214 protein-coding genes, 5 tRNA genes, 1 other RNA gene and 4 pseudogenes (2 of these 224 cut by a window edge) are annotated in these 228066 nt (G+C 60.3%); 91 read left to right on the forward strand and 133 right to left on the reverse strand.

Annotated features, from left to right (window positions below; genetic code table 11):
* Together NVV94_RS21995 and colR are read right to left on the reverse strand one after the other, a co-directional pair.
* On the reverse strand, positions 1–47 hold the beginning of the coding sequence (locus NVV94_RS21995) for a HAMP domain-containing sensor histidine kinase (RefSeq protein WP_258444456.1). The gene continues 1228 nt to the left of window position 1, outside the view; the window shows 47 of its 1275 coding nt (coding positions 1–47); the start codon lies at positions 45–47; its stop codon lies beyond the left edge, outside the window.
* Positions 37–720: a two-component system response regulator ColR gene (colR, locus tag NVV94_RS22000; protein ID WP_258444457.1), complete on the reverse strand. Its 684-nt coding sequence runs from the start codon at positions 718–720 to the stop codon at positions 37–39. Before colR ends, NVV94_RS21995 begins: the two co-directional genes overlap by 11 nt.
* A 198-nt stretch (positions 721–918) precedes the next feature.
* Here colR and NVV94_RS22005 point away from each other — a divergent pair, with 198 nt between their 5' ends.
* The gene (locus NVV94_RS22005; RefSeq protein ID WP_258444458.1) at positions 919–1665 is read left to right on the forward strand and encodes a phosphatase PAP2 family protein; all 747 of its coding nucleotides are present in this window, start codon (positions 919–921) and stop codon (positions 1663–1665) included.
* A 54-nt stretch (positions 1666–1719) separates the two neighbouring features.
* On the opposite strand, the gene NVV94_RS22010 is transcribed toward NVV94_RS22005, so the two are convergent.
* A complete protein-coding gene (locus NVV94_RS22010; protein WP_258444459.1) occupies positions 1720–2013 on the reverse strand; it encodes a DUF6124 family protein in 294 nt (97 codons plus the stop codon).
* 473 nt (positions 2014–2486) lie between these two features.
* Positions 2487–2723 carry a hypothetical protein gene (locus tag NVV94_RS22015; protein WP_258444460.1) on the reverse strand — a complete coding sequence of 79 codons (237 nt, stop codon included), beginning with the start codon at positions 2721–2723 and terminating at the stop codon, positions 2487–2489.
* A gap of 238 nt (positions 2724–2961) precedes the next feature.
* On the opposite strand from NVV94_RS22015, the pseudogene NVV94_RS22020 reads away from it, so the two are divergent.
* Positions 2962–3444 (forward strand): annotated as a pseudogene (locus NVV94_RS22020) (Hcp family type VI secretion system effector).
* A gap of 83 nt (positions 3445–3527) precedes the next feature.
* Positions 3528–3917 (forward strand): DUF2778 domain-containing protein, encoded by a 390-nt coding sequence (locus NVV94_RS27030; RefSeq protein ID WP_408733523.1) that lies wholly within the window; start codon positions 3528–3530, stop codon positions 3915–3917.
* A gap of 336 nt (positions 3918–4253) precedes the next feature.
* On the opposite strand, the gene groL is transcribed toward NVV94_RS27030, so the two are convergent.
* The 4 genes from groL to NVV94_RS22040 form a co-directional block, all read right to left on the reverse strand.
* A complete protein-coding gene (groL, locus tag NVV94_RS22025) occupies positions 4254–5897 on the reverse strand; it encodes a chaperonin GroEL (RefSeq protein WP_258444461.1) in 1644 nt (547 codons plus the stop codon).
* A gap of 47 nt (positions 5898–5944) precedes the next feature.
* The gene (locus NVV94_RS22030) at positions 5945–6238 is read right to left on the reverse strand and encodes a co-chaperone GroES (RefSeq protein WP_258444462.1); all 294 of its coding nucleotides are present in this window, start codon (positions 6236–6238) and stop codon (positions 5945–5947) included.
* A gap of 254 nt (positions 6239–6492) precedes the next feature.
* Positions 6493–6963 carry an FxsA family protein gene (locus NVV94_RS22035; protein ID WP_258444463.1) on the reverse strand — a complete coding sequence of 157 codons (471 nt, stop codon included), beginning with the start codon at positions 6961–6963 and terminating at the stop codon, positions 6493–6495.
* Positions 6964–7027: 64 nt separating this feature from the next.
* Positions 7028–7759, reverse strand: a complete 732-nt coding sequence (locus NVV94_RS22040) for a HugZ family protein (protein ID WP_258444464.1) — start codon at positions 7757–7759, stop codon at positions 7028–7030.
* 143 nt (positions 7760–7902) lie between these two features.
* Between NVV94_RS22040 and NVV94_RS22045 the strand changes: the two genes are divergently transcribed.
* On the forward strand, positions 7903–8661 hold the full coding sequence (locus tag NVV94_RS22045) for an SDR family oxidoreductase (protein WP_258444465.1): 759 nt from the start codon (positions 7903–7905) through the stop codon (positions 8659–8661).
* Positions 8662–8770: 109 nt separating this feature from the next.
* On the opposite strand, the gene NVV94_RS22050 is transcribed toward NVV94_RS22045, so the two are convergent.
* Positions 8771–9778 (reverse strand): DUF481 domain-containing protein, encoded by a 1008-nt coding sequence (locus tag NVV94_RS22050; RefSeq protein WP_258444466.1) that lies wholly within the window; start codon positions 9776–9778, stop codon positions 8771–8773.
* A gap of 151 nt (positions 9779–9929) precedes the next feature.
* On the opposite strand from NVV94_RS22050, the gene NVV94_RS22055 reads away from it, so the two are divergent.
* Both NVV94_RS22055 and NVV94_RS22060 read left to right on the forward strand, forming a co-directional pair.
* On the forward strand, positions 9930–10277 hold the full coding sequence (locus NVV94_RS22055; protein ID WP_258444467.1) for an MGMT family protein: 348 nt from the start codon (positions 9930–9932) through the stop codon (positions 10275–10277).
* 42 nt (positions 10278–10319) lie between these two features.
* Positions 10320–11879: an AmpG family muropeptide MFS transporter gene (locus NVV94_RS22060; RefSeq protein WP_258444468.1), complete on the forward strand. Its 1560-nt coding sequence runs from the start codon at positions 10320–10322 to the stop codon at positions 11877–11879.
* Positions 11880–11928: 49 nt separating this feature from the next.
* Here the strand turns inward: NVV94_RS22060 and NVV94_RS22065 are convergent, their stop codons facing one another.
* Together NVV94_RS22065 and NVV94_RS22070 are read right to left on the reverse strand one after the other, a co-directional pair.
* A complete protein-coding gene (locus tag NVV94_RS22065; RefSeq protein WP_258444469.1) occupies positions 11929–12768 on the reverse strand; it encodes a mechanosensitive ion channel family protein in 840 nt (279 codons plus the stop codon).
* A gap of 135 nt (positions 12769–12903) precedes the next feature.
* On the reverse strand, positions 12904–13389 hold the full coding sequence (locus NVV94_RS22070) for a YajQ family cyclic di-GMP-binding protein (RefSeq protein ID WP_166364381.1): 486 nt from the start codon (positions 13387–13389) through the stop codon (positions 12904–12906).
* 169 nt (positions 13390–13558) lie between these two features.
* Between NVV94_RS22070 and NVV94_RS22075 the strand changes: the two genes are divergently transcribed.
* From NVV94_RS22075 to NVV94_RS22085, 3 genes are read left to right on the forward strand one after another with little or no spacing between them, the layout of a single operon-like run.
* Positions 13559–14476, forward strand: a complete 918-nt coding sequence (locus NVV94_RS22075) for a putative 2-dehydropantoate 2-reductase (protein WP_258444470.1) — start codon at positions 13559–13561, stop codon at positions 14474–14476.
* A gap of 51 nt (positions 14477–14527) precedes the next feature.
* Positions 14528–16564, forward strand: a complete 2037-nt coding sequence (locus NVV94_RS22080; RefSeq protein ID WP_258447781.1) for an ATP-binding protein — start codon at positions 14528–14530, stop codon at positions 16562–16564.
* A gap of 2 nt (positions 16565–16566) precedes the next feature.
* On the forward strand, positions 16567–17142 hold the full coding sequence (locus tag NVV94_RS22085) for a cob(I)yrinic acid a,c-diamide adenosyltransferase (RefSeq protein WP_258444471.1): 576 nt from the start codon (positions 16567–16569) through the stop codon (positions 17140–17142).
* A gap of 108 nt (positions 17143–17250) precedes the next feature.
* On the opposite strand, the gene NVV94_RS22090 is transcribed toward NVV94_RS22085, so the two are convergent.
* The 4 genes from NVV94_RS22090 to secA all read right to left on the reverse strand — a co-directional run bounded on the left by NVV94_RS22090 (position 17251) and on the right by secA (position 23020).
* Complete coding sequence (locus tag NVV94_RS22090; RefSeq protein WP_258444472.1) at positions 17251–18195, reverse strand: Nudix family hydrolase; 945 nt, start codon at positions 18193–18195, stop codon at positions 17251–17253.
* On the reverse strand, positions 18192–18824 hold the full coding sequence (locus NVV94_RS22095) for a glutathione S-transferase family protein (protein ID WP_258444473.1): 633 nt from the start codon (positions 18822–18824) through the stop codon (positions 18192–18194). Before NVV94_RS22095 ends, NVV94_RS22090 begins: the two co-directional genes overlap by 4 nt.
* A 103-nt stretch (positions 18825–18927) precedes the next feature.
* Positions 18928–20145, reverse strand: coding sequence for a bifunctional glutamate N-acetyltransferase/amino-acid acetyltransferase ArgJ (argJ, locus tag NVV94_RS22100; RefSeq protein WP_258444474.1), 1218 nt, complete (start codon positions 20143–20145; stop codon positions 18928–18930).
* A gap of 130 nt (positions 20146–20275) precedes the next feature.
* Entirely contained in the window at positions 20276–23020 is a 2745-nt protein-coding gene (gene secA, locus NVV94_RS22105; protein WP_258444475.1) for a preprotein translocase subunit SecA, read from the reverse strand.
* 308 nt (positions 23021–23328) lie between these two features.
* Here secA and NVV94_RS22110 point away from each other — a divergent pair, with 308 nt between their 5' ends.
* Positions 23329–23784 (forward strand): DUF721 domain-containing protein, encoded by a 456-nt coding sequence (locus tag NVV94_RS22110; RefSeq protein ID WP_258444476.1) that lies wholly within the window; start codon positions 23329–23331, stop codon positions 23782–23784.
* 206 nt (positions 23785–23990) lie between these two features.
* Here NVV94_RS22110 and lpxC read toward each other — a convergent pair whose 3' ends face one another.
* The 18 genes from lpxC to rsmI form a co-directional block, all read right to left on the reverse strand.
* The gene (gene lpxC, locus NVV94_RS22115; RefSeq protein WP_258444477.1) at positions 23991–24902 is read right to left on the reverse strand and encodes a UDP-3-O-acyl-N-acetylglucosamine deacetylase; all 912 of its coding nucleotides are present in this window, start codon (positions 24900–24902) and stop codon (positions 23991–23993) included.
* Positions 24903–25014: 112 nt separating this feature from the next.
* Positions 25015–26205 (reverse strand): cell division protein FtsZ, encoded by a 1191-nt coding sequence (ftsZ, locus tag NVV94_RS22120; RefSeq protein WP_258444478.1) that lies wholly within the window; start codon positions 26203–26205, stop codon positions 25015–25017.
* A gap of 56 nt (positions 26206–26261) precedes the next feature.
* Complete coding sequence (gene ftsA / locus NVV94_RS22125) at positions 26262–27518, reverse strand: cell division protein FtsA (protein WP_258444479.1); 1257 nt, start codon at positions 27516–27518, stop codon at positions 26262–26264.
* Positions 27519–27531: 13 nt separating this feature from the next.
* Positions 27532–28398 carry a cell division protein FtsQ/DivIB gene (locus tag NVV94_RS22130; RefSeq protein ID WP_258444480.1) on the reverse strand — a complete coding sequence of 289 codons (867 nt, stop codon included), beginning with the start codon at positions 28396–28398 and terminating at the stop codon, positions 27532–27534.
* Between the two features lie 4 nt (positions 28399–28402).
* Positions 28403–29362 (reverse strand): D-alanine--D-alanine ligase, encoded by a 960-nt coding sequence (locus tag NVV94_RS22135; RefSeq protein ID WP_258444481.1) that lies wholly within the window; start codon positions 29360–29362, stop codon positions 28403–28405.
* Positions 29359–30813 (reverse strand): UDP-N-acetylmuramate--L-alanine ligase, encoded by a 1455-nt coding sequence (murC, locus tag NVV94_RS22140; protein WP_258444482.1) that lies wholly within the window; start codon positions 30811–30813, stop codon positions 29359–29361. The genes NVV94_RS22135 and murC overlap by 4 nt, the downstream gene beginning before the upstream one ends.
* Complete coding sequence (gene murG / locus NVV94_RS22145) at positions 30806–31876, reverse strand: undecaprenyldiphospho-muramoylpentapeptide beta-N-acetylglucosaminyltransferase (protein ID WP_258444483.1); 1071 nt, start codon at positions 31874–31876, stop codon at positions 30806–30808. Before murG ends, murC begins: the two co-directional genes overlap by 8 nt.
* Positions 31866–33080, reverse strand: coding sequence for a putative lipid II flippase FtsW (gene ftsW / locus NVV94_RS22150; protein WP_408733429.1), 1215 nt, complete (start codon positions 33078–33080; stop codon positions 31866–31868). The genes murG and ftsW overlap by 11 nt, the downstream gene beginning before the upstream one ends.
* The gene (gene murD / locus NVV94_RS22155; RefSeq protein WP_258444484.1) at positions 33077–34423 is read right to left on the reverse strand and encodes a UDP-N-acetylmuramoyl-L-alanine--D-glutamate ligase; all 1347 of its coding nucleotides are present in this window, start codon (positions 34421–34423) and stop codon (positions 33077–33079) included. Before murD ends, ftsW begins: the two co-directional genes overlap by 4 nt.
* A 5-nt stretch (positions 34424–34428) precedes the next feature.
* Positions 34429–35511, reverse strand: coding sequence for a phospho-N-acetylmuramoyl-pentapeptide-transferase (gene mraY / locus NVV94_RS22160; protein WP_258444485.1), 1083 nt, complete (start codon positions 35509–35511; stop codon positions 34429–34431).
* Positions 35511–36878: a UDP-N-acetylmuramoyl-tripeptide--D-alanyl-D-alanine ligase gene (gene murF / locus NVV94_RS22165; RefSeq protein ID WP_258444486.1), complete on the reverse strand. Its 1368-nt coding sequence runs from the start codon at positions 36876–36878 to the stop codon at positions 35511–35513. The genes mraY and murF overlap by 1 nt, the downstream gene beginning before the upstream one ends.
* Entirely contained in the window at positions 36871–38334 is a 1464-nt protein-coding gene (locus tag NVV94_RS22170; protein ID WP_258444487.1) for a UDP-N-acetylmuramoyl-L-alanyl-D-glutamate--2,6-diaminopimelate ligase, read from the reverse strand. Before NVV94_RS22170 ends, murF begins: the two co-directional genes overlap by 8 nt.
* Positions 38334–40067, reverse strand: coding sequence for a penicillin-binding protein 2 (locus tag NVV94_RS22175; RefSeq protein ID WP_258447783.1), 1734 nt, complete (start codon positions 40065–40067; stop codon positions 38334–38336). Before NVV94_RS22175 ends, NVV94_RS22170 begins: the two co-directional genes overlap by 1 nt.
* Positions 40067–40360 (reverse strand): cell division protein FtsL, encoded by a 294-nt coding sequence (gene ftsL, locus NVV94_RS22180; protein ID WP_258444488.1) that lies wholly within the window; start codon positions 40358–40360, stop codon positions 40067–40069. Before ftsL ends, NVV94_RS22175 begins: the two co-directional genes overlap by 1 nt.
* Complete coding sequence (gene rsmH, locus NVV94_RS22185; RefSeq protein WP_408733430.1) at positions 40357–41304, reverse strand: 16S rRNA (cytosine(1402)-N(4))-methyltransferase RsmH; 948 nt, start codon at positions 41302–41304, stop codon at positions 40357–40359. The genes ftsL and rsmH overlap by 4 nt, the downstream gene beginning before the upstream one ends.
* A complete protein-coding gene (gene mraZ / locus NVV94_RS22190) occupies positions 41301–41756 on the reverse strand; it encodes a division/cell wall cluster transcriptional repressor MraZ (RefSeq protein WP_258444489.1) in 456 nt (151 codons plus the stop codon). The genes rsmH and mraZ overlap by 4 nt, the downstream gene beginning before the upstream one ends.
* A 308-nt stretch (positions 41757–42064) precedes the next feature.
* Positions 42065–42424: RNase P RNA component class A (gene rnpB / locus NVV94_RS22195), an RNA gene on the reverse strand.
* Positions 42425–42555: 131 nt separating this feature from the next.
* On the reverse strand, positions 42556–43350 hold the full coding sequence (gene rsmI / locus NVV94_RS22200) for a 16S rRNA (cytidine(1402)-2'-O)-methyltransferase (RefSeq protein WP_258447785.1): 795 nt from the start codon (positions 43348–43350) through the stop codon (positions 42556–42558).
* 294 nt (positions 43351–43644) lie between these two features.
* On the opposite strand from rsmI, the gene NVV94_RS22205 reads away from it, so the two are divergent.
* The 4 genes from NVV94_RS22205 (at position 43645) to NVV94_RS22220 (ending at position 47142) form a co-directional block, all read left to right on the forward strand.
* Positions 43645–45459: a penicillin-binding protein activator gene (locus NVV94_RS22205; RefSeq protein WP_258444490.1), complete on the forward strand. Its 1815-nt coding sequence runs from the start codon at positions 43645–43647 to the stop codon at positions 45457–45459.
* Complete coding sequence (locus NVV94_RS22210) at positions 45459–45830, forward strand: YraN family protein (RefSeq protein ID WP_258444491.1); 372 nt, start codon at positions 45459–45461, stop codon at positions 45828–45830. Before NVV94_RS22205 ends, NVV94_RS22210 begins: the two co-directional genes overlap by 1 nt.
* Positions 45831–45973: 143 nt before the next feature.
* Positions 45974–46567: a phosphoheptose isomerase gene (locus NVV94_RS22215; RefSeq protein ID WP_258444492.1), complete on the forward strand. Its 594-nt coding sequence runs from the start codon at positions 45974–45976 to the stop codon at positions 46565–46567.
* Complete coding sequence (locus NVV94_RS22220; protein ID WP_258444493.1) at positions 46564–47142, forward strand: BON domain-containing protein; 579 nt, start codon at positions 46564–46566, stop codon at positions 47140–47142. Before NVV94_RS22215 ends, NVV94_RS22220 begins: the two co-directional genes overlap by 4 nt.
* A 61-nt stretch (positions 47143–47203) precedes the next feature.
* Here NVV94_RS22220 and NVV94_RS22225 read toward each other — a convergent pair whose 3' ends face one another.
* From NVV94_RS22225 to rplM, 7 genes are all read right to left on the reverse strand, one after another.
* Positions 47204–47629: a ClpXP protease specificity-enhancing factor gene (locus NVV94_RS22225; RefSeq protein WP_258444494.1), complete on the reverse strand. Its 426-nt coding sequence runs from the start codon at positions 47627–47629 to the stop codon at positions 47204–47206.
* Between the two features lie 17 nt (positions 47630–47646).
* On the reverse strand, positions 47647–48264 hold the full coding sequence (locus NVV94_RS22230; protein WP_258444495.1) for a glutathione S-transferase N-terminal domain-containing protein: 618 nt from the start codon (positions 48262–48264) through the stop codon (positions 47647–47649).
* Positions 48265–48463: 199 nt separating this feature from the next.
* Entirely contained in the window at positions 48464–49246 is a 783-nt protein-coding gene (locus NVV94_RS22235) for a cytochrome c1 (protein ID WP_258444496.1), read from the reverse strand.
* Complete coding sequence (locus NVV94_RS22240) at positions 49246–50457, reverse strand: cytochrome bc complex cytochrome b subunit (RefSeq protein WP_258444497.1); 1212 nt, start codon at positions 50455–50457, stop codon at positions 49246–49248. Before NVV94_RS22240 ends, NVV94_RS22235 begins: the two co-directional genes overlap by 1 nt.
* Positions 50457–51050, reverse strand: a complete 594-nt coding sequence (gene petA / locus NVV94_RS22245) for a ubiquinol-cytochrome c reductase iron-sulfur subunit (RefSeq protein ID WP_258444498.1) — start codon at positions 51048–51050, stop codon at positions 50457–50459. Before petA ends, NVV94_RS22240 begins: the two co-directional genes overlap by 1 nt.
* A gap of 263 nt (positions 51051–51313) precedes the next feature.
* Positions 51314–51706, reverse strand: a complete 393-nt coding sequence (rpsI, locus tag NVV94_RS22250) for a 30S ribosomal protein S9 (protein WP_258444499.1) — start codon at positions 51704–51706, stop codon at positions 51314–51316.
* A gap of 14 nt (positions 51707–51720) precedes the next feature.
* Entirely contained in the window at positions 51721–52149 is a 429-nt protein-coding gene (rplM, locus tag NVV94_RS22255) for a 50S ribosomal protein L13 (protein WP_007928449.1), read from the reverse strand.
* 249 nt (positions 52150–52398) lie between these two features.
* Between rplM and NVV94_RS22260 the strand changes: the two genes are divergently transcribed.
* Positions 52399–53436: an NADP(H)-dependent aldo-keto reductase gene (locus tag NVV94_RS22260; protein ID WP_258444500.1), complete on the forward strand. Its 1038-nt coding sequence runs from the start codon at positions 52399–52401 to the stop codon at positions 53434–53436.
* Between the two features lie 108 nt (positions 53437–53544).
* On the opposite strand, the gene NVV94_RS22265 is transcribed toward NVV94_RS22260, so the two are convergent.
* Entirely contained in the window at positions 53545–54681 is a 1137-nt protein-coding gene (locus NVV94_RS22265; RefSeq protein ID WP_258444501.1) for an acyl-CoA dehydrogenase family protein, read from the reverse strand.
* 212 nt (positions 54682–54893) lie between these two features.
* Between NVV94_RS22265 and NVV94_RS22270 the strand changes: the two genes are divergently transcribed.
* Positions 54894–55820, forward strand: coding sequence for a GlxA family transcriptional regulator (locus NVV94_RS22270; RefSeq protein WP_258447786.1), 927 nt, complete (start codon positions 54894–54896; stop codon positions 55818–55820).
* Positions 55821–55924: 104 nt separating this feature from the next.
* Here the strand turns inward: NVV94_RS22270 and zapE are convergent, their stop codons facing one another.
* From zapE to NVV94_RS22285, 3 genes are all read right to left on the reverse strand, one after another.
* Positions 55925–57019 carry a cell division protein ZapE gene (zapE, locus tag NVV94_RS22275; RefSeq protein WP_258444502.1) on the reverse strand — a complete coding sequence of 365 codons (1095 nt, stop codon included), beginning with the start codon at positions 57017–57019 and terminating at the stop codon, positions 55925–55927.
* Positions 57020–57104: 85 nt separating this feature from the next.
* Positions 57105–58451, reverse strand: a complete 1347-nt coding sequence (locus tag NVV94_RS22280; RefSeq protein WP_258444503.1) for a tryptophan--tRNA ligase — start codon at positions 58449–58451, stop codon at positions 57105–57107.
* Positions 58452–58475: 24 nt separating this feature from the next.
* Positions 58476–59105 (reverse strand): alpha/beta hydrolase, encoded by a 630-nt coding sequence (locus NVV94_RS22285; protein WP_258447787.1) that lies wholly within the window; start codon positions 59103–59105, stop codon positions 58476–58478.
* A 145-nt stretch (positions 59106–59250) separates the two neighbouring features.
* Between NVV94_RS22285 and NVV94_RS22290 the strand changes: the two genes are divergently transcribed.
* The gene (locus tag NVV94_RS22290; protein ID WP_258444504.1) at positions 59251–59685 is read left to right on the forward strand and encodes a YhcB family protein; all 435 of its coding nucleotides are present in this window, start codon (positions 59251–59253) and stop codon (positions 59683–59685) included.
* Between the two features lie 221 nt (positions 59686–59906).
* Here the strand turns inward: NVV94_RS22290 and cysN are convergent, their stop codons facing one another.
* From cysN to NVV94_RS22305, 3 genes are all read right to left on the reverse strand, one after another.
* A complete protein-coding gene (gene cysN, locus NVV94_RS22295; RefSeq protein ID WP_258444505.1) occupies positions 59907–61808 on the reverse strand; it encodes a sulfate adenylyltransferase subunit CysN in 1902 nt (633 codons plus the stop codon).
* 14 nt (positions 61809–61822) lie between these two features.
* Positions 61823–62740: a sulfate adenylyltransferase subunit CysD gene (cysD, locus tag NVV94_RS22300; protein ID WP_258444506.1), complete on the reverse strand. Its 918-nt coding sequence runs from the start codon at positions 62738–62740 to the stop codon at positions 61823–61825.
* Positions 62741–62877: 137 nt separating this feature from the next.
* Complete coding sequence (locus NVV94_RS22305) at positions 62878–63636, reverse strand: Nif3-like dinuclear metal center hexameric protein (RefSeq protein WP_258444507.1); 759 nt, start codon at positions 63634–63636, stop codon at positions 62878–62880.
* A gap of 234 nt (positions 63637–63870) precedes the next feature.
* Between NVV94_RS22305 and algW the strand changes: the two genes are divergently transcribed.
* Positions 63871–65025: a Do family serine endopeptidase AlgW gene (gene algW / locus NVV94_RS22310; protein WP_258444508.1), complete on the forward strand. Its 1155-nt coding sequence runs from the start codon at positions 63871–63873 to the stop codon at positions 65023–65025.
* A 49-nt stretch (positions 65026–65074) separates the two neighbouring features.
* Here algW and hisC read toward each other — a convergent pair whose 3' ends face one another.
* From hisC to NVV94_RS22360, 10 genes are all read right to left on the reverse strand, one after another.
* Positions 65075–66118, reverse strand: a complete 1044-nt coding sequence (gene hisC / locus NVV94_RS22315; RefSeq protein WP_258444509.1) for a histidinol-phosphate transaminase — start codon at positions 66116–66118, stop codon at positions 65075–65077.
* A gap of 2 nt (positions 66119–66120) precedes the next feature.
* Positions 66121–67446, reverse strand: coding sequence for a histidinol dehydrogenase (gene hisD / locus NVV94_RS22320; RefSeq protein WP_258444510.1), 1326 nt, complete (start codon positions 67444–67446; stop codon positions 66121–66123).
* Between the two features lie 124 nt (positions 67447–67570).
* Positions 67571–68206, reverse strand: a complete 636-nt coding sequence (hisG, locus tag NVV94_RS22325) for an ATP phosphoribosyltransferase (RefSeq protein ID WP_258444511.1) — start codon at positions 68204–68206, stop codon at positions 67571–67573.
* Between the two features lie 112 nt (positions 68207–68318).
* Positions 68319–69584, reverse strand: coding sequence for a UDP-N-acetylglucosamine 1-carboxyvinyltransferase (gene murA / locus NVV94_RS22330; protein ID WP_258444512.1), 1266 nt, complete (start codon positions 69582–69584; stop codon positions 68319–68321).
* A gap of 22 nt (positions 69585–69606) precedes the next feature.
* Positions 69607–69846, reverse strand: coding sequence for a BolA family protein (locus tag NVV94_RS22335; protein ID WP_258444513.1), 240 nt, complete (start codon positions 69844–69846; stop codon positions 69607–69609).
* A 117-nt stretch (positions 69847–69963) separates the two neighbouring features.
* Positions 69964–70269 (reverse strand): lipid asymmetry maintenance protein MlaB, encoded by a 306-nt coding sequence (locus NVV94_RS22340; protein WP_258444514.1) that lies wholly within the window; start codon positions 70267–70269, stop codon positions 69964–69966.
* Positions 70266–70913, reverse strand: coding sequence for a phospholipid-binding protein MlaC (locus tag NVV94_RS22345; RefSeq protein ID WP_258444515.1), 648 nt, complete (start codon positions 70911–70913; stop codon positions 70266–70268). Before NVV94_RS22345 ends, NVV94_RS22340 begins: the two co-directional genes overlap by 4 nt.
* 11 nt (positions 70914–70924) lie before the next feature.
* Positions 70925–71395 carry an outer membrane lipid asymmetry maintenance protein MlaD gene (gene mlaD / locus NVV94_RS22350; protein WP_258444516.1) on the reverse strand — a complete coding sequence of 157 codons (471 nt, stop codon included), beginning with the start codon at positions 71393–71395 and terminating at the stop codon, positions 70925–70927.
* Positions 71395–72192, reverse strand: a complete 798-nt coding sequence (gene mlaE / locus NVV94_RS22355) for a lipid asymmetry maintenance ABC transporter permease subunit MlaE (protein ID WP_258444517.1) — start codon at positions 72190–72192, stop codon at positions 71395–71397. Before mlaE ends, mlaD begins: the two co-directional genes overlap by 1 nt.
* Positions 72192–73001, reverse strand: coding sequence for an ATP-binding cassette domain-containing protein (locus tag NVV94_RS22360; protein WP_258444518.1), 810 nt, complete (start codon positions 72999–73001; stop codon positions 72192–72194). The genes mlaE and NVV94_RS22360 overlap by 1 nt, the downstream gene beginning before the upstream one ends.
* 285 nt (positions 73002–73286) lie before the next feature.
* Here NVV94_RS22360 and NVV94_RS22365 point away from each other — a divergent pair, with 285 nt between their 5' ends.
* The 10 genes from NVV94_RS22365 (at position 73287) to NVV94_RS22410 (ending at position 80322) form a co-directional block, all read left to right on the forward strand.
* Complete coding sequence (locus NVV94_RS22365) at positions 73287–74261, forward strand: KpsF/GutQ family sugar-phosphate isomerase (protein WP_258444519.1); 975 nt, start codon at positions 73287–73289, stop codon at positions 74259–74261.
* Positions 74261–74785, forward strand: a complete 525-nt coding sequence (locus tag NVV94_RS22370; protein WP_258444520.1) for an HAD family hydrolase — start codon at positions 74261–74263, stop codon at positions 74783–74785. The genes NVV94_RS22365 and NVV94_RS22370 overlap by 1 nt, the downstream gene beginning before the upstream one ends.
* A gap of 8 nt (positions 74786–74793) precedes the next feature.
* The gene (lptC, locus tag NVV94_RS22375) at positions 74794–75366 is read left to right on the forward strand and encodes an LPS export ABC transporter periplasmic protein LptC (protein ID WP_258444521.1); all 573 of its coding nucleotides are present in this window, start codon (positions 74794–74796) and stop codon (positions 75364–75366) included.
* Complete coding sequence (gene lptA / locus NVV94_RS22380) at positions 75353–75895, forward strand: lipopolysaccharide transport periplasmic protein LptA (RefSeq protein WP_258444522.1); 543 nt, start codon at positions 75353–75355, stop codon at positions 75893–75895. The genes lptC and lptA overlap by 14 nt, the downstream gene beginning before the upstream one ends.
* Complete coding sequence (gene lptB / locus NVV94_RS22385) at positions 75895–76620, forward strand: LPS export ABC transporter ATP-binding protein (RefSeq protein WP_258444523.1); 726 nt, start codon at positions 75895–75897, stop codon at positions 76618–76620. The genes lptA and lptB overlap by 1 nt, the downstream gene beginning before the upstream one ends.
* A gap of 181 nt (positions 76621–76801) precedes the next feature.
* On the forward strand, positions 76802–78295 hold the full coding sequence (locus tag NVV94_RS22390; RefSeq protein WP_258444524.1) for an RNA polymerase factor sigma-54: 1494 nt from the start codon (positions 76802–76804) through the stop codon (positions 78293–78295).
* A 90-nt stretch (positions 78296–78385) separates the two neighbouring features.
* Complete coding sequence (gene hpf / locus NVV94_RS22395; protein WP_258444525.1) at positions 78386–78694, forward strand: ribosome hibernation-promoting factor, HPF/YfiA family; 309 nt, start codon at positions 78386–78388, stop codon at positions 78692–78694.
* Between the two features lie 12 nt (positions 78695–78706).
* Positions 78707–79171 carry a PTS IIA-like nitrogen regulatory protein PtsN gene (ptsN, locus tag NVV94_RS22400; RefSeq protein ID WP_258444526.1) on the forward strand — a complete coding sequence of 155 codons (465 nt, stop codon included), beginning with the start codon at positions 78707–78709 and terminating at the stop codon, positions 79169–79171.
* Between the two features lie 2 nt (positions 79172–79173).
* Positions 79174–80028, forward strand: a complete 855-nt coding sequence (gene rapZ, locus NVV94_RS22405) for an RNase adapter RapZ (protein ID WP_258444527.1) — start codon at positions 79174–79176, stop codon at positions 80026–80028.
* Between the two features lie 21 nt (positions 80029–80049).
* Positions 80050–80322, forward strand: a complete 273-nt coding sequence (locus tag NVV94_RS22410; protein ID WP_258444528.1) for an HPr family phosphocarrier protein — start codon at positions 80050–80052, stop codon at positions 80320–80322.
* A gap of 118 nt (positions 80323–80440) precedes the next feature.
* Here NVV94_RS22410 and pmbA read toward each other — a convergent pair whose 3' ends face one another.
* Entirely contained in the window at positions 80441–81787 is a 1347-nt protein-coding gene (gene pmbA / locus NVV94_RS22415) for a metalloprotease PmbA (RefSeq protein ID WP_258444529.1), read from the reverse strand.
* Between the two features lie 107 nt (positions 81788–81894).
* Here pmbA and yjgA point away from each other — a divergent pair, with 107 nt between their 5' ends.
* Positions 81895–82419, forward strand: a complete 525-nt coding sequence (yjgA, locus tag NVV94_RS22420) for a ribosome biogenesis factor YjgA (RefSeq protein ID WP_258444530.1) — start codon at positions 81895–81897, stop codon at positions 82417–82419.
* Positions 82420–82468: 49 nt separating this feature from the next.
* Here yjgA and tldD read toward each other — a convergent pair whose 3' ends face one another.
* The 8 genes from tldD to mreB form a co-directional block, all read right to left on the reverse strand.
* The gene (gene tldD, locus NVV94_RS22425) at positions 82469–83911 is read right to left on the reverse strand and encodes a metalloprotease TldD (protein WP_258444531.1); all 1443 of its coding nucleotides are present in this window, start codon (positions 83909–83911) and stop codon (positions 82469–82471) included.
* A gap of 2 nt (positions 83912–83913) precedes the next feature.
* Positions 83914–84765, reverse strand: a complete 852-nt coding sequence (locus NVV94_RS22430; protein ID WP_258444532.1) for a carbon-nitrogen hydrolase family protein — start codon at positions 84763–84765, stop codon at positions 83914–83916.
* Positions 84766–84778: 13 nt separating this feature from the next.
* Complete coding sequence (locus NVV94_RS22435) at positions 84779–88591, reverse strand: YhdP family protein (RefSeq protein ID WP_258444533.1); 3813 nt, start codon at positions 88589–88591, stop codon at positions 84779–84781.
* 105 nt (positions 88592–88696) lie between these two features.
* A complete protein-coding gene (gene rng, locus NVV94_RS22440) occupies positions 88697–90154 on the reverse strand; it encodes a ribonuclease G (RefSeq protein WP_258444534.1) in 1458 nt (485 codons plus the stop codon).
* A gap of 88 nt (positions 90155–90242) precedes the next feature.
* Positions 90243–90854, reverse strand: a complete 612-nt coding sequence (locus NVV94_RS22445) for a nucleoside triphosphate pyrophosphatase (RefSeq protein ID WP_258444535.1) — start codon at positions 90852–90854, stop codon at positions 90243–90245.
* Between the two features lie 49 nt (positions 90855–90903).
* On the reverse strand, positions 90904–91392 hold the full coding sequence (gene mreD / locus NVV94_RS22450; protein ID WP_258444536.1) for a rod shape-determining protein MreD: 489 nt from the start codon (positions 91390–91392) through the stop codon (positions 90904–90906).
* Entirely contained in the window at positions 91392–92432 is a 1041-nt protein-coding gene (mreC, locus tag NVV94_RS22455; protein ID WP_258444537.1) for a rod shape-determining protein MreC, read from the reverse strand. The genes mreD and mreC overlap by 1 nt, the downstream gene beginning before the upstream one ends.
* 204 nt (positions 92433–92636) lie before the next feature.
* Positions 92637–93674, reverse strand: a complete 1038-nt coding sequence (gene mreB / locus NVV94_RS22460; protein ID WP_008371426.1) for a rod shape-determining protein MreB — start codon at positions 93672–93674, stop codon at positions 92637–92639.
* Positions 93675–93886: 212 nt separating this feature from the next.
* Between mreB and gatC the strand changes: the two genes are divergently transcribed.
* From gatC to NVV94_RS22485, 5 genes are all read left to right on the forward strand, one after another.
* The gene (gatC, locus tag NVV94_RS22465; protein WP_258444538.1) at positions 93887–94174 is read left to right on the forward strand and encodes an Asp-tRNA(Asn)/Glu-tRNA(Gln) amidotransferase subunit GatC; all 288 of its coding nucleotides are present in this window, start codon (positions 93887–93889) and stop codon (positions 94172–94174) included.
* 16 nt (positions 94175–94190) lie between these two features.
* A complete protein-coding gene (gene gatA / locus NVV94_RS22470) occupies positions 94191–95642 on the forward strand; it encodes an Asp-tRNA(Asn)/Glu-tRNA(Gln) amidotransferase subunit GatA (RefSeq protein WP_258444539.1) in 1452 nt (483 codons plus the stop codon).
* An 11-nt stretch (positions 95643–95653) separates the two neighbouring features.
* Positions 95654–97099: an Asp-tRNA(Asn)/Glu-tRNA(Gln) amidotransferase subunit GatB gene (gene gatB, locus NVV94_RS22475; RefSeq protein WP_258444540.1), complete on the forward strand. Its 1446-nt coding sequence runs from the start codon at positions 95654–95656 to the stop codon at positions 97097–97099.
* A 167-nt stretch (positions 97100–97266) separates the two neighbouring features.
* Positions 97267–97638 carry a septal ring lytic transglycosylase RlpA family protein gene (locus NVV94_RS22480; RefSeq protein WP_258444541.1) on the forward strand — a complete coding sequence of 124 codons (372 nt, stop codon included), beginning with the start codon at positions 97267–97269 and terminating at the stop codon, positions 97636–97638.
* 53 nt (positions 97639–97691) lie between these two features.
* Complete coding sequence (locus NVV94_RS22485) at positions 97692–98744, forward strand: calcium/sodium antiporter (protein WP_258447788.1); 1053 nt, start codon at positions 97692–97694, stop codon at positions 98742–98744.
* A gap of 54 nt (positions 98745–98798) precedes the next feature.
* On the opposite strand, the gene NVV94_RS22490 is transcribed toward NVV94_RS22485, so the two are convergent.
* From NVV94_RS22490 to NVV94_RS22510, 5 genes are all read right to left on the reverse strand, one after another.
* Positions 98799–100181 (reverse strand): amino acid permease, encoded by a 1383-nt coding sequence (locus NVV94_RS22490; protein ID WP_258444542.1) that lies wholly within the window; start codon positions 100179–100181, stop codon positions 98799–98801.
* 51 nt (positions 100182–100232) lie between these two features.
* Positions 100233–101174: an AEC family transporter gene (locus tag NVV94_RS22495; RefSeq protein WP_258444543.1), complete on the reverse strand. Its 942-nt coding sequence runs from the start codon at positions 101172–101174 to the stop codon at positions 100233–100235.
* 252 nt (positions 101175–101426) lie between these two features.
* A complete protein-coding gene (locus NVV94_RS22500; RefSeq protein WP_258444544.1) occupies positions 101427–103166 on the reverse strand; it encodes an ABC transporter ATP-binding protein/permease in 1740 nt (579 codons plus the stop codon).
* 74 nt (positions 103167–103240) lie between these two features.
* Positions 103241–103801 carry a response regulator transcription factor gene (locus NVV94_RS22505; RefSeq protein ID WP_258444545.1) on the reverse strand — a complete coding sequence of 187 codons (561 nt, stop codon included), beginning with the start codon at positions 103799–103801 and terminating at the stop codon, positions 103241–103243.
* Complete coding sequence (locus tag NVV94_RS22510) at positions 103794–105056, reverse strand: ATP-binding protein (protein ID WP_258444546.1); 1263 nt, start codon at positions 105054–105056, stop codon at positions 103794–103796. The genes NVV94_RS22505 and NVV94_RS22510 overlap by 8 nt, the downstream gene beginning before the upstream one ends.
* Positions 105057–105255: 199 nt before the next feature.
* Here NVV94_RS22510 and NVV94_RS22515 point away from each other — a divergent pair, with 199 nt between their 5' ends.
* The 13 genes from NVV94_RS22515 to NVV94_RS22575 all read left to right on the forward strand — a co-directional run bounded on the left by NVV94_RS22515 (position 105256) and on the right by NVV94_RS22575 (position 120829).
* Positions 105256–105966, forward strand: a complete 711-nt coding sequence (locus tag NVV94_RS22515) for an SIMPL domain-containing protein (protein WP_258444547.1) — start codon at positions 105256–105258, stop codon at positions 105964–105966.
* A gap of 262 nt (positions 105967–106228) precedes the next feature.
* Positions 106229–107854 (forward strand): ABC transporter substrate-binding protein, encoded by a 1626-nt coding sequence (locus NVV94_RS22520; protein ID WP_258444548.1) that lies wholly within the window; start codon positions 106229–106231, stop codon positions 107852–107854.
* Between the two features lie 300 nt (positions 107855–108154).
* Positions 108155–109750, forward strand: a complete 1596-nt coding sequence (locus NVV94_RS22525; RefSeq protein ID WP_258444549.1) for an ABC transporter substrate-binding protein — start codon at positions 108155–108157, stop codon at positions 109748–109750.
* A gap of 146 nt (positions 109751–109896) precedes the next feature.
* Complete coding sequence (locus tag NVV94_RS22530) at positions 109897–111276, forward strand: OprD family porin (protein ID WP_408733431.1); 1380 nt, start codon at positions 109897–109899, stop codon at positions 111274–111276.
* Between the two features lie 72 nt (positions 111277–111348).
* Entirely contained in the window at positions 111349–112944 is a 1596-nt protein-coding gene (locus NVV94_RS22535; RefSeq protein WP_258444550.1) for an ABC transporter substrate-binding protein, read from the forward strand.
* 38 nt (positions 112945–112982) lie between these two features.
* Positions 112983–113993: an ABC transporter permease subunit gene (locus tag NVV94_RS22540; RefSeq protein ID WP_258444551.1), complete on the forward strand. Its 1011-nt coding sequence runs from the start codon at positions 112983–112985 to the stop codon at positions 113991–113993.
* Positions 113994–114002: 9 nt separating this feature from the next.
* Positions 114003–114914 carry an ABC transporter permease subunit gene (locus NVV94_RS22545; protein ID WP_258444552.1) on the forward strand — a complete coding sequence of 304 codons (912 nt, stop codon included), beginning with the start codon at positions 114003–114005 and terminating at the stop codon, positions 114912–114914.
* 10 nt (positions 114915–114924) lie between these two features.
* On the forward strand, positions 114925–115893 hold the full coding sequence (locus NVV94_RS22550) for an ABC transporter ATP-binding protein (RefSeq protein ID WP_258444553.1): 969 nt from the start codon (positions 114925–114927) through the stop codon (positions 115891–115893).
* Complete coding sequence (locus NVV94_RS22555; RefSeq protein ID WP_258444554.1) at positions 115893–116864, forward strand: peptide ABC transporter ATP-binding protein; 972 nt, start codon at positions 115893–115895, stop codon at positions 116862–116864. The genes NVV94_RS22550 and NVV94_RS22555 overlap by 1 nt, the downstream gene beginning before the upstream one ends.
* 174 nt (positions 116865–117038) lie before the next feature.
* The gene (locus NVV94_RS22560) at positions 117039–117848 is read left to right on the forward strand and encodes an AraC family transcriptional regulator (protein ID WP_258444555.1); all 810 of its coding nucleotides are present in this window, start codon (positions 117039–117041) and stop codon (positions 117846–117848) included.
* Between the two features lie 61 nt (positions 117849–117909).
* Positions 117910–119316 carry an FAD-binding oxidoreductase gene (locus tag NVV94_RS22565; protein WP_258444556.1) on the forward strand — a complete coding sequence of 469 codons (1407 nt, stop codon included), beginning with the start codon at positions 117910–117912 and terminating at the stop codon, positions 119314–119316.
* 41 nt (positions 119317–119357) lie between these two features.
* A complete protein-coding gene (locus tag NVV94_RS22570; protein ID WP_258444557.1) occupies positions 119358–119699 on the forward strand; it encodes a cupin domain-containing protein in 342 nt (113 codons plus the stop codon).
* Positions 119700–119749: 50 nt separating this feature from the next.
* Positions 119750–120829 carry a polyamine ABC transporter substrate-binding protein gene (locus tag NVV94_RS22575; RefSeq protein WP_258444558.1) on the forward strand — a complete coding sequence of 360 codons (1080 nt, stop codon included), beginning with the start codon at positions 119750–119752 and terminating at the stop codon, positions 120827–120829.
* A gap of 117 nt (positions 120830–120946) precedes the next feature.
* Here the strand turns inward: NVV94_RS22575 and NVV94_RS22580 are convergent, their stop codons facing one another.
* From NVV94_RS22580 to NVV94_RS22590, 3 genes are all read right to left on the reverse strand, one after another.
* On the reverse strand, positions 120947–122530 hold the full coding sequence (locus NVV94_RS22580; RefSeq protein ID WP_258444559.1) for a peptide chain release factor 3: 1584 nt from the start codon (positions 122528–122530) through the stop codon (positions 120947–120949).
* A gap of 168 nt (positions 122531–122698) precedes the next feature.
* Positions 122699–123028 (reverse strand): helix-turn-helix transcriptional regulator, encoded by a 330-nt coding sequence (locus tag NVV94_RS22585; RefSeq protein WP_258444560.1) that lies wholly within the window; start codon positions 123026–123028, stop codon positions 122699–122701.
* Positions 123021–123389, reverse strand: coding sequence for a type II toxin-antitoxin system RelE/ParE family toxin (locus NVV94_RS22590; protein ID WP_258444561.1), 369 nt, complete (start codon positions 123387–123389; stop codon positions 123021–123023). The genes NVV94_RS22585 and NVV94_RS22590 overlap by 8 nt, the downstream gene beginning before the upstream one ends.
* Positions 123390–123919: 530 nt before the next feature.
* Between NVV94_RS22590 and NVV94_RS22595 the strand changes: the two genes are divergently transcribed.
* Positions 123920–125083 (forward strand): type III PLP-dependent enzyme, encoded by a 1164-nt coding sequence (locus NVV94_RS22595; RefSeq protein ID WP_258444562.1) that lies wholly within the window; start codon positions 123920–123922, stop codon positions 125081–125083.
* A gap of 46 nt (positions 125084–125129) precedes the next feature.
* Here the strand turns inward: NVV94_RS22595 and NVV94_RS22600 are convergent, their stop codons facing one another.
* Together NVV94_RS22600 and NVV94_RS22605 are read right to left on the reverse strand one after the other, a co-directional pair.
* A complete protein-coding gene (locus NVV94_RS22600; RefSeq protein ID WP_258444563.1) occupies positions 125130–125888 on the reverse strand; it encodes a tetratricopeptide repeat protein in 759 nt (252 codons plus the stop codon).
* Positions 125889–125891: 3 nt separating this feature from the next.
* On the reverse strand, positions 125892–126572 hold the full coding sequence (locus NVV94_RS22605; protein ID WP_258444564.1) for a Fe2+-dependent dioxygenase: 681 nt from the start codon (positions 126570–126572) through the stop codon (positions 125892–125894).
* Positions 126573–126791: 219 nt separating this feature from the next.
* On the opposite strand from NVV94_RS22605, the gene NVV94_RS22610 reads away from it, so the two are divergent.
* Together NVV94_RS22610 and NVV94_RS22615 are read left to right on the forward strand one after the other, a co-directional pair.
* Entirely contained in the window at positions 126792–129038 is a 2247-nt protein-coding gene (locus NVV94_RS22610; protein ID WP_258444565.1) for a TonB-dependent siderophore receptor, read from the forward strand.
* 125 nt (positions 129039–129163) lie between these two features.
* The gene (locus NVV94_RS22615) at positions 129164–131713 is read left to right on the forward strand and encodes a sulfite reductase flavoprotein subunit alpha (RefSeq protein WP_258444566.1); all 2550 of its coding nucleotides are present in this window, start codon (positions 129164–129166) and stop codon (positions 131711–131713) included.
* A gap of 162 nt (positions 131714–131875) precedes the next feature.
* On the opposite strand, the gene NVV94_RS22620 is transcribed toward NVV94_RS22615, so the two are convergent.
* Genes NVV94_RS22620 through ptsP form a run of 3 tightly spaced genes read right to left on the reverse strand, consistent with a single transcriptional unit; the run spans position 131876 to position 137417 of the window.
* On the reverse strand, positions 131876–133615 hold the full coding sequence (locus NVV94_RS22620) for a PTS fructose-like transporter subunit IIB (protein WP_258444567.1): 1740 nt from the start codon (positions 133613–133615) through the stop codon (positions 131876–131878).
* A gap of 11 nt (positions 133616–133626) precedes the next feature.
* A complete protein-coding gene (gene pfkB, locus NVV94_RS22625) occupies positions 133627–134556 on the reverse strand; it encodes a 1-phosphofructokinase (protein WP_258447790.1) in 930 nt (309 codons plus the stop codon).
* Positions 134556–137417, reverse strand: a complete 2862-nt coding sequence (ptsP, locus tag NVV94_RS22630) for a phosphoenolpyruvate--protein phosphotransferase (RefSeq protein ID WP_258444568.1) — start codon at positions 137415–137417, stop codon at positions 134556–134558. The genes pfkB and ptsP overlap by 1 nt, the downstream gene beginning before the upstream one ends.
* Positions 137418–137726: 309 nt before the next feature.
* Between ptsP and cra the strand changes: the two genes are divergently transcribed.
* Both cra and NVV94_RS22640 read left to right on the forward strand, forming a co-directional pair.
* Positions 137727–138722, forward strand: a complete 996-nt coding sequence (gene cra, locus NVV94_RS22635; protein ID WP_258444569.1) for a catabolite repressor/activator — start codon at positions 137727–137729, stop codon at positions 138720–138722.
* A gap of 2 nt (positions 138723–138724) precedes the next feature.
* Positions 138725–139501 (forward strand): TatD family hydrolase, encoded by a 777-nt coding sequence (locus tag NVV94_RS22640; RefSeq protein ID WP_258444570.1) that lies wholly within the window; start codon positions 138725–138727, stop codon positions 139499–139501.
* Between the two features lie 14 nt (positions 139502–139515).
* Here the strand turns inward: NVV94_RS22640 and NVV94_RS22645 are convergent, their stop codons facing one another.
* The 4 genes from NVV94_RS22645 to NVV94_RS22660 form a co-directional block, all read right to left on the reverse strand.
* Positions 139516–141546: a methyl-accepting chemotaxis protein gene (locus tag NVV94_RS22645; protein ID WP_258444571.1), complete on the reverse strand. Its 2031-nt coding sequence runs from the start codon at positions 141544–141546 to the stop codon at positions 139516–139518.
* A gap of 166 nt (positions 141547–141712) precedes the next feature.
* The gene (ampE, locus tag NVV94_RS22650; protein WP_258444572.1) at positions 141713–142549 is read right to left on the reverse strand and encodes a regulatory signaling modulator protein AmpE; all 837 of its coding nucleotides are present in this window, start codon (positions 142547–142549) and stop codon (positions 141713–141715) included.
* On the reverse strand, positions 142546–143109 hold the full coding sequence (ampD, locus tag NVV94_RS22655; protein WP_258444573.1) for a 1,6-anhydro-N-acetylmuramyl-L-alanine amidase AmpD: 564 nt from the start codon (positions 143107–143109) through the stop codon (positions 142546–142548). Before ampD ends, ampE begins: the two co-directional genes overlap by 4 nt.
* Before the next feature lie 73 nt (positions 143110–143182).
* On the reverse strand, positions 143183–145384 hold the full coding sequence (locus NVV94_RS22660; RefSeq protein WP_258444574.1) for a DUF1631 domain-containing protein: 2202 nt from the start codon (positions 145382–145384) through the stop codon (positions 143183–143185).
* Positions 145385–145594: 210 nt separating this feature from the next.
* Here NVV94_RS22660 and nadC point away from each other — a divergent pair, with 210 nt between their 5' ends.
* The 3 genes from nadC (at position 145595) to NVV94_RS22675 (ending at position 147833) form a co-directional block, all read left to right on the forward strand.
* The gene (nadC, locus tag NVV94_RS22665; protein ID WP_258444575.1) at positions 145595–146443 is read left to right on the forward strand and encodes a carboxylating nicotinate-nucleotide diphosphorylase; all 849 of its coding nucleotides are present in this window, start codon (positions 145595–145597) and stop codon (positions 146441–146443) included.
* A gap of 197 nt (positions 146444–146640) precedes the next feature.
* Positions 146641–147090 (forward strand): carboxypeptidase regulatory-like domain-containing protein, encoded by a 450-nt coding sequence (locus NVV94_RS22670; RefSeq protein ID WP_258444576.1) that lies wholly within the window; start codon positions 146641–146643, stop codon positions 147088–147090.
* A 419-nt stretch (positions 147091–147509) separates the two neighbouring features.
* On the forward strand, positions 147510–147833 hold the full coding sequence (locus NVV94_RS22675; protein WP_258444577.1) for a DUF3077 domain-containing protein: 324 nt from the start codon (positions 147510–147512) through the stop codon (positions 147831–147833).
* A 141-nt stretch (positions 147834–147974) separates the two neighbouring features.
* On the opposite strand, the pseudogene NVV94_RS22680 reads toward NVV94_RS22675, so the two are convergent.
* From NVV94_RS22680 to NVV94_RS22700, 5 genes and pseudogenes are all read right to left on the reverse strand, one after another.
* Positions 147975–148727: pseudogene (locus tag NVV94_RS22680) on the reverse strand (Fic family protein); the annotation flags it as partial.
* Positions 148728–148736: 9 nt separating this feature from the next.
* A protein-coding gene (locus NVV94_RS22685) for an IS3 family transposase (protein WP_258443255.1) occupies positions 148737–149899 on the reverse strand; the annotation gives its coding sequence in 2 pieces (ribosomal slippage) (positions 148737–149644 and positions 149644–149899; 1164 coding nt in all).
* Positions 149900–149962: 63 nt separating this feature from the next.
* Positions 149963–150367, reverse strand: a pseudogene (locus NVV94_RS22690) (Fic family protein); the annotation flags it as partial.
* A gap of 850 nt (positions 150368–151217) precedes the next feature.
* A tRNA-Thr gene (locus tag NVV94_RS22695) sits at positions 151218–151293 on the reverse strand.
* Positions 151294–151375: 82 nt separating this feature from the next.
* Entirely contained in the window at positions 151376–151789 is a 414-nt protein-coding gene (locus NVV94_RS22700; protein ID WP_258444578.1) for a pilin, read from the reverse strand.
* A gap of 417 nt (positions 151790–152206) precedes the next feature.
* On the opposite strand from NVV94_RS22700, the gene NVV94_RS22705 reads away from it, so the two are divergent.
* From NVV94_RS22705 to yacG, 4 genes are read left to right on the forward strand one after another with little or no spacing between them, the layout of a single operon-like run.
* Entirely contained in the window at positions 152207–153424 is a 1218-nt protein-coding gene (locus tag NVV94_RS22705; protein ID WP_258444579.1) for a type II secretion system F family protein, read from the forward strand.
* A gap of 3 nt (positions 153425–153427) precedes the next feature.
* Positions 153428–154300 (forward strand): A24 family peptidase, encoded by an 873-nt coding sequence (locus NVV94_RS22710; protein ID WP_258444580.1) that lies wholly within the window; start codon positions 153428–153430, stop codon positions 154298–154300.
* Positions 154297–154920: a dephospho-CoA kinase gene (gene coaE / locus NVV94_RS22715; protein ID WP_258444581.1), complete on the forward strand. Its 624-nt coding sequence runs from the start codon at positions 154297–154299 to the stop codon at positions 154918–154920. Before NVV94_RS22710 ends, coaE begins: the two co-directional genes overlap by 4 nt.
* Positions 154917–155120, forward strand: a complete 204-nt coding sequence (gene yacG / locus NVV94_RS22720) for a DNA gyrase inhibitor YacG (RefSeq protein ID WP_258444582.1) — start codon at positions 154917–154919, stop codon at positions 155118–155120. Before coaE ends, yacG begins: the two co-directional genes overlap by 4 nt.
* Before the next feature lie 5 nt (positions 155121–155125).
* On the opposite strand, the gene NVV94_RS22725 is transcribed toward yacG, so the two are convergent.
* Positions 155126–155824, reverse strand: a complete 699-nt coding sequence (locus NVV94_RS22725) for an energy-coupling factor ABC transporter permease (RefSeq protein WP_258444583.1) — start codon at positions 155822–155824, stop codon at positions 155126–155128.
* Between the two features lie 178 nt (positions 155825–156002).
* Between NVV94_RS22725 and NVV94_RS22730 the strand changes: the two genes are divergently transcribed.
* Positions 156003–156353: a BON domain-containing protein gene (locus NVV94_RS22730; RefSeq protein WP_258444584.1), complete on the forward strand. Its 351-nt coding sequence runs from the start codon at positions 156003–156005 to the stop codon at positions 156351–156353.
* Positions 156354–156406: 53 nt separating this feature from the next.
* Here the strand turns inward: NVV94_RS22730 and NVV94_RS22735 are convergent, their stop codons facing one another.
* Positions 156407–156733: a VOC family protein gene (locus NVV94_RS22735; protein WP_258447791.1), complete on the reverse strand. Its 327-nt coding sequence runs from the start codon at positions 156731–156733 to the stop codon at positions 156407–156409.
* A gap of 41 nt (positions 156734–156774) precedes the next feature.
* On the opposite strand from NVV94_RS22735, the gene NVV94_RS22740 reads away from it, so the two are divergent.
* The 4 genes from NVV94_RS22740 to NVV94_RS22755 all read left to right on the forward strand — a co-directional run bounded on the left by NVV94_RS22740 (position 156775) and on the right by NVV94_RS22755 (position 159354).
* Positions 156775–157035 (forward strand): hypothetical protein, encoded by a 261-nt coding sequence (locus tag NVV94_RS22740; protein WP_258444585.1) that lies wholly within the window; start codon positions 156775–156777, stop codon positions 157033–157035.
* Between the two features lie 58 nt (positions 157036–157093).
* Positions 157094–157723, forward strand: coding sequence for a DUF1780 domain-containing protein (locus tag NVV94_RS22745; RefSeq protein WP_258444586.1), 630 nt, complete (start codon positions 157094–157096; stop codon positions 157721–157723).
* A 74-nt stretch (positions 157724–157797) separates the two neighbouring features.
* Positions 157798–157971, forward strand: coding sequence for a DUF3094 domain-containing protein (locus tag NVV94_RS22750; RefSeq protein ID WP_258444587.1), 174 nt, complete (start codon positions 157798–157800; stop codon positions 157969–157971).
* An 84-nt stretch (positions 157972–158055) separates the two neighbouring features.
* Positions 158056–159354 (forward strand): NAD(P)/FAD-dependent oxidoreductase, encoded by a 1299-nt coding sequence (locus tag NVV94_RS22755; RefSeq protein WP_258444588.1) that lies wholly within the window; start codon positions 158056–158058, stop codon positions 159352–159354.
* Positions 159355–159582: 228 nt separating this feature from the next.
* On the opposite strand, the gene NVV94_RS22760 is transcribed toward NVV94_RS22755, so the two are convergent.
* From NVV94_RS22760 to rluD, 7 genes are all read right to left on the reverse strand, one after another.
* Positions 159583–159659, reverse strand: a tRNA-Pro gene (locus NVV94_RS22760).
* Between the two features lie 96 nt (positions 159660–159755).
* Positions 159756–159831: transfer RNA gene (locus NVV94_RS22765), tRNA-Lys, on the reverse strand.
* A gap of 5 nt (positions 159832–159836) precedes the next feature.
* Positions 159837–159913: transfer RNA gene (locus NVV94_RS22770), tRNA-Pro, on the reverse strand.
* A gap of 10 nt (positions 159914–159923) precedes the next feature.
* Positions 159924–159999 (reverse strand) — tRNA-Asn (locus NVV94_RS22775).
* A 320-nt stretch (positions 160000–160319) separates the two neighbouring features.
* Positions 160320–162884, reverse strand: a complete 2565-nt coding sequence (gene clpB / locus NVV94_RS22780) for an ATP-dependent chaperone ClpB (protein ID WP_258444589.1) — start codon at positions 162882–162884, stop codon at positions 160320–160322.
* A 129-nt stretch (positions 162885–163013) separates the two neighbouring features.
* Positions 163014–163742, reverse strand: coding sequence for a peptidoglycan editing factor PgeF (pgeF, locus tag NVV94_RS22785; RefSeq protein WP_258447792.1), 729 nt, complete (start codon positions 163740–163742; stop codon positions 163014–163016).
* 8 nt (positions 163743–163750) lie between these two features.
* The gene (gene rluD / locus NVV94_RS22790; protein WP_258444590.1) at positions 163751–164713 is read right to left on the reverse strand and encodes a 23S rRNA pseudouridine(1911/1915/1917) synthase RluD; all 963 of its coding nucleotides are present in this window, start codon (positions 164711–164713) and stop codon (positions 163751–163753) included.
* A 149-nt stretch (positions 164714–164862) separates the two neighbouring features.
* Here rluD and NVV94_RS22795 point away from each other — a divergent pair, with 149 nt between their 5' ends.
* Both NVV94_RS22795 and NVV94_RS22800 read left to right on the forward strand, forming a co-directional pair.
* Positions 164863–165888 (forward strand): outer membrane protein assembly factor BamD, encoded by a 1026-nt coding sequence (locus NVV94_RS22795; protein WP_258444591.1) that lies wholly within the window; start codon positions 164863–164865, stop codon positions 165886–165888.
* Between the two features lie 141 nt (positions 165889–166029).
* A complete protein-coding gene (locus NVV94_RS22800) occupies positions 166030–166263 on the forward strand; it encodes a PP0621 family protein (protein WP_258444592.1) in 234 nt (77 codons plus the stop codon).
* Here the strand turns inward: NVV94_RS22800 and thiO are convergent.
* From thiO to NVV94_RS22835, 7 genes are read right to left on the reverse strand one after another with little or no spacing between them, the layout of a single operon-like run.
* A complete protein-coding gene (thiO, locus tag NVV94_RS22805) occupies positions 166260–167369 on the reverse strand; it encodes a glycine oxidase ThiO (protein ID WP_258444593.1) in 1110 nt (369 codons plus the stop codon). The two genes, NVV94_RS22800 and thiO, sit on opposite strands and share 4 nt — an antisense overlap.
* Before the next feature lie 60 nt (positions 167370–167429).
* The gene (locus NVV94_RS22810) at positions 167430–167852 is read right to left on the reverse strand and encodes a type IV pilin protein (protein WP_258444594.1); all 423 of its coding nucleotides are present in this window, start codon (positions 167850–167852) and stop codon (positions 167430–167432) included.
* Positions 167853–167864: 12 nt separating this feature from the next.
* Entirely contained in the window at positions 167865–168263 is a 399-nt protein-coding gene (locus tag NVV94_RS22815; RefSeq protein WP_258444595.1) for a hypothetical protein, read from the reverse strand.
* Entirely contained in the window at positions 168250–168735 is a 486-nt protein-coding gene (locus NVV94_RS22820) for a PilX N-terminal domain-containing pilus assembly protein (RefSeq protein WP_258444596.1), read from the reverse strand. The genes NVV94_RS22815 and NVV94_RS22820 overlap by 14 nt, the downstream gene beginning before the upstream one ends.
* A gap of 10 nt (positions 168736–168745) precedes the next feature.
* The gene (locus tag NVV94_RS22825) at positions 168746–169462 is read right to left on the reverse strand and encodes a PilW family protein (protein WP_258444597.1); all 717 of its coding nucleotides are present in this window, start codon (positions 169460–169462) and stop codon (positions 168746–168748) included.
* Entirely contained in the window at positions 169459–169908 is a 450-nt protein-coding gene (pilV, locus tag NVV94_RS22830; RefSeq protein ID WP_258444598.1) for a type IV pilus modification protein PilV, read from the reverse strand. The genes NVV94_RS22825 and pilV overlap by 4 nt, the downstream gene beginning before the upstream one ends.
* Positions 169908–170372: a GspH/FimT family pseudopilin gene (locus NVV94_RS22835; protein ID WP_258444599.1), complete on the reverse strand. Its 465-nt coding sequence runs from the start codon at positions 170370–170372 to the stop codon at positions 169908–169910. The genes pilV and NVV94_RS22835 overlap by 1 nt, the downstream gene beginning before the upstream one ends.
* A gap of 122 nt (positions 170373–170494) precedes the next feature.
* Here NVV94_RS22835 and NVV94_RS22840 point away from each other — a divergent pair, with 122 nt between their 5' ends.
* A complete protein-coding gene (locus NVV94_RS22840) occupies positions 170495–171040 on the forward strand; it encodes a GspH/FimT family pseudopilin (protein ID WP_258444600.1) in 546 nt (181 codons plus the stop codon).
* Here the strand turns inward: NVV94_RS22840 and ispH are convergent.
* The 6 genes from ispH to murJ all read right to left on the reverse strand — a co-directional run bounded on the left by ispH (position 171017) and on the right by murJ (position 178402).
* Positions 171017–171964 carry a 4-hydroxy-3-methylbut-2-enyl diphosphate reductase gene (gene ispH, locus NVV94_RS22845; RefSeq protein WP_258444601.1) on the reverse strand — a complete coding sequence of 316 codons (948 nt, stop codon included), beginning with the start codon at positions 171962–171964 and terminating at the stop codon, positions 171017–171019. The two genes, NVV94_RS22840 and ispH, sit on opposite strands and share 24 nt — an antisense overlap.
* A 30-nt stretch (positions 171965–171994) precedes the next feature.
* A complete protein-coding gene (locus NVV94_RS22850) occupies positions 171995–172435 on the reverse strand; it encodes a peptidylprolyl isomerase (RefSeq protein WP_258447793.1) in 441 nt (146 codons plus the stop codon).
* 4 nt (positions 172436–172439) lie between these two features.
* Positions 172440–172955 carry a signal peptidase II gene (lspA, locus tag NVV94_RS22855; protein WP_258444602.1) on the reverse strand — a complete coding sequence of 172 codons (516 nt, stop codon included), beginning with the start codon at positions 172953–172955 and terminating at the stop codon, positions 172440–172442.
* Positions 172948–175779: an isoleucine--tRNA ligase gene (gene ileS / locus NVV94_RS22860; RefSeq protein ID WP_258444603.1), complete on the reverse strand. Its 2832-nt coding sequence runs from the start codon at positions 175777–175779 to the stop codon at positions 172948–172950. The genes lspA and ileS overlap by 8 nt, the downstream gene beginning before the upstream one ends.
* A 1-nt stretch (position 175780) precedes the next feature.
* Complete coding sequence (ribF, locus tag NVV94_RS22865) at positions 175781–176740, reverse strand: bifunctional riboflavin kinase/FAD synthetase (RefSeq protein WP_258444604.1); 960 nt, start codon at positions 176738–176740, stop codon at positions 175781–175783.
* A gap of 123 nt (positions 176741–176863) precedes the next feature.
* Positions 176864–178402 (reverse strand): murein biosynthesis integral membrane protein MurJ, encoded by a 1539-nt coding sequence (gene murJ / locus NVV94_RS22870; RefSeq protein ID WP_258444605.1) that lies wholly within the window; start codon positions 178400–178402, stop codon positions 176864–176866.
* A 252-nt stretch (positions 178403–178654) separates the two neighbouring features.
* Here murJ and rpsT point away from each other — a divergent pair, with 252 nt between their 5' ends.
* Positions 178655–178933 carry a 30S ribosomal protein S20 gene (rpsT, locus tag NVV94_RS22875; protein WP_258444606.1) on the forward strand — a complete coding sequence of 93 codons (279 nt, stop codon included), beginning with the start codon at positions 178655–178657 and terminating at the stop codon, positions 178931–178933.
* Between the two features lie 306 nt (positions 178934–179239).
* Complete coding sequence (locus NVV94_RS22880; protein ID WP_258444607.1) at positions 179240–179779, forward strand: GNAT family N-acetyltransferase; 540 nt, start codon at positions 179240–179242, stop codon at positions 179777–179779.
* Between the two features lie 81 nt (positions 179780–179860).
* On the opposite strand, the gene NVV94_RS22885 is transcribed toward NVV94_RS22880, so the two are convergent.
* The 5 genes from NVV94_RS22885 to rplU form a co-directional block, all read right to left on the reverse strand.
* Entirely contained in the window at positions 179861–180319 is a 459-nt protein-coding gene (locus tag NVV94_RS22885) for a CreA family protein (protein WP_408733524.1), read from the reverse strand.
* Between the two features lie 33 nt (positions 180320–180352).
* Positions 180353–181471: a glutamate 5-kinase gene (gene proB, locus NVV94_RS22890; RefSeq protein ID WP_258447794.1), complete on the reverse strand. Its 1119-nt coding sequence runs from the start codon at positions 181469–181471 to the stop codon at positions 180353–180355.
* A 186-nt stretch (positions 181472–181657) separates the two neighbouring features.
* Complete coding sequence (gene cgtA, locus NVV94_RS22895; protein WP_258444609.1) at positions 181658–182881, reverse strand: Obg family GTPase CgtA; 1224 nt, start codon at positions 182879–182881, stop codon at positions 181658–181660.
* 193 nt (positions 182882–183074) lie between these two features.
* The gene (rpmA, locus tag NVV94_RS22900) at positions 183075–183332 is read right to left on the reverse strand and encodes a 50S ribosomal protein L27 (RefSeq protein WP_053153633.1); all 258 of its coding nucleotides are present in this window, start codon (positions 183330–183332) and stop codon (positions 183075–183077) included.
* A gap of 35 nt (positions 183333–183367) precedes the next feature.
* Positions 183368–183682 (reverse strand): 50S ribosomal protein L21, encoded by a 315-nt coding sequence (gene rplU, locus NVV94_RS22905; RefSeq protein ID WP_007950961.1) that lies wholly within the window; start codon positions 183680–183682, stop codon positions 183368–183370.
* A gap of 252 nt (positions 183683–183934) precedes the next feature.
* Here rplU and NVV94_RS22910 point away from each other — a divergent pair, with 252 nt between their 5' ends.
* From NVV94_RS22910 to NVV94_RS22920, 3 genes are all read left to right on the forward strand, one after another.
* Entirely contained in the window at positions 183935–184903 is a 969-nt protein-coding gene (locus tag NVV94_RS22910; RefSeq protein ID WP_258444610.1) for a polyprenyl synthetase family protein, read from the forward strand.
* A gap of 104 nt (positions 184904–185007) precedes the next feature.
* The gene (locus NVV94_RS22915) at positions 185008–185349 is read left to right on the forward strand and encodes a zinc ribbon domain-containing protein YjdM (RefSeq protein WP_258444611.1); all 342 of its coding nucleotides are present in this window, start codon (positions 185008–185010) and stop codon (positions 185347–185349) included.
* Positions 185350–185495: 146 nt separating this feature from the next.
* Positions 185496–185738 (forward strand): hypothetical protein, encoded by a 243-nt coding sequence (locus tag NVV94_RS22920; RefSeq protein WP_258444612.1) that lies wholly within the window; start codon positions 185496–185498, stop codon positions 185736–185738.
* A 150-nt stretch (positions 185739–185888) separates the two neighbouring features.
* Here the strand turns inward: NVV94_RS22920 and NVV94_RS22925 are convergent, their stop codons facing one another.
* The 5 genes from NVV94_RS22925 to NVV94_RS22945 form a co-directional block, all read right to left on the reverse strand.
* The gene (locus NVV94_RS22925; RefSeq protein WP_258444613.1) at positions 185889–186506 is read right to left on the reverse strand and encodes an FKBP-type peptidyl-prolyl cis-trans isomerase; all 618 of its coding nucleotides are present in this window, start codon (positions 186504–186506) and stop codon (positions 185889–185891) included.
* A 110-nt stretch (positions 186507–186616) separates the two neighbouring features.
* Positions 186617–186937 carry a DUF6482 family protein gene (locus NVV94_RS22930; RefSeq protein ID WP_258444614.1) on the reverse strand — a complete coding sequence of 107 codons (321 nt, stop codon included), beginning with the start codon at positions 186935–186937 and terminating at the stop codon, positions 186617–186619.
* 139 nt (positions 186938–187076) lie between these two features.
* A complete protein-coding gene (locus tag NVV94_RS22935) occupies positions 187077–187565 on the reverse strand; it encodes a TIGR00645 family protein (RefSeq protein ID WP_258444615.1) in 489 nt (162 codons plus the stop codon).
* An 81-nt stretch (positions 187566–187646) separates the two neighbouring features.
* Entirely contained in the window at positions 187647–187985 is a 339-nt protein-coding gene (locus NVV94_RS22940; protein WP_258444616.1) for a hypothetical protein, read from the reverse strand.
* A 169-nt stretch (positions 187986–188154) separates the two neighbouring features.
* Positions 188155–190593 (reverse strand): Lon protease family protein, encoded by a 2439-nt coding sequence (locus NVV94_RS22945; RefSeq protein ID WP_258444617.1) that lies wholly within the window; start codon positions 190591–190593, stop codon positions 188155–188157.
* Positions 190594–190872: 279 nt separating this feature from the next.
* Here NVV94_RS22945 and NVV94_RS22950 point away from each other — a divergent pair, with 279 nt between their 5' ends.
* The 3 genes from NVV94_RS22950 to NVV94_RS22960 all read left to right on the forward strand — a co-directional run bounded on the left by NVV94_RS22950 (position 190873) and on the right by NVV94_RS22960 (position 193852).
* Positions 190873–191361 carry a DUF3015 domain-containing protein gene (locus tag NVV94_RS22950; protein ID WP_258444618.1) on the forward strand — a complete coding sequence of 163 codons (489 nt, stop codon included), beginning with the start codon at positions 190873–190875 and terminating at the stop codon, positions 191359–191361.
* A gap of 88 nt (positions 191362–191449) precedes the next feature.
* The gene (locus NVV94_RS22955) at positions 191450–193303 is read left to right on the forward strand and encodes a DUF4105 domain-containing protein (RefSeq protein WP_258444619.1); all 1854 of its coding nucleotides are present in this window, start codon (positions 191450–191452) and stop codon (positions 193301–193303) included.
* 54 nt (positions 193304–193357) lie between these two features.
* Positions 193358–193852, forward strand: coding sequence for a GreA/GreB family elongation factor (locus NVV94_RS22960; RefSeq protein ID WP_258444620.1), 495 nt, complete (start codon positions 193358–193360; stop codon positions 193850–193852).
* Between the two features lies 1 nt (position 193853).
* Here NVV94_RS22960 and gdhA read toward each other — a convergent pair whose 3' ends face one another.
* Both gdhA and ettA read right to left on the reverse strand, forming a co-directional pair.
* Entirely contained in the window at positions 193854–195191 is a 1338-nt protein-coding gene (gene gdhA / locus NVV94_RS22965) for an NADP-specific glutamate dehydrogenase (RefSeq protein ID WP_258444621.1), read from the reverse strand.
* 313 nt (positions 195192–195504) lie between these two features.
* Positions 195505–197169 carry an energy-dependent translational throttle protein EttA gene (ettA, locus tag NVV94_RS22970; protein WP_258444622.1) on the reverse strand — a complete coding sequence of 555 codons (1665 nt, stop codon included), beginning with the start codon at positions 197167–197169 and terminating at the stop codon, positions 195505–195507.
* 273 nt (positions 197170–197442) lie between these two features.
* Between ettA and NVV94_RS22975 the strand changes: the two genes are divergently transcribed.
* Positions 197443–201291 (forward strand): bifunctional diguanylate cyclase/phosphodiesterase, encoded by a 3849-nt coding sequence (locus NVV94_RS22975; RefSeq protein WP_258444623.1) that lies wholly within the window; start codon positions 197443–197445, stop codon positions 201289–201291.
* Positions 201292–201481: 190 nt separating this feature from the next.
* On the forward strand, positions 201482–202735 hold the full coding sequence (glyA, locus tag NVV94_RS22980) for a serine hydroxymethyltransferase (RefSeq protein WP_258444624.1): 1254 nt from the start codon (positions 201482–201484) through the stop codon (positions 202733–202735).
* A gap of 148 nt (positions 202736–202883) precedes the next feature.
* On the opposite strand, the gene yjiA is transcribed toward glyA, so the two are convergent.
* From yjiA to NVV94_RS22995, 3 genes are all read right to left on the reverse strand, one after another.
* Positions 202884–203855, reverse strand: coding sequence for a GTPase (gene yjiA, locus NVV94_RS22985; RefSeq protein ID WP_408733432.1), 972 nt, complete (start codon positions 203853–203855; stop codon positions 202884–202886).
* Positions 203856–203921: 66 nt separating this feature from the next.
* A complete protein-coding gene (locus NVV94_RS22990; protein ID WP_258444625.1) occupies positions 203922–204122 on the reverse strand; it encodes a YbdD/YjiX family protein in 201 nt (66 codons plus the stop codon).
* Positions 204123–204140: 18 nt separating this feature from the next.
* Positions 204141–206207, reverse strand: a complete 2067-nt coding sequence (locus NVV94_RS22995; protein WP_258444626.1) for a carbon starvation CstA family protein — start codon at positions 206205–206207, stop codon at positions 204141–204143.
* Positions 206208–206407: 200 nt separating this feature from the next.
* On the opposite strand from NVV94_RS22995, the gene NVV94_RS23000 reads away from it, so the two are divergent.
* Positions 206408–206776, forward strand: a complete 369-nt coding sequence (locus NVV94_RS23000) for a PilZ domain-containing protein (protein ID WP_258444627.1) — start codon at positions 206408–206410, stop codon at positions 206774–206776.
* A gap of 274 nt (positions 206777–207050) precedes the next feature.
* A complete protein-coding gene (locus NVV94_RS23005) occupies positions 207051–208577 on the forward strand; it encodes a nucleobase:cation symporter-2 family protein (protein WP_258444628.1) in 1527 nt (508 codons plus the stop codon).
* A 61-nt stretch (positions 208578–208638) separates the two neighbouring features.
* On the opposite strand, the gene radA is transcribed toward NVV94_RS23005, so the two are convergent.
* Positions 208639–210006, reverse strand: coding sequence for a DNA repair protein RadA (radA, locus tag NVV94_RS23010; RefSeq protein ID WP_258444629.1), 1368 nt, complete (start codon positions 210004–210006; stop codon positions 208639–208641).
* A 207-nt stretch (positions 210007–210213) separates the two neighbouring features.
* Here radA and mscL point away from each other — a divergent pair, with 207 nt between their 5' ends.
* On the forward strand, positions 210214–210633 hold the full coding sequence (gene mscL / locus NVV94_RS23015) for a large-conductance mechanosensitive channel protein MscL (RefSeq protein WP_258444630.1): 420 nt from the start codon (positions 210214–210216) through the stop codon (positions 210631–210633).
* Positions 210634–210678: 45 nt separating this feature from the next.
* Here mscL and NVV94_RS23020 read toward each other — a convergent pair whose 3' ends face one another.
* Positions 210679–211455 carry a ferredoxin--NADP reductase gene (locus tag NVV94_RS23020; RefSeq protein ID WP_258444631.1) on the reverse strand — a complete coding sequence of 259 codons (777 nt, stop codon included), beginning with the start codon at positions 211453–211455 and terminating at the stop codon, positions 210679–210681.
* A 465-nt stretch (positions 211456–211920) separates the two neighbouring features.
* Here NVV94_RS23020 and NVV94_RS23025 point away from each other — a divergent pair, with 465 nt between their 5' ends.
* Together NVV94_RS23025 and NVV94_RS23030 are read left to right on the forward strand one after the other, a co-directional pair.
* Positions 211921–212625, forward strand: a complete 705-nt coding sequence (locus NVV94_RS23025) for a LuxR family transcriptional regulator (RefSeq protein WP_258444632.1) — start codon at positions 211921–211923, stop codon at positions 212623–212625.
* A gap of 153 nt (positions 212626–212778) precedes the next feature.
* Positions 212779–213903 carry a methyltransferase gene (locus NVV94_RS23030; protein ID WP_258444633.1) on the forward strand — a complete coding sequence of 375 codons (1125 nt, stop codon included), beginning with the start codon at positions 212779–212781 and terminating at the stop codon, positions 213901–213903.
* A gap of 61 nt (positions 213904–213964) precedes the next feature.
* On the opposite strand, the gene NVV94_RS23035 is transcribed toward NVV94_RS23030, so the two are convergent.
* From NVV94_RS23035 to NVV94_RS23045, 3 genes are read right to left on the reverse strand one after another with little or no spacing between them, the layout of a single operon-like run.
* A complete protein-coding gene (locus NVV94_RS23035) occupies positions 213965–214132 on the reverse strand; it encodes a DUF2474 domain-containing protein (RefSeq protein WP_258444634.1) in 168 nt (55 codons plus the stop codon).
* A gap of 22 nt (positions 214133–214154) precedes the next feature.
* Positions 214155–215162 carry a cytochrome d ubiquinol oxidase subunit II gene (cydB, locus tag NVV94_RS23040; protein WP_258444635.1) on the reverse strand — a complete coding sequence of 336 codons (1008 nt, stop codon included), beginning with the start codon at positions 215160–215162 and terminating at the stop codon, positions 214155–214157.
* 3 nt (positions 215163–215165) lie between these two features.
* The gene (locus NVV94_RS23045) at positions 215166–216605 is read right to left on the reverse strand and encodes a cytochrome ubiquinol oxidase subunit I (protein WP_258444636.1); all 1440 of its coding nucleotides are present in this window, start codon (positions 216603–216605) and stop codon (positions 215166–215168) included.
* 341 nt (positions 216606–216946) lie between these two features.
* Here NVV94_RS23045 and NVV94_RS23050 point away from each other — a divergent pair.
* Positions 216947–217069: pseudogene (locus NVV94_RS23050) on the forward strand (hypothetical protein); the annotation flags it as partial.
* 115 nt (positions 217070–217184) lie between these two features.
* Here the strand turns inward: NVV94_RS23050 and NVV94_RS23055 are convergent.
* Positions 217185–217736 carry a DJ-1 family glyoxalase III gene (locus NVV94_RS23055; protein ID WP_258444637.1) on the reverse strand — a complete coding sequence of 184 codons (552 nt, stop codon included), beginning with the start codon at positions 217734–217736 and terminating at the stop codon, positions 217185–217187.
* Between the two features lie 189 nt (positions 217737–217925).
* On the opposite strand from NVV94_RS23055, the gene NVV94_RS23060 reads away from it, so the two are divergent.
* The 4 genes from NVV94_RS23060 to NVV94_RS23075 all read left to right on the forward strand — a co-directional run bounded on the left by NVV94_RS23060 (position 217926) and on the right by NVV94_RS23075 (position 221878).
* On the forward strand, positions 217926–219221 hold the full coding sequence (locus NVV94_RS23060) for an NCS2 family permease (RefSeq protein WP_258444638.1): 1296 nt from the start codon (positions 217926–217928) through the stop codon (positions 219219–219221).
* A complete protein-coding gene (gene trmA, locus NVV94_RS23065; RefSeq protein WP_258444639.1) occupies positions 219218–220306 on the forward strand; it encodes a tRNA (uridine(54)-C5)-methyltransferase TrmA in 1089 nt (362 codons plus the stop codon). The genes NVV94_RS23060 and trmA overlap by 4 nt, the downstream gene beginning before the upstream one ends.
* Positions 220307–220571: 265 nt before the next feature.
* Positions 220572–221018: a type II 3-dehydroquinate dehydratase gene (gene aroQ / locus NVV94_RS23070; RefSeq protein WP_258444640.1), complete on the forward strand. Its 447-nt coding sequence runs from the start codon at positions 220572–220574 to the stop codon at positions 221016–221018.
* A 5-nt stretch (positions 221019–221023) separates the two neighbouring features.
* On the forward strand, positions 221024–221878 hold the full coding sequence (locus NVV94_RS23075) for a shikimate dehydrogenase (protein WP_258444641.1): 855 nt from the start codon (positions 221024–221026) through the stop codon (positions 221876–221878).
* A gap of 19 nt (positions 221879–221897) precedes the next feature.
* Here NVV94_RS23075 and NVV94_RS23080 read toward each other — a convergent pair whose 3' ends face one another.
* Positions 221898–222665, reverse strand: coding sequence for an IclR family transcriptional regulator C-terminal domain-containing protein (locus NVV94_RS23080; protein WP_258444642.1), 768 nt, complete (start codon positions 222663–222665; stop codon positions 221898–221900).
* Between the two features lie 149 nt (positions 222666–222814).
* Between NVV94_RS23080 and NVV94_RS23085 the strand changes: the two genes are divergently transcribed.
* From NVV94_RS23085 to NVV94_RS23100, 4 genes are read left to right on the forward strand one after another with little or no spacing between them, the layout of a single operon-like run.
* Positions 222815–223624, forward strand: a complete 810-nt coding sequence (locus NVV94_RS23085; RefSeq protein WP_258444643.1) for a shikimate dehydrogenase — start codon at positions 222815–222817, stop codon at positions 223622–223624.
* A gap of 19 nt (positions 223625–223643) precedes the next feature.
* Positions 223644–225383, forward strand: a complete 1740-nt coding sequence (locus NVV94_RS23090; RefSeq protein WP_258444644.1) for an FAD-dependent oxidoreductase — start codon at positions 223644–223646, stop codon at positions 225381–225383.
* Between the two features lie 15 nt (positions 225384–225398).
* The gene (locus NVV94_RS23095) at positions 225399–225719 is read left to right on the forward strand and encodes an NIPSNAP family protein (protein ID WP_258444645.1); all 321 of its coding nucleotides are present in this window, start codon (positions 225399–225401) and stop codon (positions 225717–225719) included.
* Between the two features lie 21 nt (positions 225720–225740).
* Positions 225741–227477: an FAD-dependent oxidoreductase gene (locus tag NVV94_RS23100; RefSeq protein WP_258444646.1), complete on the forward strand. Its 1737-nt coding sequence runs from the start codon at positions 225741–225743 to the stop codon at positions 227475–227477.
* Here the strand turns inward: NVV94_RS23100 and NVV94_RS23105 are convergent.
* Positions 227419–228066 carry the 3' portion of a TetR/AcrR family transcriptional regulator gene (locus NVV94_RS23105; RefSeq protein ID WP_258444647.1) on the reverse strand. The gene runs 21 nt beyond the window's last position, so 648 of the gene's 669 nt are visible here — the last part of the coding sequence; its start codon lies beyond the right edge, outside the window — the gene reads right to left on this strand; its stop codon occupies positions 227419–227421. The two genes, NVV94_RS23100 and NVV94_RS23105, sit on opposite strands and share 59 nt — an antisense overlap.

Genomic DNA, 228066 nt, shown 5'->3' on the forward strand with positions numbered 1-228066 from the left:
GCAAAGGCAATGATGATCCGCTGGGCAAGGCTTTGTTTAAACTCCATCGCGGCCCTCGGCCAAGCGATAACCGACGCCGTGCACGGTATGCAACAAGGGTTTGTCGAATGGCTTGTCGATGACTTGGCGCAACTGGTGCACATGACTGCGCAAGCTGTCGCTGTCCGGGCAGTCGTCGCCCCACAAGGCTTCTTCAAGCACTTCGCGGCGCAACACATGGGGGCTTTTCTGCATCAGGACGGCCAGCAACTTCAAGCCGACCGGATTGAGCTTGAGCAGACGCCCGTCCCGGGACACTTCGAGGGTATCGAGGTCATAGCTCAGGTCGCCTACCTGCAGGCTACGCCGACCACCGCCCTGGGCACGCCGCAAGACGGCTTCGATGCGTGCGGCCAATTCGGACAGCGCGAAAGGTTTGAGCAAGTAGTCGTCGGCACCGGAACGAAAGCCCTGCAAGCGGTCGTCCAACTGGTCGCGGGCGGTGAGCATGATGACCGGCGTGTCACGCCGTGCATCTTCGCGCAAGCGCTTGCACAGGGTATAGCCGTCGATACCGGGCAACATGATATCGAGCACGATCAGGTCGTAATGTTCGGTAGCGGCCAGGTGCAGCCCGGACAAACCATCCTGGGCACAATCGACGGTATAGCCCTTGAGGCCCAGGTAATCTGCCAGGTTGGCCAGAATATCGCGGTTGTCTTCAACCAATAGAATTCGCATGGGCACTTTCTCCGTCCGCAGCATTTAGCCCTCAAGGCAGGCGCAGCTTAAGGCGAACTTCGATACAGGTACAGGACGTTCAAGGCGTCCGGTCCCATATCATTCTTTTTTACCCCCGGCTCACAGACAAGCTGTGGCATGCCGGGCACAATATTGGGGGCTTTACGCCAACACAGTTTCATTCATTGCGGACCTTTCATGCCGCCATCCGTTACCCGACCTTACTCTCAACCGCTCAATTTGTGGCTCTGCCTCGGTATTCCCCTGCTCGGAGCGATTACGCTAATCCTGCTGGAACTGACCTCATTAGACATGGACCTGGCCAGACTGGCCTACGATTCCACTGCCGGAGCGTTTATCGGCAAGCACAGTTACTTCCTCGAAACCATCCTGCACGATCGCGCCAAACAGGTGGTCATCGCATTGTCAGTGCTCGCAATCGCCGTATTCATTTCCAGTTTCATGCTGGGTCGGCTCAAGCCCTACCGCCGAGAGCTGGGTTGCCTGGTGTTGTCGATGGCGCTCGCCACCGGTTTCGTCACGCCTCTCAAGGCGGTCACTGCCGTACAGTGCCCGTGGAGTCTGAGTGAGTTTGGCGGCAAGGAGACCTACAGCGAACTGCTCAGCCCACGGCCGCCAACCGATAAGCCTGGCCGTTGCTGGCCCGGCGGTCATGCCGCTACTGGCTTCAGCTTGTTTGCACTGTTTTTCGTGCTGCGCGATCGCCGGCCACGCCTGGCCCGCGCGGCGTTGATTTTTGCGTTTGCGCTAGGCACCGTATTTTCCATCGGACGCATGCTGCAAGGCGCACATTTTTTCTCGCACAACGTCTGGACGGCGGTCTTTTGCTGGTTGATCAGCCTGGGGTCGTATTACGCAGTCTTGTATAGAAACAAGGCAGCAGAAAAAGTGACCGAGCCCGACGCAATTTCAGTGCAATCATAATCCGACCAGCCTCCTCGTTCCCACGTAACGCGGGAATGAGGAGCTGAGGTGGTGTTAAGCCCTCACGCTATCGAGCAAGGCTTCGATCAGCGCCCGCGCCGATCCCACATTTTGAATGATCGTCAACGCCAGCGCCTTGTCGTTGAGCTCAAGGTGTTCGGCAGCAGCCCAGCCAATGGCGTCTGCACAGTCGAGCAACATCGCTACTTGCACTAACGCATCTTCGACGGGAATGCCTTCGCGGACGGTGAAGAGTGGACGGTTGTTGCTGTCCAGCGGACCGAAGGCTTTTTCGGCGGTGTGGGTGATGATGCGGCTTGGGGGTGGATCTGGGGTAATTTTTAACATGGTTCAGCTCCTGGAGAATTGGAACTGCCACGACCCGCTGTCAAACAGGTTGGGTGGCAGCTGTACGCGGGTTGACAGACCGGTCTCCAGGATCCCGGCGCACCCGAGGGTGCCCCACGCACAGCCGCCATTGCACAAATAGCGGACGCAAAAAAAAGCGTCTGCTGTTCGAGGGACGGGACGCTATGCGTCTGGAGGTTCGGTCTGTCAAAACCGGTCACTGAATTGGCAGCGACATTCAAAGGGTACCGGTATGATTCGGTTGGCGCAACTGTATCAGCGATGCATTTAGTGGCGCTCGATCAAGGGCAATTGGAACGCCGCCCTCGTCCCTTTCCTACAGGAATTTCCATCATGTATGTCATCTTTGGACACTGAGGACCCTGTGAGACTTTATTCATTGTTATTTGCCTGCACTTGAAGCCTTATATTGTAGAGCAGCCTTTCGATAGCCTCGTCGCCTTTCCATTTTATTAATTCGGCACGCCCTCCCTCGCCTCCCTGCTCTGCAGCTCATGATCGATGTGGATAAATGAGTCCCTGTCATACCCTACAAATCCTACAAATCCTACAAATCCTACAAATCCTACAAATCCTACAAATCCTACAAATCCTACAAATCCTACAAATCCTACAAATCCTACAAATCCTACAAATCCTACAAATCCTACAAATCCTACAAGGATTTCGGGCGCCTTACATTTAAACAATTTATTTCGATCTATGCGACCAGACCTAAACGAACTCAAAGAACATTGCTCCCCTCAATTCCATTCGGAACAGCAGAGGGCGAAGCCCTTTGGGCACAGCGCAGCGATAGTTATGCCCAATTGGCAGGCATTCAGGCATAGGAGATACATTACATACAATCTACGCAAAGCCCATTGCGTTCAATTTTTATAGGGTGATAATATAAATCGGGAACCTCATTAGAAAAGGACTTTCAGAATGGCTATTCCTGCATATTTATGGTTGAAGGATGATGGCGGAGCAGACATTAAAGGATCTGTAGATGTTACCGGCCGGGAGGGAAGTGTAGAAGTGCTCGGGTTCGGGCATGGGCTACACCTTCCGACAGATAATATGACAGGAAAAATCACAGGCACTCGCATTCATGCCCCTCTGACATTTGAAAAAGAATTTGATTCCTCTAGCCCATATCTCTATAAGGCAGTAGCAAAGGGGCAGACGCTAAAGTCAGTAGAAATAAAATGGTATAGCATCAATCATACGGGGCAAGAACAATAATATTTCAATATGTTTTTAGAAAACGTAAAAGTCATATCTATTTGCCCCATGATGCACGACTGTAAAAATCCTGCGATGGAAAAGCATAACCACCTCGAAGTTGTGGAACTCCGATACGAGAAAATAACATGGAAGCACTGCGACGGTAATATCATTTTTTCAGACAGTTGGGACGAAAGATGATCAGATGTACGTTCCATTTGAACGGAGGCGCTTTATCGAATCTGTCGTGCCCTGGGGTGGGATTTTTTCCCGCCTACTCAGGGATGGATAGCAGCCGGAATGACCCCAATGCCGTAGCAACTCCAAGTATCGGGCCGCTCCCTCCCGGCAACTACTATATTGTTACGAGAGGACGTGGCGGGCTAGTAACCGGCATTCGAGATTCCTTCGCGTCTCTCGTATCTGGATCAGATCGGAGTATATGGTTTCCTCTGTATCGACAAGACTCAAACATAGATGACCTAACATTTATAGAGAGCGTAGAACGTGGACATTTCCGATTACATCCAGCCGGATATAAAGGTGTAAGCGAGGGATGTATAACACTCCCTCGCCTTTCTGATTTTATGATTTTACGTGAAGCATTATTGAAGACCGCGACTTTCAACCCTACAGCCACATTAAAAGCCTTTGGTACGGTACAGGTATACTAATGCGAGCTACAAAATATGCGATCTTATGGATTTTGGAGTTCGTGATATTCACAATTGTCTTGACGATCTCTTTTTTGACTTTCCCAGAAATTACGTTTTACGAAATTATTTCCAAGTACACAGGCGTTATACAAGGAGATAACTGGGATAACTATTATTTTCTTGGTCTCTGTGTGTTTTCTGTAGTTATTACCGCTTTGTTGGTCTTCTGTTTTGTAGCTGTGCTGGATCGACTTCGACGAAAATAGTGGTCTCGGTCACGCCCAGAAAATTAAAGCAGACATAAAAAAACCCCGCACCAGGCGGGGTTCTTTTTATGCAGCGGGTAAGGCTGGCTTACATCATGCCGCCCATGCCACCCATGCCGCCCATGTCTGGCATGCCGCCGCCAGCTGGTGCGTCGTCCTTGATCTCGGCGATCATGGCTTCGGTGGTGATCATCAGGCTGGCGATCGAGGAAGCAGCCTGCAGTGCCGAACGGGTCACTTTGGCCGGGTCCAGGATACCCATTTCGATCATGTCGCCGTACTCGCCTGTGGCAGCGTTGTAGCCATAGTTGCCGGCACCTTGCTTGACCTTCTCGATCACTACGCTCGGCTCGTCGCCGGAGTTGGCAACGATCTGGCGCAGAGGTGCTTCAACAGCACGACGCAGCAGAGCGATACCCACGTCCTGATCGGCGTTGTCGCCTTTCAGTTCGGAGATGGCTTGCAGAGCGCGAACCAGTGCCACGCCACCGCCAGGTACCACGCCTTCTTCAACGGCTGCACGGGTAGCGTGCAGGGCGTCTTCAACGCGGGCTTTCTTCTCTTTCATTTCAACTTCGGAACCAGCGCCAACCTTGATCACAGCAACGCCGCCGGACAGCTTGGCCAGACGCTCTTGCAGTTTTTCACGGTCGTAGTCGGACGAAGTGTCGGCCACTTGCTGACGGATCTGGGTCACGCGAGCCTGGATGTCCGCTTCAACGCCAGCACCGTCGATGATGGTGGTGTTTTCTTTGGACAGGATGACGCGCTTGGCGTTGCCCAGGTGTTCCAGGGTGGTGCTTTCCAGGCTCAGGCCGATCTCTTCGGAGACAACGGTACCGCCGGTCAGAACGGCGATGTCCTGCAGCATGGCCTTGCGACGGTCGCCGAAGCCTGGAGCCTTGACGGCTGCAACCTTGACGATGCCACGCATGTTGTTCACAACCAGAGTCGCCAGGGCTTCGCCTTCGACGTCTTCAGCCACGATCAGCAGTGGGCGGCCGGCCTTGGCAACGGCTTCGAGCACTGGCAGCATTTCGCGGATGTTGGAGATCTTCTTGTCGACCAGCAGGATCAGCGGGCCGTCGAGCTCGGCGACCATGGTGTCTGGCTTGTTGACGAAGTAAGGGGACAGGTAGCCGCGGTCGAACTGCATGCCTTCAACGACCGACAGTTCGTTTTCCAGGCCCGAGCCTTCTTCAACGGTGATCACGCCTTCTTTACCGACTTTTTCCATGGCTTCGGCAATGATGTCGCCGATGGAGTTGTCGGAGTTGGCAGAGATGGTACCGACCTGGGCAATGGCCTTGGAGTCAGCGCATGGCTTGGACAGAAGCTTAAGCTCTTTGACGATGGCGATGGTCGCCTTGTCGATACCACGCTTGAGGTCCATCGGGTTCATGCCGGCAGCGACGGCTTTCAGGCCTTCGTTGACGATCGATTGAGCCAGCACGGTAGCGGTGGTGGTACCGTCGCCTGCGTCATCGTTGGCACGGGAGGCAACGTCTTTGACCAGCTGCGCGCCCATGTTTTCGAAGCGATCTTTCAGCTCGATTTCTTTGGCAACGGAAACGCCGTCCTTGGTGATGGTCGGAGCGCCGAAGCTCTTCTCGATGATCACGTTACGACCTTTCGGGCCCAGGGTCGCTTTTACCGCGTCAGCCAGTACGTTGACACCGGAGAGCATTTTCTTGCGGGCGGAATCGCCGAATTTAACTTCTTTAGCAGCCATGATCGTTTTTCCTTAAATACTTTTTAGTAACGGGAAACCAGCGGTTATCAGCCTTCGATGACAGCGAGGATTTCGTTCTCGCTCATCACCAGCAGGTCTTCGCCGTCAACTTTCACAGTGTTGCTGCCCGAATAAGGGCCAAACACGACCTTGTCACCCACTTTCACGGCCAGCGCACGTACTTCACCGTTGTCCAGCACGCGGCCGGCACCTACAGCGACGATTTCGCCACGGTTAGGTTTTTCAGCGGCCGAACCTGGCAGAACGATACCGCCAGCGGTTTTGGATTCTTCTTCGCTGCGACGGATAACGACGCGATCATGCAGAGGACGAAGCTTCATTGTCGATCTCTCCTAATTGTAGTTTTCATCGGCCGGTGTCGGTACCGGCAGGTTGATACATCCGGCGGTGCCGGTCGCAGCTCGCGAGGCGGGCCGCGGAAGTTATGTCTGATGCGGGACCAGAAACCTTGCGGTGACCCATACATGAGGTCGCGCAATCCAATTACAAGGCTTGCAGGTGAAATTTTTTGTCGAAACCCTGCCCAAACGAGACACGGCCCCAGAAGGGGCCGTGTCGGTAGGCAGTGCTTGCCTCAGGAGTCGCGATGCTCGTATTCGCCTTCGATCACGTTCGGCTGCCGTGGGCTGCCGTCCGGACCTTGCGGGCGACGTGCCTGCAAGTCATCGGCAAAGGCACGCTGACGCATGGCCTGTTCCTCGGCACGCGCGTGCATCTTGCGACTGGCCAGGCGGCGGGTAAACGGCAGCAGGCAGATCAAGCCCAGTACATCACTGATGAAGCCCGGCAGGATCAGCAGGCCACCACCTACGGCAAGCATCAGCCCCTGGAACATCTGCTCGGCCGGCAATTCACCGCGCTGCAGGCTTTCCCGCGCACGCAGCGCCGTGGCCAGGCCGGCCACGCGCATGACCAGCACACCAAAGGCCGAACCCGCGATGATCAGCAGCAGCGCGGGAAAGAACCCGATGGCTGTGCTGACCTTGAAAAACACATACAGCTCCAGCACCGGGAACAACAAAAACAGCAATAGAAAAGCACGCATCAAGGTTTCCTCAGCGGAAGTCTCCCTTCCTGTAGACCTTAGATGACGGCATTACTCCGCTATTTCAAGCCTCGGCCGCAGTATTTGTCGGCCACCGGTCAGCGTGAGCCAGGAAAACCAAGGCTTCGCGCACTTGTGTCGGGGTGTTGCAAGACGCTGCGAACGGCAGCCAGTACACCCCCTGGCCTATGCGCAAGTGCATGCCTTCGCCGTCGATACCGACCATTTGCGCCGGTGCCGTCTGCGGCAGGCCGGCCAGTTCCACGTAATGAGCAATGGCCTTGGCGTGGTCGCTGTTCATGTGCTCGATCATGCTCGCTTCGGCCTTGCCGGCAAAGGGATTGGCCAAGGTCACGTCATCGAGCCAGTGAATGGCGCCGAAGCCGCCGATGTAGCGGTGGCGCACAGGTGTGAGCACCCAGAAGTCGAAGTCGTGGGCGCTGTGATAGCTGCTCGACTCGGGGAAATAGCGGTAGTAACGCTCGGCAGCAGCCTCGACCGCCATCGGGTCGGTGATTTTCTGCGCCTCGGCCAGCACGGTCAGGCGGCCGACAGCCTGCACGTCTTTGGCCTCGCGCTCGCCGACCAGCAACGAACACTTTGGATCGCGTTGCAAGTTATGTGTGTGTTGCGCGATGCGACTGATCAGGATCAACGGGTTGCCCTGTGCATCCAGGCAATAAGGCACCACTGATCCGAATGGGAACCCAGGCATGGATTTGGAGTGGGTGGAGAGCACTCCACGGTATTCCTTGAGCAGCAATTCTCGTGCATGCTTAATGGCTTTCACGCTCACCTTATGACTCCTTATTTAGAATCCGTCATAAAACGGACAGGCGCCCTGGTCAATGTTCTGGCAGCGCCACGCGGGGATACCTCGACTTGCTGTCCGAGTGCCTCGGTAAGGACCACTCTCAGACCTGCTTGTGGGGCACGCAAATGCAATTAAACGACAAAGTAATCATTATCACTGGCGGATGCCAGGGTTTGGGTCGCTCGATGGCCGAATATCTCGCGGCCAAGGGCGCCAGGCTTGCGCTGGTGGACCTCAACCCCGAGAAACTCGATCAGGCCGTGGCCGCCTGCGAGGCGTTGGGCGTCGAGGCGCGCGCTTACCTGTGCAACGTTGCCGACGAAGACCAGGTGACGCACATGGTTGCCCAGGTAGCCGATGACTTCGGCGCCATTCATGGCCTGATCAACAACGCCGGCATCCTGCGCGACGGCTTGCTGCTGAAGGTCAAGGACGGCGAGATGAGCAAGATGAGCCTGGCCCAGTGGCAGGCGGTGATCGACGTGAACCTGACAGGCGTGTTCCTCTGCACCCGTGAGGTCGCGGCGAAGATGGTCGAGCTGAAGAACCAGGGCGCGATCATCAATATTTCCTCGATCTCGCGCGCCGGCAACGTTGGCCAGACCAACTACTCGGCAGCCAAGGCCGGCGTTGCGGCCGCGACCGTGACCTGGGCCAAGGAACTGGCGCGCTACGGCATTCGCGTGGCAGGCATCGCCCCCGGTTTCATCGAGACCGAGATGACCGCCAGCATGAAGCCTGAGGCTCTGGAGAAAATGACTTCCGGTATTGCGCTCAAGCGCATGGGCAAGCCCGAGGAAATTGCTCACTCGGCGGCCTATATCTTCGAGAATGATTACTACAGCGGGCGGGTTCTGGAGCTTGATGGGGGGTTGAGAATCTAAGGCGCAAGCCTTCCAGGGCCTCATCGCTGGCAAGCCAGCTCCTACAAGGGCCGCGATAATTTGTAGGAGCTGGCTTGCCAGCGATCGAGCGCGCAGCGGTCGCAACGGCTTACCAGGTCACGCCAAAGCCCGCGGTATAGCGGGTCTTGTCCAGATCGTTGTCGTCGGTCCCGCTGATGATGTCCTTTTCCGCCTTGAGGTTGAGCGAGGCCCACTCGGTGACCTTGTAGCGAAAGCCCATTTCCGCATCGAGGGCGTAATCGGCCACATTGCCCAAGGGTTTGCCCACCTCGCCGTTGGTGAAGAACTCGACTGTCTTGCCGACCAGGTAACGGTTGTAATCCCACTTCATGGCCAACGAGTAGAAATTGTCCTTGGTACCATCGGCATATTCATAGTCGGTTCGGTTGAGCAGCGAGCCCAGGGAGAATGCGCCCAGTTCGTTGTCCCAGAACTGATAACCCGGACCTGTACCGATGGTGCGTTGACGGGCCAGGTCTTCGATGTGGTCGCGCTGGTACTTCAGGCGCCCCTGCCAGAACCACTTGTCAGTAATGAAGCGGTCCAGGGCATATTCGGTCGACCAGTTGTTCGCGCTGGTAGTGCCGTCCTGGCTCTCGCGGTTGTACTCGCCTTCGGCGTTGTGCCGCCAGCGGCCGTGGCGGGCTGTGGTCTTGAAGTCGACGTCATAGTCATCGGTATCGGATTCGGCACGCTTGTAATCCAGCGCCACGTCCACGTTGCCCTTGAACATCAGGTCTTCGACGACGGGCTTTGGCTTCATGATCTGCTGAATACTCGCAAGGTCAACGGTCTTGGGCGCCTCGTCGTTGGCCAGGGTTACCTTGCCCGGTTCTGCAGCGTGCAGCGACTTGGCTTTTTCACCGCTATATTCATCTTGCTTGACCAGCAATTCCTGATCGCTTTCCAGCGTCTTGACCTGTTTCCAGTCGATCGGGATGGCACCACCGTATTCGGTCTGGATCAGCAATTTGCCGCCGTCGAAGACTTTGATCTTGCCGCTCACACGATCTCCGTTCTTCAGCCATACGGTATCGGCAACAGCGGATGAGGAGGCGCCGATGACGGCAAGGCAAAACAGGATTCTAAGCAACATAAGCAAACGCTGGGCTCGGTCTTTGAAAAAATCGGGCATTATCCGGGTAGAACAGCCTTGAGCAAGGACTGGCCGACCGAATGGCATTGAGTTCAATATGTATTTGCACCTGATACGCCGATGCAAAACCGCTCAAGCGCGGGAATTGTGAATGACCGAGCCCATCGACCTCACCGACAATCAGGCCCGACGGACGGCATTGTACGTAGTGCTTGGGCAGGTGCCCGAGGGCAAGGTCGTCAGTTATGGCCAGCTGGCCGAATTGGCCGGCCTGGGTCGGGCCGCCCGCTGGGTCGGGCGAATGCTGAGCCAACTGCCGGACGGTACACGATTGCCCTGGCACCGGGTGGTCGCCGCCGGAGGGCGCATCAGCCTGCCGCTGGGCACGATTTCCGGCGACGAACAACGTGCACGTTTACGCGCAGAAGGCATCACTATCTCGAACAATCGTATAGATATGAAGTGCCATGGCTGGCGCCCGATGTCGCCATGCGGTTAGAGTGCGCGCTTTGTTTTCGTAAACTGAGGCAGATTCCAGCCCATGCCCCGTAAAACCTGGCGCGCCGCGCTCGCTGCCTATGCCAGCCCTTCGACACTCGTGCTCCTGCTGCTCGGATTTGCCGCTGGCTTACCGTACATGCTGGTTTTTTCCACCCTTTCGGTATGGTTACGCGAGGCGGGCGTCGCCCGCGAGACCATTGGCTATGCCAGCCTGATCGGACTGGCGTATGCCTTCAAATGGGTCTGGTCACCGCTGCTCGACCAGTGGCGGCTGCCCATGTTGGGCAAATTCGGCCGGCGCCGCTCCTGGCTGGTGTTGTCCCAGGCGCTGGTGGTCGTGGGCCTGATCGGCATGGGTTTTTGCGACCCGCAAACACATCTGTCCTGGCTTATTGCCCTGGCCGTACTTGTCGCCTTCTCGTCGGCAACCCAGGACATCGCCATTGACGCCTATCGCCTGGAAATCGCCGAGGACAGCCGTCAGGCCGCCCTGGCCGCCAGCTACATGGCTGGCTATCGGGTGGCTGCGCTGCTGGCCACCGCCGGTGCGCTGTTCATTGCCGAAGGCTTCGGCTCGACGGGTTTCAATTACCTGCACAAGGCCTGGACCGGCACCTACGTGCTGTTCGGCATGCTGATGGTACCCGCGCTGATCACCAGCCTGGTGATGCGTGAACCGCCAGTGCCGCTGCGCACCCAGCTGTCGGCCGCGCGCTACGGTTTCAGTCATCAGCTGGTGTCGGTGTTCGTGTTGATTATCCTGCTGGTCTCGGTACCGGCGATGTTCACCCAGCTGTACAACACCGACTTTGCCAGCGTGCTGTTCGAGGGCGCCAGCCCGCTCGACCTGTTGTTCGAAGACCGGGCATTCCTGCGGGCGATCCTCTACACCGTCCTGACAGCCCTGTGCCTGTCCTCCATGGGGCGTCGTGGCCTGGCACCGGTACTGACCCCGGTCAACGACTTCATCCTGCGCTACCGCTGGCAGGCCCTGCTGTTGCTTGGCCTGATCGCTACCTACCGGATGTCCGATACGGTCATGGGCGTCATGGCCAATGTGTTCTACATCGACCAGGGCTTCACCAAGGATCAGATCGCCAGCGTCAGCAAGATCTTCGGCCTGATCATGACCCTGCTTGGCGCCGGCTTCGGTGGCCTGGCGATCGTACGCTTCGGGATTCTGCCGATTCTGTTCATCGGCGGCGTCGCTTCGGCAGGGACCAACATCCTGTTCCTGATGCTGGCCGGCATGGGCGCGAACCTGCAGATGCTGGTGGTGACCATTTCCCTCGACAACTTCAGTTCGGGCCTGGCGACCTCCGCGTTCGTCGCCTACCTGTCGAGCCTGACCAACCTGAAGTTCTCCGCCACCCAATATGCCCTGCTCAGCTCGATCATGCTGCTGCTGCCGCGACTGATCGGCGGTTACTCCGGGGTCATGGTGGAGAAGTTCGGCTACCACGACTTCTTCCTGATCACCGCGCTGCTTGGGGTGCCGACGCTGATTCTGATTCTCTTGCACTGGCACCAGGAAAACCGCCGAAATCGAGATGCCGACGTCGATGCCGACAACCCGGTCGGCGAGCAACCACTGAAATAAAAAAGCCCCGGCTCATGGAGCCGGGGCTTTTTCATTGGGCTTTGCGTTACTACACAGCCGCTTCCTGAACCACGCGAATTACCCGTTGTGGGAAAGGAATGTTGATCCCCTCTGCCTTGAGACGATCGCGCGCCTGCTCGTTGAGCATGAACATCACGTCCCAGTAATCGGCTGTATTGACCCAAATCCGCAGGGAAATGGTGATCGCGCTATCGCCGAGGGTCGACACAACCGCTTGCGGCTCGGGATCGGACAACACTCGAGGATCCTTGGCCAACTCCAGCAGCACCTGGCGGGCCGTCTGCAGGTCGGCCTCGTAATCGACACCGACGTCGAACACGACCTTGCGGGTCGGCTGACGGTTGTAGTTGGTGATGATGCCGTTGGACAGGTTGCCGTTGGGCACGATGACGGTCTTGTTGTCGGCGGTGCGCAATACGGTGTGGAAGATCTGAATGCTATCGACCGTACCGCTCACACCTTGCGCTTCGATCCAGTCACCGAGGCGGAAAGGACGAAACAACAAAATCAACACACCGCCGGCGAAGTTGGCCAGGCTACCTTGCAAGGCCAGGCCGATGGCCAGGCCTGCCGCACCGATCGCCGCAACGAACGAGGTGGTCTCGACACCGATCATCGAGGCGACGCTGACAATCAGCAGCACCTTCAAAATGACATTGGCCAGGCTGCTGATGAAACCCTGCAGGGCCTGATCGGCGTGACGGGTAGCCAGCAACGCGCCGACCTTCTCGGTCAGCTTGTTGATCAACCACCAGCCGATGGCCAGGGTCACCAGAGCCAACAGTACCCGACTGCCGTATTCCATGATCATCGGGATCCAGGTTTGCGAGGCCTTGACCAGCTGATCTACTTCAGCATTCAAATCCATATTTCTCTCCTATGCCGGGCGGCAACGGTTGACGGTTGGCCGGTACGCTCGAATGTTCATCAGTCGAGCGTTTCTTTTGGCCATGGGTTGGGACGCCCAAAAAGCCCAAAGGTTCCCCGGGTTCGCCAACGGCAATCAGTCGCGGAAGTTGTTGAACTGCAGCGGCATGCCGAATTCCTTGGCACGCAGGGCTGCGATGGCTTCCTGCAGGTCATCGCGTTTTTTGCCGGTAACGCGTACCTGCTCACCCTGGATGGCGGCTTGAACTTTCAATTTGGCGTCTTTGATATGAGCAACGATTTTCTTGGCCAGCTCTTTATCGATGCCTTCCTTGAGAACGGCTTCCTGCTTCACCACCTTGCCCGACGCATAAGCGTCCTTGATTTCCAGGCATTGAACGTCGATCTTGCGCTTGACCAGTGCCAGCTTGAGGATCTCGATCATCGCCTCGAGCTGGAAGTCGGCTTCAGCGGTCAAGTTCACGGTGAGCTCTTTTTCCTTGAACTCGAAGCTGCCCTTGCCCTTGAGGTCATAACGGCGATCCAGCTCCTTGACGGCGTTCTCGACAGCATTGGTGACTTCGTGCTTGTCCAGTTCGGATACCACGTCGAACGACGGCATGTAATTTCTCCATAATAAACGGCGCAGCTCAGCATACAGATGGAGCACGCCTGGTTTGACGGTTAAAATGCAGAGCCATTATAACGGTTGCCAGCATTGCAAATGGCCCTTGATGGGCTTTTTCCACCCGACATTGCGAGACTGCCATGCCAACTCCGAAACAAGCCCGATGAGCCGTACCTGGCATATCCTCGGCGCCGGCAGCCTCGGCAGCCTGTGGGCCTGTCGCCTGGCGCGCGGTGGCCTGCCGGTTCACCTGATCCTGCGCGATGCAGCACGACTGAAGTCCTACGAGGCCGCAGGCGGGCTGACACTGGTGGAACACGGCCACAGCCAGACCCTTGCCATTCCCGCCGAAACGCCAGACGCGCCCACCCCCATTCATCGCCTGCTGGTCGCCTGCAAGGCCTATGACGCCGAACAAGCGGTGGCCCGACTGGCGCCACGGCTCGCCCGCGACGCCGAACTCATCCTGCTGCAAAACGGCCTGGGCAGCCAGGACGCGGTCGCAGCATTGGTGCCTCAGGCGCGCTGTATCGTTGCGTCAAGCACCGAAGGGGCGTTTCGCGAATCGGATTGGAAGGTGGTGTTCGCCGGGCACGGTTTCAACTGGCTGGGCGATCCGGGCAATCCAGCACCTCCCACCTGGCTGGGCGATTTGCAGGACAGTGCCATTCCCCATCAATGGACACCCGACATCCTCACCCGGCTCTGGCGCAAGCTGGCGCTGAACTGTGCGATCAACCCCCTGACGGTGCTGCACGATTGCCGCAATGGCGGCCTGCTGGATCACCACTGTGAAGTTGCCACCCTCTGTGCCGAGTTGAGCGAGCTGCTCCAGAAGTGCGGGCAACCCCAGGCCGCCGTGGAACTGCAGTTTGAAGTCGAACGGGTCATCCAGGCGACGGCCGCCAACTACTCTTCCATGTATCAGGACGTGCGTCAGGGCCGGCGCACCGAAATCGGCTATTTACTGGGCCATGCCTGCCGCGTCGCGGCTCGCCACCGCTGCAACCTGCCTCATCTGCAACGACTCTACCGGCGGTTGGTCGAGCACTTGAACGCCCATGGATTGCCCAGCGACTGAAGGCGGCGTTACCCTGCCCTTTCATTCATCGAAAATGACCAGACCTTGACCATGCATTTGCGCGAACGCCTGGATAACCTGCCAGTCGGCCAGAAGCTGCTGGCCGCCCTGCTGGTGCTTTTGACCACCGTATTGCTGGTCGCCAACCTGACGTTCATCAGTGCCGCTTACTGGATTTCCCAGGAAAACATGGCACCGCAAGCCCTGCAAACCATCGGCCGACTGATCTCCAACCCCGGGATCGCCCAACAGGCACTGGATTCCGAGGCATCGGCCAAGGCATTGCTCAAGGAACTCAACAGTTACTCGCCATTGCGTGCAGCGGCCCTCTACGGCGGCGAAGGCAAACTGCTCGCACAGCTGCAGCAAGGCGACCTGCTGAGCCTGCCGAAACATTATCGCAACATCGAGAACTGGCGCATCACGGAGTTCCGCAATACCCAAGTGATCACCCTGCCACGCCCTGGCAAGGCTCCCGGGCACCTGTTGCTGGTGGCCAGCAGCGAACTGCCGATGGCCTTCTATACCGGGACCCTGACAGCCAGCCTGGGGATCCTGGTGTTCAGCGTGTTGCTGTGGATGGTCATCGCCCAACAGATCAAGCGCCTGATCACCCAGCCGATCCATCAACTCGAAGAGTTGTCGCGCCAGGTGACCCGCGAAGAAAACTACGCCTTGCGCGCCAAACCCGGCAACCACGACGAAATCGGCAGCCTGGCCGAGGCCTTCAACACCATGCTCTCGCGCATCGAGGCGCGCGAACAGCAGCTCAAGCGTGCCCGCGACGAATCCCAGGCGGCCTTCGATCAGGCGCAAGGCCTGGCCGAGGAAACCCGGCATACCAACCGCAAGCTGGAGCTCGAAGTCCAGGTCCGCAGCAAGATCGAAAAGAAGCTCACCGGCTTTCAGAATTACCTCAACAGCATCATCGACTCCATGCCTTCGGCGCTGATCGCACTGGATGAACAGCTGTACGTCACCCAATGGAACCAGGAAGCCAGCGCCCTTTCCGGCACCCCCCTGGACGAAGCCTTGAATCAGCCGATCTTCCTTGCCTTCGAGCCGCTCAAGCCCTTCCTGCCGCAATTGAAGAACACCGTCGAACGCCATAGCGTGGCGAAGATCGAACGGGTGACCTGGACCAAGGACGATATACCTCGCTACTACGCACTGACCTTCTACCCGCTGATGGGCGGTGCAGGCCGGGGCGTGGTCATCCGGATCGATGACATCACCCAGCGCCTGTCGCTCGAAGAAATGATGGTGCAGTCGGAAAAAATGCTCTCGGTGGGCGGCCTGGCAGCCGGCATGGCCCATGAAATCAACAACCCGCTGGGCGCCATCCTGCATAACGTCCAGAACATCCGCCGGCGGCTGTCGCCGGAATTGCCGAAGAACCTGGAGCAGGCCAGTGAAGCCGGCATCGATTTGACGACCGTCAATGGCTACCTGCAAAGTCGCGGGGTACCGCAGTTGCTCGACGGTATCCAGCAGGCTGGCGCACGCGCCGCGAAAATCGTTACTCACATGCTCAGTTTCAGCCGCCGCAGCACCCGCCAGATGGCGCCCTGCGACTTGCCGGCACTGATCGACCAGGCCGTCGAAATCGCCGGCAATGACTTCGACCTGGCCATCGGCTTCGATTTCAAGGGCCAGGCCATTACCCGGCAATTCGATCCTGAACTGGGACCGGTGCCGGGCACCGCCAACGAACTGGAGCAGGTTCTGCTCAACCTGCTGAAAAATGCCGCGCAAGCCATCCATCTGCGCCCCGAAGGCAGCGAACCCGGGCGCATCACCCTGCGCACCCGACTGAACCCGCCGTGGGCCGAGATCCAGGTCGAAGACAACGGCATCGGCATGTCGGAAAGTGTCCGCAAACGCACCTTCGAGCCGTTCTTCACGACCAAGGAGATCGGCCAGGGCACGGGCCTGGGCCTGTCCGTTTCGTATTTCATCATTACCAACAATCACAAGGGTCAGATGGAAGTGCAATCCACGCCGGGCCAAGGCACATGCTTTACCTTGCGTCTACCGCTGGCCGGCACCCCGGTGTCACCTCAACTCTCTACCAACGCGGAGATATAGGCATGGGTTTTCGCCTGTCGAAGATTTACACACGTACCGGCGACAAAGGTGAAACCGGCCTGGGCGACGGTCGTCGAGTCCCCAAGAATCACCCTCGGGTCGAAGCGATCGGCGAAGTCGATGCGCTCAACAGCCAATTGGGGTTGTTGCTCGCCGGGATCAAAGAGCAAAGTGCCGAACGCCCCGCCTTGGGCGAACTGCTCGAAGTATTGTCGCCCTGCCAGCATCGCTTGTTCGACCTCGGTGGCGAGTTGGCGATGCCGGCTTACCAGGCCTTGAACGAAGCTGAAGTGCAACGGCTCGAAGCGGCCATCGACCGCTGGAACGAGGAATTGGGGCCGCTGGAAAATTTTATCCTGCCGGGCGGTTCGACCCTGATTGCCCAGGCGCATGTCTGCCGCAGCCTGGCCCGCAGCGCCGAGAGGCGTTGCCAGCAGTTGAATGCCGAGGAGCCTTTGGCGGGTGTGGGGTTGGCTTACATCAATCGGCTGTCGGATTTGTTGTTTGTTGCTGCACGGTTGATTGCGCGGCGGCAGGGGGTTGCCGAGATACTCTGGCAAGCGGCCGTGAAACCTTGAGGGCCTCATCGCTGGCAAGCCAGCTCCCACAGGGTGATACGATGCACATAAAGCCTTTGTGGGAGCTGGCTTGCCAGCGATGGAGCGCAAAGCGCTCCCAACAACAACTCAATGCTCAGGCCAGAACGCCCGAATCCCCGCCACACCCTGCGCGCCAATCGACCATGCCCGCTGACGATCATTGGCCGAAACACCCCCAAGCAGGAACACCGGCTTGTTAAACCCGTCAACCAACTGACTTGCCTGTTCCCAGCCCAGCGGCCGAGCCTCCGGATGCGTCCGGGTGGCCTGCACCGGCGACAGGGTGACGAAATCGACCCCCATCTGTTCGGCGAGCGCCAGCTCTTCAGCGTTATGGCAGGACGCCGCCAGCCAACGCTCCCTGGGGAACGGACGGCCCTTGCTGGCGTATTTACGTAGTTGAGCCGAGGTAAGGTGCCAACCGGCCGCTGGAAAGTCTCCCAGCCACTCCAGAGGGCCTTTGAGCATCAACTGTGCCTTGCCGGCACACAGGCCCACGGCATCAACTGCCACGTCGCGATACTGTGGGTCGTACATGTTCGGTGCCCGCAGCTGCACCAGCTTGATACCGCTGGCAATGGCCTTCTGCATGCCGCGCAACAACGCCGGGGTTTCCAGGCCGTCAGGCGTGATCAGGTACTCGTACGGCAAGCTCGCCGCAGCAACGATCGGCTGGTTGGCTTCGGGAAAGTCATAGTTCGGCAATTCCCGGGGCGAGACCCAGGCCAGTGGCTGGCCTTCGGCGCCGTGGGGCTCGCCGTTGAAGCTCGAGACTTCCCAGACATCCAGCAGCACTTGCTTGTCCGGATAGTCATGCTTGACCTTGATCAGGGGCCGGGCTGCCGTCACGACAATCCCCAACTCCTCTTTCAACTCGCGGGCCAGGGCCACCTCGACCGCTTCACCGTCTTCGACCTTGCCGCCCGGGAATTCCCACAGGCCACCCTGGTGCTGGGTATCGGCACGCCGGGCAATCAGGATCCGACCGTCAACGCCGCGGATCACCGCGGCGGCCACATGAACGCGTTTCACTCTACAAGCTCCTGCAGACCTTCCCGTTGCCAGGCCTTGAAGGCCGGCCACTGGTAGATGGTTTCGATATAGGCCTGGGCCTCTGCCGGCAAGGCCACGCGGTAGGTGCGCAGGCGGACCGCTACAGGCGCGAAGAAAGCGTCGGCCAGGCTCGCTTTGCCGAACAGAAACGGCCCGCTCTCTTTGGCTGCCGCGCAGCACTCGGCCCAGAGCGCGACGATGCGGTCGATATCGGCCTGCACCTCGGCAGGCATCGGCGTCAGCGCTTCGTCACGGCTGAGATCGAACGGCATGTTGCCGCGCAGGGCGAAGAAACCGCTGTGCATCTGCGCGCAGGCCGAACGGGCCTGGGCACGCGCAGCAACGTCCTGCGGCCACAGTTGCGCCTCTGGAAAACGCTCGGCCAGGTATTCGCTGATCGCCATGGAGTCGGCGATGGTGCCGTGTTCGCACTTGAGCAACGGTACTTTACCGGTGGGCGCATGCTCGAGCAGCCGCGCATGGGTATCGGGCTGGTTGAGCTTGATTATTTGCTCGGTGTAAGGGGCTCCGGTCAGCTCCAGCCCCAGGGCGGCGCGCAGGGACCAGGAGGAGTACAACTTGTCGCCGATGATCAGGTGAAAGCTCATGGTTCGGCTCCCTCAGGGATTAAGAATTGAAGGTCCTTTGGACCTTATCGCTGGCAAGCGGAACGCCGCCCGGCCAGCGATCGGCCGCATGGCGGCCGTGCTTTCAGGAACGGTATTCGGCGTTGATCTTCACATATTCGTGAGACAGGTCGGTCGTCCAGATCGTCTCGCTGCAATCACCACGGCCCAGGTTGATGCGAATCGTGATTTCCTCTTTGGCCATCACCGCAGCACCCTGCTCTTCGGTATAGCTCGCGCTGCGCCCGCCACGGCTGGCGATGCAGACATCGCCCAGATACACGTCGATCAGGCTCACGTCCAGATCCGGCACGCCGGCACGGCCGACCGCTGCCAGGATACGACCCCAGTTCGGGTCGGAGGCAAACAGCGCGGTCTTGATCAGTGGCGAATGGGCAACGGCATAACCGACGTCCAGGCACTCCTGGTGATTGCCGCCGCCATTGACTTCAACAGTCACAAACTTGGTGGCGCCTTCGCCGTCGCGCACGATGGCCTGGGCCACTTCCATGCAGACGTCGAACACCGCCTGCTTCAGCGCGGCGTACAACGGACCGCTGGCTTCGGTGATTTCTGCAACGTCGGCCTTGCCGGTGGCAATCAGCATGCAGCAGTCGTTGGTCGAGGTATCGCCATCGATGGTGATGCGGTTGAAGGACTTGTTCGCACCATCGAGCAGCAGGTTCTGCAAGATGCCCGGCGCCACCTTGGCATCGGTAGCGATGTAACCGAGCATGGTTGCCATGTTCGGACGGATCATCCCCGCGCCCTTGCTGATACCGGTGACGGTGATAGTCACGCCTTCATGCTGGAACTGGCGGCTGGCGCCCTTGGGCAGGGTGTCGGTGGTCATGATGCCGGTAGCCGCAGCCGCCCAGTTATCCACAGACAGGTCGTCGAGGGCAGCCTGCAAGGCACCTTCGATTTTTTCCACGGGCAGCGGCTCGCCGATGACGCCGGTAGAGAACGGCAGTACCTCGCTCTCATCGACAGCGGCCAGCTTGGCCAATGCGGCGCAGGTCCGCGCGGCATCCTTCAGGCCTGGTTCACCGGTACCGGCGTTGGCGTTGCCAGTGTTGGTCAGCAGGTAACGCACGTTGCCTTTCACGCGCTGCCTGGAAAGGATCACGGGAGCGGCGCAAAAGGCGTTCAAGGTGAACACACCCGCCACGCTGGAACCCTCGGCACAGCGCATGACCACGACATCCTTGCGCCCTGGGCGCTTGATGCCCGCCGAGGCGATGCCGAGTTCAAAACCAGGTACCGGGTGCAACGTTGGCAAAGGACCAAGACCAACAGCCATGAAAGCGCTCCTAGAGAGGGATCTTCGCCGTATTCAAACATACGGCGCTTGAGATGGAAAAACGCCGCGACGGCTCGGGGCCGGTCGCGGCGAAGTGTTCATACAGCAGTATTAGCGCCTGCGCAGTTCGTCAGTTGATCTGACCATGGCAATGCTTGAACTTCTTGCCCGAACCGCACCAGCACAGTTCATTGCGACCCAGTTTCAGATCGTTGCGTACCGGTGTTGCCGCGGCAGCGACGGCGACATCAGCGCCCTCTTCCTGCAGCTCCACTTGCTGCTCCAGACCTGGGGCTGCGGCATGCTGGAACTGCATGCGCTGGGCCAGCTCCTCGGCCTCGCGGCGCAGACGGGCTTCTTCTTCGATCGGGTCTTCGCGGCGAACCTGAATGTGGGACAGGACGCGAATGGTGTCGCGCTTGATCGAATCCAGCAGCTCCTGGAACAGGGTGAAGGACTCGCGCTTGTATTCCTGTTTCGGGTTCTTCTGGGCGTAGCCGCGCAGGTGGATACCGTGACGCAGGTGATCCATGGTCGACAGGTGGTCTTTCCACAGGTCGTCGAGCACGCGCAGCAGGATCTGCTTCTCGAAGGTGCGCAGGGCATCGGCGCTGGCCTGCTCTTCCTTCTCGTTGTAGGCAGCCAGCAGTTCGGCCAGCAGCTTCTCGCGCAGGGTTTCTTCGTACAGGTGATCGTCTTCGTCGAGCCATTGCTGGATCGGCAGCTTCACGCCGAAGTCGCTGGCCAGCGCCGCTTCCAGGCCTGCCACATCCCATTGCTCGGGCAACGATTGCGGAGGAATGTGCTGGCTGATGGTGACATCGAGCACTTCCTGGCGGAAATCGGCAATGGTATCGCCGATGTTGTCCGCCGCCAGCAGGCTGTTGCGCATGTGGTAGATCACTTTACGCTGTTCGTTGGCGACGTCGTCGAACTCGAGCAGTTGCTTGCGAATATCGAAGTTGCGGCCTTCTACCTTGCGCTGGGCTTTCTCGATCGCATTGGTCACCATGCGATGCTCGATGGCCTCGCCGGACTGCATGCCCAGCGCCTTCATGAAGTTTTTCACCCGGTCGGAGGCGAAAATGCGCATCAGGCTGTCTTCGAGCGACAGGTAGAAACGGCTGGAACCCGGGTCACCCTGACGACCGGAACGACCGCGCAGCTGGTTGTCGATACGGCGCGACTCGTGACGCTCGGAGGCGATCACGTGCAGGCCACCGGATTCGATCACCTGCTGGTGACGCTTCTGCCAGTCGGCCTTGATCTGGGCGACCTGCTCTGGCGTCGAATTCTCCATGGAGGCGACTTCGACTTCCCAGTTGCCGCCCAGCAGAATGTCGGTACCGCGACCGGCCATGTTGGTGGCGATGGTCAGCGCACCCGGACGACCGGCCTGGGCAATGATCTCGGCTTCCTTCTCGTGGTACTTGGCGTTGAGCACCTTGTGATCGATGCCTTCGCCCTGGAGCAGGCTGGACATGTGCTCGGAGGTTTCGATGGTCGCCGTACCGACCAGGACCGGACGGCCCTGGGTCATGCTTTCCTTGATGTCAGCGATGATCGCGGCGTACTTCTCTTGCGCGGTCAGGTAGACCAGGTCGTTGAAATCCTTGCGCGCCAATGGCTTGTTCGGCGGGATGACCATGACCGGCAGGTTGTAGATTTGCTGGAACTCGAACGCTTCGGTATCGGCAGTACCGGTCATGCCGGACAGCTTGTTGTACAGACGGAAGTAGTTCTGGAAGGTGGTCGATGCCAGGGTCTGGCTTTCGGCCTGGATATTCAGACCTTCCTTCGCTTCGATTGCCTGGTGCAGGCCCTCGGACAGGCGCCGGCCCGGCATGGTACGGCCGGTATGTTCGTCGACCAACAGGATCTGACCATCCTGGACGATGTACTCGACGTTGCGATGGAACAGCTTGTGCGCACGCAGGCCGGCGTAAACGTGGGTCAACAGGGCCAGGTTGTGCGCCGAGTAGAGGCTCTCGCCTTCTGCGAGCAGGCCGACCTGGGTCAGCATCTCTTCGATGAACTGGTGACCGGCCTCATTGAGTTCGACCTGGCGGGTCTTCTCATCGACGGTGTAGTGGCCGGCCTTGGTGACCTCGCCTTCCACTTCCTCGATGTGCTGCTCCAGAAGCGGGATCAGCTTGTTGATCTCGGTATAGAGCTTGGAGCTGTCTTCGGCCTGGCCGGAGATGATCAGCGGCGTACGGGCTTCGTCGATCAGGATGGAGTCGACTTCGTCGACCACGGCGAAATTCAGCTCGCGCTGGAATTTCTCTTCCATGCTGAACGCCATGTTGTCGCGCAGGTAGTCGAAACCGAATTCGTTGTTGGTACCGTAGGTGATATCGGCAGCATAGGCCGCGCGCTTTTCTTCCGGCGGCTGGAACGGCGTGACGATGCCGACACTCATGCCGAGGAATTCGTACAGAGGGCGCATCCAGTTGGCGTCCCGGCGAGCCAGGTAGTCGTTCACGGTCACAACGTGCACGCCGTTGCCGGACAGCGCATTGAGGTAAACGCCCAGGGTGGCGACCAGGGTCTTGCCTTCGCCGGTGCGCATTTCTGCGATCATGCCTTCGTGCAAGGTGATGCCGCCGATCAGCTGCACGTCGAAGTGGCGCATGCCCATGACACGCTTACCGGCTTCGCGGGCTACCGCGAAGGCTTCAGGCAGAAGGTTGTCGAGGGTCTCACCTTTTGCCAGGCAGGCCTTGAACTCTGCGGTCTTGGCGCGCAGCTGCTCGTCCGAGAGGGCCACCATCTGCTCTTCGAAGGCATTGACGATCTGTACCGTCTTGAGCATGCGTTTGACTTCACGCTCGTTCTTGCTTCCAAAAAGTTTCTTTAACAAAGGCGCAAACATATCGGCAGGATCTTCCACACGTAGGGATGGAGGGCGGCCCCGTGAGTCGCCCGTGCAGCCCTTATGGCCGCATGCGAACGAGCATTCTACCCGGAAACGATGGTGAGGAAAGTGGCGTTATTCCACGATGCTGGTACAGCGTTGTGACGGGGCTTTTTTAAAGTAAGGGCTTTTTCGTCAACTTCAAGCTTTCAAGCGCACAAGAATGCACGTTGGTGCCAATGTTCGCAGCGCCGGCGACAGGCCGGACAGGCACTGCACAGGCATTCTGTTAACATGCAGGCTCTGTATCTTCAGGTTTCCTATGTATGGCATTCCGCCCTCTTCCGGCTCGAGCACCCGCCGTTCTATTGCGCGAAGCCAAGCCACTCAAAGCGCTGTTCAGTCAGGCTCAACGCTTGGCGCATCTGCAGTGCCTGCTCGAAAGCCAACTGCAACCCGCTGCCCGCGAACATTGCCATGTCGCTTCATGGCGCGAAGGCAGCCTGCTGTTGATCGTGACCGACGGTCACTGGGCCACCCGCCTGCGTTATCAGCAGAAGCGCCTGCAACGCCAGCTCCAGGCGCTCGAAGAATTCTCCAGCCTGACCCGCATTCTGTTCAAGGTCCAGCCGCCTACGGTGCAAAGCGGCGCTGCCGGGCACTCCATGGATCTTTCCAGCCAGGCGGCAGAAAGCATCCAGGCGACGGCCGAAGGCATCAGCGACCCCAAGCTGCGCGCAGCCCTGGAGCGCCTGGCGGCTCACGCCAAGGCCCGCGAATAATCCCCTTGACTGCCCCCCGTAGCCGCTGCCGCAGGCTGCGCTCGCCTGCGAAGCAGGCGCAAGATCTCGAGATCGCCGGGGAGCCCCTCCGGGACTCCAGCGCAGCCTTCGGCAGCGGCTTGTATCTCGACTAACGCCAAAATTTCGGCATAAAAAAAGGCTGCCCGAGGGCAGCCTTCAAAAACTAAAGAGAAGAGAGATTGTACTTACACTGCCGCAACCGGACGCATGTAAGAGATCGGTGCCGTACTGGCATCTTCGAAAGTCACCACTTCCCAGGCATCCTTCTGCTCGATGAGCTTGCGCAGGAGCTGGTTGTTCAATGCATGGCCGGACTTGAAGCCACGGAACTCACCAATCAGGCTATTGCCCAGCAGGTAGAGGTCGCCGATGGCGTCGAGGATCTTGTGCTTGACGAATTCGTCCTCATACCGCAGGCCGTCTTCGTTCAACACGCCGTCCGTATCGACCACGATGGCGTTCTCCACGCTACCGCCGAGTGCGAGGTTGTGCGTGCGCAGGTACTCGATATCACTCATGAAGCCAAAGGTACGGGCGCGGCTGACTTCTTTCACGAAAGAAGTGCTGGAAAAATCCACGCTGGCACTTTGGGTGCGGTCTTTGAACACCGGGTGATCGAAATCGATCTCGAAACTCACCTTGAACCCTTCGAAAGGCACGAAAGTAGCGCGCTTGTCGCCATCTTCCACTGTCACTTCTTTCAGGATCCGGATGAACTTCTTGGCTGCGTCCTGTTCTTCCAGGCCGGCAGATTGAATCAGGAATACGAAGGGACCTGCGCTGCCATCCATGATTGGCACTTCGGACGCGGAGAGTTCGACGTAGGCGTTATCGATGCCCAGGCCGGCCATGGCCGAGAGCAAATGCTCTACCGTGTCTACCTTGGTATCGCCGTTGACCAGAGTGGTCGACATCGTGGTTTCACCGACGTTTTCCGCACGGGCAGGAATCTGCACCACGGGGTCGAGGTCGGCGCGACAAAATACGATGCCGGTATCCACAGGTGCGGGTTTGAGGGTCAGGTAAACCTTTTCCCCCGAGTGCAGGCCGACACCTGTGGCACGGATAATATTCTTCAGGGTGCGTTGTTTAATCATGGCATTGGCCGCTTCAGCGCAAATTGCGAACTGGTATCAACAAAGGCTGGCGATAATACCAGACCCGGCCTTTGCTGAACACCAATCACCCTAATACCCCTGATAAATTTCATTAATCAGCCTGACGACGCAGGAAAGCCGGGATATCCAGGTAATCCAGATCGTCATGAGGATTCATTTTAGCAGCGGCTGCTGCACCAGCGTGTGCCTGATTGCGCATTACCGTCGGACGGTCCAGATCACGGTAGTTGACCGATGGCTGTTCCTGGCGCGCAGGTGCAGGAGCGGCAACGGTTTGTTGCGCGGTTTGCAGGGTATTGTCGATAATCTTCACCGGTTTCTCGATCTTTGCACCCAGACCCGTGGCAACTACGGTCACGTGCAGCTCGTCGCGCATGTCCGGATCGATAACGGTACCGACCTTTACCATGGCGTGATCGGAAGCGAAGGCCTCGATGATACTACCCACGTCCGAGTACTCGCCCAGAGACAGGTCGGGACCGGCAGTGATATTCACCAGGATACCGCGAGCACCCTGCAGGTTGACGTCTTCGAGCAGCGGGTTGCGAATCGCCGCCTCAGTCGCTTCGCGTGCGCGGTTAGGACCGCTGGCGCAGCCGGTACCCATCATGGCCATGCCCATTTCGCTCATCACGGTACGTACGTCGGCGAAGTCGACGTTGATCATGCCCGGACGCTTGATGATATCGGAGATACCGCGAACGGCACCGGCCAGAACGTCGTCAGCCTTGGCGAAAGCCGACAGCAGGCTGGCATCCTTGCCCAGGATGGTCAGCAGCTTTTCGTTCGGAATGGTGATCAGCGAATCGACGCTTTCCGACAGCGCGCGGATGCCTTCATCGGCGATCTGCATGCGCTTTCGGCCCTCGAACGGGAACGGACGGGTGACCACCGCAACGGTGAGGATACCCAGTTCCTTGGCCACTTCGGCGATGATCGGCGCAGCACCGGTACCGGTACCGCCGCCCATGCCGGTGGTGATGAACACCATGTTGGTGCCTTGCAGTACTTCGGCGATGCGCTCGCGGTCTTCCAGAGCGGCCTGACGGCCGACTTCCGGATTTGCGCCCGCACCCAGGCCCTTGGTCACGCCGGTGCCCAGCTGCAGGATGGTGCGCGCACCGATGTTTTTCAGCGCTTGTGCGTCGGTGTTGGCGCAGATGAATTCCACGCCTTCGATGTTGCTCTTAACCATATGGTTAACAGCATTGCCACCGCCGCCACCAACACCGATAACCTTGATTACCGGGCTTTGCGGGATGTTGTCTACGAGTTCGAACATTTTCCCTCTCCTTTCATTTCTCTAGTTTTTGCGCCTACTACTACTGCTTTGAAAACTTAAAAGTTGCCCTGGACCCAACGCTTGAATCGTTCAAGCACAGGTGCTTTAGCTTCGTCGCTATAGCTGTTGTTGCTGCTCATACCGGTCAGGGACATGCCATCGGACTGCTTCTGCAATCCGTACATCAGCAGGCCCACACCAGTGGAATAAATCGGGTTGCGCACAACGTCGGCCAAACCATGCACCGTGTGCGGCACGCCAAGGCGAACCGGCATGTGGAAGATCTCTTCGGCCAACTCGACCGCGCCTTCCATCTTCGCCGTACCGCCGGTCAGCACGATGCCGGCCGGAATCAGGTCTTCGTAGCCACTGCGACGCAGTTCGGCCTGGATGAGGGTGAAGAGCTCGTCGTAACGGGGCTCGACCACCTCGGCCAGGGCCTGGCGGGACAATTCGCGCGGCGGACGATCGCCAACGCTCGGTACCTTGATGGTTTCACCGGCACCGGCCAGCTTGGCCAGGGCGCAGGCGTAACGAATCTTGATTTCTTCGGCGTACTGGGTCGGCGTACGCAGGGCCATGGCGATGTCGTTGGTGACCTGGTCGCCAGCGATCGGGATAACCGCGGTATGACGGATCGCGCCTTCAGTGAAAATGGCAATGTCGGTAGTCCCGCCGCCGATATCGACCAGGCACACGCCCAGCTCTTTCTCGTCGTCGGTCAGCACCGAGTAGGCCGAGGCCAGTTGTTCGAGGATGATGTCGTCGATTTCCAGGCCGCAACGGCGAACGCATTTCTCGATGTTCTGCGCCGCATTCACCGCGCAGGTCACCACGTGCACCTTGGCTTCCAGACGAACGCCGGACATGCCCAGAGGCTCGCGAACGCCTTCCTGGTTATCGATCACATAGTCCTGCGGCAAGGTGTGCAGCACGCGTTGGTCAGCCGGGATCGCGACCGCCTGGGCAGCATCGAGTACCCGCTCCAGATCCGCCGCGCTGACTTCGCGGTCGCGGATTGCCACGATGCCGTGGGAATTGAGACTGCGAATATGATTGCCGGCCACGCCCACGAACGCCGAGTGGATACGGCAGCCCGCCATCAGCTGGGCTTCCTCGACGGCGCGCTGGATCGATTGCACGGTCGACTCGATATTCACCACCACGCCCTTTTTCAGGCCGCGCGATGGATGGGTACCGATACCGACGATTTCCAGCGTACCGTCGGCAGCGACTTCGCCTACCAGCGCCACTACCTTGGAGGTGCCGATATCCAAGCCAACGATCATTTTGCCGCTTTGCACATTTGCCATGGTCCTGCCTCTCTTAATTCTTCGCGACGGCGGGTTGGTCCGTCGATGGCGCAATCGGCTCCCGCCAGCCAACGGCCAGGCCGTTGGCGTAGCGCAGGTCGACGCGCGCGATATTCGTGATCTGTTCTTTCAGCGTCTTGTCGTAAATGGCAATGAAGCGGCGCATTTTCTCCACCAGGTGGTCGCGCCCCAGCAACAGCTCGATGCCAGGGCCGGCGCTGCCTGCACCGGTGGTCAAGAACCAGCTGCCTCGTTCACGCAACTCCAGCCGCACAATCGAAAAGCCCATGGGCCGCAGCATCTGGCTCAACACCTGATACTGCTGCATGATCTTCTGCTGGGCCCGCTGCGGACCGAACAGCTGCGGCAGATGCTCGTAGTTGGCCAGCTCGCGCGGCGCGAACGCCTGGCCCTGGTTGTTCAGCAGGGCCTCTTCGCCCCAACGCGCCACGGGCAATTGCTCTTCCAGACGGATCACCACCTGGTCCGGCCAGACGCGGCGAACCTCGGCATGGGCGATCCACGGCATCTGTTCGAGCTCGGCGCGCATGCTTGCCAGGTCGATGGTGAAAAAGCTCGCGGTGACATAAGGTGCGATCCGCTGCTGCACCGCCTGCTGGCTGATGTAGCTCAGGTCGCCCTGCACGGCGATTTTGGTGATCGGCCGGTCGGCATACGGCATCAGGCGCTGCGCACCTTCGTAGGTACCGAACCCCAGTGCAACCAGCAGAACGGGCCACATCAGGCGTTTGAAGAAACTGAAGTTGGCCTTGGGCAGGCGCGCCGACAGTGGCTCCTTGGCCACCATCCGACTGGCACCACGCGGCACCGGCTTGCGGCCGGTGGCGGGTTGCTGATGACGTAACATCGCGCCTTGCATGGGATTAACCTCGCGCCTCTACGCTGGCTGCCAGGATGGCCAGCACCAACTGCTGGAAATCCAGGCCGGCAGCACGTGCAGCCATCGGAACCAGACTGTGATCGGTCATGCCTGGAGTCGTGTTGACTTCCAGTAACCAGAACTTCCCTTGGGCGTCCTGCATCACATCGAGCCGGCCCCAGCCGGAAATGCCGATGGCCTCGCAAGCCCTTGCGGTCAGGTCGATGAGTTCAGCTTCTTTGGCGGCGTCGAGCCCGCACGGGATCCGATACTGGGTATCGTTGGCCACGTACTTGGCGTCGTAGTCGTAGAACGTGTGGGGAGTGCCCAGGGCTATAGGCGGCAATACCTGGTCACGCAAGGTCGCGATAGTGAACTCCGGCCCCTGGATCCATTGCTCGACCAGGACTTGCGAGTCATAGGTGCTGGCCGCTTGCCAGGCGCCGATCAATTCTTCGACGCTGGACACTTTGGCCATACCGATACTTGAACCTTCATGGGCCGGTTTGACGATCAAAGGGAAGCCCAGTTCCGTCGCCGCCGAAATACAATCGTCCTCGCTGGCGAGCACCGCGTGATGCGGGGTCGGGATGCCAAGGCTTTTCCAGACTTGCTTGGTGCGCAGCTTGTCCATGGCCAGTGCCGAAGCCAGAATCCCGCTACCGGTATAAGGAATGTCCAGGCATTCGAGCAGGCCCTGCATGCTGCCGTCTTCGCCGCCGCGGCCGTGCAGGATGATGAAGGCACGGTCGATTTTTTCGCTCATCAGACGGGTCAGCAGATCGTCGCCGACATCGATGCCGAACGCATTCACGCCGGCACTGCGCAGCGCCTCGAGCACCGCATTGCCCGACTTCAAGGAAACCTCACGCTCGGCGCTCTTGCCGCCGAACAGCACGGCGACCCGGCCGAAATCCTTCGGCGCGATCGTCGAAAACAGCTGGTCGTAGGTGTTAACAGTCATTTCACCTTCCCCTGACTGGCGACAGCACCAGCAAACAACGGACTCTTCAGTAATTGCGGCGCCAGCCCGCCGATATCCCCTGCCCCTTGGCACAACAGGATGTCGCCAGCGCGCAGCAGCGGTTTGACCAGTGGCGCCAGTTCGACACCACGCTCGATATAGATCGGATCAAGCTGGCCGCGCTGCCGGATGCTGTGGCAGAGCTGACGGCTGTCCGCACCCGGAATCGGCTCTTCACCGGCCGGGTAGACTTCCATGAGCAGCAAGACGTTGGCGTCGGCCAAAACCTGGACGAAATCGTCGTACAGATCGCGGGTACGGCTGTAGCGATGCGGCTGGTAGACCATCACCAGACGGCGTTCCGGCCAACCGCCGCGCACGGCCTTGATCACGGCGGCGACTTCGGTCGGGTGGTGACCATAGTCGTCGACCAGCATCACGCTGCCCTTGTCGATCGGCAGTTCGCCGTAGACCTGGAAGCGTCGACCGACACCCTGGAAGCCCGACAGCCCCTTGACGATGGCTTCATCGCTGATGCCTTCGTCGGTGGCAATGGCAATGGTCGCCAGCGAGTTCAGAACGTTGTGGTTGCCCGGCATGTTCACCGACACATCCAGTGGCTCACGGTCCCGGCGCAGCACGGTGAAATGGGTCAGCATGCCTTCCTGGCGAATATTGATCGCCCGCACGTCCGCCTCTTCGCTGACGCCATAAGTGACGGTCGGGCGCTTGACCTGCGGCAGAATTTCACGCACCACCGGATCGTCCAGGCAGACCACGGCCAGACCATAGAACGGCAGGTTGTGCAGGAATTCGACAAAGGTTTTCTTCAGTTTGTTGAAGTCACCTTCGTACGTCGCCATGTGGTCGGCGTCGATGTTGGTGACCACCGCGACCAATGGCTGCAGATGCAGGAAACTGGCATCGCTCTCGTCCGCTTCGGCAATCAGGTAACGGCTGGTGCCCAATTGTGCATTGGTGCCGGCTGCATTCAGTCGGCCACCGATGACGAAAGTCGGATCCAGGCCGCCGGCGGCGAACACCGAGGCGAGCAGGCTGGTGGTAGTGGTCTTGCCATGGGTACCGGCAACGGCAATACCATGGCGATAGCGCATCAGTTCGGCCAGCATCTCGGCACGCGGCACCACCGGAATACGTCGCTCCAGTGCGGTAGCGACTTCCGGGTTGGATGGATTGACCGCGCTGGACACCACCAGCACATCGGCAGCCGCCGCGTTTTCGGCACGATGGCCGATGAAGATCTCGGCACCGAAGGTTTTCAGCCGCTCAGTCACTGCCGACGCTTTCAGGTCGGAACCCGAAACCTGATAGCCCAGGTTCAGCAGTACTTCGGCAATGCCGCACATGCCCACGCCGCCGATACCGACGAAGTGAATACGACGGATGCGGCGCATTTCCGGTTGAGGCATCGCTTTCTTGCTTTCAACCATGGGCCACCTCCAGACAGATATCGACTACTGTGCGGGTAGCATCGGGTTTGGCCAGGCGCCGTGCAGTGCTGGCCATGGTGTTGAGTTTTTCCGGTTGCATCAGCACCTCGTTCAGGCGTTCAGCCAGCTCGGCTGCGCCAGTTGTCGCTTGCGGCATCAGGAAGGCGGCGCCTTCGCGAGCCAGATAGTTGGCGTTGTGGGTCTGGTGATCGTCGATCGCGTGGGGCAAGGGCACCAGCATCGATGGCAGGCCCGCGGCCGCCAGTTCACTGACCGTGAGCGCGCCGGCGCGGCAGACTACCAGGTCCGCCCAGCCGTAGGCCTGTGCCATGTCTTTGATAAAGGGTGCCACCTGGGCTTCTACACCCGCCTCGCGGTAGCGTTTTGCGGTCGCTTCATCGTGTTGTTTGCCGGCCTGGTGAAAGACTTCGGGGCGAGCCGCCTCAGGGACTTTCGCCAGTGCTTGCGGCAAGAGCTTGTTCAAAGGCTCCGCCCCCAGGCTGCCGCCCAGGACCAACAACCGTGGCTTGCGCCCGGCCAGGGTCGGGCGCAGTGTTTCCAGAAACAATTCGCTACGCACGGGGTTGCCGGTGGTACGGCGCTTACCCGACGCGGCGAAGGTTTCCGGGAAAGCTTCGCAGACTCGACTGGCCAACGGCACCAGGAGCCGATTGGCGGTACCGGCCTTGGCGTTTTGCTCGTGAATCACCACTGGCACACCGGACAGTTTTGCAGCAACGCCACCGGGGCCTGTCACATAACCGCCAAAACCGATCACGCAGACCGGCTTCAACTGAGCAATGATCCGACGCGCCTGCAGTACCGCCTTGATCAAGGTGAATGGCGCCTTGAGCAGCGACAGCCGTCCCTTGCCACGCAGGCCGGTAACCTTGATCAGGTGCAGCGGTATTCCTGCCTGGGGCACCAACTCGTTTTCAATGCCGCGCGGCGTGCCCAGCCAGTGCACGCTGTAGCCGCGGGCCTGGAACTCGCGGGCACAGGCCAGCGCCGGGAATACGTGACCGCCGGTGCCACCGGCCATGATCAAGACATTAGCGCCCATGGGTCGGCTCCTCGGCGAAGTCGCTTTCGCTGAACTCCGTCTCTTCACTGCCCAGGTGCGTGCGGCTCTCCCACTCGATGCGCAGGAGCAAGCCCATGCAGGCACAGCAGATCACCAGGGAGCTGCCGCCATAACTGAGGAACGGTAAAGTCAGGCCCTTGGTCGGCAGCAAACCGACGTTCACGCCGATATTGATCAAGAATTGACCAATCCACAGGAAAGCCAGGCCGTAGGCCATGTAAGCGGCAAAGAATTGCTTGGCCTTTTCGGCCCACAGACCGATATACATTGCTCGCACACTGACAAACACGAACAGCGCCACGGTTGCCAGGGAGCCAATCACCCCCAGCTCTTCGGCCAGTACCGAGAACACGAAGTCAGTGTGCGCTTCAGGCAGGTAGAACTGCTTCTGCACGCTGTTACCCAGACCGACGCCCAGCCACTCACCACGACCGAAGGCAATCAATGCCTGGGTCAGTTGATAGCCGGAGCCGAACTGGTCGGACCAGGGATCGGTAAACGTGATCAGACGTGCCATCCGATAGGGTTGCGCCTGGACCAGGACGAACACCGCCCCCACGGCGAGCACCACCATCAGGCTGAAGCGAAACAGACCGACGCCGCCCAGGAACAGCATCGCGGCCGCCGCCCCCATCATGACGACGGTGGCACCGAAGTCCGGCTCCATCAGCAGCAGGCCGGCCATCGGCAACAGCACAATGAACGGCTTGAAGAAACCCATCCAGCTCTCACGGACTTCCTGCTGGCGGCGCACCAGGTAACCGGCCAGGTAAATCACCACGAACACCTTGGCGATTTCCGAAGGCTGCACGTTGAAGAAACCGAAGCCGATCCAGCGCATTGAGCCGTTCACTTCGCGACCGATGCCCGGCACCAGTACCAGCACCAGCAAGCCGAAGGCACCCACCAGCATCATCCAGCCCAGGCGTTGCCAGGTGGCGATCGGCACCAGCATGGTGAAAATACAGGCGCCCAGCCCGATCACCACGTAAATCAGGTGACGGATCATGTGATAGAGCGGATTGCCCAACTGCGCGGCCGCCACTTCCGAGGAAGCCGAGGTGATCATCACCAGGCCCAGGCCAATCAAGGCCAGGCAACCGGCCAGCATGGCAAAGTCCAGGTCGATGCCGCGACCACTGATCAGCGGCGATGGATAGGGCTTGATCAGGCCGAGGATCATGGCAAGGCCTCCACGGCTTGAGCGAACAGACGCCCACGCTCTTCGAAGTTCTTGAACATGTCCAGGCTTGCGCAGGCGGGAGACAGCAGCACTGCATCACCCTCCCGGGCGAGCTCGGCACACTGCTGCACGGCCTCGTCGAGGGTCTTGACCCGAATCAGCGGCACCTCATCACCCAAGGCCTTGGCCAACAGCTCGGCATCGCGACCGAGCAACACGACCGCGCGGCAATGGGCCGCCACGGGTGCACGCAGGGCACTGAAGTCAGCACCCTTGCCATCGCCACCGGCCACCAGCACCAGCTTGCCGGCAATATCGGCTCCCAGCCCTTCGATGGCGGCAAGCGCTGCACCGACGTTGGTCGCCTTGGAGTCGTCGTACCAGGTCACGCCATCGCGCTCGCGCAGCCACTGGCACCGATGCGCAAGACCGGTGAAGGTGCGCAGGCTGGAAAGCATCGCATCGAACGGCAAACCGACCGCATGCCCCAATGCCAGCGCCGCGAGGGCATTGGCCTGGTTGTGGGCGCCACGAATTTTCAAGTCACGCACCGGCATCAGGTTTTCGAACTGGAACGCCAGGTACTTCTCACCGTTTTCTTCGCGCAGGCCAAAGGCCTTGAAGTCCGGCTTGTTCAAGCCGAAGGTCCAGCAAGGCAGACCTTCGCCCATCAATGGCCGGGACAGGGCATCCTGGCGATTGACCACCACTTGCCGGGCACCACGGAAGATCCGGTGCTTGGCCAAGTGATAGGCCGGCAGACCGCTGTAGCGATCCATGTGGTCTTCGCTGACATTGAGCACGGTGGCGACTTCAGCGTTCAACTGATCGGTGGTTTCCAGTTGGAAGCTGGACAGTTCGAGTACGTAGAGCTCGACGTCATCGGCCAGCAGGTCCAGGGCTGGCGTACCCAGGTTGCCGCCCACCGCCACGCGTTTGCCGGCCGCCGCGGCCATTTCGCCGACCAGGGTGGTCACGGTGCTTTTTGCGTTCGAGCCGCTGATTGCCACGATCGGTGCTTTCGCGTTACGCGCGAACAGTTCGATATCGCCGGACAGTTTCACCCCACGGGCGGCAGCCTGCTGCAACGCCGGGGTCGCCAGGGCGAGGCCGGGGCTGATGTACAGTTCGTCGGCACGGCAGAGGAATTCCACGTCCAGCTCGCCACAACGCACTTCCACCTGTGGGTAGTCACGCCGCAGCGTCGCCAGCTCCGGTGGGTTCTCGCGCGTATCGGCCACCGCAAACGCCACGCCCCGCTGCGCCAGGAAGCGCACCAGGGACATGCCGCTCTTGCCGAGGCCGACAACGATGCGGAAGTGGTCAGAAGCGATCAGAGACACTCTTTCTACCTCAGTTTCAGGGTGGCAAGGCCAATCAGCACCAGAATCACGGTGATGATCCAGAAACGGACAATCACGCGCGGCTCGGGCCAGCCCTTGAGTTCAAAATGGTGGTGGATCGGTGCCATGCGAAATACGCGGCGACCGGTCAACTTGAAGGAAGCAACCTGAATTACGACCGAAAGGGTTTCCATCACGAACACGCCGCCCATGATGAACAGCACGATCTCCTGGCGCACGATCACCGCAATGGTGCCCAGTGCGGCACCGAGGGCCAGTGCACCGACATCACCCATGAAGACCTGTGCCGGATAGGTGTTGAACCAGAGAAAGCCCAGGCCCGCCCCGATCAGGGCGCCGCAGAACACGATCAGCTCACCCGCGCCCGGAACGTAAGGAATCAGCAGGTACTCGGCAAACTTCACGTTGCCGGACAGGTAGCAGAAGATCCCCAGCGCACCGCCAACCATCACCGTCGGCATGATCGCCAGGCCATCGAGGCCGTCGGTCAGGTTGACCGCGTTGCTCGAGCCGACGATGACGAAATAGGTCAACACAATGAAGCCGGCGCCCAACGGGATGCTGACATCCTTGAGCATCGGTACGATCAGGGTGGTTTCCACGCTGGTCGGCGCAGTCACATAAAGGAAGATCGCCGCGCCCAGGCCAAACACCGATTGCCAGAAATATTTCCAGCGGCTTGGCAGCCCACGCGAGTTCTTTTCGATGACCTTGCGATAGTCGTCGACCCAGCCGATGGCGCCGAACAGCAAGGTGACGATCAACACCACCCAGACATAACGGTTGCTCAGGTCAGCCCAGAGCAAGGTACTGATACCGATTGCCGACAGGATCAGCGCACCACCCATGGTGGGCGTGCCGGATTTTGACAGGTGCGATTGCGGACCATCGTTACGAACGGCTTGTCCGATCTGGCGAATCTGCAGGGTACGAATCATCCATGGCCCCAGGCAAAGGGCCAGCGACAATGCGGTCAGCACACCGAGAATCCCGCGCAGGGTCAGGTACTGAAAGACCGCGAAGCCTTTGTAGAACTGTTGCAGATACTCAGCCAGCAGCAGCAGCATTAATGTTTCTCCCCGCTGGAACCGCACAAGGCTGCCACGACGTTTTCCATCGCAGCGCTGCGCGAACCCTTGATCAAAATAGTTGTATGAGTGCCCTGCTCGGCGCCAACGGCCGCGATCAGGTCAGCTTGAGTAGCGAAATGGTGGGCATCAGGCCCGAACGCTGCAACCGCATGCGCCATCAACGGACCCACTGCGTAAAGCACCGAGACCCTGCCTTTGGCATAGTCACCGACTTGCCGGTGACCTTCCTGCGCCCATTGGCCCAACTCGCCAATATCTCCGAGCACCAGGACAGTGCGACCGGAAAAGCCGGCGAGTATATCAATGGCCGCGCACATTGAGGTGGGGTTTGCGTTATAGGTGTCATCGATCACCCGCACACCCAGGGGGGTCATTTGCACGACAGTCCGGCCCTTGACCGGCTGCACGTTGTTCAGGCCAAGAGCGATGCCTTCGAGTGACAGACCAAAGGCATGCGCGGCAGCCGCCGCCGCCAGTGCATTCTGGACATTGTGCGTACCCAGCAGATTCAGCTGGACCCGCGCGACGCCAGACGGGCCGTGCAGATCGAAAGCCGGGCAGCCACGTTCGTCGCGGGTCAGCCCGCTGGCATGGAAATCGGCTGCCGGATTGTCCAGGGCGAAACTCAGTACGGCATGCTGGCCGGCACGCGCCTTCCAGATGGCAAAAGCCTTGTCGTCGAGGTTGAGCACTGCGGTACCGCCGTCACCCAACCCCTCGAGAATCTCGCCCTTGGCCTGGACAATCTTCTCGGGGCCGCCGAACTCACCTACATGAGCGGTCCCGGCGTTGTTGATGACAACCACATGCGGCTGGGTCAAGCCGACAGTGTAGGCAATCTCGCCAACACGCGAAGCGCCCAGCTCGATAACCGCCGCCGCATGCTCCGGGGCGATTTCCAGTAACGTCAGCGGTGCACCCAAATCGTTATTCAGGTTGCCACGCGTGGCCAGCACCGGACCGCGCGTACGCAGAATGCTGGCGAGCATTTCCTTGACCGTGGTTTTCCCGCTGGAACCGGTGATTGCCGCCACCTGCCGGGTGAACGCGGCGCGATTGAGCGCACCCAGTTGGCCCAATGCCAGGCGCGTGTCGGCCACGACCAGTTGCGGCAGCTTGCTGTCGGGCACTTCGCGCTCGACCAGCGCCGCAACGGCGCCCTTGGCCGCGACATCGTTCAGGTAGTCGTGCCCGTCGAAGCGCGGGCCGGCCAGCGCCACGAACAATTGGCCGGCAGCAATTGCCCGGCTGTCGATGCTGACGCCATTGAAGGCAGTGTCGGCACCGACCAGGCGAGCCTGCAGCGGCGCGACCAGTTCACTCAGAAAAATTGGCTTAAGCATGGGCTGCCTCCCAGGCTTTCAGGGCTTTTTGGGCTTCGACCAGATCGGAGAAGTCATGGCGCTGGCCATTGATCTCCTGATAGTCCTCATGCCCCTTGCCGGCGAGCACGATGACGTCATCGGCCGAGGCGCCAGCGATCAGTTGCTCGATCGCTTGACCACGACCTGCGACGAAACGGGCGCGCTCCGGCGCGGCGAAGCCTGGACGAATATCACTGAAAATTTGCTGCGGATCTTCGCTGCGCGGATTGTCATCGGTCACCAGCACGCCGTCAGCCAGGCGCTCGGCCACTTCGGCCATCAACGGACGCTTGCCGCGATCGCGATCGCCGCCACAGCCGAACAGGCAGAGCAATTTGCCCTTGGCGTGGGGCCGCAGGGCTTCGAGGACTTTTTCCAGCGCATCAGGCGTATGCGCATAATCGACCACCACCAGCGGCAGGGCTCCGCCGCCCAGGCGCTGCATGCGTCCGACCGGGCCTTCCAGTTGCGGCATGACCTTGAGAATTTCATCCAGCGGGTAATCCATGCCGAGCAAGGCACCGATCGCAGCCAACACATTGCTCAAGTTGAAGCGTCCCAACAGCGCGCTGCGCAGGCTATGCTGACCTTGGGCGGTGACCAGCGTGGCGCGCACGCCGGTATCGTCGAAGTGCGCCTCGCGGCAATACAGCGAAGCACTGGAGTCTTCCAGGCTATAACTGATCAGGCGCGACTCATGGGACTGACTGGCGAGCTCACGACCGAACTCATCATCGATGTTGACGACCCGGCAGCGCAGGTTCGGCCGGGTGAACAACTTGCCCTTGGCCTCGGCGTACGCATCCATGCTGCCGTGGTAATCGAGATGATCACGCGACAGGTTGGTCATGACCGCGATATCGAATGCCAGCGCCGCCACGCGCCCCTGATCCAGGGCGTGGGACGACACTTCCATGGCCACGGCGCGGGCACCGGCCTTTTTCAAGTCGTACAGGGTCGCCTGGACCGCGATCGGGTCTGGCGTGGTCAAGCGGCCGCTTTTCAATGCACCGTAAAAACCGGTGCCCAGCGTGCCGATCAGACCGCAGTGCTTGCCCAGCTTGTCCAATGCCTGCGCGACCAACTGCGTGACGCTGGTCTTGCCATTGGTACCGGTGACGCCAACCAGGTCCAGCAGGCGGCTCGGCTCGCCATAAAAGCGCCCGGCGATATCGGAAAGCTGCATCGCCAGCCCCCTGACCGGAATCAACGGTACATCGGTGATCGGCAGCACGGTAGCGCCCGCCTCTTCATAGGCCACCGCCGCAGCACCGCGCTGTAGGGCATCGGCAATATGCGCACGGCCGTCGAACTTGCCACCTGGCACGGCCAGGAACAGATCGCCGGGTCGAACATTTCGACTGTCGAGCGTCAGCTCGCGAATCAATGGATCGCGACCGGCTTGTGAAAATATTTTGCTCAGAGGCATAGTCATCAGCCGCGCCCTCCCTTGGCGAGCGCAGCATCGGCTTGCTGCTGTGGAGTTGCCGTCGGCAAGTTATCTGGTGGAATATTCATCAATCGCAGTGTCCCGGACATCACCTTGCTGAAAACCGGCGCCGAAATCAGACCACCGTAATAGCCGCCCTTGCCTGGCTCGTCGATCACCACGACGATGGCGTAGCGAGGGTTGCTCATAGGACCGAAACCGGCGAACAGCGAGCGATAGGCGTTTTCTGTGTAGCCTTTGGAGCCGATAGTGGCTTTACGCGCGGTACCACTCTTGCCACCCACGTGATAGGCCGGCACTTGAGCGCGGAACACCCCACGCGGCGCCTCGATCACCTGTTGCAACATGCCCTGGATGGTCTTCGCGGTTTCAACCGGAATCACCTGAGCCGACTCCGGCTCCTTGTCGACCTTGAGAATGCTCAGCGGTACCAGTCGACCATCGTTGGCCATCGCTGCATAGGCATGAACCAACTGCAGCGCCGTGACCGACAGGCCATAGCCATAGGACAGCGTGGCCGTCTCGGCCTTGCGCCACTCGCGATGGTTCGGCAGGTTGCCGACCCGCTCACCCGGGAAACCCAGGCCGGTGTACTGCCCAAGGCCCAGCGAGGACATCATGCGATAAATGGACTCGCCACCGATATCGAACGCCACCTTGCTCATCCCCACGTTACTGGAGTTGATCAGAATGCCGGTCAGGTCCAGTACCGGCCCTTCGGTCTTGGACACGTCGCGAATGGTGTAGCGCCCCAGCTGCAGGGTGCCCGGATAGACTTCGACCTTGTCGGTCGGCTTCCAGCGCCCGGTCTGCAGGGCTGCGCTCATCGAGATGGGCTTTACCGTGGAACCCGGCTCGAACACATCGATGATGGCGCGGTTGCGCATCGCCGACGGGAACATGCTGCGGCGGTTGTTCGGGTTGTAGGTCGGCTGGTTGGCCATGGCCAGCACTTCGCCAGTTTTCACGTCCATGATGACCAGACTGCCGGCCTTGGCATTGTTCTCGACGATGGCGTTGCGCAGCTCGCGGCTGGCCAGGTATTGCAGGCGCAGGTCGATGGACAACGCCAAGGCCTTGCCGGCCTTGGCGTTTTTGGTGACCTGGATATCCTTGATCAACCGACCTCGTCGGTCCTTGATGACCTGTCGCTTGCCGGGAACCCCGGCCAGCCAGTCGTCATAGGCCAGTTCGACACCTTCGCGACCGTGGTCATCGAGGTCGGTGAAGCCGACCATGTGCGCCGCGACATCACCTGCCGGGTAGAAGCGCCGAAACTCTTCGATGCCATAGACACCGGGCACTTTGAGGTCAAGCACCAGCTGCCCCTGTTCCGGCGTCAGGCCACGGACCAGGTAAATGAATTCTTTATTGGCCTGCTGCTCCAGGCGCTCGCTCAACTGCTTGGGGTCTTGTCGCAAGGCAGCCGCCAGCGACGGCCATTTGTCCTTGGCCTGCTGCATTTCCTTGGGGTTGCCCCACAGGGTCGTGACCGGCGTACTGACGGCCAGCGGCTCGCCGTTACGGTCGGTGATCAAGCCACGGTGCGCGGGAATCGGGATATGACGAAGGCTGCGCGCATCACCCTGCCCCTTGAGGAAGTCATGGTCGATGACTTGCAGGTCGACGATGCGCCAGACGATGGCACCCACCATCAGTGCCAGCAGACCAAGCACCACACGAAACCGCCAGGGGTAAAGTGCACCTTCGAGTTTCATCATGGCGCCACCATGCGGACTTCCGCGGCGCCGGGAATGCGCATTTTCAGCTGTTCACTGGCCAGGGTTTCGATACGACTGTGGGCAGTCCAGGTACTTTGCTCGAGGATCAACCGCCCCCATTCGGCCTGGGCCTTGTCACGCTCGCTCAACTCCCCGTACAGGGTGTTGAGCAACTGGCGGCTCCAATGTGCACTGTATGACACCCCGATCGCCGAAACGAGCACGCCGACAAACAGCAGAAGCATCAGGAAGCTTCCGCCTGGCAGGGGTTTTGCGAATAGCCTGCTCACCGCAGCTTCTCCGCCACGCGCATGACGGCGCTACGCGAGCGCGGGTTGGCCTTGAGCTCGGCCTCGGAGGCAAACTGCGCCTTGCCGTGGACCTTGATCTTGGGCTCGAACGCCTGAAAGCGTACCGGCAGATTGCGTGGCAGGTTGTCGGCTTCGCCCTTGGCGTGACGACGCATGAACAGTTTGACGATACGGTCTTCCAGCGAGTGGAAGCTGATCACCACCAGACGCCCGCCGATCTCGAGCGATTCCAGGGCAGCCTCAAGCCCGGCCTCCAGGTCGGCCAGTTCGTTATTGACGTGGATACGCAAGCCCTGAAATGCACGGGTGGCCGGGTTCTTGCCCTTTTCCCAGGCCGGATTGGCCACCTTGAGTACTTCGGCAAGATCGGCCGTGCGCTCGAAACGCTGGGTCTCGCGACGCAATACCACGGCACGGGCCATGCGTTTGGCAAAACGCTCTTCGCCGTATTCCTTGAATACCCGGGCGATCTCTTCTTCTGGCGCAGTGGCGATGAAGTCGGCCGCGCTGATCCCGCGGGACGGATCCATGCGCATATCCAGAGGACCGTCGTTGAGGAAACTGAAGCCGCGCTCAGGGTCGTCGAGCTGCGGCGACGAAACGCCCAGATCGAGCAGCACGCCACTGACCTTGCCGGCCAGGCCACGCTGGGCGACTTCGGCGCCCAGCTCGGCAAAACTGCGTTGCACAATGACAAAGCGGCCGTCTTCGGCCGCCAGCGCTTGTCCGGTGGCAATCGCTTGTGGATCCTTGTCGAACCCCAGCAACCGACCATCGGCCCCCAGGTTCTGGAGAATCAGGCGGCTGTGACCGCCGCGACCGAAGGTGCCGTCCAAATAGCAGCCATCGTCGCGTACGGCGAGAGCCTCGACGGCTTCGTCAAGCAGTACGGTGATGTGGTTAAAGCCGCTATCTATAGTCACAGGATCAAATCACGCAGTTCGTCAGGCATGGCGCCCGGTTGTTGAATGGCTACCAGGTCCGCTGCAGATACAGCGTTCCAGGCATCCTCGTCCCACAGTTGAAACTTGTTCAGTTGCCCCACGAGCATTGCGCGCTTGTCGAGCCTGGCGTATTCACGCAGACGCGGAGGCACCAAAAAGCGGCCACTTCCATCGAGTTCAAGATCAACCGCGTTGCCGATCAGCAAACGCTGCAGACGGCGGTTCTCTTCACGCAATGAAGGCAAGGCGCGCAATTTGGTTTCAATCAATTCCCACTCATCGAGGGGATATACACATAAGCAAGGGTCGACGGCATCAATGGTCACGATCAGCTGCCCGGAGCTACGCGAAACCAGCTCGTCACGATACCGGCTCGGCATCGCGAGACGGCCCTTGGCGTCGAGACTGATAGCGTTAGCTCCGCGAAACACGGCTGCGTTTCCCTATATGTTAGCGATTTGCGCCTGAAAAACCCACTTCATGCCACTTTCTGCCACTTGCGCACACTATAGGAATGCGCCTACCGCACCGTCAAGGCGCACATATAGGGAAAACCCATACAGATCGGAGATTTAGGAGCGCAAAGGGGGTCAGAAGGAGGATTTTGCGGATATTTCAGTGCACAAATGCGAACTCTCTCACAGGGATAGAGAGCGAAGTTAATGTAATACTTTAAGAGTAAGATTTTTTTGGTATTACAAAGGTGTTACTGCTATTGGATTAAGCAGGAAGGGAAAAAGTGGAGAGCCGATCTGTAAGCCGGGTTCTGTCGAGGACAGTCATTCCTCTACGATGGCCATCACTGGACACCTTTAGCAACCTACCCGGTTCCAACGCGGGCCGCGCCATATGGAACCCTATTTGGTCTTGCTCCGAGTGGGGTTTACCTTGCCACGAACTGTTGCCAGTCGTGCGGTGCGCTCTTACCGCACCTTTTCACCCTTACCGGCACCGAAGTGCTTAGGCGGTTATTTTCTGTGGCACTTTCCGTAGGCTCACGCCCCCCAGGTATTACCTGGCACTCTGCCCTATGGAGCCCGGACTTTCCTCCCCCCTCTCTTGCAGAACAAAAGAAGGCAGCGACTGTCCGATCGACTCTCCGCGGCGAAGGTTAACGGTAGCCGGGCCCAAGAACAAGCTTTATCCGACTTATAGCTCCTTGCCACTACTTCCGTAACAAAGCAAGAGCTCTCCCGGTGTCAAACCGCTCGCCATCGATTTTACGACTATTTACTCGCCCTTCTGTTTTTCCAGGGCAAGCTGATACAGCACGTTCTTGCGCACCCCGGTAATTTCCGCCGCCAGCGCTGCCGCCCGCTTCAGTGGCATTTCAGCGAGCAGCAGATCGAGGATGCGCATCACCTCACTGCTGACCGCCTCGTCGCTTTCAGGGGCCGTCCAGCCCGCCACCAACACGACACACTCGCCGCGCTGCTGATTGCTGTCGGCTTCGACAAACTCGCGCAACTGCGCCAGCGGCAAGCCCTTGAGCGTCTCGAACGTCTTGGTCAGCTCACGCGCCAACAGGGCGGGCCGCTCGGCGCCGAAGATTGCCTCCAGATCCTGCAGGCACTCGAGAATGCGATGCGGCGCCTCGTAAAAGATCAGCGTGCGCGGCTCTTCCTTCAGCAATTCCAGACGAGCCCGGCGCCCCGCCGACTTGGCCGGCAGGAAACCTTCGAAAATGAAGCGATCCGACGGCAAGCCTGCCGCCGACAGGGCCGCAATCAAGGCGCAGGCCCCGGGAACCGGCACCACCGCAATTCCCGCCGCACGCGCCTGGCGCACCAGGTGATAGCCCGGGTCGGAAATCAGTGGCGTACCGGCATCGGAAATCAATGCAACGCTGTCGCCGGCCTGCAGTCGTGTGAGAAATCGACTGCCTTCGTCGCGCTCATTGTGTTCATGACAAGCAGCCAACGGCGTGTTGATGCCAAAGTGCTGGAGCAAACGGATCGAATGACGGGTATCTTCTGCAGCGATCAGCGCCACCTCACCCAGCACCTTCAGCGCCCGGGCGCTCATGTCATCCAGGTTACCGATGGGCGTCGCTACCACATAAAGTGTGCCAGCAGTGAAGTTCGAAGCACCTGGAGCAGTCACAGCAAACACCTGTCGTAATGGTCAAACCGCCATTGTACAGCCTGGGCCCGTAAAGAAGCGGCAAACCGGCGCCTGAGCGCGTATTTTCGGTGCCCCCATAGCGGCCTTGTAATATTTGCACGACCAATATGAATGGTTTCACACCAGCAACATCGCGCCCCAGCCAGTGCTTGGGTACAATTGCCCGTTAATTTGATCGAGTATCAGGACACTTACATGATTGCTTGCCTGCGGCTGTTCTCTGCCCTCTGCCTTGCTGCCCTGCTGGCAGCCTGCGCCAGTACGCCTTCGTCCAGCCTTGGCGAACTTCCGCGCACCCCGGATGCCAGCATCGAGCAACTGCTCCAGCAGGCCGCCGCCAGCAAGGACCCGGAAGACGCCGCATTGCTGCGCCTGAGCGCGGCCAACCAGGCCTATCGGCAAAAAGACTACGTGCAAGCCGCACGCATTCTCGAGCAAGTGCCGCTGGAACAACTCAAGCCAGCCCAACAGATTTTTTCCACCACCCTGGCCGCCGAACTGGCCATGAGCCGCAACCAGCCCAAGGCTGCGCTCAGTGCCCTGAGCCATCCAAGCATGGAGCGCCTGGCCGAGCTGCCACCCGAACAGCAGGTGCGCACCCACAGCGTTCGCGCCGCCGCACTGGCGGCCGACGGCCAGACCCTGGCTGCCGCCCGCGAACGAATCCTCATCTCGCCAATGCTCAAGGGTGATCAAGCCGCGGCCAACCAGGAAGCCATCTGGACCCTGGTCGCTTCGCTGCCAACCGATCAGTTGCGCGGTACCGGCAAGGACGAACTGGCCGGCTGGATGAGCCTGGCCCTGGCAATCAAGACTGCCGGCAGCCTGGAACAGCAACAAGCCGCCATCGACACCTGGAAAACCCGGAACCCCGATCACCCTGCCGCCCAACAGTTGCCGCAGTCCTTGATCAAGCTCCAGGAACTCGCCAGCCAACCGCTGACCAAGATTGCCCTGTTGCTGCCCCAGGAAGGCCAACTGGCTTCGGTCGCGCGCGCCCTGCGCGAAGGCTTCATGGCGGCTCACTTTCAGGCCCAGCAAGCCGGACTCAAGCCACCAGCCATCGAAGTGTTCGACAGCTCGCGCCTGACCTCGCTGGATGATTTCTACCGCCAGGCACAAGCCGCCGGCGTGCAACTGGTCGTCGGCCCGCTGGAAAAACCGCTGGTCAAGCAATTGAGCAGTCGCCCGCAACTCCCTATCACCACCCTGGCACTGAACTACAGCGAAGCCGGCCAGTCCACCCCACCCCAGCTTTTTCAATTCGGCCTCGCCGCCGAAGATGAAGCGCGGGAAGTGTCCCGCCGCGCCTGGGCGGACGGCATGCGACGCGCCGTAGCGCTGGTGCCGAAAGGCGAATGGGGTGACCGCGTGCTCAAGGCCTTCCGCCAGGACTGGGAAGCTGCCGGCGGCACCCTGATTGCCGCAGAACATGTCGACCAGCCCGTGGCCCTGGCCCAGCAGATCGCCGATCTGTTCCAGCTGCGCCAGAGCGAAGGGCGCGCCAAGAGCCTGCAAAGCACCGTCGGCGGATCCGTTTCGGCACAACCATCGCGCCGTCAGGACATCGACTTCATCTTCCTCGCCGCCACCCCGCAGCAGGCTCAACAGATCAAGCCGACCCTCAACTTCCAATATGCCGGCGACGTTCCGGTATACGCCACCTCGCACCTGTTCAGCGCCAGCGGCGACCAGGCCCAGTACAACGACATGAATGGCATCATGTTCTGCGAGACGCCATGGCTGCTCGACACCGGCAACTCGCTGCGCCAGCAAGTGGTGCGCCAGTGGCCGCAAGCCGGCGGTAGCCTGGGCCGGCTCTATGCCATGGGCGTCGACGCCTACAGCCTGGCACCACGCCTGGGCCAGCTCAAGGCCCTGCCGGACAACCGCATCGAAGGCCTCTCGGGCAGCTTGAGCATGAACCCGAACCAGCGTATCGAACGTCAACTGCCCTGGGCCGAATTCGAAGGCGGCCAAGTCAAGCGCCTGCCGGACACACCTCGCTGATGCCAACCGCGCCGCGCCAGCACGCCGGCAAAGAGGCCGAGACGCAAGCCCTGCACTTCCTGAAGGAACAGGGCCTGCGCCTGCTGGCGCAGAACTGGTCGTGCAAACGCGGCGAGCTGGATCTGGTCATGCTTGACGGCGATACAGTAGTATTCGCCGAAGTCCGCTACCGACTGCATGCGCAATGGGGAGGCGCACTCGGCAGCATCGATGCGCGCAAGCGCGAGAAGCTGGTACTTGCCGCACAGTATTTTCTGCAGAAGGAGTCGCGCTGGGCCAGTCATCCCTGCCGCTTCGACGTGATCGCTCTGGAAGGCACCCCTGGCTCGGCCCCACGGCTGAACTGGCTGAAGAATGCCTTCGATAGCTGACGCCACTCTCCTGGCGCACGCTGCAGCCTTCTTCAAACAACGTTTTTTGCTCTTTGCTTTGCGGGCTGCACATTCATGTGCCGGGAAGCCTCTGAGACGACTCGGACAGCGCCCGACCAGCCGCCCTACTTAAGGTCACACTGATGGACATGCAATCCCGAATTCGCCAGCTTTTTCAGGCCAGCATCAACACCAAGCAACAGGCGATGGACGTCCTTGCACCCCACATCGAGCAAGCCAGCCAGGTCATGGTCAATGCACTGCTCAACGAGGGCAAAATGCTTTCCTGTGGCAACGGCGGCTCGGCAGGCGATGCCCAGCACTTTTCCTCGGAGCTGCTCAACCGCTTCGAGCGTGAGCGCCCGAGCCTGCCGGCCATCGCCTTGACGACCGACAGCTCGACCATCACCTCGATCGCCAACGACTACAGCTACAACGAAATCTTTTCCAAACAGATCCGTGCGCTCGGCCAACCGGGCGACGTCCTGCTGGCAATTTCCACCAGCGGCAACTCGGCAAATATTATTCAAGCGATCCAGGCCGCACATGATCGCGAAATGATTGTCGTAGCTATGACGGGACGTGATGGTGGCGGCATGGCCTCGCTACTGTTGCCCGAGGACGTCGAGATTCGCGTTCCGGCCAATGTCACCGCACGTATCCAGGAAGTCCACCTGCTGGCGATCCATTGCCTCTGCGATCTGATCGACAGCCAACTGTTCGGGAGTGAAGAATGACCCCTAATCGCCTCGGCCTGATGGCCCTGACACTCTGCCTCGGCCTCAGCGGCTGCAGTTCGGTAATCACCGCCTCTCGCGAGAACCCGATCGAGGACGATCGCGGCACCCGGACCCTCGGCAGCAAGATCGACGACTCGCTGATCGAGACCAAGGTCGCGGTCAACGTGGCCAAGGCCAACCCTGACCTGGACAAGAACTCGCACGTCGTCGTGAGCAGCTTCAACGGCATTGTCCTGCTGGCCGGCCAGACGCCGCGCGCCGACCTCAAGAGCATGGCCGAACAAGCCGCAAGCTCCGTGCAACGCGTGAAAAAAGTCCATAACGAACTGCAGGTCCTGCCGCCCTCCTCCTTGCTGGCACGCAATAACGACACTTGGCTGACCACCAAGATCAAGACCCAGATGATCGCGGACGAGAGCATTCCAGGCTCGCGAATCAAAATCATCACCGAGAATGGCATCGTTTACCTGCTGGGCCTGGTCACCAAGCAGGAAGCCGCCAAGGCCACCAGCCTGGTGCAGGGCGTGTCCGGGGTGCAGAAGATCGTCAAGCTGTTCGAATACATCGACTGACGCTTTTGGCAAACAGCAATTGGCAGACAAAAAAGGCGATCCCTCGGGATCGCCTTTTTTGTTACTTGACCACCTTCAGGCTGGGCCGGCCGCTCGGACGCGGCGGCTGCGGACCATCATCGTCCGGCTCAGGCGCGGACTCCAAGCCCTCCTCGACCTCATCATCGTCGATGACAGGCGGCTCCAGGTCAAAGACCATGCCCTGACCATTCTCCCGTGCATAAATGCCCAGGATCGAGCTCGTAGGCACATACAGAGTATGCGCTACGCCACCGAAACGACCCTCGAAGCTCACGGCTTCGTTATCCATGTGCAGGTGACGCACGGCGCTCGGCGAAATGTTCAGGACGATCTGACCGTCGCTGGCGAAACCCTGCGGCACCTGCACGCCGGGGTATTCAGCATTGACCAGCATGTGCGGGGTGCAATCGTTATCCACAATCCACTCGTAGAGTGCGCGCACCAAATAGGGACGACTGGAGTTCATCAACAGCTCCTTAAAACCTAGCGCATTTCACGTTCAGCGGCAGAGAGGCTTGCCTGGAAGGCCTCGCGCGCAAACTGACGCTCCATATAATCGAGCAACGGCTTGGCTGGCCGCGGCAATTCAATACCCAGAATCGGCAATCGCCAGAGTATTGGCAATAGACAACAATCGACCAGACTTTGCTCCTCACTGAGGAAACAAGGCTTATCGGCGAACAGCGGCGATACGCCGGTGAGGCTCTCGCGCAGTTCTTTGCGAGCCTGCACGCGGGCTGCTTCCTTGCTGCGCGGATCGAGTATCAGATCGACCAGGCCACACCAGTCCCGCTGAATGCGATGGATCAGCAAGCGACTGTTGGCACGCGCCACGGGATAGACAGGCAGCAAGGGAGGATGCGGATAACGCTCATCCAGGTATTCCATCACCACTGTGGATTCGTACAATGCCAGGTCGCGGTCGACCAGCGTCGGCACACTGCCGTAGGGGTTCACTTCGATCAATTTAGGCGGATGACGGCCCGCCTCTACGTTGATGATCTCGGCGCTGACACCCTTCTCGGCGAGAACGATGCGAACCCGATGAGAATAGTGGTCGGCGGGGTCGGAGTAACAGGCCAACCGGTTGGTCACGCCCATGGCGGTCCTCCTCGCGTGTTGAAATTATGAGAAATACAAATACAAACGCGCCCTGCGAACGCCTCTTGAGCGATTATGCCTGAACAGACCTCCAGGGTCGCCGACCCGGATCGCTCCGGATCGATTACCTTGCCTGCTCCACACTCACTACTCAGAGACGCCTCAGGGCGCGCCATCAACAGCAAAACTTACAACGTGATCAATGCACGTCTTTCCAGTACTCACGCTTCAACAGATAGGCGAATACAAAGAAGAAGGCCAGGTACAGCAGCACGTAGGTACCGATGCGATGGCTCTGCAGCTTGACCGGGTTGGCCGAGTAGGCCAGGAAGGTCACCAGGTTCTTGACCTTCTCATCGAACTGCTCTGCGTTCAGGGTACCGGATTTAGGCACGATGGTCAGCTGGTCACAGGCTTCGTGAGTCAGCGGCGTACCGGTCAGCGGGTCGAATTGCTTCTTGCCGTCGGCCACGGTCTGAACCTGCTTGCAACCCACTACCTGACGACCTTGCAGACCGGCCAGTACGTTCGGCATACCCACGTTAGGGAATACCTTGTTGTTCGCGCCCCACGGACGCGTCGGATCTTCATAGAACGAACGCAGGTAAGTGTACAGCCAATCAGTACCGCGAACACGGGCAACCAGGGTCAGGTCGGGCGGCGCAGCGCCGAACCAGGCCTTGGCGTCTGCCGGCTGCATGCCGATGTTCATGTGGTCGCCGATCTTGGCACCCGTGAACACCAGCTTCTCCAGCATCAGCCCGTGAGGCACGCCCAGGTCGTCGGCCACGCGCTCATAGCGCTGGAACTTGGCACTGTGGCAACCCATGCAATAGTTCGCGAAGGTACGCGCACCGTCCTGCATGGCAGCTTTGTCAGTCAGGTCGATGTCGACCTTGTCCAGCACAGGGCCATTCTCGCTTGCCGCGAAGGTCAAGGCTGGCATCACTGCAAGAATCAATACTGCAAATAGCTTTTTCATCAGCCAGTCACCCTTTCCGGAACCGGTTTGGTCTTCTCGAGCCTGGTATAGAAAGGCATCAGAATGAAGTAGGCGAAGTACAGGAAGGTACATACCTGCGACAGCAACGTACGACCCGGAGTCGGCGCCAGCACACCCAGCACGCCCAGGATCACGAAGCAGATGCAGAACACCAGCAGCCAGATCTTGCTCATCCAGCCCTTGTAACGCATGGACTTGACCGGGCTACGGTCCAGCCATGGCAGCACGAACAGGACGGCAATTGCAGCACCCATGGCGATTACGCCCAGGAGCTTGTCAGGAACGGCACGCAAAATGGCGTAGAACGGTGTGAAGTACCAGACCGGAGCGATGTGCTCAGGGGTCTTGAAGGCGTTGGCCACTTCGAAGTTCGGCTTCTCGAGGAAATATCCGCCCATTTCCGGGAAGAAGAACACGATCGCGCAGAACACGAACAGGAAGACGACGACGCCGACGATATCCTTGACGGTGTAGTAAGGGTGGAACGCGATACCGTCGAGCGGTACGCCGTTCTCGTCCTTGAACTTCTTGATGTCCACGCCGTCAGGGTTGTTCGAACCCACTTCGTGCAGCGCCAGGATGTGCAGCACAACCAGGCCCAGGATCACGATTGGCAGCGCGACCACGTGCAACGCGAAGAAGCGGTTCAGGGTGATGCCGGAGATCAGGTAGTCGCCACGGATCCACTGGGTCAGGTCAGCACCGATGACCGGGATGGCACCGAACAGCGAGATGATCACCTGGGCACCCCAGTACGACATCTGGCCCCAGGGCAGCAGGTAACCCATGAAGGCTTCAGCCATCAGGGCCAGGTAGATCAGCATGCCGAACACCCAGACCAGCTCGCGCGGCTTCTGGTACGAACCGTAGAGCAGGCCACGGAACATGTGCAGGTAGACCACGACAAAGAATGCCGAGGCGCCGGTGGAGTGCAGGTAGCGCAGGATCCAGCCGTATTCGACGTCACGCATGATGTATTCGACGGAGGCAAACGCCTCTTCCGCCGAAGGGGTGTAGCTCATGGTCAGCCACACGCCAGTGACGATCTGATTGACCAGGACCAACAGCGCCAGGGAACCGAAGAAGTAGAAGAAGTTGAAGTTCTTCGGCGCGTAATACTTGCTGAGGTGGTCTTCCCACATTTTGGTTGCAGGGAAGCGGGCGTCCACCCAATCCATGAACTTACTCATCACGCTTTCTCCTGATCGACGCCAACGACGATGATGTCGTCCGATTCGTACGAGTGCGGAGGCACTGGCAGATTCAACGGCGCCGGTTGCGATTTGTAGACGCGGCCTGCCAGGTCGTAATGAGAGCCGTGGCATGGGCAGAAGTAACCACCTACCCAATCCTTGCCCAGGTCAACTGGCGCCACTTCCGGACGGAAGGTCGGCGAGCAGCCCAAGTGCGTGCACAACCCCACCAGGATCAGGATCTCGGGCTTGATCGAGCGAACTTTCGGATCGACGTATGTTGGCTGATCCGAGGCCTTGGACTCGGGATCAGACAGCTGGCCGGAGATTTTGTCCAGGTTGGCCAGGATCACGTCGGTTCGACGAACAATGAATACCGGCTGGCCGCGCCACTCAGCAATCATCTGCTGACCTGGCTCAACCTTACTGATATTGACCTTCACCGGTGCACCAGCGGCTTTTGCCTTGGCACTGGGGAACCATGACCCCACGAACGGGACCGCAGCCCCCACCGCTCCTGCAGCACCCACCACGGACGTGGCTGCTACAAGGAAGCGACGCCGGCCTGCATTCACGCCGTCATTGCTCATTCAGTCCTCTCCCATCAGCTTTGTGGCCTGTTTAAACAGGCATCTACTAAGTAAATTCTGAACTGCATAAAAATTTGCCGCATGGTAAAGAAAACCCCCTTTTCTGACAAGGTAATTACCAATGGCAAAAGGCTGCATCCCTTATAGCTCTTGGCTCGCACCTATGCGACAAGTTGTCACACCAAGCACACACTCTAGTTCAAGGAACATAAAAAAAGCCCAGTTCCATGAGGAACTGGGCTTTTTTTGAACGCAGCAGCGAATTAACGCTTGGAGTATTGCGGACGCTTACGCGCTTTACGCAGACCCACTTTCTTACGTTCTACTTCACGAGCATCGCGAGTCACGAAGCCTGCTTTGCGCAGTGCGCCACGCAGGGTTTCGTCGTATTGCATCAGAGCGCGGGTGATACCGTGACGGATCGCACCGGCTTGACCGCTGACACCACCACCGATGACGGTGACGTAGATGTCGAACTTCTCAACGGTTTCGGTCAGTTCCAGCGGCTGACGAACTACCATGCGGGCAGTTTCGCGACCGAAGAACACGTCCAGAGAACGGTTGTTGATGGAGATGTTGCCAGTACCCGGACGCAGGAAAACGCGTGCGGTTGCAGTCTTGCGACGGCCAGTGCCGTAGTTTTGAGTCGCCGACATAATGAACTATTCCGTTAAATCTTCAGTTCTTGGGGCTGCTGAGCAGTATGAGGGTGAGCAGCGCCCGCATAGACTTTCAGCTTACGGTACATGTCGCGACCCAGCGGGTTCTTGGGCAGCATGCCTTTGACCGCGGTCTCGATCACGCGCTCAGGGGCCTTGGCGATCAGCTTTTCAAAGTTGATCGACTTGATGCCGCCCGGGAAACCGGAGTGGGAGTAGTACATTTTGTCAGTGGTCTTGGCACCAGTAACACGAACCTGCTCGGCATTGATCACGACGATGTAGTCGCCGGTATCAACGTGCGGAGTGTACTCAGGCTTATGCTTGCCACGCAGACGGCTCGCGATCTCAGTGGCCAGACGACCCAGGGTCTGACCAGCAGCGTCAACGACGAACCAGTCGCGCTTTACTGTTTCCGGTTTAGCAGTAAAAGTTTTCATTCTTTATAGCCTCAGAGGCCGCCCAGCAAAATTAAGACGGCAGATCTTACTGAATAGTGCGTACTTTGACAAGTCAAAGGCAGCCGGATACAGACGCTATCGGGGGCTCGGGTCAGCGCGTCCAATATACGGCAAGATTCTTCGGCAAGCGGCGCATCACTTCCACTGCAGAGAGAGGGGGCGAATTATCCAGATTGCGAAAAAAATATCAACCTGCTTTTATGATTCCTTTGCCTTCGGGAGATGCAAATGGACTATCGCAAGCTGGGCCGAACCGGTCTGGACGTCAGCGCCCTGTGCCTTGGAACCATGACCTGGGGCGAACAGAACAGCCAGGACGAAGCATTTGCCCAGATCGCCCGAGCCAAGGAAGCCGGCATCAATTTCATCGATACCGCGGAAATGTACCCGGTGCCGCCCCGCCCCGAAACCCATGCCAGCACCGAACGCTACATCGGCAACTGGTTCAAGGCCCGGGGCGATCGCGCCGACTGGATCCTCGCCAGCAAGGTCGCCGGCCCTGGCAACAGCATCAGCCACATCCGTGACGGCCAGCTCAAGCACAACCGCGAACATATCGTTGCGGCCCTGGATGCCAGCCTCAAGCGCCTGCAGACCGACTGGATCGACCTGTACCAGCTGCACTGGCCGGAACGCAGCACCAATTTCTTCGGCAAGCTTGGCTACCAGCACCAGGAAGAAACCCTGACGCCGCTCGAGGAAACCCTGGAAGTGCTCGACGAGCAGGTCAAGGCCGGCAAGATCCGCCATGTGGGCCTGTCCAACGAAACACCGTGGGGCACCATGAAATTCCTGCAGCTGGCCGAGAGCCGCGGCTGGCCACGCGCTGTGTCTATCCAGAACCCCTACAACCTGCTCAATCGCAGCTTCGAGGTGGGCCTGGCCGAGGTCGCCATCCGCGAACAGTGCGGGCTCCTGGCTTATTCACCGCTGGCGTTCGGCATGCTGTCGGGCAAATACGAAAATGGCGCACGCCCGAGCAATGGTCGCCTGACGCTGTTCAGCCGTTTTTCGCGCTATTCCAACCCGCAGGCAATTGCCGCCTGCAGCCGCTATGTCGCCCTGGCGCATGAACACGGCCTGGACCCGGCGCAAATGGCCCTGGCGTTTGTCACCCGGCAGTCGTTCGTGACCAGCAATATCATTGGGGCTACGTCGCTTGAACAGCTGGAGAGCAATCTGGCGAGCTTTGAGCTGAAGCTTTCCGAGGAAGTGCTGGCGGGGATCGAGGCGATTCACAAGGATCAGCCGAATCCGGCGCCGTAAGAAGGGCCTTCAGCCCTTAATCGCTGGCAAGCCAGCTCCTACAAAGTACAGCGCAACTTCTGTAGGAGCTGGCTTGCCAGCGATCGGGCGCATGGCGCCCGCAATAACTCACAACGACCGAGCAATGATCTCCTTCATGATTTCATTGGTCCCGGCATAGATCCGCTGCACCCGCGCATCCGCCCAGGCCCGCGCAATCGGGTATTCCCACATGAACCCGTACCCACCATGCAACTGCACACACTCGTCGAGCACCTTGCATTGCAGGTCCGTGCCCCAGTATTTGGCCATCGCCGCCGTCGGCACATCGAGCTTGCCCTGCAGGTGCAACTCCAGGCAGCGATCGACGAACACGCGCCCGATCTGCACTTCAGTGGCGATTTCCGCCAGCTTGAAGCGGGTATTCTGGAACTCGGCAATGGCCTGGCCGAAGGCCTTGCGCTCGCGGGTGTAATCCAGCGTCCACTGCAATGCCGCCTCGGCCGACGCCAAGCCACCTATGGCGACCGTCAGGCGCTCCTGAGGCAATTCCTGCATCAGGTAGGCGAACCCCATCCCGAGCTGTCCCAGCAGGTTCTCCTTGGGCACCCGGACGCTCTGGAAGAACAGCTCGGAGGTGTCCTGCGCTTTCATGCCGACCTTTTCCAGCCGATTGCCCTTGTCGAAGCCCGGCGTATCGGCCTCCACCAGAAACAGACTGATGCCCTTGGCCCCGGCCTTCGGATCGGTCTTGGCGACAACAATCACCAGATCGGCAAGAAACCCATTGGTGATAAAGGTCTTCGAGCCGTTGATCACATAGTCGTCGCCGTCCAGCACTGCCGTGGTCTTGACCCCTTGCAAGTCGGAGCCGGCGCCCGGCTCGGTCATGGCGATGGCACTGACCATCTCGCCCGAAACCAGTTTGGGCAGGTACTTGAGTTTCAGAGCCTCACTGCCGTAATGCAAGATGTACGGCGCAACGATATCGGAGTGCAGGGAGAAGCCGATGCCTGTCAACCCCAGACGTCCGATTTCTTCGATAACCACCGTGCTGTAGAGGAAGTCGGCCGCCATGCCGCCATACTCCTCCGGCAGGTGCGAGCAGAGCATCCCGGCCTCCCCCGCCTTGTTCCAGAGCGTGCGATCGACGTACCCCTGTTTCTCCCATTGGGCGTGAAAAGGCACGGCTTCTTTCTCGAGAAACTTGCGCACGCTTTCGCGAAACAATTCGTGTTCGGAGCTGAACAGCGTTCTGGGAATCATGCAGGCACCTGAGCGAACCATGGATGGATTACAGAGACTAGGCCGTCGATCCGATGCGGAACACTGGACACAAGCGCCAAAAAATAAGACGATCCAGCCGTTTGTTGACCACTATCCCATATAAGAATAATGAAATGATGTTTACCCCACACACGGCGTCCTTGCGACGCGTCAGCATCCTGGCCATCGACAAGGTGTTCGCCTCGACGCTCATGCAGGCCAAAGATTTTTTCTATCTCGCCAGCCTACGCTACGGCAAGCAATTGGGCGTCGGCCTGCAGCCCATTTTCGAAACCCGCCTGGTCAGCCCGGACGGCCAGCCGGTTCGCAGTTTCAGCGACGTCGTGCTGCCGGTGGACGGCGGCCTGGAACAGGCCGACGTGATTATCTTGCCCGCCTTCTGGGAGGATTTCGACACCCTCTGCCAACGTTACCCGCAAGTGCTGCCCTGGCTGCGCGAGCAACATGCCCGGGGCGCAGTGCTGTGCGGCGAGGCCAGCGGTGTGTTCTGGCTGGCCGAAGCGGGCCTGCTCGATGGCAAGGAGGCGACGACCTACTGGCGCTTTTTCAGCGAGTTCGGCGAACGCTACCCCAAGGTGCATCTCAATCCGGACAAACACCTGACCGACGCCGACAACCTGTATTGCGCCGGCGGCACGACCTCGGCCTGCGACCTGTACATTTACTTGATCGAGCGCTTCTGCGGCGCCAATGTCGCCCAGGCCGTGGCCCGCGATACGCTCTACGAAGTACAGCGCAACTATGCACCGGGCAGGATGGGCTTTGGCGGGCAGAAACTGCACCAGGACCTGGTGATTCTGCAGATCCAGCAATGGCTGGAAGAGCACTTCGCCGACAAGTTCCGCTTCGAAGATGTCGCTCGCGAGCATGGCATGAGCATCCGCAATTTCATGCGCCGCTTCCAGGCCGCCACCGGCGACAAGCCCCTGCACTACCTGCAACGACTGCGCATTGAAACGGCCAAGGGCTTGCTCTCGAGCACCCGCAAGAGCATCAAGACGATCAGTTATGAAGTGGGCTACGACGACGCCAGCTTCTTTGCCCGGCTGTTTCGCCAGCACACCCAGCTGTCACCGAACCAGTATCGGCAGCAGTTTTTGCAGGAAGTCGCGGTGTAGCTCAGACGCACCGTGTCGCCCGCATCGCTGGCAAGCCAGCTCCCACGTGAACTCTGTAGGAGCTGGCTTGCCAGCGATGAGGCCGTGACAGACGCTACAAAACCCTAAGGCTTATGCGCCCGCGCAAGAAACTCATGGGACTGCATCTCCAGCAAACGGCTAAGCGTGCGCTGGAATTCAAAGGTCAAGCGACCGCCGGTGTACAGATCCTTGAGCTCGACCTCCGCCGAGATGATCAGCTTGACGTTACGGTCGTAGAATTCGTCGACCATGTTGATGAATCGCCGGGCGATGTCATCGGTGTGCACCCCCATCTGCTCAACGCCACCAAGCAGGACGGCATGGAAGATCTTGCCCAGTTCGATGTAGTCGTTCTGGCTGCGCGGGCCGTCGCACAATTCGCGGAACTCGAACCAGGCCACGTCATCGCAGGTACGCAAGGCACGGATTTCGCGATTCTCGATGATCAACACATCGTTTTCCACGGCCTGGGTGCATTCAGGCGTCAGGGCGCGGAAGCTCTTGCGCAGGCTTTCGTCAGCCGCATCGTCGAGCGGGAAGTGGTACAGCTCGGCCTGCTCCAGATGGCGCAGTCGGTAATCCACGCCACTGTCGACGTTGACGATATCGGTGTTCTGCTTGATCAACGCAATCGCCGGCAGGAACCGCGCGCGCTGCAGGCCATCCTTGTACAAGCCGTCGGGCACGATGTTCGAGGTCGCAACCAAGGTCACGCCGTTCTTGAACAGCTCTTCCATCAGTGTGCCCAGGATCATGGCATCGGTGATATCGGAAACGAAGAATTCGTCGAAACAGATGACCCGTGCCTCGTCGGAGAAACGCTTGGCGATGACCGTCAGCGGGTTCTTTTCGCCCTTGAGGGTTTTCATTTCTTCGTGCACGCGCTTCATGAAGCGGTGGAAGTGCGTCCGGACTTTTTCCTTGAACGGCAGCGCTTCGAAGAAGGTATCGACCAGGTAGGTCTTGCCCCGGCCTACCCCACCCCAGAAGTACAAGCCCTTGACCGGCGCCTGCTCCTTCTTGCCGAACAACTTGCCGAATACCCCCGGCTTGCTGTTCTGCGCCGCCACCAGATCGTCGTACAGGCGCTGCAGATGACGCACGGCCGTTTCCTGCGCGGCGTCATGGAAAAATTCGGGGCGTTTCAGATCAGCTTGGTATCGTTCTAGGGGCGTCATAATTCGTTAGCAAGGCAACAAAAACGGGCCGACACTGTAGCGACGGCCCTGGATAATGGCAATCGGACCTTCCGATAGCCGTGGTTTAGTCCTGCGGCTGCAATGCCACTCGCAGGGCCGCAATTGCCGCATCACGCGCAGCAGCATCGGCAAATTCCGGGCTATCGGCCACGCATTCGCCCTCGAGCCACAGGCTGAAACGGCCCGCTTCGCTGCGCAGGTCCAATTCCTGCCCCTGTTGCAGTTGCTTGGTCACGGCACCGGCCGTCTTGCCATCGGCAAAACCACAGGACAGCAGCAGTTGCTCGCCATCGGCGGCCAGCAAGCGGAAACGGAAACTGCCGTCGTCTTCACGGAAACTGACGAAGCGCGCGGTTTTCGCGGCCTTCTTCTTGGTTCCAACGGTGCTTTGCACCTCGCTGCGGAACGAACGCAGGCCAACCGCCTCACGCAGTTGCTCAAGGAACGGGGTGGCGACCTTGCGGGCTTTTTGCGCGCCCGCCTGGAGGATGTCTTCCAGATCGGCCGGGCGCTCGAGGAACTGGTGATAACGCTCGCGAGCCTCGCCCAGCTCGCCGTCCAGCAGCTGGAACAGCCGCTGCTTGGCATCGCCCCAACCCAGGCCCTGCAACAGCTCGGAACGGAACTCAGAGGCTTGTGCGGGGGTAGCGAAGGCCTGGAACAGGGTGAACAGGTGGGAGCTGTCCGGATCCTTGGCTTCGCCCGGGGCACGGGAGTCAGTGACGATGCGCGAAATCGCCTCCTTCATCTCCTTGGCGCTGCTGAACAACGGAATGGTGTTGTCATAGCTCTTGGACATCTTGCGCCCGTCCAGACCCGGCAGCGTCGCGACGCTTTCCTCGATCACGGCTTCGGGCATGACGAAGAAATCCTTGCCCCGGCCGAACAGATGGTTGAAGCGCTGGCCGATGTCGCGGGCCATTTCCACATGCTGGATCTGGTCGCGACCGACCGGCACCTTGTGCGCGTTGAACATGAGGATGTCGGCGGCCATCAGCACCGGGTAGCTGTACAGGCCCATGGTGATACCGGCGTCCGGGTCTTCGCCGGTTTCGACGTTCTTGTCCACCGAGGCCTTGTAGGCGTGCGCACGGTTGAGCAGGCCCTTGGCCGCGACGCAGGTCAGCAGCCAGGTCAGTTCGGGAATCTCGGTGATATCGGACTGACGATAAAACGTCACGCGCTCGACATCCAGACCGGCCGCCAGCCAGGTCGCAGCGATTTCCAGGCGCGAGCGCTGGATGCGCAACGGGTCGTCGCACTTGATCAGCGCGTGATAGTCAGCCAGGAAATAGAACGAATCGGCATCGCGCTGGCGACTGGCGACGATCGCCGGACGAATGGCACCAGCATAGTTGCCCAGGTGCGGCGTGCCGGTGGTGGTGATACCGGTAAGGATACGAGTGGTCATGGCTAATCGCTTATCAGGCTTCAATCAGTTCGTAAGACGCGGCAATACCAGATCCTTGAGGTCGGTCAGCTTGCCGTGGAAAAAGTGTCCGCATTCTGCCACTTTCAGCAGCTCATGGGGGCGTTCGAGGGCGTCGGACCAGTCGTAAACCAGCTGCGGCTCGACCACCTCGTCGGTGTCAGGCTGGATAACCGTCAATGCACAGTCCTGCGGCAGCTGATGCTCGGCACTCAAACGCATCACTGCCGGGGCAACCATGAACAGGCGCGCCAACGACGTGCCCCTGGCTTCCAGGCGACCACCAAGGCTGGCGGCGACAAAGCCACCGAAGGAGAAACCCAGCAGGGTCAGCGGCAATTGCGGGTGCTGCTCGATCAGCCAGGCGGCGGCAGCCTGGGCGTCATCGACCTCGCCGCTGCCCATGTCATGGCTGCCGGCACTGGCGCCCACGCCACGATAATTGAAGCGCAGGGTGATCAAACCGGCGTCGCGTGCGGTACGCTGTAGCGTAGAGACCACCTTGTTGAGCATGGTGCCGCCCTGGACGGGGTTGGGATGGCAAATCAGCGCCATGCCACGTGCGTCAGGCACATCCAGATACAGGGCTTCCAGTTGGCCCACCGGGCCATCAATGAATACGGGGGTTTCGCGCATGAGCAAGAAGGTACTCCGTGACCCCGGATAGGGTCGACTCGTCTAGCTGAATGATTCTGTCTGACATATTTGCGAGCGTATCGCGGTATACAGCGCAGGTCCGAGCCGTTAACGTAAAGCAAAGCCGTTTATAGAGGAAGGACTCGTGGAACTATCGCTCTTAGTTTGGTTATTGCCGACCCTCGCCCTGGTGGCCGGTGTCGTCATCGGTTTCCTGGTCGCTCGCCTGCTGCCCAACGCCGCCCCGAGCAGCACTCAACGGCAGCTGGACGACATCCAGGAACGTTTCGACAACTACCAGAATGAAGTGGTGACCCATTTCAACAGCACCGCCGCACTGGTGACCAAACTCACCCAGAGCTACCAGGAGGTCCAGGACCATCTGGCCGAAGGCGCCAACCGCCTGGCGCTGGACGAAATGACCCGCCAACGCCTGCTGGCCTCCCTGCACGCCGACGCCGGGCCTGCCCCACGCGAGCGCCTGACCCCGCCACGCGACGCGGAACCGCCGAGGGACTACGCGCCCAAGTCGCCGAACGCGCCGGGGATGCTGGATGAGCATTATGGGTTGAAGCGCTGAACAAAATCAGGGGCCTTTGAAAGGCCCCTTTTTTATGCCTGTGACTGGATACCTGGGCTCTTGTCGCTTCGCTACAGATTGCCAGACGGACTGTGTCCTACCTGTTATGACGACACTACGGACGCATCCCACAGACATATCGGATGCAAGCGATCGCTATACATAAAAAAACCCGTCAAAGCCGAAACCATGACGGGTTTTTTCTCGTTACAGGTCAGCGCTTAGATCGCGCCACGCCCCCGCAACAAATCCAACACCTGCTTGACGCTCTCTTCCACCGACAAGGTCTGGGTATCAATCACCAGATCCGCATCCAGCGGTACGTCATACGGGAAGGACTCCCCCGGGATGTTGTCGCCAGCAGCGGCATACAGCCCCTGCGGGTCACGCTCACGGCAAACCAATGGCGAGGCTTGCACATAGACGGTCACCAGGCGTTCCTTGCCGATCAGCGCCTTGGCCTGCTCGCGCCCTTCGTAATCCGGGGCGACGAAGGCGGCCAGGGTCAACAGGCCGGCTTCGTTGAACTGACGCGCCACGTGGGCGGCACGACGCCAGTTCTCGGTACGCCCGGCGCGGTCCTGTGGCAGGCCCTTGTTCAGGTCGTGGCGCAGGTTCTGGCCGTCGAGCACGTAGACCGCACGGCCCATGTCGAACAGCTTGCGTTCCACGGCGTAGGCCAGGGTGCTCTTGCCAGCGCCCGACAGGCCGCTGAACAGCACGGTGGCTGGCTGCTGGCCGAAGCGCGAGGCGCGCTCTTCAGTGGCAACGTGGGCCAGTTTGCCGTGGTGGCCGATAGTGCCGTGCGGGATCACCGGTGGGGCGATGATCATGCCGGCGCCGACGGTGCCGTTGGTCAAACGGTCGATGACGATGAACGCACCGGTGGTGCGGTTGCTGTCGTAACCGTCCAGGGCGATCGGTGCATCCAGGCTGATTTTCACCTTGCCGATTTCGTTCAGCTGCAACGCACTGCCCGGGCCTTCGGCCAGGGTGTTGACGTCGACTTTGTGCACGATGTTGGCGATCGAACCCGGCACGTAGCTGGTAGCGCGCTTGATGTCGTATTTCTTGCCCGGCAGCAGCGGCTCTTCAGCCATCCAGACCAGCATGGCTTCGAAGTGGTCGGTCACCGGTGGCACGTTGTCGGCATGCACCAACAGGTCGCCACGGGAGATGTCGATCTCGTCTTCCATGGTCAGGGTCACGGCCTGGCCTGGGCCGGCCTGCTCCAGCTCACCTTCGAAGGTGACGATGGACTTGACCCGGCTGCTCTTGCCCGACGGCAGCACGACGACTTCGTCGCCCTTGTGCACCACGCCGCTGGCCAGGGTGCCGGCGAAGCCACGGAAGTTCAGGTTCGGCCGGTTGACGTACTGCACCGGGAAGCGCAGGTCGGTGAAGTTGCGGTCGCCCGCCACTTCCACGGTTTCGAGGATTTCCATCAGCGACTGGCCGGTGTACCACGGCGAGCGCTCACTGCGGTTGACCACGTTGTCGCCCTTCAAGGCCGACATCGGCACGAAGTGCAGGGTGCTCGGCTTGAGCTTGATGCCTTTGGCAAACTCCAGGTAATCGGCCTTGATCGACTCGAACACCTGCTCATCGAAGCCCTTGAGGTCCATCTTGTTGATGGCGACAACGATGTGCTTGATGCCCAGCAGGGAGGCGATGAAGCTGTGGCGACGGGTCTGGGTCTGCACGCCATAGCGGGCATCGACCAGGATGATCGCCAGGTCGCAGGTCGAGGCACCGGTGGCCATGTTGCGGGTGTACTGCTCGTGGCCCGGGGTATCGGCAATGATGAACTTGCGCTTGGCCGTGGAGAAGTAACGGTAGGCCACGTCGATGGTGATGCCTTGCTCGCGCTCGGCCTGCAGGCCATCGACCAGCAGCGCCAGGTCGATATCGTCACCGGTGGTGCCGACTTTCTTCGAGTCGCGGGTAATGGCTTCCAGATGGTCTTCGTAGATCATCTTGGAGTCGTGCAGCAGGCGCCCGATCAGGGTGCTCTTGCCGTCGTCGACGTTGCCACAAGTCAAAAAGCGCAGCAGTTCTTTACGTTCGTGCTGGGCCAGGTAGGCGAGGATGTCCTCGCTGATCAGATCAGATTGGTGCGACATGAGTTGACCCTAACTTAGAAATAGCCCTGACGTTTTTTGTCTTCCATCGAGCCGGCGCCATCATGGTCGATGACCCGGCCCTGGCGCTCGGAAGTTCGCGTCAGGAGCATTTCCTGAATGATGTCCGTCAGGCTGGTAGCCTCGGACTCCACCGCGCCCGTCAACGGGTAGCAGCCAAGAGTACGGAAGCGCACCTTCTTCTTGACGATGCGGGCCTTTTCCTCGTCGGAAAGGTGCTCGAGGATGCGCTCGTCGTCGATCAGGATCAGGGTGCCATTCTTCTCAATGACATCACGCTCGGCGGCGAAGTACAGCGGCACGATCGGGATGCCTTCAAGATAGATATATTGCCAGATGTCCAGCTCAGTCCAGTTCGACAGCGGGAAGACCCGGATCGACTCGCCCTTGTTGACCTTGCCGTTGTAGACGTTCCACAGCTCGGGGCGCTGGTTCTTCGGATCCCAGCGGTGCTTGCTGTCGCGGAAGGAATACACGCGCTCCTTGGCGCGGGACTTCTCTTCATCGCGGCGCGCGCCGCCGAAGGCCGCATCGAAGCCGTACTTGTCCAGTGCCTGCTTGAGGCCCTCGGTCTTCATGATGTCGGTGTGCTTGGCACTGCCGTGGGTGAAGGGGTTGATACCCTGGGCGACCCCTTCGGGGTTCACGTGAGTGATCAAATCCAGGCCCAGCTCCTCGACCATCTTGTCGCGGAAGCTGTACATCTCCTGGAACTTCCACTGGGTGTCGACATGCATCACCGGAAACGGCAGCTTGCCCGGGAAGAACGCCTTGCGCGCCAGGTGCAGCATCACGGCGGAGTCCTTGCCGATGGAGTACAGCATCACCGGGTTATCGAACTCGGCGGCCACCTCACGAATGATGTGGATGCTCTCCGCCTCCAACTGTTTCAAATGCGTCAGTTTGTCGACCATGGCTACTCACGGAAAATCGATCTTATGGACGGCCAGCGGGCCGTGTTCGAGCTGGCCACTCTAGCACAGCGTCCTATTCTATTGAGCTAGCCAACTAGATCGAAACAGTATAAGAATATACCCCGGTGTTTGGCCGGTCAGATCGGATTGGGGCAATCGATGAACAGGTGCTCCAGTGCAAAGCGCCGCGCCAGGTAGTCGCCCAACGCCTGAACGCCGTAGCGTTCGGTCGCATGATGGCCCGCGGCGATGAAGCTGATGTCATTCTCGCGGGCACTGTGGAAGGTCTGCTCCGAGGCCTCGCCACTGATAAACAGATCGACCCCGGCGGCAATGGCCTGATCGATGTAACCCTGACCACCGCCGGTGCACCACCCGACGCGGCGAATCATGGCGCTGCCTTCGATCAGCAATGGCTCGCGCCCCATCACTTCCTGCACCCGACGGGCAAAATCACGGGCAGTCAGCGGCTCGGCCAGCGAACCGACCAGGCCCACCACCCGCGCGTTGTCCGGATCGAGCGGGCCTTCGACGGTGATGTCCAATTGCCGGGCCAATTGCACGTTGTTGCCGACTTCAGGGTGCAGGTCCAGCGGCAGGTGATAGGCGAGCAAGCTGATATCATTGCTCAACAGGGTTTTCAGGCGCCGTTGCTTCATGCCCGTGACGCAAGGGTTCTCGCCTTTCCAGAAGTAACCGTGGTGCACCAGTACCAGATCGGCACCGGCATCCACGGCGGCATCGAGCAGCGCCTGGCTGGCGGTCACACCGCTGACGATACGCATGACCTGCGGACGGCCTTCGACTTGCAGGCCATTGGGGCAATAATCCTGAATCCGTGTACTGTTCAAATAGCGGTCGGCTTCTTCGACCAGAGTACTGAGTGCTACAGCCATGAAAAAGACTCCTGAATAGACGGCTCAGAGCGGCACAAGCCCTCTTATAATGACCGCCATTATGGGCCGTTGCCGGGTATTGGGGAAACCGGCGGCAATTCCCGACCGAACTTGCCCGGCTTTGCAGCTGCCGAGGCGAATTACATGTTCCTGCGCGGGCCTTGCCGAAGTATGATCGCGCGCTAATTTCCCCCTACAGCCTTCAGGCCTCCTGCCAATTCCGGGATTTGTTCAATGTTCAAGGCTTTGCGTTATTTTGGCTGGCCGCTGCTGGCCGGGGTGCTCGTCGCCCTGCTGGTCATGCAGCGATTTCCGCAATGGGTCGGTTTGCCCAGCCAGGATGTCAACCTGCAGCAGGCGCCGAAGACCGCCAAGGTCATGCAGGGCCCGGTGTCCTATGCCGATGCCGTGGGCATGGCTGCGCCTGCGGTAGCCAACCTGTACACCACCAAGGTGGTGAACAAATCCAGCCATCCGCTGTTTGAAGATCCGCAGTTCCGGCGGTTCTTCGGCGACAACCCGCCCAAGCAGCGTCGCTGGGAATCGAGCCTCGGCTCGGCGGTGATCATGAGCCCGGAAGGCTACCTGCTGACCAACAACCATGTCACCTCCGGCGCAGATCAGATCGTGGTAGCGCTCAAGGATGGTCGCGAGACCCTGGCACGCGTGATCGGCAGCGACCCGGAAACCGATCTGGCCGTCCTCAAGATCGATCTGAAGAACCTGCCTTCGATCACCATCGGCCGCTCCGACAGCATCCATATCGGCGACGTTGCCCTGGCCATTGGCAACCCCTTCGGCGTCGGCCAGACCGTGACCATGGGCATCATCAGCGCCACCGGCCGCAACCAGTTGGGGCTCAACACCTACGAAGACTTCATCCAGACCGATGCAGCGATCAACCCGGGCAACTCCGGCGGCGCACTGGTCGATGCCAGCGGCAACCTGACCGGTATCAACACCGCGATCTTCTCCAAATCCGGTGGCTCCCAGGGCATTGGCTTCGCCATCCCGACCAAGCTGGCGCTGGAAGTGATGAAATCCATCATCGAGCACGGCCAGGTCATACGCGGCTGGTTGGGGCTCGAAGTCCAGCCGTTGTCACAGGAGCTGGCCGAATCCTTTGGCCTGCAGAATCGTCCGGGCATCGTTGTGGCGGGGATCTTTCGCGACGGCCCGGCGCAGAAGGCCGGCCTGCAATTGGGCGATGTGATTCTCAGCATCAACGGCGAGCCTGCCGGCGATGGGCGCCGCTCGATGAATCAGGTCGCACGGACCAAGCCCAACGACAAGGTCGTGATCGAGGTCATGCGCAATGGCAAGGAGCTCAAGCTGACTGCCGAGGTCGGCCTGCGCCCGCCGCCAGCGCCGACAACGGCTCAGGAATAAAACAAAGCCCGCATCTGCGGGCTTGATTTAATGAAGGGTCGTTCGGCCCTTACAGTGCATCCAACAGCGCCTGGTTCTGCTCCGGCGTACCGATGGAGATACGCAGGAACTGGGCAATCCGCTCCTGCTTGAAGTGCCGAACGATCACACCCTGCTCTCTCAAGCGTGCCGCCAGCGCCGCAGCGTCGTGTTGTGGATGCCGGGCGAAGATGAAGTTGGCAGCCGAAGGCAGCACTTCGAACCCACGCTGGGTGAGCTCCGCAACCAGATGTTCACGGCTGTCGATGACCGCCTTGCAGGTCTGTTCGAAGTAAGCGCGGTCTTCGAAGGCCACCGCTGCCCCCACATTCGCCACCCGGTCGATCGGGTAGGAGTTGAAGCTGTTCTTGATCCGCTCCAGCGCCTCGATCAGGTCCGGGTGGCCGACGGCCAGGCCAACCCGCAGGCCGGCCAGTGAACGCGACTTGGATAGTGTCTGGGTCACCAGCAGGTTCGGATAACGATCCACCAGGCTGATCGCCGTCTGCCCGCCGAAATCGATGTAAGCCTCATCGACCACCACTACCGTATCGGGGCTGGCCTTGAGAATCTGCTCGATGGCGTCCAGCGCCAGCAGGCAACCGGTCGGCGCGTTCGGGTTGGGGAAAATGATCCCGCCATTGGCGCGAGCGTAATCCTCGACACGAATCTGGAACTGCTCGTCGAGCGGCACGACCTCGAAGGGAATGCCGTACAGACCGCAGTAGACCGGATAGAAGCTGTAGCTGATATCCGGGAACAGCAGCGGTTTGCCGTGCTGGAACAAGCCGTGGAAGGCGTGGGCCAGCACTTCGTCGGAACCGTTGCCGACGAACACCTGGCTGGTTTTAACCCCGTAGTAATCGGCTACCGCCTGCTTGAGGCGATCGCTGTTGGGGTCCGGGTATAGACGCAGGTTGTCGCTCAGCTCGACACGCATGGCCTCCAACGCCTTGGGCGAAGGACCATAGGGGTTTTCATTGGTGTTGAGCTTGACCAACTTGGCCATTTTCGGCTGCTCGCCCGGCACGTAAGGCACCAGGTCCTTGACGAAGGGGCTCCAGAACTTGCTCATGCTTACTCCCCCTTCTCGTCGGCGATGATTCGGTATTCGGCACTGCAGGCGTGGGCACTCAGCGATTCGCCACGCGCCAGCACCGACGCGGTCTTGCCCAGTTCGGATGCACCCTGCTCGGAGCAGAAAATGATCGACGAACGCTTCTGGAAGTCATAGACCCCCAGTGGCGAAGAAAAGCGTGCGGTGCCGGAGGTCGGCAACACGTGGTTGGGACCTGCACAGTAGTCGCCCAGTGCTTCGGATGTGTGGCGCCCCATGAAGATTGCACCGGCGTGGCGGATCTGCGGCAGCCAGGCTTGCGGGTCGGCAACCGACAGTTCCAGGTGCTCGGGTGCAATCCGGTTGGCCACATCCATCGCTTGCTGCATGTCGCGCACCTGAATCAGGGCGCCACGGCCATTGATCGAGGTGTTGATGATCTCGGCGCGGTCCATGGTCGGCAGCAATTTGGCGATGCTCGCCGCGACCTTGTCGAGGAAGGCGGCATCGGGGCTGACCAGGATGGCCTGGGCGTCTTCATCGTGTTCGGCCTGGGAAAACAGGTCCATGGCGATCCAGTCCGGATCCGTCAGGCCATCGCAGACCACAAGGATTTCGGAAGGCCCGGCAATCATGTCGATACCGACCTGACCGAACACATGGCGCTTGGCAGTGGCTACGTAGATGTTGCCCGGGCCGACCACCTTGTCCACCTGCGGCACGCTTTCAGTGCCATAGGCCAGCGCGGCAACAGCCTGGGCGCCACCGATGGTGAAGACCCGATCGACACCGGCGATGCAGGCGGCAGCCAACACCAGCTCGTTGATTTCGCCACGCGGGGTCGGCACCACCATGACCACTTCGGCCACACCCGCAACCTTGGCCGGGATGGCGTTCATCAGCACCGAGGATGGATAGGATGCCTTGCCGCCAGGCACATACAGGCCGGCGCGGTCCAAAGGCGTGACTTTCTGGCCCAGCACCGTGCCGTCGGCCTCGGTGTAGCTCCAGGAGTCCTGTTTCTGTTTTTCGTGATAGCTGCGCACACGCGCCGCGGCCTTTTCCAGGGCCTCGCGCTGGGCTGGGGTGATTCTGGTGAGTGCCAGCTCCAGACGCTCGCGCGGCAGGATCAGGTCGGCCATGGAGGCGACTTCCAACCCGTCGAAACGCTGGGTGAATTCCACCAGCGCCGCATCGCCACGCTCGCGTACCGCCTTGATGATGTCGAGCACCCGCTGGTTGACCGAGTCGTCGGACACACTTTCCCAGCTCAGCAGATGATCCAGATGATGAGCGAAATCCGGGTCAGCAGCGTTGAGTCGGCGAATTGCGGTGGACGTGGTCATAGCGAGGGCCTCAGTAGTTGGCTAGTGCTCAGGCGCCCTAAGCTAACAGTCCATCCGCGTGGGCACCTGAAAAATTTGGCTATGACACGGATAGACGGGCGCGACTCAAGGCCGCGCGAATGGGTCAGTCGGGGTGTCGCGACTCCACTGCCTTGCGCAGGGTGTCGATCAACGCCTGGATACGGGCGTGCTGCATTTTCATCGAAGCCTTGTTGACCACCAGGCGGGAGCTGATCGTGGCGATCATTTCCTGGGGTTCCAGGCCGTTGGCACGCAGGGTATTACCGGTATCGACCACGTCGATGATCTTGTCGGCCAGGCCGATCAGCGGTGCCAGCTCCATCGAGCCGTACAGCTTGATGATATCGACTTGACGACCTTGCTCGGCATAGTAGCGCTTGGCGACGTTGACGAACTTGGTCGCTACCCGCAAGCGGCCCTTGGGCTCGGGAACACCGATCGCGCCGGCTGTCATCAGCTTGCACTTGGCAATCCGCAGGTCCAGCGGCTCATACAGGCCCTGGCCGCCGTACTCCATCAGCACGTCTTTACCGGCGACGCCCAGGTCGGCAGCACCATGCTCGACATAGGTCGGTACGTCGGTCGCACGCACGATGAGCAGGCGCACGTCGGCCTGAGTCGTGGGGATGATCAGCTTGCGGCTTTTATCCGGATTCTCGGTCGGCACGATGCCCGCTTCCGCCAGCAGCGGAAGGGTATCGTCGAGGATGCGGCCCTTGGACAGCGCGATGGTCAACATGGGAAACGTCGGTCCTTATCAGGATACTGCTCATCGAGCCCATGCAGCAGGCTCAAGGCGATCAATTCAGTCCAGCAAGTCGAGGCGCGTCCCTGCGCCCACCACGGAAAAACTAGCCCGGCACGCGGCGAATCTTGGCGCCCAGCATCTGCAGTTTTTCTTCGATGCACTCATAACCACGGTCTATGTGGTAAATGCGATCGATCAGCGTGTCGCCTTCGGCGACCAGAGCGGAAATCACCAGGCTGGCCGAAGCGCGCAGGTCGGTCGCCATCACTGGCGCGCCCTTGAGCTTCAGGGTACCGGTGACGATCGCGGTGTTGCCTTCGACCTGGATATGCGCGCCCATGCGGTGCATTTCATACACGTGCATGAAGCGGTTTTCAAAGATGGTCTCGATCACAGCGCCCGTGCCTTCAGCGATGGCATTGAGCGAGATGAACTGTGCCTGCATGTCGGTCGGGAACGCCGGATACGGTGCGGTACGCAGGTTCACGGCCTTTGGACGCTTGCCATGCATGTTCAGCTCGATCCAGTCTTCACCGGTGGTGATCTCGGCACCGGCTTCCTTGAGCTTTTCCAGTACAGCTTCAAGGATGGTCGGATCAGTGTCCTTGACCTTTACACGGCCGCCCGTGGCAGCAGCAGCGACCAGGTAGGTACCGGTTTCGATACGGTCCGGCATCACTTTGTAAGTGGCCGAGTGCAGGCGCTCGACGCCATCGATGGTGATGGTATCGGTACCGGCGCCCTGGACCTTGCCACCCATGGCGTTGATGAAGTTGGCCAGGTCGACTACTTCAGGCTCACGCGCGGCGTTCTGCAGCACGCTGCGGCCATTGGCCAGCGCTGCCGCCATCATGATGTTCTCGGTACCGGTCACACTGACGGTATCGAAGAAGAAGTGAGCACCGCGCAAACCACCTTCCGGCGCCTTGGCCTTGATGTAGCCGCCTTCGACGTCGATCGTGGCGCCCATGGCCTCGAGACCGCGAATGTGCAGGTCAACAGGGCGCGAACCGATGGCGCAACCGCCAGGCAGGGCCACTTCGGCCTGACCGAAACGGGCAACCATCGGGCCCAGCACCAGGATCGAGGCGCGCATGGTCTTGACCAGCTCGTACGGCGCGACCAGGGTCTTGATGGTACGAGGGTCGATTTCCACCGACAGCTTTTCGTCGATCACAGGCTCGATGCCCATGCGCCCGAACAGCTCGATCATGGTGGTGATGTCGTGCAGGTGCGGCAGGTTGGCGACCGTTACCGGGCCATCGGCCAGCAAGGTTGCAGCGAGAATCGGCAGGGCAGAGTTCTTCGCCCCGGAAATGCGGATTTCGCCATCAAGACGAACACCGCCAGTAATAATCAGTTTGTCCATAAGAATCTCGACGCCTAGGGGCTCAGGTGCGCTCGGCCCAGGCCGCGCTGCTGAAAAATTTCATGGTGACCGCATGGATGCTGCCATTGGCAATCCACGGGTTCAAATGGGCATAAATGCTCTGCTGACGCTTGACCGGGCTCAAAGCCACCAGTTCGTCACTAATCACATTGAGCTGGAAGTTGCAGCCTTCGCCCTCAACTTCTACCTGAGTTCCGGGCAACTTTCCTTCAAGGAAGCTCTTAACTTCTACGGCCTGCATGCTTAACCTCAATCGGCGCCCTACGCGCGCGGGTCGGCCATCATACAAAAAAAGCCCCTCGCCTGCGAACCCCGGATGTGAGGACTCTGACGGAGGGGCCTCCGTTACTTTCAGTATTCAGTCTGCTTCGAGCAGCTCGACAAGCCCGTAGACCTCGGCGATTTCTCGCATGTCGTCGGTCAACGCCCTGATTTTCAACGACTTGCCGGCGGCCTTGGCATCACGCATGAACGCCAGCAGCAGCGACAGACCGACACTGCTGGAGCGCCCTACCGCCGAGCAGTCGACCACCAGGCTCGGGCCGCTCCAGCCCTTGATCAGGGCCTGACCCTCCTTGCGCAGGGCCGGGCCGGAACGAAAGTCGAGCACACCGGACAGGTTCAGCTCACCCGCAGCACCGAGGCTGACGGCAGCGTCGGTCATTGCGTGGTTTCCTCTTTCTTGACGACTTCCTTGGCCTTGGCCACTTCACCGGCCCAGCCATCGATGGTCTTGTCCAGGTCGTTGCCATTGCGCTGCATGGCGTCGGCGAACTGATCACGGAACAGCTTGCCGATGTTGATGCCGTTGATGATCACGTTGCGCACTTTCCATTCACCGTTGATCTTTTCAAGGGTGTAGGAGACGGGGTAGATGGAACCGCTGCTGCCCTTGACCTGCATGTCGACGCTGGTGCGGGTGCCGCTTTCGTCCTTGGCCGGGCCGACGGTGATGCCCTGGTTGTTATATTCGAGCAAGGCATTGCCATAGAACTGCATCAGGCTGCGCTTGAAGTTTTCCTGGAAGCGCGTCATTTGCTCGGGAGTGGCCTTGCGCGAGTACTTCACGGTCATGATGCTGCGTGAAATACCATCGGCATCGATGGCCGGGCCGACAATGCCGTTCAATGCATTGTAAAAGTCACCCGGGCTTTGCTTGTATTTTTCCTTGTTGGCTGCCAGATCGGCCAGCAACCGATTCGTGGTGTCCTGGACCAGATCGTGCGCCGAAGGCGCGGCGACCGCATTGGCCAGCATTGGCAAGCTCGCCAGGAGAACCAACAGGCCACGTCGCAGAATAGACATCATGAAAAAACTCCTCATTTAGCTTCTTTGCTAACGGTATTGAGCAGGAATTTACCGATCAGGTCCTCCAGTACCAGCGACGACTGGGTGTCATGAATGGTTCCACCATCCTTGAGCAGGGCCTCTTCACCTCCCACGCTGATACCGATGTATTTCTCGCCCAACAGCCCAGCGGTCAGGATCGAAGCAGTGGAATCCATCGGGAGGTTATCCACGCGGTTTTCCAGTTGCAGGGTCACCCGACCGGTGAATGTGTCGCGATCCAGATCGATTGCCGTGACCTTGCCGATCGTTACACCCGCCATGGTCACTTTAGCTCTGACCGTCAAACCGGCGATATTGTCGAAATATGCATAAAGTTTATATGTATCGCTGCTGCCGGGGCTGGCAGACAGGCCGCTGACGCGCAGGGCCAGCAGGAGCAACGCCAGTATCCCGGCCAGAAGGAACAGGCCGACACCGATTTCCAGGGTGCGGTTTTGCATCAGAAATCTCCAAACATCAAGGCGGTCAGAATAAAGTCCAGACCCAGCACTGCCAATGAGGCATATACCACGGTCTTGGTGGTAGCACGACTGATCCCTTCTGAAGTGGGCTCACAGTCGTACCCTTGGAAAACGGCAATCCACGTGACGACAAAAGCAAATACCAGGCTCTTGACCACGCCATTGAGTACATCGTCGACGAACAAAACGCTGTTCTGCATGTTGGACCAGAACGAGCCTTCATAGACCCCCAGCCAGTCGATGGCCACCCAGGACCCGCCCCAGATACCGACCACGCTGAAGATCATCGCCAGCAACGGCAGGGAAATGAAGCCCGCCCAGAGACGCGGGGCAACGATGTACTTGAGCGGATCGACACCGATCATTTCCAGGCTGGACAGTTGCTCGGTGGATTTCATGTTGCCGATCTCGGCCGTCAGCGCGGAGCCCGCCCGACCGGCGAACAGCAGCGCGGTCACGACCGGCCCCAGTTCCCGCAGCAGGGTCAATGCGATCATTTGCCCGACAGCCTGCTCGGAGCCGTATTTGGTGAGGATGTTGAACCCTTGCAACGACAAAACCATGCCGATGAAAACACCGGAGACAATGATGATGGCCAGTGACATCACCCCAACAGAATACAGCTGCTTGACCAGCAACTGAAAGCCGCCGCCGATCCCCCCACGCCCGACCAGGGCATGTACAAGGAACAGGCTGGAACGGCCCAGCATTGCCACCACATCGATGGCTGAACGACCGAATCGACGAATACGTTCCAGTAATGATTTTCTGCGCATCAGCGCTTCCCCAGAAGATCGGCGCGGTAATCCGGCGCTGGAAAGTGGAACGGCACCGGACCGTCCGGATCACCTTTCATGAATTGACGAATGCGCGGGTTGTCGGAGCCCATCAGCTCCTGTGGCGTGCCCTGCCCCAATACCTGGCCATCGCCGACCACATAGATGTAGTCGGCAATGCTGGCGGTTTCGGCCAGATCGTGGGAAACCACGATACTGGTAATACCCAACGCATCGTTGAGCAGCCGGATCAGGCGCACCAGCACGCCCATGGCGATGGGGTCCTGGCCGACAAAGGGTTCGTCATACATCAGGATCTGCGGATCCAGCGCAATGGCGCGTGCCAGGGCTACCCGCCGTTTCATGCCGCCGGACAACTCGTCGGGCATCAGCTCGATGGCACCGCGCAGCCCCACGGCCTGCAGCTTCATGAGGACGATGTCGCGGATAATTTCCTCTGGCAACTGGGTATGCACCCGTAGCGGGAATGCGACGTTCTCGAAGACGTCCAGGTCGGTGAACAGCGCGCCGCTCTGGAAAAGCACGCCCATCTGCTTGCGCGCGTCGAACAGGTCGCTGCGTGACAGTTTCGGCAGGTTTTGCCCGGCCACCCAGACTTCGCCGCTGCTGGGCCGCAATTGTGCGCCCATCAGGCGCAGCAATGTGGTCTTGCCGCACCCGGAAGGCCCCATGATGCCGGTAACCTTGCCGCGTGGAATCTGTATATCGACATTATTGAAGATGCTGCGCGTACCGCGCTTGAAGGTCACACCCTTCAACTCGACCGCGTAGGCGTTATCGGCGCTCATCTAAACTCCTTGCGATGCAGCCTTTCACTCTGACGCCCGCCTCCTTCGTGGAGACACGCGTTCTGGATGGGCCGAACTGGCGGCGAACTATACCACCGCAAATACTGGCGCCCCAAGGCCAAAGCCATGTTTGTTCAGGGCCCGGACAGGTTCAGGGCGTGTCATAGATGAGTTCCTGTGGTGCGCCCGACCCTTCGGGTTGCACCTGCGCGACGATCGCGCGTGAGGCTTTTCTTCAATACGGCTATAATCCCCGCCTTTTCATCAGGCAATCCGATTTCCGACATGAGCCAATCCAGCGACCTGATCCAATCCGCACAGCGCACCATCCGCCTCGAACTCGAGGCGGTAGAAGGTTTGCTGGCCCACGTCGACGCCGATTTCGTACGCGCCTGCGAGATGATTCTAGCCAGCAAGGGCCGCGTCGTAGTGGTCGGCATGGGCAAGTCCGGGCATATCGGCAACAAGATTGCCGCAACCCTGGCCAGCACCGGCACCACCGCTTTCTTCGTGCATCCAGCTGAAGCCAGCCATGGCGACATGGGCATGATCACCCGCGATGACGTCATCCTGGCCCTGTCCAACTCCGGTTCGACCTCGGAAATCGTTACTCTGCTGCCGCTGATCAAGCGCCTTGGCATCAAGCTCATCAGCATGACCGGCAACCCTGATTCGGCACTGGCCAAGGCCGCCGAAGTCAACCTTGACGCGCGCGTCGCCCAGGAAGCCTGCCCACTGAATCTGGCGCCCACTTCTTCGACCACGGCAGCCCTGGTGCTCGGCGACGCCCTGGCCATTGCCCTGCTCGAAGCGCGCGGTTTCACTGCCGAAGACTTTGCCTTTTCCCACCCCGGCGGCGCACTTGGCCGTCGCCTGCTGCTGAAAGTGGAAAACGTCATGCACGCCGGTGACGAACTGCCCCAGGTACACCGCGGTACCCTGCTCAAGGAAGCGCTGATGGAAATGACCCGCAAAGGGCTGGGCATGACGGTGATCGTCGAAGCCGATGGCCGCCTGGCCGGGATCTTCACCGACGGCGACCTGCGTCGCACCCTGGATCGCAGCATCGATGTACGCACTGCACTGATCGAAGATGTCATGACCCCCCACGGCAAGACCGCCCGCGCCGACATGCTGGCCGCCGAAGCCCTGAAAATCATGGAAGACCACAAGATCAGCGCACTGGTGGTGGTCGACAAGCAAGACCGCCCGGTGGGCGCCCTGAACATGCACGATCTGTTGCGCGCGGGAGTCATGTAATGAGTAACGAACTGTTGCAGCGTGGCAAAAACATCAAGCTGGCCGTCTTCGACGTCGACGGTGTCCTCACCGACGGCCGCCTGTATTTCCTTGAAGATGGCAGCGAATTCAAGACCTTCAATACCCTTGACGGTCAAGGGATCAAGATGTTGATGGCCAGTGGCGTGACCACTGCGATCATCAGCGGCCGCAAGACCCCGGTGGTCGAACGGCGCGCAAAAAACCTGGGCATCCCGCACCTCTACCAGGGCCGCGAAGATAAATTGGTGGTATTGGACGAACTTCTCGGCCAACTCAACCTAAGCTATGAGCAAGTCGCCTATCTGGGCGACGACCTGCCCGATCTGCCGGTAATCCGCCGTGTAGGCCTGGGCATGGCGGTAGCCAATGCTGCCGGATTCGTGCGCGAGCACGCCCATGGCGTCACCCTGGCACGCGGCGGTGAAGGCGCTGCCAGAGAGTTCTGCGAGCTCATCCTGCAAGCCCAGGGCAACCTCGCCGCGGCCAACGCCAATTATTTGTAGAGCGATACATGTTCAGTAAAAAGATCCGTAACATTGCCCTGTTCAGCGTGATCGCCGCGCTGCTGGCGGCCGTCGGCTACTGGAACATCAGCCCGGAGAGCTTTCTCGACCGGCCAACGGCCAGCGTCGACGAAAGCGCCATCGACTACTACGCCATCAACGCCCACAGCGTTCAGTTCCTGCCCGATGGCAAGCTGCAGTACGAAATGACTGCCGACAAGGTCGAACACATGAAGGCCAGCGAGATCACCCTGCTGACCAAGCCAGACCTGCAGATGTATCGCGGCACGGAGTTCCCCTGGCACGTGCAGAGCGAGCGCGGCGAAGTCAACCCGGACGGCTCCGAAGTCGAATTGATCGATTCGGTGCGTGTTGCGCGTACCGATCAGAAGAACCGCGCGACCATTGTCACCAGTTCACGCATGACCGTATTCCCGCAGAAGCAATTTGCTCAGACCCAGCAAGCCGTTAGAATCGAGGGCGGTGGCGGGGTGTCCACGGGCGTAGGCATGAAAGCGTATTTGAAAGATAGCAGGATCAACCTGTTGTCCAACGTAAGAGGACAGTATGAGGCTCGTTAAAACCCTCCCTTTTTTGCTCGGCTTGAGCGCAGCACTGGGAAGCGTGAGCGCCTGGGCCCTGCCGACTGACCGCGATCAGCCCATTCACATCCAGTCTGACGACGCTCAGCTCGATGACAAGCAAGGTATCGCCACCTACACAGGCAACGTCATCATCACCCAGGGCTCGATGAAGATCACTGGCAACAAGGTGACCATCACCCGCTCGGCAGCCGGCGACGTCGACGTCTTCACCGCTGTCGGCAACCTTGCCTACTACGAGCAAAAGCCTGCCGTCGACAAGCAGATCGTCCAGGCCTACGCCGTGACGATTCAATATCACGCCGCGCTGGATCGCATCGTGCTGATCGACAAGGCCAAGGTCATTAACGAAGGCAACACCACCGAAGGCGAAAAAATCGTCTACGACACCGTCAAGCAGGTTGCCAATGCCGGTCGCGCCACTGGCGCCAATGTCACCACTCCGCGCCCGCGGATCGACATGGTGATCCAGCCGAAAAAGAAAACCGACGAGCAGAAGGCCCAGTAATGGCGACTCTGAAAGCTCAGCATTTGGCCAAAAGCTACAAAAGCCGACAAGTCGTGCGCGACGTCAGCCTGTCCATCGACAGCGGGCAGATCGTCGGCCTGCTCGGCCCCAACGGTGCCGGCAAGACCACCTGCTTCTACATGATCGTAGGCCTGGTCCTGGCCGATCAGGGCCGCGTCCTGATCGACGACCTGGATGTCAGCCATCAACCGATGCACGGCCGCGCCCGCGCCGGCATAGGCTATCTGCCCCAGGAAGCCTCGATCTTCCGCAAGCTGTCGGTGGCCGACAACATCATGGCCATCCTCGAGACCCGCAAGGAGCTCGACGGCGCCGGTCGTCGCAAGGAGCTGGAAAGCCTGCTGCAGGAGTTCCACATCAGCCACATCCGCGACAACCTCGGCATGAGCCTGTCCGGCGGTGAGCGTCGCCGCGTCGAGATCGCCCGCGCCCTGGCCACCGCGCCGAAATTCATTCTTCTCGATGAACCGTTCGCCGGTGTCGACCCGATTTCGGTTGGCGATATCAAGCAGATCATCCATCACCTCAAGGCCAAGGGTATCGGTGTCCTGATCACCGACCACAACGTCCGCGAGACGCTGGATATCTGCGAAACCGCTTACATCGTCAACGATGGCCAACTGATTGCCGAAGGCGACGCAGAGACCATCCTGGCCAATGAGCTGGTGAAAGAGGTTTACCTCGGCCACGAGTTCCGCCTGTAAGCACCGAGGTGTTAGGCGAATCGCCCGAGCGCTGGCAATTGGCATATTTACTGCCTTAATTGTTACAGCGCTCTAGGCAAACACTTCAGTTTCAGGCATATAATTTGCTTATGTTTGGCGCTTCGGTGCCCTGTAGTGGATGGCGCATGTGCGCCGGCGAATAAGGTGTTAAGCCCCTGCCATGAAACCATCGCTCGTCTTAAGAATGGGCCAGCAACTGACGATGACACCGCAGTTGCAACAGGCCATCCGTCTGCTTCAGTTGTCGACCCTGGACCTCCAACAGGAAATCCAGGAAGCCCTGGAGTCCAATCCCATGCTCGAGCGCCAGGAAGAAGGCGACGACTTCGACAACAGCGATCCGCTGGCCGACAACGTCGAGCAGAAGACTACCCCCGAAATCCAGGAGCCCAGCTACCAGGAGTCCACCCCAACGGTAGACAACCTTGAGGAGGGCGAATGGAACGAACGCATTCCCAACGAACTGCCGGTCGACACCGCCTGGGAAGACATTTACCAGACCAGCGCCAGCAGCCTGCCCAGCAACGATGACGACGAGTGGGACTTCACCACCCGCACCTCCGCTGGCGAGAGCCTGCAAAGCCACCTGCTCTGGCAATTGAACCTGGCACCGATGTCCGACACCGATCGGCTCATCGCCGTGACCCTGATCGACTGCATCAACAATCAGGGCTACCTGGACGAGACTCTCGAAGAGATCTGCGAGGCCTTCGACCCGGAACTGGACGTCGAGCTCGACGAGATCGAAGCCGTCCTTCACCGCATCCAGCAATTCGAGCCGGCCGGAATCGGCGCCCGCAACCTGGGTGAATGCCTGCTGCTGCAACTGCGCCAGATGCATCCCAAGACGCCTTGGCTGGCCGAAGCCCAGCGCCTGGTCACCGACTACATCGATTTGCTCGGTAGCCGCGACTACAGCCAGCTGATGCGCCGCATGAAGCTCAAGGAAGACGAGCTGCGCCAGGTCATCGAACTGGTCCAGAGCCTGAACCCGCGCCCAGGCTCGCAAATCGAGTCCACCGAACCCGAATACGTCGTACCGGACGTGATCGTGCGCAAGGACAACGAGCGCTGGCTGGTCGAGCTCAATCAAGAATCGGTACCGCGCCTGCGGGTCAATCCGCAATACGCAGGTTTCGTGCGCCGCGCCGACACCAGTGCCGACAACACCTTCATGCGCAACCAGCTGCAGGAAGCCCGCTGGTTTATCAAGAGCCTGCAGAGCCGCAATGAGACCCTGATGAAAGTGGCCACGCAAATCGTCGAGCATCAGCGGGGCTTCCTCGACTATGGCGACGAGGCCATGAAGCCGCTGGTGCTGCATGACATCGCGGAGGCCGTGGGCATGCACGAGTCGACCATTTCCCGTGTTACCACGCAGAAATACATGCATACCCCGCGTGGCATCTACGAGCTGAAATACTTTTTCTCAAGCCACGTCAGCACCTCCGAAGGCGGCGAATGCTCGTCCACGGCCATCCGGGCGATCATCAAAAAACTGGTTGCTGCGGAAAATCAGAAAAAGCCATTGAGTGACAGCAAGATCGCTGGTTTACTGGAGGCACAAGGCATCCAGGTAGCCCGTCGAACCGTCGCCAAATACCGCGAGTCACTCGGCATCGCACCGTCGAGCGAACGCAAGCGATTGATGTAGTCGACTGGCAGGTCCCTGAGATGCGCCACAGCGTTCCAGTGGCAGGCAACAGGCCTGCCTCTTTATGCAATGGCAATAAGGAGAAGCGGTATGCAAGTCAACATCAGTGGACATCAACTGGTTGTGACCGATCCCTTGCGCGATTACATCGGCGAAAAACTCGACCGATTGGAGCGCCATTTCGACAAGATCACCAATGTGCAGGTCATCATGGAGGTCGAGAAGCTGAAACAGAAAATCGAGGCCACCCTGCGCATTCCCGGCGGTGAAGTCGTCGCCAATGCGGAACATGACGACATGTATGCAGCAATCGACCTGCTCACCGACAAGCTCGACCGCCAACTAAAAAAACACAAGGAAAAACAGCAGAGCCTTTTGCAAGGTGCGACTGCTCGCTGATACCCCCCACCCATGATTCGACTTGAAAACATCCTGACCCCCGGCCGTTCACTCGTGAACGTGCCGGGCGGCAGTAAAAAACGCGTACTCGAACAAATTGCCAACTTGATCCACCGGGAAGTCCCGGATCTGGAGATGCAAGATGTCTACGAGAGCCTGATCGCCCGTGAAAAACTGGGCTCTACCGGCTTTGGCAATGGCATCGCCATTCCCCACTGCCGACTCCATGGCTGTACCTCACCGATCAGCGCCCTGCTACACCTGGACGCCCCGGTAGATTTCGACGCCATCGATGGTGCACCAGTCGACCTGCTGTTCGTCCTGCTGGTCCCGGAAGCTGCCACCGATGCGCACCTGGAGCTGCTACGCCAGATCGCCAGCATGCTCGACCGAAAGGAAGTACGCGACAGACTGCGCTCGGCAGCGAGCAACGAAGAGCTGTATAAAGTCGTAACGGAAGTACAGAGCGGTCAATAACCATGCGTTTGATCATCGTCAGCGGTCGTTCCGGCTCAGGTAAAAGCACTGCCCTCGCGGTACTGGAGGACAGCGGCTTCTATTGCATTGACAACCTGCCTGCCGGACTGCTACCCGAGCTTGCAGAAAGCGCCCTGATCAATACCGAGCTGTTGCAACCGCTGGTGGCCGTGTCGATCGACGCACGTAACCTGCCCAGCCATCTGTCGCGCTTCCCGCAGTTGCTCGAAGAAGCGCGCAGCCGGCATATCCAGTGCGACGTCCTGTACCTGGATGCCGATGAAGAAACCCTGCTCAAGCGCTTCTCCGAGACCCGTCGACGTCATCCGCTGAGCAACCCCAATCGCTCCCTCGCCGAAGCCATTCGCGTTGAAAGCGACCTGCTTGGGCCAATCGCGGATCTGGCCGACCTCAAGATCAACACGACCAACCTGAACCTGTATCAACTGCGCGACACCATCAAGCTACGCCTGCTCAATACCCCCGAGCCAGGCACGGCGTTCCTGGTCGAGTCATTCGGGTTCAAGCGCGGGATGCCGGTCGATGCCGACCTGGTCTTCGATGTGCGTTGCCTGCCCAACCCCTATTGGAAGCCGGAGTTGCGTGATCAGTCCGGCCTCGACCAGCCGGTTGCCGATTACCTGGCGGCCCAGCCGGATGTCGAAGAGATGTATCAAGATATCTCCAGTTACCTGCTCAAATGGCTACCCCGCTTTGCTGCAAGCAACCGTGCGTATGTCACCATTGCCATTGGCTGCACCGGTGGGCACCACCGTTCCGTCTACCTGACCGAACGTCTGGGTCAGGCGCTGCAGCAATCGCTCAAGAATGTTCAGGTTCGCCACCGCGACCTTTAGCCCAAAGGATTCCTTCCCGCGATGCCCGCTCTTGAAATCGAAATCATCAACAAGCTTGGCTTGCATGCACGAGCGGCTGCAAAGTTCGTCGGCGTTGCTGGCAGGTATCCCTGCCAGATAAGAGCCGGGCGCACTCGCGAATCCATGGTCGACGGCAAAAGCATAATGGCCGTGATGATGCTGGCCGCCGGCAAAGGCACCCGAGTTCATCTGCATGCCGAAGGGGACCAGGAGCAAGAGGCGCTGGACGCCCTTGTAGCGCTGATCAACAACTACTTTGACGAAGGCGAATAGGCCGCAGGAAATAGATCACGCAACCTGCATCCAGCGAGAAAGTGATATTTGAATTGAAATAGACGCAAACAAAAAAGGCGTGCCGCCCGAGCGACACGCCTTTTTTGATATACGTTTTCTAGCTGCCGGCTATCGTCATCCGTTCGATCAACACCGAACCTGTATGAATATTGCTACGGGTTTCAAGATCATTACCGATTGCGACAATTTGTTGGAACATGTCTTTCATATTGCCGGCGATCGTCACCTCCTGAACCGCGAACTGGATTTCGCCATTTTCGACCCAGAAGCCCGCCGCACCGCGTGAATAATCGCCCGTGACCATGTTCAGGCCTTGCCCCATCAACTCGGTTACCAGCAAGCCTCGGCCCATCCTGCGAAGTAGTGCCGCCTGGTCCTCGATGCCGTGGGTGACGAACACATTGTGCACGCCACCGGCGTTGGCGGTGCTTGGCAACCCAAGCTTGCGACCCGAATAGGTGCCCAACACATACGACACCAGCTGGCCATTCTCGATGAAAGGTTTGGCATAGGTCGCCAAACCATCGCCATCGAACGCCGAGCTGCCCAATGCGCGCTGCAAATGCGGGCGCTCATCGAGGGTCAGCCACTCGGGAAACAAGCGTTGCCCCATCGTCCCCTCAAGGAAGGACGACTTGCGGTACAGGTTGCCCCCCGAGATCGCCGAAAGGAAACTGCCGAACAAGCCTCCGGCCAACTCCGCCGAGAACAGCACGGGCACCTCGCAGGTTGGCACCGGTCGTGCGCCAAGCCTGCTGGCGGCACGTTGCGCAGCTCGCACACCGATGCTGACGGGGTCGGCCAGCAACTCGCCCTGGCGATTGACGTCATACCAGTAATCGCGCTGCATCTGCCCATCGCCTTCGGCGATCATCACGCAGCTGAGGCTGTGGCGGGTCGAGGCGTAGCCACCGACAAAGCCGTGGCTGTTGCCATAGACGCGGCAACCCTGGTGGGTATTGAGGGTCGTGCCATCGGCATTCTTGATCCGCGAATCGGCCGCAAACGCCGCGGCTTCGCACGCCAGGGCTTTCTCGATAGCCTGCTCGGGGGTGATATCCCAGGCGTGGTACAGGTCGAAATCCGGCAGGTCTCGCGCCATCAGGGCGGGGTCGGCCAGGCCCGAACACTCGTCTTCGGAGGTATGTTTGGCGATCGCCAGGGCGGCTGCGACCGTCTCGCGAATGGCATCGCTACCACTGGCTGACGTGCTGGCCGAACCTTTGCGCTGCCCCACATACAAGGTGATACCGAAACCCTGGTCACGATTGAACTCGACGGTCTCCACCTCACGCTGGCGAACCGTGGTCGACAGGCCTTGCTCCAGCGACACCGCCACTTCACAGGCGCTGGCGCCCTGACGCTTGGCCTCGGCGATAATCTGCTCGACCTGCTCCTGCAGTGCAGGCAAGGCCTGCGGACCGACGCTTTGGACTGCGCTCATAGTTTTCTCCACTGAAAATCTGCTTTGTGCAGGAACAACCTGCGACAGGGCCGGACAAGCAGCCCCTGACTGGTTATCATGGCGGCGTTTATTAGCGGACTGCCCCCATGGTTGATTCTTACGACGACTCCCTCGACGAGGGCGAAAAAAGCAAATCCCAGGTCAAACGCGAGCTGCATGCTCTGGTTGACCTTGGCGAGCGCCTTACGACACTCAAGCCTGACTTGGTGGCAAAACTGCCGTTGACCGACGCCTTGCGCCGGGCGCTGGCCGATGCGCCCAAGCACACCGCGAATATCGCGCGTAAACGGCACATCCAGTTCATCGGCAAATTGATGCGCGATCAGGACACCGACGCCATTCTGGTGTTGCTTGATCAACTCGATGCCTCCACAAGGCAGTACAACGAACGCTTCCATGGCCTGGAACGCTGGCGTGATCGTTTGATCAACGGCGCCGACGACGTTCTGGAAAAATTTGTCGGCGAATACCCGCAAGCGGACCGTCAGCAACTGCGCTCCTTGATCCGTCAGGCCCAGCACGAGCTTGCGCATAACAAGCCACCTGCCTCGAGCCGCAAAATCTTCAAGTACATCCGCGAGCTGGACGAGACCCAACGCGGTCTGCGTTAGTCGCACGCCTCGGGTTGGGCCGTACAGCCCAACCCGAGGCTGCAGCTTATCAGGCGCCCGTGCCACCGACGGTCATCGCATCGATCCTCAAGGTCGGCTGGCCAACCCCTACCGGGACCGACTGGCCGTCCTTGCCGCAGGTGCCCACACCACTGTCGAGCGACAGATCGTTACCGACCATCGACACCCGGCTCATGGCTTCAGGGCCATTGCCGATCAGGGTTGCCCCCTTGACTGGCGCGGTGATCTTGCCGTCTTCGATCAGGTAGGCCTCGCTGGTGGAGAACACGAATTTGCCACTGGTGATATCGACCTGACCACCGCCGAGGTTGGCGCAATAGATGCCTTTCTTCACCGATGCAATGATTTCCGCCGGATCGCTTTCGCCAGCCAGCATGTAGGTATTGGTCATGCGCGGCATCGGCAGGTGCGCGTAGGATTCACGCCGACCGTTACCGGTACAGGCCTGGCCCATCAGTCGCGCATTGAGCTTGTCCTGCATATAACCCTTGAGCACGCCGTTCTCGATCAGCGTGGTGCACTCGGTCGGCGTACCTTCGTCATCGACGCTCAGCGAGCCGCGCCGGCCGGCCAGGGTGCCGTCATCGACGATGGTACACAGCCTGGAAGCAACCAACTCGCCCATGCGCCCACTGAAGGCCGAGGCGCCCTTGCGGTTGAAATCGCCTTCCAGGCCGTGGCCGACCGCTTCGTGCAACAAGACCCCGGACCATCCGGAGCCCAGCACCACCGGCAAAGTACCGGCCGGCGCCGGAATGGCTTCGAGGTTGACCAGCGCCTGGCGCAACGCCTCGCGGGCATAGCCCATGGCACGGTCATCGTTGAGGAAATAGCGGTAGTCGGTACGGCCGCCACCACCATGCCCTCCGCGCTCGCGGCGACCATTGTGCTCGACGATCACGCTGACATTGAATCGCACCAGGGGACGTACATCGGCCGCCAGGCTGCCATCGGCCGCAGCAATCAGGATGCGCTCCCAGACCCCGGCCATGCTCACCGTGACCTGCTGGATACGCGGATCCAGGGCGCGGGTAGCGGTATCGATGCGCTTCAACAGCTCGACCTTTTCCGCTCGACTGATGACCTCAAGCGGGTTGTCCGGGCCATACAAACGCGTCACATCCGGGCTGCTGAAGACTTGTACCCGGCCATTCTGCCCGGCGCGGGAGATCGAACGTGCCGCCCGAGCGGCTTGTTGCAACGCATCCAGGGTGATGGCATTGCTGTAGGCAAAACCCGTCTTCTCGGCGGATTGGGCGCGTACGCCGACGCCTTGATCGAGATTGAAACTGCCTTCCTTGACGATGCCGTCTTCCAGCGCCCAGGACTCGGAAATCTGCCCCTGAAAGTACAAGTCGGCTGCATCGATGCCCGGCCCGGCCAGTTCACCCAGCACCGACTGCAGGCCTTCGATGGTCAGGCCACCAGGCGCTAGCAGGTGTTCGCTGACAGTGGATAACAACTCGCTCATAGTCACTCCGAGGTATGCGCAGGCCGCAACGCGCCCTGCGAGAAAAAGCGCCGGTGACTGGACACCGGCATCCGCGCCCGGATGGACGCCTGTTCGCTGCTGTCGCGCTCGGCCAGCAGCACGGCTGGGCCCTGATCCTGTTCGGCCAGGATACGCCCCCAGGGATCCACAATGGCCGCATGCCCGAAGGTTTCGCGCGGCCCGGGATGAACGCCGCCCTGGGCAGCCGCCAGGATATAACACTGGGTCTCGATGGCCCTGGCGCGAATCAGGACTTCCCAATGCGCCGCACCGGTGACTGCGGTAAACGCCGCCGGCGCCGTGATCAGTTCCGCCCCGGCCTCGCGCAGCGCGCTGTACAGCTCCGGGAAACGCAGGTCATAACAGACCGTCAGGCCCACTCGCCCGACCGGCGTATCGGCAACCACGACATTATGACCATGGGCATAGTCATCGGACTCACGATAACGCCCACGATTATCGGCCACATCCACATCGAACAGATGCAGTTTATCGTAGCGCGCAATCTGCTCACCGAGGTCATCGACCAGCAGCGAGCAGGCATGTGACTTGGCGTCGGGCTGGTCGGCCGGCGGCAAGGGCACAGTGCCGGCCACTATCCATAACTTGAGGTCGCGCGCCGTCTGTTTCAACCAGGGCAGGATCGGTCCCTGGCCCAGCGCTTCGGCCCGGCCGATAGCCGCACTGTCGCTTCGGCCCATGGCTGCGAAGTTTTCCGGCAGCACCGCCAGCTGCGCCCCGCCTTCGGCTGCCCGCTCGAGCAAACTGCGAGCCTGCTCCAGGTTGGCCAGGACATCACTCTGGCTGACCATTTGAATCACCGCTAACGACATGCTGGACTCCGGCCTATCGATACTTTTCAAAGGGTTTCATATAGGTAATCCTGGGCGCTTTCCACGAGCCTTCGACGCGGTACTGCACGCTGGCAAATCGCGCCACCCTGTCGCCGAGCAGGCGATCGACCAGAAACAGCGCGCCGCCTATCGCTGGAGCACCGACGATCAACGCGGCGATGGGCAGGTTATTGGTCACAGGCAGGGTCACCAACAATTTCGCATCGACCCGGTCGCGGACCATGTCCAGGGTCCCATCGAGCTCAAAGTTGCTCGACGGGCCGGTCAGGGTTATAGGTACCCGCGTTACATAGACACCGTTACTGGCAACCAGTACGCCCTTGACCCGATCATAGCTCAACCCTTTATCGAGCAGGTCGGAGAAATCCAGGCGCAGGCGACGACCGATCGAGTTGAAATTGAGCAGGCCAAACACCCGCAGCGCCTGGGCGCCACCCTCGACTTCGACGAACTGGCCGTTGCGCAAGGTCGCATCGAGGCTACCGGAGAAACGCTTGAGCCCGATGTAGGCCGGCGATCCCGGCCAACTGCCATCCACGTCGAGATTAAAGCTCCTGCTGGTAACAGTGGGTGCATAATTCCAGGCCTTGAGCACGTCCGCCAGGTTCTTCCCCTGCAACTGTCCCTTGAACCAACTGCTCGTTGCACCCGGCGCGCCCTCCCAGACCGCGCTTCCCTGCACCAGCATACCCTTGAGGCCCAGGTCCAGACCGTTGAACGCGACCCCCTTGGCAGTCGGACGGATTTTCATCGACCAGCCCCCTACCAGGTCAGTTCCCTGATACAGCTTGACGATCTTGACGTTCATCGCCGGTATCTTGCGCGGATCGACCGAGGCCAGTGGGTCGGGCGGATTTTCCACGACCACCGCGGCAGGATCGACTGCAGGCAAGCGGACCGTCTGCAGATTGACGACAATGGGCACGCCCTTGGCATCGGGCAGACGGATATCACCGTCGACCTGTTGGCTGTCGAGTTGCAGCATCCAGCCATCGGCACTGCGGCGCAGTTGCAGGTCGGCATTTTCAAGGTTCAGGCCCATTCCCTTGAGCATCCCGACTTTTAGATCAACGCTACGCAACAATTGCCTGGTACTGTCGTCGGGGTCCGTTGCGCCATAGCGCTCGGCCACCTTTTGCCATAGTTCCAGATCCAGTTCGGAAAGCCTGCCACGAACGCGAAAGCCCTTGCCCGAGGGCAACTGGGCGTTGCCCTGGCCCAGAACCAGCTCGCCACGCCCTTGCATGAGATTGCCAACAGGTGCCGCATAGGCGAAATCGGCCTGGTCTGCGTAGTCAAAACCGTAACGTCGCTCGTCGCCTTGCAAGCTCATGCGAAAGACACTGTCGCGCGAATCGCCGGCGACCTTGCCAAAAGGTGCCGGCAGATCAATGACGACCCCCTTCAGGTTCGAGGCGACAGTCAACTGACTGTCAGGCCCACCCAAGGCCAATTGCAGTTGATAAGGCAATTCACCCGAAAGCGGCAACGACTGATTCACCTTCAGCCAGTCAGTGAGCTTCTTAACCGTTACCTGGCCCTTGGCGATTACCCGCGTGCGCGGATCGCCGGGCTTGCCTTCGGCGAAAATCTGCGCGCTTACTGGCTTGTCGAACGCATGGGCGCTGATACCCTGCCCGCTCAACCCCTTGTCGAGGTCGAAGCGAAACTTGCCCTTGAGCCGGGTCAACTCCAATTCCGGCTCCTTGATTTTCAGGCGCGCGTGGTCGGTGTTGAAATCCACGAGAATTTTCGGCTGCTGGCCTTTGACCAGGGGAATATCCAGCTTCAACTTGCCTTGCAGGCTGCCTTCGCCTTCCCAGCCGGCAAAGGTAGGGCCGGTACCGATCGGCGCTTGCTGGAGGATCTTCAGGCCATCGCCCAGCCCGCCATCGAACTCGCCATCCAGATACAGGTGGCTAGTTTCGCCTGCCGCTACACGGGGAATGCTGACATTGACATTACGTACCCGGGTTTCGAGCAGCTGGCCCTGGCTGGCGTGGATCCGCACGCCGCTGTCTTCGACAAAGACATCGCCCTGGACCTTTTGCACATGCGGCCAACCTGGCTGGAAGTCCAGCGTAACGTCGTGAACCTTGAAGAACAGGCTGATACTGCGGGCCGTTTCCGGCGCACCGTGATTGAGCGACCCCTGGTACTGGAAATAGCCTTCATCGACTGCGCCTTTGACGATTGCTTTGCGCAACCATTCGTCCAACGCCGGACCCAACACTTGCGGCAGGTACTTTGCGGTGTAGCGCCCATCGCCCTCGACCAGGCCGACGCGCAAGTCCATGTAGTCCTCGCGGCTTTCGTCAAACAGCAGGCGGATCAGGAAGTCGCCCGCAATCTTGCCTTCTTCGCCCAGGACCTTGAGGTACGGCGCAATCAGGGTCAACCCCTCGTCATCCAGGCGCCAGGTCAGGCGGGCGTTGGCTTTGAGGTAGTGCCAGGGCTCGGCGAAAATAGGGTCCAGATGCAACATGAACTTCTCGGTATCCAGGCGCAGCTCACCTTGGCCCAGGTCCCCGCTGATGCTGCCACTGACGTTACCGGCCGCCGGTGCGCCGTGGTAGGCGTTGAACCCGACCCTGTCCAGATTGGCAGCGAAGCTCAGGCGCTGATCGCCAGTCGCCTTGGGCCGGTAGTCGAGCAAGACATTGCGCAGGCCACCGGTCACCTTCAGGCCATTGACCACCGCTGCCACCTTCTCCGGCAGGGGTACGAGGGCATCGAGCAAAGGCGTTATCGGCGTCAGGTTCAAGCGATCGGCCTGTACGTGCCAGGTTTCTTCAGTCTTTTCGGTAGCAGCCAGCTGGCTCAGTTGCAGGTGCGATTCCCAGCGGGTCTCGCCCAGGCTCATGGCCAGCGAGTCGAACCAGACATTGAAACCTTGCTCGTTGCGCTGGAACCAGGCATTGAGCGCCAGGTCCTTCACATCGACCGCCTTGCGCTCGGCATAGGCACCGCGAAATTGCGGTGCATTCAAGCGAGCCATGGCACTCTGAACCGCGCCATTGCCCCACTCCAGCCAGAATTCACCGCCGGCCTGCAATTGCTCGATCTTCCACTCGCGGGTCAGTCGCGGTGGCAGCCAACGCGCCCAATCGCTCTGGGGCAAGCTCAGGTAGGCCTGGACCTCGGCCTCACGCCACTTCGCTGCTCGAATCCGGCTGCGCGCGTTGATGGCCAGTGGCTGTCCATCGGGCAAGGTCAGGCGCAGGTCCAGCCGCTGCCGCACACTACCGGTCTGCAAGCCGAGGCTCACGTAGGTCAGGGTCATGGGCTCGCGCTCGAAAGGCTCCAGGGTAACCTGGCTGTCGAGCACCGACAGGCGTGTGACCGCCCGCATTTGGGTGAGCAATTGTTCGGGATCGAGCGGCCCTTCCCGAACCGGCAAGCCCTTGAGCGCCCAATGCCCATCCTGGTCTTCCTTGAGGCTCACCTGCAGCCCGTTGACTTCCAGATGGGCAATGCGCAGCTCACGTTCGGCGAGGCTGGCCCACAGGTCCGGCACCACCCGAACCTGATCCAGGCGCAGCGCACTGGCGCCCTCGCCGACCAACACATCATGAACCAACAGCACCGGGGCCAGGCCGCTCCAGCGCCCCTCCAGACTGCCGATGCTCAATGGTATGCCCAAGGCCTGTTCGGCCTTGCTCTGGACGTCGTCACGGTACTCGGCGACCAAGGGCACCAGCTCGCGACCGAGGCTGACGTACAGCGCTACCAACACCACCAGCAACGCGCACAACTCCAGGCCCCAACGGGTCAGCGCGGCCAGGATGCGAGTCAGACGCTCCATGTCAGAGGTCCCCGAATTGTGCTGGATTAACTATGGCTCGACAGCCGACATTTGCCAGAGTCGATCGACCGGCCCGGGCGACCCTGTGCTGTCCAATGCAATGATTCAGAGCAGCACCACATCGTATTGTTCCTGGGAATACATCGACTCGACCTGGAAGCGAATGGTTCGGCCGATAAAGGCCTCAAGCTCGGCAACGTTGCCCGACTCCTCGTCCAGCAGACGGTCGACGACCTTCTGATTGGCCAGCACCCGATAGCCTTCGGCCTCGTAAGCGCGGGCTTCGCGCAGGATTTCCCGGAAAATCTCGTAACAGATCGTCTCCGGGGTTTTCAGCTTGCCGCGTCCCTGGCAACTACTGCACGGCTCGCACAGCACTTGCTCGAGACTTTCGCGCGTGCGCTTGCGTGTCATCTGCACCAGTCCCAATTCGGTGATGCCGATGATGTTGGTCTTGGCGTGATCGCGCTCGAGCTGCTTTTCCAGGGTTCGCAGCACCTGGCGCCGGTGCTCTTCATCTTCCATGTCAATGAAGTCGATGATGATGATCCCGCCAATGTTACGCAGGCGCAATTGCCGGGCAATCGCGGTCGCGGCCTCCAGGTTTGTCTTGAAGATGGTCTCTTCCAGGTTGCGGTGACCGACGAACGCCCCGGTGTTGACGTCGATGGTGGTCATCGCTTCCGCCGGATCGACCACCAGGTAGCCGCCGGACTTGAGCGGTACCTTGCGATCCAGGGCCCGCTGGATTTCGTCTTCGACGCCGTAAAGATCGAAAATCGGTCGCTCACCCGGGTAGTGCTCCAGACGATCGGCGATCTCCGGCATCAACTCTGCGACGAACTGCGTGGTCTTCTGGAAGGTTTCCCGCGAGTCGATGCGAATCTTCTCGATTTTCGGGCTGACCAGATCACGCAGCGTACGCAGGGCCAGGCCCAGGTCTTCGTATATCTCGCACGGAGCGCCGACCGTCTTGATCTGCGCGCCGATCTGGTCCCAGAGGCGACGCAGGTAGCGGATATCCATGAGGATTTCATCGGCGCCCGCACCTTCTGCCGCCGTACGCAAAATGAAGCCACCGGCTTCGACGATGCCCTCCTGGGCCACGCAATCGCTGACCACCTGCTTGAGGCGCTCGCGCTCGGCTTCATCTTCGATTTTCAGGGAAATGCCGACATGGCTGGTCCGTGGCATGTACACCAGGTAGCGCGACGGGATCGAAAGCTGGGTAGTAAGCCGCGCCCCCTTGGAGCCGATCGGGTCCTTGGTGACTTGAACCACAAGGCTTTGCCCTTCATGCACCAGAGCGCTGATGGTTTCTACCGACGGCCCCTCGCGCATGGAGATTTCCGAAGCGTGAATGAATGCCGCGCGCTCCAGGCCGATGTCGACAAAAGCCGCCTGCATGCCCGGCAGAACGCGCACGACCTTGCCTTTGTAGATATTGCCGACGATACCGCGACGCTGGGTCCGTTCGACATGCACCTCTTGCAGAACACCGTTTTCTACCACTGCCACGCGCGACTCCATCGGCGTGATGTTGATCAGGATCTCTTCACTCATGGCTCGGTCTCGTCAAAGGTGTTCACGATAATCTTGGATCGCATATTGGCTGTCAGCGAGCGGTTCGAGTGACAATCGAGGTTACCGGTCAGCTTTGTTGCGCGACTCCCTGCCAACAGGGTATGCCGAAATGGCCCAGCAGTTCTGCGGTTTCATTCAAGGGCAGGCCGACGACTGCCGAGTAACTGCCCTGCAGACTTTCCACGAAGATCGCCGCCAGGCCTTGAATGGCGTAACTGCCGGCCTTGTCCTGCGGTTCGCCACTGGCCCAGTAGGCCCGGGCCTCGTGCACGCTGATGGGGCGAAAGCGGACTCGACTGCTGACACTGCAGGTTTCGCAGCGCCGGCCATCAAGCACCGCCACCGCCGTCAGCACTTCATGCTCGCGCCCCGACAAAGCGGCAAGCATGGCCAGGGCATCGGCTTCGTTAACGGGTTTCCCAAGAATCTGGCCATCGAGCACTACTGCCGTGTCCGCCCCCAACACCACCAGCGGTGCCTGCGACTCGGTGGCCGCAAGCAGGGCCAGGCCGGCCTCGGCCTTTTCCCGCGCAAGGCGCTCGACATAGGCGGCAGGGGTTTCATCGGGCAAGGGGCTTTCATCGATAGCGGCGCTGATTGCCGTGAACGGCACGCCGATCTGGTTCAGCAGTTCGCGGCGGCGTGGCGAACCAGAGGCCAGGTAGAGCGGGTTTTGCATGACATCTCCCTGTCGGAGCCGAGCAATCGGCAAGCAGCTCAAGCCCCGTTCAATTGATACTCAAACGTTGCCGCAAACCACGAAGACCGTAACTGACCCAGGGCCAGAGCAAGGCACTGACCAGCGCCGGCAAGACCAGGGCAAGCGTTGGCTGACGGTTGCCGGTCAAGGCACTGAGCCAGAGCTGGACCAATTGCGCCAGGCCGAAGATGACCAGGATCACCAGGCTTTGCTGCCACATCGGAAACATGCGCAAGCGTTGTTGCAACGACAGCACCAGGAAGGTGATCAGCGTGAGGATCAAGGCATTCTGCCCCAGCAGCGTGCCATACAGTACGTCTTCGGCCAGGCCGAGCAACCAGGCCGTGGTCATGCCGATCTTGTGTGGCAATGCGAGCGCCCAGAAGGCCAGCAGCAATGCCAGCCAGAGCGGCCGCAGGATTTCCATGAACTGGGGCATCGGCGACACGCTGAGCAACAGCCCGATAGCGAATGTCAACCAGACGACCCAGCCATTCTTGGCGCGAGTACCCACCATCAGTGCCTCTCCCTCGGGGTGGTCGGCGCAGCGCCGTGAGTGCCGGTCGCCGCCGAACCTGCAGGTGCCGCTGCCGGTGCAGGCGTCGCCGGTGTGCCGGCGGCAGGTGCTGCAACCGGAAAGGTCAGGGTCGGCGTCGGGTTGAGCGCGGCGGCCGGGTTGACCGCAGCAGCAGGGTCGAGCACGGGTGTCTGCCCCAGCAGATCGGCCGCTTCCTGAGCCTGGGCGGCATCAGTGGCGCGCTGTTCGGGCGAGCGACCGTCGGTAAACACCAGTAATAGATAACGGCTACGGTTCAACGCCGCCGTAGGGACTGCCCGAACGATGGCAAAAGGCTGCCCCGAGTCATGAATCACTTCCTTGACCGTCGCCACCGGATAGCCCGCCGGGAAGCGCTGCCCCAGGCCGGAGCTGACCAGAAGGTCGCCTTCCTTGATGTCGGCCGTATCTGCCACATGACGCAACTCCAGGCGCTCCGGATTACCCGTGCCACTGGCAATCGCGCGCAGACCATTGCGGTTGACCTGCACCGGAATACTGTGGGTGGTGTCGGTGAGCAGCAGTACCCTCGAGGTATAAGGCATCAGTTCGACCACCTGGCCCATCAGGCCGCGGGCGTCGAGCACCGGTTGCCCCAATACCACGCCATCACGCTCGCCCTTGTTGATCAGGATGCGATGCGTGAAGGGGTTCGGGTCCATGCCGATCAACTCGGCCACTTCGACCTTCTCATTGACCAGTGCCGATGAATTGAGCAACTCGCGCAGCCGAACGTTCTGCTCGGTCAGGGCCGCCAGCTTCTGCAGGCGACCTTGCAGCAGCAAGGCTTCGGTCTTGAGTTTCTCGTTTTCGGCCACGAGCTCCGTGCGACTGCCAAACTGACTGGCCACGCCCTGCCACAAGCGCTGCGGCAGATCGGTGATCCAATAGGATTGCATCAACACGAGCGACATCTGGCTGCGTATGGGTTTGAGCACCGTGAAACGGGCATCGACCACCATCAATGCAACCGACAGCACGACCAGCACCAGCGAGCGCACGCCCAACGAGGGGCCTTTGGTGAAGAGCGGTTTAATAGGCCGCTCCTCTCGGGCAATGGATCAATTGGTCATTCATACGGCATCAAACCGGCCTGGATGCAGATTGACAGAAAACAACGCCCGGCAGGCGTCAACCCGACGCATACAGGTAGCACCGTTGGCGCGACCTGTAAACGGGGTGGCTGGGTATCGACTCGGGCGATGTTACTCGCTGGAGAGAAGATCCATGGTGTGCTTGTCCATCATTTCCAGCGCACGGCCACCACCTCGAGCTACACAGGTCAGCGGGTCTTCGGCGACGATGACCGGCAGGCCGGTTTCCTGGGCCAGCAGTTTGTCCAGGTCGCGCAGCAAGGCGCCACCACCGGTCAATACCAGGCCGCGCTCGGCGATATCGGAAGCCAGCTCGGGCGGCGATTGTTCCAGCGCGCTTTTAACTGCCTGGACGATAGTCGCCAGGGACTCCTGCAGCGCTTCAAGCACTTCGTTGGAGTTCAGGGTGAAAGCGCGAGGTACGCCTTCGGCCAGGTTACGGCCGCGTACATCGACTTCACGGACTTCGCCACCCGGGTAGGCGGTGCCGATTTCCTGCTTGATGCGCTCGGCGGTGGATTCACCGATCAGGCTGCCGTAGTTACGACGCACGTAGGTCACGATCGCTTCATCGAAGCGGTCGCCGCCGACACGGACGGACTCGGCATACACAACACCGTTCAGGGAAATCAGAGCGATTTCGGTAGTACCGCCACCGATATCGACGACCATCGAACCACGCGCCTCTTCTACCGGCAGGCCGGCACCGATTGCGGCAGCCATGGGTTCTTCGATCAGGAATACTTCACGCGCACCGGCACCCAGGGCCGATTCACGGATGGCGCGGCGCTCCACCTGGGTGGATTTGCACGGCACGCAGATCAGCACACGAGGGCTGGGCTGCAGAAAGCTGTTTTCATGAACCTTGTTGATAAAGTATTGCAACATTTTTTCGCAGACGCTGAAGTCGGCGATCACGCCGTCCTTCATCGGACGAATGGCAGCAATATTGCCAGGTGTACGGCCAAGCATACGCTTTGCTTCAGTACCGACAGCAACGACACTTTTCTGATTACCGTGGGTCCGAATGGCCACAACTGATGGCTCATTCAGGACAATACCGCGCTCACGCACGTAAATAAGGGTGTTGGCAGTGCCCAGGTCGATAGACAGATCGCTGGAAAACATGCCACGCAGTTTCTTGAACATGGGAAAGTGACCCTAGGCAACGCGTGGGTAAAAAAGTGCGGCAAACTCTAACAACGGCGGGGATTTTGGGCAAGGCGCCAATATGTTAAATTGGCGGTTTTTCCGAGCACGCCCTCGCACAATCGCGGCCTTATGACCGTAGAATTGCAATTGTGTTCCGACAATTTACCACACGAATCGTTTCCGTTTCGTTTTCCACTGGAGGTCCCCCCATGGCGCTAGAACGCTCCGACGTGGAAAAAATCGCTCATCTGGCCCGTCTGGGTCTCAATGAAGCCGATCTCCCACGCACCACCGATGCCCTGAACCGTATTCTGGGGCTCGTCGACCTGATGCAGGCCGTCGACACCACCGGCATCGAGCCGCTCGCCCACCCGCTGGAAGCCAGCCAGCGCCTGCGCGCTGACGTGGTGACCGAGCGAAATAATCGTGAGGCCTACCAGGCCATCGCCCCAGCGGTCGAAAACGGCCTGTATCTGGTACCGAAAGTCATCGAGTAAGGGAAAAGAGCCTGCCATGCATCAATTGACTCTGGCCGAGATCGCCCGCGGACTCGCCGACAAGAAGTTTTCCTCCGAGGAGCTGACTCGCGTCCTGCTGGCGCGTATTGCCCAGCTCGACCCACAGCTCAACAGCTTCATCAGCGTGACCGAGGAGCTGGCCATCGCCCAGGCCCGGGCCGCGGACGCCCGCCGTGCGGCCGGTGAAACCGGCGCCCTGCTCGGCGCACCGCTGGCCCACAAGGACCTGTTCTGCACCCTGAACATCCGCACCAGTTGCGGCTCGAAGATGCTCGACAACTTCAAGGCACCCTACGATGCCACGGTCGTTGCCCGCCTCGCCGCCGCCGGCGCCGTGACGCTGGGCAAGACCAACATGGACGAGTTCGCCATGGGCTCGGCCAACGAATCGAGCTACTACGGCGCCGTGAAGAACCCGTGGAACCTCGAGCACGTACCGGGTGGCTCTTCCGGTGGTTCGGCAGCGGCCGTCGCCGCCCGTCTGTTGCCGGTCGCGACCGGCACCGACACCGGCGGCTCGATTCGCCAGCCTGCCGCACTGACCAACCTGACCGGCCTGAAGCCGACGTACGGTCGCGTTTCGCGCTGGGGCATGATTGCCTATGCCTCGAGCCTGGATCAGGGCGGCCCACTGGCCCGAACCGCCGAAGACTGCGCCCTGCTGCTGCAAGGCATGGCCGGTTTCGACCCGCAGGACTCCACCAGCATCGATGAGCCCGTGCCCGATTACAGCGCGACGCTCAACGGCTCGCTCGAAGGCCTGCGCATCGGCCTGCCGAAAGAATATTTCGGCGCGGGCCTGGACCCACGCATCGCCGAGCTGATCCACAACAGCGTCAAGGAGCTGGAAAAGCTCGGCGCCGTGATCAAGGAAATCAGCCTGCCGAACATGCAGCACGCGATCCCTGCGTACTACGTGATCGCCCCGGCGGAAGCCTCCTCGAACCTGTCGCGTTTCGACGGCGTGCGTTTCGGTTATCGCTGCGAAAACCCGAAGGATCTGACCGATCTGTACGAACGCTCCCGTGCCGAAGGCTTCGGTGCCGAAGTCCAGCGCCGGATCATGGTCGGTGCCTACGCCCTCTCGGCCGGCTACTACGATGCCTATTACCTGCAGGCGCAGAAGATCCGTCGCCTGATCAAGAACGACTTCATGGCTGCCTTCAATGATGTCGACGTGATCCTCGGCCCGACCACGCCGAACCCGGCCTGGAAGATCGGCGCCAAGAACAACGACCCGGTAGCCGCCTACCTTGAAGACGTCTACACCATCACCGCCAACCTGGCGGGCCTGCCTGGCCTGTCCATGCCGGCCGGTTTCGTCGAAGGTCTGCCGGTGGGCGTACAGCTGCTAGCCACGTATTTCCAGGAAGGCCGCCTGCTCAACGTTGCGCACCGCTATCAGCAAGTGACTGATTGGCATACCCGCGCACCTGCAGGCTACTAAGGAGAAAACACATGCAATGGGAAGTCGTGATCGGGCTGGAGATTCATACCCAGCTCGCCACCCAGTCGAAGATTTTCTCCGGCAGCGCCACCACGTTCGGCTCCGAGCCGAACACCCAGGCCAGCCTGGTTGACCTGGGCATGCCTGGCGTACTGCCAGTACTGAACCAGGAAGCCGTGCGCATGGCCGTCATGTTCGGCCTGGCAATCGACGCCGAGATCGGCCAGCACAACGTGTTCGCCCGCAAGAACTACTTCTACCCCGACCTGCCCAAGGGTTACCAGATCAGCCAGATGGAGCTGCCGATCGTCGGCAAGGGCCACATGGACATCACCCTGGAAGACGGCACGGTCAAACGCATCGGCGTCACCCGCGCACACCTGGAAGAAGATGCCGGCAAGAGCCTGCACGAAGACTTCAGCGGTTCGACCGGCATTGACCTGAACCGCGCCGGCACGCCGCTGCTGGAGATCGTTTCCGAACCGGACATGCGCAGTGCCAAGGAAGCCGTGGCCTACGTCAAGGCGATCCACGCACTGGTGCGTTACCTGGGCATCTGCGACGGCAACATGGCCGAAGGCTCGCTGCGCTGCGACTGCAACGTCTCGGTCCGGCCAAAGGGTCAGGTCGAGTTCGGTACGCGCTGCGAGATCAAGAACGTCAACTCGTTCCGTTTCATCGAACGCGCAATCAACAGCGAAGTGCAGCGCCAGATCGAACTGATCGAAGACGGCGGCAAAGTCATCCAGCAAACGCGCCTGTACGACCCGAACAAGGACGAAACCCGCGCCATGCGCAGCAAGGAGGAAGCCAACGACTACCGTTACTTCCCCGATCCGGACCTGCTGCCGGTGGTGATCGAGGACGCGTTCCTGGACGCTACCCGTGCCACGTTGCCGGAACTGCCACCGCAAAAGCGCGAACGCTTCCAGGCTCAGTTCGGCCTCTCGGCCTACGACGCCAGCGTACTGGCTTCGAGCCGCGAACAGGCGGACTACTTCGAGAAGGTCGTGAGCATCAGCGGCGACGCCAAGCTGGCTGCCAACTGGGTCATGGTGGAACTGGGCAGCCTGCTCAACAAACTGGGCCTGGAAATCGACCAGGCTCCAGTCAGCGCCGAGCTGCTTGGTGGCATGCTGCTGCGCATTCGTGACAACACCATCAGCGGCAAGATCGCCAAGATGGTCTTCGAAGCGATGGCCGCAGGCGAAGGCACTGCCGACCAGATCATCGAAACCCGCGGCCTGAAGCAAGTGACCGACAGCGGCGCGATCGAGAAGGTGCTCGATGAAGTGCTGGCGGCCAACGCCGAACAGGTTGAGCAATACCGCGCGGCAGACGAAGCCAAGCGCGGCAAGATGTTCGGCTTCTTTGTCGGCCAGGCGATGAAAGCCTCCAAAGGCAAGGCCAACCCGCAGCAAGTGAACGAATTGCTCAAAAGCAAACTCGAAGGCTGAGGTGCTGGCGCTATAAGGGTCCCTAATCAGGGACCTTTTCGCTGGCAAGCCAGCTCCCACAGAGATCATTGTCACCCGCGAAATCGGGAGACGACTGGAACCCTGTGGGAGCTGGCTTGCCAGCGATCGAGCGCACAGCGGTCGCAAAACTGGGAGATTCATCGCTTATGTGGCGCCTCATCACAACAACAATGCTTTTCATCCTGCTCGCCGGTTGCGCCACCCACGACGTCGACCCGCTGGGTTACGACGCAAAAGGCGTCGCGTCCTATTACGGCAAAAAGCACCAGGGCAAGCGCACCGCCAGCGGCGAACGCTTCAACCAGCATGCCCTGACCGCTGCCCACCGCCAGCTCCCGTTCGGCACGCGAGTACGGGTCACCAACCTCAAAAATGACAAGACTGTCGTGGTACGCATCAACGACCGTGGCCCGCACACTCGCGGCCGATTGATCGATGTGTCCAGCGAGGCCGCCGAGCAATTGGGCATGCTCCGTAGCGGAACGGCGCGAGTCCGGGTACAAAGTCTCAGCAACTGACCTATTGCGGAGCCGAAACCATTTTCGACCTTGCCACGTTACCCACCTTCAGCCTGCTGCAACTGGTCGTTGGCCTGCTGCTGCTTGTCTGCGGCGCCGAACTGCTGGTGCGAGCCTCGCTGCGCCTGGCCGCCAGCCTGAAAGTCCGACCGCTGATCATCGGCCTGACCGTGGTCGCGTTCGGCAGCAGCGCCCCGCAACTGGCGGTAAGCCTGCAAGCGGCGACATCCGGCGCACCCGACATCGCCGTTGGCAGTGTGTTTGGCAGCAACATTTTCAATGTGCTGGTCACCCTCGGCTTTTGCGCACTGATCATCCCCCTGCGGGTATCACGACAGCTGGTACTCCTGGATATCCCGCTGATGATCGTTGCCAGCCTGCTGGTGTTCGTCCTGGCGTACAACGAAGTGCTGGGGCATCTGGAAGGCGCGCTGTTGCTGGTCATGTTGCTGATCTACCTGGGCCTGGTGCTGCACCAGTCACGCCATCATGGTCGTACCTACCCGGCTGTCATCAAAGGCGCCAGGCACGGGCCGGCACCGTGGCTGAGCAGCCTGACGCTGATGCTTGGCGGTTTGGCAATGCTGATCCTGGCCGGCCATTTGCTGTTGGACGCGGCGGTCGAAGTCGCTGTCGACCTGGGTCTTTCCGAACGCATCATCGGCCTGACCATCGTTGCTGTCTGCACGTCGCTACCGGAGCTTGCCACGTCCTTGATCGCCGCGATCAGGGGCGAGCGTGACATTGCCGTGGGGAATGTCATCGGCAGCAATCTGTTCAATCTGTTGGGCGTGCTCGGCCTGACCGCGGTGATCGCGCCGCAGCCGTTGTCGGTTTCGCCCAATGCCCTGGACTTCGATCTGCCGGTGATGCTCGGTGTCGCCGTCCTGACCCTGCCGATGTTCTATTCGGGTTATCGAATCACCCGCGCCGAAGGCCTGTTGTTGTTATGCCTGTACCTGGCCTATGGACTGCACGTGGTGTCCTTCACCACCGGCATGCCACTGGCCGCCAGGCTTGAACACTTGATGCTGTTTTATGTCCTGCCAGTGCTCGCAGCCGTGATGCTGTACACCACGCTGCGAGCCTGGCGCCGCCAACACTAGGAACAGGAAGTGATCGACAGCTACCCGAACAGCTGATCGATCACCCCTTGAGCCTCAACCCGCTACGGTTGGGGCCTTGGCGGCCTTGCCGTTTTTCTTTTTGATCAGATAGGCACCGCCCAGCACCAGCAACCAGACCGGTATCAACATTACGGAGATGCGGATGCCCGGCGTCAGGTACATGATCACCAGGATCACTGCCAGGAACACCAGGCACAGGTAGTTGGTGAACGGATAGCCCAGGCTCTTGTAGAAGGTCGACTCACCGGCAGCATCCTTGGCCCGGCGGAATTTCAGGTGAGTGATGCTGATGATGCCCCAGTTGATCACCAGCGACGAAACCACCAGCGCCATCAACAGGGTAAAGGCCTCGGCCGGCATCAGGTAGTTGATCACCACGCACAGGCCAGTGGCCAATGCCGAGACACCCAGTGCCGCCAGCGGCACGCCCCGACGGTTGACCCTGAGTAGCCTGCGCGGCGCATCGCCCTGCTCGGCCAAGCCGAAGAGCATGCGGCTGTTGCAATAGACGCAGCTGTTATAGACCGACAGTGCGGCGGTCAGCACCACCAGGTTCAGCACCGTCGCCACCACATTGCTGTCCAGCGCGTGGAAGATCATCACGAACGGGCTGCCGCCCAGGGCGACTTTCTGCCACGGATAGAGCGACAGCAAAATAGCCAGCGCGCCCACATAGAACAGCAGAATGCGGTAGATCACCTGATTGGTGGCGCGTGGAATGCTGTGTTTGGGATCGTCGGCCTCGGCCGCCGTAATACCCACCAGCTCCAGCCCGCCGAAAGAGAACATGATCACTGCCATGGCCATCATCAGGCCGCCAACCCCATTGGGGAAGAAGCCGCCGTACTGCCAGAGGTTGGCGACGCTCGCATCCGGGCCACCGGTGCCACTGACCAGCAGCCAGGTACCGAAGGCAATCATGCTGATGATCGCCACCACCTTGATCAGCGCGAACCAGAACTCCATCTCGCCAAAGACCTTGACCTGGGTGAGGTTGATCAGGTTGATGAGCACAAAGAACACCGCCGCAGAGGCCCAGGTCGGAAAGCCAGGCCACCAGTACTGGATGTAGATGCCTACGGCGGTCAGCTCGGCCATCCCGACCAGCACATAGAGCACCCAGTAGTTCCAGCCCGACATGAACCCGGCGAACTCGCTCCAGTAATGATGTGCAAAATGGCTGAAGGTACCCGATACCGGCTCCTCGACGACCATCTCCCCAAGCTGGCGCATGATGGAGAAGGCAATCAGGCCGGCAATCGCGTACCCGAGCAGAATCGAAGGTCCGGCCAACTGAATGGTCTGGGCAATGCCGAGAAAAAGCCCGGTGCCAATGGCCCCGCCCAGTGCGATCAGCTGGATATGGCGATTTTTCAGGCCCCGGTGCAGGCGCTCGGGTGCGGGTTGTTCTTGCATTGAAAATCCTCGGTTCTGCGTACTGCAGCCAATATTGTTGGAGTAAAGGATCTAGATCCAGCCGCCCCACTGCAAGAGGAAGATTCCTATGTTAGTCGTAACGGCGGCTGCCAGCGTAGTGATCACGATGATCGCGGCGGCCAGCTCATGGTTGCCGTCGGCCGACCGGGCCATGACATAGCTGGCGGCAGCCGTGGGGCTACCGATGTAGAGAAACAGAATACCCAGCTCGGCGCCACGGAAGCCGCACAGCCAGGCGCCCAGGGTGCCGAGCGCCGGCAACCAGACCACTTTCATCAGGCTGGCACTGATCGCCAGATTGCCGGTGGCACGCAAGGACGCCAGCGACAGGGTGCCGCCGATGCAGATCAGGGCCAAAGGCAAGGTCATTTGCGCCAGGTAGTCCGTGGACGTCAGCAACCAGTTCGGCAGCCCGACCTTCCAGTATGCCAGTGGCGCTGCCGACAGCACGCTGATGATCAGCGGGTTGCCCATGACGCTTTTGAAGATGCTCCAGGGGTCTGACTTGATGCTCGGGCTATAGATCGCCAGCACCACGGCCGCCAACGAGTTGTAGAGCAGAATCACCAGCCCGGCGAGGATCGCCCCCAGGGAAATGCCCTGGTCGCCGTACATGCTCGCCGCCAGTGCCAGGCCGATGACCCCGTTATTGCCGCGAAACGCCCCCTGGGTATACACCCCACGATCTTCCCGCGGGCAACGCCAGAGGGCAATCAGCCAGGACAGGCCGAAACCGATGAAGGTGGCCACCGTGAAGTAGATCAAAAAACCCGGCTTGATCGCCGAGTCCAGATCGGCATGGTAGATCCCGAGAAACAGCAATGCCGGCATGCAGACGTTGAAGACCAGCAAGGAAGCGGTCTGGACGAAGCCGTCGTTGATCCAGTTGACACGCTTGAGAAATACCCCCAGGAACAGCATCGCGAAGACCGGCGCGGTGATATTGAGGGTTTGGATGAAGAGTGCGAACATGCCGAAGAACCGTCGTTAGGTAGCTAATGATAAGCCACGACCGGCTAGGATGGGCGGTTTTGAGCATTTAAAGCTGCAAGCGGCCTGCCACGATCATGTAGCCGCTGCCTCAGGCTGTCGCAGTGGCGCACCAGCTCAACCGCGTAGCGGGCGCAGGATCGCGAATCGCATGAAGGTCCTGCGGACCTTGGCGTCGCAGCGGCGCACCGAGCCTTCGGCAGCGGCTACAGGATCCGTCAGGACCGTTACATATCACACGGCAGAAGGTTCGCTCGCCGGTTGCGTCACCAAGCGCCCGCCCTCGATTCTGACGTGCCGTGGATGGAAGCGCTTGAGGCTGCTGCGATGGCCCACGCTGACAATACCGACCCCGGGCAACTGATCGATCACCGCCTGGTAAAGCGTCGCTTCGTCTTCTTCATCCATGGCTGCGGTAGCTTCATCCAAGTACAGCCACTTTGGTGCATACAACAAGGCGCGAGCGAAGCCCAATCGCTGCTGCTCGCCCGGTGAAAGCATGCGCTGCCAGTGGTTGCTCTCATCCAGTCGCGCAATCAGATGCGACAAGCGACAGGTTTCCAGCACCTCACTGTAGCGCTCTGCTGCATACGCCTGCGCCAGCTGTGGATAACTCAAGGCCTCGCGCAGGCTGCCGATCGGTAAATAAGGTTTCTGCGGTAAAAACAGCGAACGACCTGTCGGCATGTCGATGCGCCCCTTGCCGCTGGGCCAGAGATTGCCCATGGCCCGCAACAAGGTACTCTTGCCACTGCCGGAGCGACCGCTGAGCATCAGCCGCTCCCCCGGGGCAACGGCAAGACTGGCGCCGGCCAGCAGGTGCCTGCCATTGGCCAGGTCCAGGCTCAAGTCATCGATGCGCAGCGCCTGGCCCTGATGCCGGACATCAATGGCACTGACCCGTTCTTCGTTGTCGCTCATGGCCTGACGGAAGCTCAACAGCCGGTCGCAGGTTGCCCGCCAGCTGGCCAGCATGACGTAGGCATCGATAAACCAGCTGAAGTTTTCCTGGACATTGCCGAATGCCGAGTTGATCTGCATCAGCTCGCCAAGCTCGATCTTGCCGGAAAAATACCGTGGGGCGGCGACGACAAATGGAAAGATGATCGCGATCTGCCCGTAGCCGGTCGTGAAGAATTTCAAGCGCTTCTGCACCCCCATGATGCTCCAGAAGTTGCTCCACACCTTGCCGAAACGGGCACTGAGCCGCTGGTTCTCGATCGGCTCGCCGTCATACAGCGCAATGCTTTCGGCATTCTCGCGAATGCGCACCATGGCGAAGCGCAAGTCGGCTTCAAAGCGCTGCTGGTTGTTGGTCAAGCCGATCAGGCGACGGCCGATCAAATGCGCCAGCCAGCTGCCGACGCCCGCATAGACCAGCGCGCACCAGAACATATAGCCCGCAATCGTCACGCCGAATACGTCGAGACTGCCCGATACGCCCCAGAGAATGATCGAGAACGACACCAGGCTGACCAGGTTGGTCATCAACCCCAGTGCCAGGGTCAAGGTATCGGAAGTAAAACTATTGAGGTCTTCACTCAGGCGCTGGTCGGGGTTATCGGTGTAGCCCCCCTGTTCCAACTGGTAGTAATTCTTGTGTTGCAGCCAGCGCGCAAAATGCTGCTCGGTCAACCAGCGCCGCCAGCGGATGGTCAGCATCTGCGTCAGATAGAGGCGGTAGACCGCCGCAAGAATCGCCACCGCCGCGATGCCGCAAAAAAACAGCATCAACCGGGTAAAGGCTGCGAGGTCCTTGTCTTGCAGGGCATTGTAGAAATCCCGGTACCAGCTGTTGATCGCAACCGAAATAGCGACATCGAACAGTGACAGGGCGATGACCACAATCAGCAGCAACCAGGCCTTGCCCTTCTCCTCGCTGCGCCAATAGGGCGTGATCAGACTCCATACACGGCGCCAGAAGTGTCCGCGCACCGCATCATTGACCGCAGAATATTCAGCGTTCAGATCCATGGTTCAGACTCGGTAGAGTGGAACGCAGCACCGGGTGGATCGGTGCCGATCCACCCGGAGTGTAGAAGCCTTGCTCAGCGGCGCACTGGCCGCTTCTGCAATTTACGCTGCAAGGTACGCCGGTGCATACCCAGGGCACGGGCAGTGGCGGAGATATTGCCTTCGTGTTCAGTCAGCACGCGCTGGATGTGCTCCCATTGCAGGCGGTCCACCGACATGGGGTTTTCCGGCACCAGGGTGTCGAGGTCGGCGTGCTCGGAGAGCAAGGCGGCCAGCACATCATCGGCGTCCGCCGGCTTGCACAGGTAATTGCAGGCGCCGCGCTTGATGGCTTCGACTGCGGTGGCAATGCTCGAGTAGCCGGTCAGGATCAGCACGCGCATCTCCGGGTCCAGCTCCAGCAGCTTGGGCAGCAACACCAGGCCGGAATCGCCGTCCATCTTCAGGTCCAGCGCCGCATAGTCGGGCAAATCCTGCTGAGCGAGGATCAAGCCCTCTTCGGCGGAGCCTGCGGTGCTGACGCGAAAACCGCGACGGCTCATGGCCCGGGCCATGACGCGGGTAAAGGTGGCGTCGTCATCCACCAGCAGCAGATGCGGCAGTTCTTCGCCTTCGATCGGGGTTTCGTCAGTCATGTTCGTCTCCTCGGGCGTCGCGAGGCAGGCGCAGCTCGGTGAGCGTGCCGCCTTCCTCATGACTATAGAGTTTCACCGAGCCGCCGGCGCGTGTCACGCTGGCCTTGCTCAGAAACAGGCCCAGGCCGAAGCCTTTGCCTTTGGTGGTAAAGAATGGCTTGCCGATCTGTTCGGCGATCGCCAGCGGCACGCCCGGGCCGTGGTCGCGAATGCTGATGACAATGTCTTCGGCATTCCAGTCCAGGCGCACTTCCAGCCCTTCCGGACAGGCGTCGGCAGCGTTGTTCAACAGATTGAGCAAGGCCTGGGTCAGGTCCGGCGGTGGCGCCAGGCGCGGAATGTTGCCCTGGCCAAGACGCTGAAAGCGGTAACTGGCCTCGGGGCGCATCAGATGCCAGCGGTTGAGCGCCTCGTCGAGCCAGAAGGTCACTTCCTGATCCTCAACCGCCAGCCGGCGATTGGCTTCGGCTGCCCGCACCAGTTGCTGCAGGGTGTCCTTGCACAGCTTGACCTGGTCCTGCAGTACCGAAAGGTCGTCCTGCAGGGCCGGATCGGAGTGATCCTGGCGCATCTCCTTGATCAACACACTCATGGTTGCCAGTGGCGTCCCCAGCTCGTGCGCCGCACCGGCAGCCTGGGTCGCGACGGCCAGCAGTTGCTGGTCGCGCAGGCCCTCTTCGCGCCTTACTGCACGCAATTGCTCCTGGCGACGCAGCTCCTCGGCCATCTTCGCGGCAAAAAAAGTGATCACCGCCGCAGCCAGGGCAAAGCTCAGCCACATGCCGTAGATCTGCATCTTCTCCCGCGACAGGGGGAAGGTTTCCAATGGGTAGAACTGCACCAGCAACAGGGTATAGGCAGTCAGGGCGATGCCGGTGAGGATCAGCGAATACAGCCACGGCAGCGTCACCGCGGCAATGGTCAGGGGCACCAGGTAATAGGAGACGAAGGGGTTGGTCGAGCCCCCGGAGAAATACAGCAACGCGCTGTGGATCAGCAGGTCGCAGGCCAGCTGCACCGCGTATTCCAGTTCGGTCACCGGCCATGAGGTGCGCAAGCGCACGGCGGTCAGTACGCACAGCACCATGGAGCAACCCAGGGTGATGCAAAGCGCCAGCCACGGCAGGGGCAGTAGTTCGGTCCAGTAGGCTACACCCACGGAGCCGGCTTGAGCGGCCAGGACCAGGATGCGAATGAAGGTCAGGCGCCAGAGGTTCTGACGCGTAGCGGACAGCAATTGTACGGGGGCGAGCATGAGCTCTCCTGATGAGCGCTCCAGGCGGATCGCGCTGATTATAACCAAGGCGTGGCCCTGGCTGGGAAACTGCGGCAAACGGCCACACTTTGTCATACACCGGCAACGCGGCTTTGTGAACTGCAACCCAGAGGCTAGAGTCTGATGGGTCTGCGTGGAAAGGACAGACACCCCACGCGTCGATCTCAAGGAGCCTTACATGCAAAACCTCCGTCGCAGTGCCGCCCTCGTCATGGGTGCAGGCCTGCTCGCCAGCCTGCCAGCCCTGGCCGAAGAGCCGCGCTACAACCAGATTTCCCTGCGTGCCGAAGCCAGCCAGGAAGTGCCGCGCGACCTGATGCTCGTGACGCTGTACACCGAAGCACAAAATACCGACCCGGCCAAACTTGCCGCCGAGATCAGCCAGACCATGAACAAGGCGCTGGAGCAGGCGCGCCGGGTCAAGGACATAAAACTCAGCCAGGGCAGCCGCAATAGCTACCCGGTCTATGAAGAGAAGGGCCGCAAGATTATCGCCTGGCGCGAGCGCGCCGAACTGCGCCTGGAAAGCACCGACTTCGCCGCATTGTCGAAACTGACCGGTGAAATGCTGCAGGACCTGAAGCTGGGCGGCATGGACTTCACCGTCGCCACCCCAACGCGCAGGGCCAGCGAAGATGCCCTGCTCAAGGACGCCGTGGCGGCGTTCAAGGCCCGCGCGCAGCTGGCGACCGAAGCACTGGGCGGCAAAGGCTACAAAGTGGTCAATTTGAACCTGAACAGCAGCGGCTACCCACAGCCCTATCCGCGCGGCCCGATGATGATGAAGGCGAGCATGGATGCCGGTGCAGCCGTTACGCCGGAGGTCGAAGCCGGTACCAGCCAGGTCAGCATGAATGCCGACGGCACCATTGAAGTTCTGATGCCGTGATGGATTGAAGCTGCAACCTCGCAAAAAGGTGCGCGAAATCTTCGACGCGCACCCTTTTGGATGCTTCCAACTCCACTAAAACGATGGCGCAAACGTTCAACCACTTGAAAATTATACGTATGCGACAAAAGTGTACGAACGTCCCACTCTTTTGGTGTTCGCCCTACCTAAAGAGTTGCATTGGGTATGGGGCCTGCATAAGTATCGGCAGGTCGGCCCACAAGGCTGCCCTCACTTAAAAAATGACAACAATGAGGCCACCATGCTCAAAACCGCGGTCATTCCGTTACTAGTCGGCGCCAGCTTGCTTGCCAGCGCTCCTTTCGCCAGCGCGGCGACCAACCTGGTGTTTTGCTCCGAAGGCAGCCCTGCCGGCTTCGACCCAGGCCAATACACGACCGGAACCGACTTCGACGCCTCCGCCGAAACCATCTACAACCGGCTCAGCCAATTCGAGCGTGGCGGCACCGCAGTAATCCCCGGCCTGGCGACCAGCTGGGACATCTCCGATGACGGCCTGACCTACGTCTTCCACCTGCGTGAAGGCGTCAAGTTCCACACCACCCCGTACTTCACGCCGACCCGCGAATTCAATGCCGACGACGTGGTCTTCACCTTCACCCGCATGCTCGACAAGGACATGCCGTTCCGCAAGGCCTACCCGACCGAATTCCCGTACTTCACCGACATGGGGATGGACGCCAACATCACCAAGGTCGAGAAGGTTGACGACAAGACCGTCAAGTTCACCCTCAAGACTGTCGATGCCGCGTTCATCCAGAACATGGCCATGAGCTTCGCCTCCATCCAGTCCGCCGAGTATGCCGACAAGCTGCTCAAGGAAGGCAAGACTGCCGACCTCAACCAGAAACCGATCGGCACCGGCCCGTTCGTGTTCAAGAGCTACCAGAAAGACTCGAACATTCGCTACACCGGCAACAAGGACTACTGGAAGCCCGATGACGTCAAGATCGACAACCTGATCTTCGCCATCACCACCGATGCTTCTGTACGCATGCAGAAGTTGAAGAAGAACGAATGCCAGATCACCCTCTTCCCGCGTCCGGCCGACCTCAAGCCATTGAAGGAAGACCAGACTCTGAAGATGCCTGACCAGGCTGGCTTCAACCTTGGCTACATCGCCTACAACGTGATGGACAAGATCAAGGGCAGCAACGACGCCAACCCCCTGTCCCAGTTGAAAGTGCGCCAGGCGCTGGACATGGCGGTGAACAAGCAGCAGATCATCGACTCCGTGTACCAGGGCGCCGGCCAATTGGCCGTCAATGGCATGCCGCCGACCCAATGGTCCTATGACGACTCCATCAAGGACGCCGCCTACAACCCTGAGAAAGCCAAGGAGCTGCTCAAGGAAGCCGGAATCAAGGACGGCACCGAGATCACCCTCTGGGCCATGCCGGTGCAACGTCCCTACAACCCCAACGCCAAGCTGATGGCAGAAATGCTGCAGTCGGACTGGGCCAAGATCGGTATCAAGGCCAAGATCGTCAGCTATGAATGGGGTGAGTACATCAAGCGCTCCAAAGGCGGCGAACAAGGCGCCATGCTGATTGGCTGGAGCGGCGACAACGGTGACCCGGACAACTGGCTGGGCACCCTGTACGGTTGCGACGCGGTCAGCGGCAACAACTTCTCGAAATGGTGCTACAAGCCCTACGACGACCTGATCAAGCAAGCCAAGGCGACCCCTGACCAGGCCAAACGCACCGAACTGTACAAGCAGGCTCAACACATTCTCAAGGAACAGGTGCCGATCACCCCGATCGCCCACTCGACGGTGTTCCAACCGATGCGCAGCAACGTGCAGGATTACAAGATCAGCCCCTTCGGCTTGAACTCCTTCTACGGCGTCAGCGTCAGCAAGTAAGGTCCCCGCCCTCGATTGTGTCTGACGGCGCAACCGAGGGCTATGCCTTCAAGGTTAGCTCGGAGTCCAAGTAAGCAACGGAAGGCTGCGTTTTCAGCAAGCGCCAACAGCCTCATCGGAAATTTCCCTCAAGCTTCCCAGACTTTGCGCCTATGCGCCCGTGTCATTGGCGACCTACCGTCCAATGGCAGGCCGCGCCATGCGCACAAGCGGCGCTGTCAAGCGCCAAGGCTTGAGCCGATGAAACGTGCTCACTCGACTTGGCTGTGACCTTTGCTTCATAAAAAAATAGGGACCGTCATGCGTCTTACCCAAACTGTTGCATCCGTGCTCAGCCTCGGTCTATTGACCCTGGCACCACAAGCCCAGGCAGCCAAGAGCCTGGTGTTCTGCTCCGAAAGCAGCCCATCGGGTTTCGATACGGCTCAATACACCAGCGCCACCGATAACGATGCGGCAGAGCCGCTCTATAACCGTCTGGTCGAGTTCGAAAAAGGCGGCACCGTCGTCACCCCGGCCCTGGCCACGCGCTGGGAAGTGTCGGAGGACGGACTGAGCTACACCTTTCACTTACGTGAAGGCGTGGTGTTTCATGACAACAAGGCATTCACGCCTTCGCGCCATTTCAATGCAGACGATGTGCTCTTCACCTTCAACCGCATGCTCGACAAGCAACATCCGTTTCGCAAGGCCTACCCGACCGAGTTTCCCTACTTTGTCGGCATGAGCCTGGACAAGAACATCGCCAGGGTCGAGAAAAGCGACCCCATGACCGTGGTGTTCACCCTCAACTCAGTCGATGCGGCGTTTATTCAAAACCTGGCCATGAGTTTCGCCTCGATCCTCTCGGCAGAATATGCCGAGCAATTGCTGACATCGGGCAAACCCAGCGACATCACGCACAAGCCCATCGGTACCGGGCCGTTCAAGTTCCAGCGCTACCAGAAGGACTCGCAGATCCGTTATGCGGCCAACAAGGCGTACTGGGATCCGAGCCAGGTCAAGGTCGACAATCTGATTTTCTCGATCAATACCGACGCCTCGGTGCGGGTGCAAAAGCTCAGGAAGAATGAATGTCAGATTACCTTACACCCGCGCCCTGCCGATCTTGAAGCGCTCAAGCAAGACCCCACGCTGCAAGTGATCGAAAAACCCGGCTTCAACCTGGGCTACATCGCCTACAACGTGCGCCATCAACCGTTCGATCAACTGCAGGTTCGCCAGGCCATGGACATGGCAGTGAACAAGGCCGAAATCATCAAGACGGTTTACCAGCAAGCCGGCCAACTGGCCGTCAACAGCATGCCGCCGACCCAATGGTCCTACGACGACACCATCAAGGACGCCGGCTACGACCCGGAGAAAGCCAAGGCTTTGCTCAAGGCCGCCGGGGTCAAGGAAGGCACTGAATTCACTTTGTGGGCCATGCCCGTGCAACGCCCCTACAACCCCAATGCCAAACTGATGGCCGAGATGCTCCAGGCCGATTGGGCCAGGATCGGCTTGAAGGTCAAAATCGTCAGCTACGAGTGGGGCGAATACCTCAAGCGCACCAAGGACGGCGAACACGATGTCGCGCTGATCGGCTGGACGGGTGACAACGGCGACCCCGACAACTGGCTCGGCACCCTGTACAGCTGCAATGCCATTGGCAGTAACAATTATTCCATGTGGTGCGACGAGCGCTTTGACCAGTTGGTCAAGCAAGCCCGCATCGTGACCGACCGGGCGCAGCGCAGTGTGCTGTACAAACAGGCACAGCAACGGCTCAAGGAGCAAGTGCCGATCACGCCGATCGCTCACTCGACCGTCAACCAGCCCCTGAGTGCAAAAATCGAAGGTTTCAAGGTCAGCCCCTTCGGCCGCAACGTCTTCTCTGGCGTCAGTATCGACTAGACAAAAACCGCTTCAAGCATCGGCAGCAACATCCGCGCCATGGCTTGTTGCAGGCCGAATTCGGCTTTTTGTCATAGAGCGAACGATTGCATTAGCCGGCTCACCGAGAAAGGCCGGCAATAAAAAGAATTCAAAGGAGTTGCACCTTGAAACTTACCAAAACCGCAGTACTCGCCTTGTCCCTCACCGGGCTGTCGGCCACGGTGAATGCAGAGCAGGCCAGCCAGGACTTCGTCCCGGTCACTGTCAAAAGCACCAGCGACCAGGCTGATGCCTCGGGCTTTATCGAAGGCCAAAGCCTGTCAGGTTCGACCCGTAACTGGTATGCCCGGGAACGCGCCAAACGCGGCCCCCTGTGGAAATACAGCAAAGGCGACGGCACCCGCGTACCGACCAGCAGCCGCGACAACTGGGTCCAAGGCACCATCCTCAACTACACTTCGGGTTTCACTCAGGGAACCGTCGGCATCAGCACCGAGGTGGCAGCCTATAACGCCGTCGCCCTGGAGCGCGGGCGGGCACGGGTGGACGGACCGAACAATCGCACCTTGACCGACAGCGATGGCGATGTCATCGGCCAGTGGAGCAAGATCGGCCTGGCCAACGTCAAGGCACGAGTTTCCAACACCACCCTGACCGCCGGCCGCCAGTCGATCAACACGCCGGTGTTCGCCTACATCGGCAATCGCGCGCTGCCTTCCAGTTTCGAAGGGGTTAGCGTGTTGAGTGAAGAGTTCGACAACCTCTCGTTCCAGGCCGGCACGTTCGACCGGGTATCGCCTCGGACCGAGCAAAGCCTGAGTAAATTCAGGTCCGAATACGCGGCAGTCTCGGCCGAGTCCGACCGGGTCAGCATCGCCGGCGTGAACTACCAGCCGTTCAAGAGCCTGACTACCAGCCTGTATGCCTCCAACGTCGAAGACTTCTGGAATCAGTACTACTTCGGCGCCATCCACGAGATGGGCGACAACGCCGTGCTCAGCCTCACCACCGGCTTGAACTACTACAAAACCAGGGACGAGGGTCAAAGCAAACTCGGCAAGATCGATAACGACACTTACAGCCTTTCCTTCACTGCCAGCCACAAGGCCCACAGTCTGACCCTGGCGTACCAGGAGGTGTCCGGTAACGAATACTTCGACTATGTGCACGAGACCAATGCGATCTTCCTGGCCAACTCCTTGTTCTCGGACTACAACGGCCCGAACGAGAAGTCCTTCCAGGTAGGCTACGGCCTGAACATGGCCGCCTACGGCGTACCGGGTCTGAAGTTCAATATCTACAGCGCCCGTGGCTGGGGTATCGACGGTACCCACTACAACAGCACCGGCTACAACGTACGCGCGTTGGACGGCGAACATCACTATGAATATAGCATCGGCACTTCCTACACCCTACAGAGCGGTCCGCTGAAGGACACGACTGTGCGGGCGACCTACACTGCGCACCGGGCCAGTGAAAATCAAGGTGATGGCAGCCTGGACGAACTGCGTATTGTCACCACCATTCCTTTCAACATTCTGTAACCGGTAGCGTTGCGGCTGATTCGACGAATCAGCCGCAACGGCTAATCTGGCTAATTGACCGCAGAGGGTTACATGAACCTGCTACCCCTACAGGCTGCCCTGGCAGCCGCACTGCTGAGTGTCGCCGCTGGCATCTCGGCCAAACCGCTGGTGGTTTGTACCGAGGCCAGCCCCGAAGGCTTCGATATCGTCCAATACACCGCGGCGACAACCGCCGACGCCTCCTCTGAAACCCTCTTCAACCGCCTGGTGGATTTCACGCCCGGCACCACCGATATTGAACCAGGCCTGGCCGAACGCTGGGACATCAGCCCCGACGGCCTGACCTATACCTTCCACCTGCGGCGCGGGGTTAAATTTCACACGACCGATTACTTCAAGCCGACCCGCGAGTTCAATGCCGAAGACGTGCTCTGGAGCTTCCAGCGCCAACTCGACCCCAAGCATCCATGGCATGACAAAACCTCCATCGGCTTCCCCTATTTCGAGGCCATGGGTTTCAAAGCGTTGATCCAGCGCATCGACAAGGTCGACGACTTCACTGTCAGCTTTACCCTGACCCGGCCCGAGTCACCCTTCCTGCGCGACATGGCCATGGGTTTCACTTCGATCTATTCGGCGCAATACGGCGACCAGTTGCTCAAGGCCAGCAAGACTGCCGATATCAACAGCAAGCCGATCGGCACCGGCCCGTTCATCCTGACGCGCTACAACAAGGACGCGCAGGTTCGCTACAAGGCCAATCCGGATTACTACAAAGGCATGCCGCCAAGCGAAGTGCTGGTCTTTGCCATTACTACCGACAGCAATGTGCGCCTGCAGAAAGTCCGGGCCAATGAGTGCCAGATCGCCCTCTATCCCAAGCCCGATGATATCGCCAGCATCAAGGCTGACCCGCGCCTGCGGGTCGATGAGATGGAGGCCTTGATGACCAGCTATGTGGCCATGAATACCTCGCACAAATACCTCAGCGATGTGCGCGTGCGGCAGGCGATCAACATGGCCTTCGACAAGCAGGCCTACCTCAAGTCGCTGTTCGGTGAAGGCAAGGCCACACCGGGCATCAATCCTTACCCACCGACCCTGCTCGGTTTCAATACAGCGATCAGGGATCTGCCCTACGATCCCGACAAAGCGCGTAGTCTGCTCAAGGCAGCCGGCGTGCCGGACGGTCAGGTACTGAGCCTGTTCGTGCGCAATGGCGGCGGCGCGACCAACCCCAACCCGCTGCTCGGCGCCCAGATGCTGCAGGCGGATCTGGCGAAAGTCGGCATCAAACTGAACATCCGCGTGCTCGAATGGGGCGAAATGCTCAAGCGCGCGAAAAATGGCGAACACGACATGGTCTTTGCCGGCTGGGCCGGCGACAACGGCGACCCGGACAACTTCCTCGGCCCGAACCTGAGTTGCGACGCGACCAGGAGCGGAGAAAATTACGCCCGCTGGTGCAATAAGACCTTCAATGAATTGATAACCCGGGCCCGCGAAAGGACGGACCCTGCCGAACGTGCCGCACTCTACGAACAGGCCCAGCAGGTATTCCACGACGAGCAGCCGTGGATCAGCCTGGCTCACCCGAAACTGTTTACCGCTGTACGCAAGAACGTCGAGGGCTACCACATTAGCCCACTGACCAATAATAACTTCGCGACTACCCGAGCGAAGTAGATCAAGACGCCTGACCGGCTGATGAGGTACCACAGAAGATGTTTAGTTTTATTGCCCGACGCCTGGGACTATTGATCCCGACCTTCTTCGGCATCACCTTGCTGACCTTTGCGCTGATACGCCTGATCCCTGGCGACCCGGTGGAAGTCATGATGGGCGAGCGCCGGGTCGACCCCGAAATGCACGCCCAGGCCATGGAACGGCTGGGCCTGAACAAGCCCCTGCATGAGCAGTACCTCGACTACATCGGCAAGCTGGCCCAGGGTGACCTGGGCGAATCGCTGCGTACCCGGGAAAGTGTCTGGCACGAGTTCCTTTCGTTGTTCCCGGCCACACTGGAGCTGGCCATCTGTGCACTGATCTTTGCCGGCATTCTTGGCCTGCTGGCCGGGGTGATCGCGGCGCTCAAGCGCGGATCCCTGTTCGACCACGGCGTGATGGGCATCTCCCTGGCGGGCTATTCGATGCCGATCTTCTGGTGGGGCCTGATCCTGATCATGTTTTTCTCCGTCCAGCTGGGCTGGACCCCGGTGTCAGGGCGGGTCGACCTGCTCTATGACATCCAGCCAACGACCGGCTTCATGCTCATCGACACCCTGCTGAGCGACGAAGAAGGTGCCTTCACCGACGCCCTCATGCACCTGATTCTTCCCGCCATCGTGCTGGGCACCATCCCCCTGGCGGTGATCGCCCGGATGACCCGTTCCTCGATGCTCGAAGTACTGCGCGAAGATTACATACGCACCGCCCGGGCCAAGGGCCTGTCGCCTGCGCGCGTGGTTTTTGTCCATGGCCTGCGCAACGCATTGATCCCGGTGCTGACCGTGTTCGGCCTGCAAGTCGGCACCCTGCTGTCCGGCGCCGTGCTGACCGAGACCATTTTCTCCTGGCCGGGCATCGGCAAATGGCTGATCGAAGCCATCGGCGCCCGCGACTACCCGGTGGTACAGAACGGCATCCTGCTGATCGCCTGCCTGGTGATCCTGGTCAACTTCGTCGTGGACATCCTCTACGGCCTGGTCAACCCACGCATCCGTCATCAGCGCTGAGAGACTCCCATGACTACGAATACTCCAGCGGTAGCAGTCGACCAAAGCCTGCTTTACCCGTCCCCGTACAAAGAATTCTGGCAAGCCTTCTCGAAAAACAAAGGCGCCGTCGCCGGCCTGTTGTTCATGTTGCTGGTGATCTTTTGCGCGATCTTCGCGCCCTGGGTTGCCCCGCATGACCCGAGCGAGCAATTTCGCGACTTCCTGCTGACCCCGCCGGTCTGGCTCGAAGGCGGCCAGTGGCAGTTCATCCTCGGTACCGACGAACTGGGGCGCGACCTGCTTTCGCGGTTGATCACCGGTTCGCGCCTGTCGCTGATGATCGGTTTGTCCTCGGTGGTGATATCGCTGATCCCGGGCATCCTGCTGGGCCTTTTGGCCGGGTTCTTCCCGCGTATCCTCGGGCCATCGATCATGCGCCTGATGGACATCATGCTCGCCCTGCCCTCGCTGCTGCTGGCCGTGGCGATCGTCGCCATCCTCGGCCCGGGCCTGATCAACACTGTGATCGCCATTGCCATCGTCTCGCTGCCGTCCTATGTACGCCTGACCCGCGCCGCAGTGATGGGCGAGCTGAACCGCGACTACGTGACCGCCGCGCGCCTGGCCGGTGCCGGCTTGCCGCGCCTGATGTTCATCACCGTGCTGCCCAACTGCATGGCACCGCTGATCGTCCAGGCAACCCTGAGTTTCTCCTCGGCCATTCTCGACGCCGCCGCCCTGGGCTTCCTCGGCCTTGGCGTGCAACCGCCGACGCCCGAGTGGGGCACCATGCTGGCCTCGGCCCGCGACTACATCGAACGCGCCTGGTGGGTCGTGAGCCTGCCCGGCCTGACCATTTTGCTCAGCGTGCTGGCAATCAACCTGATGGGCGACGGGCTGCGTGACGCCCTCGATCCGAAACTCAAGAATGCCGCCTGAGGAGATTCCCATGTCGCTGCTGCAAATCAAGAATCTCAATGTCCGCTTTGGCGATGCCAAGGCTGTCCCGGTGGTCGATGGCCTCGACCTTGCGGTCGACAAAGGCGAAGTATTGGCCATCGTCGGCGAGTCCGGTTCGGGCAAGTCGGTCACCATGATGGCGCTGATGGGCCTTATCGACGCACCCGGCATCGTCACTGCCGACGCGCTCAGCTTCAATGGCCAGGACATGCTCAAGCTCAGCGCGCGCCAGCGACGCAAAGTGGTCGGCAAGGACCTGGCGATGGTCTTCCAGGACCCGATGACCGCGCTGAACCCGAGCTACACCGTGGGTTTCCAGATCGAGGAAGTGCTGCGCCAACACCTGGGCCTGTCCGGCAAGGCAGCGCGTCAACGCGCGCTGGAGCTGCTCAAGAAGGTAGAGATTCCCGCCGCCGAAAGTCGCCTGGATGCTTATCCGCACCAGCTGTCCGGCGGCATGAGCCAGCGGGTCGCGATCGCCATGGCGATTGCCGGCGAGCCCAAGCTGCTGATCGCCGATGAACCGACCACCGCCCTGGACGTGACCATCCAGGCGCAGATCATGGAACTGCTGCTCAACCTGCAGCGCGAACGCCACATGGCACTGATCCTGATCACCCACGACCTGGCCGTGGTCGCCGAAACCGCGCAGCGGGTCTGCGTGATGTACGCCGGGCAAGCCGTGGAAGTCGGGTACGTGCCGCAATTGTTCGACATGCCCGCGCATCCTTACACCGAAGCCTTGCTGGCGGCGATTCCCGAGCACAGCGAAGGCGCCGAACGCCTGGCGACCCTGCCGGGTATCGTCCCGGGCCGCTACGACCGGCCGCAAGGCTGCCTGCTGTCGCCACGCTGCCCCTACGTGCAGGAAAACTGCCGGCAACAACGGCCAGGCCTCGACCCAAAAGCCCACAGCCTCGCGCGCTGTTTCTACCCGTTGAATCAGGAGGTGGCGTAATGAGCGTCGTTCTTACCGCCCGCGACCTTACCCGTCACTATGAAGTTTCCCGTGGCCTGTTCAAGGGCCATGCACTGGTCCGTGCCCTCAATGGCGTCTCGTTCGAACTGGAGGCCGGCAAGACCCTGGCCGTGGTCGGCGAATCGGGTTGCGGCAAATCCACCCTGGCCCGCGCCCTGACCCTGATCGAGGAACCCTCTTCCGGCTCGTTGAAAATCGTCGGGCATGAAGTCACAGGCGCCAGCAAGAGCGAACGCAAGCAAATGCGCCGCGATGTGCAGATGGTCTTCCAGAGCCCCTATGCCTCGCTCAACCCACGGCAGAAAATCGGCGACCAGCTGGGCGAGCCGCTGCTGATCAACACCAACCTTTCGCGTGCCGAACGCCGGGAGAAAGTCCAGGCCATGATGCAACAGGTCGGTCTGCGCCCCGAGCACTACCAGCGCTATCCGCATATGTTCTCCGGTGGCCAGCGCCAGCGCATCGCCCTGGCCCGGGCGATGATGCTGCAACCCAAAGTGCTGGTAGCGGACGAACCGACCTCGGCGCTGGACGTATCGATCCAGGCCCAGGTGCTGAACCTGTTCATGGACCTGCAACAGCAGTACCAGACCGCCTATGTTTTTATCTCGCACAATCTGGCGGTGGTGCGGCACGTGGCCGATGACGTGTTGGTGATGTACCTGGGGCGGCCGGCGGAAATGGGGCCCAAAGAGGACATCTACACCCGTCCGCTACACCCTTACACCCAGGCGCTGCTGTCAGCGACCCCGACCATCCACCCCGACCCGCTCAAGCCGAAGATCAAGATCGTCGGCGAATTGCCCAACCCGCTCAACCCGCCCAGCGGCTGTGCGTTCCACAAGCGCTGCCCGTATGCGACCGAGCGTTGTGCTGCTGAAGTGCCGGCGTTTCGGCAGGTTGGTACGCGGTTGGTGGCGTGCCACTATGCGGAGCAGTTTTTGGGCTGATGTTTTGTAGTGTCTGATCTGGCCCTATCGCGGGCAAGCCCGCTCCCACAGTGATCTGCGCCGACCCCTGTGGGAGCGGGCTTGCCCGCGATGAGGCCGGTTCAACCGACACAACATTGAAGCCCGTCCACATCTTCAGGCACTCTCTGCTTTCAATTCCCCCCGAGCATCACCATGGCTTCACTCCCCGACGATGACGGCCCGGCTCAAACCCCGGAAACCGCCGCCACCGTAATGCGCTACCACCTGTGCTGGAAACATCGCGACCTGGACGGAGTCATGGCGCTTTACCACCCGGACATCCAGTACAACGATTTCTTCCAGAACCGCGTCCTGCGTCTCGATGAACTGCGCGAGTACGTGCGCGTCAGCATGCCCCGCGATCCGGACGAAGCCCTGGAGCACAGCGACCGCATCCGCATCGACGGCAACACCGCGTTTATTCAGTACCAGGTCACCCTGCGCGGCGGTCAGGGGCTGGTTTCGTTTCGTTCCAGCGAGGCGATCACAGTACGGGACGGGCTGATCTGGCGGGTCAATGAATATGCCTCGCTTGTCCGCGAACAGGCAGGGAGCAAAACCGATTCCAGCCTGCGTCCGGCAGCGAGTCGCCTCGGCCTGTCACCGCGCCAGCTCAGCTTCATGGCCCAGGACCTGCAGCAGTACTTCGAGCGCCAACAGCCGTACTTGAATGCTGACCTGGACCTGCAACAAGTGGCACGCGAATGCGGCTACAGCCGCAACCAGATTTCCTACCTGCTCAACCAGGTGCTGGGCCAGAGCTTTTACCGCTATGTGAACCAGGCCCGCCTGCAGCACCTGCTCAACGCCCTGGAAACCGCCGGCCCTGCCGTGCGCATCGACGATATGGCCTTTGCCGCCGGGTTCAACTCGTTGTCGGCTTTCTACAAATGCTTTCGCCAACACACCGGGCAGTCGCCCAGCGCCTACCTGAAGCAGATTTCTCTGCGGACACGCACGTAAGACACGCCACACCCGCTGCCTCTAGGATCGCCACAGACCTTTTGTGGATGTGGAGTCAGCAATGTCGGCATGGCGCAATATCAGCCTGTGGATGGATCAGCTTGAAGAGCCGCTGACAGCGCGCGCACCGTTGCGCGAGGACCTGGATGTCGATGTCGCGATCATCGGCGCCGGCTATACCGGGCTCTGGACTGCCTATTACCTCAAGCGCCTCAAGCCCGAGCTGAGCATAGCCATCGTCGAAGCACAAACCGCCGGCTTCGGCGCATCCGGGCGCAATGGCGGCTGGCTAATGGGCAATGTGCTCGGGGAAGATCGCCTGCTGGCCGGACTTTCTCCGCAACAGCGGCGCGCCTCTTTCGATCTGCTGCACGGCATCCCCGATGAAGTCAAAAGCGTGCTGGACCGTGAAGGCATTGCTTGCGATTACCGCAAGGGCGGCGTGCTGTATTGCGCAGCCCGTTATCCCGAGCAGGAAGTCACCCTGCGCAACTACCTCAAGAAGCTGTACAGCCAAGGGCTGAGTGAAAGCGACTACCGCTGGTTGAGCCCGGCCGAGCTGAACGAGCAACTGCGCGTTGCCACGCCCTTTGGCGGCATCCACACGCCGCACTGCGCAACGATCCAGCCAGCCAGGCTGGTGCGCGGGCTTGCCCAGGCGGTCGAGCGCATGGGCGTCAGGCTGTATGAAAACAGCCCGGTCACCGATTGGCAGTCCGGTTGCGTGCGCACCGCACAGGCGCGGGTCAATGCACGCTGGGTCGTCCCCGCAGTGGAAGGCTATTCAGTTACCTTGCCGCCACTGGGTCGCTATCAAATGCCGGTGCAGAGCCTGCTGGTGGCCACCGAGCCGCTGCCTGAGCAAGTCTGGGATCAGATCGGTTTGAACCAGGGCCAGGCTTTCAGCGAAAACAGCCGCCAGGTCACCTACGGCCAGCGCAGTGCCGACAACCGCCTGGTGTTCGGTGCGCGTGGTGGCTATCGCTTTGCCGGTCGCCTGCGCGAAGACTTCAATCTCACCGACAGTGAAATCGAGCTGCGTCGCTATCTGTTCGGCGAGCTGTTCCCGCAACTCAAGGATGTACGGATCACCCACGCCTGGGGCGGCAACCTGGGCATGTCCCGACGCTTCCAGCCGCACATGCTGTGCGACCCGGCCAACGGTATCGCCCTGTCCGGCGGCTACGGCGGCGAAGGCGTCGGCGCCAGTAACCTGGGCGGACGCACCCTGGCCGACCTGATTCTGGGGCGCGACAGCGAACTGACGCATCAACCCTGGGTGCTGCAATCCGGCCGCCTGCAGGCCCTGCGCCGCTGGGAGCCGGAACCCTGCCGCTGGCTGGGCTACAACGCAATCATCCGCAGCTTCGTGCATGAAGACCAGACCCTGGCCAACCCCGCCAGCCCGCCCTGGCGACGCCAGCTGGCCTGCCGCCTGGCCAACTTCATGGAAGGCTTCATGCGCTGAGGCGCATAGCACTCACTCCCCCCTGAACAGGAACATCGGGCATGACCATTACCCATTTCAAGAACACCGCCACCGTGACACTGGAAGAGTCGAACCCCGTCGCCGTGCCGCTGGGCGAGCCGGTGGCGATTGCCTCGGTGACCGCGGTGGAACGCAGTGACGGCGTCGAAACCGGCATCTGGTCCTGCACGCCCGGCCGCTGGCGGCGGCAGATCGTTGCCCAGGAGTTCTGTCACTTCATCCAGGGCCGCTGCACCTTCACCCCCGATGACGGTGAGCCGCTGGAAATTACCGCTGGCGATGCCCTGATGTTGCCCGCCAACAGCACCGGGATCTGGGATATCCAGGAAACCGTGCGCAAGACCTACGTTTTGATCCTCTGATCGCTTGCCAAAGATTCTTCAACAAAAAAGCCAAGACAAGGAATCCAGACATGCTCCGATTGACCATTGCCCCGCTGATGTTGGTCGCCTCCATCACCCAGGCCGCCGAGACAGTGAAGATCTACAACTGGTCGGACTACATCGCCCCCGACACCCTCAAGGCCTTCCAGAGCACCAGCGGGATTTTGCCGGTGTATGACGTTTATGACAGCAACGAGACCCTGGATGGCAAGTTGATGACCGGCAAATCCGGCTATGACGTAGTCTTCCCCTCCAACCACTTCATGGCCCGGCAAATTCAGGGCAAGGCGCTCAAGCAACTGGACAAGTCCCAGTTGCCGAACTGGAAAAACCTCAACCCGGTGCTGCTCAAGGCCCTGGAAGGCAATGACCCGGGCAACCAGCATGGCTTCCCCTACCTGTGGGGCAGCACCGGTATCGGCTACAACGTGGACAAGGTCAAAGCGGTGCTTGGCGACAATGCACCAGTGGATTCCTGGGATCTGATCTTCAAGCCCGAGTACATGAGCAAGCTCAAGCAATGTGGCGTGGCAATCCTCGACAACGGCCCGGAGTTGCTGCCCGCCGCGCTCAACTACCTGGGCCTGCCGCACCACAGCAAGAACCCGGAGGATTACAAGAAAGCCGAAGCGCTGCTGATGAAAGTGCAGCCGTACGTCAGTTACTTCCATTCCTCGAAGTACACCAGCGACCTGGCCAACGGCAACATCTGCGTGGCGGTGGGCTTCTCCGGCGATATCCTGCAGGCAGAAAACCGCGCCAGGGAAGCCAACAACGGGGTGAATATCGGTTACTCGATCCCCAGGGAAGGTGCGGCGATCTGGTTCGACATGGTGGCGATGCCGGCCGATGCACCGGATGAAAAGGCCGGGTATGCCTTCATGAATTACCTGCTGGAACCGCAGGTGATGGCCAACATCAGCAACTACGTGCATTACGCCAATGGCAATGAAGCGGCCGACAAGCTGATCGACCCGGCGATCAAGGCTGATACCAAGGTGTATCCGAGTGAGGCGATGATGGGCAAGTTGTTTGCCCTGGAGGCCATGCCGCTGAATATCGACCGGATTCGGACGCGGCTGTGGACGAAGATAAAGTCGGGGAGTTGATTGGCTTGATGGTGTCTGGGCGGTCCTCATCGCGGGCAAGCCCGCTCCTACAAGGTCCGCGCAGAACCTGTAGGAGCGGGTCTTGCCCGCGATCGAGCGCAAAGCGCTCGCCGACGATCAATGGTGCTCGCGAGTAGCGCGGAATTTCACATCAGGCCAGCGCTCTTCCATCAGCGCCAGGTTGACCCGCGTCGGCGCCAGGTAGGTCAGGTGACCACCACCGTCGACCGCAAGGTTTTCCACGGCCTTGACCTTGAATTCCTCGAACTTCTTCTTGTCGTCACAGGAAATCCAGCGGGCCGACCAGACAGTGATCGGCTCGTAGGCGCATTCGACCTTGTATTCTTCCTTCAGGCGGCTGGCGACCACATCGAACTGCAGCACACCGACGGCGCCGAGAATGATGTCGTTGCTGCGCTCGGGGAAGAACACCTGGGTCGCGCCCTCTTCGGCCAGCTGTTGCAGGCCCTGACGCAACTGCTTGGACTTGAGCGGATCCTTCAGGCGCACGCGGCGGAACAGTTCCGGGGCGAAGTGCGGGATACCGGTAAAGCCCAGGACCTCGCCTTCACTGAAGGTGTCGCCGATCTGAATCGTGCCGTGGTTGTGCAGGCCGATGATGTCGCCGGCGTAGGCCTCTTCGAGTTGCTCGCGCTCGGAGGAGAAGAACGTCAGCGCATCGCCGATCCGCACGTCCTTGCCGGTCCGCACGTGGCGCATTTTCATGCCCTTTTCGTACTTGCCCGAGCAAATGCGCATGAAGGCGATACGGTCGCGGTGCTTGGGGTCCATGTTCGCCTGGATCTTGAACACGAAGCCGCTGAATTTCTCTTCGACCGGCTCGACCGTGCGCTCGTTGGCAACCCGCGCCAGTGGCTTGGGTGCCCAATCGACCACGGCGTCGAGCACGTGATCGACACCGAAGTTGCCAAGGGCAGTACCGAAGAACACCGGGGTCAGCTGCCCGTCCATGAACTCCTGTTGATTGAATTCGTGGCAGGCACCCTGCACCAGTTCCAGCTGATCGACAAAGCGGTCGTACTCGTCACCCAGGTGCGCGCGGGCTTCATCGGAGTCGAGCTTCTCGATGATCTTCACTTCGGTACGCTCGTGACCGTGGCCGGCGGTGTAGACGATGATGTAGTCGTCAGCCAGGTGGTACACGCCTTTGAAGTCGCGATAGCAGCCAATCGGCCAGGTGATCGGCGCGGCCTTGATCTTCAGCACCGCCTCGATTTCGTCGAGCAATTCGATCGGGTCGCGGATATCGCGGTCGAGCTTGTTGATGAAGCTGACGATCGGCGTGTCACGCAGACGGCAAACGTCCATCAGGGCGATGGTGCGTGGTTCTACACCCTTACCGCCGTCGAGTACCATCAGCGCCGAGTCCACCGCGGTCAGGGTGCGGTAGGTGTCTTCGGAGAAGTCTTCGTGGCCCGGGGTGTCAAGCAGGTTGATCATGTGCTCGCGATACGGGAACTGCATCACCGAGGTGGTGATGGAGATACCGCGCTGCTTCTCCATTTCCATCCAGTCGGAGGTGGCATGGCGGTCGGACTTGCGCGATTTCACCGTGCCGGCGACGGAAATGGCCTTGCCCATCAGCAAGAGCTTCTCGGTGATGGTGGTTTTACCCGCATCCGGGTGGGAAATAATTGCGAAGGTGCGGCGTTTCGCGACTTCGGCGGCCTGGTTGGTCATGGGAAATCGCCTGGCAGGTGATTCAAAAAAGGGCAGCGATTATAGCTCAAAGACGACCCATAGCTGAACCGTTCGGTCAATCCAAGCTGGTCAAATGCCGATTATCGGCTACCGAAGCACGTAGAGGCGTGGTAGAAAAGCCGGGGGAGCCGACACAGCCCCCTTCATTTACTTGCAGTCCGTGTTCAGATCGCGGAAGCCCTCCAGCTTCACCGGGCTACGACCGGGTAGCCGGGCGACGAGTTCGAGTGTGCCGCCCATGGCTTCGACGTATCCGCGCAACGTGGAGATCAGCATGTCGGCGCGCTTCTCCACTTTGGAGATGTTGGCTTGCTTCATGTCGAGAAGGCCAGCCATGGCTTCCTGCGTCAGGTTCAGCTCCTTGCGCAGCTCCTGCAAGGTCATCTGATCCTCAATGAGCTCCTGGCCACGCTGCTCGATCTTCTGCCTGCGTGCAGCGGGAAGCCCTTTCATAACTTGGTCGAGTGACTTAGCCATTGCCTTTCTCCTTCTTCAAAGTGGTCAGGTGGCGGTCAAAGCGGGCATCCGCACTCTTGATCAAAGCCTTGTAAAACCTCTTCTCGCTGCCGCCTGACTTGTCGCCACCAACGAGCAGGACGGCCTTCCTTTCCGGGTCAAACGCGAAGGCCATGCGCCAGACCCCATCATCAGCCTTGAAGCGCAGCTCTTTCATGTTGGCGTGCTTTGAGCCGTTGAGGGTATCCACCTGCGGACGCCCCAACTCCGGGCCAAACCGCTCCAGCACCTTGAGCTGCGCCAACAGCTCATCCTGAACCGCCTCGGTCATGGCCTCGAATTCAAGAATAAACTCGTCACATAATTCGATAAGGCACTTCATTGCCATATATACCTTTAAATAACTATTCCGTAAAGGGAATAATTTACTTCTCCTGCTGATGCTAGCCCGACTCCACTGGGCGTTGTAAGGGGAGAGCGTGACCATTCCGGGAGCGATTTGGCCATTTTTACAGTCAGAACTTTCAGGCTCTCGCTGCGGCCCCGTAGCTGAACCGTTAGGTCAATCAAGGTTGGCGATTGGGGAACATCAGCCTGTCATCAAGGTCTCTTACACAGGTGCCTGAGCTTGCTCTCGCGACGAACGAGTGCAAAAACGCGACATTTTTTGTTGATCTCAACGCCCTCAGGTCCTAAAGTTCGCGCCGAACGTCCATGCTGGAAACGATCCATCCGGCTCAAGTACTGACGACGAGACAGCAAGGTCAGCCGTAGCGCCCCGATTTTCCTGGGTACGGATGACCTTTTTGCTTTCGGCGACATGCCTTGGGAAGTAGGCGAACCAAAGTGGGGATACGGAGGGCGTTCATTTGCAGCCACTTATTTTTTTAGTTTGCCCATGGAGTCCCTAGCATGTCGATTCAGGTCGAAGACTATTTCGCGCGCGATACCTTTCAGAAAATGAAGGCGTTCGCTGACAAGCAAGAAACCCCGTTCGTACTCATCGACACCCAGATGATCAGCCAGGCCTACGACGACCTGCGCGCCGGTTTCGAATTCGCCAAGGTCTACTACGCGGTCAAGGCCAACCCTGCCGTCGAGATCATCGACCTGCTCAAGGAAAAAGGCTCGAGCTTCGACATCGCCTCGATCTACGAGCTGGACAAGGTCATGGACCGCGGCGTCGGCCCAGACCGCATCAGCTACGGCAACACCATCAAGAAGTCCAAGGACATCCGCTACTTCTTTGATAAGGGCGTGCGCCTGTACGCGACCGACTCCGAAGCCGACCTGCGCAACATTGCCAAGGCCGCACCGGGCTCGAAAGTCTATGTACGTATACTCACCGAAGGCTCGACCACGGCCGACTGGCCTCTGTCGCGCAAATTCGGCTGCCAGACCGACATGGCCATGGACCTGCTGATCCTGGCGCGTGACCTGGGCCTGGTGCCTTACGGCATCTCCTTCCACGTGGGCTCGCAGCAGCGCGACATCAGCGTCTGGGACGCGGCCATCGCCAAGGTCAAGGTGATCTTCGAGCGCCTGAAGGAAGAAGACGGCATCGAACTCAAGCTCATCAACATGGGTGGCGGCTTCCCGGCCAACTACATCACCCGTACCAACAGCCTGGAAACCTACGCTGAAGAGATCATCCGCTTCCTCAAGGAAGACTTCGGCGACGAGCTGCCGGAAATCATCCTCGAGCCAGGCCGTTCGTTGATCGCCAACGCCGGCATCCTGGTCAGCGAAGTGGTGCTGGTTGCGCGTAAATCGCGTACCGCCGTCGAACGCTGGGTCTACACCGACGTGGGCAAGTTCAGCGGCCTGATCGAAACCATGGACGAAGCCATCAAGTTCCCGATCTGGACCGAGAAGAAAGGCGAAGTGGAAGAAGTGGTGATTGCAGGCCCAACCTGCGACAGCGCCGACATCATGTACGAGAACTACAAGTACGGCCTGCCGTTGAACCTGGCCATCGGTGACCGCCTGTACTGGCTGTCGACCGGCGCCTACACCACCAGCTACAGCGCCGTGGAATTCAACGGCTTCCCGCCGCTGAAGTCGTTCTACATCTAAGCGTTCGCGCCGGATGCAAAAAGCCCAGGCCAAGGCCTGGGCTTTTTTATGCCTGACTTTCGAGCTCCAGCAAACGCGCCCGGTACTCCCCGGCCAGTGCGCGAATTTGTGCATGGCCGGCCTGCAACAGTGCCTGGCTGCTGACCCGCAGGAAATTCAGGTTACCGGCCACCAGCGCCTTGCGCAGCCATGCCACGGCCTGCTCGATATGCCCCTGATCGGCCAGCACCGCGGCATGACTGAACTGCCCACGGAAATCACCCGCCTCGGCCGAACGCCGATACCAATCGAAGGCCAACGCCGGATCGGCCTTGCAGGCCTGCCCCTGCTCCAGATAACGACCGTACAGGTTCATCGACTTGGCATGGCCCATGTGCGCGGCGCGCTGGTAACACGCCAGCGCCTGCTCATGATTCATCACGACGCCGCGTCCGGTCGCCAGCAGGTTTGCGTAGTTGTACAGGCCCCAGTCCAGCCCGGCTTCGGCAGCGAGCCGATAATGCACCGCCGCCTGGCGCGGGTCGGCAGCACAGCCCCAACCCTGCTCATGGCAGCGCCCGAGCATGTTGCGCGCCATCGGGTGACCGGCATTGGCGGCAATCTCGAACCAGCGCAAGGCCAGCGCCGGGTCACGCTCGATACCCCGGCCGTCGAGCAGGATCTGCCCGAGCAGTGCCTGGGCCTCAACGATATTCTCCCGCGCGGCGTTGAGGATGGCCTGCGCGGCCTGGGCCGGGTTCTGCTCCAGCAGCTCACTCAGGGTATCGCCGTCGACCACCTGCTCCCGGCGTAGAGTGAAGTTCATGGCTCAGACCTCGACCCAGCGGCGCAGCAGGTTGTGATAGGTGCCAGTCAACTGGATCAGCGCCGGATGGTCCGGGACATCCGCCGTCAGGCGCTGGATGGCGCCATCCATTTCGAACAGCAGTGCCCGCTGGCTGTCCTCGCGCACCAGGCTCTGGGTCCAGAAGAAAGAGGCGTAGCGCGCCCCCCGGGTCACCGCATTGACCTTGTGCAAACTGGTGCTGGGGTACAGCAGCATGTCGCCGGCCGGAAGTTTGATCTGGCGGGTGCCGAAGGTGTCCTGGATCTCCAGTTCGCCACCGTCGTAGTCATCCGGGTCACTGAAGAACAGCGTCGACGACAAGTCGGTACGGACCCGCTCGGCGCTGCCTTTGGGCTGGCGAACGGCATTGTCGATGTGGAAATCGAAACTGCCACCTTCCCGGTAGCAATTGAGCAAGGGTGGAAACACCTTATGCGGCAACGCCGCGGACATGAACTGCGGGTTGGCCCACAAACGTTCGAGCATGGCCGCGCCGATTTCCTTGGCCAGGGGATGCCCTTCGGGCAGTTGCAGGTTGTACTTGGCCTTGGCCGATTGATAACCGGCCGTGATCTTGCCATCGGCCCAATCGGCTTGCTCCAGGGCCTCGCGGATGCGCAGCACTTCCTCGCGGGAAAACAGGCCGGGAATGTGTAACAGCATGGCGCAGCACCTGGCAGGGGAAAGGGTGCCAATGGTATTGATTCTTATTGACTGTGCACAACCCCCTTGCGACCCAGCAGACGTATGAGCCGGAAAAAACCGCCAGGCAAATGTGTAAAGAATGTAAATTTAGTGCGAATAGCAATCTATCTCAATTGATACAAATAACCGTTTACCCTATATTCCGCGGCCTCAAATCCTTGGGGAGGGGAATCAAAAATGCCGCGCCATCACGTGCCAACACCTGTCAGCTCACCGCGTTTGCTCACTTGCGCAATAGGTATGGCAATCACCGCCACGTCTGTAGCGCAAATGGCTCAGGCGGCTGAAAGCGCCGAACAGAAATCGAAAGAAAAGGCGATTTCTCTGGATGCCACCAGCGTGAACGGCGTGCAGGATGACACCTCCTACAAAACCGATAACGCCACATCGAAGAAATACACTGCACCTCTGCGTGAAACGCCGAAAAGCGTCACGGTGATCCCGCAACAAGTCATTCGCGATACCGGCGCGACCAGCCTGGTCGATGCCTTGCGCACTACCCCCGGCATCAGCTTCGGTGCCGGTGAAGGCAGCAACCCACAGGGCGACCGTCCGATCATTCGTGGTTTCAACGCTGAAAGTGACGTATTCGTCGACGGCATGCGCGACGTGGCTTCGCAAAGCCGGGAAATCTTCAACATCGAATCGGTCGAAATCAGCAAGGGCCCGGGTTCGGCATTTACCGGTGCCGGTTCCACCGGTGGCAGCCTGAACCTGGTGACCAAGAGCGCCAGGCTGGGCGACGCTTACAACGGCGGTTTCACCTGGGGCTCCGACCAGACCAAGCGCACCACGCTGGATGTGAATAAAGAGCTCACCGACACCTCGGCTTTCCGTCTCAACTTGATGAAGCACGAAGCCAATGTGGCCGGCCGTGATGCCGTCGACGTCAGCCGCTGGGGCGTTGCGCCCTCCTTCGCCTTCGGCCTGGGCACCGATACCCGGCTTACCGTCGGTTACTACCACCTGGATACCGATGACATGCCCGATTACGGCATCCCGTGGGTCAAGAGCGCCAACCGCAGCAAATACAATGTCGACAAGCCCGCGAGTGTCAGCCGCGACAATTTCTACGGCCTGAACGTTCGCGATTATCGCGAGAGCACCAATGACAGCGGCACCATCAAGATCGAGCACGATCTGAATGAAAACCTGACCCTGTCCAACAGCTTCCGCATGTCTCGCTCGACGCTCGACTACATCGTCACCAACCCTGACGACAGCAAAGGCAACGTCATCAACGGTACGGTCTACCGTTCGACCAAGAACCGCAACTCGACGTCCAAGGGTTGGGTCAACCAGACCGACTTGAGCGCCAAGTTCGACACCGGCTTCATCGAACACAGCCTGGTGACCGGCCTGGAATTCACATACCAGGACACGCATAACCGTGGTTACGTCGTTACCCCGGCCGCTGGCACGGGCACGACCTGCAACCTGGCGCTGCTGGCTTCGCATGATTGCACCAGCCTTTACAATCCGACGCCGAGCGACAGTTGGTCCGGCACCATCACTGATGCCGCCGCGTTTACCGATACAGACACCAAAACCAGCGCCGCGTATGTCTTTGATACCTTGAAGTTCAACGAGCAATGGTCGCTGAACCTCGGCCTGCGCTATGACGACTATCAAACCAAATCCAGCGGCTTCCAGACTCGCGCCCCAGCCGGCGACTTCGACCGCGAGAACAACAGCCACATCTGGAACTACCAAGTGGGCGTCGTCTACAACCCGCTCCCCAACGGCAGCATTTATGCCGCCTGGTCGACGTCCAGCAACCCGGCCGGCGAAACCAGCGGCAACGGTGGCTTCGACCTGGCAGCCAACAACACCGACCTCGAGCCGGAACGTAACCGCAACTATGAACTGGGCACCAAGTGGGACTTCTTCGACGACAACCTGTCGTTGACCGCCGCCCTGTTCCGTACCGACAAAACCAATGCCCGCATTACCGACCCTGACAACGCCAGCTACCAGGTTCTGGATGGCAAACAACGCGTCGACGGTTTCGAGCTGACCTACAGTGGCAAGCTGACCCGCAACTGGAGAGTCTTTGGCGGTTACACCTACATGGAAAGCGAGCTGATCAAAACGTCGAAGCCAGAAGACGAAGGCAATCACATGCCGAGTACGCCACGTAACAACTTCACTTTCTGGTCGACCTACGATGTGATTCCGCAACTGACCCTGGGTGGCGGCGCTACCTTCGTCGACTCGCGTTTCGGTAATGAAGCGAACTCGATTGAAGTGCCGTCCTACTGGCGCTACGACGCAATGGCGACCTACCACCTGACCAAGAACGTGGACTTGCAGTTGAACGTGCAAAACCTGACCGACAAGCGCTACTTCGACCAGGTCCAGAACCACTACGCTCACGTCGCTGCCGGACGTACCGCGTTGATGAGCGCGAGCTTCCACTACTAAGCCGCGCATGCACAAAGCCCTGCTCATAAATATGAGCGGGGCTTTTGTCTGTCAGGCACAAGGCAGGTTGAAGGCGGCATAATGTGCGCCGTGACAGCTTCATAAAGTTTGCAAGGGACGTCGTCGTGTTGAAGAAAACACTGTTTCAGCTGCACTGGTTTTTCGGTATCAGCGCGGGCCTGGTGCTGGCACTGATGGGGATCACCGGCGCGACATGGTCCTTCCAGGATGAGCTGCTGCGCCTTCTCAATCCCGAAGCCCTGACCGTCCAGGTTCTGGAGAGCGGTGCCCTGCCACCGGCCGAACTGGTGCGCAAGATTGAAGCCGAGACCGGCAACCGCGTCGCCGACCTGCGGGTCGAGATCAGCAGCGGCTATGCCTCACGGGTATTCTTCACCCCGCCACCCGGCGAGCGTCGCGGGCCGATGCGTTATTTCGACGCCTACACCGGCACACTCAAGGGCGACGTCAGCGGCCAGGCGTTTTTCGACCTGATGCTGCAATTGCACAGGTTTCTGGCCATTGGCGATACCGGGCGCCAGATCACCGGTGCCTGCACCCTGATCCTGATTTTCTTCTGCCTTTCCGGCTTGTACCTGCGCTGGCCACGCAAGGCGCTGAACTGGCGGATCTGGTTGACGCTGGACTGGGCGAAAAAGGGCCGCAGCTTCAACTGGGACCTGCACGCAGTGGCCGGCACCTGGTGCTTGCTGTTCTATCTCTTGTTCGCCCTGACCGGGCTGTTCTGGTCCTATGAATGGTACCGTGAAGGTTTGAACAAGCTGCTGGCCGATGGCCCGACGCCCGGTCAACAACACAAGAACGGTGAAGCTCGCGGCCGGAGTCCGAAACCTGCCGCCGACGCCCCGCCGCTGGTCGTCGATTATGACGCCGTGTGGAAAAGCATCCAGAGCACCGCCGGTCCCGGCCTGAGCACCTATAATCTGCGCTTGCCGCAGGTTGGCAAGCAGCCGGCCACGGTCTACTACGTACTGGAAAACGCCGAGCACGAGCGCGCACTTAACCAGATCAGTCTGGACCCAGCCACCGGCACGGTCTTTAAAGTCGAACGCTATGCCGACAAGTCATTCAAGGCGCAGTTGCTGACCAGCGTCTATGCCCTGCACGTGGGCAGCTACTTCGGAATGATCGGCCGGATTCTGGTCACCATTGCCAGCCTGACCATGCCGCTGTTCTTTGTCACCGGCTGGTTGCTGTACCTCGATCGCCGACGCAAGAAGCGCCAGGTGCGCCAGGCACGCAACGGTTTGAGCGCGAGCAAGGGCGATGCATCCGGCTGGTTGATCGGTTTTGCCAGCCAGAGTGGTTTTGCCGAGCAACTGGCCTGGCAGACCGCCGGTCAGCTGCAGTCCGCCGGTCTGCCGGTGCGGGTCCAGCCGCTGGCGCAACTGACCGAGGCGGACTTGAACCAGTCGCAACAAGCCTTGTTCGTCGTCAGTACCTTCGGTGACGGCGAAGCACCGGACAGCGCCCGCGGCTTCGAGCGCAAAGTGCTGGGCCAGCCCTGGACGCTGGACAAGCTCAACTTCGGTTTGCTGGCACTCGGCGATCGGCAATACCCGCAGTTCTGTGGCTTCGCCCATCGGGTCCACGGCTGGTTGACCGAACGCGGCGCCAAACCGGCATTCGCGCCGATCGAAGTCGACAGCGCCGATCCGGCAGCATTGCAGCACTGGCAACAGGAACTTGCGCGCCTGACCGGCAGCCAGCCGGTGAGCACCTGGCAAGCGCCAAGCTACAGCAATTGGACCCTGGCCCGGCGCGAGCACCTTAATCCGGGCAGCCAGGGTTCGGCGGTTTTTCTGTTGGGTCTGGTGCCGGATAAGCCGCAAACCTGGGAAGCCGGCGACCTGGTCGAAATCCTGCCGCGCAACAGTGATGCAGCGGTCGAGCAATTTCTTGGCGGGCTGGGCATTGCCGCGCAAACACGGGTGGTCCTCGATGGCCTGCAGGAAACCCTGGCCCAGGCGCTTGCCAGCCGGCAGTTGCCGCAGAGCCGCGGGCACCTGGTGGGGCTGCATGCCCAGGCCCTGGTCGATGCGCTGATTCCCATCGCCGCCCGGGAATACTCGATCGCCTCGATCGCCAGCGACGGCGTACTTGAGCTGATCATCCGTCAGGAGCGTTATGCCGATGGCAGCCTCGGCCTGGGTTCGGGTTGGCTCACCGAACACGCAACGCTGGGTTCGGCAATCAGCCTTCGGCTACGGCGCAACAGCAGCTTCCATCTACCACAAGCGCCGGTGCCCATGATCCTGCTGGGTAACGGCACGGGCATCGCCGGGCTGCGCAGCTTGCTCAAGGCGCGTATAGCCGACGGTCAACAGCGTAACTGGTTGCTGTTTGGCGAGCGCAACGTCGCCCATGACTTCCATTGCGGCGATGAGTTGCAAGGGTGGCTGGCCAACGGCGATCTGAGCCGGCTCGACCTGGCGTTCTCCCGCGACCAGGCGCAGAAGATTTATGTGCAGGATCGCTTGCGCGAGCATGCCGAGCAACTGCGCAGCTGGTTGGTCGATGGAGCTGCGATCTATATCTGTGGCAGCCTGCAAGGGATGGCATCAGGGGTTGATGCGGTGCTGAACGAGGTGCTGGGGGCTGCTGAAGTGGAGCGGCTGATCGAGTCGGGGCGGTATCGGCGGGATGTTTATTGAGCTGCAGGTGAGGCCAGGGACTGCATCAGGTCAGTGAGGACTCTGTTGCCGGTCCTGGCCTCATCGCTGGCAAGCCAGCTCCCACAATAGACCTGAGCCAGGCCAGTGTTTTGTGAGCTGCTCCAGATCCCTGTGGGAGCTGGCTTGCCAGCGATAGGGCCCTCAAGCCTTCACAGGTTCCACCGCCATCTCCATCACTTCACTGCGCTTGAGCACCGAATACACCACCGCCGTCAGCAAGCTGCCTGCCACGATTGCCAGCAAGTACAAAAGCGCATGGTTGATCGCGTTTGGAATCAGCATCACGAACAGCCCGCCGTGGGGCGCCATCAACTTGCAACCGAAGTACATCGACAACGCCCCCGCCAATGCACCACCGGCGATGGCGGCCGGGATCACCCGCAGCGGGTCCTTGGCCGCAAAGGGGATCGCCCCTTCGGAGATGAAGCACAAGCCCAGCACCAATGCCGCCTTGCCGGCCTCGCGTTCGCTCTGGGCGAATTTGCGCCGGGCAATGAAGCTGGCGATGCCCAGACCAATGGGCGGCACCATGCCGGCCGCCATAGTCGCGGCCATCGGTGCGTAGCTCTGCGATGCCAGCAAGCCTACCGAAAAGGCATAGGCAGCCTTGTTGATCGGCCCACCAAGGTCCACGCACATCATCCCGCCGAGCAGCACGCCCAGCAGTATCGCGTTTGTGGTGCCCATGCTGTCGAGGAAGTGGGTCAGACCTTCGAGCAATCCGGCCACCGGTTTACCCACCACATAGATCATGACCAGGCCGGTGAACAGACTCGCCAGCAATGGAATGATCAGGATCGGCTTGAGCGCTTCCAGGCTAGTGGGCAAACGCGCCCAGCGATTGATCGCCTTCGCGCTGTAACCGGCCAGAAAACCGGCAATGATACCGCCGATGAAGCCGGCCCCGAGGATGCTGGCCAGCAAGCCGCCGATCATTCCCGGTGCCAGGCCCGGGCGGTCGGCGATGGAATAGGCGATGTAACCCGCCAGCAATGGCACCATCAACTTGAACGCGGCATCCCCGCCGATCTGCATCAAGGCAGCCGGCAAGGTGCCCGGCTCCTTGTACGCGGTGATCCCGAAGACGAAGGACAAGGCGATCAGCAAGCCACCGGCCACCACCATCGGCAGCATGAACGACACGCCGGTCAGCAGGTGCTTGTACACCCCGGCCTTTTCCGAACCGGCCGCTTGGCCACTGGTGCCGGCCGCAGCACCGGCGGTTTCTTCCTTGCCCTGTGCCAATGCCTTGTCCAGAGTCGCCTGTGCCTGCTTGAGGGCAATGCCGGTACCGCAACGATAGATTCGCTTGCCGGCAAAACGCTCGGTCGGCACCTCGATGTCGGCGGCCAGCAGCACTACATCGGCGTCGGCAATGTCGCCAGCGCCAAGCGGATTGCGCGCGCCGACCGACCCCTGGGTCTCGACCTGCAGGCTGTACCCGAGTTGTTTGGCCGCCTGCTGCAAGGCCTCGGCGGCCATGAACGTGTGGGCGACGCCCGTCGGGCAGGCAGTCACCGCCACGATGCGCGGCGCACGCGCCTGCGCCACCGGTGCAACTGTCGGTGCGGCATACACTTGCGCCTCGTCGGCCGCCTTGCGCAGAAAGGCTTCGACGTCCTGCAGGGCCTGCGCCGGGCTGCTGTGGTACAAGCGCTTGCCGACAAACCGGCTCAGGTCGATGGCACCTGTGCTGACGACCAGTACCCACTGCGCCGCATCGATCGTTGCCTGCGACAGTTGTTGTTCCGGATGTTTCGGGTCATGGACCTCGACGCTGGTGCTCCAGCCCTGCCGCTGGGCGGCCGCTTCCAGCAACCGGGCACTGAGAACGCTGGAGACCATGCCGCTGGGGCAGGACGTGACAATGGCTAGTTTCATCTCAAACCCTCTTATTCTTCTGTCAGAGCGCGTACGCGAACGTCGCCTTCAAGCAGCGCCAGGCGCTCCGTATCGGTAATTCCGAAGCCAATCTGCGTCACGGCCATCGCAGCGATGGCCGTGGCCGTGCGCAGGGTCTGCTCGGCAGAATGATTGCCCAGCAGGCCATGCACCATGCCAGCCAGCAGCGAGTCGCCAGCGCCTACCGTACTGGCGACCCTGACCTTGGGTGGCAGCGCCTGCAGCGCTGGCTGGTTGCTGAACCAGTTCACGCCTTCGGCTCCGTGGGAAATCACCACATGCTCGACCCCTTGCTCACGCAAGGTGCGTGCGGCAACGACTTGATCGACTCCACTGCCCATGGCCTCGGCCAGCTCCTCGGTGTTTGGCTTGACCAACCACGGCGCCGCTGCCAGGCCTGCACGCAATGCCTCGCCACTCGTGTCGAGCGCCACTTTCAAGCCCATGGCCTTGAGCCGTTCGAGCAGCGTCTGCAACCACTGCGCACTCACGCCACGCGGCAAGCTGCCGGCCACCACCACCGCATCGTGACCGGGGGCAATCCGCTCAAGACGTGCCAGCAATGCCTGCTGGGCGTTCTCGTCGACCTGCAGGCCGGGCCCGTTGAGATCGGTGATACGCCCGCCATTCTCAGCCAGCTTGATATTGCTGCGGGTCTCGCCGGGCACGCGGATAAAGGCATCGACAAAGCCGCGCCGCGCAAACAGCGTGTCGAAGGGCTGCTGATTGTCCATGCCGATAAAGCCGCTCACCGTCAGGCTATGACCCAGATCGGCCAGCACCTGTGCCACGTTCAAGCCCTTGCCCGCGGCATGACTGTGCAACGCCTCGCTACGATTGACCTCGCCCAGGCGCAGTTCGGCCAGCTCAATGGTCAGGTCCAGCGCCGGGTTGAGGGTAATGGTCAGAATCCTTGCCATCATGCGTTCTCCACCAGGGCCCGCACCTGGGCTGCGGTACCTTGTATCAGCGCCTGCTGCGCCAACGCCTGGGCGTCGGCCAGGGTCAGTTCGCGCACCCCGGCCTTGACCTCGGCAATGCTGCGCGCCGAGACACTCAATTCATCGACTCCCAGCCCCACCAACAACGGCACCGCGACAGGGTCGGCAGCCAGTTCGCCACAGATCCCGACCCACTTGCCATGGGCGTGGGCGGCGCGCACGGTGATATCGATCAATTGCAGCACGGCGGGGTGCAAGCCATCGGCCTGGCCCGAGAGTGTCGGGTGGCCGCGGTCGATGGCCAGGGTGTATTGGGTCAAATCGTTGGTGCCGATACTGAAGAAGTCCACTTCACGGGCCAGCACCGGCGCCAGCAACGCGGCCGACGGGACTTCGATCATGATCCCGAGTTGCAGATCGGCCACCGGAATTTCCTGACGCAGACGTTCAGTCATGTCCCTGGCCTGGCGCCATTCTTCGACACCCCCGACCATGGGAAACATGATCCGCAGCGGCCGGTTGTCTGCCCCCCGCAGCAACGCACGCAACTGACTTTCCATGACCTGCGGACGCTGCAGCGTGAGACGGATACCGCGTACGCCGAGGAAGGGGTTTTCTTCCTTGGCGATCGGCCAGTAAGGCAACGGCTTGTCGCCGCCGACATCCAGGGTTCGCACCACCAGCGGCCGACCGGCCAAGCCATCGAGCACGCGACGATATTCGGCTTCCTGGGTGGCTTCATCCGGTGCCTGCTGGTGAGCCATGAAAATCAGCTCGGTGCGCAGCAAGCCGACGCCCTCGGCGCCCTGATCGACCACGGCGGCGATCCCGGCACTTTCGCCGATATTGGCGAACACTTCCACGGCATGCCCGTCACGGGTCACCGCCGGTTCCAGACGCCGGGCGGCAGCGGCCTGCAAACGCGCTGCTCGGCTGTCGCGCTCTTCCAGGGCACGGCGCAGGGCGTCGGCGGCAGGCGCCACCGTCAGGTGGCCGCGCTGGCCGTCGATCAGCAATGGGCAACCCGAATCGAGCAGCAGCACCGCTTCACCGGCTCCGACCACGGCAGGGATACCCAGCGCACGAGCGACGATGGCACTGTGTGCTGTCGCCCCGCCCCGGGCCGTAAGAATCCCGGCAACGCGGGCCGGGTCGAGCCGGGCAACGTCGGAAGGGCCGACTTCATCCATCACCAGGATGTAAGGTTCTTCGGGCTCATGTGGTGTCTCGATGCCGCACAGTTGCGCCAGCACGCGGCGGCCAACGTCGCGCAGATCCGCCGCCCGCTCGGCCAGCAAGGCATCGTGCAGGGATTCCTGCTGCCGCGCGGCCGCTTCGATCACCGACATCCAGGCCGCTGCCGCGCTTTCGCCCTGCTTGAGACGATTGTCGACGTCATCGGTCAATTCCGGGTCGTCGAGCATTTCCTGGTGGGTGACGAATATCTCGCGGATGGCCTTGGCCTTGCTCCGCTGGATCAGCCCATCGATATCTTCGCGCACCTCGACCAGGGCCTTGTGCAAGCGCTCGCGCTCAAAGACTGGAGTCTCTCCACGCAATGGGTAATCGATTTCGCGCTGAACATGCAGGTGCGCCGGCCCTGCGGCAATCCCCGGTGCGGCGGCGATGCCCTGGATGACCGCACCGGCGATCGGCGCCTGAACCGGGGCCGGCGCCTCAAGCACCTCTTCGACCACGGCAACAGCCAACGGCAGCGGTTCGATCTCTTCGCCCAGGCCTTCTTCGACAGCCGCCAGCAACGCTGGCAAGGCATCGGCGGCGATACTCGGCTCGGCAATGAACTCCAGCACCTGGCCGCGATGCGCCCCGAGCCCGAGCAGCTTGCTCAAGCTCTTGGCCGACACCGGGTTCTCCGGGCTATCGACGATGCGCAAACGAATCTCGCCTTCGAACTGCTTGGCCAACTGGGCGAGAATCTTCGCCGGACGAGCATGCAGACCTTGGGCATTGGCCAGGCCGATGCGAGCACTCGGCCAATCGGCCGGTACCTCGCCCCCCAACGCTTCGAGCACTGCTCGGGTGCTGGTGGCCCGGCACAGTTCATGCCCTCGCCCTTCGATCAGCAGCGCGCAAAGACGCTCGAGCAAGGCTTGATGCGCCTCGCCGAGGCTTGCCAGGCAAAACAGCCCGTTAAGCGGCTGATCCAGATAACGCAGAGGTTTGTGCGGCGTGACAAAAGCCAGCCCCGGCCGCTTGACGGCCTGCTCGCTGTGCAGCCACCACAGGCCATCGCCCAAAGGCAGTGCTTCGACCTGCTGCAACATCGCGGCGAAACCGCTGCCGACACAGTCGGCCTGGCGCAGCAAGCGGGCCCCGCGCCACACCAGTTCATCGAAATCATCGGCAGCGACGCCCAGGCCAATCATCTGGGCATCCAGGGCCAGCTCTTGTGCAGCGCCCTGCAGCAATTTCAGCAGCGCCTCGGCCGAACTGGCGCGGCGCAGGGCCTCACCCAGGTCGGTCTCACCCAGCGCTCGTGTCAGCAGCTGGAGCAAACGCAGATGCTCGTCGGATTTAGCGGCAATGCCAATGGCTAGATAGACGATCTGCCCGTCACCCCAGTCCACGCCCTCGGGAAACTGCATCAGGCGCACGCCGGTGGTGAACACCAGGTCTCGGGTTTGCGGCGTGCCGTGGGGGATCGCAATACCTTGGCCAAGAAAGGTCGAGCCCTGCGCCTCTCGCGCCTGCAAGCCTGCGAGGTAACCGTCGGCAACCAGGCCGTCGGACACTAGATGGTCAGCCAGAAGCTGCAGTGCGGCGGGTTTATCCACGGCCGTCTGGCCCATGGATATCTGCTCTAAAGTGAGCTCGAGCATGCCTATCTCCTTTGCAGCGCGTGACGGGCGCTGAGGTATTTTTGTGGATAATTCAGCATAGGGTGAATCACCGGCAGGTGACCGCACGCCTGTTTTCAAGCACCATCAGTCAGCGCGAAAACACATTGCAGGTCAGAAAATGCGCTTGCTGAATCGTTTAACCTAGCATTACAGGCACGTTACTCGATAATCTGCCAACTATGAAGCCCCAATTCGTCGTCTCGTCGCGACAATGGTCGGCTGCCCGAGATCGAATAGATCAGAGACAATGCCCTGCATGGCTCTGCCGGTAACAAGAGGAATCTTCGGTTGAAACTCAGCGATATCGCCCGCCTGGCCGGTGTGTCGGTCACCACGGCCAGCTATGTCATCAATGGCAAGGCCGAACAGCAACGCATCAGTAACAGCACTGTGGAACGCGTGCGGGCGGTGGTCGAGCAGCACGGCTTCACGCCCAACCCACAAGCGGCCGGCTTGCGCAGCCGGCACACGCGCACCCTGGGTTTCATCCTGCCGGACCTGGAAAACCCCAGTTACGCGCGCATCGCCAAACAACTGGAACAAGGTGCCCGGGCCCAGGGTTATCAACTGCTGATCGCCAGCAGCGACGATAACCCCGAGAGCGAACGGCAATTGCAGCAGCTGTTCCGCGCTCGCCGTTGCGACGCACTGTTCGTCGCCAGTTGCCTGCCGGCCACTGACGACAGTTACAGCGAACTGCAAGCCAAGGGCGTGCCGATCATCGGGATCGACCGGGCGATGGACCCGGCCCGTTTCTGCTCGGTCGTCAGCGACGACCGCCATGCCAGCCTGCAACTCACCCGCAGCCTGCTGGTACCGACGCCGCGCCATATCGCCCTGATCGGCGGGCGCCCCGAGCTGAGCGTCAGCCAGGAGCGTACCGGTGGTTTCGAAGAGGCCCTGCAGGGCTTTGAAGGCGACATACTGATTCATCAAGGCGCAGCCTTCAGCCGCGAATGCGGTCGCCAGCTGATGAATGACTTGCTCGCACGCCTCGGCCACCTTCCCGATGCCCTGGTGACAACCTCCTACGTGCTGCTGCAGGGCGTGTTCGATGTGCTGCAAAGTCGTCCGGTCAGTTCCAACACGCTACACCTGGGCACCTTCGGTGACACCCAATTGCTGGATTTTCTGCCGCTGCCGGTCAACGCCATGGCCCAGCAGCATCCCTTGATCGCCCAGACCGCATTGCGCCTGGCGCTCGGCGCAATCGAGCAGCAACACTACGAGCCCGGCGTGCACGCCATCGCCCGGACCTTCAAACAGCGCATTTTCGAGGCCTGAGCATGAGGCTGATCGACACCCACACACATCTGGATTTTCCGGATTTCGATGTCGATCGGCCGGCCCTGCTGGCCAATGCCCGCGCTCAGGGTGTCGAGCGCATCGTGGTGCTTGGGGTCTACCAGAGTAATTGGCAGCGGGTCTGGGACCTGGTGCAAAGCGACCCGCAGCTCTATGCCGCATTCGGTCTGCACCCGGTCTATCTCGATGAACATCGCCCGGCAGACTTGACCGAGCTGAGTGACTGGCTGACGCGCCTCAAAGAGCACCGACAGCTCTGTGCCGTGGGGGAGTTCGGCCTGGATTACTACCTGCCGAGCCTGGATCGCGAGCGCCAGCAGGCGCTGTTCGAGGCTCAATTGCAATTGGCAGCAGACTTCCACCTGCCTGCGCTTTTGCATGTGCGGCGCAGCCATGCCCGCGTCATCGCCAGCCTCAAGCAGTTTCGTCTTCAGCGTGGCGGCATCATTCACGCATTTGCCGGCAGCGCCGAAGAAGCACGCGAGTACATCAAGCTCGGCTTCAAGCTGGGCCTGGGCGGCGCCGCCACCTGGCCGCAGGCATTGCGCATGCACAAAGTGATCGCGGCACTGCCGCTCGACAGCGTAGTGCTGGAGACCGACGCGCCGGACATGGCCCCGGCCATGTTCGCAGGCCTGCGCAACAGTCCCGAACACTTGCCGCAAATCGCCCAGGCACTGGCCGGCTTGATGGGCATCACGGCCAGTGAACTGGCCGCTGCCACCACTCGCAACGCCTGCGAGTTATTTCAATGGTGAGGCGCGCCAGCCCCTCAAACCCGGAACGCACCAATCAACTGCTTCAGAACCACTACCTGTGATGACAACTGCCGACTGGCATCCTCGGTCTGATTGGCGCCCTGTGCCGTGCGTTCCCCGGCCCGGTTGATCTCGACGATGTTCTGGTCGATATCGTGGGCCACGGCGGTCTGCTGCTCGACGGCGGCAGCAATCTGCTGGTTCTGGTCGACGATCATGCCGACCGCCCCGAGGATATTTTCCAGCGCCTGCTGCACCTTCTCCGACTGGCTGACCGTGCCCGCAGCCATCTGATGGCTGGTGCCCATGGCCTTGACTGCCGCGCCGACGCCGCCGTGGAGGCGGGAAATCATTTGTTCGATTTCCTCGGTCGATTGTTGGGTGCGCTTGGCCAGGGTCCGTACTTCATCGGCAACCACGGCAAAACCACGGCCTTGCTCACCGGCACGAGCAGCCTCGATGGCGGCGTTGAGCGCCAGCAGGTTGGTTTGTTCGGCGATGCTCTTGATCACTTCCAACACGCGACTGATCGCCTGACTGTCGGCAGCCAGCTGGTTGATCACCAGCACCGACTGATCGATCTCGCCGGCCAGCTGCACGATGCTGCCCTGCTGCGACTCGACCAGGCCACGCCCGCTGGCGGTCTCCTCATTGACGCTGTTGGCGCTGTTGACCGCTGCAGCAGCGCTGCGGGCCACTTCCAGGGCCGTGGCCGACATCTGGTTCATGGCCGTGGCGACCTGTTCGATCTGGCTACGCTGCCCGGAAACCGCCTGGTTGCTCTGGGCCGAGACCGAATGCACCTGACTGGCCTGGCGTTCAACCTCAACGACGGTCTTTCCGACCTGTTCGATCAAGTCATGAATACGCTGCACGGTGCTGTTGAACACCTGCCCCAATTCACCCAGCTCATCTCGACTCTGGGCGGTGAAGCTCACGGTCATGTCCCCTGCCGCCACTTTATCCATGACCGCGCCCAAATCCCGCAAGGTGGTTCGGGTAGAGGCATAGAAGCCGCCATACAAATAGACAATCAGCAGGAAAACCAGGGCCAGGGCGACCACCAGCAGCACCATTTGCAGTCGGTTCTGCTCCAGCCGTTGCTGCAGCTGCTCATTGAGATAACCCGAGGTGGCCTCGTTCAATTGGTAGGTCTTGTCCATCAAGCCGCTGACCTGTTCATAAAAGCCTGGCCACGGTGCATCGAGGGAGTCGGCCATGACAACCTGGTCTTCGAACAGCTCAGCACCTTGCTTGAGGGTGGCCCGGCTGCTTTCGGCAAGCGCCCCCAGTGCCGCTTGCGCCTGAGGACTGGAGCCCAGTGCATCCTGAAGTTTCAAACCATAGTCGGCCTGCAGCTTATCCAGTTTTTGCTGCAAGTCTTCAAAACGGTTGCTGGCGGCGGAGTTGAGAAAACCCTGGCCCAGGGAATACGAGCCCATTGCCCGGCCATCGCCGAGGGCCTGGGTAACCTGCGGCGTGATGCTGGTGATCAATTCGCTGAGCTGGCGCACGACGCTGTCGCTGTCCTGGCTCAAGCCCGCCTGGCTGGCGATGATCTTGCTGAACACCTGCGCATGTCCGAGCAACTTGTCAGTCAAGGCGCTTTTACTTTGCAGGGATGTCTCGGCCTGTACCGTCTTGAGGGCTGCGAGCATTTCATCGCGCTTGGCATTGAACGCCTGGATCTGCGCTTCGTCGGTACTGACTGCGTTCAGGCCTCGGATGTGGCTGGCGATACTCTGCTCGAGACCGTCGATTTTCGCTTCCAGGTCACCGGCCTTGGCCGATTGCCCGATCACGACATTGATGTCGACCAGGTTGGTCAGGGTTTCCAGGTCACGGCGCAATGTCAGGCTGCTGCCCAGCAGGTCGAGGCTTTGCAGTTCGACCCGGGTGCCCTGGAATTCACGCCATGAATCCCTGACCAGATAGAAGTTGGTGACCGACATGGGCAGGAAAAACATGATACTGATCAGGCTGAACTTCATGCCGAAGCTCAGGCGATTCATTAGCGCGATGGCCGGATACAACACGCTCTTCACAAGTCGTTCCCTCGGATTTTATTTTTATGGATGCGCAATGGCACAAGGCCACAGGCGCGAACGCTTGCCTCCTGTATAACCTATATCGGCATAAGGTTTTGTAACTAAAGGTTAATGCCAGCGACAGACCGGGGCTCTGCGCAAGCCCCGTCATTGAGAGATGACCTCAGCCCAGCACGGTCCAGATGGCAAAACAGGCGTACCAGAGCACCGCCGAACGCAGCAGCAGCTCCCAGAGGCTGTCCAGGCTGGCAATACCTTCGGCGCCGGTCAGCGGTCCGGACACCTCACCGGCAACCCGGCCGACGTTCTCGATCAACCGTGCCGCGCTGATATGCCAGTTCAGCAACTCATGCAGCAGCACCCGGCTGACGGCCATGAAGTTGCCGACCAGGGCGAAGCTGGCCGCGAGCAGACGCACGGGCAGCCAATCGAATGCATGGCGAAGTTGCTCGGCGCGCTCCACCACGGCCCGGTTGTGACCGTTTTCGGCCACCAGCGCCAGGAACCGATAGCACAGCGCCGCCGCCGGCCCGAGCAGGAAGTACCAGAAAATCACCGCAAAGAAGCTCTGGTAGGCCTGCCACAACAGGTGCCCCTGGACGCGCTCGAACAACTCCCCGGCACTATCGGCGTTAAGCTTGAGGTCACGTTCGGCGACATGGATCGCTGCCTGGTCATCGCCCCGCCGCCAGGCATCGCGAAACGGCCCCAGGGCCGCCTTGAAGTCTCCCCGGCCCAGACTGTAGATCACCACCACCAGGTGAATCGGAAAGGCCAGCAAGCCATAGGCCACTGGATCCAGAACACGCAGCAACAGCGCCAGCACGGCGACCGGCAGTACGACCATGACCAGCAGCACCCACCACGGGTGCCCTGTCAGTTGCTGGCTGCGTTCAAGCCTGGCCAGTTCGCGCAAGTAGAACCCGTCATGCTGGATACGGTGGCGCAGGGCCGAGAACTTCTCCACCCACAGCACCAGCAGCAACACCAGAAAACTCATTGTGCGCCCTCTTCGTCCTGAAGACCGGCGCGGTAACGCGCCCAGTCGAATTCCGGCCCTGGATCAGTCTTGCGACCCGGGGCAATATCGCTGTGACCGCAAATGCGACCCAGCGTAATGGCCGGATAAGCGGCCTGCAGCTGACGCGTCAGGGCCTGCAAGACCCGATACTGAGCGTCGGTGAAGGGCAGATCGTCCGTGCCTTCGAGTTCGATGCCCAAGGAAAAGTCATTGCAGCCCTCGCGCCCGTCGAAGCGCGACACACCGGCATGCCACGCCCTCTCTAGACAGGAGACAAACTGAGTCAGCGTGCCGTCACGTTCGATCAGAAAATGCGCGGACACCCGCAGCTGCGCAATCCCCTCAAAATAGGGGTGTTCAGTGACATCCAGGCGATTCTGGAAGAACTCCTGGACCTTGCCCGTGGCGAACTGCGCGGGCGGCAGGCTGATGTTGTGAATCACCAGCAGCGAGATTTCACCCGCTGGGCGCTCATTGAAGTTGGGTGAGGGACAATGGTGCGCACCTTGGCACCAGCCGCTTGCGGAGTCCAACTGCATACAGGTTCCTTGAACGCTAAATCGACAACCCCAGTATGCCGTGATGCATGCCCGCTGGGCAGCATCGGTTGTGTTACGAGTCCTTGTGCTGGCGCAGGTTTCTGGCCACCGCAGTCAGCGCCCGGTCGAACAACAATGCCTCATCGAGCACCCGGATCTGCCCGTGATGAAATTCGAGCGCCAGGTCCATGCGGGTTTTCTCGAGAACCTTGAGCCCTGCGCAGTTGACGAAGATGTACTTGCCAGAGGCCTCGATGAGGGTCGCCAGCTTGCAGCGCAGGCTGTGTTCCGCATCTTCCTGGATTTCGACCCAAACACCGGGGCGCAACAGGTCGACCTGTAACAGTGCGGCATCATCGTCGGCCAGTTGCCCCCGGGGCCAGGCCAAAGTTGCCGGCCTGGCCGTGCCCAGGGAAATCTCATCGACCACTGCCAGCTGCTGGATATCGCTGTCACTCCGGGTCGGCGCATCGCCCCCCTCGTTTTCGCACTCGAAGGCCTGTACGTGCAGGGCCTCCAGGTCGCTGAAAAACTCACGGGTGGCGAAAGGGTCGAAGGCCGAACCGGCCAAGCCTTCGCGCAGGGACTTCAACAGGCCCGGCACCACCTCGAGCAGCCGCAAGCGAGATTCGGCGTCAGCATGGGGTTCGACACTCCAGATCAAATCATCCAGGGTACTCAAGCCATGCTGCCACTGCACGGACGCCTCGCCATGCTTGAGCCAGGCAAGCAGCAACACCTTGCTCCAGGCCGCCTCGATAAACCCGATGACCCGCTGTGGCAGTATCCGGGCATGCAAACGTCGATTGAGTTCGTGCTCCACTCGCAGCAACGCCTGCTCGGCCTTCGCGCGCCCCTCCTCGCCATCGCGCGTGCGTTGTTCGAGCAGTTCGCTGCGGCGACGCTCCTCGAAGCTGAACGCGAGAAAATCGGCCAACAACTCGGAAAAGATCGATGGGTCATCGACAAACTCATCGTTAAGCCGCTGCGCAATCTGTTCGATGCGCAGGCAGAGGCCATCGTGCGAATACTCTTCGTGGCCACCGAGGCCGATAGCGGCGCTGGCCATTTCATTGAGCAGGCGCCTGGCCGGGTGATTGCCACGACTGAATAAACTCTTGTCCAGCAGTGCGACCTTGAGCAGCGGAATCTGCAGACGACTGATCGGGCGCTTGAGCGAATCCGGCAGGTTGCGATCACTGGCAATGAACTTGAACAACAGGGAGACCAGCGTGATCACGTCGTCCTCGACCTCACCGATACGGCGAGCCATACCGCTTCTTGTACCTAACTGTGCCAGCAATTGCTCGAGCTGACCGCGCACGTCGCAGTCCGAAGGGGCACTGGAGATCGGCAGGCTATGTTGCAGGTGCGTGAGCAACCGCATCAGGTCATGGCTCGTCAGCAGCGATGCCGGGGCGCCAGGATTCGAACCCACACGTGCGGGCGATAGCAGGGCCCGCAGAGAGGTGAAGACCGCCTGCACACCTTCCTCGTATTGCGTACTGGACGGCTCTGCCACCGCCTCGCTGACCGGACGGGGCGAACGACTGGCGCTGCGCACTCCTGCACGCCGATCCGGCAGGGCCTTCAGCTCGGGCAACACGCCGAGGCTGCCAAGCAACTGGTTGGCTTGCCCATAGAGTTGCCCGGTCTCGCGCAACACAGCGTTTTCAAACAGCTTGAGCACGATCAGTTTGACCTTGAGGTCCATCCCATGGCTGCGCCCTGCTCGCAGGAAACAGTCGCAGAGCAGCGCCGGACCAAGCGGATTGTCATGATCATCGAGGGGCTTGCCGAGCAATACATTGAAACGGCGAGTCAGCTGGCCCAGGGCAACGCCGTCGCGGGCCAGGACCTTGGCGACCATGGCATCCAGGGCAACGGTTTGCTCCAGCTCATCATTGGAAACCAGCGTGAGGCGGTCGAAGGTAGGTGGCCGAGGTATATCAAGCTCGTCCGCAGCGACTTGGCCAATGCGCACGAAGGCATCGTTGAAGAGCTGAATAAACCCCCGCTCGATGCTTTTGCGCTCCAGGCGCAAGTCGCGCATGGCTTGCAGGAAAAGGGACTGGTCAGCGCTGGTGCGGGCTTTGTCGGCCAACTCGAACAGGGTGTCGTCGGCATTGTCGAACAATAGCTGCAGCCCTTGCCTGAACTGCAACACAGCGATGTCGCGCACCTGCAGCAGCGCCACAGGCAAGCGGGCGAGAGGCGTGTTCGGCGCCGGGTCAGTGGCCACCTTCAACGGCACCACTTTCGCGTCGTTTTGCATCGCAGCCTCCTGATGGGCCAGGTCATCGTTCCAGGCAAAACCGATTCGCGCTCCCTTCGCTCGAACCAGGGCCATCGAGTTGTGACCTCGAAAAAACCGAAAAGCTCCATTGAACTGACCAAAGGCAGCCGAAAAACCTTCATGGCCGCGAGGGTCGCCCGCGCCGATGAGCTGCCCTATAATCCGGCCACTTAGTTTGTGGAGCCTGCCATGCCGAATCTACGCCTCGCCGACCTGACTGCCGAAATCGAAGCCAACGTGCGCCGTGCGTTACTGGAAGATATCGGCAGCGGCGATATCACCGCGCAACTCATCCCGGCCGAACGCCTGGCCAAGGCCAGCATTATCACGCGCGACGATTGCGTCATCAGCGGCACGGCCTGGGTCGATAGCGTATTTCGCCAGCTCGACCCGCGCGTCGCCGTGCACTGGCAAGTCAGCGACGGAGAACGCGCCAAGCCCAACCAGGTGCTGTTCAACGTCGAAGGCCCTGCGCGCTCGCTGCTCAGCGGCGAACGCAGTGCACTGAATTTCCTGCAATTGCTGTCGGGGGTTGCCACCCGCGCACAGTTTTACGCAGACATGGTCGCAGGCACCCAGGTGCAGTTGCTCGACACCCGCAAGACCATCCCCGGGCTGCGTCTGGCGCAAAAGTACGCGGTGACTTGCGGCGGTTGTCATAACCATCGCATCGGCCTGTACGACGCTTTCCTGATCAAGGAAAACCACATTGCTGCCTGTGGCGGCATCCCTGAGGCGATCAGCGCCGCGCATCGCATCGCCCCGGGCAAGCCCGTGGAAATCGAAGTCGAAAGCCTGGATGAACTGAAAGAGGCACTGGACGGTGGCGCCGACATCATCATGCTCGACGAACTGAGCCTGGACGACATGCGCGAAGCCGTACGCCTCAACGGCGGCCGGGCCAAGCTCGAAGCCAGCGGCGGCGTTAACGAAACCACCTTGCGGGTCATCGCCGAAACGGGCGTCGACTACATCTCGATCGGCACCTTGACCAAGGACATCAAGGCCGTGGACCTGTCCATGCGCTTGAGCCTCTGAACCACGGCGCCTCTCCTGCACGAACCTGCACGAACCGGGCCCGGATCCGCCCGGTTCGTGACCCGCCCGGGCGTGCCCGGGATAAAATTTGAACCCATGCTGCGCGTCACTATCAAAAGAATGTAACGCTTCATTTGTGCGCCCGCAGGTAATGGCGGGCAATACCTCGGTTCTGGTCGAACCAAGGAGTCGTTATCATGACGCGTATCCGATCGTCAGCTTTTTCCGGAACAGTCCTTGCCATGTTCCTGGGCCTCGCACCCATGGCATCGCAAGCCGAAGAACCGGTTGATATGTCCGCCGTGCAACTTCAACCACAACAGCAAAACGGGATCACCTACCTGTCCGGCGGTATCGGCCTGGATGAATCCACGGTGATGAAGCAAATCCAGGGTTACAACCTGCGCTTGACCTTTGCCACCGGGCCGGAAGACAAATACCTCCCTGGCGTCAACGTCGCCATCCAGAAGCTCAATGGCCAACCGGTGTTATCGGTGAACGACGTGGGGCCGTACTTCTTCGTTAATTTGCCACCCGACCAATACATGATCATCAGCAACAGCAATGGCCAGGAAAAACGCCAGAACGTTGCAGTCGATCGCAGCGGAGCTAAAACCGTGGTCTTTCATTGGGCGCAAGAGCCTTGAAGCCTGCACCCCACAACCACCTCGCCGAGCAGCGCCATGCGCTGCTCGTTTTTTAGCTGTGCCCTCTTCGATGTAATTCAAGACAAATTACTTTCTTGATTTCGATTTAAGGAATTATCCTACAACCCGTGTCGCCCTCCTGAAGGTTGCGTCGCTTTGGTCTGCACTCTAGGCTCGTTCTGTCGCTGCAAAATCAGCGACCGAGTGTGCAAGCTCGGTAACTTGAGACCAAACAGCGTCATAGCCTTCTTCGGAGTACTTTCTTCGCGAAGTGTTTTATGGCGGCTGTGCGTGGGAGGCCTTCGCGCCTGCCGGGTTTCTCAAGTTCCTCGGTCTTGCACACCCGCGCACAGCTGCCACCTCATTCGTGTGCAAGCGAACAGTGGTAGCTCCCATGTACAAACTTGAGGAGCTTCATCATGATCAAAATCGTTCCCGATCCACCGCCTGGTGGCAAACTCTACAAGACCGTGACTACCCCGTTCGGCAGCTGTGATGCCGGGCATGGGCCTTTGCTCGCCGTGTGCGCTGGAATTAACGCGGAAGATGCGTTGGTGCACGCTTCACTTGCGCTAAAAGGTGCGCGGGATACTGCCCATCATGCGTGTATGAATTCTGAAGCGAATGAGGGGTTGTTGTGGTCGACATTCCATTCCATCGAACTGGCCAAGGCGTTGGTGGATGCGGTGGTGGATGGGGTTGAAATCGAGGGGGATGGGCGTGGGGCTAAAACTGAGCGCTGAGTGCTGAGTTCCCCAGCTGTTTTTTCGTAAGACGTTTGCCAGCAACCCTCGGTGTCGAGATTTGCTGGCATTCTTCCGTGCAGTCGGCGTGGCCCTCGCCCCCGTAGAGGATGGCGTTTCCCGTCATCTTCAGATACGTCCTTATGGCCTTTCCAGAGGCTCGGGAATGAAACCCTGCTCTCTCAGCGACTTGATCACGCCGCGTATTAAGTAATTGTTTGAGAATCCGATGGTGTACTGCCTGGCGCCCTCACTAATGGGCAGAAGCATGCCTTGTCCGACCAGCTTTTTGATCAAATAGGTACGCTGACTACTCGATAGGTCAGGCAGAACACCCGTCAAATCTCCAGACTTAACAACCCCTGATTTTATGGCCATAACCAGTACAGACGCTTCCGTTCCAGTAATCAGTTCTCGCTCTCGGGCATAGGTCACAGCAGGATTCAGGATGAATTGCTTCAGGTAGGCATAGTTTGTGAGCCGGTCCACTTTAGCGAGCTCGTCGCGAATACCCTCCAGGACATAGATACACCATGCTTCCAGCCCTTCTTTTGTTCCCGTATCTGCTGTTGCGAGCATGGAGTAGTAGCGCTCACGGTCATTGCAGAAAACTGCGGTTGGATTAAGAACCCGTCCGCCAGTGCTCACGTTAAAACCGTACTTCATCAGAAGCGCATAGGTGAGCAGTCTCACTACACGTCCGTTTCCATTGCCAAATGGGTGTATCCAGCCGAACCTATGGTGAGCCAAGGCTACCTTCATCAGGTCGTATTTCCGAGAATCCTCGCGATTCACGAATTCCACCAACTCTTGCATATAGCTTTGTACAAGAACAAAGTCGGGAGGCAAATGCTCCGATTGAGCTATGCGTACCGGCCCTTGACGGTAGGCTCCTTGTAGTGGTCAACTAATCCCGGACACGACGTTAAGTTTTTCTTCGGCCTGAGCTGGCGCCAGCCCACCGTTGAATTGATGGGGGCGAATCCAGTTGTACCGATGCATCAAGAAATGGCTGATATCGCGCTGGGCTTCTTGAGCAGTTCGGTAGCCCATGGTCGGTATCCATTCAGTTTTCACGCTGCGAAACACACGCTCCATCGGCGCATTGTCCCAGCAATTACCCCGGCGGCTCATGCTCTGGCGCATGCGATAACGCCACAGCCGCTGGCGAAATAAACGACTCCCATACTGCGACCCTTGATCCGAGTGAAACAGCAGGCCCTGAGGTCTTCCTCGTTGCTCATAGGCCATATCCAGTGCCTTGATAACCAGCTCGGCGTCCGGCTTTTCCGACAATGCCCAACCCACTATCCGGCGCGCGCAAAGATCTAGCACAACAGCCAGATAATGCCATTTCCCTTGGGCCCAAATGTAGGTGATGTCGCCGCACCACACTTGGTTGGGGGCCGAGACATCGAACTCCCGATTCAAGATGTTCGGGATATCCAACCGTTCGACCGTCGCTCGTTTATAGGCATGAGAACCTGGCTGTTTGCTCACGAGGTCAAGCTCACGCATCAAGCTGCGTACCTTAAATCGCCCCAGTTGCTCGCCGTCTTCACGCATGATCGACAAGATGCTGCGGCTGCCCGCAGCACTACGACTTTCTGTGAACAGTTCATTGACCCGACTGCGCAGCCGAAGCCGCTCAATATCAGGAGTCCGGCGCCTGAGACGCTGGGCGTAGTAACACGAGCGGGTGACTTCAAACACTTTGCACAGCCAATCAATCGGCTCGTGGACGCTAAGCTGATTGATCAGCGCGTACGCTCGTGATCTTCCGACATCAAGAGCGCGGTAGCCTTTTTTAGTATCGATTTTTCCCGTTCAAGGCGGGCGATCCGGACTTCCAGTTCCTGGATTTTCTGCTGCTCCGGGGTCAGCGCTTTGCTTAGCGGGGTGACACCTTGGCGCTCCTTCTGAACCTGCTCAACCCAGCGGCGTAGTGCCGACTCGCCGACGCCGAGTGAACGACTGGCTTCGATGTAGCTGTAGTTTTGCTTGAGCACGAGGTCGGCAGCCTCGCGTTTGAATTCAGCGGAAAAGGAACGGCGTTGTTTGGTCATTTGACACCTCGATCTGGCGAGCATTCTCGCCTAAATGGGTGTCCGGTTTCATTAGACCACTACACCTGGCGTCTTATCCCCCTCCCTTTCCAACTCTTGCACGGTCATGGCGTGCAACTCTCTGATCGCGTGCTCGGTTAGCCGCATGCCGGGCTGCATGACCTCCTCGATGTAATCCATGGCATTTTCGATGTTGGCCACCTCGCGCAACTGATCGGTATCCTGTGCCGTCCCCTCTACCTTGCTGTCGATGTAGTCTGCGAGGGTCGTATGATTTCCCTCGATGCGAGCAGAGCCCAAGCTTTCGAGCATGTGGAAAATCGACTTAAGCTGGAAAAAGACAGGCGCGGGGGTGTCCCCTTCCAGCCTCAAACGGCGAAGGTGCTCCAGTTCGCTGAGAACGTCTACCAGGTCTGAGTCAAAGGATGGATTCAGTAGCTCAAGGTCGTGATGGGAAAATTCGGACATGTGAAAAATATCTCTAAACGGCAAGTGAGCTATCTGCAAGGTATTCAGAAAAACACCCGGTTTAGACGGGTGTTTGTTAGCAGAAGCTAAACATTATCTCAAATAGACGCTTAAGCTAAGTGAAACTCACGAAAAAATTAAGTGCAATATCTCCGGTAACGCCCGAAAAAAAACCGATCGGTGTCGGTTAACGACTCAAGCCGCCGTCATCCCTATGAGGCACCATACCATGGCATTCCAACCGACCTATTTCGGGGTAGTGGGCGGGATTGACGCCGGTCATTCATGGGGTTGGTTTTCGCAACCTGGCTCCGTACGGGATTGCCTCGCATCTACCTTGCCTGCCCATTCCGGTAACTCTCGGGTTTCCTGACATTTGAGCGCGCACCACCCTTGAGAGGCTTTGCCCCACTGGCAAGTCAAAAGGCTTCTCGGTGTTGAATCGGTCAAACCGTGAACCGCAATGATGCTCATGTCATCGGATTCGCTCACGGAAGTGCTGATCGGGCTACCGCCCGAGGTGGCAATATATTGAGCGCCATGAGTCGGCGCCCCTGCCACGGTGGAGGCTACCTTTCCGGGCGCCAGGTTGCGCGCGGCCGTAGCGACAGTCCATCACTGTCGTTGAGGGTGCAGTCCTTGTCTTTCGGCTTAGCGAGCCTGACTGCCGTGTCAGTGAGAGGCATTTAGTACACCACCAGTAGATCGAACTCAGTATGTACTGACTAATGTACTAAAAAATCTCGGAAGCCGCTGGAAGTCACTGGAAGCTCCAGGAAGACAAAAGCCGCTTATTACGCGGCTTTTGTGGGACTATTTGGAACCTGCTGGAAGGCTCTGGAAGTGCAAATGGTGCCGGAGACAGGAATCGAACCTGCGACCTTCGCGTTACGAGTGCGCTGCTCTACCGACTGAGCTACACCGGCTTGGCGACAACGCTACCACTGCCGCAAGCGTTGCGCAAATCACTGTTTATTAACGGCTATTGCGCAGACTATTAACGGCCCCTTAGGTGCTGGTGCAGCCCTTGGGCGCGTAGTCGGCTTCGACGGTGGTGGTGCAGGCCCAGCCGCTGGTTTGCGAGCGCGTCAGGGTGATGATTTTGCCCAGTACGGGCGCCGGTGCGTTGGTGATGGTACAGACGATGCTCCCGGCACCTGTCGCGGCGGTTCCGGTGGCTACGATGGTGCAATTACCGGTGGTGCCCTGGCCACCGATGCCGGCGGTGCTGGCTACGTCGGTGCCTTGGTTCAGGCTGTCTTCGAACGGGGTTTTCAGCGCCGTGATTTCCGCGAGCCCCGCCGCCACTTTGGCGCGAGCCTGGTACTTGGAATAGGCAGGAATGGCGATGGTCGCCAGAATGCCGATGATCGCCACCACGATCATCAATTCGATAAGGGTAAAACCTTTCTGGCCTTTCATTGAACGTCTCCATGTATGGGATCGAGCCCATGGGGCTGCAAAGGGTTGGGCAAGCAGCAAGCCTGCGCGATTCTAGCGGCAATGCGAGCAACTTATCTCCACGTCGCATGGGGCGACTGCTGACCAAAGATTACCGACATGTCTTGTCACTTCAGGACTGCCGATAGGGCGTGCGCTCTCGACTAAGCTGTCAGCACATCGCCCCGGGAGCCAGTTCGGCTGGCCCGCTTGCGGCCCACAAGTTCTGTCGCCGCAACAAACAGCAAACGCCGAAACGCCCCGTAAAAACACTTTGAGGCCGAACAGATCGACACTTTGAGAGTCTACGAACCCGTCGGCTGTATGCCCGACCTGCTCGGAGTCATTCAAGGCAAAACCCGCCTTGAGGAAGTCAACTGTGTCACCGGGAACCAGCCAATGGCGACAAAAGCGGCGAAGGTCAGCGTTTATGCGTGGGAAGGCGTCAACAACAAAGGCGCGAAAGTCAGCGGGGAGTTGAGTGGGCCCAATAGTGCACTGATCAAGGCGCAATTGCGCAAACAGGGCGTCACCCCCTCCCGGGTCAGGAAAAAAGCCACAGCTTCACTCAGCGTCGGCAGGCGCATCAAACCGTTGGACATCGCCGTGTTCAGTCGGCAGATGGCAACCATGATGAAAGCCGGTGTGCCATTGCTGCAGTCTTTCGACATCATCGGCGAAGGTTTCGATAATCCGAAGATGCGCACGCTGATCGGCGAGATCAAGCAGGAGGTCGCCGCCGGCAACAGCCTGGCTGTGGCACTGCGCAAGAAGCCGCAGTATTTCGATGCGCTTTATTGCAATCTGGTCGATGCCGGCGAGCAGGCCGGCGCCCTCGATACGTTGCTCGATCGGGTGGCGACCTACAAAGAGAAGACCGAAGTCCTCAAGTCCAGGATCAAAAAGGCCCTGACCTACCCGGTTCTTGTGCTGTTGGTGGCGATCTTCGTATCGGGGATTTTGCTGGTCAAGGTGGTGCCGCAGTTCCAGAGCCTGTTCGCCGGTTTTGGCGCGGACCTGCCGGTGTTCACGCAGAGAGTCATCGAACTGTCGCAGTTCATGCAGCACGCCTGGTGGCTGCTGCTCGGCGGCCTGATCTCGGCGGTATTGGCCCTGCAACAGGGTTACCGGCGCAATCAGCGTATTCGTGATGGCATCGACCGGGCCTTGCTGAAGCTGCCAATTGTCGGCACGCTGCTGTTCAAGTCGGCCGTCGCCCGTTACGCCCGCACCTTGTCCACGACCTTCGCTGCCGGTGTTCCGCTGGTCGAAGCACTGGGCTCTGTCGCCGGTGCCACCGGCAATGTGGTGATCAGGGACGCGGTCCAGCGCATTCGTCAGGACGTCGCCACCGGCATGCAGCTCAATTTTTCGATGCGCGCCAGTGGCGTATTCCCCAACCTGGCCGTACAAATGACGGCCATCGGCGAAGAATCCGGGGCGCTGGACGACATGCTCGACAAGGTTGCCAGTCACTACGAAAACGAGGTCGAAAATATGGTCGATAACCTGACCAGCCTGCTGGAGCCGCTGATCATGGTCGTACTCGGGGTACTGGTCGGTGGCCTGGTGGTCGCGATGTACCTGCCGATTTTCAAGCTCGGCGAAGTGGTCTGAGCCATGGCCACCTACCTGTGGCTGGCCGACCACTCACTGGCCCTTATCTTCTGCGCCGCGCTGCTGGGGCTGATCATCGGCAGCTTTCTCAATGTTGTCGTTCACCGTTTGCCGAAAATGCTTGTACGCGACTGGCAAGACCAGGCCCGCGACATTCTCGACCTGCCCGGCATGCCACCCGGTCCGACCTACAACCTCATGCTGCCCCACTCCGAATGCCCCCATTGCGCCCATCGCATACGCGCCTGGGAGAATGTACCGGTGCTCAGCTACCTGTGCATGCGCGGCCGTTGTTCCAGCTGCAAGGCGCCCATCAGCAAACGCTATCCGCTGGTCGAAATCGCTTGTGCCGGGTTGAGCGCCTTCGCTGCCTGGCATTTCGGTTTCAGCGGCCAGGCCGCCGCCTTCATGGTGCTGAGCTGGGGGCTGCTGGCCATGAGCCTGATCGATGCCGACCATCAGGTAATTCCCGATGTGCTGGTGTTGCCGCTGTTGTGGCTGGGGTTGATCGTCAATGCGTTCGGTTTGTTCGTGCCGCTGGCCGATGCGGTCTGGGGCGCGGTGGCTGGCTACCTGTGCCTGTGGTCGGTGTATTGGTTGTTCAAGTTGATCACCGGCAAGGACGGCATGGGCCATGGCGACTTCAAGCTGTTGGCGATGCTCGGGGCCTGGGGCGGTTGGCAGATCGTGCCGTTGACGGTGCTGCTGTCCTCCCTGGTTGGTGCCGTGCTGGGCCTGATTTTGCTGCGTTTGCGCAATCAACGAGGCAGCATGCCGATCCCCTTTGGGCCTTATCTGGCCATTGCAGGCTGGATCACTCTGCTCTGGGGTGGTCAAATAACCACTTCCTATCTGCAGTTCACTGGTTTGCGATGACAACGCCTGCTTTCACACCCTGGATACTTGGCCTTACCGGCGGCATCGGCAGCGGCAAGAGTGCCGCTGCCCAGCGTTTTATCGAGCTGGGCGTGCACCTGGTGGATGCCGATCAGGCCGCCCGCTGGGTGGTCGAACCCGGCCGGCCGGCGCTGGCCAGCATTGTTGAACACTTCGGCCCTGGCGTGCTGCAGGGCGACGGTCAACTCGATCGGGCCGCCCTGCGCCAGCTGATTTTCGCCGACCCGGAGCAACGACGCTGGCTCGAGGCATTGCTGCATCCGTTGATCGGCCAGGAGATCTTCAGCTACCTGGCCAAGGCAGAATCACCTTATGCCGTGCTGGTTTCGCCGCTGATGATCGAATCCGGGCAGTATCGCCAGGTCCAGCGGATTCTGGTGGTCGATGCACCAGAACAACTGCAGGTGCAACGCACCCTGCAGCGTGATCAGGCCACGCCCGAGCAGGTCGAGGCGATCCTCAAGGTCCAGGCCAGCCGCGAAGAACGCCTGAGCCATGCCCATGATGTGCTGGTCAATGACCGCGACCTGGCCTGGTTGCATGCCGAAGTCGACCGCCTGCATCATTTTTACTTAACTTTGCGTGGAGGCCAGTCATGAGCCAACCCCTGACCGTTGAATGCCCAACCTGTGGCGCCCCGGTGGAATGGAACGCGGCCAATTCGAACCGGCCGTTCTGTTCCGATCGCTGCAAACTGATCGACCTCGGCGCCTGGGCCTCTGAAGAACACAAGATCCCGGTTTCACCCGACGCCGAAGACGAGCTGTTTTCAGGCGATTTCGATCCGCGCCAACATTGAACCTGTCACGAACCGCCGCGAGGCGGTTCGTCGTCTTTCCAGGGGGCCTGGAGGTAGCGGGTGCGGTTGAAGGTCTCCAGCCACTCCGGGCAGAACACCACCAGCGCGCTGACCACCATGCCGTTGATGAACGCCTCGGGAAAGATGATCAGCCACAGGTAGCCGATAAAATCCTCCAGCCAGTACGGCATGACGAACCGCCCGTCCAGCCATAACAGGCCCAGCCCTGCCAATAGGCACAACAGTGCCGACAAGGCCGCGGCAAAGAACCCCGAACAAAAAATGTACACGAACGGATTACGCGGCTGCGCCCGTTCGACCAGCATGGCGCAAAGCTCAGTCACCAGCACCGGCAATACGATCAGCAACAGGCCATTGACGCCCACCGCCGCCAAGTCCTGCCGTCCGAGCAACACCAGCCCGATCTGCGCGACCAGGCCGCCGACAATTGCCAGCGGCCAATCCAGCAACAGGGTCACCGCGGTCATGCCGATAAAGTGATAGGACACTCCCGTGTCGAAATCGCGCCGCACCAGCCAAAGAATGAACAAGGCGAACACCGTGCCGAACAACAGGTGCTGACGCCGGCTGTCGGTGAACAACTCGACCCAGGGCGCCTTGGCGACTGCCCAGGCCAACACAGGCACATACGCCAGCCAGCCGAACGTCAGGCTCTCATCGGACAACAGTTCGGCACCGATCATGACCACTCCTTCGACAGACCTCTCTCTGGCGTAGTCTACACCGCCGCCCCCTGCACTTCTGAGCGAGCGATCCCCCTACGACGCCCGTGCTTCGTCGTGTTTGCCTCCAGCCCGACCGTCTGCAACGGCCGCACTATAATTAATTTGTATATCTGTTTACGCGAGAGAGGGCCCTGCCATGAAAATTCAATCTTTCCAGCATTACTCCCATGATCTGGGAATGGCCGTCCATGACACGTGGATTACCACCAAGGTGAAGTCGGCCCTGGCATTTTCCGAACCCACCCGCAGCCTGCATATCAACGTCAAGACCCATGCCGGTACAGTGACGTTGAGCGGTCGCGTCAACACCCATAAACAGTGTGAACAGGCCATCAGTCGAGCCCATTCGGTGCATGGCGTCACCGACGTCGATGCCAGCGACTTGCAGACTCACATGTTCACACCGGGAAGTCTCCCCGAAGCGCCCAACGCTGAAGAGACCACTGAGTATCGCTCGGGAACGTCGGAAAAGACGGACGACAAATGACGATGGCCTAGTGAGATCTGACGAGGCCAGCTTGGGCTGGCCTCGCTTCAGCTTCAGGCAGGTTTGAAGCAGTAGGCTGCCAGCTTGTTGCCGTCGAGATCACGGGCATAGGCCGCATAAGCGTTTGGTGCCCAATCGCGTGTTCCGGGGGCGCCTTCGTCTTTGCCACCGGCAGCAAGCGCAGCGGCGTGGAAGGCGTCGATCGCGGCACGGTTCGGTGCCTCGAAGCTGACGGTGACGCCGTTACCGACGCTGGCGGGTGCACCGTTGGCCGGTTTCAGGACGAAGAAAGACGGCGCGCTCTCGCCCCAGATCGAACCATTGTCACCCGCTTCTGCAACTAGCCATTCACCAAAGCCCCTTGATGGATTGGAAGCAATGGCTGCCGAACCCGGTAATCGATAAGCCCGTGCAACCTTTAGTGCGCTATTACTCAACCTATTCGACCTTGTTGGACGCCGCCATCTATGGCCATGGCGTGGCGCTTGGCTGGAAATACTATGCGGCAGAGGCACTGGTGCGCGGCGATCTGTGCCCAGCGCTGCCACTGCGCAAGACCAGCCGCCTGAAGGAATTTCTCGTGGTCAATCGCCAGCGTGCAAATGAGGCGAGTGTGATGCGAACCGTCGACTGGATCAGGACTTATGCCGAGTCGACCCGGATTCGGTTCAGCGATATCTAGGGCGTGACCTGCCGACTTAATTCCTTGGCATCGCGGATTGAACGCTAAGCTTGTTCCAATGGACGACTCAGATTTTTTGCGCCTGCTCACGATTCAGGCCGAACAAGCCAATGCGTTTCTCTCCAATGCTCGTAAATGGGAACGCGAGCGTTGGGTCTGCGAGCGCCTGCTGCAAGGGCTGAACATCCCCTATCGCGCCGAGGACTTCAGCGCCGCGGGCCAGGAGCCGCCGGATGTGCTGTTTCGCGATGCCTGTTTCGAAGTGTTTTTCGTCCTCGACGAGGGCCGGCGCCTGAACGATGAATGGCGCGAAGAGCTGCAGCGCCGTCGCAGTGCCTTTTCCCTCAGCCAACTGGTGCGTCGTGAAGCCAGGCCCCGGCGCATCAATGCACAGGAATTGCTGCAGCGCCTGGCCCCGACCTTGCGCAAAAAGTCGCACAACTACAAGGAACGCGGGCTTGACCTGAGCGAACTGGACATCATTGCCTTTGCCAGCCTCAAACGCGAAGTGCTGGACCTCAACAGCCATTTTCCGCCCCCCACCGAATACCTGCGCCAGGGTTGGCGCTCGCTGTCGCTGGTCGGCCCGACGTTTGCCCGCGTGTTGTTCGCTCACCCCGATGCACCGGATTTTTTGCGCAACAACCTGGGCCGCAGCATTGTTTTCGACGTCGGCATCAGCCTGTAAGCCCTCCCAGTTGTGCGACTACCGTGAACGCTGTAGCTTTCCCACAGTCTGAAGCGTCTATCAACGAGGCCCCCATGACCAGCCGCCTGAATCCCGACGACCAGCGACGCGTCGATGAGTATCTGCGAGCCCCCCAGCATCAAGTTGAGCGCAAGCCGTTCCGGCCCTGGCTGCTCCTTGCCCTGGTGGTGGCAGTCACGATCGGTCTGGGCCTGTTGAGCCGCCTCTTGAGTCACCTGGTGCTATGAGCTGCCTTGCGCTCGCCCATTCCGGCCTGTTTGAACGGCCGGCCACTCAATACCCGGATTCCGTAAACCTTATGAGATATCTCCATGACTCACCGTATTGTCATCGTTGGCGGGGGCGCTGGCGGCCTCGAATTGGCGACCCGCCTGGGCAAGACCCTGGGCAAGCGCGGCACGGCCAGTGTGGTACTGGTCGACGCTAACCTGACCCACATCTGGAAACCGTTGCTGCACGAAGTCGCTGCCGGCTCGCTGAACTCCTCCGAAGACGAACTGAACTACGTGGCCCAGGCCAAGTGGAGTCATTTCGAGTTTCAGCTTGGGCGCATGAGCGGGCTCGACCGCGCCGCAAAGCAGATCTCCATTGCTGCGACCCTGGATGAAAACGGCCAGGAGCTGGTGCCTGCGCGCACCCTGGGTTATGACAGCCTGGTCATTGCCGTGGGTAGTACCACCAATGATTTCGGTACCCGTGGCGCGGCCGAGCACTGTCTGTTCCTCGACACTCGCAAACAGGCCGAGCGTTTCCACCAGCAGTTGCTCAACCATTACCTGCGCGCCCACGCCGCCCACACCGAAGGTAGCGAGCAGATCAGCGTCGCCATCGTCGGCGCCGGCGCTACCGGGGTCGAGCTGGCCGCGGAACTGCACCATGCCGCCCACGAGCTGGCCGCCTATGGGTTGGGCCGGATCAAGCCGGAGAACATGCGCATTACCCTGATCGAGGCCGGCCCGCGGGTACTCCCTGCCCTGCCCGAGCGGATTGGCGTGCCGGTGCACAAGACCCTGGAGAAGCTCGGCGTGACCGTGCTGACCAACGCTGCAGTGAGCGAAGTGACTGCTGATGCATTGATTACGGCCAGTGGTCAGGTGATTCCGGCCAGTTTGAAGGTCTGGGCTGCCGGTATTCGTGCGCCGAGCTTCCTCGCCGAGATCGATGGACTGGAGAGCAATCGCATCAATCAGCTGCAGGTGCTACCGACCCTGCAGACCACCCGCGATGAGAATATCTTTGCCTTCGGCGACTGCGCCGCCTGCCCGCAACCGGACAGCGACCGCAATGTGCCACCACGAGCGCAGGCGGCGCACCAGCAGGCGTCGCTGCTGGCCAAGTCGCTGAAGCTTCGGATTGAGGGCAAGCCGTTGCCTGAGTATCGTTATCGCGATTATGGCTCGTTGATTTCGCTGTCGAGTTTTTCGGCGGTGGGGAATCTGATGGGCAACCTGACGGGCAGCGTGATGCTTGAAGGGTGGTTGGCGCGGATGTTCTACGTGTCGTTGTACCGGATGCACCAGATGGCGCTGTATGGGGCCTTCCGGACCGCGATGTTGATGCTGGGGAGTCGGATTGGGCGGGGGACTGAGCCGCGGTTGAAACTGCACTGAGTGGGTAAGGCAGCGGGAATTACCGCTGCCTGTTCCGGCCTCATCGCGGGCAAGCCTGCTCCCACAGTTACAGTGATGATCCATGTGGGAGCGGGCTTGCCCGCGATGACTTCACAACAAATCGAACAGGCATAAAAAAAGGCGTCCCGAAGGACGCCTTTTTTCGTTGAGGCTGAAGCCATTGTCTTCAGTCTCTGATCTTCTACCCAAATACAGCCAGGGCGAAAATGGTCGGGGTAAGGGGATTCGAACTCCTGACATCCTGCTCCCAAAGCAGGCGCGCTACCGGACTGCGCTATACCCCGGTAAAAAAAAGGCACCAATCAAGGCGCCTTTCCTTGGTCAGACGCGAGTGGCGCCTGTCCTTTTAAGATTCAACTCCGGCGAACCGGAGTCAAAAATGGTGGGTCGTGTGGGACTCGAACCTACGACCAATTGGTTAAAAGCCAACTGCTCTACCAACTGAGCTAACGACCCAAAAATGGTCGGGGTAAGGGGATTCGAACTCCTGACATCCTGCTCCCAAAGCAGGCGCGCTACCGGACTGCGCTATACCCCGATTTGAAATTTGGCTCCGCGACCAGGACTCGAACCTGGGACCCAATGATTAACAGTCATTTGCTCTACCGACTGAGCTATCGCGGAACTATCAATTTCAATTTACTGCAAGCTTCAAACACTGTATCGCTACCGCGTTGAACTCTTCGACTTCGTGCATCGCTGCGTTCATGTCTCTGAGGCGCGCTATTTTACAATTTTTGAAACCCTTGTCAACACCTAAATCGCTTTCAACACACTGAATTTGCAACTTTTTTTCAGATCCCCGATGAAGCCTGGCGATCTGCGGTGTGACATACAGCGGGGCGCACTTTACAAGCACTCGCAGAAAAATGCAAAGGGAAAAAACCCCAAAAAAAGAAAAAAGGCCTCGAAAATCGAGGCCTTAGGTTCAACCGTGGTTTTACTCAGGCAAACACGATCTCATCATCTGCCACGGTGGCGGTGATGCTGGTGCCGGGCAGGAAGCGGCCGGACAGGATCAGCTGGGCCAATGGGTTCTCGATCCAGCGCTGGATGGCGCGCTTGAGCGGCCGTGCACCGTAGACCGGGTCGTACCCCACGGCGATCAGTTTATCCAGCGCCTCGTCGCTCAGCTCAAGGCTCAGCTCACGCTCGGCCAGGCGGCTGCGCAGACGGCCCAACTGGATTTTGGTGATGCCGGCAATCTGATCACGGGCCAAAGGCTCGAAAATCACCACCTCGTCGATCCGGTTGACGAATTCGGGCCGGAAGTGCGAGCCCACCGCATCCATCACCGCCGCTCGCTGTGCCTCGCGATCGCCAACCAGTTCCTGGATCTGCACCGAGCCCAGGTTGGAGGTCATCACGATCACCGTGTTGCGGAAGTCCACCGTGCGTCCGTGGCTATCGGTCAGGCGGCCGTCTTCAAGCACCTGCAGCAGTATGTTGAACACATCCGGGTGGGCTTTCTCGACTTCGTCCAGCAGCACGACCGAGTAAGGCTTGCGCCGCACGGCCTCGGTCAGATAACCGCCTTCCTCATAGCCTACATAGCCTGGCGGGGCGCCGATAAGCCGTGCCACGGAGTGTTTCTCCATGAACTCGGACATGTCGATGCGCACCATGGCCTCTTCAGTGTCGAACAGAAACTCCGCCAACGCCTTGCACAGCTCGGTCTTGCCGACGCCGGTAGGGCCGAGGAACATGAACGAGCCACTCGGCCGATTCGGATCGGACAGCCCCGCACGCGACCGGCGCACTGCGTTGGCTACCGCCACCACGGCTTCGTCCTGGCCGATCACGCGCTCGTGCAGCAGGCTTTCCATCTTCAGCAACTTTTCGCGCTCGCCTTCGAGCATTTTCGCCACCGGAATACCGGTCCATTTGGACACGACCTCGGCAATCTCTTCTTCGGTGACCTTGCTGCGCAGCAACTGGTTTTCGCTTTTACCATGCTGATCGACCATCTGCAGGCTGCGCTCCAGGTCCGGGATCACCCCGTACTGCAGCTCGGCCATGCGGCTGAGGTCACCCCGGCGCCGAGCGGCTTCGAGTTCCTGACGCGCTTGCTCGATCTTTTGCTGGATCTGCGCCGAGCCCTGCACTTCGGCTTTCTCCGAGTTCCAGATCTCTTCGAGGTCCGAATACTCGCGTTCCAGCCGGGCAATCTCTTCGGTGAGTTTCTCCAGCCGCTTGATGGCAGCGTCGTCGTCTTCTTTTTTCAGGGCCTGGGATTCGACCTTGAGTTGGATCAGGCGACGCTCCAGGCGGTCGAGCACTTCAGGCTTGGAGTCGATTTCCATGCGAATGCGGCTGGCCGCTTCGTCGATCAGGTCGATGGCCTTGTCCGGCAATTGCCGGTCGGTGATGTAGCGATGGCTGAGCTTGGCCGCCGCGATGATTGCGCCGTCCGTGATCGCCACCTTGTGGTGGACCTCATAACGCTCTTTCAGGCCCCGCAGAATGGCGATGGTGTCTTCTTCGCTCGGTTCATCCACCAGGACTTTCTGGAAGCGCCGCTCGAGGGCTGCGTCCTTCTCTATATATTGACGGTATTCATTGAGGGTCGTGGCGCCCACACAATGCAGCTCGCCACGGGCCAGGGCCGGCTTGAGCATGTTGCCGGCATCCATGGAGCCCTCGGCCTTGCCGGCGCCAACCATGGTGTGCAGCTCATCGATGAACAGAATGATCTGCCCTTCCTGCCTGGACAGCTCATTGAGCAGGGCCTTGAGCCGCTCTTCAAACTCGCCACGGAACTTGGCACCAGCGATCAGCGCCCCCATGTCCAGTGACAGCAGGCGCTTGCCCTTGAGGCCATCCGGCACTTCGCCATTGATGATGCGCTGGGCCAGGCCCTCGGCAATGGCGGTTTTACCCACGCCGGGCTCACCGATCAGTACGGGGTTATTCTTGGTGCGCCGTTGCAGGACCTGAATGGTGCGACGAATCTCGTCATCTCGGCCGATCACCGGGTCAAGCTTGCCCTCTTCGGCACGCTTGGTCAGGTCGATGGTGTACTTGTCGAGCGCCTGACGTGATTCTTCGGCGTTGGGATCATTGACCGCTTCGCCGCCCCGCAGGTTGTTGATGGCATTTTCCAGGGCTTTCTTGCTCACACCCTGCCCCAGCAGCAGCTTGCTCAGCTTGCTGCTGTCGTCCATGGCCGCGAGCAGCACCAGCTCACTGGAAATAAACTGATCGCCCTTCTGCTGGGCCAGCCGGTCGGCCTGATTGAGAAGACGCGCCAGGTCCTGGGACATGTTTACGTCGCCAGTGGGATTCTGAATTTTCGGCAGCTGATCGAGCTCTTTGCTCAATGCCTTGCGCAGGCTGTTGATATCGAAGCCCACCTGCATCAGCAAGGGCTTGATCGAGCCGCCCTGCTGCTCGAGCAGCGCCTGTAACAGGTGCACGGGCTCGATGGCCGGGTGGTCCATGCCCACCGCCAGGGATTGAGCGTCGGATAAAGCTAATTGCAGCTTGCTGGTCAATCGGTCTATACGCATGAGTTCACCTTCCTTATGGGCAGGCCGGAGCGATGGACACACCTATGAAGAAAACCTGCCAGAGATACCACTGTAGATGCGGCCGATTCTGGAAGATTCAAGCTTGGCGGGATTGATGCAAGTCAGTAGTCAGGCGTGCTCGAGCCAGACCAGCGAGGCGAAACGCCCGGTAGGATTGTTGCGGCGATAGGAAAAGAAACGCGGGTCGCTGACCGTGCACTCGCCGCCACCGTAGACGGCTGTCACGCCATGGGCGGCCAGACGCAGGCGCGCAAGGGCATAGATGTCGGCCATGAAGCGCCCGGCATTAACACTCGGAACGAAGGCCTGATGGGTTTCAGGATGTGTAGCGATAAAGGCATCACGCACTTCCGTGCCAACTTCGAAAGCCTGCGGGCCAATGGCAGGCCCCAGCCAGACGAGAATTTCCGATCCCGGCACTGCCAGGCTGTCGACGGTGGTTTCGAGCACCCCGGCCGCCAATCCGCGCCAGCCGGCATGGGCTGCCGCGACACGAGTGCCTGCGCGGTCGCAGAACAGCGCTGGCAGACAGTCGGCCGTCATCACCGTACAGGCAATGCCCGGTGTTGCCGTCCAGCTGGCGTCCGCTTCGGCGATCCGTGCCGGGTCGGCATCAGCCACCGCCACCCCGTGCACCTGCTTGAGCCAGGCCGGGGCAATGGAAAATTCTGACGTCAAGCGCTGACGGTTCTCAGCGACCGCGTCTGGGTCATCTCCGACATGGTCACCGAGATTGAAGCTGTCGAACGGCGCCTTGCTGACACCGCCCGCACGGGTGGTCACGCACGCCCTGACCCCGGCTGGCGCAGGCCACTGCGGAATCAGCAGGTCGCGCATGAGTGTACTCACCCGACAAACGCCTCGCGGTCCTGCTTGAGCAGCGACAGCAGCCAGACGAAATCGTCCGGCAAGGGCGATTCCCAGCTCATGCGTTTACCGGTCGTCGGATGATCCAACTCGAGGAAACGCGCGTGCAGGGCCTGGCGCGGGAACGTCTTGAGCGCATCGACCATGGTCGCACTGGCGGCCGGCGGAATGCGGAAGCGCCCGCCATAGGCCTGGTCCCCGACCAGCGGGAAGTTGATGTGGGCCATGTGCACACGGATCTGGTGAGTCCGACCGGTTTCCAGCTTGACCCGCACATGGGTGTGCGAACGGAAGCGCTCCAGCACCCGGTAATGACTCACCGCCTGCTTGCCGCCTTCCATCACCGCCATGCGCTGGCGCTGTTGGCCATGACGGCCGATCGGGGCGTTGATCTTGCCCCCGGCGGTCACCACGCCAATCACGATGCATTCATAGATGCGGCTGACCGTGCGGCTCTGCAGCTGGGCGACCAGCTGGGTCTGGGCCTGAATCGTCTTGGCCACTACCATCAGACCGGTGGTGTCCTTGTCCAGGCGATGGACGATACCAGCGCGCGGAACATTGACGATGTCCGGTACGTGATGCAGCAGGGCATTGAGCAGCGTACCGTCGGCGTGACCGGCAGCCGGGTGCACCACCAGGCCCGCAGGCTTGTTGATGACCAGGATATCGTCGTCTTCGTAGACGATGTCCAGCTCGATGTCCTGGGCAACCCACTCGCCCTGGGCTTCCTGCTCGGCGTTGAGGTCAAGGATGGCGCCACCATGAACGATGTCACGCGGGCGCAGGACGCCTCCGTCCACAGTCAGGCGGCCCTCTTTGATCCAGGCGGAAAGGCGCGAGCGCGAGTGCTCGGCGAACAATTGTGCGGCGACTTGATCGAGGCGTTGCCCGCCCAGTTCGGACGGCACCTCTGCGCGAAGTTGTATGATCTCGGACATGCTCGGACTAGGGGGCGGCGTAGCCTTTGGTTTCAGCTGCGCGCTTGTGGTTAAATACGGCGTCTTTTGCCCCGAGGGTTCCACGGGGCGCCCATCATAACAGGACGGCCACGCCCAAGACAGCGGCCGTCATAGGGACGCAAGCCGCCATGCAAGTGAAACACCTGCTGCTGATCGCCATCCTCGGACTCACCGCTGCCTGTTCGTCGAAGGAAGTCGTCGACGAAAACCTGAGCGAGGCCGAGCTGTACCAGCAGGCGCAGGCCGACCTGGACAACGAAAGCTATACCAGCGCCACTAGCAAGCTAAAGGCCCTGGAATCGCGCTACCCGTTCGGTCGCTATGCCGACCAGGCGCAGCTGGAGCTGATCTACGCGAACTACAAGAACGCCGAGCCCGAGGCTGCCAAGTCCGCTGCCGAGCGCTTCATTCGCCTGCATCCGCAGCACCCTAACGTCGATTACGCCTACTACCTCAAGGGCCTGACGTCTTTCGACCAGGACCGTGGCCTACTTGCGCGCTTCCTGCCGCTGGACATGACCAAGCGTGACCCGGGCGCTGCCCGCGACTCTTATAACGAGTTCGCCCAGCTCACCAGCCGCTTCCCCAACAGCCGTTATTCGCCTGACGCCAAGCAACGCATGATTTATCTGCGTAACCTGCTGGCATCCTACGAAATTCACGTAGCCGACTACTACCTGACCCGTCAGGCCTATGTCGCGGCGGCCAACCGTGGCCGTTACGTGGTGGAAAACTTCCAGGAAACACCATCGGTCGGCGACGGCCTGGCGGTGATGGTCGAGGCCTACCAGCGCCTGCACCTGGACGAACTGGCAGCCACCAGCCTGGAAACCCTGAAGCTGAACTACCCGAACCATCCGAGCCTGGTCGATGGCCAGTTCGTACCGCGACAAGAGGAAGCCGACAACCGTGGCTGGTTGTCCAAGGCGACCCTGGGCCTGATCGAGACCGAAACGCCGCTGCCACCGGGCGAAACCCGCGCCAACCAGGATGTGATCAAGCAGTACGAAGACGCCAAGGAAGCGATTCCGCCTGAATTGCTGCCTAAAGAAGGCGACGAAAGCGACGCCGAAGAAAAAGAGGATCCCGAAGCTGAAAGCAGTAGCGAGGACCGCTCGTGGTTCAGCTACATGACCTTTGGTGTTTTTGACTGATTGTCAGCGTAATAAGTAAAAAGGGAGGCCAATGGCCTCCCTTTTTCTTTGTGGTGCCATTTCGGGCCTCCACACATAACTCTGGGCGACCGCCAACACCTTGGCTAAACTGCTGAATCGTCACTGACAAAGCTGGACACCATGATTCGCCTACTGTTTTGGATCGCCCTGATTGCCGCCGCGTTCTGGTTATGGCGCAAGTTCAAGTCCCCTGCCGCCTCACCCCGGGACAATACCCTCGACAGCCCCCTGAAGATGGTGCGCTGCGCCCAATGCGGCGTTCACCTGCCCAAAGACCGGGCGTTGCCGCGAGGCAGCCAGTGGTATTGCAGCCAGGCCCACCTGGAACAAGGGCCCGGCGACCGTCAGCCTTAGGCCTGGATTGCGCCTAGTCGCCCGTCGGGCGCATAAGGCGCCGGATCGATGATCGGCGCGCGCTCGAGCAGCAGGTCGGCAAACAGCTGGCACGAGGCCGGGGCCAGCACCAGACCATTGCGATAGTGCCCGCAGTTCAACCACAACCCTTCGCGCCCGGGTACCGGCCCGATGTACGGGATACCCTCCGGCGAACCCGGTCGCAAGCCCGCCCAGTGGGCGACAGGGCTCGCTTGTGCCAAGGCCGGCAGCAACTCGATGGCCGAAGCCTTGAGGCTTTCCAGGGCGACCTCGGTCGGCGTCTTGTCGAAACCGGCATGCTCCAGGGTGCTGCCGATCAGAATGTGCCCGTCGCGACGTGGAATCGCATAGCGGCCCTTGGCCAGAACCATGCTCGGCAAGAAATCTTCAGCGCAATTGTACAGAATCATCTGGCCTTTTACCGGCTCCACCGGCAGGTCAAGGCCAAGCGGGCGCAGCAGTTCGCCACTCCAGGCGCCAGCAGTCAGCACCACACGATCACCCGGAACATCGCCAGCCGCGGTCCGTACGCCGCAGATGCGCTCACCGTCGCGAATGAAGCCGGTGACCTCGCAATGCTCTTTGAGGCTGACGTTGGGCATGGCCTGCAGCGCAGCCTTGAGGGATTTCACCAGGCGCGGGTTGCGCACGTTGGCCACGTCCGCCATGTAAATGGCCCGATTGAAGCCGGGCCCCAGCGCAGGCACCGCATCGTAGGTCGCGGACATGTCCACTGCGCTCAACGGTCTTTGCTCGCGCGCAGCCCAGGCCAGCGCCTCCTGCTCGCCTTCCAGGTCCAGCCAGTAGAGGCCGGTCGTATGCACTTCGGGATCGACCCCGGTAGCCGCGAACAGGCGCTCGCCCAGCTGTGGATAAAAATCCTGGGACCAATGCGCCAGGGCGGTAACCGCCGCGCTATAACGCCAGGGATAGAGCGGCGAGACAATCCCGCCACCGGCCCAGGAAGACTCCTGCCCGAGCGCACCGCGATCGAGCACGACCACGCTCTGGACTTCTTTCGCCAGATTGAACGCTGTCAGCAGGCCGATCACCCCGCCACCGACAATCACTACTTGCTTTGCCATTTATCGATCCAATGCCAAAAAGAAAACCGTGGGCGCCAGGCGCCGTGAAACAACGAGCGATCAGCGCCCCCAACAGCTTTGGGAGGTGACGTCGCTGCTGTTCGGGTTGCTGCGCGCACCGGTATGGGTGAGTGCAAAGTCACCGCATTTATCGCTGGCCATCAGCATGCCACTCTTACGCGCGGCGACCAGGGTGAATGCCTGTTCTTCACGTATGACGGTCAGAGCGTAATAGTCATTGCCTGCAGGCACAGGCGTGATGACCGTCTCCGTATCAGCATATTGCCCGGCACGCGAGTAATGGCGCTCCAGATTCTGCGCAGTTTCGGACAGCAGGCCAGCCACTTCCGTGCGCCGCGCCTTTTTGATGTACTCGGTATAACCGGGGTAAGCAATACCCGCCAGAATGCCGATGACTGCCACGACAATCAATAACTCGATAAGCGTAAAGCCCTTGTTTGCCGCGGGTGAAAATAACCGCATGAATATTCCTGCCTACATGATCTGCCGCCACATGATTCGCCGTGAAACGGCAGCCTCATTGGCACCCTTCTCGCGAATCTGCACCACGGTGCCATCCGAGAGCGTGACTGATTTATAACCACCGCTCGCGCCCGACTCCCCTTCCACATCGGGCACGCCCTTTTCGATCTGGTTGCCATCCACGCTGTTGTCATGGGCATCAGGCACAGGGTTGTCGGGCACTTTATCCTTTTGCCCATTGCCGGGACTCGGGCACGGGTTGGAGCTGACATCACTGCTCTGGCCTGGCAGCTCCAGGCACAGCGACGGTGGATCGAGCAGGTCTGACTCGGCGGGCGCTACGGCATGCACCGGAGCCGCCAGACACAGACAAAGCCAGGCTCCACAGGCCAGCCGCTCAGTATTTCGCATACACACTCTCCAGCACTGATCTTGAATGGCCGCGCAAACCGACCGCCGTCACGCGGTACAAGGTCGCCACCGCCCCTGCCGGAAGATTGGCCGCCATGTTGGTGACGCCGATGTTCTGGATCATGTAGAAGCCCTTGTCGGCCGCCAACCAGGCTACCCCCGAGCTTTGCCCGCTACCGGCATAGACTCCGGCCGCAATGACCCTGGTCGACTCCGGTGGTGGCAGGCAATAACGGCACACCGGCAGGTTGAAGCCAGCGCTTTGCACGGCGGTCTCACCCGCGCGCAAGGCCGCTTCGGCTATCTGGAATGACTCGTTGCGCAGCTTTACGCTGCCGGCCATCTTTTCCTGCAGCGTGGCATTTTGCATCGACGAAACGCCGATCAGGGTCAGCAGCAACAGGAAGATCAGGCTGACCACCAGGGCCATGCCCTTCTGCGCCTGATGCAGGCTGCCCTCGGTTATTTTCATGACAGGTGCCCTACTGGAGTCGGTTGCGCAGCGACGCAACCACGTTGTAGGTCTGGTTCCTGACCCGTGCCTCGGGATCCTTCAATGTCAGGCTCAGACGTACGCTGCGGATTGTCGCCGGGTTGTTCGGCGCACTGCTGTAATGGCTCACCGCACTGTCAGAGGCAAGACTGGCGACACCAAAGGAGATTTCCAGGGCGTCGACGTTATCCACCAAAACAGCCTTGGCACTGCCGGCGCCCAGCATCAACTGATTGTTCTCCACGGTGTAGACCAGCTTGCGCACTGGCAGGGCGATCTCGCCACTGCCCGCGACCCGGGCGCCTCGGTAGGCGCGGGCCGACGTCACGCAGTCGGTGACAATGGTCCAGGTCGGTGTCCCGCCCGCAGCCCCCACATCGGCACTGATCAGAGTCAGTGTCTGGGTGCCGCCATCGGCGCTGCGGACAAAGCGAATGGGGTTGGCGAACTCGCCGGCAATCGCGGGTTCGGTGTAGGTGATGGCATCGGTCGTCAGGCAGCCAAACATGCCCACCATACGAATTTCCTGGATCATCTTGCTCAGAGCGAAACGGGCATCCTCCTGCAACCGTGCCGACGCGCTCTGGGACAGGTACGTGCTCTTGGCCGTGATGAAGATCTGGGTAATGCCCAGCACCACGACCAGCCCCAGGGTCAGGGCGACCATGACTTCGATCAGACTGAAACCGCCAGCCCTTCGCCTCATCGCCTCGCCCCCGGTGGATCGACCGCCACCCGGCTGACCAGGGTAAACGTCTGGGGCCCGCCACCGGCCCGGGAGTCGTCCCAGTCGATGGTGATGGTCACCTGCCGGTTGACCACACTAATACGCCCTGCTGCCGCGGCGCCGGCAAAGTTGCTGATGTTGATCTTGAAGTCGTGGAAGTCCTGCAGCCTGGCATCACTGCCAGTGACACTGGAAGGCACACTGGCCAAGGCGCTGAAATTGTAATCGGCATCAGGGTTGGCGCGGATTCTGTCCATCATGTCGTAAGCGATGAAGCTGGCCTGGCTGCTCATCAGCGAACTGTCGGTGTATTTCAAGGCATTGAGCTGGATCGCGGCAGCTCCCAGCAGGCCGATTGCGAGTATGAACAGCGAGACCAGCACCTCGATCAACGTCACCCCACATTGGTGTCTCGCACGCATCATCAGCAACGGCCTCCCTGCACGATGCGGCCATTGATGCAGACGTTGAAGGTACGGCTGACCGAGCCCAGTACATAGGTCATGGCCACTGCAGTGGCCGGTGCAGCCAGCCCGCCGAGGTTATTGAAGTCGATAGCGGTGACGCCTGGAGCGTTCACCACCGCATCGCTGGCCATGGCCGGCACTACACGCAATGGGGTGTCGGGGTCGGCGATCGTCACGACTTTCAACTCGCTGCTCCAATCGCCCCCGGCAACACTTGGCATCACTCGCAGGCTCTGCCCTCGGTCAATGGCCTCCAGGTGAGCAAATTTCAGCACTCGCATCAGGTCACTCATTTCAGTATCAGCCTTGGCGCGCTGGATAACGCCGGTAAACGCCGGCGCAATCAGCGCTGCAAGAGTCGAGATCAGCACCACGGTCGCCAACAACTCAATCAGGGAAAACGCTCTACAGCGTGGGTGCATGAAGACGCTCTCGGAGAAAATCGACTATAACCAGCGTTGGGACCGGCCTATCAAACGACAGGATGTACGGTTGATTCGCCAGGATAAACGCGCAGGGACACGCTTCCAGGGAGGAAGTCGACATGCGACAACGAGGAATGACACTGATTCAACTTTTAGCGGTAATGGCGCTCACGACCGTGCTGGTGCAACTTGCCACACCGTCATTTGCGCAAATGGCGGCCAGTCAGCAGCGCCAGGTGGCCGCCGAGCAACTGGCCATGGGGCTACGGGCGGCGCGCAGTGAAGCGATCGTGCGTCACCAGACGGTCGTCATCCATGCGCTGGATGAGGACTGGAGCAAGGGTTGGCGCATCACCGCCGACGTCAGCGGGCAGGGCCATCAGGACAGCGACAACCCCTTGTTGCTCGAACGCCTGGAAAGCGGCCGGGTCACCGTTGTCGGCAACCAGCCGGTCAGGCATTTCGTGCGTTTCAGCGAGCTGGGCGTGCCGCTGCAGGCCAGCGGCGCCTTTCAGGCCGGTACGTTGCATGTCTGCCAGGCCAACGATGCGATCAGCCATTATCAGATCGTACTTTCCAAGACCGGCAGGGTCAGCCTGCGCAAGGACCTGAACGAACAAGCCCTTTGCGACCGACAGGGCTCAGGGCAGGGAGCGAACGCGTAGCTCTTTGGGCATGGAGAAAGTGATGTTCTCTTCGCGACCGGCCAGCTCATCGGCGCCGGTTGCGCCCCACGCCTGCAATTGCTGGATCACACCGCGCACCAGCACTTCCGGGGCCGAGGCCCCCGCCGTAATGCCGATTCGCTCGACACCGTCGAACCAGCTGCGCTGCAGGTCTTCGGCACCGTCGATGAGGTAGGCCGGGGTCGCCATGCGCTCGGCCAGCTCGCGCAGGCGGTTGGAGTTGGAGCTGTTCGGGCTGCCGACCACCAACACCACATCGCATTCGTCGGCCAGCTGCTTGACCGCATCCTGCCGGTTCTGCGTGGCGTAGCAGATGTCGTCCTTGCGTGGCCCGCCGATGTTCGGGAAGCGCGCCCGCAAGGCGTCGATCACCCGGCCGGTGTCATCCATCGACAGGGTGGTCTGGGTCACGAACGCCAGCGAATCCGGATTGTTCACCTGCAGATTGGCCACGTCTTCTTCGTCTTCGACCAGGTAGATCGCGCCGCCATTGCTGGCGTCGTATTGCCCCATGGTCCCTTCGACTTCCGGGTGCCCGGCATGACCGATCAGGATGCACTCGCGACCATCGCGGCTGTAGCGCGCCACTTCGATATGCACCTTGGTCACCAGCGGGCAGGTTGCATCGAATACTTTCAGGCCGCGACCGGCAGCTTCCTGGCGCACGGCCTGGGAAACCCCGTGGGCGCTGAAGATGACGATAACGTCGTCCGGCACCTGATCCAGCTCTTCGACGAAGATTGCACCGCGGGCTCGCAGGTCTTCGACGACGAATTTGTTGTGCACCACTTCATGGCGCACGTAGATCGGCGGGCCGAAGACTTCCAGTGCACGGTTGACGATTTCGATTGCCCGGTCCACGCCTGCGCAGAAGCCACGGGGGTTGGCGAGTTTGATTTGCATGCTATGCCTCGTGTCTTGCGCGCAATAGGGTTACAGCGCCTTGACGTCGATGATCTCGACATCGAAGGTCAACGTCTTGCCGGCCAGCGGATGGTTGAAGTCGATGGTCACTTGCCCGTCATCGAATGCCTTCACCACACCTGGCAGCTCAGTATTGGCCGCATCGTTGAAAATCACCAGCAAGCCTGGGGAAAGCTCCATTTCCTGGAACTGGCTGCGCGGGATGATCTGCACGTTTTGCGGGTTGGGCTGGCCAAAGGCGTTTTCCGGCAGGATCTGCAGGCTGCGCTTGTCGCCGGCCTTGAAGCCGAACAGGGCAGCCTCGAAACCTGGCAGCAGGTTGCCATCACCCACCTTGAAGGTGGCCGGCGCCTTGTCGAAAGTACTGTCGACGGTGTCGCCGTTCTCCAGGCGCAAAGCGAAATGCAAGGTGACTTCCGTGTTCTGGCCAATGCGTGTTTCGGCCAACAACTGTTCAGTCATGAACGGCTTCTCCGGTCTTTTTACTTTTGAACATATCCAGCGCCAGCATCACCGCACCCACCGAAATCGCGCTGTCGGCGATATTGAACGCCGGGAAGTACCAGCGGTTCTGCCAGTGCACCAGAATGAAATCGATCACATGACCGAGCACAACGCGGTCATACAGATTACCCAGCGCGCCGCCCAGGACCAGCGCCAGCGCCACGGCCAGCCAGGTCTCGCTGCGGCCTAGGCGCTTGAGCCAGATCACCAGCACGACACTGACCACCAGGGCGATCAGGGCGAACAGCCAGCGCTGCCAGCCGGAACTGTCGGCCAGGAAGCTGAAGGCCGCGCCGGTGTTGTAGGCCAGGGTCCAGCTGAAGTAATCGGGAATGACCACGATCTGCTGGTACAGGCTCAGCGAGCTCTCGAAGTAGAACTTGCTGGCCTGGTCGAGGACCAGGACCAGCACGCTCAACCAGAGCCAGCTCAGGCGCCCGAAGCGCCCGGCAGTGGCATTAGGCATAGTGACGAACCTCACCGGCACCGCTGATATTGTCGACGCAGCGACCGCAGATTTCCGGATGCTCGGGGTTCACCCCGACGTCCTCGCGGCAGTGCCAGCAGCGTGCGCACTTGGCGTGAGCGGACTTGACCACCTTGAGCTTGAGCCCGGCGACTTCGGTTTCCACGGCATCGGCCGGTGCCTGTACGAACGGCGCCAGGCTGGCGGTGGAGGTGATCAGCACGAAACGCAGCTCGTTGCTGAGCTTGCCCAGGTCGCTGGTCAGTGCATCGTCGGCAAACAGCGTCACTTCGGCCTGCAGGTTACCGCCGATGGCCTTGGCCGCCCGCTGGTTCTCCAGTTCCTTGTTGACCGCGACCTTGACCGCCATCACCCGCTCCCAATAGGCGCGGTCCAGCTCGAAGCCTTCCGGCAGCTCGCTCAGGCCTTCGTACCAGGTATTGAGCATCACCGATTCGTTGCGCTCGCCCGGCAGGTACTGCCACAGCTCGTCGGCGGTGAACGCCAGGATCGGTGCGATCCAGCGTACCAGCGCTTCGGAAATGTGGAACAGCGCAGTCTGGCAGGAACGCCGTGCGGTGCTGTTGGCAGCGGTGGTGTACTGACGATCCTTGATGATATCCAGGTAGAAGCCACCCAGCTCCTGCACGCAGAAGTTGTGCACCTTGGAATAGACGTTCCAGAAGCGGTATTCACCGTAGTGCTCCTGCAACTCGCGCTGCAGCAGCAGGGTACGGTCGACTGCCCAACGGTCCAGGGCCAGCATTTCTTCGGCCGGGAGGATGTCGGTGGCCGGGTTGAAACCGGTCAGGTTCGACAGCAGGAAGCGTGCGGTATTGCGGATCCGCCGGTAGGCGTCGGCGCTTCGCTGCAGAATCTGCTCGGAAACCGCCATTTCACCCGAATAGTCGGTGGCCGAAACCCACAGGCGCATGATGTCGGCGCCCAGGGTGTCGTTGACCTTCTGCGGTGCGATCACGTTGCCCAGCGACTTGGACATCTTGCGACCGTTCTCGTCCACGGTGAAGCCGTGGGTCAGCAACTCGCGATACGGTGCGTGGTTGTCGATGGCGCAGCCGGTCAGCAGCGAGGAATGGAACCAGCCGCGGTGCTGGTCGGAGCCTTCCAGGTACAGGTCGGCACGCGGGCCGGTCTCGTGGCCCTTCGAATGCGAGCCGCGCAATACGTGCCAATGGGTGGTACCGGAGTCGAACCAGACGTCGAGCGTATCGCTGATCTTTTCGTAGTGCTGCGCCTCGTCACCGAGCAGTTCGGCCGCGTCCATCTTGAACCAGGCTTCGATGCCTTCGACTTCGACGCGCTTGGCAACGATTTCCATCAGCTCGACCGTACGCGGGTGCAGCTCGCCGCTCTGCTTGTGCAGGAAGAACGGGATCGGCACGCCCCAATTGCGCTGGCGGGAGATGCACCAGTCCGGACGGTTGGCAATCATCGAATGCAGGCGCGCCTGGCCCCAGGCCGGTATGAATGCGGTGTCTTCGATGGCCTTGACCGCGCGCTGGCGCAGGGTATCGCCAGTGGTCGGCTGTTTGTCCATGCCGACGAACCACTGGGCCGTGGCGCGGTAGATCAGCGGGGTCTTGTGACGCCAGCAGTGCATGTAGCTGTGGCTGATGGTTTCGGTGTACATCAGCGCGCCGACTTCGACCAGCTTGTCGACGATGTTCGGGTTGGCTTTCCAGATGAACTGGCCACCGAAGAACTCCAGCGTATCGACATAAACGCCGTTGCTCTGCACGGGGGTGAGGATGTCGTCATTGACCATGCCGTAGCGCTTGCAGGTAATGAAGTCGTCTTCTCCGTAGGCCGGGGCCGAGTGCACCACACCGGTACCGGCACCCAGCTCGACGTAGTCGGCCAGGTAAACTGGCGACAGGCGGTCGTAGAGTGGATGACGGAAATTGATCAGCTCCAGCGCCTGGCCCGGGGCGGTAGCCAGCACCGAACCCTGCAGGTTGAAACGGCTCAGGCACGCCTCGACCAGCTCTTCGGCCAGCACCAGCAGCTTGTCGCCGACGTCGACCAGCGCGTAGTTGAATTCGGGGTGGACGTTCAGCGCCTGGTTGGCCGGAATGGTCCACGGGGTGGTGGTCCAGATCACGATCGCTGCCGGCTTGTCCAGGGCAGCCAGGCCGAAAGCGGCGGCCAGCTTGGCGTCGTCGACTGCCTGGAACGCTACGTCGATGGACGTGGACTTCTTGTCGGCGTATTCGACTTCCGCTTCGGCCAATGCCGAACCGCAGTCGAAACACCAGTTCACCGGCTTGAGGCCCTTGAACACGAAACCGTTCTTGACCATTTCGGCCAGGGCACGGATTTCGCCGGCTTCGTTGGCGAAGTCCATGGTCTTGTAGGGGTTGGCCCAGTCACCCAGCACGCCCAGACGGATGAACTCGGCCTTTTGCCCTTCGATCTGCTCGGCGGCGTAGGCACGGCACAGCTCGCGGGTCTTGTCCGCGGACAGGTGCTTGCCGTGGGTCACTTCGACCTTGTGCTCGATCGGCAGGCCATGGCAGTCCCAGCCCGGCACGTACGGGGCATCGAAACCCGACAGGGTCTTGGAACGGACAATCATGTCCTTGAGAATCTTGTTGACCGCATGACCGATGTGAATACTGCCGTTGGCGTACGGAGGACCGTCGTGCAGAACGAACTTCGGACGATCCTTGCCGATCTCGCGCAGCTTCTGGTACAGGCCAATGCTGTCCCAGCGCTGCAGAGTTTGCGGCTCGCGCTGGGGCAGGCCGGCCTTCATTGGGAAGGCGGTGTCCGGAAGGTTTAGCGTGGCTTTGTAGTCGGTCATTTCAGGCTCTTGGGTTAGCGGTTGGCCGCTGCTCTGAAGTAAGGGCATGGGCACGGGCGGCGGCGACATCCGCATCGATCGCCGTCTTCAGCGCCTCCAGGGAGGCGAAACGCTGCTCATCACGCAGCTTGTGGTGGAACGCCACCGTCAAACGCCGGCCATATAGATCACCGGCAAAATCCAGAAGGTGTATTTCCAGGTGGGCACTGCCATCACCTGAAACGGTCGGCCGCACGCCAATATTGGCGACGCCCGGCCACGGCTTGCCGTCGATGTCGGCACTGACCAGGTAGACCCCCGTCAATGGCACGCGACGCCGCTTGAGCTGGATATTGGCCGTCGGCCAACCCAGCTGACGGGCCAGCTTCTGGCCATGCAACACGCGCCCGGCAATCCGGTACGGGCGGCCCAGCAACTGCTCGGCCAGGGCGAAGTCGGCAGCTGCCAGGGCCTTGCGGACCTCGGTGCTGCTCACGCGAATACTGTCCAGTTCGACGGTCTGTGCCGCTTCTACGGTAAAGCCCTGGACACGGCCGGCTTGCAGCAGGAAGTCGAAATCGCCGAGGCGGTCGCAACCGAAACGGAAGTCGTCCCCGACCTCCAGGTGCTGAATGCCGAGCCCATCGACCAGGATGGTATCGACGAACTCCGCCGCACTGAGCTTGCTCAGGCGCTGGTTGAACGCCAGGCACAAGACCCGGTCTACGCCCTCTTCGGCCAGCAGCGCGATCTTGTCGCGCAAGCGAGCCAGACGCGCCGGTGCCGTCTCGGGGGCAAAGTACTCACGCGGTTGCGGCTCGAAAATCACCACGCAGCTGGGCATGCCCAACTCTACCGCACGCTCGCGCAGCCGCGCCAGGATAGCCTGGTGGCCACGGTGAACACCGTCGAAGTTGCCAATAGTGGCGACACAGCCCCGATGCTGGGGCCGCAGATTGTGGAGGCCTCGAACCAGCTGCATAACGCGCTTCTTGCTCATAAAGTGGTCGATTATAACCACACACGGCCGTCGACGACAGGCAACACCATCACCCAGAGGCATCGAAAACCAAAAACCGACGCCTGACCCGCTCGCCGCCGCGACTCAATGCAGCGATTTGCGAGCAAAATCCCTGAGGCGAAAGCCCAAAACCAGCAATGTCCCGAAATAAGCCAGCACCCCGGCAACCACCAATGCCCCCAGGCGCAGGAAGCGCTCAAGCATCTCGCCCTGCTCCCACACCGGCATCACCTGCATCGCGCCGATCAGAACTGCCGACATCACCAACACCGCCACCACCAGCTTGATCAGGAACTTCGTCCAGCCCGGCTGCGGCTGGAACAGTTGCTGCTGACGCAGCTTCCAGTACAGCAGCCCGGCATTGAGACAGGCGCCGACGCTGATGGCCAGGGCCAACCCGGCATGCTGCAGGGGGCCGATGAAGGCCAGGTTGAGCAATTGCGTGGCCACCAGCGTGAAGATGGCGATTTTCACTGGCGTGCGAATGTTCTGCTGGGCATAGAAGCCAGGGGCCAGCACTTTGATCAGGATGATTCCGAGCAACCCCACCGAATAGGCAATCAGCGCGCGCTGGGTCATGGCCGCATCGAAGGCACTGAACTTGCCATATTGGAACAGCGCGACCGTCAACGGCTCGGCCAGGATCCCCAGTGCCAGGGCGCACGGCAACGCCAGCACGAAACACAGGCGCAGCCCCCAGTCGAGGATCCGCGAGTATTCATGGCGATCCTTGTTGGCATAGGTCTTGGCCAGGGTCGGCAGCAGGATGGTGCCCAGGGCGACGCCCAGAACACCGGACGGCAGCTCCATCAGACGGTCGGCGTAGTACATCCAGGAAACAGAACCGGCAACCAGAAAAGAGGCAAAGATGGTGTTGATAATCAGCGAAATCTGACTGACCGAAACCCCGAGAATGGCCGGCAGCATCTGCTTGAGCACGCGCCAGACCCCGGTGTCGCGCAGGTTCAGGCGCGGCATCACCAGCATGCCGATCTTCTTCAGGTGCGGCAGCTGATACAGCAGCTGCAACAGCCCCCCGGCCAGCACCGCCCACCCCAGCACCATGACCGGCGGGTTGAAATAGGGCGTCAGGAACACCGCGAAGAAGATCATCGCGACATTGAGCAATGTCGGCACGAAAGCCGGCACCGAGAAGCGGTTCCAGGTATTGAGGATGGCTCCGGCGAGCGACGATAGCGAGATCAGTAATATATAAGGGAAGGTCACGCGCAGCAGATCAGTGGTCAGCTGAAATTTTTCCGGACTGTCGACGAAGCCGGGCGCGGTGACCCAGACCACCCAAGGCGCAGCCAGGATCCCGAGCGCCGTGACCAGCGCGAGCGCCAGTGTTAGCAACCCGGCGATATAGGCCACGAAGGTACGCGTTGCCTCCTCCCCCTGCTGGTGCTTGTACTCGGCCAGGATCGGCACGAACGCCTGGGAAAAAGCCCCTTCGGCAAAGATGCGCCGCAGCAGGTTGGGCAGCTTGAAGGCGATGAAGAAGGCATCCGTTGCAATGCCGGCACCGAAAACACGCGCAATGATAGTGTCGCGCACAAAACCCAAAACCCGCGAAATCATGGTGATGGAGCTGACCGCGGCCAAAGACTTGAGGAGGTTCATCGAAAGAAATTTGCGCCTGTAGATAAAGAGCAGGCCATTAAGGCGCCCATGTGTGCGATACTCCGCGCCGCAACTGCAGACAGAGCCAAAACTCGCGAGTTTACAGGTCATGCACCAGAAGGGAATCACTTCCCGGGTGAGATTGACCACTCAGCGGGACGTCTCAACCGCCCTTGACAAGAGATCAACTCATCGGCATGATTCGCGGCCTATTTTGTTTGCTATTTACCAAGTCTTTCGAGGAGCTCGACGGTGGCCAACTCACCTTCCGCCAAAAAACGTGCAAAACAGGCTGAGAAGCGTCGCAGCCACAACGCCAGCCTGCGTTCCATGGTCCGTACCTACATCAAAAACGTAGTTAAGGCCATCGACGCAAAAGACGCCGCAAAAGCGCAAGCTGCTTACATCCTGGCTGTTCCTGTTATCGACCGTATGGCCGATAAGGGCATCATCCACAAGAACAAAGCCGCTCGCCATAAAGGCCGTCTGAATGGCCACATCAAGGCTCTGAACCTTGCTGCTGCAGCCTAAGCGATACGCTTTGATGAAAAACCGACCCTAGGGTCGGTTTTTTATTGCCTGCAGTTTTTGCTCGACAGATGCACCGCGGCGCCTTCATCGCGGGCAAGCCCGCTTCTACAAAGGAGCCCCAATAATATCCTACATTCCTTTCTTACAACTCTTGCCAAAAATTAAACACCCAACAACTCAACTTAACATTCCGTTACATCGAAAACTTGCAAAGCAACAACGCAAGAACCAACATCCACCCAGGAATTAAAAAACAGACCTTCTGACAAGTAGCACTTGACTCGTCAACACCAAAAGGCGCCATCCATGCTCAACCACCCCATCACCGTATCAGAGAGCATCCAGCTAGAAGTTGCCGACGCAAAGTTCTCAGAGCAAATTTACGAGACCGTCAGAAGAAACAAAGAACACCTCTCCACCTTCCTCGACTGGCCGAAGCAGGTCACCAGACCGACCGACTCCAGACACTTCATGACCTCCGCCGCAGCATCACACGCCGCAGCCACCTCCAAGACATTCGTCATCCTATTCAACGACACCCCCATAGGAATCATTGGCTTCAATTCAATCGACAAGCAAGGAAAGACAGCATCCATCGGCTATTGGCTGGACGAACAATTTCAAGGAAGAGGAATTATATCGAAGTCACTAAAATGCTTATTGGAAAATGCCTCAAGAAACAATTTCCTCAACCACTTCACACTTAAATGCGCGACCCACAACAAGAAGAGCAACAGCGTTGCCCTGCGAAACGGATTTACTTTTGAGGGGATATTAAAAGAGGCCGAAATAATAAATGGCGTATATCACGACCAGAATATTTACTCGAAAACCATCAAGGCATAAACAGAACATCTTCAGAATCAGCAGTATCCCTGATCAGACTCTCAAGGACGCCGCCAAAAAACGCGATCACTATTCAGAAATTCAAGGATTCTGCCCCCAAGGCAAAATCGGAATCGCCGTCACCGCATTCTGCGGACTCCCCTCGATCACCCGATCGCTATACACCAGATACACCAGCGTATTGCGCTTCTTGTCGAAGAAACGCACCACCTGCATGGTCTTGAATACCAGCGATGTGCGCTCCTTGAAGACCTCTTCGCCATCCCTGAGGTTATCGGCAAAGCGGATCGGCCCGACCTGGCGGCAGGCGATGGACGCTTCGGCACGATCCTCCGCCAACCCCAGACCACCTTTCACGCCGCCAGTCTTGGCCCGCGACAGGTAGCACGTCACACCCTCGACCTTCGGATCATCGAAGGCCTCGACCACGATCCGGTCATTCGGGCCGACGAATTTGAATACCGTCGACACCTGGCCGATTTCTTCGGCCGACGCCAGCAGGGGCAGCGCCATTAGCACGCCGAGCATTCCCTTGATCATTCGCACTGCACACTCCCTCCGGCGCCCAGCGCCTTAAACCAGAATCAGATTATCGCGATGAACCAGCTCCGGCTCGGCCATGTAGCCCAGCAAGCCTTCGATCGCTTCGGAGGATTGGCCGATGATCTTTTGCGCTTCAAGGGCGCTGTAGTTGGCCAGGCCGCGAGCAATTTCGCGACCGTCGGGCGCCACGCAGACCACCATTTCGCCGCGGCGGAAGCTGCCCTGCACAACCTTCACACCAACCGGCAACAGGCTCTTGCGCCCTTCCTGCAAGGCAGTGACTGCGCCCGCGTCGAGCACCAGGGTGCCACGGGTCTGCAGATGCCCGGCCAGCCACTGCTTGCGCGCCGCCAGCATGCCGCGCTCGGGCGACAGCAAGGTACCCAGGCGTTCGCCGGTCTTGAGTCGGTCGAGTACGCGCTCGATGCGCCCGCCAACAATGATGGTATGCGCACCGGAACGTGCCGCCAGCCGCGCCGCGCGCAGCTTGGTCTGCATGCCGCCACGACCCAGCGCACCACCGGTCCCGCCGGCAACCGCATCCAGGGAAGGATCGTCGGCACGAGCTTCGTAAATCAGGTTGGCATCGGGGTTGTTGCGCGGATCGGCATCGAACATGCCGTCACGGTCAGTGAGGATCACCAACAGGTCAGCCTCGACCAGGTTGGCCACCAACGCCGCCAGGGTATCGTTGTCACCGAAACGGATTTCGTCGGTCACCACGGTGTCGTTCTCGTTGATCACCGGGATCACGCCGAGCTCGACCAGGGTACGCAAGGTGCTGCGCGCGTTGAGGTAGCGCTTGCGATCAGACAAGTCGTCATGGGTCAGGAGAATTTGCGCCGTATGCCGGCCATGCTCAGCAAAGCTCGATTCCCAGGCCTGCACCAGCCCCATCTGACCAATGGCGGCGGCAGCCTGCAACTCATGCATGCCACTCGGTCGCCTGGCCCAGCCCAACCGGCTCATCCCGGCGGCCACAGCCCCGGAGGAGACCAGCACCAGCTCAACCCCCGCCTCATGCAGGGCCACCATCTGCTCGACCCAGACGCCCATTGCAGCGCGATCCAGGCCCTTGCCATCCGCTGTCAGCAGGGCGCTGCCGATTTTAACGACCCAGCGCCGCGCACCCGTCACCTTGCTCCGCATCATGTTCCAACCTATGCCGATCAGTAGATACCTTGTAGGAGCGGGCTTGCCCGCGATTGCGTCAACGCAGCACCCAAGCGGATACAAGTCGCCTGCATCGCTGGCAAGCCAGCTCCCACAAGAAAGCACAATTCTCAAATAGCAAAACGCCGCTTGAAAAAGCGGCGTTTAGTTTACTGCAATGAATCAGTCGCGGACGTAAATGATTTCCGGACCATCTTCGTCATCCACATCTTCTTCATCCCAATCATCATCGCCGATGTCATGGACCGACTTCACGCCGCTGCGACGCAAGGCACGTTGATCGTCCAGCGCCTGCAACTGGGCACGCGCCTCATCTTCGATGCGCTGGTCAAGATCGGACAGCTCTTCGGCATAGACAGGATCATTGGCCAGGCGGTCGGCGCGATCTTCAAGGTAGCGCATGATGTCACGCCCCAGACGCTCGGTCCCCTCCTTGGCGATCGCCGAGATCACGTAGACCGGACCTTCCCATTCCAGGCGGTCGACGATTTCCTTGACCCGCTCTTCGTGCTCTTCTTCCAGGATCTGGTCGCACTTGTTCAGTACCAGCCAGCGATCACGCTCGGCCAGCGACGGGCTGAACTTGGTCAGTTCGCTGACGATGACTTCGGCGGCATCGGCTGCACTGCTTTCATCCAGCGGCGCCATGTCGACGAGGTGCAGCAGCAAACGGGTGCGCGACAAGTGCTTGAGGAAACGAATCCCCAGGCCCGCACCGTGCGAAGCACCTTCGATCAGGCCGGGAATGTCGGCGATGACGAAGCTCTTCCAGCGGTCGACGCTGACAACACCCAGGTTCGGCACCAGCGTGGTGAACGGGTAGTCCGCCACTTTCGGCTTGGCCGCCGACACCGAACGAATGAAGGTACTTTTACCGGCATTCGGCAAGCCCAGCAGACCGACGTCGGCAAGCACTTTCATTTCCAGCTTCAGATCACGCTGCTCGCCCGGCTTGCCCGGCGTGGTTTGACGCGGCGCACGGTTGGTACTGGATTTGAAACGGGTGTTGCCCAGACCGTGCCAGCCACCATGGGCAACCAGCAGGCGCTGCCCAGCCTTGACCAGGTCACCGATCACTTCCTGAGTGCTGGAGTCGATTACCGTGGTACCGACCGGCACGCGCAGAACCAGGTCTTCGCCCTTCTTGCCGGTGCAGTCGGTGCTGCCACCGTTGGAACCACGCTCAGCATCGAAGTGACGGGTGTAACGGTAGTCGACCAGGGTGTTGAGGTTTTCGTCGGCGACCATGTAGATCGAGCCGCCATCACCGCCATCACCGCCGTTCGGACCACCATTCTCAATGAATTTTTCCCGGCGAAAGCTCATGCAGCCGTTGCCGCCATCACCTGCTTTTACCCGGATCGAAACTTCATCTACAAACTTCATAAAAAACGCCTCTCGTCACACGACGAGCTGAAAAACACCAAGACATAAGGCTCTTGCAAAAATGAGCGCGGCGGCCCCAATCAACGACCGTAAAATCCAGCGCCGGCAGCCCATACAAACAGCTTTGCAAGAGACTCACCCCACAAACGAAAAAGCCCCGTCGCAAGACAGGGCTTCTCCAGCGATCTCGCGATTAAGCCGCGATTACGCTCACGTAACGACGACCGAAGGCGCCCTTTACTTCAAACTTGATCACGCCTTCGATTTTAGCGAAGAGAGTGTGATCTTTACCCATGCCAACGCCGTAGCCAGCGTGGAATTGGGTGCCGCGCTGACGCACGATGATGTTGCCTGCTTTGATAGCCTGGCCGCCATACATCTTCACGCCAAGGCGTTTGGCTTCTGAGTCGCGACCGTTACGGGTACTACCACCAGCTTTTTTGTGTGCCATGAGTTCAATTCTCCTAGTGAGGAATTAGGCTGAAATTAAGCCTGAATACCGGTGATTTTGATCTCGGTGTACCACTGGCGGTGGCCCATACGCTTCATGTGGTGCTTACGGCGACGGAACTTGATGATGCGGACTTTATCGTGACGACCTTGGGAGATCACTTCAGCCACAACGGTAGCGCCAGCAACGACTGGAGCGCCGATATTCACGTCGTCACCGTTGGCGACCAACAGAACGCGATCAAAAGTAACGGATTCGCCAGTGGCGACTTCCAGTTTTTCGATCTTCAGGTATTCACCTGGGGCGACCTTGTATTGCTTGCCGCCAGTAACGATTACTGCATAAGACATGGTATTTCTCCGATAATCCTGCTCACCCAGCGCTTTAGAAGAAGAGGTATTGGCTGGCATGGCTGCATGGGGTGGAACGACCCAAATGCAATTGCGTAAGGCAGGTGCTGCCCAGGAAGTTCAGGGTGCGCGATTGTACGCAAGCCAAGCAGCGGTTGCAAGGTCTCGAAACTGCTGCCGGGTATCTTGCCTTGACAGGGTCTACCCTGAGACCTAGCATGCCGCGCAACCCTTCTGGAGCACCTGTCGCTGATGCAACCCCAAGCTTTTTACCGCGCGGTGGCGGACGATTTTAGCGCCGTTGACGAGATCATCAAGAAGCAACTGACTTCGCGCGTGCCGTTGGTCTCGAAAATCGGCGACTACATTACCTCGGCCGGCGGCAAGCGCCTGCGCCCGCTGCTGGTGCTGCTATGTGGCAAGGCCCTGGGTCGCGAAGGCGACGACCTGCGCCTGCTCGCCGCTACCATCGAGTTCCTGCATACGGCCACCTTGCTGCATGACGACGTGGTCGACATGTCCGGCATGCGCCGTGGTCGTTCGACCGCCAACGCCATGTGGGGCAATGCCCCGAGCGTATTGGTGGGCGACTTCCTGTACTCGCGCTCCTTCGAAATGATGGTCGAGCTCGGCTCGATGCCGGTGATGAAGATCCTCTCCCAGGCCACGCGCATCATCGCCGAAGGCGAAGTGCTGCAACTGTCGAAGATCCGCGACGCCAGCACCACCGAAGAAACCTACATGGAAGTGATTCGCGGCAAGACCGCGATGCTCTTCGAAGCGTCGACCCACAGTGCTGCGGCCCTGGCCAACGCCACGCCAGAGCAGAGTGAAGCGCTGCGTACCTTCGGCGATCACCTGGGCGTTGCTTTCCAGCTGGTCGACGACCTGCTCGATTATCGCGGCGACGCCGAAACCCTGGGCAAGAACGTCGGTGACGACCTGGCCGAAGGCAAGCCGACCCTGCCGCTGATCTACACCATGCGCGAAGGGACCGCCGAGCAAGCGGCACTGGTACGCCAGGCGATCCAGAAAGGCGGCATCGAAGACCTGGAAAGCATCCGCGCTGCCGTAGAAGCCGCCGGCGCCCTGGATTACACCGCGAAACTGGCCCGCGACTACGTCGCCCGCGCCATCGCCTGCCTGGATCACCTGCCAGCCAGCGAATACCGCGATGCCCTGATCGAACTGAGTGAGTTCGCGGTCGCCCGCACTCACTGACAGCCGATCCCCTCAGCCCATCGCTCGATGGGCTGTGCTTATCTCCTGCCTTGCAAAACCCTATACAATGTAGGCTTTATGCGCGTCCGCCCCGAGGAATCTTAGTGAGCACTTTGCCTCCCTGCCCCAAATGCAACTCCGAATACACCTATGAAGATGGCACCCAACTGATCTGCCCTGAGTGCAGCCACGAATGGTCTGCCGCAGGCGAATCAGAGGCTGCCGAAGGCGATGCCGTCAAAAAGGATTCCGTTGGCAATGTGCTGCAGGACGGCGACACCATCACCGTGATCAAGGACCTGAAAGTCAAAGGCACGTCGCTGGTGGTCAAGGTCGGCACCAAGGTCAAGAACATCCGCCTGTGCGACGGCGACCACGATATCGACTGCAAGATCGACGGCATCGGCCCGATGAAGCTGAAGTCCGAGTTCGTCCGCAAGGTCTGATCAGCGCTCGTTGATCCTGGATTCGAGGCTGCCCTGGCGGCGGCCTTGAACCTCTCCCACGCAGAAAATCCGAAAAGTTGCCAATTGGCACTTGCCATTAATTGAATAAGAATTATTCTCATTGAACGCTTTCAAGGAGAATGACCATGACTTATTTGATCGACGCCTGGCTGGATCGGCCACACCCTTACCTGCGCATCCTGCACCGGGAAACCGGCGAGGTTTGTGCCGTGCTCGAAGAAGAAGCGCTCGATGAGCTGCGCGACCAGGGCGACCTGGATCTCAACGGGTTGAATTCAAGCGAGCCGATTGTGCTCAAGGAATTGGTGCGCAATCTGTTTCTGTTTTGCTATGCCCGGGCGTTGCGACCGGTTGGGGATTTGCATTGAGTATGCAATACACGACCGCTTCGCGGTCGATCGCTGGCAAGCCAGCTCCCACAGGGGCAGGCGGTGCACATATCCTGTGGGAGCTGGCTTGCCAGCGATAAGCCGGGGTCGCGCTCGACCCGAAGGGCCTCACTTCAACCCCGGTACCACTTACAGTACGTCCAGCAGCTCAACGTCGAACACCAGCACGCTATGCGGCGGGATGCTGCCCACGCCTTGCGCGCCGTAAGCCAGTTCGCTCGGCACGTACAGACGCCACTTGCTGCCGGCGTTCATCAGTTGCAGGGCTTCGGTCCAGCCGGCGATCACGCCGCCGACAGGGAATTCTGCCGGCTGGCCACGCTCGTAGGAGCTGTCGAATACGGTGCCGTCGATCAGGGTGCCGTGATAGTGAGTGCGAACGCTGTCCTCGCGCGATGGCTTGGCGCCCTCGCCTGCGGTCAGTACTTCGTATTGCAGGCCCGATGCCAGCGTGGTGATGCCTTCACGCTTGGCGTTTTCAGCCAGGAACGCCAGACCTGCGCCAGCAGCCGCTTCTGCCTTGGCGGCCGCTTCGGCCTGCATGATGTCGCGAATGACTTTGAAGCTGGCGGACAGGTCTTCCTGGCTCACGCGGCTTGCCTGGCCGTTGAAGGCGTCGGTCAGGCCGGTCAGGATCGCTTCCAGGCTGACGCCCGGTGGCGGGTTGTCACGCAGCTGGTCGCCCAACTGACGGCCAATGCCGTAGCTGACGCGGGTTTCGTCGGTAGACAGATTTACTTCGGACATGGGACTGCTCCGCTGTAGGGCCGCTCCTGAGATATCCGTGGCTGGATAAGAACTCCAAGAGCGCCCTGAACCAAAAGGGCGAGCAGCCTAGCACACTGAAACAGGCCTTATCAGCCCACTCGAGCACCCCGGCTTGAGCGAAAGGCAATCGGTATACGCAGATCTTCCTCGGCAGTGTCTTTCATCCCGCACATTTCATCGTGAACAGACCAATGAACCAGGTTCATCCCCAAATCCGATAGCGGGTGCAGGACTTCCCTCGCATGCTCCACCGAACGAAACGGCAGCGCTTGTCCGTGGGCATCGTTCAAGGGGTGCGCGGCGCCATGCATGCGGGCCTCGAGCAGGTAGATGCCGCCTTCGAGGGAGATCAGGTTGAGCTCGTCGATACGCCCGGCCTTGGCGTGGCCGGTCAATTCGTGGAAGTTCATGCGAACACCTCGCTTGTACAAGAAATAGCCCCCTTGTTCATTTTTCGTACAAGCATGCCCAAAGCACAAGTTAAAACACAGCCGCCCGTCCGTTTCACAACGGACGGGCGGCAGGTGCAGCAGTGCCGTTACAACTTGCTCAGTGCTTGGTCAGCTTGTCCAGATAGCCCATGGCGAAGGCCGAAACGACGAAGGTCATGTGGATGATCACGTACCACATCAAATATTGCGTCTCGATGTTTCGCGCATCCATGAACACCCGCAGCAGGTGAATCGAGGAAATCGCCACGATGGAAGCAGCCACCTTCATTTTCAGCGAGGAGGAGTCCATCTTGCCCAGCCAGCCAAGCTTTTCCTTGCCGTCGTCGATGTCCAGTTGCGAGACGAAGTTCTCGTAGCCGGAGATCATCACCATGACCAGCAGCCCACCGACCAGCGCCATGTCGATCAGCGATAGCAGCACCAGGATCAGGTCGGCTTCAGCCAGGGAAAAGACATTGGGAAGTACGTGGAACACTTCCTGGAAAAACTTGAGCGCCAGGGCCAGCAAGCCCAGCGACAAACCAAAATAGATGGGCGCAAGCAGCCAGCGCGAGGCATACATCGCATTTTCGATAAAGCGTTCCATTGAAACTCACTAGGTGGCCAGAGAAAACGAGCGCGAGTATACCAGCCACCTATGACAGAAAAAGCCCAATGCCGAGCGTCACTACTCCGGATTGGATTGATAATCACCGACACGGTGGGTGCGCTCGCCGTTGATACGGCGCAATTGCGCCTGCAGGTGCAGGCACCAGATCTGCGGACCATCGCTGACTTGATAACCATGCAGGGTCAAGCTGTCGACGATTGCATTAAGGACCGATTCGGCAACGAAAGGCCCATGAAAAGGACCCTGTGCCTTGATGGCCGAAGGTTGCTCACCGGCCATACCGGCGGCGAACAACAACGTCCACATGCCATTGTCACCGGCAAGCGGACGAATGCTGCATTCGATGCGGGTGACCAGACCCAGGCATTGGCGGGTGAGGCAGAGGCTGCGCGGCATGGCGTCGATCCTCGTTGGAACCGTTTTCAGTCTTCGCGGGAAGGCTGTTTCCATCCCATGACCTGTGGATATCCTAGTGCTCAGAATAGAATAAAACTGGCAATGGCACGTTTTTTCCGCCTCAACGGGCGCCGAATGGTCATGCCACCACCAGCGCCCGTGACCGGCTTCAGGAAGGCTTGACCTCGGCCAGGGCCTCCTCGGCGTGCTCTTTTTCCGCCTCCTTGAGGTCCTCTTCGCTGACCAACTCGGCAATGACCCGCAAGCGCTCGACCACCCGCGCGTTGACGCTGCCCTCCGGGAACTGGCCGTCGGCATCCGGCTCACCGGCAGGTTCACCCACCAGCAGGCTCAAGGCCTCGTCGGCCTGACGCACGGCATACACATGGAATTGCCCGGCGCGCACGGCCTGCAGGACCCGTTCGTCGAGCATCAACGTCGCGACGTTGGCATGGGGAATGATCGCCCCCTGCTCCCCGGTCAGGCCGCGTGCCTCACAAAGTCGGAAGAAACCTTCGATCTTCTCGTTGACCCCGCCTACTGCCTGGACCTCACCAAACTGGTTGATCGAGCCGGTGATCGCGAAGCACTGCTTGAGCGGCGTTTTCGACAGGGCCGAGATCAACGTGCAGGCCTCACCGAGCGAGGCGCTGTCGCCGTCCACGTAACCGTAGGACTGCTCCAGGGCGATGCTCGCCGAAATCGCCAGCGGAAACTCCTGGGCATAGCGACTGCCCAGGTAGCCGGTGAGGATCATTACGCCCTTGGAGTGAATCGGCTGCCCCAGGTTGACCTCGCGCTCGATGTCGACGATGCCACTGCCACCGGGGTAGACCGTTGCGGAAATTCGCGCCGGAATACCAAACGCCGAATCGCCGACTTCCAGTACGGTCAACCCGTTGCACTTGCCCACCGCGGCACCCTCGGTATCGATCAGGATGATGCCGGCCAGCATGTCATCGAGAATCCGCGCCGAGACCCGGCCGGTTCGGGTGGCCTTGGCCTTGAGCGCACGCTCGATATGCCCGGCGTCGGTCTTCGTGTCGTTGGCCAGGTGGCGAATGAAATCTGCCTCGCTGACCAGCTGGAACAGATCGCCGATACGGGCCGAGAGCCGCCCCTGGTGCTCGGCCAGGCGCGCACTGTAGGTCGCCAGCCTCGCCACGGCATCGGCCGTCAGGGGTGCCATGCCTTCTTCGGACGTGCGGGTCTTGAGCAATTGGGCGAACTGCTCGAGGCTTTCATCGACCATCGGAATGTCTTCATCGAAGTCCACCAGCACCCGGAACATCTCCTGGAAGTCCGGATCGTGGTCCTGCAGTGCGTAGTACAGCTGCCGCGCGCCGATGATGACCACCTTGACCTGCAGGGGAATCATCTGCGGCGTCAGGGTCACGGTCGCCAAGCGACCGAACTCGCCCAGCGGCGACTCCATCTTCAGCTTGCGCGACTGCAAGGCGCGCTTGAGTGCATCCCAGACGAAGGGCTCGCTGAGCATTTTTTCGGCTTCAAGGATCAGGAAACCGCCATTGGCCCGGTGGAAGGCGCCAGGGCGCAGCTGCCGGTAAGTGGTGTAGAGCGCGCCCTGGTCAGTGCTGTACTCGATGCGGCCAAACAGGTTGTCGTAGGTCGGGTGCGGCTCGAACACTACCGGTGCACCACCGCTGACATGGTGGCCCACCACCAGGCTCGGGGCATATTGCTCTTCGAGGAGCTTGCGCGCCTGGGCGTCAGTCTTGGCATCGTCGACCAACTGTTCGACCACCGTGCGGAGCAGATTGACCTGCATTGCTTGCAGGTAGGCGCAGACGGCCGCGTTTTCGGCGTATTTTTCCGAAAGCGGGGCCAACAGCGGCTGCAGCGCCAGCGTGATGGTTTCCTCGTTCAAATGACGCAGCTGGTTGCTCGACTCACGCTTCCACTGCGGCAGGCTGGCCAACTCTTCGTTGAGCCGCTCTTCGAGCACGGAGATATCGTTGTGAAAGCGGTCGCGGTCGGCCTCGGGCAGTTGCGCGAACTCAGCCTCGTCCAGCGCCTTGCCGTCAGCCATGGGGGTGAAGGCAATGTTGCTGCTGTCACGGTAGAGGGCGACATCCTTTTCCAGCGACAAGCGCTCGATCACATCCAGTGCACGGTCATAACGCTGATTGAAGGCGCGGTCGATGGCGCTTTTCTTCTGTTGATAGGACGGGTGCTCGAACGCTGCCGGGAAGGTTGCCAGCAAGTTGTCGATCAGGCCGCCGATATCGCTGATGAATGCTCCGGCACTGCCGGGCGGCAGCTCCAGCGCACGCGGCTCGCGGGGTTCATCGTAATTGTTGACGTAGACCCAGTCCGACGGGGTCCGCAGGCGCTTGCCTTCGGCCTTGAGATAGCGTTTGACGAACGAAAAGCGACCCGTACCGGGCTCACCCATGACAAAGACATTGTACCCGGGACGGGGCATGGCGACGCCGAACTGCAAGGCTTCGACTGCACGTTCCTGGCCAAGCACACCGCGAAAAGGCTCCAGATCATTGGTGGTGGAAAAAGCAAACTGTTCAGCGGAAAACGGACGGGTCAGCGCTTCAGGCGCAAGACGCAGGCTGGCAGCGACAGGATCGGGCATCGGGCATCCTTACTTCAGGCGGGGCAGATGGAGGCATTCTGGCGCCGCGTACGCCTGACTGGCAAGGCGCAAAGCATGATTGATGCAACAAGTCGGGTAATGCTTATAAGCCGATAATTTCAAGCAATCTTTTGCAATTAATAACGAAACAAAAAGATCGTGCCTAAACTCCAAACTGCGCGGCTGGGTGAATAACCGACCCGCTCTGGCGCAGACCTCTCCACGGAGCGCCAGTTAACCCTGACCCTTTGGTTTGCACATTCTAAAGAGAACAAAGCTATGAAACGGATTCTTCTGGGTACTCTGTTCACCGCGGTCTCGATCAATGCCATGGCCCAGGCGCCCGGTGGACCGGACTGCGGTTGGGGCAACTTGCTGTTCGAAGGCCAGCGTGGCACCCCGGCTCACTTCCTTGCATCCACAACCAACGGTACCTCCGGCAACGCAACATTCGGCATGACCTCAGGCACCAACGGCTGTTCGACCACTGCCGCGTTGACCTACGGCGGCAAATCCTGGATTGCCATGAACGGCATGATGAACGAGCTTTCCGAAGACATGGCCAAGGGCCAGGGCGAAGCGCTGACAACCTATGCCGTCGTGCTGGGCGTGGCACCGGAAGATCGCGCGCATTTCGCCGCGGTCACCCACCAGCACTTCCAGGAAATCTTCAAAAGCGCCGATACCACTGCCGAGGATGTTCACACCAACACCATGGCCGTGCTGAAAAGCGACCCGCGTCTGGCCAAATACGCAACCCAGGCTTAAGCTCGACCCACCCGCCCCTGCCGGGGCGGGATTTGCCTGGCAACACCGCTCGGACCTGCTCGCCACTTCATTGACCTAGTTGCCGAACATGCTTAAACGCCTTGCCTATCTGGCGCTCTGTGCCTGCGCCCCGCTTCATGCTGCCCCTCATGTCGACAACTCGCGTTTACAGCAACTGGCCGATTCACCCTACTGGATCTCCCTGGGCCACTACGAAACCGGCAAGCTCGGTGGCTGGCGCAGCTATGTCAATGACCCGAAGTTCTTTCTCGCAGCCGACGGCGCGCAACATCCCCGCGAAGAACTGAGCGCCACCCTGGAAGCGCTCTATGCCCCGGCCAGCCTCGGCGACCAGCATGCCCAATGCGTCTATCCGGCACGAACCCGCTGGCTGCGCGAACAATTGCAGCTGAGCGACCTGCCAGCGGTGGACTGCCAGGCCTTCAGCCAGTGGTACAAGGATGTTTCCCCGCACAGTGCAGTGATGATTTTCCCGGCGGCCTATCTCAACAGCCCCTCGTCGATGTTCGGCCATACCCTGCTGCGCATCGACCAGGCCGATGTGCAGCGCGACAACACCGCACTGCTCAGCTACGCGATCAACTTCGGCGCCTACATCGAAGGTAACGACAACAGCATCCTCTACGCCTGGAAAGGCCTGATGGGCGGCTACCCGGGCCTGTTCGCGCTTGTGCCCTACCAGGAGAAACTTTCGGAATACCGTAGCCTGGAAAACCGTGACCTGTGGGAATACCGCCTGAACCTCACACCTGAGGAAACCGGGCGGATGGTCGAGCACATCTGGGAACTCAAGCAGATCAGCTTCGACTACTTTTTCTTCGACGAAAACTGCTCCTACCGTTTGCTCGAGTTACTGCAAGTGGCACGCCCCGGCTTGGACCTGACCTCACAGTTCCAGCTCACGGCAATCCCGACCGACACCGTCAAGGCGGTGAAGCAATCGGGCCTGGTGGAGAAAATCGATTACCGCCCTTCCCGAGAGCGCGAACTGCTCAGCCGTGCCGAGCCCCTGAGCGACGGCGAGCAGGCCTGGGTTTTGAACCTCAGCGCCGACACCCCGCTATTGCAGTCGCCCGCCTTTACCGCCCTGTCCGCCGAGCGCCGTGCCTTGATCCAGGATGCTGCCTATCGCCTGGAGCGCTACCGCGCCAATGGCCAGGAGCGCGATCCGGCACGCAGCCAGCGCAGCTTCGAGCTGCTGCGCGCAATCAACAAGAATCCGCCACCGCCCTTGCAGATCGAACCGCCTGGCCTGCCCGAAGACGGCCATGAATCGCGCACCTGGCAACTGGGCATCGGTACTCGGGATGACCGCGCCTTCGCCGAGTACGGGCTGCGCATGGCCTATCACGACCTCAATGACAACGCTTACGGGTTTCCACTGGGAGCGCAGATCGAGATCCTGCAACTCAAGCTTCGCCAATACGAAGGCAACGACTGGCAGGTCCAGCAGCTCGACCTGGCGACCATCCGCTCGCTGACGCCGCGCAACGATCTGTTGAAGCCCTGGTCCTGGCAGGTGACCGGCGGCCTGGAACGGGTACCAGGCAAGCACGACGATGAAAACCTGGTCGCCCACGTCAACGGCGGCGCCGGCGGCACCTGGAAGCTGGCTGATGAACTGCTCGGGTTTGCCCTCGGCACTGCAAGGATCGAACATAACAATGATTTCGCCGCCTTCATTGCCCCGGCCGCCGGCTTCAATACCGGCCTGCTTTGGCGCAATGCACTGGGCAACCTGAGCCTGGAAGCCAAGGGTGACTACTTCAGCAACGGCGAAGTGCGACGCAGCCTGAGCCTCAACCAACAGTGGGAACTGGCGTCGAACCTGGGTCTGCGCCTGAGCGCAGAGCGTGAGTTCAGCCAACTGACCTCACCGATCAACGAGGTGATGCTGGAGCTCAAGTGGTACTACTATTGAATGAAACTTAAAGCCTGTCAGCATGGCCAAAACCTCCATGAACGGAGAATTGTCATGAGCCGTGCTTTCGTCAATGAAGAACTGGCTGCCGACCAGGCCGACCCACCGGTGGAACGGCACATCAGCGATCAACCCAATTACGTCACTGCCGAGGGCCTGGCCCAACTGCAGGCGCGCGTCGCGCAGTTGCATGCACAACACAATGAACAGGTTGAACGGGGCGAACAGGGCGACAAGCAACGCCTGGCCGACATCGACCGTGACCTGCGCTACTTCAATCAGCGCTTGCAAAGCGCGCAGGTGGTCGCGCCGGCGACGTCCAACGAAAAGATCCAGATCGGCAGTTGGGTCACTTACGCCGACGACAGCGGCGTCGAGCGCAGGGTGCAGCTGGTCGGGGAAGACCAGGCTGACGCCAGTGGCGGCCTGATCAACTGGGCCTCGCCTTTGGGCCGCGCACTGTTGGGGGCCAGCCCCGGCGATGAGGTGCTATGGAAGCGCCCTGCCGGCGATCAACTGATTGAAGTGATCGCCGTGGGTCCTGAATGACTTAAACCACACCCTGGGCCAGCATGGCGTCGGCGACTTTGACGAAGCCGGCGATGTTGGCGCCTTTGACATAGTTGATACGGCCGTTTTCTTCTCCGTAATGCACGCAGGCGTGATGGATTGACTGCATGATGTTGTGCAGCTTGCTGTCCACTTCACCGGCCGTCCACAGCAAGCGCATGGCGTTCTGCGACATTTCCAGCCCGCTGACCGCCACGCCACCGGCATTGGAAGCCTTGCCCGGGGCGAACAGGATGCCGGCCTCGATAAAGATATCCACGGCCGCCAGGGTGGTCGGCATGTTGGCCCCCTCGGCCACGCACACGCAGCCATTGCGCAGAAGGGCCTGGGCGTCTTCGGCATCCAGTTCGTTCTGGGTCGCGCACGGCAGGGCAATATCGCAGGCCAGGTTCCATGGCCGCTCACCGGCGCGGAATTCCAGGCCAAAGCGTTCGGCCAACTCGCTGATGCGTCCGCGCTTGACGTTCTTGAGCTCCATCAGTGCTTGCCACTGCGCTTCGTCCAGCCCGGCTTCGCAGTACAGTGTACCTTCGGAGTCGGACAGGGAGATTACATTGCCGCCCAGGTCCATGACCTTGCGCGCCGCGTACTGGGCAACGTTGCCGGAGCCCGAGATCGCTACGCGCTTGCCCTCGACCCGCTGACCGCTGCGCTTGAGCATTTCTTCAGCGAAATACACACAGCCAAAGCCGGTGGCTTCCGGGCGAATCAGGCTGCCGCCATAGTTCATGCCCTTGCCGGTCAGTACCGAGGTGAACTGGTTGGCCAGGCGCTTGTACTGGCCGAACATGTAGCCGATTTCACGCGCACCGACGCCGATGTCACCGGCCGGCACGTCGACATCGGCACCGATATGCCGGTACAGCTCGCTCATGAAGGCCTGGCAGAAGCGCATCACCTCGGCATCGCTCTTGCCCTTGGGATCGAAGTCCGAACCGCCCTTGCCGCCGCCCATGGGCAGCGAGGTCAGGGAGTTCTTGAAGACCTGCTCGAAGGCGAGGAATTTCAGCACGCCAAGGTTGACCGAAGGATGGAAACGCAGGCCGCCCTTGTAGGGGCCGATGGCGCTGTTCATCTGGATGCGGAACCCACGATTGACCTGGGCCTTGCCCTGGTCGTCGACCCAGGAAACCCGGAACACCAAAGCCCGCTCCGGCTCGACCATGCGCTCGAGAATGCCCGACTGCAGATAGTGCGGATTGGCCTCCAGGAAGGGCCAGAGGCTACGCAGTACCTCTTCGACAGCCTGGTGGAATTCCGGCTGGTCAGGGTCGCGCTTTTTCAGGCGAGCGAGGAAGTGTTCGACGGATTCGATCATGGACGGGTCTCGGCAAATTATTGTCGTAAGGGAAATTTTGCCGGAACTTTAGCAATTCGAATCGCACTATGACAGTGCGAAGTGTCGCATTTGTGAAATTAAATGGTGCATTTGTATAAATGTATACACTCTGATCACACGCCCCTGTAGCCGCTGCCGCAGGCTGCGCTCGCGTGCGAAGCAGGCGTAGATCGGCCAAAACCGGAGGTCCTGCGGACCTCAGCGCAGCCTGCGGCAGCGGCTACAGGGGGAGTTTCGCGCAAACAAAAACGGAGCCCAAAGGCCCCGTTTCAGTGCAAAAAAACCCGAAGGCTTATGCCAGTTTCTTGTACCGCACACGGTGTGGCTGCGACGCCGCATCGCCAAGACGCTGCTTGCGATCGGCTTCGTACTCGGTGTAGTTACCCTCGAAGAACACCGCCTGCGAATCGTCTTCGTAAGCCAGGATGTGCGTTGCCACACGGTCCAGGAACCACCGATCGTGAGAGATCACAATGGCCGCGCCCGGGAAATCGAGCAAGGCTTCTTCCAGCGAACGCAGGGTTTCGACGTCGAGGTCGTTGGACGGTTCGTCGAGCAGCAGGACGTTGCCGCCCTCTTTCAGGGTCAGGGCCAGGTGCAGGCGGCCACGTTCACCACCCGAGAGGTCCTTGACGAATTTCTGCTGGTCGCCGCCCTTGAAGTTGAAACGGCCAACGTAGGTGCGCGACGGGATCTCGTAGTTGCCGATGCGGATCTGGTCGGAACCGTCGGAAATCTGCTGGAATACGGTCTTGCCGCCGTCCAGGTCGTCACGGCTCTGATCAACGCAGGCCAGTTGCACGGTTTCACCGATCTCGATGCTGCCCGAGTCCGGGGTTTCCTTGCCCATCAGCATGCGGAACAGCGTCGACTTACCGGCACCGTTACCGCCGATCACGCCGACGATGGCGCCTTTAGGCATCGCGAACGACAGGTTGTCGATCAACACGCGATCGCCATAGCCCTTGGTGACGTTCTTGAACTCGATGACCTTGTCACCCAGGCGTGGACCGGCCGGAATGTAGATCTCGTTGGTTTCGCTGCGCTTCTGGAATTCCTGCGATTGCATTTCTTCGAAGCGTTGCAGGCGCGCCTTGGACTTGGACTGACGAGCCTTGGCGCCTTTGCGCACCCACTCCAGTTCGTCCTTCATGGCTTTTTCGTGAGCTGTTTGTTGCTTGGATTCCTGGGCCAGACGAGCGGACTTGGCTTCAAGCCAACCCGAGTAGTTGCCCTCGTAAGGAATACCGGCGCCGCGGTCAAGTTCGAGAATCCAGCCGGCGACGTTGTCCAGGAAGTACCGGTCGTGGGTAATTGCAACCACGGTGCCCGGGAAGTCGTGGAGGAAGTGTTCCAGCCAGGCCACCGAGTCGGCGTCCAGGTGGTTGGTCGGTTCGTCGAGCAGCAGCATGTCCGGGGCCGACAGCAGCAGGCGGCACAGGGCAACCCGGCGCTTCTCGCCACCGGACAGGTGTTCGACCCTGGCTTCCCAGGCCGGCAGACGCAGCGCATCGGCCGCGACTTCCAGCTGGCGCTCCAGGTTGTGACCGTCGCTTGCCTGCAGGATGGCCTCGAGCTTGGCCTGCTCGGAAGCCAGCTTGTCGAAGTCGGCATCCGGGTCGGCGTAGGCGGCATAGACTTCGTCCAGGCGCGCCTGGGCATCCTTGATCACGCTGACCGCCTCTTCGACGACTTCGCGGACCGTCTTGGCCGGATCCAGTTGCGGCTCTTGCGGCAGGTAGCCGACATTCAGTTCCGGCATCGGCCGGGCTTCGCCGTCGAACTCGGAGTCGACGCCCGCCATGATTTTCAGCAGCGTGGATTTACCCGAACCGTTCAGGCCGAGTACGCCGATCTTGGCGCCCGGGAAGAAAGACAAGGAGATGTTTTTCAAAATTTCCCGCTTCGGCGGAACAACTTTGCTCAGCCGATGCATGGTGAATACGTATTGAGCCATGGAAAACCTAGCGTCAGTGACAGATGAAGAATGCGCGAGACAGGTCCTGGGAGCTGGAGCTCCCGCGTGAAGGGCAAAGCTACCGGAATGCGCGGGACAGGGCAAACTGGCCGACGAACTGCGCTGGCACTTTGCCACGCTTCAGGGCATGCTAGCCGCCCTTCGGGCGTCCGGCATCATATAGTGCGCCATAGCGTTACGCCCAGGGCGCCCCCCCGGCGGCGGCGAACTCGATACTACCTGCCACAGCCAGTCATACCGCAGGATCACAGTTTGACCAAATCCACTCAACCGTCATCCTTGCGCACTCCAGGCAACGCGACCGGCTCGCCATTGCGTGGCTCGTTGAAAGGCGCGCTGGCCGTGCTGGTGTTGCTGCTGCTTGCGTTGTTGTTCTGGCAAGTCATTGACCAGTTCCGCCAGACCCAGGCCGACCAGCGCCAGCAGCGTATCGATCAAACGATCAACCTGGCCGAGCACATGGGCCTGAACATGGCCCTGAACGCGCAACTCGCATCAAGCCAGGTCATTGCACCAGCGCAGAGCACCACGCCTGACGGGTTCAAGTTACGGTTCGAGGCACTGCACAAGGCGTTTCCCGAGTTGCGCAGCCTGGCCTGGATCGACGGCAAATCTCGCATTCTCGGCGATAGCCTGCCCGGCAGCCCCGATAGCATTGCCATGAGCAGCCTCATTCAACGCAGTGCCGGCCAGCCTTACTACTACAGCAATGCCGACGATGGCTCACTGATCTACTTATTGCTACGCCAACCCGGCGAAGCGACGAACGGTTACTGGTTGCTGCGGCTGGGCCCGAGCTTCTACACGCGCTTGAGTCGTGGGAACAAACACGACGCCACACCCAAGTGGTTACTGGAAAACCATCAAAGCCTCACTGTCGTCAGCCGCAGCAACGAGGGGTACCCAACAGCCCCAAGTCTTGCAACCGATGAGCAGGATCAAAGTGTCCTCGTCTCGACGCTGATAAACAGCGATTGGCAATTGCGCAGCCTGTTCGACGTCAGTCAGACCCGCCAGCAATTGCTGCCGGCGCTCATCGGCAAATGCGTGTTCGGATTGCTGTGTGCGATGCTGCCATTGCTGGCGCTATTGAGTATCCGCAAGCGCCAGCGAGCCCTGCATGAAGGACGACGGCGTTATCAGGATATCTTCGAAGGGACGGGCGTTGCCCTTTGCGTACTGGATCTCTCCCGCCTGCCGGATTTCCTTGAACGCAACCGGTTGCAATCGAGCGGGGACCTCGACCGCTGGCTACAGGCCAACCCTGACCAGCACAGCGGCTTGCTGCGCGAGGTGAAGATCACCGAGGTCAATCAGGTGGCATTGCAATTGCTGGCCGTGGATTCCTGCGAGGGCGCCTGGAAGTCTCTGCTCCAAGGCAACCCCCTTGACGTCGGCGACATCGGCTATCAGTTGATCGAAGCCCTGCTCGCTCGCCAGAACCAACTGGAGCTCGAGATCAAGCTCCATGATGCCCACGGCCATGACCAACATCTCTGGCTGATGGTCCGGTTCCCCGAAGATCGCTGCGATTACCGGGCAGTCATCCTCAGCATCAGCGACATCACCAGCCGCAAACGGGTCGAACTGTCACTGCTCGAACGGGAAGGCTTCTGGTCGGACGTGGTACGCACCGTACCCGATCACTTATATGTGCAGGACGTCCTCAGCCAGCGAATGATCTTCAGCAACCATCATCTGGGGCAGACACTGGGTTACGACCGCAACGAACTGCAACAGATGGGCGAGTACTTCTGGGAGATCCTGCTGCACCCTGAAGATGCCGAGCACTACCACAGGATCCGCCAGCAGCAACGCGTCAGTGGCCACGTGCAACTGCTCCAATGCCAACTACGCTTTCGTCACAGCGACCGGAGCTGGCGGCGTTTCGATATCCGCGAGCAGGCCCTGGCGCGAGACAACGGTGGCCAGGTGACCCGCATCATCGGCGTGGCCAAGGATGTCACCGACCAGATCGAGGCCAGCGAGTCGCTACGCGACAGCGAGCAGCGTTACCGCATGCTCGCCGAGAGCATCAGCGATGTGATCTTCTCCACCGACAACGCCCTGCAACTCAATTACGTCAGCCCTTCGGTACAGGCCGTGCTCGGTTATCGGGCCGACTGGATTTTCGACAACGGCTGGCAGACCACCATCGCCAACCCGGCACAGCTGACGGGTATCCATGCACTGATCGAGCGCATCTATCGAGCACTGGGCGACCCGGAACAACTGGCGGCGCTGCGCAATGAGGTGCCGACCCAGCTGTTTCTCTTCGACTGCCTGCGCGCCGATGGCCGCAAGATCCCGATCGAACTGCGCCTGGTCCTGGTCTGGGACGAACATGACAGCTTCGAGGGCATCCTCGGCGTTGGCCGCGACATCAGCCAGCAACGCCGCGCGGAAAAAGACCTGCGCATGGCCGCCACGGTGTTCGAGCACTCGACCTCGGCCATTCTGATCACCGATCCGGCCGGGTATATCGTCCAGGCCAACGAAGCCTTCAGCCGGGTCAGTGGTTACGCCGTCGCCCAGGTGCTCGACCAACTGCCGAACATGCTCACTGTCGATGACCAGCAGGAAGCCCACTTGCGCTACGTGCTCCGGCAACTGCATCAGCGCGGCAGCTGGGAAGGCGAGGTCTGGCTCAAGCGCCGCAATGGCGAGCACTACCCGGCCTGGGTCGGGATAACGGCCGTGTTCGACGACGAAGGTGACCTGGCCAGCTACGTGTGCTTCTTCAGCGACATCAGCGAGCGCAAGGCCAGCGAACAACGCATTCATCGCCTGGCCTACTACGATGCCTTGACCCACCTGCCCAATCGCACCCTGTTCCAGGACCGCCTGCACACGGCGCTGCAACACGCTGAGCGGCAGAAGTCCTGGGTGGTACTGATGTTCCTCGACCTGGACCGGTTCAAGCCGATCAACGACTCGCTCGGCCACGCGGCCGGCGATCGCATGCTCAAGGACATGGCTACACGCCTGCTCGACTGCGTCCATGAAGACGACACCGTGGCGCGGATGGGCGGCGACGAGTTCACCCTCTTGCTGCAACCGCGCGCAACCCGGGAAATGGCCCTGAACCGCGCCATCCATGTGGCCGAGCAAATCCTCGCCAGCCTGGTCATACCCTTCGTGCTGGAGAGCCGTGAGTTCTTTGTCACCGCCAGTATCGGCATTGCCCTCAGCCCCCAGGACGGCAGCGAGCTGAGCCAGTTGATGAAAAACGCCGACACGGCGATGTACCACGCCAAGGAGCGCGGCAAGAACAACTTCCAGTTCTACCAGGCCGATATGAACGCCAGCGCCCTGGAGCGCCTGGAGCTGGAAAGCGACCTGCGCCATGCCCTGGAGCAGCAAGAGTTCATCCTCTATTACCAACCGCAGTTCAGCGGCGACGGCAAGCGCCTGACCGGCGCCGAAGCCCTGTTGCGCTGGCGTCACCCACGTCGTGGGCTGGTTCCGCCGGGGGAGTTCATCCCGGTGCTCGAAGAGCTCGGGCTGGTGGTCGATGTCGGCGACTGGGTGCTCAGCGAAGCCTGTCGCCAGCTCAAGGCCTGGCAGCAGGCCAAGGTGCGGGTACCGAAGGTGTCGGTGAATATTTCGGCCCGGCAGTTCTCCGACGGGCAATTGGGTACGCGCATCGCCACCACTCTCAGGGACACCGGCTTGCCGCCGGGGTGCCTGGAGCTGGAATTGACCGAAAGTATCCTGATGCGCGAAGTCAACGAAGCCATGCAGATTCTCGACAGCCTGAAGTTCCTGGGCCTGAGCATCGCCGTCGATGACTTCGGCACCGGCTATTCCTCGCTCAACTACCTCAAACAGTTCCCCATCGATGTGCTGAAGATCGACCGCACCTTCGTCGACGGCCTGCCCGAAGGCGAACAGGATGCGCAGATTGCCCGCGCGATCATTGCCATGGCCCACAGCCTGAACCTGGCTGTCATTGCCGAAGGCGTGGAAACCCAGGAGCAACTCGACTTCCTGCGCGAGCATGGTTGCGACGAAGTGCAAGGGTATCTGTTCGGTCGACCGATGACGGCCGACCGGTTCGAGGCGCAGTTCAGTAATGAAGCGTTGTTTATACTTGAATAATCGAACCTGCCCCCGCAGGAGCGACCCTGGTCGCGAAGGGCCGCTCCTATCAGAAGCATTCCATGTCATGTCAGGTAGTGGCCCGAGCAAATGAAGGCCACTTGTCTGCGACATGATGTCCTTTCATATGCCAGATAAAACCCGATGGGTTAGAATGCCCCCCTTTTCTGCCCGATCCTTGAGGACCGCCATGTTCAGCCGTGATTTGACACTCGCCAAGTACGACGCCGATCTCTTTGCCGCTATGGAGCAAGAAGCTCAGCGCCAGGAAGAGCATATCGAGCTGATCGCCTCGGAAAACTACACCAGCCCAGCCGTCATGGAAGCCCAGGGCTCCGTGCTGACCAACAAGTACGCCGAAGGCTACCCAGGCAAGCGTTACTACGGCGGCTGCGAATACGTCGACGTGGTTGAGCAACTGGCCATCGACCGTGCCAAGGAGCTGTTCGGCGCCGACTACGCCAACGTCCAGCCACACGCTGGCTCCCAGGCCAACAGCGCCGTTTACCTGGCCCTGCTGCAAGCCGGCGACACCCTCCTGGGCATGAGCCTGGCCCACGGCGGTCACCTGACCCACGGCGCCAGCGTTTCCTCTTCGGGCAAATTGTACAACGCTGTTCAGTACGGCATCGACAGCAATGGCCTGATCGACTACGACGAAGTTGAGCGCCTGGCGGTCGAGCACAAGCCGAAAATGATCGTGGCCGGCTTCTCTGCCTACTCGCAAGTGCTGGATTTCCCACGCTTCCGCGCTATCGCTGACAAGGTTGGCGCTTACCTGTTCGTCGACATGGCTCACGTAGCCGGTCTGGTCGCCGCTGGTGTGTACCCGAACCCGGTGCCATTCGCTGACGTGGTGACCACCACCACCCACAAGACCCTGCGCGGTCCACGTGGCGGCCTGATCCTGGCTCGCGCCAACGCCGACATCGAGAAGAAGCTGAACTCCGCCGTATTCCCGGGCGCCCAGGGCGGCCCGCTGGAGCACGTGATCGCGGCCAAGGCCGTATGCTTCAAGGAAGCGCTGCAGCCTGAGTTCAAGGCTTACCAGCAACAAGTGGTGAAAAACGCCCAGGCCATGGCCGGCGTGTTCATCGAGCGCGGTTACGACGTGGTTTCCGGCGGTACCCAGAACCACCTGTTCCTGCTCTCGCTGATCAAGCAGGAAATCTCCGGTAAAGACGCCGACGCTGCCCTGGGTCGTGCCTTCATCACCGTCAACAAGAACTCGGTGCCGAACGACCCACGCTCCCCGTTCGTGACCTCCGGCCTGCGTTTCGGCACTCCAGCCGTGACCACTCGCGGCTTCAAAGAAGCCGAGTGCAAGGAACTGGCTGGCTGGATCTGCGACATCCTGGCCGACCTGAACAACGAAGCGGTGATCGACGCCGTTCGTGAAAAGGTCAAGGCTATCTGCGCCAAGCTGCCGGTATACGGTGCTTGATAGCGGTTGGTTGAAATAAAAAAGCCCGGCTCTTGAGCCGGGCTTTTTTATTGTGGTGCCCTTTAGGGCCTCATCGCGGGCAAGCCCGCTCCTACAAGGGGGCACGGTGCCTGTAGGAGCGGGCTTGCCCGCGATGAGGCCCTAAAGCCTAAACAAGACCAGCAAACCCCGCCCGAATTTTCTCCTCCGGCAACTCATCGGCAATAAACACCATCACACTTTCCCGCGCTTCATCCTCGGCCCACTCGGTATCCCAATCGAAGCCATACAACTTCAACACCCCCTGAAACACCAGCCGTCGCGGTTCGCCAGCAATATTCAACACCCCCTTGTAACGCAGCAATTGCTTGCCATGCGCTTCCAGCAGTTCATTCATGAACTCGCTGAGCTTGTCGATATCCAGCGGCTGTTCAGTTCGTAGCACCAGGCTGGAAATCCGATCCAGCGAAGGTGCCTTGCTCACCGGACGCAACGACAGGCCGCCGCCCAGGTCATCATTGAGATTGAAGCCACGCACATCGAGCAGTTCAGCCAGGTCGATCTTGCCATGGTCCACGATGCGAATCGGCGCACGCCGGTTGATGCGCGTCAGGCGCTCGCTCAAGGCATCAAAGGTGGCCTTGTCGACCAGATCGGTCTTGCTCACCAGCAAGCGATCGGCAAAACCAACCTGCGCCTGGGCGATGGTCTGGCTCAGGTGAGTATCGGCATGGGCGGCATCGACCAGGGTAATGATGCCGTCGAGGATGTAGCGCTCGCGCAGTTCTTCATCAATGAAGAAGGTTTGCGCCACCGGGGCCGGGTCGGCCAGGCCGGTGCATTCGATTACCAGGCGGTCGAAGGCGATTTCACCGCTATCGAGCCGCTCCAACAGCAAGAATAGCGCCTTGGTCAGATCGGTGTGAATGGTGCAGCAGACGCAGCCATTGGCCAGCGTCACCACCTGCACCGGTTCGTCACCCAGCAACTGCGTGTCGATACCGGCGTCGCTGAATTCGTTCTCGATCACGGCGATTTTCAAGCCGTGCTCGGCCTTGAGCAGATGACGCAACAGCGTGGTTTTGCCCGCGCCGAGAAAGCCGCTAAGGATGGTGACGGGAATAGGGTTCAACACACTCATTGGATACTCCAAAATGCCACGCGCCACGACAAGCGTGGCGCGAGGTTCATCGTTTCAACGGGTCAATCAGCAGCAGCGAGGAGACCCCTTGCCACCACCGTAACGCGCCTCCTGACGTTCGCGGAAGAACTCCTCGTACGTCATCAGCGGCTTGTCCGGATGCCTGGTTTGCATATGCTCGACGTAGTTGTCGTAGTCGGGCATACCGACCATCAGGCGCGCGGCCTGACCGAGGTATTTACCGAGGCGACTCAGGTCATTGAACATGTTTGCAACCCTCTGGTTTTACGCATCTGGAACCGCCTGGAACGGCGTTTCCTTGTCGGTGCGTTCCTTGCTGCCCCAGGACGAAACACCGACCTTCAAGGCATAGAACAGAATACTGAAGACCACGAACAGGAACAGCCCGGTCAACGTCGCATTGGTGTAGGCGTTGTAGATCACGTGCTGCATCTGATCGATGTTCTTGGCCGGTGCAAGCACCTGCCCTGCCTGCAACGCTGCGCTGTATTTGTCCGCCAACGCGAGGAAGCCGACCGCCGGGTTAGGATCGAACAGCTTGATGAAACCTGCGGTGGTGGTGCAGATCAGCAGCCACACGGCTGGCAACATGGTGACCCAGACGTAGCGTTGGCGTTTCATTTTGATCAGTACGACAGTCGCCAGCATCAGCGCGATACCGGCCAGCATCTGGTTGGAGATACCGAACAGCGGCCACAAGGTGTTGATGCCACCCAGCGGGTCGATCACGCCCTGGTACAGCAGGTAACCCCACATGGCCACACAGCCGGCGGTGGCGATCAGGTTGGCCGTCCACGACTCGGTACGCTTGAGTGCCGGCACGAACGAGCCGAGCAAATCCTGCAGCATGAAGCGCCCGGCACGAGTACCGGCGTCTACAGCAGTCAGGATGAACAGCGCTTCGAACAGGATCGCGAAGTGGTACCAGAACGCCATGGTGTTTTCACCCGGCAGAACGTGGTGCAGGATCTGCGCGATCCCCACCGCCAGGGTCGGCGCACCGCCGGCACGGGCCAGGATGGTGGTTTCACCGATGTCCTTGGCCACCGTTTGCAGGGCTTCAGGAGTAATGGCAAAACCCCAGCTGCTGACGGCCTGGGCAACCGAAGCCACATCGCTACCGACGATGGCAGGCGGGCTGTTCATCGCGAAGTACACGCCAGGCTCGATCACCGAAGCCGCGACCATGGCCATGATGGCCACGAAGGACTCCATCAGCATGCCGCCGTAGCCGATGTAACGGGCGTTGGTTTCGTTATCCAGCAGTTTCGGCGTGGTCCCGGAAGAGATCAGCGCGTGGAAACCGGACACCGCACCACAGGCAATGGTGATGAACAGGAACGGGAACAGGCCACCTTTCCAGACCGGGCCCGTACCGTCGGTGAATTGGGTCAGCGCCGGCATTTTCAGCTCGGGCATGGTGATCAGGATACCGATCGCCAAAGCGACGATGGTACCGATCTTGAGGAAAGTGGACAGGTAATCGCGCGGCGCCAGTACCAGCCAGACCGGCAGCACTGCCGCGACGAAGCCATAGCCGACCAGCATCCAGGTGATCTGGATGCCGGTGAAGGTGAAGGCCTTGGCCCACACAGGATCAGCTGCGATCTGGCCCCCAAGCCAGATCGAGCCCAGCAGCAGGAGCACCCCGACAATCGAGATCTCGCCGATGCGTCCCGGGCGGATGTAGCGCATGTAAATGCCCATGAACATCGCGATCGGGATGGTCGCCATCACGGTGAATATCCCCCACGGGCTTTCGGCCAGGGCCTTGACCACGATCAGCGCCAGCACCGCGAGGATGATGATCATGATCAGGAAGCAGCCAAACAGCGCGATGGTGCCGGGGATGCGGCCCATTTCTTCGCGGACCATGTCGCCCAGCGAGCGGCCGTTGCGACGCGTCGACAGGAACAGGACCATGAAGTCCTGCACCGCACCGGCCAGCACCACACCGGCAATCAGCCAGAGCGTACCCGGCAGATAGCCCATTTGTGCGGCCAGGACCGGCCCGACCAAGGGCCCGGCACCGGCAATCGCGGCAAAATGGTGACCGAAGAGAATATGCTTGTTGGTCGGCACATAGTCCAGACCGTCGTTGTTGCGCACCGCAGGCGTTGCCCGACGAGGATCGAGTTCCATCACGCGCGTGGCGATGAACAGACTGTAATAGCGGTACGCGACCAGGTAGATGGCAATCGCCGCTACCACGATCCACAAGGCGTTGATCGCCTCGCCTCGACGCAGGGCCACCACACCCAGAGCGCACGCCCCTATGACTGCCAGCACCAGCCAGGGTATATGGCGTAGCGGGCTATTATTGTTTTTCATTTTTTGATTCCAGCCGAGTGGATACGAAAGACAGCCCTAGGAGTCTAGCGAGACTGGCGGGAAAGGCCACCCCAACATTGGTCTAGAGCCCTCATCGAACATTTTCTCATCGCACTCTTATCCGCTCGTGGGTGCGGCTTGGCAAGTGACAAGACAAGTGCCTGAGCTATAGTCAGTTTTCTTGCAGAAGGGACAGAAACATGACCGAATTCCATGCCGAACGCCGTCATTTCAAGCGTATCGCCTTCGATGCCCGGACCGAGCTGAGCCAGGGCGAAAATGTCTGGCCGGTGAAGCTGGTCGATCTGTCGCTCAAGGGCCTGCTGATCGGTCGGCCCTCACCTTGGCTGGGCGATCCTGCAGAACCATTTTTTGTGGACGTTCATCTGAGCGAACAGGTTGACGTACGAATGGAAGTCCAACTCAGCCACGACAATAACGGCCAATTGGGATTCGCCTGCCTGCATATCGACCTCGAATCGATCAGCCACTTGCGCAGGCTGGTCGAATTGAACCTTGGCGATCCGGCCGAACTTGAGCGGGAACTGGGTTCATTGATCGAAGTGTAAGGCTGTCCAGTCACCCCCGGCACAAGCGTGGTGCCGATACCTTCAACGCCTCATCGCCATAGTGCACGCCACCGCCAGATCCCGCCTTCTCCCCATTGGACCGAATCTTGCTTTTGAAAGCGAAGAGGCATTCGGCTGCGCGACGAATTCGCCAAAAGCCGCGTGCTAGAGGCTTAATTCCAATGAATCTAAAATCTTGTATACAATTTAGTAGCCAATCATCCTGGTTGTTGTCTACAGTACGCCCACAACAATAAATCGAGATGCCATCTCCATGAAAACGTCCACCGCTACCACGTCTGCGGAGCAACGCCCTGAAGACGAAAACCTCGGTATTGGCGCCAATATGGCTTACGGCCTGCAACACGTTCTGACCATGTATGGCGGCATTGTCGCGGTGCCGCTCATTCTCGGTCAGGCTGCAGGCCTGGCACCCGCCGACATCGGTCTGTTAATCGCTGCATCCTTGTTCGCCGGTGGCCTGGCGACCCTGCTGCAAACAATCGGTATTCCCTTCTTCGGCTGTCAGTTGCCGCTGGTACAGGGCGTTTCCTTTGCCGGCGTGGCAACCATGGGGGCAATCCTCAGCAATGGCGGCGGCATGCCGGCGGTACTCGGCTCGGTCATGGCGGCTTCCTTGATCGGGTTGTTGATTACCCCGATATTCTCGCGCGTCATCCGCTTCTTCCCGCCGCTGGTAACGGGCGTCGTGATTACCACCATCGGTTTGACCCTGATGCCCGTGGCAGCACGCTGGGTCATGGGTGGCAACAGCCATTCGCCCGACTTCGGCAGCATGGCCAACATCGGTCTGGCAGCAATCACCTTCGTCATCGTGCTGGTACTGAGCAAGCTGGGCAGTGCAGCGATTTCGCGTCTGTCGATCCTTCTGGCGATGGTGATCGGCACGCTGATCGCAGTAGCCCTGGGCATGGCCGACTTCTCCAAAGTGGCCGAAGGCCCGCTGCTGGCAATGCCTTCGCCGTTCCACTTTGGCATGCCGACCTTCCAGATCGCCGCCATCATCTCGATGTGCATCGTGATCATGGTGACCCTGGTGGAAACCTCGGCCGATATCCTGGCGGTCGGTGAAATCATCGATACCAAGGTGGATTCCAAGCGCCTGGGCAACGGGCTGCGCGCCGACATGCTGTCGAGCATGATCGCACCAGTGTTCGGCTCCTTCACCCAGAGCGCCTTTGCCCAGAACGTCGGCCTGGTTGCGGTGACGGGCGTGAAAAGCCGCTTCGTGGTTGCCACCGGCGGGGTCTTTCTGGTCGTGCTCGGCCTGTTGCCGGTGATGGGCCGGGTCATTGCCGCCGTACCGACCTCGGTGCTCGGTGGCGCCGGTATCGTACTGTTCGGCACTGTGGCCGCCAGCGGCATCCGTACCCTGTCGAAAGTCGACTACCGCAACAACATGAACCTGATCATCGTCGCCGCGTCCCTGGGTTTCGGCATGATCCCGATCGCCGCACCGAACTTCTACGACCACTTCCCAACCTGGTTCGGCACCATCTTCCACTCGGGCATCAGCTCGGCAGCCATCATGGCGATCCTGTTGAACCTGGCGTTCAACCACTTCACCACGGGCAACTCGGACCAGCAATCGGTGTTCGTGGCAGCTTCCGAACGCACCTTGCGGGTGCAGGATATCGCCGCTCTGCACGATGGCGACTACTTCCAGGACGGCAAGTTGTATGACATCGACGGCAAGGAAATTCCGTTGACCAACGATAGTTCCCACGCATCAGGGCAGAGCAAGCGGCCGCTCGAGGTGGCCGGGGCTTCGGAGCACTGAACCCGACCTGCCTGAACAAGGGCCGGCGCTATCCCGGCGCCGGCCCTGCCGTTTCATTCAACTAGTCGAACAACGCATCCAGGGCCTGTTCCAGGCGCGTAACCGCAATCACCTGCAAGCCTGCAGGCGCCTCCTTGGGCGCATTGCCCTTGGGCACGATGGCGCGCTTGAAGCCGTGCTTGGCGGCCTCCTTCAAGCGCTCCTGACCGCTGGGTACCGGGCGAACCTCCCCAGACAGGCCGACCTCACCAAATACCAGCAAGCCATGGGCCAATGGCCGGTTACGCAAGCTGGACATGATCGCCGCCATCAAGGCCAGGTCCGAGGCTGTTTCCAGCACCTTGACCCCGCCGACGACGTTGAGGAACACATCCTGATCGTGGGTTGGAATCCCGCCGTGCCGATGCAGTACGGCCAGCAGCATGGCCAGCCGGTTCGGGTCCAGGCCAAGGGTGACCCGACGCGGGTTGGACAAGTGGCTGTCGTCGACCAGCGCCTGAACCTCCACCAGCATCGGCCGGGTACCCTCCCAGGTGGCCATGACGACACTGCCGGGCACTTCTTCCTGGGCACGATTGAGGAAAATTGCCGAAGGGTTGGAGACTTCCTTGAGCCCCTTGTCGGTCATGCCGAACACACCCAACTCGTTGACCGCGCCAAAACGATTCTTGACCGCCCGCAGCAAACGCAGGCGACCATCGGACTCGCCTTCGAAATAGAGCACGGTATCGACCATATGCTCCAGTACCCGGGGACCTGCCAGCGAACCCTCCTTGGTCACGTGCCCCACCAGAAAGATCGCCGTGCCGCTTTGCTTGGCATAACGCACCAGCAAGGCCGCGCTTTCGCGCACCTGGGAGACACCGCCCGGCGCGGACTGCAGTTGCTCGGTGAAGATGGTCTGGATGGAGTCGATCACCATGACCTTGGGCTGTTCGACCTTGGCAGTGGCGATGATGCTCTCGATGCAGGTCTCGGTCATGACGCGCAGCTGGTCCTGGGGAAGGCCCAGCCGGCGAGCACGCATGGCGACCTGCTGCTGCGACTCTTCGCCGGTAACGTACAGCGCCGGCATGCCAATGGCGATGTTGCACAAGGTTTGCAGCAGGATGGTCGACTTGCCGATGCCGGGGTCGCCGCCAATGAGCACGACCGAGCCGTCGACCAGGCCGCCACCCAGCACTCGATCGAGTTCGGCACTGGCCGTCGAGAAACGCGGGATTTCCTCGATGCTGACTTCAGCCAGGGTCTTGATCTGGGCCTGCTGCCCCGCCCAACCCGTACGGCCGCTGGGCGGTGCTGCTGCGCCGCTTTCAATCACGGTCTCGACCAGGGTGTTCCAGGCCCCGCATTCGCCGCACTGCCCTGCCCACTTGGGAAAGGTCGCGCCGCACTCGGTGCAGCCGTACATGCGCTTGGCCTTGGCCATCTGGATACCTGCCTGCAAAAGCCCCCATCATAGCCGATGACTGTCGTGCAAAGGGTGCCAAGCGTGATGCGCAAGCCCCGGCCAAGTGCAAAACAATACGTCAAAACTATTCCATGTAAGTGAAGTTGGTTGCAGCAGCGTAGAGCATAAAGCCCATACCTGAATTACACTGCGCTGACCAATCTCATCTGTTACAAGGAATAAACCATGGGCGTGCTAAGTGAGTTCAAAGCCTTCGCGGTCAAAGGTAACGTGGTCGACATGGCTGTCGGTATCATCATCGGCGCAGCATTCGGCAAGATCGTTTCGTCCTTTGTCGGCGACCTGGTGATGCCGCCATTGGGTGTTTTGATCGGCGGAGTAGACTTCACTGACCTGGTCATAACCCTCAAAGCCGCTGAAGGGGAAATACCTGCGGTAGTAATTGCCTATGGCAAGTTCATCCAGACCATCATTGATTTCCTCATTGTTGCCTTAGCGATCTTCATGGGCGTGAAAGTCATCAATAAACTCAAGCGCGAAGAGGCCGTTGCGCCAAGCCTGCCGCCGGTGCCCAGTACGGAAGAAGAACTGCTGAGCGAGATCCGCGATCTGCTCAAGGCACAGAATAATCGACCCCTGAGTTGATCGCGTCAGTAGCAACGGCGCTTTCAGGGCGCCGTGTTTTATGGGTTACCAGTAGTTTTCTACCGCAACTTGACCCGGACGACGGCTCAAACTCAATTGCATGCCGCGTTGTTTGAGCAACTGACGCGTGTCATCGATCATCTGCGGGTTACCGCAAAGCATGACTCTGGAATGTTCGGGGGTCAGTTCCAGGCCTGCGGCCTTTTCCAGGTCGCCATTGGCGATCAACTGCGTGATACGCCCTTGCAAGGTGCCTGGGTGCTGTTCGCGCGTCACAATGGGTATGAACTGTAACTTGCCAGCGTGTTCACGCAGGTAATCACGCTGGGTCAAACCGGCAATCAAATCCGGGTACGCCACATCTCTGGCCTCACGGACGGAATAGACGAGTTTGATCCGCTCGAATTTCTCCCAGACGTCGAAATCCTGCAGGAGCGACAGAAAGGGTGCGATACCGGTTCCCGTGGCCATCAACCAGAGATCTCGGCCATCGACAAAGCGGTCCAGGGTCAGATAACCGAAGGCTTGCCGATCGACCAGCAGGCTATCGCCCTCACGCAAGCGGCTCAATTGGGTGGTGAACTCGCCGCCGGGAACCACGACCGAGAAAAAGTCCAGATACTCGTCAAACGGCGAAGACACCATCGAATAAGCGCGCCAGACCACACTGCCATCGGCCTTGGTCACACCCAGGCGGGCAAACTGTCCGGCCCGAAAGCGAAAGCCCGGATCACGGGTCGTACGCAGGGTAAACAGGCCAGGAGTCAGGGGCTGAACGTCGAGCAGGGTCTGGCGGGTGTACTTCTGGGCGCTGGCAGTCATGGCTGGCTCCATTGAACAGATGGGTACAGTGTGGCGCAAACAGCCGGTGATAAACACCGATGGTTTGTAGTGATATCGGCGGTTCAGCCGGCTTATCTACAAAAACGGCAAGAACATTAGTCTGGCTGGAATGAAAGATACTTGTAAGTACCGGACAAAAATAAACTAACTGTTTAAATGCTCCATTGAGCCTTAACGGAGCCAATGAACAAGAATTAAAGTTATTGTCCGACAATATTGCTGTCCGACAGCTTACCGTCAGCTTCCCGACAGCTTTCACCCGCCCAACATTCTCATTTATATCCCGTTGAAATTTAATGATCTGTTGACAAGAATCAAAAAAACTCACCTTTTTTTGCAGAATTTTCCTACACTCTGCATTCATTGGTCACGTCTTATTGCTGATGGCGTATTGACACCACCCTTCGGCACTGATCGCGCCATGTACATTGGAGGCGTTAAAAAATGGAGTTGTGGAAAGAAGAACAACTTGATCAGTTGCTGAAAGAGGAGGACGAAGGAAAGATTCTACTCACCGCCATGTCGATGGCACAGCAACTGGACTTCGAGTTTTTATCGTTCGGCATGCGCACCCCTGTTGCAACCATGCAGCCGAAGATCATCATGCTCAGCAACTATCCAAATGAATGGAGCCAGCGCTATAAGCAGGAAAACTATGTAACCGTTGATCCCACAGTTGCACATTGTCTTTCATCGATGTTGCCTATTCTGTGGAGCGACAAAGTGTTCGAAGAGACTCCCGAGTTCTGGGAAGAAGCCAGATCCCATGGCCTTCGCCATGGTTGGGGGCTTTCGGCGCACGATCATCGTGGCCGGGCCAGTATGCTCAGCGTCGGCAGAAGCCACGATGAAGTGAGCATTGGCGAGCTCTATGAAAAAGCCGGCCAGACCTACTGGCTATGCAACCTGCTGCATACGGTGATCGGCGAAAAACCCGTTGACCCGCAGGAAAAGGCGCGTCAATTGACCGATCGTGAAATCGAAGTATTGCGCTGGTCGGCCGAAGGCAAGAAAGCCCATGAGATCGCAGGTATTCTAAAGGTGTCCGAGCGTACCGTAAGCTTCCACGTCAAAAGCGCCATGGACAAGCTGAACGCCCCCAACCGAACGAGCGCGGTCATCCAGGCAGCCATCAACGGCCTGTTCTGACGCAGCAATCATCAAAAAAAGAACGTAGAATCGCTGCGCACCCTCAGCAGCCAACGGCGGTTGCTGCCCCCTCATCCGTTAGCGTCTGTTCTGCGAGTTCCAACCCTGCGAGACTTGCGTAAAAAAGAGCCGATCAGCCAGAGTCCTCGCCCCATGCCCCTGTTGACCAGTCCGTTCGCCGAACTCGACCTCCTCCGCCAGCCAGAGCAGGCCAACGAGCCATTGCAGGCCTTCGATGCAGCCGATGAGTACCTGCTCAAGTACATCGCTGAACAGAATCTTCCTGCCACCTGCCGGGTCCTGATTCTCAACGACAACTTCGGAGCGCTGGCGATCAGCCTCAATCGGCATATGGTCGTGGTCAGCAGCAGCGACTCCTTTCTCGGCACCCTGGCGCTGGAAAAGAACCTGGTGCGCAACGGGCAACCGTTCGATGCGGTCACCGTGATACCGGCCAGCACCCAGTGGCAAGGCCTGTTCGACCGGGTGCTGATCCGGGTGCCGAAAACCCTGGCTTTGCTGGAGGAGCAGTTGATCCGCCTGCAAGGTCATCTGGCCGCCGATGCCCAAGTCATCGCCGGGGCGATGATCAAGCACCTGCCTCGCGCGGCGGGCGATCTGCTGGAAAAATACATCGGCCCGGTACAGGCCTCCCTGGCCGAGAAAAAGGCCCGGTTGCTGACTGCCCGCGCTGAACCCCGGGCAGCGGCGGTGTCACCCTACCCCAGCCGCTACCGCCTCGATGAGCCAGCCATCGAACTGCTCAACCATGCCAACGTGTTCTGCCGCGAAGGGCTGGACATCGGCACCCGCGCCTTCCTCCCGCATTTGCCGCGCAACCTCGGCAATGCCCGCGTCGCCGACCTTGGCTGCGGCAATGGCGTGCTGGCGATTGCCAGTGCACTGCAAAACCCCCAGGCGCATTACACGCTGGTCGATGAGTCGTACATGGCCGTGCAGTCGGCCAGCGAAAACTGGCACGCAGCGCTCGGCGAACGTGAAGTGGACATTCAGGCCGGGGATGGCCTGGCCGCTCAGCCTGCCCAATCGCTGGACGTTGTGCTGTGCAATCCACCCTTCCATCAGCAACAGGTGGTTGGCGACTTCCTCGCCTGGCGAATGTTTCAACAAGCCCGTGAAGCCCTCGTAGTCGGGGGGGCGCTGTATATCGTCGGCAATCGCCACTTGGGTTATCACAGCAAGTTGGCGCGCCTGTTCCGAGGCGTCGAACAAGTGGCGACCACGCCCAAGTTCGTGATCCTTAAAGCGCGCAAATAAAAAACCCCTCCGAAGAGGGGTGTGAAACCGCTGCCGGGCAGCGGGATGGGATTGGGGCGTGTCAGTGCGTACTGAGGCCTGCCGCGCTCATGAACATGCGCATCAGCCCGGCGACGATCGCCAGTGCCGCGACGCTGCCACACCAGATCAGTACCAGCCAGCCCAGGCGCTGCCAGAGCGGCTTCTTCTCGTCCCGGGACGGTGGGTGAAGACTGTCTTTGCCTGTCATTGCCGGAGTCTCCTGCGGGGCACTAGTGATAGCCGTCTTCATGGGTCACCTTGCCGCGGAATACGTAGTAGCTCCAGAAGGTATAGCCCAGGATGAAGGGGATGATAAACAAGGTGCCCACCAGCATGAAACCCTGGCTCTGCGGCGGCGCGGAGGCTTCCCAGATCGAGATCGAGGGCGGCACGATGTTCGGCCACAGGCTGATGCCCAGGCCACTGTAGCCGAGGAAGATCAGCACCAGCGTCAGCAGGAAGGGCGTGTAGTTCGCATTGCGGGCCACGGCGCGCAGCAGGCCATACAGGGTCACCAACACCAGGATCGGCACCGGCAGGAACCAGAACAGGTTCGGCAGGCTGAACCAGCGCTCGGCGATTTCGCTGTGGGCCAGGGGCGTCCAGATGCTGACGATGCCGGTAACCGCCAGCAGCACCAGAGCCAGGGGCCGCGCCAGATCATGCATCTGTTTTTGCAGCTTGCCTTCGGTTTTCATGATCAGCCAGGTACAGCCGAGCAAGGCATAAGCCACAATCAACCCGACGCCACAGAACAGGCTGAACGGCGTCAGCCAATCCAGCGAACCGCCGGCATAGGCGCGGTCGACCACAGGGAGACCGTCGATGAAGGCCCCCAGTGCCACCCCCTGGAAAAAGGTCGCGGTCAATGACCCGCCAATGAACGCCTTGTCCCAGATATGCCGTTTGTTTTCCCTGGCCTTGAAGCGGAACTCAAAGGCCACTCCGCGGAAAATCAGACCGATCAACATCAGGATCAACGGCAGGTACAAGGCCGACAACACCACGGCATAGGCCAGCGGGAAGGCGCCGAACAACGCTGCACCGCCCAGTACCAGCCACGTTTCATTACCGTCCCAGACCGGCGCGACGGTGTTCATCATGACGTCGCGGTCGCTGTCGCCCTTGATGAACGGGAAGAGAATGCCAATTCCCAGGTCAAAGCCATCCATGACCACATACATCATGATCCCGAAGATGATGATGATCGCCCAGATAAGCGGAAGATCGATACCCATGACTCAGTTCCCCTTGCTCAGGCTGTCACTGTGGCCGTTCTCGATGCCTTCATCGGCAGCCGAAAGCGGACGTGCTGGCGTGCGTTTCTGGCCTGGGCCACCCGGGTTGGGTTCCTTGCCCTCGTCGGTTTTCGGCCCCTTGCGCACCAGGCGCATCATGTAGCCCAGGCCGACACCGAACAGCGAGAAATAGACAACCACGAACAACCCGAGTGTCAGGCTCATCTGCGTGAAGCTGTGCCCCGAAGAGGCCTCGGAGGTGCGCATCAGGCCATAGACCACCCACGGTTGACGGCCGATTTCAGTGGTGAACCAGCCCGCCAGGATCGCGATCAGGCCGGACGGCCCCATCCACAAGGTCAGGTGCAGGAACGGACGCGACTGATACAAGGTCCCGCGCTTGCGCAGCCACAGGCTCCAGAGACCGGTCAGGATCATCAGCATGCCAAGGCCGACCATGATCCGGAATGACCAGAACACGATGGTCGAGTTGGGACGGTCCTCGGGGGGAAATTCCTTGAGCGCCGGAATTTGCTTGTCCAGGGAGTGGGTCAGGATGATGCTGCCCAGGTAGGGAATCTCCACGGCAAAGCGGGTCTTCTCGGCTTTCATGTCCGGCCAGCCGAAGAGGATCAATGGCGTTGGCTCATCGCCGACGTTTTCCCAATGCCCCTCGATGGCAGCGATTTTCGCCGGTTGATGCTTGAGCGTATTGAGACCGTGGAAGTCCCCGATCACGGCTTGAACAGGAGCGACGATCAGCGCCATCCACATGGCCATCGAGAGCATTTTGCGAATGGCCGGGTTATCCCGGCCGCGCAGCAAGTGCCAGGCTGCCGAGGCCCCGACGAAGAACGCCGTGGCGACGAAGGCGGCCGTGGCCATATGCATCAGGCGATAGGGGAAGGATGGGTTGAAGATCACCGCCAGCCAGTCCACCGGGATCACCTGGCCATTGACGATTTCGTAACCCTGCGGCGTCTGCATCCAGCTGTTGGAGGCCAGGATCCAGAAGGTGGAGACCAGGGTGCCGATGGCGACCATCACGGTGGCAAAGAAATGCAGGCCGCGACCCACGCGGTTCCAGCCGAACAGCATGACACCGAGAAAACCCGCTTCGAGGAAGAATGCCGTCAGTACTTCATAGGTCAGCAAGGGCCCGGTGACGGAACCGGCAAAGTCGGAAAACCTGCTCCAGTTAGTCCCGAACTGGTAGGCCATGACCAACCCGGAGACCACCCCCATACCGAAGTTGACCGCGAAGATCTTCGACCAGAAGTGGTACAGGTCGCGGTAGACATCCTCACGCGTTTTCAGCCACAAGCCTTCGAGCACCGCCAGGTAACTCGCCAGGCCGATGGTGATGGCCGGAAACAGGATGTGGAAGGAAACAGTGAATGCAAACTGGATTCGGGCGAGATCAATTGCCTCCAAACCGAACATATGACTTCCTCTATCAGTTGAACCGGCTCCAGGCCCCAGGGCCTGCGCCAACTGTCCCACGCCTATGGAATGCGCTGAGTTGAATTTGTTCTTGAATCTTCAAGTCGTAGGGATTCTGGCCAGATGGCCGTCACATCGATCTAAATAGTGTTGATATGGATCAATGGACGTTGAAAGAGTAGTCCCAATCGGTCATCACGACTGTGTGGTCTATTGCCGCGTGACCGGTTGCCTCACCCCCTTTACCTGGCAACGATTCGGTGCGCTGAACGCACACAGCAGCCCGGTGCGGCAGACGCCCTTGAATAAAGGCCTTGCCACGCTGGACTCGTTGCTGGCCGACGGTGCCGGCGGTAGTGCTGGGCGGGGTGGGTACGCTGGCAGTGACCGGGTTGTGGATGAAGCTGTTCCCGACGTTGGCGGGGCGAGACTCTATGCATACAAGAGATGCGCGAAAATTGTGATTGCGACCACTTTGCGGTCGATCGCGGGCAAGGCTAGGCGCCCCCGCCGCTCCTACATGGGTTACGCGGACCTTGTAGGAGCGGCGGGGGCGCCTAGCCTTGCCCGCGAAAAGGGCTAAACGCGCATCTCCTGTTCCAACACCGCCCGCTTGGCCTTGCCCGCCAACTGCTCGACCAGCGTCAAGGCAAACTCAAGCGCACCACCCGAGCCCTTCGCCGTAATACAGTTGCCATCGACCACCACCTGCTGGTCGACATAGTTGCAGCCCGTCAGGTGATGGCTGACGTCAGGGAGACAGGTCATGCGCCGCCCACGCAAAATCCCGAAAGCCTGCAAGCCAAAGACCGGAGCTTCGGCGATGGCGGCAAATAGCTTCCCGGCTGCCGCCTGCTGTTTCATTCGCTGCATCAAGGGTTGATGCGCCCCCAGATGACTGGCGCCCGGCATGCCGCCCGGCAATACGATCAGATCGAACTCCTGGGCCAGCACATCGACCACCATCGCATCGGCGGTAAGCCGCGTGCCGCGCGCGCAGGTCAACATGCGGCGTCCTTCGATACTGGCCACCACCACTTCGATTCCGGCCCGGCGCAATACATCAATCAGGGTCACGCTCTGCAGATCATCTACTCCGTTGGCAACAGCAATCATGGCTCGTTGGCTCATGGGCATACTCCAGTGGGCTATCCGTAAAGCTTAGTTGAACGTTCAGCGCATAAATTCACTGACCCAGGCCTAGCTGGTATGATGCGCGGCTTTTTTCCGACCCATGGAAAACCGCAGATGCATGCAGTCTGTGCTTTGCTACTTGGGTCGACACTATCACGGCGCCGGAGTGCGCCACGGGGAGCGGGCATGCTGGAAAGGCTGTTTCAACTCAAGGCACACGACACCAATGTGCGCACCGAGATACTTGCGGGCATCACTACCTTCCTGGCCATGGCCTACATCCTGTTCGTCAACCCGAGCATTCTCGGTGAAACCGGCATGGACAAGGGCGCAGTCTTTGTCGCTACCTGCCTGGCCGCGGCCATCGGCTCTACCACCATGGGCCTGATCGCCAACTACCCGATAGCCCTGGCGCCGGGAATGGGCCTGAACGCCTTTTTCACCTACACCGTCGTGCTGAACATGGGCCACACCTGGCAGGTCGCCCTGGGCGCGGTGTTCATTTCCGCCGTGATGTTCTTTCTGCTGTCGATCTTTCGGATCCGGGAGTGGATCGTCAACAGCATCCCGCTGCCGCTGCGCTCGGCGATTGCCGCCGGTATCGGCCTGTTCCTGGCGCTGATTGCCTTGCACAACGCCGGCATCGTGGTCGACAACCCGGCGACCCTGGTCGGCCTGGGCGATCTCAAGCAACCGGCGCCGGTCCTGGCAGTGCTTGGCTTCTTCCTTATTTGTGCCCTGGAAGCAATGCACATGCGCGGCGCGGTACTGATCGGCATTCTGGCCGTGACCATCGTGTCCATCGCGCTGGGCGTTACCGCCTTCGGCGGCGTGGTCTCGATGCCGCCCTCGCTGGCCCCGACCTTCCTTCAACTGGACATCAAAGGCGCCCTGGACATCGGCCTGGTCAGCGTGATTTTCGCCTTCCTGTTCGTCGACCTGTTCGACAACTCCGGCACCCTGATCGGTGTGGCCAAGCGCGCCGGGCTGATGCGCAAGGACGGCTACTTGCCGAAAATGGGCCGGGCGCTGATCGCCGACAGTACCGCCGCCATGGCCGGTTCCCTGCTGGGCACCTCGACCACCACCAGCTACATCGAATCGGCAGCAGGCGTCAGCGCCGGTGGCCGTACGGGCCTGACTGCCATAGTGGTTGCCATCCTGTTCCTGCTGGCACTGTTCTTTGCCCCGCTGGCCGGTAGCGTGCCCGCCTTTGCCACGGCGCCGGCGCTGTTTTTCGTCGCCGTGCTGATGGCCTCGGGCCTGGCCGAGATAAACTGGGATGACATCACCGAAGCGGCACCCGTGGTGATCACCGCCCTGGCCATGCCACTGACTTACTCGATCGCCAACGGCATTGCCTTCGGCTTCATTTCCTGGACGGCGATCAAGCTGCTGTCGGGTCGCCGTCGCGACCTGAACTCGGCGCTGGTGGTCTTGTCGATTCTGTTCGTTATCAAGCTGGGCTGGTTCAACGCATGAGTGCTGTCGCTTTCGATCCATCGGACTATAACCGCCAGCTCGACGCCAAGGTCGAGCGCCTGCGTGAGCTGCTGGCACCCTTTGATGCACCGCAACCGGCGGTGTTCGACTCGCCGCGCGAGCAGTATCGCCTGCGCGCCGAGTTCCGCCTGTGGCGCGAGAATGAGCAGCGCTTCTACGCCATGTTCGCCCCCGGCGAAAAGCACACGCCGATCCTGATCGAGGATTTTCCCATCGCCAGCCAGCGCATCAATGAGCTGATGCCGCGGCTCAAGGCTGCATGGCAGGCCAGTTCGGCGCTGAGCTTCAAGCTGTTCCAGGTCGAGTTTCTGACCACCCTGGCGGGCGATGCGATGATTACCCTGTGCTATCACCGCCCGCTGGACGAACATTGGCACAGTGCTGCCGAACGACTGGCAGCCGAGCTCGACGTCAGCATCATTGGCCGCTCCAAGGGCAAGCGCGTGGTGATCGGTCGCGATTATGCCGTTGAAGAGCTGCAGGTAGCTGGTCGCACGTTCCGTTTCCGCCAGCCCGAAGGCGCCTTCACTCAGCCCAACGGCATGGTCAACCAGAAGATGCTCAACTGGGCCTTTGAGGCCCTGGGCGAACGCCAGGACGACCTGCTGGAGCTGTATTGCGGCAACGGCAACTTCACCCTGCCGCTGGCCACCCGGGTGCGCAAGGTACTGGCAACCGAGATCAGCAAGACCTCGGTCAGCGCCGCGTTGCATAACCTCATCGACAACGGCGTGGATAACGTCACCCTGGTGCGCCTGTCTGCCGAAGAACTCACCGAAGCGCTCAATGAAGTCCGCCCGTTCCGCCGCCTGCAAGGCGTCGATTTGAAGAGCTACCAGTTCGGCAGCGTCTTCGTCGACCCGCCCCGCGCCGGCATGGACCCGGACACCTGCGAGCTGACCCGACGCTTCGACAACATCCTGTACATCTCCTGCAACCCGGAAACGTTGGCTGCGAACATTGCCCAATTGCACGACACCCACAGGGTCGAGCGTTGTGCATTGTTTGATCAGTTTCCGTATACGCATCATATGGAGAATGGGGTGTTGCTGGTTCGGCGCTGAGACAGCGGCGCCTGCATCGCTGGCAAGCCGGCTCCTACAAGGGCTCACCGCAACTCCTGTAGGAGCGGCGGGGGCGCCTAGCCTTGCCAGCGATGAGGCCCTATCAGCCCAATACAAATCTGCCCCGAGCACATCCGCATCTCTGTCCGATAAGCGAACAGTAAATGCGTCAAGCCTCTGCATTCGATTGACTGGATTAACCAGTTAGTACAATTTATCTCGACTGACTCCCCGTCTACCCAAAAACAACAACGGAGCTTTCCAGATGAGTCGTACCGTCCTGGTCCTCAATGGCCCCAACCTAAATATGCTCGGCACCCGCGAACCGACCACCTACGGTCACGATACCCTGGCCGATATCTCGAACCTGTGCCGCCAGACTGCCGATGAACTCGAACTGACGCTCGAGTTTCGCCAGACCAACCACGAAGGCGAACTGATCGATTGGATTCATCAGGCCCGCACCCGTTGTGCGGCGATCGTGATCAACCCCGCAGCCTGGACCCACACCTCGGTGGCCATTCGCGACGCGCTGGTGGCCAGCGAGTTGCCGGTAATTGAAGTCCATATCTCCAACGTGCATGCCCGCGAGGCGTTCCGCCATCACAGTTTTGTCTCGGCCATCGCGGTGGCGGTGCTGTGCGGCTTCGGTGTGCAGGGCTATCGCATGGCCTTGCAACACGTCAGTTACCTGTTGAACGGCAAGGGGTGAAGAACATGGCTACCCAACCAAGCATTCTCGCCGGCCTGATCGGCGCCGGTATCCAGGCCTCGCGCACCCCTGCCCTGCATGAGCGCGAAGGCGCGGCGCAGGGGATGGGCTATGTGTATCGGCTGATCGACCTGGATCAATTGAAACTCGACTGCAATGCCCTGGAAGAACTGCTGACGGCCGCCGAGCGCATGAGCTTCACAGGGCTTAACATCACCTTCCCGTGCAAGCAGGCGATCATCCCCCTGCTCGACGATTTATCCCCGGAAGCCCGCGGCATCGGTGCGGTGAACACCGTGGTGCTCAAGGACGGTAAACGCGTCGGCCACAACACCGACTGCCTGGGTTTTGCCGAGGGCTTTCGCCGGGGCCTGGCCGACGTCCCCCGTGAGCGCGTGGTGCAGATGGGTGCAGGCGGCGCCGGTGCTGCGGTCGCTCACGCGCTGTTGAGCGAAGGCGTGGGCCAGCTGAGCATTTTCGATGTGGATACGAGCCGCGCCCAGGCCTTGGCCGACAATCTCAACCAGCACTTCGAAGGTGGCCGGGCGCGGGTTGGCAGTGATCTGGCCAGTACGCTGCAAGCCGCTGACGGCCTGGTCAACACCACCCCCATGGGCATGGCCAAACTGCCTGGCATGCCGGTGCCAAAGGAGTTACTGCGCCCAGCGCTCTGGGTTGCCGAAATCGTCTACTTTCCGCTGGAAACCGAATTGCTGCGCGAAGCCAGTGCCTTGGGTTGCCGTACCCTGAACGGCGGAACCATGGCGGTCTTCCAGGCCGTGAAGGCCTTCGAGCTGTTCAGTGGCCAGAGCGCCAACGCCCAGCGCATGATCGAGCATTTCAACAGCCTCGACGGCTGATCCCCGGACGCGCCGATTACTAGATGATCGGCTTGAGCATTGCCTGCGCTTCATACAGCGCAGGCAAATACCGCTGCTGCATGGCCTCGACCGTCATGCGCGAGGCATGGGTGGTGAGCGAAAGCGCCGCCTTGAGCTCGCCCTTGCGATCACGCAGGGGGACGCCGAGCACCCGCATGCCAATTTCATATTCCTGATCCACCACTGAAAATCCTTGCAGGGCGACCTTGCGCAACTCTGCGTTGATGTCGTCCAGCGAGGTCAGTGTGTAGGGTGTCAGTTCCCGAGGCTGGACCCGGGCAAAATACTGCGCGAGTTCTTCCTCGGCCAGTATCGACAGCCAGATGCGCCCGCTGGCGGTGCAGTACATCGGCACCCGCGAACCGGGCCGGATCGACATCGAGGAGATGTGGCTGTAGCGACTGCGCACCACGTGGATGATGTCATCACCGTCCCGCACCCCCACCGACACATGCTCCTGAGTGGTCCGCGCCACCTGCTCGACAATCGGCCGGAGCATGCGCGGAAGCTGCGCCGAATCCACATAAGCCTGGCCGATGCGCAGGGCCTTGGCTGTCAGCCAGTACTGGCGTCCGTCCGTCTCGACAAACCGTTCATGCACCAGCGTCAGCAAAAAGCGCCGCGCCGCGCTTTGGGTCAGCCCGGCCATGCGCGCTGCCTGCGGCACGCTCAGGCGCGGGGTTTCTTCGCTGAACAGCTGCATCAGGCCCAGGCCCTTCTGCAAGCCGACGATCAGGTCACGGGGATGAATAACGGGATCTTTCATGTTCGGGCGCCAACGAAATCAGCCAATTAGTGCGATTATCGCAGTAGCACTGCGATTAACAAGCAAAAGCGCCGACAGCCGCATTGTTGCTCTCCCGACCGCCTCGCAAGATGGAGCCACAACAACTCCAACCAGGTCAGGAGATCATCATGATCCGCGGCTCGACTGAATTAGTGGCGATCCTGGGCTCACCCATTGCCCAGGTAAAATCCCCGGAAAACTTCAATAGCTGGTTTGCGGCCCACGATGCCGATCTGGCCATGCTCGCCATCGACATGAGCGAACCGGCGCTTGCAGGCTTCATCGCGTCCCTGCGTGGCTGGAACAACCTGCGCGGTTGTGTAGTGACCGTCCCCTACAAGCAAAGCCTGGTGCCATTGCTCGACGAGTTGAGTGAACGGGCTGCGGCGCTGCGCTCGGTCAATGTGATCCGCCGCGAAGCCAATGGCCGCCTGATTGGCGACAACGTCGATGGCGCAGGCTTCCTCAAGGCCGCCCGTGCCCACGGCTTCCAGCCTGCCGGCAAGCAGGCACTGGTGCTGGGATCCGGCGGCGTCGGGGCGGCCATCGCCTATGCCCTTGCTGAAGCTGGCGTACGCCGCCTGACGGTCGCCGATGTCCGTCCCGCCCAGGCCCAGGCGCTGGGCGATCTGCTCAAGCGCGCCTTTCCTGCGCTCGACATTGGTTATGGGGTCGAGGATTTGTCCGAGGTCGACCTGCTGGTCAACGCCTCGCCGGTGGGCATGGGTGACAGCGGTGAACTGCCGGTCCCGGTCACCCTGCTGGAAAGCCTGAATAGTGCAGCGCTGGTCGCCGATGTGGTGACTCAGCCGGTCATCACTCCCCTGCTGGCACTGGCCCGCGAACGCGGCTGCTGCATCCAGACCGGCCCGGAAATGGCCCGGGCGCAGATGGGCAATCTGGGCGCCTTCATGGGCGTCATGCCGGTGGACGCTTGAGCGCACAAGGGGCAACAGCATGAACGCATTGACTCATCCCGCTGAGCACAACCAGGCGCAAGCCTGGACCCACCACCATGACGTAGTCGTACTCGGCAGCGGGGCCGCCGGCTTTGCTGCCGCGACTACCGCTGCCTGCCGTGGCCTGAAGGTATTGCTGGTCGAGAAGGCCGCAACCTTTGGCGGTACTTCGGCGGTTTCCGGCGGCGCCATCTGGATCCATGGCAGCGACCAGGCCCGAGCCGCCGGCATCGAAGACAGCCGCGCCGCAGTACGCACTTACCTGCAAAAAACCATCGGTGCCGGCTTCAACGCCGAGTTGATCGACGCCTATATCGAGCGCGGCAGCGAAGCCTTGCGCTTTCTCGAGCAGAACAGCGAACTGGCTTATGTGCTACGGCCCTTCTCGCCCGACTACTACCCGCAGGAAGAAGGCGCTACCGACAGAGGCCGGGCGCTGGAGATGGTCGAATATGACGGTCGTCGTCTCGGGCGCCATTTCAAGCATCTGCGCAAGCCGCCCGAAGGCATGTTGTTGTTCGGCGGCATGATGGTCAATCGCGTCGATATCCAGCACTTTCTCAGTTTCAAGCGTTCCGCGAAATCACTCTGGCACTGCCTCAAGCTGATGGCCCGCTATGGCCGTGACCGCATCAGTCATGAGCGTGGCACTCGCCTGACCGTCGGCAATGCCCTGATCGCCCGACTGGCGACGACAGCCTTTGCCAAGGGCGTCGAACTGTGGCTCGACAGCCAGAGCGAAGCGCTGGTGATCGAACAGGGTCGGGTCACCGGCCTGGTGATTACCCGCAATGGCCAGCGCCTGCGGGTACAGGCTCGCGGCGGCGTGATCTGTGCCACCGGCGGTTTTGCGGCAGGCGAAGTTGCTGCCAGCCAGCGGCCCGACACCGGCAGCGAACACCTGAGCATGTCACCGGCAACCAACACGGGTGATGCCCTGAAGCTTGCCGAGCAGGCGCAGGCTGCGGTCGGCGAAGGGTTGGCAGCCAATTTCTTCTGGGCTCCGGTATCCCAGGTTCGCCGCCCCAATGGCGAGATGGAGCGTTTTCCCCATCTGGTCACCGACCGCGCCAAGCCGGGCATCATTGCGGTCAATCGCACCGGACAACGCTTCGTCAATGAGGCCAACTCCTACCACTGTTTCGTCCAGGCCATGCAGCAGGAAGGCGGCGCCAACGCACCCTGCTGGCTGATTGCCGATGCCCAGGCGCTGAACAGCTATGGCCTGGGCCTGGCACGCCCCAAACCGGTGGATAACTCGAACCTGATCGAGGCGGGCTACCTGCACCGCGCCGATACACCGGAACAACTGGCCCGCCAGTTGGGTATCGACCCCAATGGCCTGGTCGAGACCCTCGTGCGGCACAACACCGACGCACTCAGGGGTGTCGATTCGGCATTCGGCAAGGGTTCGAACAGCTACAACCAATCGTTGGGCGATCCCCATCATCAGCCCAACCCCTGCCTCGCGCCACTGACCAAGGCGCCCTGGTATGCGATCCGCATCGCCACCGGCGACCTCGGTTCGGCGCGCGGCCTGGTGACAAACGCCAACGCCAATGTACTCGATCGTCAGGGCCTACCGATCACGGGCCTGTACGCCGCCGGCAACGACATGAATTCGATCATGGACGGCACCTATCCCGGCCCCGGCATCACCATCGGCCCGGGCCTGACCTTTGGCTATATCGCCGCCACCCACATCGCCGAATGCATCCGCACCGGCGCAAGTCACTGACTGGAGATTCAACTCATGTTCTATGAACTGCGTACCTACACCATCAAGCCCACCCGGCTGGCTGACTGGCTGGCGTTGTATCAGAGCGACGCCCTGGCAGTGCAGACCGAGCATCTGGGAAAACTGGTGGGGTTCTTCACCACTGAATTCGGCGAAGCCAACCAGGTGGTGCATATCTGGGCCTATGAAAGCCTGGATGAACGCATGGCCCGCCGTGCGAGCATGGCGGCAGACAGTCGCTGGGCCGAGTTCAGTCGCAAGAACAAGGAGCTCGATGCGGTGGTTCGACTGGAGTCGCGGATGATGCGGCCTACCGGGTTTTCACCGCTCAAGTAGCCTCACTTCGGAGAACCATCCATGAACACACCCGAGCGCATCGACTGCGACGTGCTGGTCATCGGCTCAGGTGCCGCGGGCCTGGCCACGGCGGTGACGGCTGCGCACCATGGCCTGAAGGTCATCGTCGCCGAAAAGCACAGCCAGCTTGGCGGTACCAGTGCCTGGTCCGGTGGCTGGCTGTGGGTGCCGGGCAATCCACTGGCGATCGCTGAAAGTCAGTCGGAAGTCAACGGCGCACCCGAACGCTACCTGCAACATGAGCTGCACAACCCCGAGCTGGATGAACGCGTGCGGGCCTACCTGCAACACGGCCCGCAGATGGTCGAGTTCTTCCAGCAAAACACCGAACTGGCCTTCTATTCCGGCAGCCGCATGCCGGACATGCACGATGGGCCCGGCGCTGTTCGCGGTGGCCGCTCGCTCTGTGCCCAGCCCTATGACGGTCGCCGTCTCGGCGCCTGGATCAAACGCTTGCGCCCGCCGCTGGACTTGATCAGCCTGGGCGGCATGGGCATTGCCGGTGGTGCCGACCTGGCGCATTTTTTCAACGCCCGGCGCTCTTTGCGCTCGGCACTGCATGCAGGCCTGCGCCTGCTTCGACACTGGCGTGACCGCCTGGTGCATGGCCGCGGGTTGCACTTGGTCAATGGCAATGCACTGGTCGCCCGGTTGTTGCGCAGCGCGCTGGACCTCAAGGTACAGATTCTCACCGATTCCCCGGTCGCAAACCTGGTGCGCGATGGCCAGAACGTCATCGGCGCCGAGCTACAGACCGCCAACGGCAGTTTACTGATCCACGCCCGCCAGGGCGTGGTACTGGCCGCCGGAGGCTTTCCTCATGATCAGGCGCGTATCGGGCAATTGTTCAAGCACCCCGAACACCTCTCGGCCGCGCCCTTGAACAACACCGGCGATGGCCTGCGCCTGGGCGAGCAGGTCGGCGGCCAGATCAGCGCCGACCTGGCCCATCCCGCCGCCTGGGCCCCGGTGTCGCGGGTACCGCGCGCGGACGGCAGCTTCAGTGCTTTCCCACACCTGCTCGACCGGGCCAAACCGGGCTTCATTGCCGTACGCCGCGATGGCCGCCGCTTCGTCAACGAGGCCGACTCCTATCACGACTTCATGAATGCACTGTTCAAGGCCACGCCAGCCGGCGAAGAAGTGGCCGCCTGGCTGATTTGCGATCACCCGACGCAGCGGCATTATGGACTCGGCTGGGCGAAGCCGTTTCCATTCCCGACCGCGCCCTACCGGCGCAAGGGCTATCTCCACCGCGGGCAGACCTTGAGCGAACTGGCCCGCCACTGCAGCCTGGACGGCGCGCAACTGGAGGAGACGGTTGCGCAATTCAACGCCCAGGCCAGCCAAGGTCGAGACCCGCAATTCCAACGCGGCGCCTCAGCCTACAACAAGGCCCAGGGCGAAGCACTGCACGGGCCGAACCCTTCACTGGGGACGCTCGAGCAAGGACCTTTCTATGCGGTAAAACTGGTGGCTGGCAGCCTCGGCACGTTCGCCGGGCTCCGGACCGATGCCTGCGCCCGCGTGCTCGATGCCCAGGCCACGCCCATTCCCGGCCTGTTCGCGGTCGGCAATGACATGGCCAGCGTTTTCGGCGGGCATTACCCCAGCGGCGGAATCACCCTGGGGCCGGCCCTGACCTTTGGCTATATCGCCGGGTTGACCCTGGCCGAGGCTATGCCTGCAGGTAGCGCAGCACCGAGTCGCAGATCATCTCGCGATGCCGCTGCTTGATTTCGTCGTCGAGGAAATCCAGCTGGAAGATCTCGCCGAAGGTGTGTCGGTTCGAAACCCGGTAGAAGCAGAAGGAGCTGATCAGCAGGTGCACATCCAGCGCATTGAGCCCGGAACGGAAAACACCCTGCTCGGCACCGCGCGCAAGGATTTCATCGAGGGCATTGAGCACGGTCTTGTTCATCGAGCGAATCGCCGTGGACTGCTTGATGAATTCGCCGTTGTGCAGGTTTTCGTTGCAGACGATGCGCACGAAATCGACGTTGCGGTCATGGTGATCGAAAGTGAATTCGACCAGCCGACGCATGCCTTCGCGCGGCTCGAGCTCGGCCAGGTGCAGGTTGCCTTCGGTGCGACGGATGTCGCCGTAGAGTTTTTCCAGCACCTCGACGTACAGCTGCTCCTTGCTCCCGAAGTAGTAATAGATCATGCGCTTGGAGGTATGCGTGCGCTCAGCGATCGCATCCACCCGCGCACCGGCCAGCCCCTGCTGGACGAACTCGGTGATGGCCGCCTGGAGAATATTCTCGCGGGTTTTTTCCGGATTGTTCTTGCGGCTCTTGCGCGGTGCCTCGGCAGGCTCGACAGA

This window comes from Pseudomonas sp. LS1212 (assembly GCF_024741815.1).
Lineage (GTDB): Bacteria > Pseudomonadota > Gammaproteobacteria > Pseudomonadales > Pseudomonadaceae > Aquipseudomonas.

Excerpts from the sequence above, each read along its gene's own strand:
- NVV94_RS22070 (WP_166364381.1), bottom strand. The coding sequence starts at position 13,389 with ATGCCGTCGTTCGACGTGGTATCCGAACTGGACAAGCACGAAGTCACC.
- rng (WP_258444534.1), bottom strand. The coding sequence starts at position 90,154 with ATGAGTGAAGAGATCCTGATCAACATCACGCCGATGGAGTCGCGCGTG.
- NVV94_RS22055 (WP_258444467.1), top strand. The coding sequence starts at position 9,930 with ATGACCGAGCCCATCGACCTCACCGACAATCAGGCCCGACGGACGGCA.
- pgeF (WP_258447792.1), bottom strand. The coding sequence starts at position 163,742 with ATGCGCGACCTGCTGATTCCGCAGTGGCCTGCGCCAGCCGGGGTCAGG.
- NVV94_RS22505 (WP_258444545.1), bottom strand. The coding sequence starts at position 103,801 with ATGACTGACGAAACCCCGATCGAAGGCGAAGAACTGCCGCATCTGCTG.
- NVV94_RS22410 (WP_258444528.1), top strand. The coding sequence starts at position 80,050 with ATGCCCGCTCTTGAAATCGAAATCATCAACAAGCTTGGCTTGCATGCA.
- NVV94_RS22280 (WP_258444503.1), bottom strand. The coding sequence starts at position 58,451 with ATGACCACTCGTATCCTTACCGGTATCACCACCACCGGCACGCCGCAC.
- NVV94_RS22675 (WP_258444577.1), top strand. The coding sequence starts at position 147,510 with ATGATCAAAATCGTTCCCGATCCACCGCCTGGTGGCAAACTCTACAAG.
- NVV94_RS22030 (WP_258444462.1), bottom strand. The coding sequence starts at position 6,238 with ATGAAGCTTCGTCCTCTGCATGATCGCGTCGTTATCCGTCGCAGCGAA.
- coaE (WP_258444581.1), top strand. The coding sequence starts at position 154,297 with ATGACAACGCCTGCTTTCACACCCTGGATACTTGGCCTTACCGGCGGC.
- NVV94_RS22260 (WP_258444500.1), top strand. The coding sequence starts at position 52,399 with ATGGACTATCGCAAGCTGGGCCGAACCGGTCTGGACGTCAGCGCCCTG.
- NVV94_RS22580 (WP_258444559.1), bottom strand. The coding sequence starts at position 122,530 with ATGACCAACCAGGCCGCCGAAGTCGCGAAACGCCGCACCTTCGCAATT.
- trmA (WP_258444639.1), top strand. The coding sequence starts at position 219,218 with ATGAGTGCTGTCGCTTTCGATCCATCGGACTATAACCGCCAGCTCGAC.
- ettA (WP_258444622.1), bottom strand. The coding sequence starts at position 197,169 with ATGGCTCAATACGTATTCACCATGCATCGGCTGAGCAAAGTTGTTCCG.
- rplM (WP_007928449.1), bottom strand. The coding sequence starts at position 52,149 with ATGAAAACTTTTACTGCTAAACCGGAAACAGTAAAGCGCGACTGGTTC.
- lptC (WP_258444521.1), top strand. The coding sequence starts at position 74,794 with ATGTTCAGTAAAAAGATCCGTAACATTGCCCTGTTCAGCGTGATCGCC.
- NVV94_RS22925 (WP_258444613.1), bottom strand. The coding sequence starts at position 186,506 with ATGTCCGAAGTAAATCTGTCTACCGACGAAACCCGCGTCAGCTACGGC.
- NVV94_RS22225 (WP_258444494.1), bottom strand. The coding sequence starts at position 47,629 with ATGAACTCCAGTCGTCCCTATTTGGTGCGCGCACTCTACGAGTGGATT.
- NVV94_RS22035 (WP_258444463.1), bottom strand. The coding sequence starts at position 6,963 with ATGCGTGCTTTTCTATTGCTGTTTTTGTTGTTCCCGGTGCTGGAGCTG.
- ispH (WP_258444601.1), bottom strand. The coding sequence starts at position 171,964 with ATGCAAATCAAACTCGCCAACCCCCGTGGCTTCTGCGCAGGCGTGGAC.
- murG (WP_258444483.1), bottom strand. The coding sequence starts at position 31,876 with ATGGGCGCTAATGTCTTGATCATGGCCGGTGGCACCGGCGGTCACGTA.
- NVV94_RS22590 (WP_258444561.1), bottom strand. The coding sequence starts at position 123,389 with ATGAAGTGCCTTATCGAATTATGTGACGAGTTTATTCTTGAATTCGAG.
- NVV94_RS22520 (WP_258444548.1), top strand. The coding sequence starts at position 106,229 with ATGCTCAAAACCGCGGTCATTCCGTTACTAGTCGGCGCCAGCTTGCTT.
- NVV94_RS23055 (WP_258444637.1), bottom strand. The coding sequence starts at position 217,736 with ATGAGCCAACGAGCCATGATTGCTGTTGCCAACGGAGTAGATGATCTG.
- NVV94_RS22885 (WP_408733524.1), bottom strand. The coding sequence starts at position 180,319 with ATGATCAAGGGAATGCTCGGCGTGCTAATGGCGCTGCCCCTGCTGGCG.
- NVV94_RS22595 (WP_258444562.1), top strand. The coding sequence starts at position 123,920 with ATGTCGATTCAGGTCGAAGACTATTTCGCGCGCGATACCTTTCAGAAA.
- NVV94_RS22075 (WP_258444470.1), top strand. The coding sequence starts at position 13,559 with ATGAGCCGTACCTGGCATATCCTCGGCGCCGGCAGCCTCGGCAGCCTG.
- murC (WP_258444482.1), bottom strand. The coding sequence starts at position 30,813 with ATGGTTGAAAGCAAGAAAGCGATGCCTCAACCGGAAATGCGCCGCATC.
- NVV94_RS22995 (WP_258444626.1), bottom strand. The coding sequence starts at position 206,207 with ATGAAAAACAATAATAGCCCGCTACGCCATATACCCTGGCTGGTGCTG.
- rpmA (WP_053153633.1), bottom strand. The coding sequence starts at position 183,332 with ATGGCACACAAAAAAGCTGGTGGTAGTACCCGTAACGGTCGCGACTCA.
- zapE (WP_258444502.1), bottom strand. The coding sequence starts at position 57,019 with ATGACGCCCCTAGAACGATACCAAGCTGATCTGAAACGCCCCGAATTT.
- NVV94_RS23020 (WP_258444631.1), bottom strand. The coding sequence starts at position 211,455 with ATGACTGCCAGCGCCCAGAAGTACACCCGCCAGACCCTGCTCGACGTT.
- secA (WP_258444475.1), bottom strand. The coding sequence starts at position 23,020 with ATGTTTGCGCCTTTGTTAAAGAAACTTTTTGGAAGCAAGAACGAGCGT.
- clpB (WP_258444589.1), bottom strand. The coding sequence starts at position 162,884 with ATGCGTATAGACCGATTGACCAGCAAGCTGCAATTAGCTTTATCCGAC.
- NVV94_RS22705 (WP_258444579.1), top strand. The coding sequence starts at position 152,207 with ATGGCGACAAAAGCGGCGAAGGTCAGCGTTTATGCGTGGGAAGGCGTC.
- petA (WP_258444498.1), bottom strand. The coding sequence starts at position 51,050 with ATGAGCAATGACGGCGTGAATGCAGGCCGGCGTCGCTTCCTTGTAGCA.
- NVV94_RS23045 (WP_258444636.1), bottom strand. The coding sequence starts at position 216,605 with ATGTTCGGTTTGGAGGCAATTGATCTCGCCCGAATCCAGTTTGCATTC.
- NVV94_RS23090 (WP_258444644.1), top strand. The coding sequence starts at position 223,644 with ATGAACGCATTGACTCATCCCGCTGAGCACAACCAGGCGCAAGCCTGG.
- NVV94_RS22495 (WP_258444543.1), bottom strand. The coding sequence starts at position 101,174 with ATGTTCGCACTCTTCATCCAAACCCTCAATATCACCGCGCCGGTCTTC.
- NVV94_RS22930 (WP_258444614.1), bottom strand. The coding sequence starts at position 186,937 with ATGAACTTCCACGAATTGACCGGCCACGCCAAGGCCGGGCGTATCGAC.
- NVV94_RS22990 (WP_258444625.1), bottom strand. The coding sequence starts at position 204,122 with ATGTTCAATGACCTGAGTCGCCTCGGTAAATACCTCGGTCAGGCCGCG.
- algW (WP_258444508.1), top strand. The coding sequence starts at position 63,871 with ATGTTCAAGGCTTTGCGTTATTTTGGCTGGCCGCTGCTGGCCGGGGTG.
- mlaD (WP_258444516.1), bottom strand. The coding sequence starts at position 71,395 with ATGCAAAACCGCACCCTGGAAATCGGTGTCGGCCTGTTCCTTCTGGCC.
- ribF (WP_258444604.1), bottom strand. The coding sequence starts at position 176,740 with ATGCAGCTGGTTCGAGGCCTCCACAATCTGCGGCCCCAGCATCGGGGC.
- pilV (WP_258444598.1), bottom strand. The coding sequence starts at position 169,908 with ATGATGCGTGCGAGACACCAATGTGGGGTGACGTTGATCGAGGTGCTG.
- NVV94_RS22605 (WP_258444564.1), bottom strand. The coding sequence starts at position 126,572 with ATGCTGTTACACATTCCCGGCCTGTTTTCCCGCGAGGAAGTGCTGCGC.
- NVV94_RS22535 (WP_258444550.1), top strand. The coding sequence starts at position 111,349 with ATGAACCTGCTACCCCTACAGGCTGCCCTGGCAGCCGCACTGCTGAGT.
- NVV94_RS22050 (WP_258444466.1), bottom strand. The coding sequence starts at position 9,778 with ATGTTGCTTAGAATCCTGTTTTGCCTTGCCGTCATCGGCGCCTCCTCA.
- NVV94_RS22960 (WP_258444620.1), top strand. The coding sequence starts at position 193,358 with ATGAGCCGTGCTTTCGTCAATGAAGAACTGGCTGCCGACCAGGCCGAC.
- NVV94_RS22085 (WP_258444471.1), top strand. The coding sequence starts at position 16,567 with ATGGGTTTTCGCCTGTCGAAGATTTACACACGTACCGGCGACAAAGGT.
- aroQ (WP_258444640.1), top strand. The coding sequence starts at position 220,572 with ATGAGTCGTACCGTCCTGGTCCTCAATGGCCCCAACCTAAATATGCTC.
- tldD (WP_258444531.1), bottom strand. The coding sequence starts at position 83,911 with ATGAGCGAGTTGTTATCCACTGTCAGCGAACACCTGCTAGCGCCTGGT.
- argJ (WP_258444474.1), bottom strand. The coding sequence starts at position 20,145 with ATGGCTGTTGGTCTTGGTCCTTTGCCAACGTTGCACCCGGTACCTGGT.
- NVV94_RS23085 (WP_258444643.1), top strand. The coding sequence starts at position 222,815 with ATGATCCGCGGCTCGACTGAATTAGTGGCGATCCTGGGCTCACCCATT.
- glyA (WP_258444624.1), top strand. The coding sequence starts at position 201,482 with ATGTTCAGCCGTGATTTGACACTCGCCAAGTACGACGCCGATCTCTTT.
- NVV94_RS23005 (WP_258444628.1), top strand. The coding sequence starts at position 207,051 with ATGAAAACGTCCACCGCTACCACGTCTGCGGAGCAACGCCCTGAAGAC.
- NVV94_RS22435 (WP_258444533.1), bottom strand. The coding sequence starts at position 88,591 with ATGGAGCGTCTGACTCGCATCCTGGCCGCGCTGACCCGTTGGGGCCTG.
- lpxC (WP_258444477.1), bottom strand. The coding sequence starts at position 24,902 with ATGATTAAACAACGCACCCTGAAGAATATTATCCGTGCCACAGGTGTC.
- NVV94_RS22730 (WP_258444584.1), top strand. The coding sequence starts at position 156,003 with ATGAAAATTCAATCTTTCCAGCATTACTCCCATGATCTGGGAATGGCC.
- NVV94_RS22660 (WP_258444574.1), bottom strand. The coding sequence starts at position 145,384 with ATGCAAAACGACGCGAAAGTGGTGCCGTTGAAGGTGGCCACTGACCCG.
- murJ (WP_258444605.1), bottom strand. The coding sequence starts at position 178,402 with ATGAACCTCCTCAAGTCTTTGGCCGCGGTCAGCTCCATCACCATGATT.
- nadC (WP_258444575.1), top strand. The coding sequence starts at position 145,595 with ATGCCGAATCTACGCCTCGCCGACCTGACTGCCGAAATCGAAGCCAAC.
- lptB (WP_258444523.1), top strand. The coding sequence starts at position 75,895 with ATGGCGACTCTGAAAGCTCAGCATTTGGCCAAAAGCTACAAAAGCCGA.
- mscL (WP_258444630.1), top strand. The coding sequence starts at position 210,214 with ATGGGCGTGCTAAGTGAGTTCAAAGCCTTCGCGGTCAAAGGTAACGTG.
- NVV94_RS22205 (WP_258444490.1), top strand. The coding sequence starts at position 43,645 with ATGATTGCTTGCCTGCGGCTGTTCTCTGCCCTCTGCCTTGCTGCCCTG.
- rpsI (WP_258444499.1), bottom strand. The coding sequence starts at position 51,706 with ATGTCGGCGACTCAAAACTACGGCACTGGCCGTCGCAAGACTGCAACC.
- NVV94_RS23080 (WP_258444642.1), bottom strand. The coding sequence starts at position 222,665 with ATGAAAGATCCCGTTATTCATCCCCGTGACCTGATCGTCGGCTTGCAG.
- NVV94_RS22365 (WP_258444519.1), top strand. The coding sequence starts at position 73,287 with ATGAGCCAATCCAGCGACCTGATCCAATCCGCACAGCGCACCATCCGC.
- NVV94_RS22170 (WP_258444487.1), bottom strand. The coding sequence starts at position 38,334 with ATGACTATGCCTCTGAGCAAAATATTTTCACAAGCCGGTCGCGATCCA.
- murA (WP_258444512.1), bottom strand. The coding sequence starts at position 69,584 with ATGGACAAACTGATTATTACTGGCGGTGTTCGTCTTGATGGCGAAATC.
- NVV94_RS22555 (WP_258444554.1), top strand. The coding sequence starts at position 115,893 with ATGAGCGTCGTTCTTACCGCCCGCGACCTTACCCGTCACTATGAAGTT.
- NVV94_RS23025 (WP_258444632.1), top strand. The coding sequence starts at position 211,921 with ATGGAGTTGTGGAAAGAAGAACAACTTGATCAGTTGCTGAAAGAGGAG.
- NVV94_RS22755 (WP_258444588.1), top strand. The coding sequence starts at position 158,056 with ATGACTCACCGTATTGTCATCGTTGGCGGGGGCGCTGGCGGCCTCGAA.
- NVV94_RS22525 (WP_258444549.1), top strand. The coding sequence starts at position 108,155 with ATGCGTCTTACCCAAACTGTTGCATCCGTGCTCAGCCTCGGTCTATTG.
- ampD (WP_258444573.1), bottom strand. The coding sequence starts at position 143,109 with ATGCAGTTGGACTCCGCAAGCGGCTGGTGCCAAGGTGCGCACCATTGT.
- NVV94_RS22955 (WP_258444619.1), top strand. The coding sequence starts at position 191,450 with ATGCTTAAACGCCTTGCCTATCTGGCGCTCTGTGCCTGCGCCCCGCTT.
- gatB (WP_258444540.1), top strand. The coding sequence starts at position 95,654 with ATGCAATGGGAAGTCGTGATCGGGCTGGAGATTCATACCCAGCTCGCC.
- lspA (WP_258444602.1), bottom strand. The coding sequence starts at position 172,955 with ATGCCTAATGCCACTGCCGGGCGCTTCGGGCGCCTGAGCTGGCTCTGG.
- NVV94_RS22545 (WP_258444552.1), top strand. The coding sequence starts at position 114,003 with ATGACTACGAATACTCCAGCGGTAGCAGTCGACCAAAGCCTGCTTTAC.
- NVV94_RS22235 (WP_258444496.1), bottom strand. The coding sequence starts at position 49,246 with ATGAAAAAGCTATTTGCAGTATTGATTCTTGCAGTGATGCCAGCCTTG.
- NVV94_RS22575 (WP_258444558.1), top strand. The coding sequence starts at position 119,750 with ATGCTCCGATTGACCATTGCCCCGCTGATGTTGGTCGCCTCCATCACC.
- mreD (WP_258444536.1), bottom strand. The coding sequence starts at position 91,392 with ATGGTGGGTACTCGCGCCAAGAATGGCTGGGTCGTCTGGTTGACATTC.
- ftsZ (WP_258444478.1), bottom strand. The coding sequence starts at position 26,205 with ATGTTCGAACTCGTAGACAACATCCCGCAAAGCCCGGTAATCAAGGTT.
- NVV94_RS22920 (WP_258444612.1), top strand. The coding sequence starts at position 185,496 with ATGACTTATTTGATCGACGCCTGGCTGGATCGGCCACACCCTTACCTG.
- thiO (WP_258444593.1), bottom strand. The coding sequence starts at position 167,369 with ATGGCAAAGCAAGTAGTGATTGTCGGTGGCGGGGTGATCGGCCTGCTG.
- NVV94_RS23035 (WP_258444634.1), bottom strand. The coding sequence starts at position 214,132 with ATGACAGGCAAAGACAGTCTTCACCCACCGTCCCGGGACGAGAAGAAG.
- ftsA (WP_258444479.1), bottom strand. The coding sequence starts at position 27,518 with ATGGCAAATGTGCAAAGCGGCAAAATGATCGTTGGCTTGGATATCGGC.
- NVV94_RS22240 (WP_258444497.1), bottom strand. The coding sequence starts at position 50,457 with ATGAGTAAGTTCATGGATTGGGTGGACGCCCGCTTCCCTGCAACCAAA.
- NVV94_RS22550 (WP_258444553.1), top strand. The coding sequence starts at position 114,925 with ATGTCGCTGCTGCAAATCAAGAATCTCAATGTCCGCTTTGGCGATGCC.
- NVV94_RS22670 (WP_258444576.1), top strand. The coding sequence starts at position 146,641 with ATGACGCGTATCCGATCGTCAGCTTTTTCCGGAACAGTCCTTGCCATG.
- gatC (WP_258444538.1), top strand. The coding sequence starts at position 93,887 with ATGGCGCTAGAACGCTCCGACGTGGAAAAAATCGCTCATCTGGCCCGT.
- NVV94_RS22210 (WP_258444491.1), top strand. The coding sequence starts at position 45,459 with ATGCCAACCGCGCCGCGCCAGCACGCCGGCAAAGAGGCCGAGACGCAA.
- NVV94_RS22390 (WP_258444524.1), top strand. The coding sequence starts at position 76,802 with ATGAAACCATCGCTCGTCTTAAGAATGGGCCAGCAACTGACGATGACA.
- proB (WP_258447794.1), bottom strand. The coding sequence starts at position 181,471 with ATGCGGAGCAAGGTGACGGGTGCGCGGCGCTGGGTCGTTAAAATCGGC.
- NVV94_RS22840 (WP_258444600.1), top strand. The coding sequence starts at position 170,495 with ATGCGACAACGAGGAATGACACTGATTCAACTTTTAGCGGTAATGGCG.
- cysD (WP_258444506.1), bottom strand. The coding sequence starts at position 62,740 with ATGGTCGACAAACTGACGCATTTGAAACAGTTGGAGGCGGAGAGCATC.
- NVV94_RS22710 (WP_258444580.1), top strand. The coding sequence starts at position 153,428 with ATGGCCACCTACCTGTGGCTGGCCGACCACTCACTGGCCCTTATCTTC.
- NVV94_RS22445 (WP_258444535.1), bottom strand. The coding sequence starts at position 90,854 with ATGCAAAACCCGCTCTACCTGGCCTCTGGTTCGCCACGCCGCCGCGAA.
- mreB (WP_008371426.1), bottom strand. The coding sequence starts at position 93,674 with ATGTTCAAGAAACTGCGTGGCATGTTTTCCAGCGATCTGTCTATCGAC.
- NVV94_RS22935 (WP_258444615.1), bottom strand. The coding sequence starts at position 187,565 with ATGGAACGCTTTATCGAAAATGCGATGTATGCCTCGCGCTGGCTGCTT.
- NVV94_RS22230 (WP_258444495.1), bottom strand. The coding sequence starts at position 48,264 with ATGGGCGTGACCAACCGGTTGGCCTGTTACTCCGACCCCGCCGACCAC.
- cydB (WP_258444635.1), bottom strand. The coding sequence starts at position 215,162 with ATGGGTATCGATCTTCCGCTTATCTGGGCGATCATCATCATCTTCGGG.
- NVV94_RS23075 (WP_258444641.1), top strand. The coding sequence starts at position 221,024 with ATGGCTACCCAACCAAGCATTCTCGCCGGCCTGATCGGCGCCGGTATC.
- NVV94_RS27030 (WP_408733523.1), top strand. The coding sequence starts at position 3,528 with ATGGATAGCAGCCGGAATGACCCCAATGCCGTAGCAACTCCAAGTATC.
- NVV94_RS22725 (WP_258444583.1), bottom strand. The coding sequence starts at position 155,824 with ATGATCGGTGCCGAACTGTTGTCCGATGAGAGCCTGACGTTCGGCTGG.
- NVV94_RS22750 (WP_258444587.1), top strand. The coding sequence starts at position 157,798 with ATGACCAGCCGCCTGAATCCCGACGACCAGCGACGCGTCGATGAGTAT.
- NVV94_RS22745 (WP_258444586.1), top strand. The coding sequence starts at position 157,094 with ATGGACGACTCAGATTTTTTGCGCCTGCTCACGATTCAGGCCGAACAA.
- NVV94_RS22080 (WP_258447781.1), top strand. The coding sequence starts at position 14,528 with ATGCATTTGCGCGAACGCCTGGATAACCTGCCAGTCGGCCAGAAGCTG.
- NVV94_RS23060 (WP_258444638.1), top strand. The coding sequence starts at position 217,926 with ATGCTGGAAAGGCTGTTTCAACTCAAGGCACACGACACCAATGTGCGC.
- ftsW (WP_408733429.1), bottom strand. The coding sequence starts at position 33,080 with ATGATCCTCGGCCTGATCAAGCCCTATCCATCGCCGCTGATCAGTGGT.
- hpf (WP_258444525.1), top strand. The coding sequence starts at position 78,386 with ATGCAAGTCAACATCAGTGGACATCAACTGGTTGTGACCGATCCCTTG.
- mraY (WP_258444485.1), bottom strand. The coding sequence starts at position 35,511 with ATGCTGCTGCTGCTGGCTGAGTATCTGCAACAGTTCTACAAAGGCTTC.
- NVV94_RS23030 (WP_258444633.1), top strand. The coding sequence starts at position 212,779 with ATGCCCCTGTTGACCAGTCCGTTCGCCGAACTCGACCTCCTCCGCCAG.
- NVV94_RS22820 (WP_258444596.1), bottom strand. The coding sequence starts at position 168,735 with ATGAAAATAACCGAGGGCAGCCTGCATCAGGCGCAGAAGGGCATGGCC.
- NVV94_RS22825 (WP_258444597.1), bottom strand. The coding sequence starts at position 169,462 with ATGAGGCGAAGGGCTGGCGGTTTCAGTCTGATCGAAGTCATGGTCGCC.
- NVV94_RS22285 (WP_258447787.1), bottom strand. The coding sequence starts at position 59,105 with ATGCGCGAAACCCCCGTATTCATTGATGGCCCGGTGGGCCAACTGGAA.
- colR (WP_258444457.1), bottom strand. The coding sequence starts at position 720 with ATGCGAATTCTATTGGTTGAAGACAACCGCGATATTCTGGCCAACCTG.
- NVV94_RS22065 (WP_258444469.1), bottom strand. The coding sequence starts at position 12,768 with ATGGATTTGAATGCTGAAGTAGATCAGCTGGTCAAGGCCTCGCAAACC.
- yjgA (WP_258444530.1), top strand. The coding sequence starts at position 81,895 with ATGGTTGATTCTTACGACGACTCCCTCGACGAGGGCGAAAAAAGCAAA.
- ptsP (WP_258444568.1), bottom strand. The coding sequence starts at position 137,417 with ATGCTCGAGCTCACTTTAGAGCAGATATCCATGGGCCAGACGGCCGTG.
- ileS (WP_258444603.1), bottom strand. The coding sequence starts at position 175,779 with ATGACCGACTACAAAGCCACGCTAAACCTTCCGGACACCGCCTTCCCA.
- NVV94_RS22565 (WP_258444556.1), top strand. The coding sequence starts at position 117,910 with ATGTCGGCATGGCGCAATATCAGCCTGTGGATGGATCAGCTTGAAGAG.
- NVV94_RS22835 (WP_258444599.1), bottom strand. The coding sequence starts at position 170,372 with ATGCACCCACGCTGTAGAGCGTTTTCCCTGATTGAGTTGTTGGCGACC.
- NVV94_RS22950 (WP_258444618.1), top strand. The coding sequence starts at position 190,873 with ATGAAACGGATTCTTCTGGGTACTCTGTTCACCGCGGTCTCGATCAAT.
- NVV94_RS22270 (WP_258447786.1), top strand. The coding sequence starts at position 54,894 with ATGCAGGCCAAAGATTTTTTCTATCTCGCCAGCCTACGCTACGGCAAG.
- NVV94_RS22095 (WP_258444473.1), bottom strand. The coding sequence starts at position 18,824 with ATGAGCTTTCACCTGATCATCGGCGACAAGTTGTACTCCTCCTGGTCC.
- murF (WP_258444486.1), bottom strand. The coding sequence starts at position 36,878 with ATGCTTAAGCCAATTTTTCTGAGTGAACTGGTCGCGCCGCTGCAGGCT.
- hisD (WP_258444510.1), bottom strand. The coding sequence starts at position 67,446 with ATGACCACGTCCACCGCAATTCGCCGACTCAACGCTGCTGACCCGGAT.
- pfkB (WP_258447790.1), bottom strand. The coding sequence starts at position 134,556 with ATGGCAAGGATTCTGACCATTACCCTCAACCCGGCGCTGGACCTGACC.
- NVV94_RS22560 (WP_258444555.1), top strand. The coding sequence starts at position 117,039 with ATGGCTTCACTCCCCGACGATGACGGCCCGGCTCAAACCCCGGAAACC.
- NVV94_RS22220 (WP_258444493.1), top strand. The coding sequence starts at position 46,564 with ATGACCCCTAATCGCCTCGGCCTGATGGCCCTGACACTCTGCCTCGGC.
- NVV94_RS22305 (WP_258444507.1), bottom strand. The coding sequence starts at position 63,636 with ATGGCTGTAGCACTCAGTACTCTGGTCGAAGAAGCCGACCGCTATTTG.
- cgtA (WP_258444609.1), bottom strand. The coding sequence starts at position 182,881 with ATGAAGTTTGTAGATGAAGTTTCGATCCGGGTAAAAGCAGGTGATGGC.
- NVV94_RS23000 (WP_258444627.1), top strand. The coding sequence starts at position 206,408 with ATGACCGAATTCCATGCCGAACGCCGTCATTTCAAGCGTATCGCCTTC.
- lptA (WP_258444522.1), top strand. The coding sequence starts at position 75,353 with ATGAGGCTCGTTAAAACCCTCCCTTTTTTGCTCGGCTTGAGCGCAGCA.
- NVV94_RS22060 (WP_258444468.1), top strand. The coding sequence starts at position 10,320 with ATGCCCCGTAAAACCTGGCGCGCCGCGCTCGCTGCCTATGCCAGCCCT.
- yacG (WP_258444582.1), top strand. The coding sequence starts at position 154,917 with ATGAGCCAACCCCTGACCGTTGAATGCCCAACCTGTGGCGCCCCGGTG.
- NVV94_RS22910 (WP_258444610.1), top strand. The coding sequence starts at position 183,935 with ATGCAACCCCAAGCTTTTTACCGCGCGGTGGCGGACGATTTTAGCGCC.
- NVV94_RS22700 (WP_258444578.1), bottom strand. The coding sequence starts at position 151,789 with ATGAAAGGCCAGAAAGGTTTTACCCTTATCGAATTGATGATCGTGGTG.
- NVV94_RS22490 (WP_258444542.1), bottom strand. The coding sequence starts at position 100,181 with ATGCAAGAACAACCCGCACCCGAGCGCCTGCACCGGGGCCTGAAAAAT.
- gatA (WP_258444539.1), top strand. The coding sequence starts at position 94,191 with ATGCATCAATTGACTCTGGCCGAGATCGCCCGCGGACTCGCCGACAAG.
- NVV94_RS22510 (WP_258444546.1), bottom strand. The coding sequence starts at position 105,056 with ATGCTCGCCCCCGTACAATTGCTGTCCGCTACGCGTCAGAACCTCTGG.
- rsmI (WP_258447785.1), bottom strand. The coding sequence starts at position 43,350 with ATGAGCGCCCGGGCGCTGAAGGTGCTGGGTGAGGTGGCGCTGATCGCT.
- pmbA (WP_258444529.1), bottom strand. The coding sequence starts at position 81,787 with ATGAGCGCAGTCCAAAGCGTCGGTCCGCAGGCCTTGCCTGCACTGCAG.
- NVV94_RS22175 (WP_258447783.1), bottom strand. The coding sequence starts at position 40,067 with ATGAAACTCGAAGGTGCACTTTACCCCTGGCGGTTTCGTGTGGTGCTT.
- rplU (WP_007950961.1), bottom strand. The coding sequence starts at position 183,682 with ATGTCTTATGCAGTAATCGTTACTGGCGGCAAGCAATACAAGGTCGCC.
- NVV94_RS22335 (WP_258444513.1), bottom strand. The coding sequence starts at position 69,846 with ATGCAGGCCGTAGAAGTTAAGAGCTTCCTTGAAGGAAAGTTGCCCGGA.
- cysN (WP_258444505.1), bottom strand. The coding sequence starts at position 61,808 with ATGTCGCACCAATCTGATCTGATCAGCGAGGACATCCTCGCCTACCTG.
- NVV94_RS22265 (WP_258444501.1), bottom strand. The coding sequence starts at position 54,681 with ATGATTCCCAGAACGCTGTTCAGCTCCGAACACGAATTGTTTCGCGAA.
- NVV94_RS22640 (WP_258444570.1), top strand. The coding sequence starts at position 138,725 with ATGAGGCTGATCGACACCCACACACATCTGGATTTTCCGGATTTCGAT.
- NVV94_RS22215 (WP_258444492.1), top strand. The coding sequence starts at position 45,974 with ATGGACATGCAATCCCGAATTCGCCAGCTTTTTCAGGCCAGCATCAAC.
- gdhA (WP_258444621.1), bottom strand. The coding sequence starts at position 195,191 with ATGATCGAATCCGTCGAACACTTCCTCGCTCGCCTGAAAAAGCGCGAC.
- ptsN (WP_258444526.1), top strand. The coding sequence starts at position 78,707 with ATGATTCGACTTGAAAACATCCTGACCCCCGGCCGTTCACTCGTGAAC.
- NVV94_RS22430 (WP_258444532.1), bottom strand. The coding sequence starts at position 84,765 with ATGTCGTTAGCGGTGATTCAAATGGTCAGCCAGAGTGATGTCCTGGCC.
- NVV94_RS22130 (WP_258444480.1), bottom strand. The coding sequence starts at position 28,398 with ATGCAAGGCGCGATGTTACGTCATCAGCAACCCGCCACCGGCCGCAAG.
- radA (WP_258444629.1), bottom strand. The coding sequence starts at position 210,006 with ATGGCCAAGGCCAAGCGCATGTACGGCTGCACCGAGTGCGGCGCGACC.
- NVV94_RS23095 (WP_258444645.1), top strand. The coding sequence starts at position 225,399 with ATGTTCTATGAACTGCGTACCTACACCATCAAGCCCACCCGGCTGGCT.
- NVV94_RS22345 (WP_258444515.1), bottom strand. The coding sequence starts at position 70,913 with ATGATGTCTATTCTGCGACGTGGCCTGTTGGTTCTCCTGGCGAGCTTG.
- NVV94_RS22370 (WP_258444520.1), top strand. The coding sequence starts at position 74,261 with ATGAGTAACGAACTGTTGCAGCGTGGCAAAAACATCAAGCTGGCCGTC.
- NVV94_RS22500 (WP_258444544.1), bottom strand. The coding sequence starts at position 103,166 with ATGGATCTGAACGCTGAATATTCTGCGGTCAATGATGCGGTGCGCGGA.
- NVV94_RS22515 (WP_258444547.1), top strand. The coding sequence starts at position 105,256 with ATGCAAAACCTCCGTCGCAGTGCCGCCCTCGTCATGGGTGCAGGCCTG.
- NVV94_RS22800 (WP_258444592.1), top strand. The coding sequence starts at position 166,030 with ATGATTCGCCTACTGTTTTGGATCGCCCTGATTGCCGCCGCGTTCTGG.
- groL (WP_258444461.1), bottom strand. The coding sequence starts at position 5,897 with ATGGCTGCTAAAGAAGTTAAATTCGGCGATTCCGCCCGCAAGAAAATG.
- NVV94_RS22135 (WP_258444481.1), bottom strand. The coding sequence starts at position 29,362 with ATGACTGTTAACACCTACGACCAGCTGTTTTCGACGATCGCGCCGAAG.
- rluD (WP_258444590.1), bottom strand. The coding sequence starts at position 164,713 with ATGTCCGAGATCATACAACTTCGCGCAGAGGTGCCGTCCGAACTGGGC.
- hisG (WP_258444511.1), bottom strand. The coding sequence starts at position 68,206 with ATGTTGACCATCGCGCTGTCCAAGGGCCGCATCCTCGACGATACCCTT.
- rapZ (WP_258444527.1), top strand. The coding sequence starts at position 79,174 with ATGCGTTTGATCATCGTCAGCGGTCGTTCCGGCTCAGGTAAAAGCACT.
- NVV94_RS22620 (WP_258444567.1), bottom strand. The coding sequence starts at position 133,615 with ATGAAACTAGCCATTGTCACGTCCTGCCCCAGCGGCATGGTCTCCAGC.
- NVV94_RS22570 (WP_258444557.1), top strand. The coding sequence starts at position 119,358 with ATGACCATTACCCATTTCAAGAACACCGCCACCGTGACACTGGAAGAG.
- NVV94_RS22610 (WP_258444565.1), top strand. The coding sequence starts at position 126,792 with ATGCCGCGCCATCACGTGCCAACACCTGTCAGCTCACCGCGTTTGCTC.
- NVV94_RS22945 (WP_258444617.1), bottom strand. The coding sequence starts at position 190,593 with ATGCCCGATCCTGTCGCTGCCAGCCTGCGTCTTGCGCCTGAAGCGCTG.
- NVV94_RS22810 (WP_258444594.1), bottom strand. The coding sequence starts at position 167,852 with ATGCGGTTATTTTCACCCGCGGCAAACAAGGGCTTTACGCTTATCGAG.
- ampE (WP_258444572.1), bottom strand. The coding sequence starts at position 142,549 with ATGAGTTTTCTGGTGTTGCTGCTGGTGCTGTGGGTGGAGAAGTTCTCG.
- NVV94_RS22795 (WP_258444591.1), top strand. The coding sequence starts at position 164,863 with ATGCAAGTGAAACACCTGCTGCTGATCGCCATCCTCGGACTCACCGCT.
- NVV94_RS22005 (WP_258444458.1), top strand. The coding sequence starts at position 919 with ATGCCGCCATCCGTTACCCGACCTTACTCTCAACCGCTCAATTTGTGG.
- yjiA (WP_408733432.1), bottom strand. The coding sequence starts at position 203,855 with ATGAGTGTGTTGAACCCTATTCCCGTCACCATCCTTAGCGGCTTTCTC.
- NVV94_RS22880 (WP_258444607.1), top strand. The coding sequence starts at position 179,240 with ATGCTCAACCACCCCATCACCGTATCAGAGAGCATCCAGCTAGAAGTT.
- NVV94_RS22340 (WP_258444514.1), bottom strand. The coding sequence starts at position 70,269 with ATGACCGACGCTGCCGTCAGCCTCGGTGCTGCGGGTGAGCTGAACCTG.
- NVV94_RS22815 (WP_258444595.1), bottom strand. The coding sequence starts at position 168,263 with ATGCGAAATACTGAGCGGCTGGCCTGTGGAGCCTGGCTTTGTCTGTGT.
- NVV94_RS22940 (WP_258444616.1), bottom strand. The coding sequence starts at position 187,985 with ATGCCGCGCAGCCTCTGCCTCACCCGCCAATGCCTGGGTCTGGTCACC.
- NVV94_RS22360 (WP_258444518.1), bottom strand. The coding sequence starts at position 73,001 with ATGAGCGCCGATAACGCCTACGCGGTCGAGTTGAAGGGTGTGACCTTC.
- NVV94_RS22600 (WP_258444563.1), bottom strand. The coding sequence starts at position 125,888 with ATGAACTTCACTCTACGCCGGGAGCAGGTGGTCGACGGCGATACCCTG.
- NVV94_RS23100 (WP_258444646.1), top strand. The coding sequence starts at position 225,741 with ATGAACACACCCGAGCGCATCGACTGCGACGTGCTGGTCATCGGCTCA.
- hisC (WP_258444509.1), bottom strand. The coding sequence starts at position 66,118 with ATGAGCAAGTTCTGGAGCCCCTTCGTCAAGGACCTGGTGCCTTACGTG.
- NVV94_RS22585 (WP_258444560.1), bottom strand. The coding sequence starts at position 123,028 with ATGGCTAAGTCACTCGACCAAGTTATGAAAGGGCTTCCCGCTGCACGC.
- NVV94_RS22110 (WP_258444476.1), top strand. The coding sequence starts at position 23,329 with ATGGCATTCCGCCCTCTTCCGGCTCGAGCACCCGCCGTTCTATTGCGC.
- NVV94_RS22010 (WP_258444459.1), bottom strand. The coding sequence starts at position 2,013 with ATGTTAAAAATTACCCCAGATCCACCCCCAAGCCGCATCATCACCCAC.
- NVV94_RS22540 (WP_258444551.1), top strand. The coding sequence starts at position 112,983 with ATGTTTAGTTTTATTGCCCGACGCCTGGGACTATTGATCCCGACCTTC.
- mlaE (WP_258444517.1), bottom strand. The coding sequence starts at position 72,192 with ATGCGCAGAAAATCATTACTGGAACGTATTCGTCGATTCGGTCGTTCA.
- NVV94_RS22045 (WP_258444465.1), top strand. The coding sequence starts at position 7,903 with ATGCAATTAAACGACAAAGTAATCATTATCACTGGCGGATGCCAGGGT.
- NVV94_RS22480 (WP_258444541.1), top strand. The coding sequence starts at position 97,267 with ATGTGGCGCCTCATCACAACAACAATGCTTTTCATCCTGCTCGCCGGT.